At 73.8% G+C, this 230,686-nt stretch carries 162 protein-coding genes, 1 tRNA gene, 24 pseudogenes and 1 riboswitch (1 of these 188 running past the window's edge); of the genes and pseudogenes, 58 read left to right on the forward strand and 129 right to left on the reverse strand.

Annotation, left to right across the window (positions count from 1 at the left end):
• Nucleotides 1–596, forward strand: partial view of a trypsin-like serine peptidase gene (locus tag LUW75_RS03575; protein WP_250334330.1) — the 3' portion only. The gene continues 472 nt to the left of window position 1, outside the view; the window shows 596 of its 1,068 coding nt (coding positions 473–1,068); its start codon lies off the left edge, out of view; it ends in the stop codon at nt 594–596.
• 191 nt (nt 597–787) lie between these two features.
• Here LUW75_RS03575 and LUW75_RS03580 read toward each other — a convergent pair whose 3' ends face one another.
• Both LUW75_RS03580 and LUW75_RS03585 read right to left on the reverse strand, forming a co-directional pair.
• Nucleotides 788–1,540: an amidohydrolase family protein gene (locus LUW75_RS03580; RefSeq protein ID WP_250334331.1), complete on the reverse strand. Its 753-nt coding sequence runs from the start codon at nt 1,538–1,540 to the stop codon at nt 788–790.
• The gene (locus LUW75_RS03585; RefSeq protein ID WP_250334332.1) at nt 1,540–2,283 is read right to left on the reverse strand and encodes an amidohydrolase family protein; all 744 of its coding nucleotides are present in this window, start codon (nt 2,281–2,283) and stop codon (nt 1,540–1,542) included. Before LUW75_RS03585 ends, LUW75_RS03580 begins: the two co-directional genes overlap by 1 nt.
• Before the next feature lie 356 nt (nt 2,284–2,639).
• Here LUW75_RS03585 and LUW75_RS03590 point away from each other — a divergent pair, with 356 nt between their 5' ends.
• Together LUW75_RS03590 and LUW75_RS03595 are read left to right on the forward strand one after the other, a co-directional pair.
• Entirely contained in the window at nt 2,640–3,314 is a 675-nt protein-coding gene (locus tag LUW75_RS03590; RefSeq protein ID WP_250334333.1) for a dienelactone hydrolase family protein, read from the forward strand.
• Nucleotides 3,315–3,361: 47 nt separating this feature from the next.
• On the forward strand, nt 3,362–4,039 hold the full coding sequence (locus LUW75_RS03595; RefSeq protein ID WP_250337530.1) for a phosphoribosyltransferase: 678 nt from the start codon (nt 3,362–3,364) through the stop codon (nt 4,037–4,039).
• An 816-nt stretch (nt 4,040–4,855) separates the two neighbouring features.
• Here LUW75_RS03595 and LUW75_RS03600 read toward each other — a convergent pair.
• Nucleotides 4,856–5,503 carry a 4'-phosphopantetheinyl transferase family protein gene (locus LUW75_RS03600; RefSeq protein WP_250334334.1) on the reverse strand — a complete coding sequence of 216 codons (648 nt, stop codon included), beginning with the start codon at nt 5,501–5,503 and terminating at the stop codon, nt 4,856–4,858.
• Nucleotides 5,504–5,919: 416 nt separating this feature from the next.
• On the reverse strand, nt 5,920–6,108 hold the full coding sequence (locus tag LUW75_RS03605) for a hypothetical protein (RefSeq protein WP_250337790.1): 189 nt from the start codon (nt 6,106–6,108) through the stop codon (nt 5,920–5,922).
• Nucleotides 6,109–6,703: 595 nt separating this feature from the next.
• On the opposite strand from LUW75_RS03605, the gene LUW75_RS03610 reads away from it, so the two are divergent.
• The 3 genes from LUW75_RS03610 (at nt 6,704) to LUW75_RS03620 (ending at nt 11,438) form a co-directional block, all read left to right on the forward strand.
• Entirely contained in the window at nt 6,704–8,497 is a 1,794-nt protein-coding gene (locus LUW75_RS03610) for a S8 family peptidase (RefSeq protein ID WP_250334335.1), read from the forward strand.
• 458 nt (nt 8,498–8,955) lie between these two features.
• Nucleotides 8,956–10,185 (forward strand): glycosyltransferase 87 family protein, encoded by a 1,230-nt coding sequence (locus LUW75_RS03615; RefSeq protein WP_250334336.1) that lies wholly within the window; start codon nt 8,956–8,958, stop codon nt 10,183–10,185.
• An 83-nt stretch (nt 10,186–10,268) separates the two neighbouring features.
• Entirely contained in the window at nt 10,269–11,438 is a 1,170-nt protein-coding gene (locus LUW75_RS03620) for a glycosyltransferase family 4 protein (protein WP_250334337.1), read from the forward strand.
• 43 nt (nt 11,439–11,481) lie between these two features.
• Here the strand turns inward: LUW75_RS03620 and LUW75_RS03625 are convergent, their stop codons facing one another.
• Nucleotides 11,482–12,147, reverse strand: coding sequence for a response regulator (locus LUW75_RS03625; protein ID WP_250334338.1), 666 nt, complete (start codon nt 12,145–12,147; stop codon nt 11,482–11,484).
• Nucleotides 12,135–13,412 (reverse strand): sensor histidine kinase, encoded by a 1,278-nt coding sequence (locus LUW75_RS03630; RefSeq protein WP_250334339.1) that lies wholly within the window; start codon nt 13,410–13,412, stop codon nt 12,135–12,137. Before LUW75_RS03630 ends, LUW75_RS03625 begins: the two co-directional genes overlap by 13 nt.
• A 582-nt stretch (nt 13,413–13,994) precedes the next feature.
• Here LUW75_RS03630 and rpmF point away from each other — a divergent pair.
• Together rpmF and LUW75_RS03640 are read left to right on the forward strand one after the other, a co-directional pair.
• Complete coding sequence (gene rpmF / locus LUW75_RS03635) at nt 13,995–14,165, forward strand: 50S ribosomal protein L32 (protein ID WP_250334340.1); 171 nt, start codon at nt 13,995–13,997, stop codon at nt 14,163–14,165.
• Nucleotides 14,166–14,170: 5 nt separating this feature from the next.
• Nucleotides 14,171–15,340: a GTP-binding protein gene (locus LUW75_RS03640; protein ID WP_250334341.1), complete on the forward strand. Its 1,170-nt coding sequence runs from the start codon at nt 14,171–14,173 to the stop codon at nt 15,338–15,340.
• A 918-nt stretch (nt 15,341–16,258) separates the two neighbouring features.
• Here LUW75_RS03640 and LUW75_RS03645 read toward each other — a convergent pair.
• From LUW75_RS03645 to LUW75_RS03670, 6 genes and pseudogenes are all read right to left on the reverse strand, one after another.
• Nucleotides 16,259–17,271: pseudogene (locus LUW75_RS03645) on the reverse strand (ABC transporter substrate-binding protein).
• A 16-nt stretch (nt 17,272–17,287) separates the two neighbouring features.
• Nucleotides 17,288–18,061: an ABC transporter ATP-binding protein gene (locus LUW75_RS03650; RefSeq protein ID WP_250334342.1), complete on the reverse strand. Its 774-nt coding sequence runs from the start codon at nt 18,059–18,061 to the stop codon at nt 17,288–17,290.
• A gap of 1 nt (nt 18,062) precedes the next feature.
• The gene (locus LUW75_RS03655) at nt 18,063–19,208 is read right to left on the reverse strand and encodes a FecCD family ABC transporter permease (protein ID WP_250334343.1); all 1,146 of its coding nucleotides are present in this window, start codon (nt 19,206–19,208) and stop codon (nt 18,063–18,065) included.
• Nucleotides 19,209–19,313: 105 nt separating this feature from the next.
• The gene (locus LUW75_RS03660) at nt 19,314–20,585 is read right to left on the reverse strand and encodes an MFS transporter (RefSeq protein WP_250334344.1); all 1,272 of its coding nucleotides are present in this window, start codon (nt 20,583–20,585) and stop codon (nt 19,314–19,316) included.
• On the reverse strand, nt 20,582–21,427 hold the full coding sequence (locus tag LUW75_RS03665) for a Rossmann-like domain-containing protein (RefSeq protein ID WP_250334345.1): 846 nt from the start codon (nt 21,425–21,427) through the stop codon (nt 20,582–20,584). The genes LUW75_RS03660 and LUW75_RS03665 overlap by 4 nt, the downstream gene beginning before the upstream one ends.
• A gap of 84 nt (nt 21,428–21,511) precedes the next feature.
• Nucleotides 21,512–22,516, reverse strand: a complete 1,005-nt coding sequence (locus LUW75_RS03670) for a pyridoxal-phosphate dependent enzyme (RefSeq protein ID WP_250334346.1) — start codon at nt 22,514–22,516, stop codon at nt 21,512–21,514.
• A 547-nt stretch (nt 22,517–23,063) separates the two neighbouring features.
• Here LUW75_RS03670 and LUW75_RS03675 point away from each other — a divergent pair.
• A complete protein-coding gene (locus tag LUW75_RS03675; protein WP_250337531.1) occupies nt 23,064–24,020 on the forward strand; it encodes a GHMP family kinase ATP-binding protein in 957 nt (318 codons plus the stop codon).
• Between the two features lie 148 nt (nt 24,021–24,168).
• On the opposite strand, the gene LUW75_RS03680 is transcribed toward LUW75_RS03675, so the two are convergent.
• Nucleotides 24,169–24,978: an SGNH/GDSL hydrolase family protein gene (locus LUW75_RS03680; RefSeq protein ID WP_250334347.1), complete on the reverse strand. Its 810-nt coding sequence runs from the start codon at nt 24,976–24,978 to the stop codon at nt 24,169–24,171.
• A 337-nt stretch (nt 24,979–25,315) separates the two neighbouring features.
• Here LUW75_RS03680 and LUW75_RS03685 point away from each other — a divergent pair, with 337 nt between their 5' ends.
• Nucleotides 25,316–26,437 carry a PucR family transcriptional regulator gene (locus LUW75_RS03685; RefSeq protein WP_250334348.1) on the forward strand — a complete coding sequence of 374 codons (1,122 nt, stop codon included), beginning with the start codon at nt 25,316–25,318 and terminating at the stop codon, nt 26,435–26,437.
• A gap of 189 nt (nt 26,438–26,626) precedes the next feature.
• On the opposite strand, the gene LUW75_RS03690 is transcribed toward LUW75_RS03685, so the two are convergent.
• The 3 genes and pseudogenes from LUW75_RS03690 to LUW75_RS24535 form a co-directional block, all read right to left on the reverse strand.
• Nucleotides 26,627–26,908, reverse strand: coding sequence for an Lrp/AsnC family transcriptional regulator (locus tag LUW75_RS03690; RefSeq protein WP_250334349.1), 282 nt, complete (start codon nt 26,906–26,908; stop codon nt 26,627–26,629).
• Nucleotides 26,909–26,986: 78 nt separating this feature from the next.
• A pseudogene (locus LUW75_RS24530) lies at nt 26,987–27,178 on the reverse strand (hypothetical protein); the annotation flags it as partial.
• A 341-nt stretch (nt 27,179–27,519) separates the two neighbouring features.
• A pseudogene (locus tag LUW75_RS24535) lies at nt 27,520–27,753 on the reverse strand (AsnC family protein); the annotation flags it as partial.
• Here LUW75_RS24535 and LUW75_RS03700 point away from each other — a divergent pair.
• Nucleotides 27,752–28,573: an inositol monophosphatase family protein gene (locus tag LUW75_RS03700; protein WP_250334351.1), complete on the forward strand. Its 822-nt coding sequence runs from the start codon at nt 27,752–27,754 to the stop codon at nt 28,571–28,573. The pseudogene LUW75_RS24535 and the gene LUW75_RS03700 sit on opposite strands and share 2 nt — an antisense overlap.
• A gap of 251 nt (nt 28,574–28,824) precedes the next feature.
• Here LUW75_RS03700 and LUW75_RS03705 read toward each other — a convergent pair whose 3' ends face one another.
• Nucleotides 28,825–30,165: an MFS transporter gene (locus LUW75_RS03705; protein ID WP_250334352.1), complete on the reverse strand. Its 1,341-nt coding sequence runs from the start codon at nt 30,163–30,165 to the stop codon at nt 28,825–28,827.
• Between the two features lie 1,132 nt (nt 30,166–31,297).
• On the opposite strand from LUW75_RS03705, the gene LUW75_RS03710 reads away from it, so the two are divergent.
• The 5 genes from LUW75_RS03710 (at nt 31,298) to LUW75_RS03730 (ending at nt 38,440) form a co-directional block, all read left to right on the forward strand.
• A complete protein-coding gene (locus tag LUW75_RS03710; protein WP_250334353.1) occupies nt 31,298–31,747 on the forward strand; it encodes an ATP-binding protein in 450 nt (149 codons plus the stop codon).
• A 516-nt stretch (nt 31,748–32,263) separates the two neighbouring features.
• Nucleotides 32,264–33,250 (forward strand): ATP-binding cassette domain-containing protein, encoded by a 987-nt coding sequence (locus tag LUW75_RS03715; RefSeq protein ID WP_250334354.1) that lies wholly within the window; start codon nt 32,264–32,266, stop codon nt 33,248–33,250.
• The gene (locus LUW75_RS03720) at nt 33,247–34,050 is read left to right on the forward strand and encodes an ABC transporter permease (protein WP_250334355.1); all 804 of its coding nucleotides are present in this window, start codon (nt 33,247–33,249) and stop codon (nt 34,048–34,050) included. The genes LUW75_RS03715 and LUW75_RS03720 overlap by 4 nt, the downstream gene beginning before the upstream one ends.
• A gap of 52 nt (nt 34,051–34,102) precedes the next feature.
• Entirely contained in the window at nt 34,103–35,101 is a 999-nt protein-coding gene (locus LUW75_RS03725) for an ArsR/SmtB family transcription factor (RefSeq protein ID WP_250334356.1), read from the forward strand.
• Between the two features lie 48 nt (nt 35,102–35,149).
• A complete protein-coding gene (locus LUW75_RS03730; RefSeq protein WP_250334357.1) occupies nt 35,150–38,440 on the forward strand; it encodes an AfsR/SARP family transcriptional regulator in 3,291 nt (1,096 codons plus the stop codon).
• Between the two features lie 26 nt (nt 38,441–38,466).
• Here the strand turns inward: LUW75_RS03730 and LUW75_RS03735 are convergent, their stop codons facing one another.
• Both LUW75_RS03735 and LUW75_RS03740 read right to left on the reverse strand, forming a co-directional pair.
• Nucleotides 38,467–39,111, reverse strand: a complete 645-nt coding sequence (locus tag LUW75_RS03735) for a response regulator (protein WP_250337532.1) — start codon at nt 39,109–39,111, stop codon at nt 38,467–38,469.
• A 423-nt stretch (nt 39,112–39,534) separates the two neighbouring features.
• Nucleotides 39,535–40,050: pseudogene (locus LUW75_RS03740) on the reverse strand (histidine kinase); the annotation flags it as partial.
• Between the two features lie 405 nt (nt 40,051–40,455).
• Here LUW75_RS03740 and LUW75_RS03745 point away from each other — a divergent pair.
• Both LUW75_RS03745 and LUW75_RS03750 read left to right on the forward strand, forming a co-directional pair.
• Complete coding sequence (locus tag LUW75_RS03745) at nt 40,456–41,202, forward strand: ABC transporter ATP-binding protein (protein WP_250334358.1); 747 nt, start codon at nt 40,456–40,458, stop codon at nt 41,200–41,202.
• On the forward strand, nt 41,199–43,745 hold the full coding sequence (locus tag LUW75_RS03750; RefSeq protein WP_250334359.1) for an ABC transporter permease: 2,547 nt from the start codon (nt 41,199–41,201) through the stop codon (nt 43,743–43,745). Before LUW75_RS03745 ends, LUW75_RS03750 begins: the two co-directional genes overlap by 4 nt.
• A 79-nt stretch (nt 43,746–43,824) precedes the next feature.
• Here LUW75_RS03750 and LUW75_RS03755 read toward each other — a convergent pair whose 3' ends face one another.
• The 8 genes and pseudogenes from LUW75_RS03755 to LUW75_RS03785 all read right to left on the reverse strand — a co-directional run bounded on the left by LUW75_RS03755 (nt 43,825) and on the right by LUW75_RS03785 (nt 67,396).
• Entirely contained in the window at nt 43,825–44,034 is a 210-nt protein-coding gene (locus tag LUW75_RS03755; protein ID WP_250334360.1) for an MbtH family protein, read from the reverse strand.
• A 107-nt stretch (nt 44,035–44,141) separates the two neighbouring features.
• Nucleotides 44,142–51,479: a non-ribosomal peptide synthetase gene (locus tag LUW75_RS24250; RefSeq protein WP_284453799.1), complete on the reverse strand. Its 7,338-nt coding sequence runs from the start codon at nt 51,477–51,479 to the stop codon at nt 44,142–44,144.
• A 124-nt stretch (nt 51,480–51,603) separates the two neighbouring features.
• A pseudogene (locus LUW75_RS24255) lies at nt 51,604–51,939 on the reverse strand (condensation domain-containing protein); the annotation flags it as partial.
• A gap of 52 nt (nt 51,940–51,991) precedes the next feature.
• Nucleotides 51,992–53,857: a non-ribosomal peptide synthetase gene (locus LUW75_RS03770; RefSeq protein WP_349816459.1), complete on the reverse strand. Its 1,866-nt coding sequence runs from the start codon at nt 53,855–53,857 to the stop codon at nt 51,992–51,994.
• Between the two features lie 24 nt (nt 53,858–53,881).
• Nucleotides 53,882–60,053: pseudogene (locus LUW75_RS03775) on the reverse strand (amino acid adenylation domain-containing protein); the annotation flags it as partial.
• A 59-nt stretch (nt 60,054–60,112) separates the two neighbouring features.
• A pseudogene (locus LUW75_RS24260) lies at nt 60,113–61,285 on the reverse strand (condensation domain-containing protein); the annotation flags it as partial.
• Nucleotides 61,267–65,847 carry a non-ribosomal peptide synthetase gene (locus LUW75_RS03780; RefSeq protein WP_250334362.1) on the reverse strand — a complete coding sequence of 1,527 codons (4,581 nt, stop codon included), beginning with the start codon at nt 65,845–65,847 and terminating at the stop codon, nt 61,267–61,269. The pseudogene LUW75_RS24260 and the gene LUW75_RS03780, both read right to left, overlap by 19 nt.
• Nucleotides 65,848–66,022: 175 nt before the next feature.
• On the reverse strand, nt 66,023–67,396 hold the full coding sequence (locus tag LUW75_RS03785) for a serine hydrolase domain-containing protein (protein WP_250334363.1): 1,374 nt from the start codon (nt 67,394–67,396) through the stop codon (nt 66,023–66,025).
• A gap of 989 nt (nt 67,397–68,385) precedes the next feature.
• On the opposite strand from LUW75_RS03785, the gene LUW75_RS03790 reads away from it, so the two are divergent.
• Complete coding sequence (locus tag LUW75_RS03790) at nt 68,386–68,547, forward strand: LPXTG cell wall anchor domain-containing protein (RefSeq protein ID WP_250334364.1); 162 nt, start codon at nt 68,386–68,388, stop codon at nt 68,545–68,547.
• A 596-nt stretch (nt 68,548–69,143) separates the two neighbouring features.
• Here LUW75_RS03790 and LUW75_RS03795 read toward each other — a convergent pair.
• On the reverse strand, nt 69,144–69,347 hold the full coding sequence (locus tag LUW75_RS03795; RefSeq protein ID WP_349816393.1) for a DUF397 domain-containing protein: 204 nt from the start codon (nt 69,345–69,347) through the stop codon (nt 69,144–69,146).
• Nucleotides 69,344–70,222, reverse strand: coding sequence for a helix-turn-helix domain-containing protein (locus LUW75_RS03800; protein WP_250334366.1), 879 nt, complete (start codon nt 70,220–70,222; stop codon nt 69,344–69,346). The genes LUW75_RS03795 and LUW75_RS03800 overlap by 4 nt, the downstream gene beginning before the upstream one ends.
• Nucleotides 70,223–70,369: 147 nt before the next feature.
• On the opposite strand from LUW75_RS03800, the gene LUW75_RS03805 reads away from it, so the two are divergent.
• Nucleotides 70,370–70,840: an ATP-binding protein gene (locus tag LUW75_RS03805; RefSeq protein WP_250334367.1), complete on the forward strand. Its 471-nt coding sequence runs from the start codon at nt 70,370–70,372 to the stop codon at nt 70,838–70,840.
• Between the two features lie 260 nt (nt 70,841–71,100).
• Here the strand turns inward: LUW75_RS03805 and LUW75_RS03810 are convergent, their stop codons facing one another.
• Genes LUW75_RS03810 through LUW75_RS03865 form a run of 13 tightly spaced genes read right to left on the reverse strand, consistent with a single transcriptional unit; the run spans nt 71,101 to nt 81,449 of the window.
• Entirely contained in the window at nt 71,101–71,964 is an 864-nt protein-coding gene (locus LUW75_RS03810; RefSeq protein ID WP_250334368.1) for a class I SAM-dependent methyltransferase, read from the reverse strand.
• Nucleotides 71,961–72,731, reverse strand: a complete 771-nt coding sequence (locus LUW75_RS03815; protein WP_250334369.1) for an alpha/beta fold hydrolase — start codon at nt 72,729–72,731, stop codon at nt 71,961–71,963. Before LUW75_RS03815 ends, LUW75_RS03810 begins: the two co-directional genes overlap by 4 nt.
• Complete coding sequence (locus LUW75_RS03820; RefSeq protein WP_250334370.1) at nt 72,728–73,366, reverse strand: substrate-binding domain-containing protein; 639 nt, start codon at nt 73,364–73,366, stop codon at nt 72,728–72,730. Before LUW75_RS03820 ends, LUW75_RS03815 begins: the two co-directional genes overlap by 4 nt.
• Nucleotides 73,367–73,376: 10 nt before the next feature.
• Entirely contained in the window at nt 73,377–74,099 is a 723-nt protein-coding gene (locus tag LUW75_RS03825; protein WP_250334371.1) for a DUF6182 family protein, read from the reverse strand.
• Nucleotides 74,096–75,262: a hypothetical protein gene (locus tag LUW75_RS03830; RefSeq protein ID WP_250334372.1), complete on the reverse strand. Its 1,167-nt coding sequence runs from the start codon at nt 75,260–75,262 to the stop codon at nt 74,096–74,098. The genes LUW75_RS03825 and LUW75_RS03830 overlap by 4 nt, the downstream gene beginning before the upstream one ends.
• Nucleotides 75,259–76,707: an FAD-dependent oxidoreductase gene (locus LUW75_RS03835; protein ID WP_250334373.1), complete on the reverse strand. Its 1,449-nt coding sequence runs from the start codon at nt 76,705–76,707 to the stop codon at nt 75,259–75,261. The genes LUW75_RS03830 and LUW75_RS03835 overlap by 4 nt, the downstream gene beginning before the upstream one ends.
• Nucleotides 76,707–77,564 carry a class I SAM-dependent methyltransferase gene (locus LUW75_RS03840; RefSeq protein WP_250334374.1) on the reverse strand — a complete coding sequence of 286 codons (858 nt, stop codon included), beginning with the start codon at nt 77,562–77,564 and terminating at the stop codon, nt 76,707–76,709. The genes LUW75_RS03835 and LUW75_RS03840 overlap by 1 nt, the downstream gene beginning before the upstream one ends.
• Nucleotides 77,554–79,293 (reverse strand): GH3 family acyl-acid amido synthetase, encoded by a 1,740-nt coding sequence (locus LUW75_RS03845; protein ID WP_250334375.1) that lies wholly within the window; start codon nt 79,291–79,293, stop codon nt 77,554–77,556. Before LUW75_RS03845 ends, LUW75_RS03840 begins: the two co-directional genes overlap by 11 nt.
• Nucleotides 79,280–79,945 (reverse strand): hypothetical protein, encoded by a 666-nt coding sequence (locus LUW75_RS03850; protein WP_250334376.1) that lies wholly within the window; start codon nt 79,943–79,945, stop codon nt 79,280–79,282. The genes LUW75_RS03845 and LUW75_RS03850 overlap by 14 nt, the downstream gene beginning before the upstream one ends.
• Nucleotides 79,942–80,388 (reverse strand): shikimate kinase, encoded by a 447-nt coding sequence (locus LUW75_RS03855; RefSeq protein ID WP_250334377.1) that lies wholly within the window; start codon nt 80,386–80,388, stop codon nt 79,942–79,944. The genes LUW75_RS03850 and LUW75_RS03855 overlap by 4 nt, the downstream gene beginning before the upstream one ends.
• Nucleotides 80,389–80,399: 11 nt before the next feature.
• Nucleotides 80,400–80,699, reverse strand: coding sequence for a hypothetical protein (locus LUW75_RS03860; RefSeq protein ID WP_250334378.1), 300 nt, complete (start codon nt 80,697–80,699; stop codon nt 80,400–80,402).
• Nucleotides 80,587–81,357, reverse strand: coding sequence for a prephenate dehydrogenase/arogenate dehydrogenase family protein (locus LUW75_RS24545; RefSeq protein ID WP_349816394.1), 771 nt, complete (start codon nt 81,355–81,357; stop codon nt 80,587–80,589). Before LUW75_RS24545 ends, LUW75_RS03860 begins: the two co-directional genes overlap by 113 nt.
• Nucleotides 81,354–81,449: a flavin reductase family protein gene (locus LUW75_RS03865; protein ID WP_250334379.1), complete on the reverse strand. Its 96-nt coding sequence runs from the start codon at nt 81,447–81,449 to the stop codon at nt 81,354–81,356. The genes LUW75_RS24545 and LUW75_RS03865 overlap by 4 nt, the downstream gene beginning before the upstream one ends.
• A 1,515-nt stretch (nt 81,450–82,964) precedes the next feature.
• Between LUW75_RS03865 and LUW75_RS03870 the strand changes: the two are divergent.
• A pseudogene (locus LUW75_RS03870) lies at nt 82,965–83,240 on the forward strand (MFS transporter); the annotation flags it as partial.
• Nucleotides 83,241–83,382: 142 nt separating this feature from the next.
• Here the strand turns inward: LUW75_RS03870 and LUW75_RS03875 are convergent.
• On the reverse strand, nt 83,383–83,580 hold the full coding sequence (locus LUW75_RS03875; RefSeq protein WP_250334380.1) for a DUF6243 family protein: 198 nt from the start codon (nt 83,578–83,580) through the stop codon (nt 83,383–83,385).
• A gap of 307 nt (nt 83,581–83,887) precedes the next feature.
• Here LUW75_RS03875 and LUW75_RS03880 point away from each other — a divergent pair, with 307 nt between their 5' ends.
• Both LUW75_RS03880 and LUW75_RS03885 read left to right on the forward strand, forming a co-directional pair.
• Nucleotides 83,888–84,328 carry a nuclear transport factor 2 family protein gene (locus LUW75_RS03880; RefSeq protein ID WP_250334381.1) on the forward strand — a complete coding sequence of 147 codons (441 nt, stop codon included), beginning with the start codon at nt 83,888–83,890 and terminating at the stop codon, nt 84,326–84,328.
• 191 nt (nt 84,329–84,519) lie between these two features.
• Nucleotides 84,520–85,587 carry an LLM class flavin-dependent oxidoreductase gene (locus LUW75_RS03885; protein ID WP_250334382.1) on the forward strand — a complete coding sequence of 356 codons (1,068 nt, stop codon included), beginning with the start codon at nt 84,520–84,522 and terminating at the stop codon, nt 85,585–85,587.
• 48 nt (nt 85,588–85,635) lie between these two features.
• Here LUW75_RS03885 and LUW75_RS03890 read toward each other — a convergent pair.
• Both LUW75_RS03890 and LUW75_RS03895 read right to left on the reverse strand, forming a co-directional pair.
• Nucleotides 85,636–86,007: pseudogene (locus LUW75_RS03890) on the reverse strand (CoA transferase); the annotation flags it as partial.
• 55 nt (nt 86,008–86,062) lie between these two features.
• Nucleotides 86,063–86,332: a hypothetical protein gene (locus LUW75_RS03895; protein ID WP_250334383.1), complete on the reverse strand. Its 270-nt coding sequence runs from the start codon at nt 86,330–86,332 to the stop codon at nt 86,063–86,065.
• Nucleotides 86,333–87,092: 760 nt separating this feature from the next.
• Between LUW75_RS03895 and LUW75_RS03900 the strand changes: the two genes are divergently transcribed.
• The gene (locus LUW75_RS03900; protein WP_250334384.1) at nt 87,093–87,353 is read left to right on the forward strand and encodes a hypothetical protein; all 261 of its coding nucleotides are present in this window, start codon (nt 87,093–87,095) and stop codon (nt 87,351–87,353) included.
• A gap of 732 nt (nt 87,354–88,085) precedes the next feature.
• On the opposite strand, the gene LUW75_RS03905 is transcribed toward LUW75_RS03900, so the two are convergent.
• Entirely contained in the window at nt 88,086–88,379 is a 294-nt protein-coding gene (locus LUW75_RS03905; RefSeq protein ID WP_250334385.1) for a DUF1330 domain-containing protein, read from the reverse strand.
• A gap of 462 nt (nt 88,380–88,841) precedes the next feature.
• Between LUW75_RS03905 and LUW75_RS03910 the strand changes: the two genes are divergently transcribed.
• A complete protein-coding gene (locus LUW75_RS03910; RefSeq protein ID WP_250334386.1) occupies nt 88,842–89,219 on the forward strand; it encodes a winged helix-turn-helix transcriptional regulator in 378 nt (125 codons plus the stop codon).
• Between the two features lie 421 nt (nt 89,220–89,640).
• Here the strand turns inward: LUW75_RS03910 and LUW75_RS03915 are convergent, their stop codons facing one another.
• Both LUW75_RS03915 and asnB read right to left on the reverse strand, forming a co-directional pair.
• Nucleotides 89,641–90,762, reverse strand: coding sequence for an alkene reductase (locus LUW75_RS03915; protein ID WP_250334387.1), 1,122 nt, complete (start codon nt 90,760–90,762; stop codon nt 89,641–89,643).
• 183 nt (nt 90,763–90,945) lie between these two features.
• A complete protein-coding gene (gene asnB / locus LUW75_RS03920; RefSeq protein WP_250334388.1) occupies nt 90,946–92,808 on the reverse strand; it encodes an asparagine synthase (glutamine-hydrolyzing) in 1,863 nt (620 codons plus the stop codon).
• A 697-nt stretch (nt 92,809–93,505) separates the two neighbouring features.
• Here asnB and LUW75_RS03925 point away from each other — a divergent pair.
• Nucleotides 93,506–93,895 (forward strand): hypothetical protein, encoded by a 390-nt coding sequence (locus LUW75_RS03925; protein ID WP_250334389.1) that lies wholly within the window; start codon nt 93,506–93,508, stop codon nt 93,893–93,895.
• A gap of 54 nt (nt 93,896–93,949) precedes the next feature.
• Here LUW75_RS03925 and LUW75_RS03930 read toward each other — a convergent pair whose 3' ends face one another.
• The 10 genes and pseudogenes from LUW75_RS03930 to LUW75_RS03975 form a co-directional block, all read right to left on the reverse strand.
• Nucleotides 93,950–95,182 (reverse strand): 3-deoxy-7-phosphoheptulonate synthase, encoded by a 1,233-nt coding sequence (locus LUW75_RS03930; RefSeq protein WP_250334390.1) that lies wholly within the window; start codon nt 95,180–95,182, stop codon nt 93,950–93,952.
• A gap of 204 nt (nt 95,183–95,386) precedes the next feature.
• Nucleotides 95,387–95,788, reverse strand: coding sequence for a VOC family protein (locus LUW75_RS03935; RefSeq protein WP_250334391.1), 402 nt, complete (start codon nt 95,786–95,788; stop codon nt 95,387–95,389).
• Nucleotides 95,789–96,152: 364 nt separating this feature from the next.
• The gene (locus LUW75_RS03940) at nt 96,153–97,199 is read right to left on the reverse strand and encodes a hypothetical protein (RefSeq protein WP_250334392.1); all 1,047 of its coding nucleotides are present in this window, start codon (nt 97,197–97,199) and stop codon (nt 96,153–96,155) included.
• Between the two features lie 158 nt (nt 97,200–97,357).
• Nucleotides 97,358–97,894 carry a hypothetical protein gene (locus LUW75_RS03945; protein ID WP_250334393.1) on the reverse strand — a complete coding sequence of 179 codons (537 nt, stop codon included), beginning with the start codon at nt 97,892–97,894 and terminating at the stop codon, nt 97,358–97,360.
• Nucleotides 97,884–98,276 (reverse strand): carboxymuconolactone decarboxylase family protein, encoded by a 393-nt coding sequence (locus LUW75_RS03950; protein ID WP_250334394.1) that lies wholly within the window; start codon nt 98,274–98,276, stop codon nt 97,884–97,886. The genes LUW75_RS03945 and LUW75_RS03950 overlap by 11 nt, the downstream gene beginning before the upstream one ends.
• Nucleotides 98,277–98,447: 171 nt before the next feature.
• The gene (locus tag LUW75_RS03955) at nt 98,448–98,960 is read right to left on the reverse strand and encodes an aromatic-ring-hydroxylating dioxygenase subunit beta (protein WP_250334395.1); all 513 of its coding nucleotides are present in this window, start codon (nt 98,958–98,960) and stop codon (nt 98,448–98,450) included.
• Nucleotides 98,957–100,276, reverse strand: a complete 1,320-nt coding sequence (locus LUW75_RS03960) for an aromatic ring-hydroxylating oxygenase subunit alpha (RefSeq protein WP_250334396.1) — start codon at nt 100,274–100,276, stop codon at nt 98,957–98,959. The genes LUW75_RS03955 and LUW75_RS03960 overlap by 4 nt, the downstream gene beginning before the upstream one ends.
• A 324-nt stretch (nt 100,277–100,600) precedes the next feature.
• Nucleotides 100,601–100,832: pseudogene (locus tag LUW75_RS03965) on the reverse strand (transposase); the annotation flags it as partial.
• Nucleotides 100,833–101,894: 1,062 nt separating this feature from the next.
• Nucleotides 101,895–102,137, reverse strand: a complete 243-nt coding sequence (locus tag LUW75_RS03970) for a response regulator transcription factor (RefSeq protein ID WP_250334397.1) — start codon at nt 102,135–102,137, stop codon at nt 101,895–101,897.
• Between the two features lie 304 nt (nt 102,138–102,441).
• Nucleotides 102,442–103,032 (reverse strand): integrase core domain-containing protein, encoded by a 591-nt coding sequence (locus LUW75_RS03975; protein WP_250334398.1) that lies wholly within the window; start codon nt 103,030–103,032, stop codon nt 102,442–102,444.
• A gap of 1,139 nt (nt 103,033–104,171) precedes the next feature.
• Here LUW75_RS03975 and LUW75_RS03980 point away from each other — a divergent pair.
• From LUW75_RS03980 to LUW75_RS04005, 6 genes and pseudogenes are all read left to right on the forward strand, one after another.
• The gene (locus tag LUW75_RS03980) at nt 104,172–105,470 is read left to right on the forward strand and encodes a lysine N(6)-hydroxylase/L-ornithine N(5)-oxygenase family protein (protein ID WP_250334399.1); all 1,299 of its coding nucleotides are present in this window, start codon (nt 104,172–104,174) and stop codon (nt 105,468–105,470) included.
• 60 nt (nt 105,471–105,530) lie between these two features.
• A complete protein-coding gene (locus LUW75_RS03985) occupies nt 105,531–106,187 on the forward strand; it encodes an FMN-binding negative transcriptional regulator (protein WP_250334400.1) in 657 nt (218 codons plus the stop codon).
• An 8-nt stretch (nt 106,188–106,195) separates the two neighbouring features.
• A complete protein-coding gene (gene solA / locus LUW75_RS03990; RefSeq protein WP_250334401.1) occupies nt 106,196–107,347 on the forward strand; it encodes an N-methyl-L-tryptophan oxidase in 1,152 nt (383 codons plus the stop codon).
• Nucleotides 107,344–107,847 (forward strand): hypothetical protein, encoded by a 504-nt coding sequence (locus LUW75_RS03995; protein ID WP_250334402.1) that lies wholly within the window; start codon nt 107,344–107,346, stop codon nt 107,845–107,847. Before solA ends, LUW75_RS03995 begins: the two co-directional genes overlap by 4 nt.
• 34 nt (nt 107,848–107,881) lie before the next feature.
• A complete protein-coding gene (locus tag LUW75_RS04000; protein ID WP_073923219.1) occupies nt 107,882–108,067 on the forward strand; it encodes a 2-hydroxymuconate tautomerase in 186 nt (61 codons plus the stop codon).
• A 222-nt stretch (nt 108,068–108,289) separates the two neighbouring features.
• Nucleotides 108,290–108,502 (forward strand): annotated as a pseudogene (locus LUW75_RS04005) (transposase); the annotation flags it as partial.
• A gap of 59 nt (nt 108,503–108,561) precedes the next feature.
• Here the strand turns inward: LUW75_RS04005 and LUW75_RS04010 are convergent.
• From LUW75_RS04010 to LUW75_RS04030, 5 genes and pseudogenes are all read right to left on the reverse strand, one after another.
• Nucleotides 108,562–108,834: pseudogene (locus LUW75_RS04010) on the reverse strand (transposase); the annotation flags it as partial.
• 199 nt (nt 108,835–109,033) lie between these two features.
• Nucleotides 109,034–109,426, reverse strand: a complete 393-nt coding sequence (locus LUW75_RS04015) for a type II toxin-antitoxin system death-on-curing family toxin (protein WP_250334403.1) — start codon at nt 109,424–109,426, stop codon at nt 109,034–109,036.
• The gene (locus LUW75_RS04020; RefSeq protein ID WP_250334404.1) at nt 109,423–109,617 is read right to left on the reverse strand and encodes a ribbon-helix-helix protein, CopG family; all 195 of its coding nucleotides are present in this window, start codon (nt 109,615–109,617) and stop codon (nt 109,423–109,425) included. Before LUW75_RS04020 ends, LUW75_RS04015 begins: the two co-directional genes overlap by 4 nt.
• 298 nt (nt 109,618–109,915) lie before the next feature.
• The gene (locus LUW75_RS04025; RefSeq protein ID WP_250334405.1) at nt 109,916–111,247 is read right to left on the reverse strand and encodes a class I SAM-dependent RNA methyltransferase; all 1,332 of its coding nucleotides are present in this window, start codon (nt 111,245–111,247) and stop codon (nt 109,916–109,918) included.
• Between the two features lie 96 nt (nt 111,248–111,343).
• Nucleotides 111,344–113,401 (reverse strand): APC family permease, encoded by a 2,058-nt coding sequence (locus LUW75_RS04030; RefSeq protein WP_250334406.1) that lies wholly within the window; start codon nt 113,399–113,401, stop codon nt 111,344–111,346.
• Between the two features lie 209 nt (nt 113,402–113,610).
• Between LUW75_RS04030 and LUW75_RS04035 the strand changes: the two genes are divergently transcribed.
• Together LUW75_RS04035 and LUW75_RS04040 are read left to right on the forward strand one after the other, a co-directional pair.
• Nucleotides 113,611–114,279, forward strand: a complete 669-nt coding sequence (locus LUW75_RS04035; protein WP_250334407.1) for a potassium channel family protein — start codon at nt 113,611–113,613, stop codon at nt 114,277–114,279.
• Nucleotides 114,279–114,956, forward strand: coding sequence for a potassium channel family protein (locus LUW75_RS04040; RefSeq protein ID WP_250334408.1), 678 nt, complete (start codon nt 114,279–114,281; stop codon nt 114,954–114,956). The genes LUW75_RS04035 and LUW75_RS04040 overlap by 1 nt, the downstream gene beginning before the upstream one ends.
• 77 nt (nt 114,957–115,033) lie before the next feature.
• Here LUW75_RS04040 and LUW75_RS04045 read toward each other — a convergent pair whose 3' ends face one another.
• The 7 genes and pseudogenes from LUW75_RS04045 to LUW75_RS04075 all read right to left on the reverse strand — a co-directional run bounded on the left by LUW75_RS04045 (nt 115,034) and on the right by LUW75_RS04075 (nt 120,695).
• On the reverse strand, nt 115,034–115,789 hold the full coding sequence (locus LUW75_RS04045; RefSeq protein ID WP_250334409.1) for a DUF3159 domain-containing protein: 756 nt from the start codon (nt 115,787–115,789) through the stop codon (nt 115,034–115,036).
• Between the two features lie 3 nt (nt 115,790–115,792).
• Entirely contained in the window at nt 115,793–116,191 is a 399-nt protein-coding gene (locus LUW75_RS04050) for an OB-fold nucleic acid binding domain-containing protein (protein WP_250334410.1), read from the reverse strand.
• A gap of 62 nt (nt 116,192–116,253) precedes the next feature.
• Nucleotides 116,254–116,943 (reverse strand): response regulator, encoded by a 690-nt coding sequence (locus LUW75_RS04055; RefSeq protein ID WP_250334411.1) that lies wholly within the window; start codon nt 116,941–116,943, stop codon nt 116,254–116,256.
• Nucleotides 116,940–118,412 (reverse strand): annotated as a pseudogene (locus tag LUW75_RS04060) (ATP-binding protein); the annotation flags it as partial. The gene LUW75_RS04055 and the pseudogene LUW75_RS04060, both read right to left, overlap by 4 nt.
• A gap of 366 nt (nt 118,413–118,778) precedes the next feature.
• Nucleotides 118,779–119,546 (reverse strand): DUF3710 domain-containing protein, encoded by a 768-nt coding sequence (locus LUW75_RS04065; protein WP_250334412.1) that lies wholly within the window; start codon nt 119,544–119,546, stop codon nt 118,779–118,781.
• A gap of 1 nt (nt 119,547) precedes the next feature.
• Nucleotides 119,548–120,060, reverse strand: a complete 513-nt coding sequence (gene dut, locus LUW75_RS04070; RefSeq protein WP_250334413.1) for a dUTP diphosphatase — start codon at nt 120,058–120,060, stop codon at nt 119,548–119,550.
• Nucleotides 120,060–120,695, reverse strand: coding sequence for a PaaI family thioesterase (locus tag LUW75_RS04075; RefSeq protein ID WP_462933690.1), 636 nt, complete (start codon nt 120,693–120,695; stop codon nt 120,060–120,062). Before LUW75_RS04075 ends, dut begins: the two co-directional genes overlap by 1 nt.
• Between LUW75_RS04075 and LUW75_RS04080 the strand changes: the two genes are divergently transcribed.
• Nucleotides 120,694–121,176: a DUF3093 domain-containing protein gene (locus LUW75_RS04080; protein ID WP_250334415.1), complete on the forward strand. Its 483-nt coding sequence runs from the start codon at nt 120,694–120,696 to the stop codon at nt 121,174–121,176. The genes LUW75_RS04075 and LUW75_RS04080 overlap by 2 nt on opposite strands.
• Here LUW75_RS04080 and LUW75_RS04085 read toward each other — a convergent pair.
• The 4 genes from LUW75_RS04085 to LUW75_RS04100 all read right to left on the reverse strand — a co-directional run bounded on the left by LUW75_RS04085 (nt 121,173) and on the right by LUW75_RS04100 (nt 124,684).
• Nucleotides 121,173–122,084 carry a hypothetical protein gene (locus LUW75_RS04085; protein ID WP_250334416.1) on the reverse strand — a complete coding sequence of 304 codons (912 nt, stop codon included), beginning with the start codon at nt 122,082–122,084 and terminating at the stop codon, nt 121,173–121,175. The two genes, LUW75_RS04080 and LUW75_RS04085, sit on opposite strands and share 4 nt — an antisense overlap.
• Before the next feature lie 13 nt (nt 122,085–122,097).
• Nucleotides 122,098–122,394: a DUF4193 domain-containing protein gene (locus tag LUW75_RS04090; protein ID WP_010471668.1), complete on the reverse strand. Its 297-nt coding sequence runs from the start codon at nt 122,392–122,394 to the stop codon at nt 122,098–122,100.
• 394 nt (nt 122,395–122,788) lie between these two features.
• Nucleotides 122,789–124,027, reverse strand: coding sequence for a sensor histidine kinase (locus LUW75_RS04095; protein ID WP_250334417.1), 1,239 nt, complete (start codon nt 124,025–124,027; stop codon nt 122,789–122,791).
• A gap of 3 nt (nt 124,028–124,030) precedes the next feature.
• Nucleotides 124,031–124,684 carry a response regulator transcription factor gene (locus tag LUW75_RS04100; protein WP_250334418.1) on the reverse strand — a complete coding sequence of 218 codons (654 nt, stop codon included), beginning with the start codon at nt 124,682–124,684 and terminating at the stop codon, nt 124,031–124,033.
• A 334-nt stretch (nt 124,685–125,018) separates the two neighbouring features.
• Here LUW75_RS04100 and LUW75_RS04105 point away from each other — a divergent pair, with 334 nt between their 5' ends.
• Complete coding sequence (locus tag LUW75_RS04105) at nt 125,019–125,192, forward strand: hypothetical protein (protein WP_168438248.1); 174 nt, start codon at nt 125,019–125,021, stop codon at nt 125,190–125,192.
• A 112-nt stretch (nt 125,193–125,304) separates the two neighbouring features.
• Here the strand turns inward: LUW75_RS04105 and LUW75_RS04110 are convergent, their stop codons facing one another.
• The gene (locus tag LUW75_RS04110; RefSeq protein ID WP_250334419.1) at nt 125,305–126,132 is read right to left on the reverse strand and encodes an inositol monophosphatase family protein; all 828 of its coding nucleotides are present in this window, start codon (nt 126,130–126,132) and stop codon (nt 125,305–125,307) included.
• Nucleotides 126,133–126,141: 9 nt separating this feature from the next.
• Nucleotides 126,142–127,251, reverse strand: a complete 1,110-nt coding sequence (locus LUW75_RS04115; RefSeq protein WP_250337534.1) for a ferrochelatase — start codon at nt 127,249–127,251, stop codon at nt 126,142–126,144.
• A gap of 155 nt (nt 127,252–127,406) precedes the next feature.
• On the opposite strand from LUW75_RS04115, the gene LUW75_RS04120 reads away from it, so the two are divergent.
• The 3 genes from LUW75_RS04120 to sepH all read left to right on the forward strand — a co-directional run bounded on the left by LUW75_RS04120 (nt 127,407) and on the right by sepH (nt 131,444).
• Entirely contained in the window at nt 127,407–128,693 is a 1,287-nt protein-coding gene (locus LUW75_RS04120) for an MFS transporter (protein ID WP_250334420.1), read from the forward strand.
• Complete coding sequence (locus tag LUW75_RS04125) at nt 128,614–129,972, forward strand: D-arabinono-1,4-lactone oxidase (protein WP_250334421.1); 1,359 nt, start codon at nt 128,614–128,616, stop codon at nt 129,970–129,972. Before LUW75_RS04120 ends, LUW75_RS04125 begins: the two co-directional genes overlap by 80 nt.
• A 425-nt stretch (nt 129,973–130,397) precedes the next feature.
• Nucleotides 130,398–131,444 carry a septation protein SepH gene (sepH, locus tag LUW75_RS04130; protein WP_250334422.1) on the forward strand — a complete coding sequence of 349 codons (1,047 nt, stop codon included), beginning with the start codon at nt 130,398–130,400 and terminating at the stop codon, nt 131,442–131,444.
• A 293-nt stretch (nt 131,445–131,737) separates the two neighbouring features.
• Here sepH and LUW75_RS04135 read toward each other — a convergent pair.
• A pseudogene (locus tag LUW75_RS04135) lies at nt 131,738–132,600 on the reverse strand (sulfurtransferase).
• Nucleotides 132,601–132,834: 234 nt separating this feature from the next.
• Between LUW75_RS04135 and LUW75_RS04140 the strand changes: the two are divergent.
• Entirely contained in the window at nt 132,835–133,608 is a 774-nt protein-coding gene (locus LUW75_RS04140; protein ID WP_250334423.1) for a VOC family protein, read from the forward strand.
• 40 nt (nt 133,609–133,648) lie between these two features.
• Here the strand turns inward: LUW75_RS04140 and LUW75_RS04145 are convergent, their stop codons facing one another.
• The 4 genes and pseudogenes from LUW75_RS04145 to LUW75_RS04160 form a co-directional block, all read right to left on the reverse strand.
• Nucleotides 133,649–134,299, reverse strand: a complete 651-nt coding sequence (locus tag LUW75_RS04145; protein ID WP_250334424.1) for a thymidine kinase — start codon at nt 134,297–134,299, stop codon at nt 133,649–133,651.
• 60 nt (nt 134,300–134,359) lie between these two features.
• On the reverse strand, nt 134,360–135,565 hold the full coding sequence (locus LUW75_RS04150) for an alkaline phosphatase family protein (RefSeq protein ID WP_250334425.1): 1,206 nt from the start codon (nt 135,563–135,565) through the stop codon (nt 134,360–134,362).
• A pseudogene (locus tag LUW75_RS04155) lies at nt 135,565–136,150 on the reverse strand (DUF5998 family protein). The gene LUW75_RS04150 and the pseudogene LUW75_RS04155 overlap by 1 nt, the downstream one beginning before the upstream one ends.
• A 57-nt stretch (nt 136,151–136,207) precedes the next feature.
• Nucleotides 136,208–139,160 (reverse strand): annotated as a pseudogene (locus tag LUW75_RS04160) (bifunctional acetate--CoA ligase family protein/GNAT family N-acetyltransferase).
• Between the two features lie 85 nt (nt 139,161–139,245).
• On the opposite strand from LUW75_RS04160, the gene LUW75_RS04165 reads away from it, so the two are divergent.
• Complete coding sequence (locus tag LUW75_RS04165; RefSeq protein WP_250334426.1) at nt 139,246–139,527, forward strand: HPr family phosphocarrier protein; 282 nt, start codon at nt 139,246–139,248, stop codon at nt 139,525–139,527.
• 207 nt (nt 139,528–139,734) lie between these two features.
• On the opposite strand, the gene LUW75_RS04170 is transcribed toward LUW75_RS04165, so the two are convergent.
• From LUW75_RS04170 to LUW75_RS04180, 3 genes are all read right to left on the reverse strand, one after another.
• The gene (locus LUW75_RS04170) at nt 139,735–140,505 is read right to left on the reverse strand and encodes a M23 family metallopeptidase (RefSeq protein ID WP_250334427.1); all 771 of its coding nucleotides are present in this window, start codon (nt 140,503–140,505) and stop codon (nt 139,735–139,737) included.
• 13 nt (nt 140,506–140,518) lie between these two features.
• A riboswitch (cyclic di-AMP (ydaO/yuaA leader) is annotated at nt 140,519–140,681 on the reverse strand.
• 194 nt (nt 140,682–140,875) lie between these two features.
• A complete protein-coding gene (locus LUW75_RS04175) occupies nt 140,876–142,243 on the reverse strand; it encodes a M16 family metallopeptidase (protein WP_250337535.1) in 1,368 nt (455 codons plus the stop codon).
• A 26-nt stretch (nt 142,244–142,269) separates the two neighbouring features.
• Complete coding sequence (locus tag LUW75_RS04180; RefSeq protein ID WP_250337536.1) at nt 142,270–143,619, reverse strand: M16 family metallopeptidase; 1,350 nt, start codon at nt 143,617–143,619, stop codon at nt 142,270–142,272.
• A 186-nt stretch (nt 143,620–143,805) separates the two neighbouring features.
• On the opposite strand from LUW75_RS04180, the gene LUW75_RS04185 reads away from it, so the two are divergent.
• Entirely contained in the window at nt 143,806–146,259 is a 2,454-nt protein-coding gene (locus LUW75_RS04185; RefSeq protein WP_250334428.1) for a DNA gyrase/topoisomerase IV subunit A, read from the forward strand.
• Nucleotides 146,260–146,307: 48 nt separating this feature from the next.
• Here the strand turns inward: LUW75_RS04185 and LUW75_RS04190 are convergent, their stop codons facing one another.
• Together LUW75_RS04190 and LUW75_RS04195 are read right to left on the reverse strand one after the other, a co-directional pair.
• A complete protein-coding gene (locus tag LUW75_RS04190) occupies nt 146,308–147,459 on the reverse strand; it encodes a CobW family GTP-binding protein (RefSeq protein ID WP_250334429.1) in 1,152 nt (383 codons plus the stop codon).
• A gap of 630 nt (nt 147,460–148,089) precedes the next feature.
• The gene (locus LUW75_RS04195; RefSeq protein ID WP_250334430.1) at nt 148,090–150,207 is read right to left on the reverse strand and encodes a DNA gyrase/topoisomerase IV subunit B; all 2,118 of its coding nucleotides are present in this window, start codon (nt 150,205–150,207) and stop codon (nt 148,090–148,092) included.
• 437 nt (nt 150,208–150,644) lie between these two features.
• On the opposite strand from LUW75_RS04195, the gene LUW75_RS04200 reads away from it, so the two are divergent.
• Nucleotides 150,645–150,875 carry a DUF7455 domain-containing protein gene (locus LUW75_RS04200; RefSeq protein WP_168438665.1) on the forward strand — a complete coding sequence of 77 codons (231 nt, stop codon included), beginning with the start codon at nt 150,645–150,647 and terminating at the stop codon, nt 150,873–150,875.
• A gap of 195 nt (nt 150,876–151,070) precedes the next feature.
• Here LUW75_RS04200 and LUW75_RS24870 read toward each other — a convergent pair.
• The 8 genes and pseudogenes from LUW75_RS24870 to LUW75_RS04240 all read right to left on the reverse strand — a co-directional run bounded on the left by LUW75_RS24870 (nt 151,071) and on the right by LUW75_RS04240 (nt 164,401).
• Nucleotides 151,071–151,901 (reverse strand): annotated as a pseudogene (locus LUW75_RS24870) (S1 family serine peptidase).
• A gap of 143 nt (nt 151,902–152,044) precedes the next feature.
• Nucleotides 152,045–153,619 (reverse strand): RNA polymerase sigma factor, encoded by a 1,575-nt coding sequence (locus tag LUW75_RS04210; protein WP_250334431.1) that lies wholly within the window; start codon nt 153,617–153,619, stop codon nt 152,045–152,047.
• A 457-nt stretch (nt 153,620–154,076) separates the two neighbouring features.
• Nucleotides 154,077–154,943, reverse strand: coding sequence for a FadR/GntR family transcriptional regulator (locus LUW75_RS04215; protein ID WP_284453869.1), 867 nt, complete (start codon nt 154,941–154,943; stop codon nt 154,077–154,079).
• Between the two features lie 194 nt (nt 154,944–155,137).
• Nucleotides 155,138–156,949 (reverse strand): ABC transporter ATP-binding protein, encoded by a 1,812-nt coding sequence (locus LUW75_RS04220; RefSeq protein WP_250334433.1) that lies wholly within the window; start codon nt 156,947–156,949, stop codon nt 155,138–155,140.
• A gap of 131 nt (nt 156,950–157,080) precedes the next feature.
• Nucleotides 157,081–157,844: pseudogene (locus LUW75_RS04225) on the reverse strand (NUDIX hydrolase).
• 157 nt (nt 157,845–158,001) lie between these two features.
• Complete coding sequence (locus tag LUW75_RS04230) at nt 158,002–160,068, reverse strand: glycogen debranching N-terminal domain-containing protein (RefSeq protein WP_250334434.1); 2,067 nt, start codon at nt 160,066–160,068, stop codon at nt 158,002–158,004.
• A gap of 115 nt (nt 160,069–160,183) precedes the next feature.
• Entirely contained in the window at nt 160,184–161,659 is a 1,476-nt protein-coding gene (locus tag LUW75_RS04235) for a DUF4192 domain-containing protein (RefSeq protein WP_250334435.1), read from the reverse strand.
• Between the two features lie 582 nt (nt 161,660–162,241).
• Complete coding sequence (locus tag LUW75_RS04240) at nt 162,242–164,401, reverse strand: RecQ family ATP-dependent DNA helicase (protein ID WP_250334436.1); 2,160 nt, start codon at nt 164,399–164,401, stop codon at nt 162,242–162,244.
• Between the two features lie 579 nt (nt 164,402–164,980).
• On the opposite strand from LUW75_RS04240, the gene LUW75_RS04245 reads away from it, so the two are divergent.
• Entirely contained in the window at nt 164,981–165,610 is a 630-nt protein-coding gene (locus LUW75_RS04245; protein WP_250334437.1) for a hypothetical protein, read from the forward strand.
• A gap of 75 nt (nt 165,611–165,685) precedes the next feature.
• Here the strand turns inward: LUW75_RS04245 and LUW75_RS04250 are convergent.
• The 4 genes and pseudogenes from LUW75_RS04250 to LUW75_RS04265 all read right to left on the reverse strand — a co-directional run bounded on the left by LUW75_RS04250 (nt 165,686) and on the right by LUW75_RS04265 (nt 169,439).
• Nucleotides 165,686–166,317 (reverse strand): annotated as a pseudogene (locus tag LUW75_RS04250) (hypothetical protein).
• Nucleotides 166,318–166,406: 89 nt separating this feature from the next.
• The gene (locus LUW75_RS04255; protein WP_250334438.1) at nt 166,407–167,117 is read right to left on the reverse strand and encodes a ribonuclease HII; all 711 of its coding nucleotides are present in this window, start codon (nt 167,115–167,117) and stop codon (nt 166,407–166,409) included.
• A gap of 228 nt (nt 167,118–167,345) precedes the next feature.
• A complete protein-coding gene (locus tag LUW75_RS04260; RefSeq protein ID WP_284453870.1) occupies nt 167,346–168,272 on the reverse strand; it encodes an ADP-ribosylglycohydrolase family protein in 927 nt (308 codons plus the stop codon).
• 561 nt (nt 168,273–168,833) lie between these two features.
• Entirely contained in the window at nt 168,834–169,439 is a 606-nt protein-coding gene (locus tag LUW75_RS04265; RefSeq protein ID WP_250334440.1) for a YdbC family protein, read from the reverse strand.
• A 132-nt stretch (nt 169,440–169,571) separates the two neighbouring features.
• Here LUW75_RS04265 and LUW75_RS04270 point away from each other — a divergent pair, with 132 nt between their 5' ends.
• The gene (locus LUW75_RS04270) at nt 169,572–170,099 is read left to right on the forward strand and encodes a TerD family protein (RefSeq protein WP_250334441.1); all 528 of its coding nucleotides are present in this window, start codon (nt 169,572–169,574) and stop codon (nt 170,097–170,099) included.
• A gap of 340 nt (nt 170,100–170,439) precedes the next feature.
• On the opposite strand, the pseudogene LUW75_RS04275 reads toward LUW75_RS04270, so the two are convergent.
• Nucleotides 170,440–173,309, reverse strand: a pseudogene (locus LUW75_RS04275) (vitamin B12-dependent ribonucleotide reductase).
• A gap of 158 nt (nt 173,310–173,467) precedes the next feature.
• The gene (nrdR, locus tag LUW75_RS04280) at nt 173,468–173,980 is read right to left on the reverse strand and encodes a transcriptional regulator NrdR (protein ID WP_250334442.1); all 513 of its coding nucleotides are present in this window, start codon (nt 173,978–173,980) and stop codon (nt 173,468–173,470) included.
• 494 nt (nt 173,981–174,474) lie between these two features.
• Between nrdR and lexA the strand changes: the two genes are divergently transcribed.
• Nucleotides 174,475–175,275, forward strand: coding sequence for a transcriptional repressor LexA (gene lexA, locus LUW75_RS04285; RefSeq protein WP_250334443.1), 801 nt, complete (start codon nt 174,475–174,477; stop codon nt 175,273–175,275).
• A gap of 63 nt (nt 175,276–175,338) precedes the next feature.
• Here the strand turns inward: lexA and LUW75_RS04290 are convergent, their stop codons facing one another.
• Entirely contained in the window at nt 175,339–177,306 is a 1,968-nt protein-coding gene (locus LUW75_RS04290; protein WP_250334444.1) for an ATP-dependent DNA helicase, read from the reverse strand.
• Nucleotides 177,307–177,641: 335 nt separating this feature from the next.
• Here LUW75_RS04290 and LUW75_RS04295 point away from each other — a divergent pair, with 335 nt between their 5' ends.
• Nucleotides 177,642–178,820, forward strand: coding sequence for a trypsin-like serine peptidase (locus LUW75_RS04295; protein WP_250334445.1), 1,179 nt, complete (start codon nt 177,642–177,644; stop codon nt 178,818–178,820).
• Nucleotides 178,821–178,897: 77 nt separating this feature from the next.
• On the opposite strand, the gene hflX is transcribed toward LUW75_RS04295, so the two are convergent.
• The 6 genes from hflX to miaA all read right to left on the reverse strand — a co-directional run bounded on the left by hflX (nt 178,898) and on the right by miaA (nt 186,962).
• On the reverse strand, nt 178,898–180,391 hold the full coding sequence (gene hflX / locus LUW75_RS04300) for a GTPase HflX (RefSeq protein ID WP_250334446.1): 1,494 nt from the start codon (nt 180,389–180,391) through the stop codon (nt 178,898–178,900).
• Between the two features lie 146 nt (nt 180,392–180,537).
• A complete protein-coding gene (locus LUW75_RS04305; RefSeq protein ID WP_250334447.1) occupies nt 180,538–181,998 on the reverse strand; it encodes a M1 family metallopeptidase in 1,461 nt (486 codons plus the stop codon).
• A 273-nt stretch (nt 181,999–182,271) separates the two neighbouring features.
• Nucleotides 182,272–184,356 (reverse strand): RelA/SpoT family protein, encoded by a 2,085-nt coding sequence (locus LUW75_RS04310; protein ID WP_250334448.1) that lies wholly within the window; start codon nt 184,354–184,356, stop codon nt 182,272–182,274.
• Between the two features lie 179 nt (nt 184,357–184,535).
• Nucleotides 184,536–185,408: a diaminopimelate epimerase gene (gene dapF, locus LUW75_RS04315; protein ID WP_250334449.1), complete on the reverse strand. Its 873-nt coding sequence runs from the start codon at nt 185,406–185,408 to the stop codon at nt 184,536–184,538.
• Between the two features lie 38 nt (nt 185,409–185,446).
• Entirely contained in the window at nt 185,447–185,917 is a 471-nt protein-coding gene (locus tag LUW75_RS04320) for a hypothetical protein (protein ID WP_250337537.1), read from the reverse strand.
• A 106-nt stretch (nt 185,918–186,023) separates the two neighbouring features.
• On the reverse strand, nt 186,024–186,962 hold the full coding sequence (gene miaA, locus LUW75_RS04325; protein ID WP_250334450.1) for a tRNA (adenosine(37)-N6)-dimethylallyltransferase MiaA: 939 nt from the start codon (nt 186,960–186,962) through the stop codon (nt 186,024–186,026).
• A gap of 525 nt (nt 186,963–187,487) precedes the next feature.
• On the opposite strand from miaA, the gene LUW75_RS04330 reads away from it, so the two are divergent.
• Nucleotides 187,488–187,733 carry an antitoxin gene (locus tag LUW75_RS04330; protein ID WP_250334451.1) on the forward strand — a complete coding sequence of 82 codons (246 nt, stop codon included), beginning with the start codon at nt 187,488–187,490 and terminating at the stop codon, nt 187,731–187,733.
• Between the two features lie 64 nt (nt 187,734–187,797).
• On the opposite strand, the pseudogene LUW75_RS04335 reads toward LUW75_RS04330, so the two are convergent.
• Nucleotides 187,798–188,531: pseudogene (locus LUW75_RS04335) on the reverse strand (class III extradiol dioxygenase subunit B-like domain-containing protein).
• Nucleotides 188,532–188,611: 80 nt separating this feature from the next.
• A complete protein-coding gene (miaB, locus tag LUW75_RS04340; protein WP_250334452.1) occupies nt 188,612–190,126 on the reverse strand; it encodes a tRNA (N6-isopentenyl adenosine(37)-C2)-methylthiotransferase MiaB in 1,515 nt (504 codons plus the stop codon).
• A 126-nt stretch (nt 190,127–190,252) separates the two neighbouring features.
• Between miaB and LUW75_RS04345 the strand changes: the two genes are divergently transcribed.
• The gene (locus LUW75_RS04345) at nt 190,253–191,278 is read left to right on the forward strand and encodes a TAXI family TRAP transporter solute-binding subunit (RefSeq protein WP_250334453.1); all 1,026 of its coding nucleotides are present in this window, start codon (nt 190,253–190,255) and stop codon (nt 191,276–191,278) included.
• Nucleotides 191,279–191,305: 27 nt separating this feature from the next.
• Here the strand turns inward: LUW75_RS04345 and LUW75_RS04350 are convergent, their stop codons facing one another.
• The gene (locus LUW75_RS04350) at nt 191,306–192,727 is read right to left on the reverse strand and encodes a sensor histidine kinase (protein ID WP_250334454.1); all 1,422 of its coding nucleotides are present in this window, start codon (nt 192,725–192,727) and stop codon (nt 191,306–191,308) included.
• A gap of 31 nt (nt 192,728–192,758) precedes the next feature.
• Nucleotides 192,759–193,499 carry a response regulator transcription factor gene (locus LUW75_RS04355; RefSeq protein ID WP_250337538.1) on the reverse strand — a complete coding sequence of 247 codons (741 nt, stop codon included), beginning with the start codon at nt 193,497–193,499 and terminating at the stop codon, nt 192,759–192,761.
• A gap of 263 nt (nt 193,500–193,762) precedes the next feature.
• Here LUW75_RS04355 and LUW75_RS04360 point away from each other — a divergent pair, with 263 nt between their 5' ends.
• The 5 genes from LUW75_RS04360 (at nt 193,763) to LUW75_RS04380 (ending at nt 199,449) form a co-directional block, all read left to right on the forward strand.
• Complete coding sequence (locus LUW75_RS04360; protein WP_284453801.1) at nt 193,763–194,548, forward strand: amino acid ABC transporter ATP-binding protein; 786 nt, start codon at nt 193,763–193,765, stop codon at nt 194,546–194,548.
• Nucleotides 194,549–194,581: 33 nt separating this feature from the next.
• Complete coding sequence (locus tag LUW75_RS04365) at nt 194,582–195,505, forward strand: glutamate ABC transporter substrate-binding protein (protein ID WP_250334455.1); 924 nt, start codon at nt 194,582–194,584, stop codon at nt 195,503–195,505.
• Between the two features lie 127 nt (nt 195,506–195,632).
• Nucleotides 195,633–196,280: an amino acid ABC transporter permease gene (locus tag LUW75_RS04370; protein ID WP_250334456.1), complete on the forward strand. Its 648-nt coding sequence runs from the start codon at nt 195,633–195,635 to the stop codon at nt 196,278–196,280.
• Nucleotides 196,277–197,212, forward strand: coding sequence for an amino acid ABC transporter permease (locus LUW75_RS04375; protein ID WP_250334457.1), 936 nt, complete (start codon nt 196,277–196,279; stop codon nt 197,210–197,212). The genes LUW75_RS04370 and LUW75_RS04375 overlap by 4 nt, the downstream gene beginning before the upstream one ends.
• Before the next feature lie 569 nt (nt 197,213–197,781).
• Nucleotides 197,782–199,449, forward strand: coding sequence for an FAD-dependent monooxygenase (locus LUW75_RS04380; protein WP_250334458.1), 1,668 nt, complete (start codon nt 197,782–197,784; stop codon nt 199,447–199,449).
• Between the two features lie 108 nt (nt 199,450–199,557).
• On the opposite strand, the gene recX is transcribed toward LUW75_RS04380, so the two are convergent.
• From recX to LUW75_RS04415, 7 genes are all read right to left on the reverse strand, one after another.
• A complete protein-coding gene (gene recX, locus LUW75_RS04385) occupies nt 199,558–200,127 on the reverse strand; it encodes a recombination regulator RecX (protein WP_250334459.1) in 570 nt (189 codons plus the stop codon).
• A 4-nt stretch (nt 200,128–200,131) separates the two neighbouring features.
• Entirely contained in the window at nt 200,132–201,262 is a 1,131-nt protein-coding gene (gene recA / locus LUW75_RS04390; RefSeq protein ID WP_250334460.1) for a recombinase RecA, read from the reverse strand.
• Between the two features lie 519 nt (nt 201,263–201,781).
• Nucleotides 201,782–203,062: an AI-2E family transporter gene (locus LUW75_RS04395; protein ID WP_250334461.1), complete on the reverse strand. Its 1,281-nt coding sequence runs from the start codon at nt 203,060–203,062 to the stop codon at nt 201,782–201,784.
• 79 nt (nt 203,063–203,141) lie between these two features.
• Entirely contained in the window at nt 203,142–203,336 is a 195-nt protein-coding gene (locus LUW75_RS04400; protein ID WP_250334462.1) for a DUF3046 domain-containing protein, read from the reverse strand.
• 524 nt (nt 203,337–203,860) lie between these two features.
• On the reverse strand, nt 203,861–204,178 hold the full coding sequence (locus LUW75_RS04405) for an AzlD domain-containing protein (RefSeq protein ID WP_250334463.1): 318 nt from the start codon (nt 204,176–204,178) through the stop codon (nt 203,861–203,863).
• Nucleotides 204,175–204,939 carry an AzlC family ABC transporter permease gene (locus LUW75_RS04410; protein ID WP_250334464.1) on the reverse strand — a complete coding sequence of 255 codons (765 nt, stop codon included), beginning with the start codon at nt 204,937–204,939 and terminating at the stop codon, nt 204,175–204,177. The genes LUW75_RS04405 and LUW75_RS04410 overlap by 4 nt, the downstream gene beginning before the upstream one ends.
• Before the next feature lie 10 nt (nt 204,940–204,949).
• Nucleotides 204,950–205,822, reverse strand: a complete 873-nt coding sequence (locus LUW75_RS04415) for an AraC family transcriptional regulator (RefSeq protein WP_250334465.1) — start codon at nt 205,820–205,822, stop codon at nt 204,950–204,952.
• 90 nt (nt 205,823–205,912) lie between these two features.
• On the opposite strand from LUW75_RS04415, the gene LUW75_RS04420 reads away from it, so the two are divergent.
• The 3 genes and pseudogenes from LUW75_RS04420 to LUW75_RS04430 all read left to right on the forward strand — a co-directional run bounded on the left by LUW75_RS04420 (nt 205,913) and on the right by LUW75_RS04430 (nt 212,648).
• Complete coding sequence (locus tag LUW75_RS04420; RefSeq protein ID WP_250334466.1) at nt 205,913–210,538, forward strand: ATP-dependent helicase; 4,626 nt, start codon at nt 205,913–205,915, stop codon at nt 210,536–210,538.
• 205 nt (nt 210,539–210,743) lie between these two features.
• Entirely contained in the window at nt 210,744–211,799 is a 1,056-nt protein-coding gene (locus LUW75_RS04425; protein ID WP_250334467.1) for a Gfo/Idh/MocA family protein, read from the forward strand.
• Between the two features lie 43 nt (nt 211,800–211,842).
• Nucleotides 211,843–212,648: pseudogene (locus tag LUW75_RS04430) on the forward strand (Fpg/Nei family DNA glycosylase).
• Between the two features lie 36 nt (nt 212,649–212,684).
• Here LUW75_RS04430 and LUW75_RS04435 read toward each other — a convergent pair.
• The 10 genes and pseudogenes from LUW75_RS04435 to LUW75_RS04480 form a co-directional block, all read right to left on the reverse strand.
• The gene (locus tag LUW75_RS04435) at nt 212,685–213,020 is read right to left on the reverse strand and encodes a hypothetical protein (protein WP_250334468.1); all 336 of its coding nucleotides are present in this window, start codon (nt 213,018–213,020) and stop codon (nt 212,685–212,687) included.
• 165 nt (nt 213,021–213,185) lie between these two features.
• Entirely contained in the window at nt 213,186–213,656 is a 471-nt protein-coding gene (locus LUW75_RS04440) for a Dps family protein (RefSeq protein WP_250334469.1), read from the reverse strand.
• A gap of 168 nt (nt 213,657–213,824) precedes the next feature.
• On the reverse strand, nt 213,825–214,208 hold the full coding sequence (locus tag LUW75_RS04445) for a helix-turn-helix domain-containing protein (RefSeq protein ID WP_250334470.1): 384 nt from the start codon (nt 214,206–214,208) through the stop codon (nt 213,825–213,827).
• A gap of 94 nt (nt 214,209–214,302) precedes the next feature.
• Nucleotides 214,303–214,821 carry a CinA family protein gene (locus LUW75_RS04450; RefSeq protein WP_250334471.1) on the reverse strand — a complete coding sequence of 173 codons (519 nt, stop codon included), beginning with the start codon at nt 214,819–214,821 and terminating at the stop codon, nt 214,303–214,305.
• Between the two features lie 68 nt (nt 214,822–214,889).
• Entirely contained in the window at nt 214,890–215,564 is a 675-nt protein-coding gene (gene pgsA / locus LUW75_RS04455; RefSeq protein ID WP_250334472.1) for a CDP-diacylglycerol--glycerol-3-phosphate 3-phosphatidyltransferase, read from the reverse strand.
• A pseudogene (rimO, locus tag LUW75_RS04460) lies at nt 215,561–217,055 on the reverse strand (30S ribosomal protein S12 methylthiotransferase RimO). The gene pgsA and the pseudogene rimO overlap by 4 nt, the downstream one beginning before the upstream one ends.
• 143 nt (nt 217,056–217,198) lie before the next feature.
• Nucleotides 217,199–218,038 (reverse strand): helix-turn-helix domain-containing protein, encoded by an 840-nt coding sequence (locus LUW75_RS04465; protein ID WP_250334473.1) that lies wholly within the window; start codon nt 218,036–218,038, stop codon nt 217,199–217,201.
• 214 nt (nt 218,039–218,252) lie between these two features.
• Nucleotides 218,253–221,042, reverse strand: coding sequence for a DNA translocase FtsK (locus LUW75_RS04470; RefSeq protein ID WP_250334474.1), 2,790 nt, complete (start codon nt 221,040–221,042; stop codon nt 218,253–218,255).
• Between the two features lie 111 nt (nt 221,043–221,153).
• The gene (locus tag LUW75_RS04475; RefSeq protein WP_250334475.1) at nt 221,154–221,834 is read right to left on the reverse strand and encodes a response regulator; all 681 of its coding nucleotides are present in this window, start codon (nt 221,832–221,834) and stop codon (nt 221,154–221,156) included.
• Nucleotides 221,835–222,076: 242 nt separating this feature from the next.
• Nucleotides 222,077–227,416 (reverse strand): HAMP domain-containing protein, encoded by a 5,340-nt coding sequence (locus LUW75_RS04480; RefSeq protein WP_250337540.1) that lies wholly within the window; start codon nt 227,414–227,416, stop codon nt 222,077–222,079.
• A gap of 427 nt (nt 227,417–227,843) precedes the next feature.
• Between LUW75_RS04480 and LUW75_RS04485 the strand changes: the two are divergent.
• A pseudogene (locus LUW75_RS04485) lies at nt 227,844–230,496 on the forward strand (SpoIIE family protein phosphatase).
• A 58-nt stretch (nt 230,497–230,554) separates the two neighbouring features.
• Here LUW75_RS04485 and LUW75_RS04490 read toward each other — a convergent pair.
• Nucleotides 230,555–230,627, reverse strand: a tRNA-Thr gene (locus LUW75_RS04490).
• Nucleotides 230,628–230,686 lie beyond the last annotated feature (59 nt).

A 230,686-nucleotide genomic window follows, 5' to 3' on the forward strand; every position in this document is an offset into this window, starting at 1 on the left:
TGATGACCAACCGCCACGTGGCGCTGGAGTTCGCCCGGGACGACGACCCGGTGGAGTGGGCGTTCCGGCCGGGGCTCGGCGCGGCCCTGGACCTGACCCGCGAGTACGGCGCGCTGCCCGGCGCGGGCGGGCCGGCGTACGCGGTGGCGGAGGTGATCGGCATCCACCGGGAGGTGGACATGGCGCTGCTGCGGGTCGCCCCCGTGCCGGGCGGGCAGGCGCTGCCGTCGCCGCTGGCCGTGGCGGCGGACGCCCCCGCCGCGCTGCCGGGCCGGCCGGTGTACGTGGTGGGGCATCCGGCGTGGGACGGGCGGCGCAACGAGCCCGAGGCGATGCGCCGGATCTTCATGGACGTCTACAACGTGAAGCGCCTCCAGCCGGGCGCGGCCGGCCGGTTGCTGCCGGAGCGGAACGTGCTGACGCACGACTGCTCCACGCTGGGCGGCAACAGCGGCTCCCCCGTCCTCGGCCTGGACGACCACCGCGTCCTGGGCCTCCACTTCGGCGGGCGGTACGGCTTCGGCAACTACGCGGTGCCGCTGTGGTCGATGCTGGACGACCCGCTGGTGCGGCGTGCGGGGCTGAACTTCGTCTGAGACGGGGCGCCGGGGGCCGGGCGCCCGCGGGTCGGGGTGGGGACGGCGCGGGGCGGGGTGCGCCCCGGAGCACGGGCGCCGGGACGGGCCGCGGGGATCCGGGTCCCCCGCGGGCGGGCGGCGCCCGCGGGGCGGTGGCACCGGCTCCCCGGGCACACGCCCCCGGCCGGCCCGGAAGCCCCGGGGCCGGTTCAGGGGCGCGGGCCGGTTCGGAGGCTCAGGCCGAAGAGGCGGGCGGCGTTGCGCCACAGCACCTGATCCAGCTCGTCGTCGGTGAAGTGCGCGTCGCGGACGACACCGAGCGAGACGCACGGGTCGACCAGGGTGGCGTCCGTCCCGAACAGGATGCGCTCGACGGGCACTCCGGCCTCGCGGGCGTACGCGACGCGCCCCGCGTCGGTGGCGGTCCGGCAGTGCTCCAGGTAGAGCCGGTCGCAGGAGGCCGCGGCGTGCGCCGCCTCGCGCCAGGCGTCGCCGCCCGCGTGGCCCAGGATGACGCGCAGCCCGGGGCGGGCCTCGACGAGTTCGGGGAGGAGGGCGACCTCGGCGCCCCAGGTGTGCAGCAGGAGCGGTACGCCCGCCTCGGCGACCACGTCGAAGGCGGCGGCCATCTCGGGCGAGCCGGGCAGGCGGCCCGGGTAGGTGGTGTGGATCTTCGCTCCGACGAACCGCCCGGTGTCGAGGCAGCGCCGCAGGTCGGCGGCGCTCTCCTCGATGCGGTTGGGGTTGACGACGGCGTAGCCGAGGAGGCGGGGACGGGTCGCGAGGGCCTTGTGGAGGGCGGCGTTGCCCGCGACCGCGTCGTACACGACGGCCTCGGAGGCGGAGACGAGCTGCAGGTCGATGCCGTACCGGTCCATCTGGCGGAGGTTGGTGTCGGCGTCGCCGGACGTCAGGTGGAACGGCCAGTGGCCCACGTGGGCGTGCACGTCGATGATCGGCATCAGACGAGCAGCTCCTCGACGTTCTTCGTGGCGATCGCGGCGCGGTCGTCGGCGGAGATGTCGGCGTACCGCAGCTTCAGCGTCTGGGGTGAGACGTCCATGAAGGGCGTGCGCGACCCGAAGACGAGGTGGCGGGCGCCCACGGACTCGACGACCCGCTCGATGGAGTCGGGCCCGGAGAGCATCCGGGTGGTGGCCCGGAACCCGGGTTCGTCGCGGGCGAGGAGGAGGAAGTCGGCGAGGACGTACGCGTGGAGGTCGAGGAACACGACGTCGGCGCCCCGGCCGGTGAGCGGCGGGCCGAAGCGGCGCGGGTCGCCGTCGTGGAGGAGGACCATGCCGCGCTCGGCGGCCAGCCGGACGGTCCTGCGGTAGCCGGGGAAGTCGGGTTCGGCGCCCTGGTCGACGGTGAACAGGCGCAGGAACCGGACGCCCGCGGCGGCGAGTTCGTCCAGGCGCGCCTCGGCGGCGAGGGCGTCGCGCAGGTCGACGGTGCCGACGGGACGCAGCTCGGGGCAGCCGGCGAGGTCGCGGAGCGTCTCGGCGTTGCCGCCCGCGTCGTCGAAGAGGGCGCCGCGGGTGGACAGGGCCAGCGCCCCGGCGACGGGCGACCCGGCGAGCCGGGCCCGCACCTCGGCCAGGGTGGTGTCGCGGTGGTGCCGGGGCCAGGGGCCGTACAGCACGTCGACGTCCCATCCGACCTGCTCCTCGGCCGTGGGCCGCAGCCACGCGTACCCGCCCACACCGCCCCCTTCCGTCGACACTTGCGACCAGGCCCGAAACTAGAACGGCGAGCGGGCGGCGTCAACGAGGCGGGGCCACGGCCGGGCCGGGCGCACCCCGGCGGCCCGCGGTCCGCGGGCGGCGGGCGGCGGGCGGCGGGCGGCGAGCGGACCGCGGCAGGCGGCGGACCGCGGTGGACGGCGCGCGGGTGGAGCCCGCCGCCCCGGACCGCCCCGCCCCGGACCGGTGCCGGTGCCGACTGCGGTGCCGTGCGCGCCGTGCCCCGTCGCGTGGCCCGGCCGCGCCCCTCGGGGCGGTCGCGTTTGGCGCGACGGGCGCGGAGCACTCGCCCCGGGGAGGGAGAAGGGAGGCCGTCGTGATCCTGGAGGAGGTCGCCCTGCCCGCGGCGGACGGTTCCGCGCTCCGCGGCGATCTGGCCCTGCCCGCGTCGGTGCCGGTGATGGTGGTGTTCGCGCACGGCAGCGGGAGTTCCCGGCACAGTCCGCGCAACCGGGTCGTGGCCGCGGCGCTGCGGAAGGCGGGCATGGGCACCCTGCTGATGGACCTGCTCACGGAGCGGGAGGAGCGCCACGACCTGCTGACCGCCGAGTACCGGTTCGACATCGACCTGCTGTCGTCGCGGGTCGTGTCCGCGGTCGACTGGCTCGCCGACGTGCCCGCGACGCGGACGCTGGGGGTGGGGCTGTTCGGGGCGAGCACCGGCGCGGCGGCGGCGCTGCGCGCGGCCGCGGAGCGCCCCGCGCGCGTGCGGTCCGTGGTGTCGCGCGGCGGGCGCCCCGACCTGGCCGGGGACGCGCTGGCGCGGGTGGCCGCCCCGGTCCTGCTGATCGTCGGTGAGGAGGACCCGGAGGTGCTGCGCCTGAACCGGGAGGCGGCCGGGCGGCTGGGGGCACCGCACCGGGTGGAGGTCGTGCCCGGCGCCGGCCACCTCTTCGAGGAGCCGGGCGCGCTGGAGCACGTGGTCCGCGCGGCGCGGGAGTGGTTCCGGCGGCCGGGCGGCGCGTCCGACGCTCCCGGCGGACGGACGTGACCGACCGGAGGGCGCCGCGGCGAGGGGGTGAGGAGGCGGTGATGGAGTTGCGGTTCGAGGACCGGCGGGACGCGGGGCGCCTGCTCGGTGAGCGGGTACGGGCGCGGGCGGCCGAGCAGCGGTGGCCCGACCCGGTCGTACTGGCCCTGCCGCGGGGCGGCGTCCCGGTCGGGGCGGAGGTGGCGCGGGCGCTCGACGCGCCGCTGGACGTGCTGGTCGTGCGGAAGATCGGGATGCCCGGTCGGCCGGAGGTCGGCATCGGCGCGATCGCCGGGGAGGCGCCGCCCCTCTTCGACGAGCGGGCGCTGGCGATGCTCGGCATCACCCCGGACGAGTTGGGCGCCGACGTGGCGCGGGAGCGCACCGAGCTGCACCGGCGGGAGGCCCTGTACCGGCGCGGCGGTCCCGGTCCGGACCTGCGGGGCCGGACGGCCCTGCTGGTCGACGACGGCCTGGCGACGGGCGTCACGGCCCGCGCGGCGATCCGGCTGCTGCGGGGCGAGGCGCCCGGGCGGCTGGTGCTGGCGGTCCCCGTGGGCGACCGCCGGGCCGTGGCGGGGCTGCGGCCCGAGGTGGACGACCTGGTCTGCCTCTCCGAGCCCGCGGACTTCCACGCAGTGGGTCTGTGGTACGAGGACTTCGACCAGGTGCCGGACGAGGAGGTGCTCCGGGTGCTGGGCGACCTGTCGGCCCCGGACCGCCTGCGCCCCACCCGGCACCGGTGACCCCCGACCGACCACGCCCCACCCGGCGCCGGCGGCCCCGGAGACCCGACCCCCTCCCGGGTCCTGGCCCCGGCGCCCGGCACCGAGGCCGGGAGGGCGGTCGGCTCCCTCACAGGCATCGGCGACGGCGACGGCAACGGTCCCGCCGCCTCCCGCTCCCTCCGGCCGCCTCGCCACCTGCCCCGGCCCCGCGCCCGCGTCCCGGCGGGAGGGGCCCTCCGCCCGCGGCGGACGCCCCTCCCCCGAGGCGGCGGACGGCTCGGGGGGCCTTCCGCCCCGCCGCGTCCGCCTCGCTCCCCCAGCCCGGGTCGCGCGCCTGCCACGACCGCGGACACCGCGGCGGGAGGCACCGCGCCGTCGCCCCCATCGCGCTCGCTCGACGCCGCCCGCCACGGAGCGGCCGTGCCGGCCGCGGACGGCTGTGACGGACACGTCCGCCCACGGCGCCCGGCCCGTACGGCGGCGGGAAGCGGACGGCCGGTTGCCCGTGGGGACGGGCGTCGCGGACAGCCCGCCGGACGGTACCGGCCCGGCTCCGCGTCACGGATCGACCCGATCCGGCGCTCGCCGCCGTGCTGAACGACGCCCGCCCCGCCCCGGTACGGCCACGCGGCGGGCAGGACCTGCCCGCCGCCGGCCGCCTTCCGGATGCCGGATACCGGAACACCGTGCGCACTCGCCCACCCGTCCCGCACCGGCCGCGTGGAGAGCCCCGGTCACGGCCTCCGCACGACTCCCGGGGACGGACGCCTCGATCTCCAGGCGCGTCGTGTCCGGATCCCGGCGGCCCGTGCGACCAGCGCTTTCGCGGGAGGTCTAGTGCGGCGGCACCGTCACGGCGGTGACCGCCAGGGCCCCGTCCACGGCCCACCGCCCGGTGAAGCCCTCCGCCGGGACGGCCGGGTCGCGCCGGAGGAGTCGCGCCGTGAACGTCCCGTCCGGCGCGAAGGCCAGCTCGGCCTCCTCGTGGCCGAGCCAGCGGCGGGTGAGCGGGAACCACGCCTTGTACACCGACTCCTTCGCGCTGAACAGCAGCCGGTCCCAGTGCACCCCCGGGTGCAGTCGGGCCAGTGCCGCCAGGTGGGCCCGTTCGGCCTCCGAGGCAACCATGTCCAGGACGCCGTCCGGCAGCGGCAGGTGGTCCTCGGCGTCGATCCCGAGGGACCGCAGGTCGGTGTCGCGCGCCACGGCCGCCGCCCGGTACCCCTGGCAGTGGGTCAGGCTGCCGACGATCCGGTCCGGCCACACGGGCGCCCCGCGCTCGCCGCGGGGCACGGGCACGGGCGCGACGCCCAGCCCGGCGAGGGCCCGCCGCGCGCACCACCGGGCGGTGGTGAACTCCCGGCGCCGCTTGTCCACCGCGCGGCTCACCTCCTCGGCCTCCGTGCCGAGCAGCGGCAGGCCGGGCGGGTCGTCGAAGGCCTCGGCGACGGACACCGCGGACGGCAGTATCAGGTCGATCACGGACGTTCGCTCCCCCCTGGCACGGCCGGCACGATCGGCACGGCTGCCGCGACCGGCACGGCGGCACCGCTCCGACGGGGACACCCTCGCACATGGACGCGCGGTCGGATCGCCGTCTGACCGGATGAGGGTGCTGAACGTCCGGCGGCGGCGCCCTACCGGGCCGGAAGGGGCCACGCGGCGGCGGCTCCGTCGCCCCGCCCCGGGGGACCGTGCCGTACGGGCGGGAGGAGCGGGCCGCCGGGGCGTCCCCGCCGGCCATACCCGGGCCATACCCGGGGCGTCCCCGCCGCCCCCGCTGCCGGGGCGGCGGGGACTGTGGCCGGGAGGCGGTCGCGGCTCCCCGACGGCCGCGCGCTCCCGGCCGGGCTGCGCCCCGGTCCGCGACCCCGGGTTCCGCGGGTCCGCCCCGCTCGCTAGGCGCCCTCCCCCGGGGACCCGGCTTCCGGTTCCGTCCCGTCCTCCTCCTCGGCGAACCGCTCCCCCTCCGCCTGGGACGGGGTCGTCCGGGCCACGTCGGGGTGCTCCTGCGCGTCCGGGTCCCGTTCCCCCTCCGCCTGGGACGGGGTGGGGTAGCCCCACGGGTCGCTCATGGGGTCGTTCATGTCACGCCTCCGGTGGATCCGCCGTTCCTGCCGCCCCGGCCCGGGGCGGAGAGGCTACGGGTACCCGGGCCGGCGGCCTCCCCACCCCTCCCCGCCGGGCACCTCCCCGGACGGCTCCCGTCCCGGCGGCGCCGGCCCCGGGAAACCCGCAGTACACATGACGATCGTTTGTTGTATGAGCGGATTTAAATAAGTATCCGTAGCGCTCTCCGCCCGTATGGTCGAGCGCATTGTTTTGGCCATAGCTTTTCTGCCATCCGGTCGACCGGACGCGCTCGACGGCGGCGATCCGTCGAGCGCGTGACGGCCGGCCGGTGCGCTGCGCGATGGAAGGACGTCGCGTGCGGACGCGCCCCGGCCCACAAGGCCGCAGCGACCGCACCGCACATCCCCCGGCGTCCGGCTCACGAGCGCGCCGAGTCCGTCGACGCCTGGAACCGGGACCTCCTCGCCGCCGCACGTCCGGCCGCCACAACCCCCACCCCGTCCTGCCGCGGCCGCAGGAGCCCGGCTTGTCATGCGCGAATCACGCGTGGGCGCATCACGCGTGTGCGGTTCCACGGCGCCGGGTCGAACTTCCAGGAAAGGCGATACCTTGAACGGCTACAGACGCGTTCGCACATCCCTCGTCGCGGCGACGGCCACCGCGCTGATCTGCGTCGGCACGGCCGCCTCCGCCGCCGCGCCCGCCCCGGCCCCGGCCCCCGCCCCGGTGCCGGCCGCCCAGGCCGACCAGGCGCCCGTCGAGCGCCTCATCGTCGGCTACAAGTCGATGAGCGCGGAGGCCAAGTCCGACTCCGCGGCCGGCAAGGACGCCGAGGCCAAGGGCAAGAAGGCGGGCGAGTCCCTCGACTTCGACCGCCGCCTGGGCACCGGCGCCGCCCTGATCAGCCTGGACGGCGCGGCCGACGAGAAGACCGCGGACACCGTCATGGCCGCCTTCCGGGCCGACCCGGACGTCGCCTACGTCGTCCCGGACCGCCGCGTGTACGCCACGGCCGCGACCCCCAACGACACCGAGTACAGCCGCCAGTGGGACCTCTTCGAGGCCACGGCCGGCATGAGGGTCCCCGGCGCCTGGGACAAGGCGACCGGTTCGGGCGTCAACGTCTCCGTGATCGACACCGGCTACGTCGCCCACTCCGACCTCTCCGCCAACATCGTCCCGGGCTACGACTTCATCTCCGACCCGTTCATGGCGAACGACGGCGGCGGCCGCGACGGCAACGCCGCCGACCCGGGCGACTGGATGCTCCAGGGCGAGTGCGGCGACAACTACCCGGAGCGGGACACCTCCAGCTCCTGGCACGGCACCCACGTCGCGGGCACCATCGCCGCCTCGACCCACAACGGCAAGGGCGTCGCCGGCATCGCGTACGACGCGAAGGTCCAGCCGGTCCGCGTGCTCGGCAAGTGCGGCGGCACGACGGCCGACATCATGGACGCCATCACCTGGTCCTCCGGCGGCTCCGTCGCGGGCGCGCCCTCCAACCCGTACCCCGCCGACGTCATCAACATGAGCCTCGGCGGCGGCGGCTCCTGCGACGCGGGCACCCAGAGCGCCATCAACGCCGCCGTCAACCGCGGCTCCACGATCGTCGTCGCGGCCGGCAACAGCAACGTGAACGCCTCCGGCTTCAACCCGGCCAACTGCTCCAACGTCATCACCGTCGCCGCCTCGGACCGCGAGGGCAACCGCGCCTCGTACTCCAACTACGGCACCATCGTCGACATCACCGCCCCCGGCGGCGAGACCGCGGCGAGCTCCGCCAACGGCATCTGGTCCACGCTGAACAGCGGCACCCGCGGCCCGGTCGGCGAGAACTACAAGGCCTACCAGGGCACCAGCATGGCCGCCCCGCACATCGCCGGCCTCGCCGCGCTGATGAAGCAGGCGAACCCGTCGATGACCCCGGCGCAGATCGAGTCCACGATCAAGAGCAAGGCCCGTCCGCTGCCCGGTTACTGCTCCGGCGGCTGCGGCGCGGGCCTGGCCGACGCGGCGGCCACCCTCGGCGCGGGCGGCGGCACCCAGCCGCCGTCGGGCACGGTCTTCACCAACTCGTCCAACGTGAACATCGTGGACAACGCCACCGTCACGTCCTCCATCGCAGTCAGCGGGATCAGCGGCTACGCCTCCTCCACCCTCAAGGTCGACGTCGACATCAAGCACACCTACCGCGGTGACCTGAAGATCGAGCTCGTCGCCCCGAGCGGCGCCGCCGCCCTGCTGAAGGACGTCAGCTCCGGCGACAGCGCCGACAACGTCGTCACCACCTACACCGTGGACGCCTCCAGCGTCCTGGCGAGCGGCACCTGGAAGCTCCGCGTGACCGACGGCTACAGCGGTGACACCGGTTACATCGACTCCTGGAGCCTGACCTTCTGACGGTCCCCGGCTCCGGTCCTCACCAGGGGGCCTGCCGACGCCGCCCCGGCGCCGGCAGGCCCCCCGCCGTCGGTACGGCCGGGCACCGCGCCCCGGCGCCCCGTGCCCGCGAGGTGCCGGCGCTGCGCGCCGACGAGGTGCGCACGGGGTGACGGCGGGACGCCGGCCCACCGGGCACCCCGGCGGGCCGGCCCACCGGGCGCGCCGGACAGCCGACCGGCGGGCGCGGCCGCCGGAGCCGCACCCCGCCCCGCCCGAACCCCCGCACCGCACCGCACCCCGCCCGCCGCCCGACCGGGGCCGTCCCGGGCCGCCGAGGCGCCGGGATCGCCGCCCGCGGGGAACCGGGTCCCGCGGCGCCTCGGCGTGGTCGACCAAACCCCACCCCAAGGTCTCGACCTGGCCGTCATGACGGGCCGGCGGGCGCCCGGTGTGATGGAGGGGTGCCGACTCCCCTGATGCGAACCCCGTGGAAGCGCCGGCTGCCCTGGTGCGGCGGCTGGCTCGCGGCGTCCGTGTGGGCCGGGGTGTTCCCGCTCACCGCGGCCCCCGAGCCGCACCGCGTCTGGGGGGCGTGCGCGTCCGCCGGGTACCTCTGCGCCGCGGTCGCCGCGCTGTGGCGGCGGGGGCGGGGCCCGTCCGTCGCGCTCGCCCTGGCCGGGGCGGTGGCCGTGCCGCTGCTGGTGCTGCTGGTGAGCGGCGGGGCGCAGAGCGAGGTGGACGTCGTCGAACGAGCCGGAGTACTGACGGTGCGTCAGGTCACCCCGTATCTAGCCGACCCCCGCGCGGTGACCGAGGTCACCCCGTACCTGCCGGGCATGGCGGTGTTCGGCCTGCCGCGCGCGGTGCTGGGCGACCCCGGCCCGCTGCCCCGGCTGCTGGGCGACGCCCGGCTCTGGTGCGCGGCGGCGTTCCTCGGCTGCCTGCGGGTGGCGTGGCGCCGGGCCGGGCGGGGTCCGGGCGACCCCGGGACCGCGGGCCGGGACGCCGTCGGCGCGCTCCTCGCCTCGCCGGTCGTGGCGCTGCCGCTGTGCGTCAGCGGGGTGGACCTGCCGCTGACCGGGCTGCTGTTCCTGGCACTGGTGTACGCGGCCCGGCGGCGCCCGGTCGCCGCCGGGCTGGCGCTCGCCGCCGCCTGCTCCCTCAAGTGGACGGCGTGGCCCGCCGTCGCGGTCGCCGCGGCGCTCCTCGCCCACCGGGACGGCATACGGGCGGCCGCGCGCGGCGCGGCGGTGGCGGTCGCGGGAACCGCCCTGCTCGTCCTGCCGAGCGCGCTGCTGTCGCCCCGGGCCCTGGTGGAGCAGGTGTTCGCCTTCCCGACGGGACGCGGTCCGTGGCCGACGCCGGCGGCCAGCCCGCTGCCGGGCCGGCTGCTCGCCGACCTGGGGCCGGCCGGCTGGTGCGCGGCGGTCGCGCTGCTGCTGGCCGGCGGGCTGGCCGTCGCCGTGTCCCTCGTCGTCCGGCCGCCGCGCGACCTGGTGTCCGCCGCCGACCGGCTCGCCGCCGGCCTGTGCACGGCGTTCCTCCTCGCTCCCGCCGGACGGTTCGGGTACCTCGCCCTGCCGGTCCTCCTGGCCGTGGCGGCCCGTCTGCCGCACGGCGTCCGCCGGGCGGGGTCCGCCCGGGGTGCCGCCGTGCGGGCCCCGCGGCCCCGGCGTCCGGTCCCGGCCGCCCGGGGTCCGCGGTGAGCGCCCCGCGGCGCGCGCCGCCGGCGGCCGCCGCGCCCCCGCCCACCGCCCACCGCCCGGCCCTCACGAAGGCAGCGACCCCGATGAGCACCACCCTGATCGTCACCAACGACTTCCCGCCCCGCCAGGGCGGCATCGAGACGTTCGTCCACGCCATGGCGGTGCGCGTCCCCGGCGACGACGTGGTCGTCTACACGTCCGGCGAGCCGGGCGCCGCCGCACACGACGCCGCCCTGCCCTTCCCGGTGGTCAGGGACCCCGCCCGCACGCTGCTGCCCACCCCGCGCGTCACCCGCCGCGCCCTGGCGATCGCCCGGCGGCACGGCTGCGACCGGGTCTGGTTCGGGGCCGCCGCGCCGCTGGCGGCGATGGCGCCCGCGCTGCGGGACGGCGGGATACGGCGCATGGTCGCCACCACGCACGGCCACGAGATCTGGTGGGCCCGCACCCCGGGCGCCCGGCGGGTGCTGCGGCGCATCGGCGACCACGTGGACGCCGTCACGTACCTGGGCGAGTACACCCGGCGCCGCATCGCACCCGCGCTGGGGCCCCGGGCCGAGCTGGTGCGGCTGGTGCCGGGGGTGGACCCGGCGGCGTTCCGGCCCGCGCCCGACCGGGGGCGACGGGTCCGCGAACGGCACGGCCTGGTGGGCCGGAAGGTCGTCCTGTGCGTGTCGCGGCTGGTGGCGCGCAAGGGCCAGGACACGCTGATACGGGCGATGCCGGGCATCCGGCGGGCCGTGCCGGACGCGGTGCTGGTGATCGTGGGCGGCGGCCCGGACGAGGCGCGGCTGCGGTCCCTCGCACACCGGTACGCCCACGGGCACGTGGTGTTCGCCGGCGGCCTGGACCACGCCTCGACGGCCCCCTACTACGCGGCGGCCGACGTGTTCGCCATGCCGTGCCGGACCCGGAGGGCGGGGCTGGAGGCGGAGGGGCTGGGCATCGTCTTCCTGGAGGCCGCCGCCGGCGGGCTGCCCGTGGTCGCCGGCGACTCGGGCGGCGCTCCGGACGCGGTCGTCGACGGGGTGACGGGCACGGTGGTGGACGGCAGGGACGTACGGGCCGTGGCCCGCGCCGTGGCGGGGGTCCTGCGCGACCCCGAGCGGGCCGCGGCGATGGGCGCGGCCGGGCGGGCGTGGGTGGCGGACCGGTGGTCCTGGGACGCGTCGGCGGCGCTGCTGACGCGGCTGCTCACCCCGGGCGCGGGCCGCGGGACCGCCGCGCCGGGGCCGGCCGGCCGGGAGGGCTGAGGGGACGCCGGCCCTCCCGCGGGGAGGCGGCGGCGCGGCCCGGTCAGAGCGGCGGGGCGTCGCGGCGGAGGTGGGCGAGGACGGCCAGGACGCGGCGGTTGCCCTCGACCGGGTCCAGGTCCAGCTTGGTGAAGATGTTGCCGGAGTGCTTGACCACCGACGCCTCGGTGATGGTGAGCCGCTGCGCGATGGCCTGGTTGTTGAACCCCTCCGCCATCAGGGCCAGCACCTCCCGCTCCCGGGGTGTGAGGCGCCGCAGCGGTTCCTCCGCCGTCCGCTGCCGCAGCAGCACCCGGACCGCCTCCGGGTCGATCACGGTCTGCCCGCCGGCGACCCGGTCCAGCGCGTCGAGGAAGTCCGCGACCTCCCCGACCCGGTCCTTCAGCAGGTACCCGAGGCCTCCCGCGGACGGGGAGCCGCCGAGCAGCTGCGTCGCGTACGCCGTGGCGACGTACTGCGACAGCACCAGCACCGGCAGGCCCGGATGCCGGCCGCGCAGTTCCAGTGCCGCCCTCAGGCCCTCGTCGCGCAGGCCCGGCGGCATCCGCACGTCGGTGATGACCACGTCCGGCCGGTCGGCGTCCACGGCGCGGGCCAGTTCCCCGGCGTCCCCGACGGCGGCGGTCACCTCGTGCCCGACGCGGGACAGCAGTTCCACCAGGCCGGCGCGGAGCAGGACCGCGTCCTCGGCGAGCACTACGCGGAGCACGGCACCTCCAACCGCAGTCGCGTGGGCCCGCCGGCGGGGCTGGTCACGACGAGTCTCCCCTTCAGGACGGCCACCCGGTCCGCCAGGCCCCGCAGGCCGGCGCCGGCGGCCGGATCGGCGCCGCCGCGGCCGTCGTCGGTGACGGTCAGGACCAGCCTGCCGCCGCGAAGCCGGCCGACGACGGCGATCTCCCCGGCGCCGCTGTGCTTGGAGGCGTTGGTCAGCGCCTCGGTGACGGTGAAGTACGCCGTCGTCTCGACCGCCGGGGGCAGCCGGTGCGGCAGGTCGATGTCGACGGTCACCGGGATCGGGTTGCGCAGGGCCAGTTCGGCGACGGCGGCGGGCAACCCGTGGTCGGTGAGGACCCGGGGGTGGATGCCGCGCACCAGGGAGCGCAGCTGCTCCAGGGCCCGACGGGCCTCGCCGCGGGCACGGGCGACGAGCGGGGCGGCGGGCGAGTCCCGCTCGCGCAGCTCCAGCTCGGCCAGGCCCAGTGTCATGGCGAGCGCCACCATCTGCTGCTGCGCGCCGTCGTGCAGGTCGCGTTCGATGCGGTGCCGCTCGGCCTCGAAGGCGTCGACGAGCCGGGCGCGGGAGCGGGTCAGCTCGATGACCCGGCGGTCCAGGTCCCCGTCCCTGGCCGACAGCAGTGCCCGGGCGACCCACACCTGGGCGCCCGCCAACAGCCCGCCCGCGTAGGCCGAGACCAGCAGCCCGAGCAACCCCACGGCGCTGCCCCCGAGGGCCTCCAGCGGACCGGAGACCGCCCGGCCGGGCACCAGCATCACCGTGTCGGGGGCGACCGCCCACACGATGACGGGCGCGGCCGTCAGGATCACCGCCAGGCCGAGCAGGGCGGTGAAGCCGATCCCCGCGGCGGTGAAGACCACACCCAGGAGGAGCGTGTACGCCGACTCCCGCCAGGTGGCCCGTTCGCGCAGCCGGGTGCGCAGCCACGGCAGGGCGCCCGTACCCGGCAGGGAGGCGTGCGGGTCGGGGAGGGGCTCCGGTTCGACGAGCCGCAGCCGGCGCCGCTCCAGGGCGGCGACGGGGATGCCGAGGAGGGCGGCCGCCGTCAGGACGAGCAGGCCGACGCCCAGGACGGACAGGACGACGCCGGCGAGGAGGAGGACCGCGAGGAGGAGCAGCGCCGCACAGCCCACGACGGTGCCGCTCAGCAGGAACGCCCAGCACCGCGGCGGCCAGGGGGAGAGTGCGAAGCGCAGGGGACGCCGCCGCATGGCGTCCCAGACGGCGACGGTCATGGTGCTCCTCCCTCCCGGGGCCGTGGCGCGTGCGGGTCCACCGGGTACCTTAACCACCCGTCAGATCCGCCCGGGGCGGGGGGGAGTCGGCCGCCCGCCCCTCCGCGGAACCCCGGCCGCACCCCCGCCGGCGCGGGCGTGCCGGAGGACGGCCGGGTGAAGCGGGCACGGGGAACCGGGCCGTGCCGGGAGCGGCGTGGCTCGCGGCACGGCCCAGCGGTGCGCGGCGAGTCTTCGGATCGGCCGCCGCCAGGCGGCCTGTGCGTCGCACGGCGGGCGGCGCGCTCGCCCGCCGCGCGTGGCGCGTGGCGCGTGGCGCGTGGCGCGTGGCGCGTGGCGCGTGGCGCGTGGCGCGTGGCGCCGACGGCGAGGTGTCCCCCTCCGGAGGGTTCCCGGGACGAGGTGGTCGGCGCTCATCGCGGGTACGGCACCACCGGCCGCCGCAATCGGTCTTCCCGGTGCCGCGGGCGTGTCACCGGAGGACCGGGTCGGTGCCCGTGCGGGAGCGGGAGGGGACCCCAGTTCGGTAATGGGATCCATTTTCATGTAGCGTGGTCCCGTACCCGACCTGGAGAGTTCGTCATGGCCGTCCCCAAGCGCAAGCTGTCCCGCAGCAACACCCGCCACCGCCGCGCCCAGTGGAAGGCGACCGCCCCCCGGCTGGTGCCGGTCACGGTCGGCGGCGTCGTCCACCTGGTGCCGCAGCGCCTGGCCAGGGCGTACGAGCGCGGCCTGCTGCGCCCCGAGGGCTGACCGGCGTGGCCGGGCGACTGCCCGTCACCGTCCTGTCCGGCTTCCTCGGTGCCGGCAAGACCACCCTGCTCAACCACGTGCTGGACAACCGCGAGGGCCTGCGGGTCGCGGTCATCGTCAACGACATGAGCGAGGTCAACATCGACGCCGCGCTCGTGCGCGGCGGCGAGGCCGCCCTCTCGCGGACCGAGGAGCGCCTGGTCGAGATGACCAACGGGTGCATCTGCTGCACCCTGCGCGACGACCTCCTGGAGGAGGTGGCCCGGCTGGCCCGCGAGGGCCGCTTCGACCACCTGCTCATCGAGTCCAGCGGCATCTCCGAACCCATGCCGGTGGCCGCCACCTTCGCCTTCCCCGGCGACGACGGCGCCGCCCTCGGCGACCTCGCCCGGCTGGACACCATGGTCACGGTCGTCGACGCCGCCGGCTTCCTGCCGGAGCTGGAGGGCGGGGACGGACTCGCCGAGCGCGGACTCGACCAGTACGAGGGCGACGAGCGCACCGTCAGCGACCTGCTGATGGACCAGGTCGAGTTCGCCGACGTCATCGTGCTCAACAAACTCGACCTCGTCGACCCGCCGAGCGCCGACCGCCTGCGAGCCGCCCTGGCCCGGCTCAACCCCGCGGCCCGGATCGTGACCGCCGTCCACGGGCGGGTGCACCCCTGCGAGGTGCTCGGCACGGGCCTGTTCGACCTGGAGCGCGCCCAGCAGGCACCGGGCTGGGTCATGGAACTCAACGGCGACCACGTACCGAAGACCGAGGAGTACGGCATCTCCTCGACCGTCTTCCGCTCCGACCGGCCGTTCCACCCGGGCCGGCTGTGGTCGTTCGTCACCGAGGGGCTCGACAGCGGCGCCTTCGGCCGGGTCCTGCGGTCCAAGGGCTTCTTCCTGCTGGCCGGCCGCCCGGACGTCACGGGCCTGTGGTCGCAGGCCGGTTCCGTCGCCCGCTTCGAGCCCTCCGGCGCCCGGGACCCCCACGACGCGCAGGGCCAGGAACTGGTCTTCATCGGCATCGGCCTGCGGGCCCCGGCGCTCCGGGCGGCGCTCGCCGACTGCCTCGCCGTGGAGGGCGAGGCCCTTCCGGCCACCGACCCCTTCCCCGCGTGGGACGTCTTCGGCGCCGACGACGCCTGCGAGCACGAGCACCCCGAGCCCGTGCCGCGGGGATGAGTGCTCCGGGTCGGGCGGTGGTCGCAGCCACGGCACCGTCCGACCCGGTACGTCCGCCCGGTGCCGCCGGGCCGGAACCGGCGCGGCACGTGCCGCCCGCCGCCGGCGCCCACCGGGCCCGGTCGTCCGCCGTCCGCGGCGCCGGACCCGGCGGGCCGTCGCGGCGGCCCGCGGGCTCCGCTCCGCTCCTCCGGCCGCACGGAGGCCGCGGGCCGCCCCGCACCCCTCCGCTCCTCACGCCCCGGCCACCGCGGCCGGGGCGTCCGCGTACGGCCCCGGGCGGACCGCCGCGGCCCGGGGCGCGCTCCCCCGCCGCCGGGTCCGGCACGTACCGGACCGGGGGCCGGGCCTCCGGCCGCGGAGGGTGCGTCCGCGGGGCCGCGCCGTCGCCACCGTCCGGGGTGCCGCCGCCGGGTCGGCGCTCCGTGCCGTGGAGGGGCCGCCGGGGGCTGCCGCCGTCGAGGCGGCGGAGGGGTCGGTGGTCGTCCCAGTGCCCGTCGTGCGCCGCGTGCCGGTGGCCGTCGTGGGCGTGGTCGACGTGGTCCCCGTGGGGAACCGCCACGTGGCCGCAGCCCTCGCCGTGGGCGTGGTCGTGCCCGGGGTGCGGCCGGTGCTCCGCTGCCGTCGTCATGCCGATCATCTCCGCGGGTGCGCGCCGCCGCGCGCCCTGCCGGGCGGGGCGGCCCCGGAATCGCTTCTCCACCCCTTCGAAAGGGCTGTCACAGACGGCGGGCACCGGCGAAGGCCGGAGCCTTCCGCGCGGTGGGGCGGTGGCGGCCCCGCGTCCTCCGCGGGGACGGGTCCCCTTCCGGACCGCCCGCGGCGGTTCCCGGTCCCGGGGAGCGGTGCCCGCGGGAGCGCCGGCCCGACGCCGCGGGGCCGTGTCCGGTCGGACACGGCCCCGCGGCGTCGGTTCGGTCAGCTCTCGAGGGAGCGCAGGTACTTCGCGAACTTCTCCAGACCGTCGATGTTCCGCGGCCCGCTGATGCCTTCGTTGTAGTCGAGGATGAAGAAGTTGTTCTTCTTCACGGCGGGGAGCTCCCTGGTGTGGGGGGACTTCTTCAGGAACTCGATCTTCTTCTCGGCGGGCTGGTCGCCGTAGTCGAGGATCATGACCACCTCGGGTTCGGCCTCGGCGACGGCCTCCCAGTTGACCTGGGTCCACCGCTGGTCGAGGCCGTCGAAGACGTTCCGGCCGCCGGCGGTCTCGATGATGTCGTTCGGCGGCACCTGGTTGCCCGCGGTGAAGGGCTGGTCGGTGCCCGAGTCGTAGAGGAAGACCGGCACCGGGTCGCCGCCCCGGGGCGCCTGGGCCTTGACGGCCTCCACGCGCTTCTTCAGGCCGCCGACGACCTCGGCCGCCTTCTTCTCGACCCTGAAGATCCTGCCGAGCCGGTCGAGGTCGGTGTAGAGGGCCTCGAACGGGGTGACCTTCTCCGGGTACTCCGGGTAGTTGAAGCAGCTCTCCGTGTGCATGAAGCTCTGGATGTCGAGCTTGTCGAGGATCTCGGGGGTGATGCCCCGCTCGTCCTTGAAGCCGGAGTTCCAGCCGGCGACGACGAGGTCGGCCTTGGCCTCCACGACGAGCTCCTTGTTGAGGAGGTCGTCGCTGAGCATCTTCACCTTGGCGTACTCCGACGCCCACGGGGACTCGCTCACCGGCGGGTTCGCGGGCGGCATGACGTACCCGTGCACGTGCTCGGTGAGGCCGAGGCTGAAGAGCTTGTCGGCGCTCCCCCCTCGTACGCCACGACGCGCTTGGGGAGGGTGTACTCGACCGGCTCGCCGCAGCGCTTGACGGTGACCTTGTCGGACGCCTTGGCGTCCGGCTCGACCTCGGCGCCGCAGCCGCCGAGCAGCAGGACGGCCGCGGCCGCGGAACCGGGGGCGGCGCGGCGCCGCGCCGGGCGGGGAAGTCTGGTGGTGCGCATGGGGTGGGGTCGCCTTTCACAGGGAGGGGTTGAGCGAATACAGCAGTTGGGGGGCGCCGGTGAGCGGGTGGGGGACGATGGTGGCCCTGACGCCGAAGACCTCGTCGACCAGTTCGGGGGTGAGGACGTCGGCGGGCGGCCCGGCCGCCACCAGGCGGCCCCCGCGGAGCACGCCGACGCGGTCGCAGGCGGCCGCGGCGAGGTTGAGGTCGTGGAGCACGACCAGGACGGTGAGTCCGGAGCCGCGCAGCAGGGAGAGCAGTTCGATCTGGTGCCGCACGTCGAGGTGGTTCGTCGGCTCGTCCAGCACCAGGATCCTCGGTTCCTGGACGAGTGCCCGCGCCAGGAGGACGCGCTGGCGCTCCCCGCCCGACAGGGTGAGGACGCCGCGCCGGGCGAGGTGGGCGATGTCGAGCCGCTCCATCACCCGTTCGCACAGCTCCCGTTCGCGCCGGCCGAGCGCCTGGTTGCCCCGCAGGTGGGGAGCGCGTCCGAGCGCGACGACCTCCTCGACCGTGAAGTCGAGGTCGACGGCGCCGTCCTGGGTCATGGCGGCGACGGTCTGCGCGCTGCGGCCCATCGTCAGGCGCGAGAGGTCGTCCCCGCCCACCCGGACGGCGCCGGAGCTGGGGCGGAGCGCCCGGTAGACGCAGCGCAGAGCGGTGGACTTCCCGCTTCCGTTGGGGCCGACCAGACCCACGACCCGGCCGCTCCCCACCTCCAGGGACAGGTCCCGCACCAGGCTCCTGCCCTCGGTCACCACCGAGATCCCGTCGAGTTCGAGCTCCATCTCAGCGGCCTCCGAACATGTAGCCCCTGCGGCGCATCAGGACGATGAACACCGGTACTCCGACGAGCGCGGTGATGACGCCCAGCGGCAGTTCGCGCGGGGCCACCAGGGTCCGGGACACCAGGTCGACCCAGACCATGAAGATCGCACCGGCCAGCGGGGCGACCGCGAGCACGCGGGCGTGGACGGCCCCGACGACCATGCGCACCACGTGCGGCATGACCAGTCCGACGAAGGCGATGGCGCCGCTGACGGCGACCATCACGCCCGTCACCAGCGAGACGAGCACGAGGAGGCCCTTGCGGTGCCGGTCGGGGCTGACGCCCAGGCTGGCGGCGGTCTCGTCCCCGAGTGCCAGGACGTCCAGCGCCCGACCGTACCGGTGGAGCACGACCAGCCCGAGCAGGACGACGGCCGACACGACGGGCAGGGCGCCCCAGGTGGCGGCGCCGAAGCTGCCCATCGTCCAGTACAGGACCATGCTGGTCGCCTCGCTGTCGGGCGCGAAGTAGATGATCACGCTCATCACCGCCTGGAACCCCAGCGACATCGCCACCCCCGTCAGGACCAGGCGCAGCGGCGAGAGGGTGCCGCGGCTGGAGGAGGCGGCGTACACCAGCAGCGACGCCACCAGCGCGCCGACGAAGGCGCCGGCCGACACCGCGTAGATGCCCAGTACCGCCAGGCCGCCGGTGACGGTGACGCCGACGGCGCCGACGGACGCCCCCGACGAGACACCGAGGACGAACGGGTCGGCGAGCGCGTTGCGCACCATCGCCTGGATGGCGACGCCGATCGCGCTCAGGCCGGCCCCCACGAGCGCCGCCAGCAGCACCCGCGGCGTGCGGATCTGCCAGATGATCTGGTACGTGGTCACCTCGTCCGCCCCGATGCCCCCGCCGCTGAGGGCCGCCCAGAGGTAGCGGGCGGTCCGGCCGGGTGCGATCACGGCGGATCCCAGCCCGATGGCCGTGACCACGGAGGCGAGGAGGACGACGAAGAGGAGGGCGCAGACCGCGACCAGGCTCTTGCGGGAGGCGAGCCGGTCCCTCACGCCCGCGGCGGGACCGGGGGCCGGGGAGTCGGCCTCCGGGGCGTCGGCCGCGGCGGCGCCGACCGGTGGTGGGGAGATCGCGGGCGGAGGCATGGGCTCGGCCTTTCATTTCCAAAACGACAATCATGTTCGAGGGGCAATCCAACACGCTGCCCCGTGCCGCCCGCCACGGCGGACGGGCGGCACGTGCGCCGTCCGTTACCCGGCGCCCGCCGCCTCCCGCTCCTCCGCGCCCCCTCGGGACACCAGGAGGGCGGCACCGAGCGCCACGACGACGAGGGCGCCGAAGACGGCGGCGATGCCCGGGTAGCCGGCCAGGCCGAGGCCCGCGCCGCCCAGGGCCGCGCCCACGAAGACCCCGAGGCTCTGGCCCGCGGAGTTGAGGCTCAGGGCGGAGCCGCGCAGCGGGCCGCAGCGCCGCACCAGCAGGCTCACGGCGCAGGCGGCCACGAGCGCGTGGCTCGCCGCGTGGAGCGCGGTCAACGCGAGGGCGAGCGGAAGCCAGTGGGTGAAGTAGAAGCCCACGACCGACACCAGGGCCGCGACCAGGCCGAGGACGAGCAGCCGCTCGGTGCTGGTCCGGGTCCCCTCGGAGTTCGCGATCCGCCCGGTCAGGAGGTTGCTCACGAAGAACGACGCGCCGCTCAGCGTCCAGACGAGCGCGAAGAGCCCGGGATCGAGCTGGAACCGTTCGTCGTAGTAGGCCGCCAGATAGGCCAGGTACCCCATGAACACCGCGGTGCGGAGCAGGGAGACCAGCAGCAGCGGCACCGCTCCGCGCACCGCTCCCAGCGCCTTGAACGACGCGACGTAGCTCAGGCGCCGCCCGCTCCCGGCCGCCTCGGGCTCCTTCGGCCCGCTCCGTGCGAGGAAGACCGCGGCGAGGAGGACCGAGACCGCGCCCACGGCGACGAGGTCCCCCTCCCAGCCCCACAGGAGGGCGGGCAGGGCCACGACCGGCGCGGCGAGCATCGCGGTCATCGACTGGGTGGCCGTCACCAGGGTCGCCGCCCGGCCGGCCGCCTTGCCGGCGCCGAAGCGGTCGGCGGCCGCCGCGGTGAGGGCCGGGTTCAGCACGGCCGTGCTCGCGCCGACCAGCAGGCAGAAGACCGCCAGCAGGACGAAGTCCCCGCTCGCGCCCAGCACCGCCGAGGCGCCGAGGGCGGCGAGCCCGCCCGCGGCCGCCCACTCCTTGCGCACCCGGTCGACGAAGGGGGCGAGCGCCGTGCCGACCAGCAGGGCGGCCAGGCCGCCGAGTCCGCGCAGGCCGCCCATGGCGGCGACGCTGCTGCCGGCCTCGTCCGCGATCGGCACGAGGTAGGTGCTGAAGATGGTGAACGGCAGCAGGCCGACCGCCGAGGCGAGGAGGACCGGCCACAGGGCGCGGGCCATCCTCAGGTCGCCCGGCAGCGGTTCCTCCGCCTCCGGGGCCTCCCGGTCCGTCGCGGGGTTCTCGGTGCCGGCGCTCACGAGCCGTCCCCGTTCGCGCGTGCCGGCCTGTCGGCGCGGTAGCGGTACATGGACGTCGGGTCGGCGCTGAACTGCGAGAAGGGGAAGGGCTCGGCGTTCAGGGCGGTGACCCCGCCGCCCAGGAAGGCGCGGGCGACGGCGCTGCCGGTCTGCGCGTAGACGACCAGGGGGACGCCCTGCTCCCGGCAGTGCTCGAGGATCAGGTCGAACGTTCCGTTGCTCAGGGTCATGCCGGTGGCGACGACGGCGTCGGCCTCCCCGAGGACCTCGGTCATGTCGTCGCTGACCTGCTCGCCCCACTGGGTGGTGCGCAGGTTCAGGTCGCAGGGGAGGCAGACGCCTCCCCGGTCGCGTATCGCCGCGACCAGGGGGTTGACCACCCCGATGAGCGCCACCTTCGCACCCGGCTCGATGTCGAGGAGGCCGGCGATGGAGGCGTCGCGGGCCCGGGCGCGGACCTCGGGCGTCCCGATCGGCAGCGCGACCGGCTCGGCCTCGTCCGCCTCCCGGTGCGGCCGCGCCTCGGAGAGGTACGCGTCGAGGGCGGCGACCCGGACCGGGGTGGAGTCGTGGCGCAGCAGCGTGTCCAGGGTGTGGCCGGAGGCGTTCTCGCAGAAGTCGGGGGTCAGTTCGCCGGCTTCGAAGGAGCAGGCGCCGAAGGACCGCCCGACCCGGACGACGAGGTAGTGGTTGTGGTACGTGACCTGGCCCCCGGCCAGCCGGGTGGTGTGGTAGAGCCAGAACGCGCTGGTGACGGAGAGGTCCTTCGGGTCGGGGCCGTGGGCGCCCGACAGCACGGCGTCGGTCAGTTCCGCGACGGTCCGCGGCGTGGGGTGTGGCATCTCGGTTCCTTCGTCGGGGTGGTGGGCGGTGCCCTGGGGTTCGGGCCGGCCGGTCCCGGTGGTGGCCGGGCCGGCCGGGGGCGCTCAGCGCCCGGGCGCGGTGCGCAGGTCGGACCAGGACGCGGTCGACCAGGGGTGCCTGAGCTCTTCGAGGGAGGTGACCTCGTGCGGCTTCAGGGTGTCGATGTCCCGGGCCTCCGCGTGCCTGGCGTAGGCGCCGTCGACGTAGCGGTGGCCGGTGTCGGCGGCGATGAACACGTAGGTGCGGGAGGTGTCCCTCCGGCGCTCCCAGTGGGCGGTGAGGTAGGCGGCGCCGGCCGACAGGCCGGCGAAGACGCCGCTGCTGCGGAGGAGTTCGACGGCGCCGGAGAGCGCGTGGTCGAAGTTGACCCAGTGGATCCTGTCGTAGAGCTCGTGCCGGACGTTGCGGAACTCGATGGCGCTGCCGATCCCGGCGATGATCATGTCCGGGTCCGACACGTGCTCGGCGCCGAAGGTGACGCTGCCGAAGGGCTGCACGCCGACGAGCGAGACGTCCCTGCCGGTCTCCCTCAGGTAGGTGGTGAGGGCGCCGGTGGAGGCGCCCGTGCCCACGCCGCCCACCAGGGTCAGGGGCCCCTCGGGGACCTCCCGGTCGATCGTCGCGGCCACGTCGCGGTAGCCGTGGTAATGGATGCTGTCGTGGTACTGCCGCATCCAGTGGTAGGAGGGGTTCTCCTCCAGGATCTCGGCGATGCGCCGCACCCGGAGTTCCTGGTCGAGGCGGAGGTCCTTCGAGGGCCTGACCTGCTCCAGCGTGACGCCGAGGATCTCCAGCTGCGCCCGCAGGGTCCGGTCCACGGTCGTGGACCCCACGATGTGGCACTTCATCCCGTAGCGGTGGCAGGCGAGCGCCAGGGCGTGCGCGTAGATCCCGCTGGAGCTGTCGACGAGCGTGTCGCCGGGTTCGACGGCGCCGGTCTCCAGGAGGTGGCGCACCGCTCCCAGGGCCGAGTAGACCTTCATCGTCTCGAACCGCACGCAGACCAGGTCCGGCTGCAGGGATATGAGGTCCGGTTCCTTGATCGCTTCTGCTGCGTGTGCGTACATACCCGTCTTCCCGTCAGGCGGCCGTGCCGCGAAGCTTTTCGATCCGGCCGGTCCGGACGCCGCCCGCGGTTCCGCGGGGTCCGCCGGCCGCCGGGGCGGCGCCGCCGGGCGGCCGGCCGCGGACCGTCCGGTCCGCCCCCGGTGCGGGCGTCCGGTGCGCGCGGCGGGCCCGCCGCGGGGCCGGCTCCGGCGGCGACCCGCGCTCCGGGGACGGGGGCGGAGGACGCCGGCGGGGCGGTCGCGCCCCCGCGCCGGCGGGGGCGCCGGGAAGGGCCGTCGTACGGGCCCGGTTCCGCTCGCCCATGCTTCCTCCTCGTGCCGGGTGCCGATGGGATCGAGCCGCGAGCATCACAGTAGATGAAAATGATTGTCAAATCCGGCCATGGCCCCCACGGGGGGCGCCGCGACGCCCGGAGCCCCCGCCCGGCGGGGGACGCGCGGAGGGCAAGCCGGCGCGACCGCCCCCGACTTGCCCGTTCCCGCGGGACCCATATAAAAACGATTATCGGATTCACTGCACACTCTGACAAGAAGGGGTTCCGTGGAGCTGCCGCAGAAGGCCGGATCACGACCCTGCCCGCCGCCGCGCGGGCCGGGGGCGGCCGGAGTGGGGACCGCCTTCGGCACCTTCGGCGAGCTGCTCCAGGGCGCGCTGCCGGAGAAGGACGGGGACTTCCTCGTCACGCTGCCCGTCGCCCGGTGGACCAGGGCGGCCTTCCGGCCCGATCCGGACGCGGACGGCCTGGTGGTCCGGCCGGCCTGGAAGCGGAAGGCCCTGCGCCTGGCCCGCATGATCGTCGAGGAGGAGGCGCCGCGCCCGGTCGGCGGGGAGCTGACCGTCCACAGCCTCATCCCGGAGGGCAAGGGGCTGGCCAGCTCCTCGGCCGACCTGGTCGCGACCGCGCGGGCGGTGGGGCGGGCCCTGGGCCTGGCGATGCCGGCCGCCCGGATCGAACGGTTCCTGGCCCGCATCGAGCCCACCGACGGCGTGCTCTACCCGGGCATCGTCGCCTTCCACCACCGCAGCGTGCGGTTGCGCGCGGTCCTCGGGTCCCTGCCGGCCATGGCCGTGGTGGGCATCGACGAGGGCGGTGCGGTCGACACGGTGGACTTCAACCGCGCCCCCAAGCCGTTCACGGCGGCCGACCGGCACGAGTACGCGCGCCTGCTGGACCGGCTCGCCGGTGCCGTGCGCTCCCGCGACCTGGCGGAGGTGGGCAGGGTCGCGACCCGGAGCGCGCTGATGAACCAGTCCCTCCGGCACAAGTGGTCCCTGGAGCACATGTGCGGGATCTGCCGCGAGGTCGGCGGACTGGGCGTCGCCGTCGGCCACAGCGGCACGACGCTCGGCGTGCTGCTGGACACCGCCGACCCCGCGTACCCGCATCGCGCCACCGCGGCGGCGCAGGCGTGCACGGGGCTCGCGGGGGGTGTGGCGGTCTACCGGACCCTCAGCTTCCCGGGCGTCCTCGGCCCGGCAGCGGACCTGCCCGTACCCGCGTGACCCCGCCTCCCCCGCGCCCCGCCCCCGTGGCCGGCCGGGCGGACGGCTCCGCGCCGCCGGGTCCGCCGGCGGCGCGCGGAGGCCCGGGCCGGGCACCGGGACGGCCCCGCACCTCCCGGTGCGGGGCCGTCCGTGCCGTCCGGGGCGGTCAGCCGATGACCGAGCGGACGGCCGGGGCGAAGCCGTTCGCGTAACCGCTGCGGGTGGGGTGGTAGGAGTCGCCGACGCTCCAGGTCGCGCCGTTGACCCACGGGTCGGCGGCGCAGATGTCGTGGCCGGTGAAGGAGCGGATGGAGCTCTTGTAGACGAACCCGGCCGCCTCGGCCCGGCTCTTGGTGACCGCGTCCAGGTTGTCGGCGACGGCGTTCAGCTTGACGGCCTTGTCCGGGGAGGCGCCCGCGGCCGCCGGGCAGCCGAGGTCCTGGCCGAAGACGCGGCCGTAGCCGAGGACGACGACGGTGGCGTTCGGGGCGCCCGCGCGGATGGCGGCGTAGGCCTTGTCGAGCTTGGCGGGCAGTTCGTTCCTGATCCGGTTGTTGGTGTTGTCGATCGCGCTGTCGCAGGTGGGGCTCCAGCTGCCGGCGCAGTTGACGATCAGGTTGGCGAAGCCGACGTCGTTGCCGCCGATGGTGATCGACACGTAGTCGGTGTCCGCGCTGAGCGCCCTCGCCTGTCCGGGTACGTCCCCGGTCGTGGCGCCCTGACAGGCGACGAAGTCCAGCGAGGTGTTCGGCCGGCTCCGCGCGACCAGGTGGGGGTAGGCGTAGGTGTTGCGGCCGCAGGCGGAGTCCAGGTTGGTGCTGAAGGCGCCGTTCCCGGAGGAGTAGGAGTCGCCCATGCCGACGTAGCGGTCGAGTTCGGCCGCCGAGGCGGGAGCGGCGGGCGCCAGCAGGGCGGCGCAGGCAGCGGTGACGGCGAGGGTCGTGCGGCGCGGTCGGCCGGTCGGGGGCGTCGGCATGCGAGGGTCCTTCCTCGGACGGAAGCGGAACCGGATGGCTTACCCGGAGGTAACCTGCACGGTAGGGGCACCGCCCTGGTGGTGAAAGGCCGCTGGCATGGCATCGTGCCTGAAATTCCGGCCGCTGCCTTGTGAAGTGGAACAGCCCGTGCCACGGGGACGAGAGGGAGAACATGCCTGTTCCTCCACCGGCGGACGACACCGTCCGCCCGCCGCTCACCATAGGCGGCGACGCGCTCGCCGAGCGGCTGCTGCGGGAGCGCACGGCACTCGTCGAGGAGGTCAAGGCGCACCTGCTCGCCGAGGTGCCCTACTACCGGATGCTCCCCGGGAGCAGTTGGCCGGGGACATCACCGAGGTGGTCCGGCGGAACCTGGCGCTGTTCGCGGACGTCCTGCGCCGGCGCCGCCCCCTGGACGGCGGCAGGCTGCGCGAGCTGGCGGCGTCCGCGGTGCAGCGGGCCGAGGAGGGCGTCCCCGTCCAGCACGTCTTCTCCGCCTACCACGTGGGGATGCGGGTGGTGTGGAAGCGGATGGCGGCCGGGGTCGCGCCGGAGGACCTTCCCGACCTCGTCGAGACGACCGTACTGCTCCTGGACCACCTGCGCGTCCTCACCGAGACGGTCGTCGGCGCGTACGTGCACGAGCGGTTGCAGGTGTCCGGCCGGGAGCAGGCGGGGCGGCGCTCCCTCCTGGCGGCCCTGCTGGAGGGCCGGGCGCCGGGCGCGGACGCCGAGACCGACGGGCCGCGCCCGGCCGAGGCGTACGTCCTGCTGGCCCTGGCGGTCTCCGCGCACCCCGACGAGCGGGGCGAGGACGCCGGCGCGAGGATCGCCGCCCGCCGCAAGCTGCGGCGGCTGACCGGCACGCTGCAGGAGTGGGTGCCGGAGCACGCCCTCGTCGCGCTGGACACCGGCGGCGGCACGGTGCTCCTGCCCCTCGACTGCTCGGAGGCCGCCGACGCCGGGAGCACCGCACGACGCGTCGACGCCCTGGTGGCCCGGGCCTCCCGGCGTGCCGGCGCCGACGTGCGGGCCGCCGCCGTCGGCTGCCGGCGCGCCGACGTCCCGCACGCCCGCACCGAGGCGGCGGAGGTGCTGCGCGTCGTGCTCGCGCAGGGCCGCCCACCGGGGGTGTACCGGCTGGACGACGTGCTTCTCGAGGTGCAGCTGAGCCGTCCCGGACCGGCCCTCGACAGACTGGTACGGCTCCTCGACCCCCTGGAGACGGCGCCGGAACTGCTGGCGACGCTGACGGAGTACCTGGCGCACGGTCAGAGCCGCAAGCGCGCCGCGGCGGCGCTGCACGTCCACCCGAACACGGTGGACTACCGGCTGCGGCGCGTCGCGGAGCTGACCGAGCTGGACCTGCACAGCGCCGCGGACGTCGTCCGGCTCACCGCGGCCCTCATAGGACGCAGCACGCGGCCCGGCCACCGCACGGGGGCGCGCGCCCCCTGACCCTCCCCCGGGTGGCGAACCGGCAGCGAGGGGACGGGCCCCGGGCGGAACGGCCCCCGGACGGAGCAGGATCCGGGGTGGCGGCCCGTTGAGCGCGCGGCCCGGCGGGACGCCGCGGAGGCGGCCCGTTGAGCGCGCAGCCCGGCGGAGGCGGAGGCGGCCCGTGCCCCGCGGTCCGCGGTCCGCGGGTCAACCCCGCCCGGCGCCCACCGGTTTGACGGCGCGGGCGATCACCGTGGTCTCCACGCCGCTGACGCCCAGCGGGCCGAGGACGTCCGTGGTGAAGTCGTACAGGGCCCGGAGGTCACGGCAGTACACGGCGGCGATGAGGTTGCACTCGCCGGTGGTCGCGGCCACCGCGTGGGTGAGGGGGTGGGCGGCCAGGGTCTCGCCCGCCTCGCGCAGCCGCGCGGGCGGCACCCGCATCCACAGGTCGGCGTCGACCGTCAGGCCGAGCAGCTCGGGCCGCACCCGGACCAGGGTGCGCAGTCGCCCCGCGGCCTCCAGCCCGCGCAGCCGGCGCCGGACCGTCGTCTCCGGGACCCGCGCCAGGCGCCCCAGCTCCGCGAAGCCGAGCCGGGCGTCCCGGTCCAGGACGGCGAGCAGCCTGCGGTCCACGGCGTCGGGCACGGCCCCCGCGGAGCCCGCGGCCGCCACGGGCCCGGGGGTTCCGCGGACTCGGCGGGCTCCGGCGCGAGCAGCCCGGCCGTCTCCTCGGGGGTGAGGACGTCGGCACGCCACTGCCGCGCGTCGGCGAACACGCGCAGGACGCTGTGGACCGACAGGGACGTGATCGCCGCGGTGGCCGGAACCTGGCGGTACAGCAGGCGGTCGCGCTCGGCGCCGTCGCCGAGGAGCAGCACGCTGATCTCCTCGCCGCCGGCCATGAGGTCCACGGAGAGGACGTCCGGCCGCGCGGCGAACGCCTCGGCGACCGTGTCCCCCCTGCCCCGCGCGACCCGCACCCGCAGCACCGTGGCCCCCACGACCTCGTCGGGGGGCGCCAGACGTACGACGGAGACGGCCCCCGCGTCCCGCATCCGCGCCAGGCGGCGGGAGACCGTCCGCGCCGAGACCCCGAGCACACCGGCGATGCGGGCCGCCTCCGCCCGGCCGTCGACCTGGAGGGCGCCGACGATGCGCCGGTCCAGCCGGTCGAACGTGATGACGCTGTCCGCCACTGCCGCGCGCTCCCTGACCCGTACCCGCCGTTTCCCCCCGCCGCCGGGAGGTCCCGGACACCGGCCACGGTACCTCTGTGTCGGCGACCGCGCCGCAGGCGGTCGGCCGTGGACGACGGAAGGGAACGGGAACATGGCGACGGAGGACCACGCGGAGCTGCTGCCGCGGCTCGTCGAGGCGGTGCGGGAGGTCGGCGCGCTCGCCGGTTCGGCGCACCGCGGGTGGCCGGGCGACGGCGCGACCGTCGAGGAGATGATGACCGCGTTCGCGGCCGTGGACGGGCCCGCGGGCAGCCTGCTGCGCGAGCGCACGCGCGCGCTGCGCCCGGGCGCCCGCTGGGCGGCGGACGAGGTCGGCACCCGGGTGGCCGACACGGGCGAGGAGTGGGTGTGCGACGCGATCGACGGCGCGGTGCACTACCTGCAGGGGCTTCCGTACTGGAGCGTGACGTCGACGCTCGTCAGCGGCGGCAGGCCGGTGCTGGCGGTGATCTGGGCCCCGCAGCTCGGCCTGCTCTACACCGCGGTGCGGGGCGGGGGCGCCCGGCTCAACGGCCGGCCCGTGGCCCCCTCCCGCAAGGTCCTCGCGGCCGCGCTGGCGACGACGAGCCAGCCGCCGTGGAACACCGAGCCCGAACGGGCCGGTTCCTCGCTGACGGCGATGCTGCGCCGCACCCTCGCGGTCCGGAACCTCGGCCCGACCTCGCTGCAGATCGCCCAGGTCGGCTCGGGACACGTGGACGTGTTCTGGGAGTTCGGCCGGGACGCCTCGAACCTGCTCCCCGGCTCCCTCGTCGCCGCCGAGGCGGGGGCCCGGGTCACCGACGCGGCGGGGCGCGCGTGGACCCCGGCGGCGACGAGCTTCGTGGCCGCCGCCCCCAGCCTGCACGGGGAGGTCGTCGACGTGCTCTCCGACACGGTCGCCGCGCACCGGCGGCAGGGCGCCGCCTCCTGACGGCGGGTCACCGGCCGTCAGGGCGCCGTCCGCCGCCGGCGGGCCACCGGCACCGGCCGTCGGGGCGCCACCCGCCGGCGCCGGAGCACCGCCCCTGACGGCGGGTCACCGGGCCCCGGCCACCGGGGCGCGCCCGCTGGGGCGGGGCCGGCGCCCGCCGGTGGCCGGGGCCGGCACCCGCCCGGTGTCCCGCGGCGCCCGCGCCCCGGCCGCGGGTGCCGCGCCGGTGCGGCGGACGGGGGTCCCGCCGGTCACACCCGCCGCGCGGCGATGGCCGCCGCTCCGAGCGCGCAGGCGATCGCGGCCGCGAGGTAGGCGAGGTGGTAGCCGGTGAGCCGGTCCCCGGAGGCCGTCGCGACCAGGACCATGACCGCCACCCCGACGCTGGCGCCGATCTGCTGCGCCACGACGTTCAGCGCCCCGGCGACCGCGTGCCGCTCGGGCTCGACGCCCGTGAGGGCCGCGGACGTCATCGAGGGGAAGTTCAGTCCTTGGCCGATGCCGCTGATGACCAGTCCGGGCAGCAGGTGCAGCAGGTAACTGCCGTCCTGCGGCGTGGTCATCCACAGCGCCGTTCCCATGCCGATCAGGGTGAGTCCGACGGCCATCAACGTGCCCGAGGCGTACTTGGCGAGCAGGCGTCCGGTGACGAAGCTGGCGGTGAGCGTCACGGCCATCGACATCGGCACCATCGCGATGCCGGACTCGAACGGCGAGTAGCCCAGCACCCCCTGCATGTACAGCGGCGCGAAGAACATGAGCCCGACCGAGCCCATGTACTGGAGGAACGCCGCCAGGCTCGCGGCCCGCACCGACGCGACCCGGAAGAGGCCGAGGGGCAGCGCCGGGTCGGCACTGCGGTGTTCGCACACGACGAAGAGCACCAGGGAGACCACCGCGGCGCAGAGCGCGCCCCAGGCCGCCGCCCCGTCGGTGCTCACGCCGACGATCAGCAGGGTGAGGCCGAGCGTGCCCGATATCGCGCCGGGCAGGTCCAGTCGGCCGCCGCGCGCGACACCGCGGGACAGCCCGGCGCGCGTCATGGCCAGCACGGCCAGTCCCAGCGCCGTCGAGAGGCCCAGCACCGACCGCCAGCCGAGGAACTCGGTCAGCGTGCCGCCCAGCAGCACTCCGACGCTGAAGCTGGAGGCGCCGACCGCCGTGTACACGCCGAGCGCCCGGTTGCGCATCGGGCCGGCCGGGAACACCTCGGTCAGCAGGGCCAGTGCGGCCGGACCCGACAGGGCCGCGCCGATGCCCTGGACCGCCCGCGCGCCGAGCAGCACCGCGGTGTCCGGCGCCAGGGCCCCGGCCAGGGCCGCCGCCGTGAACAGGCCGACCCCCAGCTCGAACACCGTCCGCCGGCCGAACACGTCGGCCAGGCGACCGCCCACCAGCAGGAAGCCGGCGAACGTGACGGCGTAGGCGGTCATGACCCACTGGAGCGTGGCGTCGTCCAGGTCGAAGTGCGCTCCGACGGAGGGCAGGGCGGCGTTGAGCACCCCGAGGCCGCTCACGTCCAGTGCGAGCGCGCCGGTCAGCACCGCGAGTGCCAGACCAGGCCGCCGCGGCACGGTCTCGGTACTGGTCATCCGCGCCGCCCGGGCGACTCGGCGCCGACCGCGTCCGTCACGCGATCCGGCGGCCCTCCCGCACCGACGAGCCGGACCGCGCTCCCGGAGCGTTCCGGTCCAGCGGCCCCGGCCCGTACCGCGGCGGCCGCCGCAGGACGACTCGGGAGACGTCCGTATAACGTCGCTCCGACACGGGCCGAAAGCGTCTGCCGTGCTGTGGCGGTCCCCGTATGTCGAGTGCCTCTCATCATGACGCGGGTGCCGGTCGGCACCGGTTCACGATTCATGGATTTCATGTCGAGCAGCTTGCAAGGACCGCCCGCCCGCTGTCCACCCCTATCCGACCCGATCGCCGCCGAAATAGGCCCTTCTCACTGGACCTTCACCGAACTCCGTATCGTACGGGCGTTACCGGTCCCCATTGTCTCGGAATTGGTCCACATTGAACGAGCATGCCCGACTGTTGCCCGTGATGCCCGAATCACCGCACCGGCACCGGACGAGGGGCCGAGCCGGACCCCCTGGGGTCGGAATCCTGCCACACCTCTTCCCACCTGCGGAATCGCACATCGCTCGCCACCTCCTCGGCGGCGGCCCGGCACCGGCCGGCCGGCTCCCGCGCCGGAGTCCCGGTCCACGCCGGTCCGCATGATTCCCGATCCGGGGTGCCGAAAATCCCGCCGCCGACGGGTGTGCGACCGAAAATCCCAGCACGCACGTTTTCGAGGGAAATACGGCCGGAGGACCGACCCATCCAGAATACGGAGCGTGCGCGCCGGCAGGCGGACAGTCACCCCGGGCCGAATTAGATTCCCATTCAACCAGATGGCTCGGCCGTCATTTCTTATGGTGCTGTCCGCCGCCGAACCGCGCATGACGGATGTGGGGCCGCCACCCGAAGTGCGTCCGCCGCCCCCTCCCCGGGCGCCCCGCCTTCCGGGCCGCCCGGCGGCGCCCGGACTCGGGAGGGGGCCCCGAAGCCGCCTCACCGCCGCCTCCGGGCGCGTACGCGCCGTGCCGCATCCCCGGGCCGGCGGCCCCAGCGCGGCGGTGGATCGTGCGCACCGCCCACCGGACGCACCCGTACGCTGACGCACCGTACGGACGGTACGTCTGGATCACGCCCCCGCGCGCCCCCCACGGTGGGCCCATGCACAGCACCACCCCTCACGCCCCCGCCGCGTCCCGGGCCTTCGCCCGGTCGCTGCCCTCCACCCGCCGCGGCGCCCGCCTGGCCCGGCTGCTCGCCGCGGAGCGGCTCCGGTCCTGGGAGGTGTCACCCGCCGCCGCCGAGCGAGCCGAGCGGATCACCGCCGAACTCGCCTCCAACGCGGTCCTGCACGGCCGGGTGCGGGGCCGCGGCTTCCGGCTCGTCCTCCTCCTCGACGGGACGGCCGGGAGACTCCGCGTCGCGGTCACCGATGCTCGCGGCGACCGGGTTCCGGTGCCCTCGGTGGCGCCCCTCCGGGAGGAGTCCGAGTCGGGCCGCGGCCTCCTCCTCGTCGAGTTGCTCGCCGACCGCTGGGGCACGGAGCCGTACCCGCCCGGCGGCAAGACCGTCTGGGCGGAACTCGACGGGCACCCCGCGGGCCCGCCGTGACCGGCCGGATCCCGGCCGCCCACCGGGGTCCGGCGCCGGAGGGGGGCGCCCGGCCGGCGGCGGTGCGCTCGCCGGAGCCCGGACATGCCGCGGCGGCGCGGCGGGCGTGCGAGCGCCGGAGTGAAGTGCTTTTTCGGACATTCTCTTCGGTGGGACGAACTTCACTTGTGGGGCGCACCTCCCTTTGGGCACGCCCCTCCCTTTCGCACGCCCACCCGCCCTTCGGGGACGGGCCCGCCCTTCGGTGACGGAGCCTCCCCTCGGGGACGGGCCTGCCTGTTGCGCGGCGGAGTGGGAGGCGGACGCCGGTCCCCGGCCGGTGCGGCCCTTCCCGCGGGGGCGGGGTCCGGACGCGGCCGCGGAAGCGTGCGCCGGGTGGCCGCCGGGGCCCGGGGACGGCGGGCCGGCGGCGCCGGGAGAGGCCGCCTCCCCGGGCGCGTTCGCGTCCTGTCAGTGGGTTGTGGGCTCGTTGTCAGAGCCCTCCCGGAGGATCCTGCCCGGACCCAAGGAGACCCCATGACACTCGCGATCCAGGCAGAGGGCCTGGTGAAACGGTACGGCTCGCACACGGCGCTCGCAGGCGTCGACCTGTCCGTACCCGCCGGAACGATCCTCGGCGTGCTCGGCCCCAACGGCGCCGGCAAGACCACGACCGTGCGCATCCTCTCCACCCTGCTGCGCCCCGACGAGGGCCGGGCCGTCGTCGCCGGGTACGACGTGCTGCGCCAGCCGGTCGCGGTGCGCCGCCGGATCGGCCTGACCGGGCAGTACGCCTCCGTCGACGAGGAGCTCACCGGCTTCGAGAACCTCGTTCTCGTCGGCCGGCTGCTCGAGATGCCGAAGGCCGAGGCGCGGGCGCGCGCGGCCGAGCTGCTGGAGCGGTTCTCCCTCACCGACGCCGGCGGGCGCCCGGTCAAGACGTACTCGGGCGGTATGCGCCGCCGGGTCGACCTGGCCACCAGCCTGGTGGGCCGGCCGGAGGTGCTGTACCTCGACGAGCCGACCACCGGCCTGGACCCGCGCAGCCGCAACGAGGTGTGGGACGTCGTGCAGGGGCTGGCCAACGACGGCGTGTCCGTGCTGCTGACGACCCAGTACCTGGAGGAGGCGGACCGCCTCGCCGACCGGATCACGGTCATCGACCAGGGCCGGGTGGTCGCCGAGGGGCGGGCCGACGAGCTGAAGAAGCGCACCGGCGGCCAGACCCTCCAGGTGCGGCCCTCCGACCCGCGGGACGTGCCGGAGGTGGTGCGCATCCTCGGCATGCTCACCGAGGCCGCGCCGACCGCCGACGCGGACACCGGCCTGATCACCACGCTGGCCGACGACACCGTGCTGCTGTCCGCGCTGGTGCGGCGGCTGGACGAGGCGGGCATCGCGGTGGACGAGCTCGCGCTGCGGCTGCCCAGTCTGGACGACGTCTTCCTGTCCCTCACCGGCAAGTCCGCCGCCGGAAACACCGACGGCGCCCCCGAACCGATCACCGAGCGGAGTGCGGTATGAGTGCCGTCGTCGAGTCGACCGCCGTCGAGCGCGTGGGGCTGGTGCGCGGCCTCGGGCACGGCCTCACCCTGGCGGCCCGGAACATCCGCTACATCCTGCGCTCCCCGGCCACCCTGGTGGACACGATCATCCAGCCGGTGCTCTTCCTCGTGGTGTTCGCGCTGCTGTTCGGCGGCGAGATCGCGGGCGACTGGCAGGCGTACCTCCAGCCGCTGGTGCCCGGGCTGATGGTGCAGATCATCCTGTACGCCAGCGCCGGCACCGGGCTCGCCCTGAACACCGACGTCGTCAAGGGGGTGTTCGACCGCTTCCGCAGCCTGCCCATCGCACGCTCCGCGCCGCTGGTCGGCGCCGTCCTCGGTGACGTGGTGCGCTACGCCCTGGCGCTGGTCGTCCTGCTCGGCCTGGCCTTCGCGATGGGCTTCCGGGTGGAGACCGGCCCGGTCGAGGTGCTGCTCGCGATGCTGCTGGCGATCGGCGTCGGCCTCACCATGTGCTGGCTCTCGGTGCTGATCGGCATGGCCGCGCAGAGTCCGCAGGCGGTTCCGGGCATCACCATGGCCCTGGTGCTCCCGCTGACGTTCGGCAGCAACATCTTCGCCTCGCCCGAGACCATGCCGGGCTGGCTGCAGTGGTGGGTGGGGGTCAATCCGGTCAGCCACTTCGTGGACGCCACCCGGGCCCTGATGCTCGGCGGGGACGTTTCGGGGCCGCTCGTGGCCAGTTTGATCTGGATGGCCGTCCTGTTCGCCGTACTGTTCCCGTTGGCCGTACGCACGTACGCCCGCCGGACGAGGTGAGTTCACGTCGGGTTGGCATATTGGTCATTGGACTCAGAGCAGGAGGACATGCGTGCTGACCGTGCACTTCACTCACGAGGACATCGCCAAGGCCTATATGTCGCCCACGGCCCGTCCTGAGGCGGAGGCGTTGTACGCCCTCGGCCACCTGGAGCGCTCCGCGCGCCAGAGCAGGGGCGTGGGGAGGTGGGTGTCGCACGCACGCGCCTGGGTGGCGGCGCGGCCGTCGCGCCACCCGGCCCTGCAGCACGCGCTGCGACTCAGCGACGACCTGATGCCGTTACTGCTGTCGCGCCGCGCCCCGGACCGGGGCGCGGCGGTGCCGGAGGGGACCCGGCGGGCGCTGGCCGCGCTGGCCGAGTTCCGCAGGGCCTGCGTCACCCCGTACGAGACGAGCATCCGGGAGATACTCGACGAGACCCGCCACCGCTACTCGAACATGGTCGCCCGGCTGGGGCTCGCGGAGACGCTCGAACGGCTGCAGTGCAAGGCCAAGTGGGAGGCCGGCAGGCTGACGGTCGACTACGGCCCGGACCGCGAGGTCTTCCTCGACGGCCAGGGGCTGGAGCTGGTGCCGTCGGTCTTCCTCAGCGGTCCCCCGCAGCTGCACACCCGGCAGGACCGGGCGGCGGAGCGCACCGGGGCGGAGCGCTCCGCCGCCCGGCCGGTGAACGTCATGGTATTCCCGGTCTGCTCGCACGGCCTGGCCACCACCGCGCTGGTGAAGGACGCCCAGCGGCCCACCAGGCCGCTGCCGCAGCTGCTCGGGCGGACCCGGGCGGCGGTGCTGGAGCGCCTCACCCGGCCGCAGTCGACCAGTGAGCTCAGCGCCGCGCTGCGCATCTCGGTGACCACGGCCAGCGAGCACGCCTCGGTGCTGCGCAGCTCGGGGCTGGTCTCCACGACCAGGAACGGCAGCAGCGTGCTCCACGAGGTGACCCCGCTGGGGGCCCTGATGCTGAACTCCCCGCCGGAGCCCACGCGCACGTGGTGCCGCGAGTGCGACGAGCGGTGTGCCGTGGGAGGCGAGGCCAGGGAGCTGGTCGCATGACATGATGATCCGCGGATGAGCGAGAGGTGTGCCGGGAGAGTGGCGAACGTGCGTTTACTGCTTCTGGGCCCACTCGAACTGCGCGACCGCGACGGTCGGCCGGTGCCGCCGGGCGGTCGCCGCGTCGGCCTGCTCCTCGCCCGGCTCGCGCTCACCCCCGCCGAACTCGTCCCCACCGGCACCCTCGTCGCCGACCTGTGGGAGGACGAGCCGCCGGCCGCCGGCGGGATCAACGCACTGCACCGGCTGGTCTCCCGGGCCCGCCGCACGCTTCACCGGGCCGGCCACGACGACGTGGGCGTGGTCTCGGGACCCGGTGGCTACACCCTGGCCGTCGACCCGTCGGACGTGGACGCGCACCGGTTCGAACGGCTCGCGGCGGAAGGCCGCCGGCTGCTGCGCGCGGGCACCCCCGAGCAGGCCGCGTCGGTGCTCCGGGAGGCCCTGTCGCTCTGGCGCGGTCCGGTCCTGCCCGAGTTCGCCGACGTCGGGTTCGCCGGGCGCGCCGCCACCCGGCTGGAGGAGCTGCGGCTCGCCGCCGTCGAGGACCACGTCGAGGTCCGGCTGGAGCCGGGCCGCGCGCCGGAGCTCCTGTCCGAGCTGTACGACCTGACCACCGCGCACCCCCTGCGGGAGCGCGCCACCGGTCTCCTCATGCGCGCCCTCCAGCTCTCGGGCAGCCCGGCGGAGGCGCTCGCCGCGTACGAGCGGCTGCGTGCCGCGCTCGCCGACGAGCTCGGTGCCGTGCCGTCGGCCGAGTTGCGGCGCCTCCACGCCGAGGCGCTGACCGACGGCGCCCGGCGGGGCGCGGCCGGCGCTCCCGACGGGCCCGCCGGCGTGCGGCCCCGGAGCGCCGGACCCGGAGCGGCGGCCACGGCGTCCGCGCCGCCGTCCGGCGCGCCCGCGCCGACCGGGAAGCGGGGCCTGCCCAGTCCCATCACCCGCTTCGTCGGCCGCTCCGGCGAGCTGCAGCGGGTGGCGGCCTCCCTGCGCGGTTCCCGGCTGGTCACGCTGTACGGGCCGGGCGGGGTGGGCAAGACCCGGCTCGCCGCCGAGTTCGCCTCCCGCGCCGACTCGGGCACCGCCGACCTGGTGCGCCTGGTCGAACTCGCCGGGCTCCGCGCCGGCGACGACCTGCCCGACACGGTCGCGCGGGCGCTCGGGCTGCCCGGCGCCCCCCTGCTGGAGCAGCCCCAGTCCGGGCGCAGCCGGTTCGACCAGCTCACCGCCTTCCTGTCGGCCCGGCGCGTCCTGCTGGTCCTCGACAACTGCGAGCACCTCATCACGGAGGTCTCCCGGTTCGCCTCCGAGCTGCTGGCCGCCTGCCCGCGGCTGCTGCTCCTCGCCACCAGCCGCGAACCGCTGATGATCACCGGTGAGGCGATGTGCCGGGTCGACCCGCTGCACCTTCCGTCGTCCGAAGCCGAGGCCGAGCACTCCACCGCCGTGCAGCTCTTCTGCGACCGGGCCGCGCTGGTGCGCCCCGGCTTCGCCCTCACCCCGGCCAACGCGGCCCAGGTGGTGGAGGTCTGCCGCAAGCTCGACGGGCTGCCGCTGGCGATCGAACTCGCCGCCGCCCGGCTGCGGTCGATGTCCCTCCAGCAGATCACCGAACGCCTCGACGACCGCTTCCGGCTCCTGGCGGCCGGCAACCGCACCACCGCCGCCCGGCACCGCACCCTGCGCGCCACCATGGACTGGAGCTGGGCGCTGCTGACCGAACCCGAGCGCGCCCTGGCCCGGCGGCTCTCCGCGGCCGGGAACGGCGTGACCCAGGACGCGGCCGCCGCCGTCGGCGCGGGTCCGGGCCTGGCGGAGGAGGACGTGCCGTACGTCCTGTCCTCGCTGGTCGACAGGTCCCTGCTGCACCTGTGGGAGACCGAGGACGGCGAGATGCGCTACCGCATGCACGAGACCACCAGGGCGTACTGCGCGGAGCGCCTCGCCGAGGCCGGTGAGCGCGAGTCGGCGGAGGCCGCCTGCACCCGGCACTTCCTCGAACTCGCGGAGCGCGCCGCCGGGCACCTGCGCGGTACGGGCCAGGCGCGCTGGATCACCCGGCTCGACGCCGACCACGGCAACGTGCTGCTGGCCCTGCGCCGGGCCGTGGACGGCGGGGACGTCGACACCGCGGTCCGGCTGGGGCTGGCCCTGAGCTGGTACTGGGTCATGCGCGGCCGGTACACCGAGGCCAACAGCCGGTGCGCCGAGCTGATGCGGTTCGGTGCGCGCGTGCCGGAGAGGGCCGCGGCCCTGTTCACCACGTTGCGGCTGCTGCTGCCCGCGCCCCCCGGCCGCGACCCGGACGGCGGGGACCGCGACCAGGGCGTCGCCGAGGCGGCCCGGCGGGCCCGCGACTGCGACGCCATGGGCGAGCACCCCCTGCTGGCCCTGTTGGAACCCAAGTGCTGGCAGCTCGCGGGCGAACACGAGGAGATGGAGCGCAGCGCCCGGCGGGCCTGCGCCCACCCGGACGCCTGGGCACGGGCCTCCGGCCGTGCCGCCCTCGGCTTCGCGGCGGAGACCGCGGGCGACGTCGGCGCGGGCGAACGGCACCTGCGGGCCGCGTTGGAGTCGTTCCGCGAGCTGGGCGACCAGTGGTCCACGGGCCAGCTCACCTCCATGCTGTCCCGGTTCACCTCGCTGCGCGGGGACACCGAAGGGACGCTGGCGCTGCTGCACGAGGCGCACGACGCGATCGAGGCGGTCGGCTCGGCCGACGACATCGCGCAGATCCGGGTGCGGCTCGGCTTCGAGCAGCTCCGCTCCGGGGAGTACAACGCCGCGGAGGTGAGCTTCCGCCGCGTACTGCACGGCCCGCGGCGCACCATGCCCGAGCACGAGGTGCTCGTGGCCGCGGGCATGGCGGAGCTGGCCATCCGCCGCGGGCAGCCGCCCATCGCCTCCATGCGGCTCGAACGGGCGCTGCGGCTGCTCGACGACACCCTCATCGACAAGGAGTACCTGCGCATCGAGGTGCTGCGGCGCACCGCCGCGCTGGAGTTGTCGCAGGAGACGGGGGACGTCGCCGCGGCCCGGTCGGCGGCGGCCGAGGCGCTGCGGCTGGCGCTGCCGCTCAACGACATGTGGGTGCTCGCCACGGTCGCCGAGCTGCTGGCGACGGTCGCCCTGCACGAGGGCGGGCCGGAGCGGGCGGCGCGGCTGCTCGGCACGGCGACGGCGCTGCGGGGCCTGGCGGACCTGGGGAGTCCCGAGGTGCGGGCCCTGGGCGAGGAGCTGACCGCGCGGCTGGGCGCGGCGGAGTTCCGCCGGGTGCGCGCGGAGGGCGAACACCTCTCCCGGGAGGCGGCGGTGCGCGCGCTGGTGGCCGCGGTCTGAGGGGTCCGGCCGCGGCCCGGCCGCGTCTACCGGTTGAGGAAGGCCAGGACCGCCAGGACGCGGCGGTGTCCGGTCCCCGACGCGGGCAGGCCCAGCTTGGTGAAGATGTTCTTGATGTGCTTGCTCACCGCCGGTGCCGACAGGCCCAGCAGTTCGCAGATCCGCCCGTTGTCGTGGCCCTCCGCCATCAGGCCGAGCACCTCGCGCTCGCGCGGGGTGAGCTGGTCGAGCGGGTCGTGGGTGCGGCGCCGGCCGAGGAGCTGGGATATCACCTCGGGGTCCATGACCGTGCCGCCCGAGTGGACGCGGTGCAGCGCCGCCATGAACTCGGCGACGTGGCCCACCCGGTCCTTCAGCAGGTAGCCGATCCCGCTCGCGTCGTCGCCGAGGAGTTCCGTCGCGTAGTTGTCCTCCACGTGCGCGGAGAGCACGAGCACCGGGAACCCGGGGCGCCCGCGGCGGAGTTCGGCGGCGGCCCGCAGGCCCTCGTCGCGATAGGTCGGGGGGAGCCGCACGTCGAGCACCACCACGTCGGGCGTCAGGGTCTCCACCAGCTCGGGCAGTTCGTCGGCCCGGTCCACGGCGCCGACGACCGTCATCCCCTCCGTCGCCAGCAGCAGTTCGAGCCCCGCCCTCAGCAGGGCGTCGTCCTCAACGATCAGCACGCGCATGGAAGTTCCACCCGGATGGTCGTGGGCCCGCCCGGCGGGCTGGACACCTCGGTCGTTCCGTCGAAGGCCGCGACCCGGCCCCTGATGCCGGCGAGCCCGCTGCCGCGGGTCTCGTCGGCGCCACCGCAGCCGTCGTCGGTCACGGTGACGTACAGGATCTGCCCCTCGGTTCCCACGGTCACACGGATCCGGGAGGCTCCGCTGTACTTGACGGCGTTGGTGAGGGTCTCGGCGACGACATGGTACGCGGCCACCTCCACCGCCGCGGGGGGCGCGGGTCAGTTCGCCGATCTCGAGGTCGCACGGCAGCGGGCAGCGCAGGGTGAGGGCCGAGACCGCGCCGGCCAGGCCGCGGTCGGCGAGCACCGGCGGGTAGATGCTGCGCACGACGTTCCTCAGTTCGGAGAGGGCCTCCTCGGCCGCCGACTGGGTCACCCCGATCAGCTCGCGGGCCTTGGCGGGGTCGCCGTCCATGAGGCGTTCGATGATGCCCAGGTGCAGCCGCACGGCGACCAGCCGGTTCTGGGTGGAGTCGTGCAGCGCGCGTTCGATGCGGCGCAGTTCCGCGGCGTGCGCCTCCAGGGCCTCCGCCCGGGAGGTGGTGACCTCGGCGAGCCGGTGGGCGAGCCGCGCCCGGCCGGGGGCGGTCAGCTGGCGGACCCTGAGCCGGGCGTGCAGCAGGGCCACCGGCGGGGCCAGGTACACCAGGAGGGCCAGGTGCGGGACCGTCGCCACGGGGGTGAGGAGCGCGGTGGGCCAGTCGCGGACCTCGAAGAGGGCGGGGCTGAGCACGACGTGCGGCGGGAGCAGCCACCACCACAGCGGGAGAGTGAGGGCGACGGCGGCGGTGAGCGCCGGCACGAGGACGAAGACGCCCGCCATCAGTCCGGCCAGCGCGTTGACCACGGACCGGCCGAGTTCGCGCCGCAGCCGGGCCATTTCCTCCCGCGGCCCGGGCGCCGGCGCCCGGGGGCCGGTATCTCCCTCCTCATGAAAACGGAGAGGCTGGCGTCCAGATCTCTGGCCCGTTTTCTGCTGGCCCGCTCCAGCACGGTGGGCACAAAATCGGTGCGCACCCCCGTAGCGGAGAACACACAGGCGAAAACGAGGAGGGGAAGCGCGAACCAGGAGCCCGCGGCCGAGCGTGCGGCGGCGACCAGATAGCGCACCTCGGGCCGCGCCTCGTGAACCTTTTTCCTCAGGGCCGAACCGATACTCCGCTTCCCGGGCATATCTGGGTGCACCTTCCCGGGTGTACCCAACTCTCCGTTGTCCGGCTTCGCGGCGGCGTGATAACTTCCCGGCGTCATTCTGAGCGGGGGTTTCCTCTTGTCCGGCGTTTCCATGAATTACAGCGCACCCGACGCGCCTGCACTGGCCTTGCGCGACGTAACGAAAAACTATGGCTCCAAAGAGAATTCCGTGCAAGCCCTTCGGGGTATTTCCGTAGAACTTGCACGGGGCACCTTCACTGCGGTAATGGGACCGTCCGGTTCCGGAAAGAGCACATTCCTGCACTGCGCCGCCGGGCTGGACCGCCCCAGCGGGGGCGAGGTCCGGCTCGGCGGCGTCTCCCTGTCCGGCATGGGCGAGGCCGAGCTGACCGGCCTGCGACGGGACCGGATCGGGTTCGTGTTCCAGGCGTACAACCTGCTGCCCTCGCTGAGCGTGCGGGACAACATCACCATGCCGCTGCGGCTCAGCGGTGCCTCCCCGGACCGCGCCTGGCTGGAGGAGATCACCGAGCGCGTCGGGCTGACCGGCCGCCTGCGCCGCCGCCCGTCCGAGCTCTCCGGCGGCCAGCAGCAGCGGGTGGCGATCGCCCGGGCGCTGATCAGCCGGCCCGACGTCATCATGGCCGACGAGCCGACCGGCGCCCTCGACTCCCACACCGGCAAGGAAGTGCTGCGGCTCTTCCAGGAGCTGGTCCACGACCTCGGGCAGACCGTGCTGATGGTCACCCACGACCCCGTCGCCGCGTCGTACGCGCACAGCGTGCTCTTCCTCGCCGACGGCAGGCTCGTCGAGCGGCTCGACTCCCCGACGGCCGAGACCGTCGCCGAACGCATGGCGCGGCTCGGAGGCCGGTGACCGTGCTCGAGATCGCGTGGAAGACCCTGCGCGCCCGCAAGGCGGCGTTCCTCGGCGCCTTCGTGGCGCTGTTCTGCGGTACGGCGGTGATCGCCGCGTCCGGCATCCTCGTCGAGTCGGGGCTGCGGACGTCGGTGCGGCCCGAACGCTACGCCGGTGCCGCGGTGATGGTCGGCGGCAACCAGACCCTGCGGATCCCCGGCGGCGACTTCACCGTCCAGGAGACGCTGCCCGAGCGGGCCCGGCTGAAGGCGGGCACCGTCCGCGCGGTGGCCGGCGTCCCGGGGGTGGAGCGCGCCGTCGGCGACTACGACTTCGCCGTCGCCCTGGCCGGCGCGGACACCGGGCCGGTGTCCGGGCACGGCTGGGACAGCGCGGTCCTCGGCCCGTTCCGGCTGACCGAGGGCCGGGCACCCGCGTCCGCCGCCGACGTGGTGCTGGACGCCTCCACCGCCCGGGCCGCCGGTGTGCGCGCCGGGGACCGGGTCCGCGTCGTCGTGGAGTCCGTGCCCGCCGAGTACCGGGTCGCCGGCATCGCCGCGCCGGCCGGCGGCGCCGCGCTCGAGCGCCGGGGCGCGGTGTTCTTCACCACCGCCACCGCCGCCCGGTTGTCCGGCCACCCCGGCGCCTTCGACGCCGTCGGCGTGCTCGCCGAGGGCGGCGCCGACGCCGACGACCTGGCCGACCGCATCCAGGACGGCGTCCCCGGCACCGTCACCTACACCGGCAACGACCGGAGCAGGCTGGAGTTCCCCGACGTCGGTTCCTCCAGCGGGCTGCTCATGCTGGTCGCCACCTCCTTCGGGGGCATGGCGGCCTTCGTCGCCATGTTCGTGGTCGCGGGCACCCTCGGGCTCTCCGTCAACCAGCGGCGCCGGGAGTTCGCGGTGCTGCGCGCCATCGGCTCCACCCCGCGGCAGGTCTACAAGCTGGTCCTCAGCGAGGCGCTGCTGGTCGCGGTCGTCGCCGGCGTCCTGGGCTGCGTCCCCGGCGTGGCCGTGGCGGAGCTGCTGCGCGGCCTGTTCGCCGGGTTCGGCGCGATCCCCCACGACCTCCCCCTGGTCGTCGGTCCCGTGCCGATGGTGGTGGCGCTGGTCCTGGGCGTCGGCACCGCTCTGGTGGCGGGGCTGATCGCCGCGTACCGCCCCGCGCGCATCAACCCCGTCGACGCGCTCGGCGAGGCCGCCGTGGAGCGCCGCGGACTGCCCGTGTGGCGCGTGCTGCTCGGCCTCTTCCTCTTCGGCATCGGCACCCTCGCGGCCCTGATGCCCCTGGTGGTGCGCAGCGAGTTCGGTGCCGCCGGGGCCGGCGGGGCGGCGCTGCTCGGCCTGGTCGGGCTCGCCCTGCTGGGGCCGCTGGTGGTCCGCGCCGTGGTCGCCGTGATCGGCCTGCCGCTGCGGGCGAGCCGGGTCAGCGGCTTCCTCGCCGCCTCCAACAGCCTCACGTCGGCGCGGCGGCTGAGCTCCGCGGTCATGCCGCTGGTGCTCGCCATCGGCTTCAGCGTGACCCTCGTCTACACCCAGACCACCCTGTCCGCGGTCTCCGGCAGGCAGGTCGAGGAGGGCCTGGGCGCCGACTACGTGGTGGGCGACGGCGGTTCGGGCGGTCTGGCGCCGCAGGTCGTCGACCGGGTCCGCGGGGTGAAGGACGTGGAGGTGGCGACCGCCGTGTCCACGTCCAAGGGCTTCATGTCCGTCACCGTCTTCGAGGACAAGGAGATCGCCGGCTTCTCGCTGCGCGGCGTCACCCCCGAGAAGCTCTCCCGGACCATCGACCTCGGGGTCGTCGACGGCGACGTCGGGGACCTGCGCGGCCGGACCCTGGCCATGGAGGACTCCCAGGCCGCCCTGCTGGGCGTCGCGGTCGGCGAGCGGGTCCCGCTGTACCTCGGCGACGGCACCCTCACCGAGCTGAAGCTGGTCGCCACGTACGAACGCGGCATCGGCTTCGGCGAGATGACCGTCCCCCAGGAGGTCCTGGCCGGGCACACCACGGCCCGCTCCCCCGGGCAGCTGCTGGTACGGGTCCGGGACGGCGGCGACCGCGCGGCGGTCGGCGCCGCGCTGCGGAAGCTGGCCGAGGCGCACCCCTCGCTGTCCGTGCAGGACCGGAGCGGCTTCTCCGCCGGGGTGCGGGAGGAGGCGACCACGGCCGCCTGGGTGAACCTCACGGGCCTGGCGCTGATCCTGGCCTACATCGCCATCTCCGTCGTCAACACCCTGGTCGTGGCGACCGCGGCCCGCTCCCGCGAGTTCGCCCTGATGCGGCTGATCGGCATGACCCGCCGCCAGGTGCTCCGCACCCTGCGCTGGGAGTCGCTGCTGATGTGCGCCATCGCGGTGCTGCTGGGCACCGCGATGACCCTGCTGCCGCTCGGGGCGCTGAGCCTCGCGTTCCTGGGTCGTCCGCTGCCCGCCGGGTCCCCGCTGATCTACGTGTCGGTGACCGGCGCCACGGTGGTGCTCGGCGTCGTGGCGACGATGCTCCCGGTGCGGCTGGCCCTGCGGGCCAAGCCGGTCGAGGCCATCGGCGTACGCGAGTAGCGGTACCGCGGGTGGGAGAAGGGGGCGGGGCCCCGGCCGGTCGTCCGGCCGGGGCCCCGCCCCCTCGCGTGCGTCCCGCTCAGGCGCCCATGGCCTCGACGAGGCTCTTGGGCCGCATGTCGGTCCAGTGGGTGTTGATGTACTCGACGGCCTCGGCGCGGGAGGTCTCGGCCAGGACGGTCTCCCAGCCGGCCGGCACCTCGGCGAAGGACGGCCACAGGGAGTGCTGGCCCTCGGCGTTGACCAGGACCAGGTAGGTGGCGTTCTCGTCCTCGAAGGGGTTGCTCATGGGATGTTTCCTCTCGTGTGTCCCGTCCGCTGTCCGCGGGGTGTGCCTGCCGTGGGTGGTCTGTCTGCCGCGGGCCCGGTCGCCGCGGGGTCTGCTCGCCGGACGGTCTACCTGCCCGGTGCCGCGGCCTCCGCGATCTCGCGCAGGCCGTCGCCGAAGTCCTGGGCGAGCCGTTCGACCGTCTCACGCCGGTGCAGCGCCGCCGAGTACGTCCAGGAGAACTCCAGGCGGTCCCCGGACACACTGCCGGTGACGTCCAGGACGTTCGTACGCAGCTCGGCGGGCGCGTGGTCGCCGCCGGGGCCGGGCAGGAACCGGCGGTAGAAGCCGTCCCCGCCGTCCTGACCGCCGAACTGCCCCAGGTAGTTGAAGGAGACCGGCACCATCGGCAGGTTCCTCAACCCGGCCCGCTGCTCCTCGGTGCCCAGGTGGGCGAGGGCGCCGAAGCCGATGCCGTTGCGGGGCACCCGGCGCAGCTGGCGCTTCACGGCCGAGACCGTCCGGCGCCAGTCCGCGTCGCCGGGCAGGTCCAGGGCGACCGGGTAGACGGTGGTGAACCAGCCGGCCGTGCGGGAGAGGTCGACGTCGTCGAAGAGCTCCTCGCGGCCGTGGCCCTCCAGCTCCACCAGCACCCGGGAGGAGCCGGTCCACCGCTGGAGGGTGCGCCCCAGCGCGGCCAGCAGCACGTCGTTGATGCGGCTGCGGAAGACGCCGGGCACCCGCTGCAGCAGCAGGCGGGTCTGCTCCTCGGTGAGTGCCGACACCACCGTCCCCTGCGAGGCCACGGTGTTGTCCCCGCCGGGGTGGTCCAGCGGCACCTCGACCGGCGCGCCGTCGAGGACGCCGGCCCAGTGGGCGGCCTCGTCGTCGAAGCCGCCCTCGCGGGTGAACTCCGCGAGGCGGTTCGCCCACTGCGGGAAGGAGGTGGACTTGGCCCCCAGGTCGGGCTGCTTCCCGGCGGCGAGCTGCTGGTAGGCGGTCGCCAGGTCCTCCAGGAGCACCCGCCAGGTCACCCCGTCGACCACCAGGTGGTGGGCGCACAGCAGCATCCGGACGGGGCGGGCGGCGCCGCTGTCGAAGGCGACGGCCTCGAACAGCGGACCGGTCTCCAGCCGCCCGGCGGGCCGGGCGCGGTGCGCCCGTTCGCGGATCGCCGCGTCGAGGGCGTCGTCGTCCAGCCCCGAGGTGTCGACGGTCTGCCAGGCGCCCGGCGCGTCGTCGCGCGGCGCGATCCGCTGCCTCCACTCGCCGTCCTCGCGCGTGACGCGCAGCCTGAGCATGTCGTGCTGCTCCAGGACGGCCTCGACGGCCCGGGGCACCAGGGCGAGGTCGACGGCCTCGTCGAGTTCGACGAGCAGCGTCATGTCGAAGTGCTCGGGCGCCTCGGGGTGGCTGCCGAGGAACCAGCTCTGCACGGGGGTGAGCGGGACCTCCCCCGTCACCGCGCCCTGCTCGGCCCCCGCCCCGCGGGCGGCGGCCGGCGACTGCCCGCCCGCGTCGAGCCCGACGGCGAGTCCGGCCACGGTCTGGCGTACGAACACGTCCTTCGAGGTCAGCTCGAGGCCGGCCTTGCGGGCCCGGGACACCAGCTGGATGCTGAGGATGGAGTCGCCGCCGAGCTCGAAGAAGTTGTCCTCGGCGCCGACGCGCTCCACGCCGAGCAGCTCGGCCCAGATGCCGGCGAGGAGGCGCTCCGTCGCGGTGCGCGGCTCCACGTAGGCGGCGCCGGCGAGGGCGTCGTGGGACGGCTGCGGCAGGGCCGCGCGGTCCAGCTTGCCGTTGGCGTTGAGCGGGAGCTCGTCGAGGAGCACGACGGCGGCGGGGACCATGTACTCGGGCAGCGCGGCGGAGGCCGCCGCCCTGACCTCGCGGGCGGTGACGCCCTCGGCCACCACGTAGGCGACCAGGCGCCGGGCCCCGGGCGAGTCCTCGCGTACGACGGCGACGGCGTGCCGGACCCCGGGCGCCGCGGCCAGGACGGCCTCGACCTCGCCGAGCTCGATGCGGAAGCCGCGGATCTTCACCTGGTTGTCGGCGCGGCCGATGAACTCCAGCTCGTGGTCCGCCGTCCAGCGCACCACGTCGCCGGTGCGGTAGAGCCGGCTGCCGGCCGGGCCGAAGGGGTCGGCGACGAACCGTTCCGCCGTCAGGTCGGGCCGTCCGGCGTACCCCTGGGCCACGCACGCGCCGCCCAGGTACAGCTCGCCGTGCACCCCGACGGGCACCGGCCGCAGCGCGGCGTCCAGCACGTGTGCGCGCACCCCCGGCATGGGGCGGCCGATCAGCGGCTTCTCGCCGTCCCGGATCGGCCAGTACACGCTGTTCACGGTGTTCTCGGTGGGGCCGTAGAAGTTGTACCCGGCGCTCACCCCGGCCGCGCGCAGCCGGGCGAGCAGGGCCTCGTCGAGCGCCTCGGCGCCGACGGTGACCACCTGCGGGCGGTGGCGGCCCTCGTCGAGCAGTCCGGCCGCGACGAGCTGGGTGAGGTACGACGGGGTCGCGTCGAAGTAGTCGATGCGCCACTCGTGCAGGGCGCGGCACAGCTCCTCCGCGTCCAGCCGGGTCCGCTCGTCCACCACGTGCAGGTGGTGGCCGTCGAGCAGCCACACCAGGGGGTCCCAGGACGCGTCGAAGGAGAACGCGGCGATGTGCGCGGCGCGCCGGGGCGCGCCGGGGTCCGGCAGCGCGTCGAGCACGACCGCGCGGTAGCCCTCGATCATGGCCCGCAGGTTGCCGTGGGCGATCACGACGCCCTTGGGGGTGCCGGTGGAGCCGGAGGTGTACATCACGTACGCCGGGTGGGCGTCGGTGAGCGGCCGGACCCGCTCGGCGTCGGTGAGCGGCGAGCCGTCCTCCCCGGCCAGGGCGGCGGCGAGGTCCCCGTCCAGGGACACCACGTCCGTCTCGGGGCCGAGCAGCTCGCGCAGCGCGGCCGCGCTCGGCTCGACGGTGAGCACGCTGTGCGGGCGGGCCTGGCCGACGATCGAGCGGATCCGCTCGTCGGGGTAGGCCGGGTCGACGGGCACGTAGGCGGCGCCGGCCCGCAGTACCGCGAACACGGCGGTCACCACGTCCGCGGTGCGCGGCAGGACCAGGGCGATCCGGTCGCCGGGCCCGGCGCCGGCGGCGATGAGCCGGCGGGCCAGCCGGTTGACGCGGGCGTCGAGTTCCCCGAAGGACAGCGTGGTGTCCCCCGCGGTCAGCGCGGGCCGCTCCGGGTGCGCGGCGGCGGCCTCGGCCAGGCCGTGCAGGACGTGGCCGTCCCCCGCGTCGAGGGCGGGCCCGGACGCGGCGGCCAGCAGCTCGCCGCGGGTGGCGTCGGACAGCGGGACGAGGTCGCGCAGGACGCGGCCGTCGTCCTCGGCCATCAGGCGCAGCAGCAGCGTGAGCTGGTCGGCGAAGCGGGCGACGGTCTCGGGGTCGAACAGGTCGGTGTTGTACTCCAGCGCGCCCAGCAGCCGGCCGTCCACCTCCCCGAAGTCCAGGCTGAGGTCGAACAGGGAGTGCTCGCGGACCAGCGGGTACTCGGTGAGGTCCAGGCCGTCGAGGTGCGGGGTCTGGCCCGGCGCGTTCTGCAGCGCCACGACCGCCTGGACCAGCGTGGGCCGCGACGGGTCGCGCTCGGGCGCCACCGCCTCCACCACCCGGTCGAAGGGCACGTCGGCGTGTTCGAACGCCTCCAGGACGGTCTCGCGGACGTCGGCGAGCAGCCCGGCGACGGTCGCCGACTCGTCGACGCGGCCGCGCAGCGCCAGGGTGTTGACGAAGAACCCGACGATGTTCTCCAGCTCGGCGCGTTCCCGGCCGGAGGTGACCGTGCCGACGGTGATGTCGTCCTGGCCGGTCCACCGGGACAGCAGGAGGCGGACCGCGGCGGTGAGCGTCATGAACAGCGTGGTGCCGTTCGCCCGGCCGAGCCGGTGCAGCCCGTCCAGGACGTCGGCGGGGACGGCGAAGTCGTGCACCGCGCCGGCGGTGCCGCGCACGGTGGGGCGCGGGCGGTCGGTGGGCAGCTCCAGCGGCTGGGCGCCGGCGAGCCGCCGCGTCCAGTGCTCCAGGGACTCGCGGAAGGCCTCCGAGGACTCCCTGCGGGTCTGCCACACGGCGAAGTCGGCGTACTGCAACGGCAGTTCGGGCAGTCCGGCGCGTGCGGGCAGCTCGGCGGCGGGCGTGCCGGGGTGGGACAGCGCCGCCGCGTACAGGGAGCCGAGCTCCCGGGTGATCACCGACATCGACCAGGCGTCGGTGACGATGTGGTGGATGCTCATGAGGAGCACGTGCTCCTCGGGGCCGAGCCCGACGAGCAGCAGCCGCAGCAGCGGGCCCTCGTCCAGCGCGAAGGGCCGCTGGACCTCCGCGGCGAGCCGCGCGTCGAGTTCCTGTCCGGACCGGCCGGTCAGGTCCTCGAAGGGCAGCGGTACGGGCGCGGGCGGGCGGACGACCTGCACCGGGCTGCCGTCCCGCGGGACGAAGACGGTGCGCAGCGACTCGTGCCGGTGCACCAGGGCGTCCAGGGCCGTTCGCAGCGCCGCCCGGTCCAGCGGGCCGGTGAGCCTGAGCGCGCCGCCCGAGTTGTACTCGGAGCCGCCCGGCTCGAAGTCGTCCAGGAACCACAGGCGGCGCTGGGTGAACGACAGCGGCAGCGGCTCGTCGCGCGGCACGGGCGTGATCCGGTCGGCGTCCGGGTCCTCCGCGGCCGCGGTGGCGTCGATCAGCGCGGCGAGCCCGGCGATCGTCGGGCGGTCGAAGACGCTGCGCGGCGGCAGCCGCACCCCGAGCACGTCGGCGGCCCGGGACAGCATCCGGACGCTGCCGACGGAGTCCCCGCCGACCCGGAAGAAGTTGTCGTGGACGCCCGGGTCCTCCAGGCCGAGCAGCTCGGACCAGATCCCGGCGAGCGCGGTCTCGGTGGGGGTGGAGGGGGGCACGTGGCCCGCGCCCGACTGGCTCGCCCAGTCGACGGCGGGCAGCGCCTTGCGGTCCACCTTGCCGTTGCTGGTCAGCGGGACCGCGTCGAGGAGGCAGAAGGCGGCCGGCACCAGGTACTCCGGCAGGACCGCGGCCAGCTCCTCGCGCAGGCCGTCCACGGTCGCCGCGCCGGGCTCGGCCGGCACCACGTACGCGACGAGCCTGCGGTCGGTGCCGCGGCCCTGCACGTCGACGACGGCCTGCGCCACCCCGGGCAGCCGCAGCAGGGTGCCCTCGATCTCGCCGGGCTCGACGCGGTGGCCGCGGATCTTCACCTGGCCGTCGGAGCGGCCCAGGAACTCCAGCTCGCCGTCGGCGCGCCGGCGCACCACGTCGCCGCTGCGGTACATGCGGGCGCCCGCCGGGCCGAAGGGGTCGGCGACGAACCGCTCCGCGGTCAGGGCGGCCCGCCGCCAGTAGCCGTGCGCCAGGCCGTCGCCCGCGATGTACAGCTCGCCGGGCACACCGGGCCCGACCGGCCGCAGCCAGCGGTCCAGCACGTACACCCGGGTGCCCTCGATCGCGGTGCCGATCGGCGGGGTGCCCGCGCCGGACAGCGGGGCGCTCATGGTGGCGCACACGGTGGACTCGGTGGGCCCGTAGGCGTTGAACATCCGGCGCCCCGCGGAGAACTGCGCGACCAGCTCGCCGGAGGTCGCCTCGCCGGCGACCAGCAGCGCCTTCAGCGGGCGCAGGTCCTCCGGGTCGAGGCCGGGCAGCAGGGCGGGCGGCAGCGTCACGTGGGTGACGCCGTACGCCTCGAGCGCCCGGACGAGCCCCTCGCCGTGCAGCTGCTCCCTGGGCAGCACCACGGAGGCGGCGCCGTTGAGCAGCGCCACGGTCAGCTCGGCGATCGCCGCGTCGAAGGCCGGCGAGGCGAACTGCAGCATCCGCGCCCCCGGGCCCACGTCCATGCGGGAGCCCTGCGCCGCGGCCAGCGCCGCGATGCCGCGGTGGCCCACCAGCACGCCCTTGGGGCGGCCGGTGGAACCGGAGGTGTAGATCATGTACGCGGCGTCCTCGACCGTGGCGGGGTGCGGCGCGGGCTCGCAGGCCAGGACCTCGTCGCGCACCCGGTCGAGCAGGATCGGTTCGACCGTGCCGGGGAGCACCCCGGCGACGGAGGTGTCGGTGACGACCGTGCGCACCCCCGAGTCCTCCAGGACGTAGGAGAGGCGCTCGGCGGGATAGCCGGGGTCCAGCGGCAGGTAGACGCCGCCCGCCTGCACGACGCCGAGCAGCGCGGCCACCTGGTCGGCGCCCCGCTCCAGGCACACGCCCACGAAGTCGCCGCGGCGCAGGCCGCGGCGCAGCAGGTACGCGGCGAAGCGGGCGGCCCGGTCGGCCAGTTCGGCGAAGGTCAGCTGCTCGCGGTCGGAGACGACGGCGACCTCGTCGGGGTGGTGCGCGGCCCGCTCGGCGAGGAGTTCGCCGAGGGTGCGCGGGGTCGGGCCGGCCGCGCCCCGGCCGGCGTCGAGCGCCCGCGCGCGGCCGTCGGCGCCGAGCGGTTCGGTGTCCCGCAGCGGCCGGGGGTCGGCCGCCGCGGCCAGCGCCGCACACAGGTCGCGGGCGAGCAACTCGATCGTGCCCGCGTCGAACAGCTCGGTGGCGTACTCGATCTGCGCGTCCAGGCCGTCGGCGGTCTCCTGGAACTCGAAGGTCAGGTCGAAGACGGCGTGCTCGCGCCGCAGCGGGTAGGGCTCGACCTCCAGCCCGCCGAGGCCGGTCCGCTGCCCGTTGCCGAGGTTCTGCAGGACCACCGTGGCCTGCACCAGCGGCGGCGTGGAGGGGTCCCGCTCGTCCAGTACGGCGTCCACGACGGCGTCGAAGGGCACCTCGGCGTGGTCCAGGTCGGCGAGCACGCCGTCCTTGACCCCGGCGAGGAACTGCCCGAAGGACTGCCGCTCGTCCACCCGCCCGCGCAACGCGACGGTGTTGACGAAGAAGCCGACCGTGTCGCGCAGCTGCGGGTCGTCCCGGCCGGCCACGACCGTGCCGAGGACCACGTCGTCCGAACGGGTCCAGCGGGACAGCACCAGCCGCACCCCCGCGACCAGCACCGTGAAGAGGTTGGCGTCCTGCTCGGCGGCGGCCTGCCGCATCGCGTCGGCGGTGGCCTTCGGGACGCGGAAGAAGTGGGAGCCGCCGCCGGTGCCGCGCACCGGCGGCCGCGGGCGGTCGGTGGGCAGGGCCAGCGGTTCGGCCCCGGCCAGCTTGGTCCGCCAGTGCTCCAGGGAGCGCTCGTGGCGCTCGCCGCTCAGCCGTTCGCGCTGCCACACCGCGTAGTCCGCGTACTGCACGGCCGGCTCGGCCAGGCCGGCGGCGCCGGGCAGCTCGGCGGCGGGCGCGGCGGGCCGCTCCAGCGCGGCCCGGTACAGCACGTCGAGTTCGGAGCGCAGCACGCCCATCGACCAGCCGTCGGTGACGATGTGGTGCATCGTCACCAGCAGCACGTGCCGGCGCTCGCCGGCCCGCACCACGTGGACGCGCAGCAGCGGCCCGGTGGCCAGGTCGAAGGGGGAGGGCGTGGCGCTCGGCCAGCGCCTCGTCCAGGGCCTGCTCGCCGTGCGCCTCGGCGAGCTCGAAGAGCAGCGCGTCCTCGGCGTCCTGCGGCGGCCGCACGCGCTGCACGCCCCTGCCGTCCTCCTCGTGGAAGGTGGTGCGCAGCGACTCGTGCCGCACGACGAGCGCGGTGCAGGCGCGGCGCAGCGCCTCGGGATCCAGGTCGCCGCGCAGCTCCAGGCAGAAACCGGAGTTGTAGTCGGCCCGCCCCGGTTCCAGCCGGTCGAGGAACCACAGGCGCTGCTGGGCGTACGACAGGGGCAGCTCGCCGTCCCGGGGGGCGCGGGTGATCCTGTTGCGGTCCTTGCGGGCCTGCTGCGTCGCCAGCCGGCGCAGCATCTCCTGCTTCAGCCGTTCCTTGCGGTCGAGGGTCATCGTGCTGTCCTCCGGCGCTGGTGCGAGTGGTGGGTCGGCAGGGGGGCCATGGTCAGTCCCCGTCCTCGAGTTCGGCGAGGACGGCTTCCTCGACGGCCTCCGCGAAGGCCCGCAGTGTCTGGTGCGTGAACAGGGCCCGGGTCGGCATCCGCACCCCGAGGGCGGTCTCCACGGCGCCGACGACCTGGATGCTGCGGACCGAGTCGCCGCCGATGTCGAAGAAGTTGTCGTGGACGCCGACCCGTTCCAGGCCGAGGATTCCGGCCCAGATCTCGGCGAGCGCCTCCTCGGTGACGGTCTCCGGGGCCTCGTAGCTCTCCTCGGAGAGCCGTGACCAGTCGGGTGCGGGCAGCGCCCGGCGGTCCACCTTGCCGTTCGGCGTCAGTGGCAGCGTGTCGATGGGCAGCAGCAGCGTCGGCACCATGTACGCGGGGAGCATCCCGGCGAGTTTGGCCCGTACGGCCTCCGCGTCGGGCACCGTTCCCGGCTCCTCCGGGAGGAGGTGGCCGACCAGCTGCTTGGCCCCGGACGGCGAGTCCGCGACGGCCACTGCGGCGCGGGCGACGCCCGGGCAGTCGGCGAGCGCGTTCTCGATCTCGCCGAGCTCGATGCGGAAGCCGCGGATCTTGACCTGTCCGTCGGCGCGGCCGATGAACTCGATCCGCCCGTCGGTGTTCCAGCGCACCACGTCGCCGGTGCGGTAGAGGCGCCCGCCGGTGGAGAACGGGTCGGCGACGAACCGCTCGGCGGTCAGCGCGGGCCGGTTCTCGTAGCCGCGGGCCAGTCCGTCGCCCGCGAGGTACAGCTCGCCCGCCGCCCCGGCCGGCACCGGCCGCAGCAGCGCGTCCAGGACGTAGGCCCGGGTGTTGTCCATCGGCCGCCCGATGGGCGTCGCGGCCGCGCGGGCCTCGTCGGCGGTGATCGGGGTGCAGGTGGCGAAGGTGGTCGTCTCGGTGGGGCCGTAGACGTGCACGACGGCGGTGTCGGGGCACGCCTCGGTGACCCGGGCGAAGGCCGCGGGCTGGGCCGCCTCGCCGCCCGTCCACACCTCGCGCAGTCCGCCGAAGCACCCCGGGTCCTGCTGGGCGAACAGGTTGAACAGCGCGGTCGTCAGGAACATCGCGGTGACGCCGTGCTCGGCCGCCTGGGCGCGGATGGTCTCGGCCGTCAGGTCCCCTGCCGGGGCGACGGAGACGGCGCCGCCCGCGAGCAGCGGGGTCCACACCTCGTAGGTGGCGGCGTCGAAGGCGTGCGGCGAGTGGAAGAGCACCCGCTCGTGCCCGTCCCGCCAGCGCCGGTCCAGGGCCAGCGCCACGATGCTGCGGTGGCTGACGGTGACGCCCTTGGGGGTGCCGGTGGACCCGGAGGTGAACATCACGTACGCGGCGGAGTCGGCCGGCACCGGCGGCAGCGCGGTGCCCTCGTCCTCCGGGACGGCGTCACCCGTCGCGTCGTAGGTGACCACCGGTACGCGGGGGTCGGCGAGCCGGTCGAGCATCGAGGTGTCGGCGACGACCGCCGCGGCGGCGGTGTCCTCCAGCAGCCAGGCCACCCGGTCCGCGGGGAAGGCCGCGTGCACGGGGACGTACGCCCCGCCCGCCTTCAGCACCGCCAGCATCGCCACGACCACCCGCGGGGAGCGCGGCATCAGCAGCAGCACCCGGGACTCCGGGCCGACGCCCCGCTCGCGCAGCACGCGGGCCAGGCGGTCCGCCTCGGCGTCGAGCTCGGCGTAGGTGAGCGACTCCCCGTCGCCGATGACGGCGACCGCCTCGGGCCGCCGCGCGGCCTGCGCGGCGAAGAGCTCCGGGACCGTGCCGTCGGGCACCTCGGCGGTGCCGCCGTCCTGGAAGGCGTCCAGGGCGGGGTCGCGCCGGACCGGCATCCGGCCGAGGGGGCTGTCGGCCCCGTCGACCATCGCCCGGAGGATGTCGCCGAGGTGGTCCAGCAGGCCGCGGACGGTCGGCTCGTCGAAGTGCTTCGGCTCGTAGCCGAGGACCACCCGGACCCGGTCGCCGGAGTAGGCGCTGAGCGTGAGCGGGTAGTTGGTGGCCTCGTTGGCGGTCACGGGCTCCACGGTCAGGCCGTGGGCGCGGGCGCTGTCCTCGTCGACGGGGTAGTTCTCGAAGACCACCAGGCTGTCGAAGAGGGTGGTGTCCGCGGGGGAGGCCGGCCTCCGCCTGGATCCGGGCCAGGGAGAGGTAGTCGTGGCGCCGGGACTCGGTCTGCCGGAGCTGGATGTCCCGGAGCCAGTCGGCGACGTTCCGCCCCGGGTCGACGTGGACGCGCACCGGCAGGGTGTTGATGAAGATGCCGACGGCCGACTCGATGTCCGGCAGGTCGGCGGGGCGGCCGGAGGTGGTCGCGCCGAAGACCAGGTCGGTGCGGCCGGAGTACGCCGACAGCAGCAGCGCCCAGGCGCCCTGGACGACCGTGTTGACGGTGAGCCGGTGGCGCTTGGCGAAGTCGAGCACCGCGTCCGACAGCCCGTCCGGGAGGTCGAGTTCCCGGCGCTCGGTGGAGCGTGCGGCGCGGACGTCGTCGGGGGTGCGGTCGTAGGGCAGGGGTACGGGGGTGTCGTAGCCGGCCAGGACCTCCCGCCAGTAGGCGTGGGCGGCCTGGGCGTCCTGCTCGGCCAGCCAGGCGTGGTACTCCCGGAACGCCGGGCGGGCCGGCAGCTCCCCACCGCGGTAGGCGGTGAACAGGTCGGCCATCACCAGCGGCAGGCTCCAGCCGTCCAGCAGGATGTGGTGGAAGGTCCACACCACCTGCACTCGCGTCTCCGACAACCGGAACAGCGCCACCCGCGACAGCGGCGCCGCCGTCAGGTCGACGCCCCGCCGCTCGTCCTCCGCGGTGAACTCCTCCAGCGCCGCGCGCCGCCCCTCCTCCGACAGGTCCCGCCAGTCCCCGACGGTCACGGGCAGGACGGCTTCGCGCCGGACGATCTGCACCGGTTCGGCGATGCCCTGCCAAGCCAGCGTCGTACGGAGCACGGGGGTGGCGTCCACGACCTGCTGCCAGGCGCGGGCGAGGGCCTCGACGTCGGTGACGCCGTCGAGGACGAGGAGGGTCTGCTCGAAGTAGGAGGAGGAGTCGGGTTCCAGCAGGCTGTGGAAGAGCATGCCCTGCTGCATCGGGGTGAGCGGATAGATGTCCTCCACCCCGCGCCCGTCCCCGGCCAGCAGGTCCACCTCGGCCTGCGTGAGCGTCGCCAGCGGGAAGTCCGACGGGGTGACCCCGCCGGTGCCCTCCGCCACGCAGTGCCCGATCAGCTCCGTCAGCTCGGTCAGGAACCGCTCCGCCAGACCCGCGACCGTCGACCCCTCGTGCACGCCCTCGGCGTACGCCCAGTCGAACACCAGCCGCCCGTCGACCACCCGGCCCACCACGTCCAACAGGTGCGCCCGCTCCTCCCCCGGCGCGTACTCGCCGCCGGGTTCGAGGGACGAGGTGCCGAAGAGGCCGCCTTCGCCGGCCGAGGTGTCGAACTGGCCGAGGTAGTTGAAGCTGACCTTCGGCTCGGGCACGGAGCCCAGCTCACCGCGCAGATGACGCAGCGCGCCGTAGCCCAGGCCCCGGTTGGGGATCGCCCGCAGCAGCTCCTTGGTGTGCTTGATCTGCGCGTCCCAGCCCTCCCGGGCCTCAAGCGCGACCGGGAACATCGTGGTGAACCAACCCACCGTACGCGACAGGTCCACCCCCCCGAACAACTCCTCACGGCCATGGCCCTCAAGATCCACCAGCAGCCGCGACTCACCCGTCCAACCGCACAGCACCCGCGCCAACGCCGCCAACAGCACATCGTTGACCTGCGTCCGGTACGCCCCCGGCACGTCCAGCAACAACCGACGCGTCAACTCCGCCGACAACTCCGAACGCACCGTCCGCTGGGCACCCATCAGGTTCCCGCCCCCACCGTCCACCGGGACGTCGGAGGGGACGCCTTCGGTCAGGGCGGTCCAGTAGGGCAGTTCGGCGTCGAAGCCGCCCTGTTCGGTGTGCTCGGCGAGTCGTGCCGCCCACTGCTGGAAGGAGGTGGTCTTCGGTCCCAGCGGCTCACGGCGGCACGCCGCGTCCAGGTCCTCCAGCAGCACCCGCCACGACACACCGTCCACCACCAGATGATGCGCCGCCAGCAACAACCGCGACCCACCGTCCGCACCGGCGTCGAAGAACACCACCCGCACCAACGGACCCGCCACCAGATCCAGCGACGACTGCACCCGCACCGAGTGCTCCCGCACCACCGCATCCAGCGCAGCACCGGACAGACCCCGCACGTCGACCGTCTCCAGCACCCGGCCCGCATCCTCGAAACCGGCCACCGACAACCGCCCGTCCACCACCCGCAGACGCAACATGTCGTGCTGCCCCAGCAACACCCCCACCGCATCCGCCAGCACACCCGCGTCGAACCCGGCCCCCACCTCCAACAGCACCGCCATGTTGAAGTGATGCGGCGCCACCGGATGCGAACCGAAGAACCACTCCACGATCGGCGTCACCACCACCTCACCCGTCACCACACCCTGCTCGGCGGCCGGTACCGCGCCCTCTCCGGGGGCGGCGGCCGCGGCGAGGCCCGCGACGGTCTGGTGGGCGAAGACGTCCTTCGAGGTGAGGTGGACGCCCTCGCGGCGGGCGCGGGAGACGAGCTGGATGCTCAGGATCGAGTCGCCGCCCAGGTCGAAGAAGTTGTCGTGCACACCGACCCGCTCGACACCCAGCACCGACGCGAACACCCCCGCCAGCGTCCGCTCCACCTCGTCGCGCGGCGCGACGTACGCGGCGTCCTCCGTGGTCCACACGGGGTCCGGCAGCGCCTTGGTGTCGATCTTGCCGTTGGCGGTGAGCGGGAGTGCGTCCAGTGTGACGACGGCCGCCGGAACCATGTGGGCGGGCAGGGCCTCGCCGACGCCGGCGCGCAGTTCGGCGGCGTCCGGGGCGGCGCCGTCCTCGGGGACGACGTAGCCGACGAGCCGCTTGGACCCGGGCCGGTCCTCGCGGACCGCGACCACGGCCTGCCGGACGTCCGGCCGGGCGAGCAGCGCGGCCTCGATCTCGCCGAGCTCGACGCGGAAACCGCGGATCTTCACCTGGTTGTCGGCGCGGCCGACGAACTCCAGCTCGCCGTCGGTGCGCCGGCGGACCAGGTCGCCGCTGCGGTACATGCGGTCGCCGGGTGCGCCGTACGGGTCGGCGACGAACCGCTCCGCGGTCAGGCCGGGGCGTCCCCAGTAGCCGCGGGCCAGTCCCTCGCCGGCGATGTACAGCTCGCCGGTGACCCCGGCCGGCACCGGCCGCAGGAAGGCGTCCAGGACGTACACCCGGGTGCCCTCGATCGCGGTGCCGATCGGCGGGGTGCCCGCGCCGGACAGCGGGGCGCTCATGGTGGCGCACACCGTGGTCTCGGTCGGCCCGTAGGCGTTGACCAGGCGGCGGCCCTGCGACCACCGGTCGGCGAGTTCGCCGGGCAGCGCCTCGCCGCCCGTCGCCAGGACGGCCAGGCCGGGCACCTCCCGCGGGTTCATGGTGGGCAGGACGGCGGGCGGCAGGAGGGCGTGGGTGACCCCGAAGTCCCGGATGACCTCGACGAGTTCCTCACCGGCGAGCTTGTCGCGGGAAGGGGTGACGAGGGTGGCACCGTTGAGCAGGGAGGCGGTGATCTCGAAGACCGCGGCGTCGAAGCTCGGCGAGGCGAACTGGAGGGTGCGCGAGTCCGGGGCGACCCGCATCCGGTGGAGCTGGGTGCGGGCGAAGTCGGCCACGCCCCGGTGGCCGACCACGACGCCCTTGGGGCGGCCGGTGGAGCCCGAGGTGTAGATCATGTACGCGGCGTCGTCGGGACCGGGCTCGGGCAGCGCGGCGCCGTCCGCCGCGGTGTGGCCGGTCAGCTCGTCCAGGAGGAGCTGCCGCTCGGTGCCGGGGACGGTCCCGGTGAGGGAGCGCTGGGTGACGACGGTGCGGACGCCGGAGTCGTCGACCATGTACTGGAGGCGGTCGAGCGGGTACGTCGGGTCCATCGGCAGGTAGGCCGCGCCGGCCTTCATCACGCCCAGGTAGGACACGACCTGCGACGGGCCGCGTTCCAGGCAGACGCCGACGAACTCGCCGCGCCGCACGCCCTGTGCGCGCAGCGCGCGGGCGACCCGGTCGGAGCGGGCGTCGAGCTCGGCGAAGGTCAACTGCTCGTGCTCCCCGAGGAGCGCGACGCGCTCCGGGTGCCGTGCGGCCTGCTCGGCGAAGAGCGAGACCATGGTGCCACCGGCTTCGGTCCGCCGCGCGGGGCCGCCCAGGGCGGCCCGCTCCTCGGCCGGGGTGAGCAGCGGTACGGCGGCGACCCGACGGCCGGGCTCGGCGACGAGCGCGGTCAGCAGGTGGACCAGCCGGTCCAGGAGGCTCCGGGCGGTGTCCGCGTCGAAGTGGTTCGGGTCGTAGCGCAGGTGGAGGCCGATCCTGGCGCCGTCGTAGGCGACCAGCGTGAGCGGGTAGTTGGTGGCCTCGTTGGCGGTCACGGGCTCCACGGTCAGGCCGTGGGCGCGGGCGCTGTCCTCGTCGACGGGGTAGTTCTCGAAGACCACCAGGCTGTCGAAGAGGGTGGTGTCCGCGGGGAGGCCGGCCTCCGCCTGGATCCGGGCCAGCGGCAGGTAGTCGTGGCCGTGCGCTTCGGTCTGCCGGAGCTGGATGCCCTGGAGCCAGTCGGCGACCCGCTGGTCCGGGTCGATGCGGACGCGCACCGGCAGGGTGTTGATGAAGATGCCGACGGCCGACTCGGCGTCCGGCAGGTCGGCGGGGCGGCCGGAGGTGGTCGCGCCGAAGACCAGGTCCGTCTGGCCCGAGTGGGCCGACAGCAGCAGCGCCCAGGCCGCCTGTACCACGGCGTTGACGGTGAGCCGGTGGCGCTTGGCGAAGTCGTGGACCGCGTCGGACGGTCCGGTGCCGAGGTCGTCGACGAGCCGGGCGGTGGAGCGTGCGGCGCGGACGTCGTCGGGGGTGCGGTCGTAGGGCAGGGGTACGGGGGTGTCGTAGCCGGCCAGGACCTCCCGCCAGTAGGCGTGGGCGGCCTGGGCGTCCTGCTCGGCCAGCCAGGCGTGGTACTCCCGGAACGCCGGGCGGGCCGGCAGCTCCCCACCGCGGTAGGCGGTGAACAGGTCGGCCATCACCAGCGGCAGGCTCCAGCCGTCCAGCAGGATGTGGTGGAAGGTCCACACCACCTGCACCCGCGTCTCCGACAACCGGAACAGCGCCACCCGCGACAGCGGCGCCGCCGTCAGGTCGACGCCCCGCCGCTCGTCCTCCGCGGTGAACTCCTCCAGCGCCGCGCGCCGCCCCTCCTCCGACAGGTCCCGCCAGTCCCCGACGGTCACGGGGAAGGCGACCGAGCGGTGCACCCGCTGGACGGGCTCGTCCAGGTCCTCCCAGGCCAGGGAGGTGCGCAGGACGGGGGTGGCGTCCGCGACCCGCTGCCAGGCGCGGGCGAGCCCCTGGACGTCGGTGACGCCGTCGAGCACGAACACGAGCTGTTCGAAGTAGGAGGAGGAGTCGGGTTCCAGCAGGCTGTGGAAGAGCATGCCCTGCTGCATCGGGGTGAGCGGATAGATGTCCTCCACCCCGCGCCCGTCCCCGGCCAGCAGGTCCACCTCGGCCTGCGTGAGCGTCGCCAGCGGGAAGTCCGACGGGGTGACCCCGCCGGTGCCCTCCGCCACGCAGTGCCCGATCAGCTCCGTCAGCTCGGTCAGGAACCGCTCCGCCAGACCCGCGACCGTCGACCCCTCGTGCACGCCCTCGGCGTACGCCCAGTCGAACACCAGCCGCCCGTCGACCACCCGGCCCACCACGTCCAACAGGTGCGCCCGCTCCTCCCCCGGCGCGTACTCGCCGCCGGGGTTCAGCTCGATCGACTCGTACAGGCCGCCTTCGCCGGCCGAGGTGTCGAACTGGCCGAGGTAGTTGAAGCTGACCTTCGGCTCGGGCACGGAGCCCAGCTCACCGCGCAGATGACGCAGCGCGCCGTAGCCCAGGCCCCGGTTGGGGATCGCCCGCAGCAGCTCCTTGGTGTGCTTGATCTGCGCGTCCCAGCCCTCCCGGGCCTCAAGCGCGACCGGGAACATCGTGGTGAACCAACCCACCGTACGCGACAGGTCCACCCCCCGAACAACTCCTCACGGCCATGGCCCTCAAGATCCACCAGCAGCCGCGACTCACCCGTCCAACCGCACAGCACCCGCGCCAACGCCGCCAACAGCACATCGTTGACCTGCGTCCGGTACGCCCCCGGCACGTCCAGCAACAACCGACGCGTCAACTCCGCCGACAACTCCGAACGCACCGTCCGCTGGGCACCCATCAGGTTCCCGCCCCCACCGTCCACCGGGATCTCCGCCCCGGCTCCCGTGGTGGCCTCGGTCCAGTACGACGTCTCCGCGTCGAAGCGGCCTTCGGCGGCGGCGGTCGTCAGCAGGTGCGCCCACTGCTGGAAGGAGGTGGTCTTCGGCCCCAGCGGCTCACGGCGGCACGCCGCGTCCAGGTCCTCCAGCAGCACCCGCCACGACACACCGTCCACCACCAGATGATGCGCCGCCAGCAACAACCGCGACCCACCGTCCGCACCGGCGTCGAAGAACACCACCCGCACCAACGGACCCGCCACCAGATCCAGCGACGACTGCACCCGCACCGAGTGCTCCCGCACCACCACATCCAGCGCAGCACCGGACAGACCCCGCACGTCGACCGTCTCCAGCACCCGGCCCGCATCCTCGAAACCGGCCACCGACAACCGCCCGTCCACCACCCGCAGACGCAACATGTCGTGCTGCCCCAGCAACACCCCCACCGCATCCGCCAGCACACCCGCGTCGAACCCGGCCCCCACCTCCAACAACACCGCCATGTTGAAGTGATGCGGCGCCACCGGATGCGAACCGAAGAACCACTCCACGATCGGCGTCACCACCACCTCACCCGTCACCACACCCTGCTCGGCGAGGGTCCGCCCGGCGCCGGTGGGGACGGCCACGGTCGCCAGGCCGGCGACGGTCTGCCGGACGAAGACGTCCTTGGAGGTGAGTTCCAGTCCCTCCTTGCGGGCGCGGGAGACGAGCTGGATGCTCAGGATCGAGTCGCCGCCCAGGTCGAAGAAGTTGTCGTGCACACCGACCCGCTCGACACCCAGCACCGACGCGAACACCCCCGCCAGCGTCCGCTCCACCTCGTCGCGCGGCGCGACGTACGCGGTGCCGGCCGTCAGCTCCGGGGCGGGGGCGGGCAGGGCGCGCCGGTCGACCTTGCCGTTGCTGTTCAGCGGCATGGCGTCGAGCGGGATCAGGACCGCCGGGACCATGTACTCGGGGAGCCGCTCGCCCAGCCGGGCCCGGCAGCCGTCGAGGTCCAGGGGGTCTCCAGACCCCGCTCCGCCACCACGTAGGCGACGATCCGCTTGCCGCCGGCCTCGGTGCCGTGCACGACGACCGTCGCCTCGCCGATCTCCGGGAGCCGCAGCAGCGCGGCCTCGATCTCGCCGAGCTCGATGCGGAAGCCGCGGATCTTCACCTGGGCGTCGACGCGGCCCAGGTACTCCAGTTCGCCGGCGGGCGTCCAGCGCACCAGGTCGCCGGTGCGGTAGAGGCGCTCCCCGGGCGCGGTCGGGTGGGCGACGAACCGCTCCGCGGTCAGGTCGGGGCGTCCCCAGTAGCCGCGGGCCAGTCCGGCGCCGCCGACGTACAGCTCGCCGGTGACCCCGGCCGGCACCGGCCGCAGGAACCCGTCGAGGACCAGCAGCCGGGTGTCGTCGAGGGCGGTGCCGATGGGCAGCGTCTTCGCCTCGCGCTCGCTCGGCGCGTAGGCGTGGACGGTGGCGAAGGTGGTGGTCTCGGTGGGTCCGTAGCCGTTGCAGATCACCAAGTCCGGGCAGGCGTCGGCGACCCGGCGGACGGCCTGCACGTTCGCGGCCTCGCCGCCGGTGATCACCGCGCGCATCCCGGAGAAGCACTCCGGCATCTGGTTGGCGTAGAGGTTGAACAGCGAGGTGGTGACGAACGTGGACTGCACGCCCCGGGCGTCGACCAGCGCGCCGAACGCCTCCGCGTCGAGGTGCTCCGGCGGGGCGACGACCACGCTGCCGCCGTTCAGCAGCGGCACCCAGATCTCGAAGGTCGCCGCGTCGAAGGCGTGCGAGGAGTGGAACAGCGTCCGCTCGTGGCGGCCGTCGCGCCAGCGGCTGTCGAGGGCGAGCCGGGTGATGTCGTCGTGGGTGACGCCGACGCCCTTCGGGGTGCCGGTGGACCCCGACGTGAACATGAGGTAGGCGAGCTGGTCGGGGTGGTGCGTGGCGGGTCCGTCGAGCGGTTCGCCCGGGCCCTCGGAGGTCGGCCTGCCGCCCTCGTCGAGGACGATCAGGGGCAGCCCGGTGTCCTGCGGGACGCGGTCCTTCGACGCCTCGTCGGTGATCACGCAGACCGCTCCGGCCTGCTCGATCAGCGCCCGGACCCGGTCCACGGGGTGGCCGGAGTGCGCCGGCGCGTAGGCGCCGCCCGCGCGCAGCACGGCGAGCATGGAGACCACGACCTGCACGCCGCGTTCGAGGACGAGTACGACCGGCGCCTCGGCCCGCACTCCCGCGGCGCGCAGGCGGCGGGCCAGGGCGTCGGTGCGGGAGTCGAGCTCGGCGTAGGTGAGCTGCTCGGCGGTGCCGACGAGGGCGGTCGCGTCGGGCGTCCTCGCGGCGATCTCGGCGAACCGCTCGGGAACGCCCGGCACCGTGCCCCGCGGGGCGTCGCCGGACCACTGCGCGAGCCGGTCCCGCTCGTCGGGCGACAGCAGGTCGAGGGCGGCCAGGGGCAGCCGCGGCTGCGCGGTGGCGGCGGCGACGAGGCGGCGCAGCCGCTCGCCGAGGCGCCGGGCCGACGCCTCTTCGAACAGCTCGGTGTTGTACTCCAGGGCGACCCGCAGCGCGCCGTCGCGCTCCTCGTACTCCACGACCAGGTCGAACAGCGAGCGGGTGCGCGGGAGCAGCACCTCGGAAACGTCGAGGCCGGGCAGCTCGACCCGCTGGGGAAGGGTGTTCTGGAGCACCATCATGGCCTGGAACAGCGGGGTGCGGCCGGGGTCGCGCTCGGTGACCAGCTCCTCGACCAGCCGGTCGAAGGGGAGTTCGTGGTCGAAGGCGTCCCGCACGGTGGTGCGCACGTCGTCGAGGAAGGACGCCACGGTGTCCGTGGTGCGCGGCCGGGAGCGGATGACGACGGGGTTGACGAAGAAGCCGACCAGGTCGTCGGTCTGCTGGTGCTCCCGGCCCGCCGAGGCGACGCCCAGGGCCACGTCGCGGGTGCCGGACGCGGTCGCCAGCAGCAGCTGGGTCATCGCGGTGAGCGTCATGAAGAGGGTCGCGCCCCGGCCGCGGCCCAGCTCCTTCAGCGCCTCGGTCTCGGCGGCGGTCAGCTCGAAGCGGTGCACCGCTCCCCTGGTGGTGCGGACCTCGGGGCGCGGCCGGTCGGTGGGCAGCGCGAGCGGCTGCACCTCGTCCAGCTGCCGCTCCCAGTAGGCGAAGCGGTCCGCGACGGCGGCGCGGTCCCAGCCGTTCTGCTCCCAGGCGGCGAAGTCGGCGTACTGCACGGAGAGTTCGGCCGGCGGGGCCGCCTGCGGGTCGATCGCGGCCCGGTAGAGCGCCGCGAGGTCCCGGGTCAGCACGTCCAGCGACCAGCCGTCGCTGACGATGTGGTGGGTGCTCAGGACCAGGACGTGGTCGTCGTCGGCGAACCGCACCAGCACCGTCCGCAGCAGCGGGCCGGCCGTGAGGTCGAACGGCTTCTCCACCTCGGCGAGCAGCAGCGCGGACAGCGCCTCCTCGCGGTCGGCGCCGGACAGGGCCGACAGGTCCTCCTCGTCGAGGGCGAGCGGGGCGTCGCCGGGGGCGTGCACCCGCTGGACCGGGTGGCCGTCCTCCTCGTGGAAGGTGGTCCGCAGGGACTCGTGCCGGGCGACCAGCCCGCGCAGGGCGGTGCGCAGCGCCGGCACGTCGAGGGCGCCGCTCAGCCGGTAGGCGCTGCCGGTGTAGTACTCGGTGGAGCCGCCCTCGTAGCGGTCGAGGAACCACAGGCGGCGCTGGGCGGAGGAGAGCGGCAGCGGGCGGTCGCGGTCGGCGCGCGGTATGCCGTCGTCGGTGGAGGCGGCGGTCAGCCCCTCGGCGGCGAGTTCGGCGACGGTGGGGTGGGCGAACAGGGCGCGCCGCGCGGCCTTGACCCCCAGCCGCGCCTCGGTGCGCGACAGGGCGTGGACGGCGCGGATGGAGTCGCCGCCGAGGTCGAAGAAGTCGTCGTGGACGCCGACCCGGGGCACGCCGAGGACCTCGGCGAACACCTCGGCGACGGCCTCCTCGGTGGCGTCGCGGGGGGCGACGTACTCCCCGACCAGTTGGCCGGGGGACGGTTCGGGCAGCGCGGCGCGGTCGATCTTGCCGTTGACGGTGAGCGGCAGCGCGTCCAGCGTGACGACGGCCGACGGCACCATGTACTCGGGCAGCTCGCGCCTCAGGGCGGCGCGGACCGCGGAGGGCGTGGGCGCGTCGGCCGCGTCGTCCGGGACGGCGTACGCCACCAGGCGGCGGTCGCCCGGGCGGTCCTCCCGGACCAGGGCGACGGCGTGGGCGACGCCGGGCAGCCGCATGGCGGCGGCCTCGATCTCGCCGAGCTCGATGCGGAAGCCGCGCAGCTTGACCTGGTCGTCGACCCGGCCGGCGAACTCCAGCCCGCCGTCGTCGGTGCGCCGCACCAGGTCGCCGGTGCGGTACATGCGGGTGCCGGGCGCGCCGTACGGGTCGGCGACGAAGCGTTCCGCCGTCAGGTCGGGGCGGCCCCGGTAGCCCCGGGCCAGTCCCTCGCCGGCGATGTACAGCTCACCGGTGGCGCCCGCCGGGACGGGCTGCAGGCGCCCGTCCAGGACGTACACCTCGGTGCCCTCGACCGGGGTGCCGAGCGGCGGGGTGCCGCCGCCGCTCATCGGGGCGCTCATGGTGGCGCAGACGGTGGCCTCGGTCGGCCCGTAGCCGTTGTACATGCGGCGGCCGCGCGACCACAGGTCGACCAGTTCGCCGGGGCACGCCTCGCCGGCCACCATCAGGGCGGCGAGGCCCGGCAGGTCCTCGGGGTCCATGGTGGGCAGCACGGCGGGGGGCAGTGTCGCGTGGGTGACCCCGAAGTCCCTCAGGACCCGGGTCAGCTCGGCGCCGGCCAGCCCGCCGCGGTCGGGTACGACGAGGGCGGCGCCGTTCAGCAGCGACTTGGTGACCTCGAAGACGGCCGCGTCGAAGCTGGGCGAGGCGAACTGGAGCACCCGCGAGTCGGGCGTGACCTCCATCCGCTCCCGCTGGGTGCGGGCCAGGTCGGCGATGCCGCGGTGGGTGACGACGACGCCCTTGGGGCGGCCGGTAGAGCCCGAGGTGTAGATCATGTACGCGGCGTCGTCGGGGCCCGGCTCCACGGCGGGCGCGCCGGCCGGCACCGCGTCGTCCAGGTCCGCCAGGAGCAGCCGCCGCGGCCCGTCCGGCACCCGCCCGGCCACGGACGGCTGGGTGATCACCAGGCCGATCCCGGAGTCGTCGGTCATGTAGCGCAGCCGCTCCGCCGGGTAGGCCGGGTCCAGCGGCACGTACACGCCGCCCGCCCGCATGACGGCGAGCATCGACACCACCAGCGCGGTGCCGCGCTCCAGGCACACGCCGACCGGCGTTCCGCGCCGCACCCCCCGGTCGTGCAGCACGGCGGCCGCCCTGGCCACGCGCGCGTCCAGCTCGGCGTAGCTCATGGATCCGGATTCGGCCGCCAGCGCGGTCGCGTCGGGTCGTCGGGCCACCTGTGCACCGAACAGCGCCGGGAGCGTCCGGCTCTCCGCGTGCTGGGCAGAAACCACGGTTGCTACTCCTTCGAGAGCCGCACGCGCCGCGGCATCGGTCCGGCGCGAGCCGTGGAACCGCACACCGGCGCGGCTCCACGTGAGGGAAGGACAGGGCCGTGCCGCCGGCCCGGCCGGCGGCACGAGGGAGAACGGGGGGTGGGGGGAAGGAGGAGAGGGCGGTGGCCGGGGATCAGGCGGCCTGGCAGATTTCGCCCGCCCGGCGCAGGGTCCGGCCGTTGTACTGCATGAGGTCGGCCGGGCGGCCCTTCCGGGACCTGAGGAAGCGGCCGCTGAACAGCACGTCGCCCTGGTCCGCGGCCCGCACGCTGAAGATGAGGTCGGAGCCGACGGTGAGCGTCCCGGAGACGCCGTTGTCCGCGTCCAGGCGCAGCTTGCCGCCGTTCCCCTCGGGGAACACGCGGATGGCGAGCTCGCCGTTGACGAACTCACCGGCGAGCGCGGCGGCCTCGTCGCACGGACGGCCCGCGGGAGCGGGCTGCTCGTAGTGGCCGACACGCAGGCCGAAGGTGCGGTCCAGCTCGCCGACGAGGTCGAACCAGGCGGCCAGGCCGGTGGTGGAGTTGGTGGTGAAGGCGAGGGCGGTGCCGCTGGCCTGGTCGACGCGGACGTTGCAGGAGCCGCCGTCGAGGGTGCCGTCGTGGCCGAGCCACAGGCTCTCCCCGGCGGGGTAGAGGCCCCAGCCGGCGCCCCATCCCGCGGCCAGGCCGAACGGCTCGGCGGCCGGCACGGCGTGGCCCATCACCGCCAGCACGTCGGGGTCGGCGATGTCGGCGTCCAGGGCCCCGTGGCCCTCGCCGAGGAACGCCCGGCCGAAGCGCACCAGGTCGGTGGCGCTGCCCGCGAGGCCCCCGGCCGCGGCCAGCGTCGACTCGCAGTAGAAGTCCACGGGCTCGGTGCGGCCGGTCCGCGCGTTCACGGCGTGGCCGCTCACGGCGGCGCCCGGTCCGCGGCCCGGGCGCGGGTCCTCGATGAACGCGAGGTCCAGCCCGGTCGGGTGTGCCAGGTACGACTCCAGCGAGTCCCACCAGCTCTGCCCGGTGAGCACCTCGATGACGTACGCGGCCACGGCGTAGCCGGTGTTCGAGTAGGAGAAGGCGGTGCCGGGCACGCCGAAGTGCCCCTCGCGTACGACGGACTCGAAATAGCGGCGCAGGGACGGGGAGCGCAGCGGGGTTCCCTCGTAGTCGGACACGAGCCCGGCGGTGTGGCTCAGCAGCTGGCGGAGCGTCACCTCGTGCATCGGGTGGTCCGCGGGCACCGCCGTGTGCCCCGCGATGTCCGCGAGGACCTCCATGACGGGAGTGTCGAGTTCCACCTCGCCCTCTTCGACCAGCTGCATGACGAGCGCGGCCGTGAAGACCTTGCTCACCGAGCCGTAGGCGAAGCGGGACTTCACGGACACCGGCACGTCGGAGCCGATCCGCTCGACGCCGGTGCACACCTCCCACAGCGTGCCGCCGCTGTACAGGGACAGCTGGGCTCCGGGTATCCGGTGGTCGCGAACCAGTTCGTTCACCATGCCGGAGAGGACGCCGACATCCATGCTCTCGTACCCCCGTTCGAGAGTGCCGTGCGGCTTGGTCAGCCGCTCGACCGCCTAGGGATAGCTGGCTCTACCTCTTTCGTAGGGCCAGCCTGACTTTCGGTCACAGACTCATCGATACCGTCGGCAATCTCAAGGACTCCCAGCTCAAACCGAAAGCCGCAGGTCAGAGCCGCACTACACGCGCAGAAACGACCATGCTCGATCCTCTGGGAAGGCATGGGAAGCGGCAGGCGGAAGACCCCGCTCCACCTGGTCGAACACCACCGCACACCCCGCACCGCATGCCACCGGAACGGGTGAAGGCCTCCCCGCGCCGGGGAAGGCGCAGTTCACGAGCGCCCGGCGCGTCGGACGCGCCTCACGGCCCGGAAGCCGGGCGAACACCCGGGACCGGGCCGGTCCCCGGGACCCGCACCGTCGCGGCCCCCGGCCGAAAACCTCGGCGGAGGCTACGGAAAAGCGCCACCGCACCGGGAGGCGCCCGCAGCCCGGGGGCGTCGGCGGTGAAACCGCGCCGCGGAGGGGCCGTCCTCCCCCGCACCGGGGGAGGACGGCCCTCCTCGCACCGGAGGGGTGGTCTTCCTCACAGACGGGCCGCGGCCGGAACGCCGGACCGGTCTCCGCGCCCCGCACGGGGTTCCGCACTCCGCCGGGCGCCGGCCGGGTACGCGGGTACCCCCACCGCTCCCGGACATGCCGGCGCACCCCGCCCGAACCCGACCGCCCGCGGCGCGCCCCCCCCGTCCGCGACACCCGCGACGCCCCCCGGTCGCGGAGACCGGCCGTGCGGTCGCCTTCTTCCCCGGTTCTTCGCGCGGGTGGGCCCGGCCACCGGCGCCGGGGCGGGCGGCGTAAGCGGTGTCAGGGGGTGGTGTAGCGTACTGCACCACAACCCCGTTACGGCGCCGCCTCGTTCGATGCTGCGAGCCCGGGCACCGTACTGCCCACGAGGGCACCGGCCCCTTCGCCCGACGAAAGAAACGGTCATGAAGATCCTCCTCTGGATCCTGCTCGCGGCGGCTCTCGCCGCCAACGCCTACTCCACCTTCGCCTTCCAGGGCGGCAAGCAGACTGCCGTCAGCGCCATCAGCGGTACGGTCGCCCTGGCCTCGGCGGTCACCCTCTTCCTGACCCGCAAGAAGCGCTGAGCGAACCGGGCCTGACGCCGGGACGGCCCGGCCGCCCGCGCCGTCCCCCGGTTCTCCACCGCGCACCGGCCCGACCCGGCCCCGGCTCCGGTGCGCTTCTCGCGGCCCTGCGGACGGGACCGCCGGCTCCACGGCCCGGCGCGGCTGCCGTCTCCCGTCGAACGGACCCCCCCGGGGGGCGGGGGGCCGGCGCGTTCACCGGTGAGCCCGCCGCGGGGCATCCCCGCAGGCGGGCCGGAGCCCCCCGAGAACCCGAAGGCACCGGCGTCGTCCGTCCGCGTCGAAGCCCGCGCGGACGGCTCCCGTCCGGGCCCCTGTGCTCCTCGCCGGGCGTGCGGGAGCTTCGTCCCGGGTTCCGCCCCTGGACCGCCGGTTCCGTCGTCCTGCCCGGCCGGACCTCCACCGCCCTGTCCACGTGCTCGCCCCCGTGCACCCGCCCCGCCGACGCGGTACCCGCGGGCGGGCTGCGGCCTGCTGCGGAGATCGCCGTCGGGTACGGGCTCCGGCCGTCCCCTACGAGGTGAGGCCCCGAGTCGGCCGACCAAGTCGGACACGGCTCTGCCCCCGGTGCAGAACCGGGGGCAGAACTCCACCGCCTACCGGACGGCGGAGCCGACGAACGCCGCCCAGGCGGGAGCACCCACCGAAAGGGCAGGCCGGCTCGTGTCCTTGGAGTCACGGATGTGGACAGTCTGGACGCAATCGGCTACTTCGATGCATTCTCCTCCAGCACCACCGCTGTAACTACTCTTGCGCCAGAGCAGGTCGCCCACCGCACTTGGGGTCTCGTTCACCTTCACACCTCTCCAAGCAGCTTCTCAACGAAGGCCAGCGACTCGCGCGGAGTGAGAGCCTGCGCACGGATGATGCCGTAGCGCGACGCGATTCCCTGGACCTCCCGCCGGTCGCTGACCATTGTGCTGCGTCCCTGAGCTTCCAGGTAAGCCACTTGATCGCCCCCGACGCGATTCAGCAAGGTGAAAGGACCGTCCACCCCGGCGTTGTCCTCCCGGTCGAGCGGCATGATCTGAATCTCGACGTTACGGAAGGCACCGACGAGTAACATCTGCTCCAACTGACCGCGCATGACCGACCGGCCGCCCAGTGGTCGGCGCACGACCGCCTCGTCGATGACGAAGCTCAGCAAAGGCGCAGGTCTGCGCTCGAAGACATGCTGGCGTGCGAGACGGGCCGCAACTCGTTGCTCCAGCGTCTCCTCGTCCAGCGGTGGACGCCACATGCCGAAGACCGCCCGCATGTACTCCTCGGTCTGGAGCAGTCCGGGCACCGCCTGGGTGGCGTACACCCACACCTCCACCGCCTCCCCCTCCAACCGGGCCGCGTCGCGGAAGAACGCCGGGTACTGGGCGCGCGCCACCTCCTCCTTCATCTCCTGGAGGACGCCGCCCGCGTCCAGCACCTCGTCCGCCCGGTCGATGAACCTCGGCGGCGGCACCCGGCGCCCCTGCTCGTACGCGGCGATGGTCGAGACCGAGTAGCCCGTCATGGAGCCGAACTCGGGCCGCTCCAGGCCCGCCCGCAGCCGGAACCGCTTCAACTGGCGCCCGAAGACCCGCAGGACGCCGGAGTTCGCGTCCGGTTCCGGCGGCCGTTCCCCACCACCGTCGTCGCCGCGGTCCGGTGCCTCGTCCATCGATCCCGTCGGTTCGCTCATCGTCGTACCCCCTCCCCCGGCCAACGCGCCTCCGCGCCGATCGTCACGCTCCGCCCCGCCGACACCCGCGCACACGCCTCCTACAGCGATCTCCCGTGTGCGCGGCGTGCCTGGCCGCGCCGGGGCCGCACCGGCAGCGTGGACCACATGAACAGCCGAATCCCCACCCGTCAGGTGCCCGCTCCCGGCGCCGGGGCGGACGCCGTCCGCCCGCTCCGCGAGTTCGCGATGGCCTTCACCTCCTCCCCGCGCGGCGCGCGCCTCGCCCGCAGGCTGGTCTCCCACCGGCTCGACACCTGGGGGCACCCGTACGGCGGCCGGGCCAACGACGCCCTCACCCTGATCACCGCCGAACTCACCGCCAACGCCGTGCGCCACGGGCACGTCCCTGGACGGGACTTCCACGTCCGGCTCGCCCACGGCACCGACGCCCTGCGCATCGAGGTCAGCGACACCCGGACCGAACGCGTCCCCGTGCCCTGCGACCGGGAGCCGCCCGGTGACGCGGAGTCCGGCCGGGGGCTGCTGGTCGTCGCCGAGCTGGCGACCCGCTGGGCGGTCGCCCCGCGCGAGGGCGCCCCCGGCAAGACGGTCTGGGCGGAACTGGCCCTGGCATGAGGCGCGCGGCCCCGGCCGCCGTCGGGCGGCGTCCGCACCGGCACCCGACGCGGCGGGCCGCCCGGCGGTGCCCGCCGCGTCGGGTGCCGGGAGCCGTGCCGTCGGGTACGGCGCCTCGGCCGGTGGGGATCTCGCCGTGGTGGGGAGACGTGGCCTCGGCCCTGGCCGGGACCTCGTCGGAGCCGGGGGCCGGGCCGGGGACGGTGGGGTGGCGGGGCTCGCCGGGTGCGGCGCGGGCGACAACCGGAGCGCGCGTGGAATCAGCCTCCCGGGGGCCGGGTGCCGGCGACCGTGCCGATGGACAGGACGTTGCCCTCCCGGACGTAGGCGTCGGGGTGATCGAGCGGATGGTCCACGGCGTCGACGTCCCGGAACGCGTGCCACTGCGGGCTCATCCCCAACCGGGCCGCCTGCTCGGCGAGTCGTGCGCAAGCCGGTTTGTAGAAGTCCAGCTCCGCCGCGGTGAGGGGCGCGTGGTGCTCGATGAGCGTCGTCCGCTGGGTCACGTCGACGAGGCCCGCGCCCTTGAGCCAGAGATGCAGCTCCTGCGTGCGCAGCAGCTGGTGCGCGTAGCCGGGCCCCGCCCCCGCCGCGCGGAAGAAGTCGGCGAAGAGGTAGGGGTCGGCCGGACGGGCGGTGATCAGGTGGGCGTCGAGGTCCTTGACGGCGACCGTGCCGCCGGGCCGGACGACGCGGACCAACTCGGCGAGGGCCTGGCTCAGTTCCTGGTCGCCGAGGTACTGGACCGTGTTGGAGCACCAGGCGGCGTCGAAGTGGTCGTCCGGGTAGGGGAGGCGGAGCAGGTTCTCCCGCTCCACCCTCACCGGGCACGGGAGGTCCCAGTCCCGTGCCCGGGTAGCGGCCAGGGTCGCGTTCTCCTCGGCCAGGTCGACGGCGGTGATCCGCCCGTCCGGTCCCACGAGCGCCGCCAGGTGGGGGAGGAAGTCGCCGGGTCCGCAGCCTGCGTCCAGCACGTGCTGGCCGGGCCGTATCCCCGCTCCGCGCAGTTGGTCGAGGTAGGGCTCCTCGCAGGCTCTGAAGTGGGCGTCGACGATGGTGTGGTGGGTGAACCCGAGGCCGGTCGAGGCGGCGTAGCCCCAGTCCTCCCCGTGACGGGCCGTCATGCGGCGGGTCCCGTCCGGCCCAGGACGCGGCGTACGGCCGCGGTGACCTTGCGGGGCGCTTCGAGTGGCGGCAGGTGCCCGGCGTGTCCGACGACCATCAGTTCGCCGCCCGGTACGGCGTCGGCCGTCTCGCGGGACTCCGCCGGCGAGATCAGCTCGTCCTCGCCGCCGGCCACCACGACGGTGGGGACGGCGGCCTGGCGCAGGACGGGCCTGGAGTCGGGGCGGTCGGCGATGGCCCGTTGGGCCCAGGCCAGCGCTCTCGGAGAGGCGGCCCGGGCGTCGGCGAGTACGCGGGCGGCCAGATCAGGGTGTTTCCGGCGGGTGGTCCTGCCGAGCAGTTGTCCGGCGGCGCCTTCGACGACGAGGTCCCGGGTCTCGGCGTTCTGCACGAGGTGGGCGAACTTCCTGCGTTGCGCCCGGGTATCCGGGGTGTCCGCGCTCGCCCGAGCGGAGATCAGGGCGAGACCGGCCACGCGGTCGGGGTGCCTGCGCAGCACGGCCATGGCGACGTACGCCCCCATGGACACCCCGGCGAGAACCGCGCGACCGAAACCGCGCTCGTCCAGAGCCCGGTTCACGTCGTCGGCGACGACGTCGAGCGACGGTGGAACGTCGCCCAGGGGCGCCGCACCGAAGCCCCGCTGGTCGAGGGCGAGGGCCGGATGGCCCCGTTCGCGGAAGTAGCGGCAGTGGGCCTGCCACATGCCGGAGTGGAGCGCGAGCGCGTGCAGGAACACCACCGGGGTTCCGGCCGTCCCGGTCACCGGGACGCGCCTTCCTCGGCCGCCGCGATGAACTCCCGCACCGCATCCGGTAGTTCGCTGCCACGCGCCCAGGCCAGCAGGACCGGCGCGGGCGGCAGGTCGTGGATGGGTACGACCTTGATGCCGGGCGGCGCGACGTCGGCGAGCGTGGTGAGCGAGATGTGCACGGCGCGTCCTTCCCCGACCAAGCGCATCATGTGGGGGACGTCGGTCGCGTGGTGCACCCGCCTGAGGGGCCGGCCGGTGGGTGTGTGGCGGGGGACGACCTCGTCCCACACGTACCCGGGGAACCGGCCGGGGCTGTCGAACGCCTCGTAGTCGGCCAGTTCCTCGATGGACACGTCGTCGCGCCGGGCCAGCGGGTGGGCCTCGCCGACCACCACGGCGCGCTCCTCGTACAAGAGGACGCGGCTGGCGACGAGGTCGGGTTCCCGCAGCCCGAACTTGGCGACCATCACGTCCAGTCCGCCCGATTTCACCTCCTTGAAGGGGTCGTTGATGTCGTACTGGCCCAGTCGTACGGCGTCCGGGTGCCAGGCGGCGAGGCGGACGATGCGGGAGACGGTCCTCGGTGATCCGTGGTAGCCGAGTCGTACGGTCCCCGTGCGAACCGGGCTCAGCGCGGTGCTGGACAAGCGGTGCTCCTTACGAGAGGGCGGCGGCGGCACGCAGCCGGCCTTGGCGAGGGTGGTCGGGTACCGCGCGCACGGCCGTCGGCAGGGCCGGCAAGCCGCCGATGCGGGGCATCAGGCGCAGCGTCACGTGGTCGCCGCCGGTCAGGAGGCCGTCCATGACCGCTTCGGCGAGCAGGTGGTTGAGATGGACCAGGACGTCGGGAACGGTGTGGTCGGCGATGGCCAGGTAGAGGTCTCGGTGTCGTTGCGGGCCGCTGTCCCCGTTGCCCGGTCCGGGCACGCGCACGGTGACGTCGGGCTGGTGGCGGAGGGAAGCGGGGGCGTGCAGCGTCTTGAGGAGCCGTCGGAGCGTGGCCGTCTCCCCGGCGGGGCCGGGGGCGGTCCAGGCAGCGGACAGGTCGCCGCTGACGTGCCGGAAGGGGAACCGGTCGCGCAGCCGGGCCGGGTGCCCGGCGAGGAACACGGTCCGGGTGAACGACCTCCGCCATGCCGCCGCCTGCTCCGGGCTGAGACTCAGCGCGAACGCGCAGGTGTCGCGTATCCAGTCGGGGAGGTGCAGCCGGTGCAGGACGACGGCGACCAGCGTGTCGTCCGAGGTGTCGGCCACGGCCTCCTCCTGGGCCGCCAACAGGTTTTCGACGGTGGTCAGTTCGTGGCGTGCGGCGAGGTCGGGCCTGGCCGCACGGATGCGGGCGGCGGTCCGGGCGCGCAACGTCTGTTGCGTGATGGTCACGAGAACACCTCGGCGAGCCGGGGGGACAACGGCGTACGCCTCCGCCTGCCGAGCAGGCTCGACGTCAGCCGGTAGGGGTCGACGTAGACGTGGTCCCTGCGGTGGGGGGCCAGCCGCTCCACGAGGGCTTCCTCCGCGCCGGGTCCGGCTTCGGCTTCGGCTTCGGCCAACAGCCGTTCGGCCCTGCGCAGGCACTGGGCGAGCAGGTCGGGGCGGAACGACTGCTGCCGCCCCGGGCCGAGCACGGCGATGAAGTAGAGGCGCATGCCGAGCCGAATCGCCGCCCTGCCGTGCTCCTTCCCGGCCGCTGCCAGCAGGGCGCCGGCGTGGCAGTCCTCCCAGCCTCCGTGACGGGCGGAGCGGATCCTGCCGTCGATCGGTGTCCGGCCGAGGGGGACACGTCGCGGCACCGGACCGAGAGCCCGGACGACGTGGGCGAGTTGCTGGTAGTCGGCGTCGAGTTCGGTGTCGTAGAGCAGGACGACTTCGTCGAAGTCGGGGGCGAGGCCGATGAGTTCGCGCAGTGCGCAGGCCAGGTAGTTGGGGCGGCCGTCCGCGGTGATCAGCTGCCGCAGGGGCATGCCGTGGTGGGTGGGGTCGAGGTAGACGGGGCCACCGAGATCGCGCAGGTCCAGGCAGAGCCCCAGGGCGGTGAGACGGCGGATCATCTGCTCGGTGTCCAGGGCGGGCGGCTGGTGGGCGAGGAGCCCCGGGTCGTGCAGGCCCAGCGCGGCGTAGTGGGCGGTCCAGTGGGCCAGGACGCGCCTGCCCGCGGGGTGGACCCAACCGCTCTCGGCCGCCTGGGCGTACGGGCGCAGCGCCTCGGCCGGCCGGTGGTGGCCGGCGGACCTGAAGGCGACGTAGAAGTGGCCGATCTCCTCCTCGGTGAGGCCGTCGTAGTCGACGTCGCCGTGGACGCGGTCGAGGAACTCCCAGAACCCCAGGGTTTGTTCGGTCTGGTGAAAGGCCGTCGGGCTGTAGCGGTAGGTGACGTCGGCCAGTTCCCTCGTGGCGCGGAACATCACGTCCGTCCACAGGAGCCCTTTGAGGTGGCTCGGGGTCAGGGGCTTGGACGGTGTGATCGTGATCGGGGCCAGGAGGACCCGCGGACGACGTGCGGTGCCCGCCGCCGTCCGCCGGGCGGAGTCCGGGGCGATGGTCACGGGAGAGCTCCTTCCGCTGCCGCGACGAGGCGGACCAGTGCCTCGCGGTCGGGCGGGAGGCGTTCCGGGACGCCCTCGGGGCGCGCGGCCCGCACCCGCCTCAGGAGTTCCTCGTCGCGCAGCGCTTCCGCGGGCGTGGTCAGTGACATGAGCACCCTGGTGAGGCCGCGCCAGACGACACCGTCCGCCCGTGCCGCGGCCGCCAGGTCCCGGAGTGCCGGCGGACCGGAGGGGGAGGGGGTGTGGCCGGGTGGCGGAAGGACGTCGACGGCCGCTCGCCACCGGGCGATGCGCGCCTGGTCGGACGCCGCCGAGTGCTCGTACCAGGGCAGCAGCAGATCCTCGGTCATACGGGCGACGGCCCGGCGCTGGTCCGTGTCGACGCCGGGCCGGTCGGCGAGCAGTTCGGCCACCCGGAACGCGTGCTCCAGGGCCAGGGACATGCCACGGCCGAACAGTGGATTGGTGACGCAGGCCGCGTCCCCGACGGGGAACAGGCCCGCCACGGGGTGCTGCAGGGTGGTGGCGCCGCCCCGCAGGGTGTTGGGCGGGCTGGTGATGACGTGCACCGGGGAGATCGGCGTGCTGACCCCGTCCTCCAGCCACGGCTCCAGGCCGGGCGTGGCCCGGGCGGCGGCCGTGAATCCGGCCTCGGTGCGCAGCCCGGCCAGGGCCCTGTCGCCGGGCAGCGTGCCCAGAGCGATGGCGAAGGTGCCGTCGTCACCGGGGTGCAGCACTCCGGCGTAGTGGTTCCAGACGTCCCCGGTGGCGTGGCCGCGGTTGAGCGGTCCCGGCAGGCCCGGGGCGTCGAGCCGGTAGAAGCGGCTGTATCCGCTGAGCCCCGCGGGACTGGTGCGGTCCTCGGCGACGGGGACGCCGGCGTCACCGAGCCAGCGGCGGGACGCGGCGCGGCGTCCGGTGGCGTCGACGAGGACGTCGGCCGGGATGCGTTCACCACGGTGGGTGAGCACCGAGCGGACGCGTCGGCGGGACCGGTCGAGCTCCATGCCGCTGACCACCGTGCCGTGCCGGAAGGAGACGCCCGGGCGTGCGCCCGCGGCCTCGTGGAGCAGGTGTTCCAGGGTGGTGCGACGGCAGCCGAGCGCGACGAGGTCCTCGTCACCGGCCCTGCGGTCGCGGTCGGTGGCGTGTGCGGGGATGGCGTGGGTGAGGTCGAGCAGCGGTGCCCCCGCGGCTTCGGCCTGGGCGAGGACGTCGGGTGCCCAGGTGCGCAGGGCGCGTACGCCGAGTGAGGTGAGCGTGTGCGACTGGAGGCTCTGCGGCACGGTGGGGCGGTCGCGCCAGGCGTGCGCCACCTCGGCGAGAGGGCGTCGCGGCGGCGGCGCCGCGCGTTCGAGGACCAGCACCCTGTAGCCGATGGAGGACAGGGCGATGGCGGAGGCGAGACCGGAGACGCTGCCTCCGGCGACGACGGCTGTGGGCATCAGTGTCGCCGGCCGCTCACGAAGAAGACGCGGCGTACGTCCCGCTCGGAGCGGGGCGGAACCGGGTCGGGCCAGCGGCCGAAGTCGGCGCCCGCCTCCCCCGGCTGCAGGGCCCGCACGCTGAAGCCGTGCTGGTCGAAGAGTTCCTCGGGCTCGTCCGTGCCGAACAGCCAGGGGCAGTTCCATCCGGCGAACACGTCGAGCAGTCCGCGCATGTGGGGCAGGGTGAGTGCGGCGCTGTTGACGATGTCGGCCGCGATGCGGCTGCCGGGCGTCGAGATCCGGGCGACGCGGTCCAGGATGCGATGTGCGTCCGGCTCCGGAATGTAGTAAAGGATGCCTTCGAGCAGCCAGGTCGACGGCAGGCCGGGGTCGTAGCCCGAGGCCCGCAGGTCGCTCTCCCAGTCGGGTGCCGTGAGGTCCACTGCGACCGTGCGGTGGTCGACCCGGGGTTCGACGCCGTCGAGCCGCTCGCGTTTGTGGGCGAGCACCGCGGGCCGGTCGACCTCGAACCAGCGTACGTGCCGGGGCCAGCTCATGCGGTAGGCACGGGAGTCCATGCCGGCCGGGGCGAGCACGATCTGGGTCATGTCCTGGTCCCGGGCCGCCTCCTGAAGGAAGTCGTCGAAGAAACGGGTGCGTATCGCGTTGTAGTCGGGCGTGCTGGGGAGCGTGCGTTCCCGCCCGGGCGGGAACGTGACGGCGCGGATCTCCGCGAGGAGTTCCGGCCCCGTCCGTCCGGACAGCAGCTCCGCGTACGGGTCCTCGTAGAGGCGGTCGCTCCTGCGGGTCTCGGCGGCCCGCAGCGCCGCGGTGAGCAGCGCGGTGCGTTCCACGGCGTCCAGATCAGTGGCCACGGGATCCTTCTTCCTGTCCGTGCTGAGCGTTCTGCGGGAGGGGGTCCTGCGAGGCGGGCCCGTCAGTGAGCCGGTTCCACTGGGTGGCGTCCTGGCGGAAGAGCCGGTCCTTGACCTGGGTCGGCCGCACACCGGACGCCACGGTGTCCTGCCAGTCGCGCACGAACGCGTCCGGAGCGACCAGCCGGACTGTCGGCCCCGTGAGGCGCCCCTGGCCGCGGACCCGGTCGTAGTGGTGCGACGCGCGGCGCAGCGCTGCGTCGAGATGTCCGGCGAAGCGGGTCGTCTCCTCCTCGTTCCAGGGGGTACGCGGCGCGACGGCGAACACGTAGCCGACGGCGCCCGCTGCCGACGGGGCGACGCGGCAGGCGACGTTGCGCAGTTCGAGACCGCCCGCGCGCAGTGCCTCGTGCAGGGCCTGGACGACGTGCGCGTCACGCAGCCGTTCCCCGGCGTGGTCGGAGCGTGTCGCACGGCCGGCGTATTCGAGGCGCGGTACACCGTCGACGACGTCCACCGTCCGGACCACGTCGCCGACGGCGTAGCGGTAGAGCCCGCCGACGTGGCTGAAGACCGCGTGGTAGTCCCGGCCCGGTTCGAGTTCGTGCGGCCGGAGGGTCTGCGTGTCCGGTGCCATGTCCTCGTCGGCCGCCACGAACTCGTGGACGGCGGCGGTGACGACCAGGCTTCCCGCGGTGCCGTGCCGGTCCAAGGCCACACCGACCGGGCCTTCGGAGGCCGCGACCGGGGCGGGCAGCACCGTCACACCGGCACCGAACTCCTCGCGCAGCCGGGGCAGGTACAGCGAGGCAAGCCCCGTGGTCCAGCAGAACAGGGCCCTCATGTGCGGCCAGACGTGCGCGGGGCGCACCACCCCGACGCGGTCGGCGAGCCGCTCCAGTTCCCGGGCTCGCTCGGGGTCGGGCGCACCGTGGGGGTGTCCGCCGAGGGTTCCCTCGCGAACCTCCTTGACGATGCGCGGCCACCAGAGGTTCAGCTGGTGGGGCAGCGCGGCCACCATCGCGGGGTTGATGCCGATGACGCACCGGACGTCGCTCAGCACGGCGAGGCGCAACCGCAGGTACATCTTCTCCAGGTGCGCGTCCGCCGCCACGGGGACCGGCAGCGTCGCCCAGGGCGCCGCGGTGCCTGGTTCCGCGGAGAGCGGTTCGCCGAACTTCCGGCCGAAGTCGACCTGGCTGGCCCCGACGTGCGGGCGGCCGGACGTCGTCGTGGGCGGGGCGGCGAGCGGGTCGTGCTTGAGGTTGAGCACGGCGTCCGGCCTGGTCAGCACGTCTGGGAAGTGCTCGATGAGGGGTGCCCACGCCGCGTAGTAGAAAGGGAAGAAGGTGGTGCGCATGAAGCGCGGCGTGACGGGGATCTTCTTGTGGGCGCCGGTGGTGCCGCTGCTGGTGAAGAAGACCGTGGGCTGGTCGGCGGTGAGGACGTTGGTCTCACCGGCCGCGGAGCGCTCGATCCAGGGTGCGAGGTCGGCGTAGGTCTGCAGCGGTACGGCGTTCCGGTAGTCGTCCAGGGTGCGGAGGCTGCCGAATCGGTGCTTCACCCCGTACTCCGTGCCCGCGTTGAACTCCAACAGGTCCTTCAGGACCGCCTGTTGGCAAGCCGTCGCCTCGGAGAGCGCCGCTCGCAGGCGCGCGCGTTCGGCGAAGACCCTGGTGCGGTACCGCTTCACGTGGTCGGGATCTGTCCAGGCCTCAGCCCAGTTCATGCTCAAGCACCTCTCGTATCTCCCCCACCACGCGGGTGAGGCAGTTCTCTGCTTCGATCACGGTCACCGGCAGGTCCTGGATCTCGTCCGCCATGACCTTGGCCAGGTCGGTCTGATAGCGCTTGAACCCTTCCCAGGTGGGGTGTTCGCCGTAGTACTCCAGGGGGTTGAGGGCGGCGCCCCGTCGAGCCCGCTCCCAGGCGGCCTCCGGTGAGACGTCGAGGTAGATCACTCGGCGCGGGCGGGGCAGGGCGCGCCACCATGTCGGCAGGGGCTCCTCGGGTGCCCCCGAGAGCAGGCACTTGGCCAGGTACTTGTAGTAGTAGGAGTCCACGACGGCCGGTGCACCGGACGCGTCCCGTGCGAGCCGATCGTGGAGGTGGACGATCGCCGTGTGGAGCATGGCCGTCAGGAACTGCGGCGACCAGGCGCTCTCGTGCCGCGCCACGTCCGTGACGACGTCGCGGCGCAGCCGCCGCAGGAGCGTGTGCTCGGGCGCGAGGAACCCATCGTCGTCGGAGATCAGCCGCCATGCCGGTGCGAGCCCCCGCAGCCGGGTCATGACCGACGACTTGCCCGCGTGGTCGGGACCCAGCAGCACGCAGAAGGGGGCGAGGCCGTCCCTCGGGGGAACGGCGGCCTGTTCGGTCATTCTCGCTTCAGCTCCATTGTCTCGGTGATGAGTTGGACCATCTCGCTTGGAGCAAGGCCGCGGGTGGCCACCACCGCACGGGCGACCTCGGCGTACAGACGGCGACGCGCCGGCGCCGGGTCCCGCCACTGCTTGCCCGGGGCACCCGTGAGCAGGGGGCGGCCGTCCGGCGACGCAAGCCGTCGGACGGCCGTGTCGGCGCTCGTGGACGGATGGACGACGGGATGCCGCACGAGGGCGGCGCGTATGGTGGTGTCGAGCGCGGCCCCGCCGCCGAGCGCCAGGGCTCCCTCGTTCCCGGCCAGCGCCTGCGCCCTGCGCCCCGGCTCCCGGAAACACGGCTCGCCTTCGCGCCTGATGCCGTCGGCCACGGTGCGCCCCCGGGCCGCGGCGGTGTCCCGGTCGGTGTCCCGGTAGGCACGGCCGAGCCGCTCGGCGCGCATGCTTCCCACCGTCAACTCGCCGACGCCCACATCGCAACCGGTGCGGGACCGTGCGACTCCCCCGCCGTCAGCCAGCGCAACCTGCCCCTGCTCAACGGTCCTCCTCGTGATCGAGCACCCATTGCCGGTTCGCCCCGCCACTGCTCGTCCAGCCCGCTGTCGGTGTCCCGGCCCGCGCGGGTCAGATGCCTGCGGACCTCACGTTCGGCCGCAGTGGGCACGGCGACCGACACGGCGAGGGTGTCGCCGCCCACCGCTTGGACGCCGACGTCGTCCGAAGCGACGTCGAGGTCGCCGAGGATCACCGGCATCCGCGCCGGATCTCCTCGTCTCCCCGACCTCGACCGTGACCCGCGCCCGTCCGGCCGACGGAACGTCCTCCCGCGGGCGAACGCCCCCCAAGCCGGCCACTCCGCTGCTCGACGACTCCGAGACGACGGCGTCATGGCTCGCTTCGGCCGGTGCCGGACCGGAGTCCAGACCCTCCAGGGCGGCCACGAGTGCCGTCAGGCCGTCCCTGGTGCCGGCGAGGACCCCCGCGACGGGACCTGCACGGGAACGCAGGGTGTCGGTCCACAGCCGAGGGTCGCCCGCCGCGATCCGCGTCGTATCACGAAGGCCCCGGCCGGCGAGGTGCACGGTGTCGGCAGGGCCGTTGTTCAGGCGCGCCGCCATCAGGCCGGCCATGACATGTGGAGCACGCGATGTCAGCGCGACCGGTTGGTCGTGGGCCTTGTTCGACATCAGCACCGGTGCCGCTCCGCACATGGCGGTCGGCTCCCGTGCCCGGTCGAGCGCCTCCCGCGACGCATCCGGCACCGGCGTCAGCACCCGGCTGCGGTTGGCGGACAGGTCCGCGCGGGCCGCGAGCGGGCCGGACCCCTCCCGGCCCGCGAGCGGATGCCCGCCGCTGTGGGTGTCGGCGGACGGGGCCTGCCGCAGGGCCCGCGCCACAGGGCCCGCGTTCACGCGGCATGAGCCCGGGAGCTGCGCGGCAGGCCGACGAGGACGCGGGGTGGTGCGGGTGACACCGGCATGACCGCGTTGATGGTGGTGGTCACGGCTTCTTCGCCGCGCCGGGAGCTCGTAAGGGCCGCTCCCGTGGGGAGGGGCCGCACGGCTTCCCGCAGTTCGTCGTGTACGGCAGAACGTGGTGGTGCGGGTAATTCGGGCAGTGACGTGTCATTCGTCGACTGCATAGCGATCCCCCCGACGTGTCTCGTCCGTTCCGCAGGCGAACACTTTCCTGTGGGCGCCGCTCCAAACACAAACGTTGGTTCGACCCTAACAGTGGGTGTCGAGCGAGGCCCACCAAGTGTGACCCGGGTCACTTTAGGGCTCAATCAATCACGCCGCGCCGGGTCGAGGTGGGTGCGGGTCGACGGCAACGACAGCTCCCACCAGGAACAATACGCACGATTTAGATGGTCTTGACCACCCGCGATCTCGCCCACACACCGCCCGGAACACATTGCCCACCCCTGAACGGAACTCAGTCGTACCGAGGAGACGTTCACCGCCGAAGCGGGCGTCTCGACGGACAGTTCAAGATCACTCCATGACATCGGCAAGAGTTCGCCGGTTTTTACTCCCGGCCGTCGAGGGTGGTCTGGACCAGACCGCCGAATGGGCCGTCAGCACCGATGGACCACCCCATTGCGAATCGGGCGAAAAATCACCGTTGACGCTCCTGGTGAGAATGACTCAAATCCATCCGGCCAGCCGGTTCAACGCGTTGCGGCATGACGCACGGGGGGTCGCGGTGCAGCTCGTATCCGGGATGCTCGGGGCGATCCGACGGCTGCCCGCGTCACGGCCCGCAGCCCCGATCCGCGGGCGCCGGCGCCCGCGCCCTCCCCGTGCGGCTCGTACCGCCGCCTTCAGCTGAGTCCGGATCTCGTGGCGGCACCCGCACGTGTTCGTCGTCCCTCGCCGGGCCTCCCGCCCCGCGTCCGACGCCAGAAGGAGCGGCATGCGGTTCACGCGAGCCGGCCGGGCCGGGTAGCCCGGAAAACAGCGGCGGCGCCCGAGAGGCGCGGCTCCCGGACGCCGACCGCCGAATGGAACTCCTGCCCGTGCGAGGGCCGGAGACTCACCCGCCCTCACCGCACCGGGCCAATTCCCGAACACGCCCCGAAGCGGCTTCCACTCCGGAGGAGAGTGTTGCGTGCGCGCCGCCCTGCGCGAAAAACCGGTCCGTCCGTCCGTCCGGCCGGCGCGGCAGGCCGCCCCTCCGTCCGTTGCCCGTGACCGCATACCGGTATACCGGTCGGGCGGGGTTCGCTCCGGCACCGCGTCGGAGGTGGGACCCGACGGCACGCATCCGCACGATCAAGCCCGGGCGTTCGAGTCGGAGGACCTGGCCTCGGTCAGCCTCACCGCCGAGCGGCCCCCTGCGGGCTCCTGCCCCGGGCCGACGACTCCGGCCGACACCGCGACCGCCCCGCCGTCATCGCCGGACGGCCGTGGGCCCCGCGGCCCGAGCACACCGCCACCCACGTCGCCCGCGACCCGGGCGAGCTGGCCTCGGCCGGGCCGGAGTGCCGCTGCACCGGATGCGACGGGCGGACCCGGCCCCCGGGGTCGCGCTCGCCGGACTCGGCACGTCACTGCAACAGCCGGTGCTCTTCCGCGTCGCGCTCTCGGACGTGCCCGCGCACCGGGCCGGTGTGGGCAGCGGCGTCATGGTCACCACCCTGTAGTCGGCCGCGGCGCTCGGGGTGGCGACGCTCGGCTCGCTCTTCCCCGCGCTGCTGCCCGGCTCGGGCATGCGGGGCGCCCCGCTGATCACGCTGCCCGTCCGGCTGGGCACGATCGCGCTGACGGCGCTGCTGAGCCTGCGACTGCCGCGAAAGGCGGTCCAAGGGCGACGGGCCCGCGGACGGGCGGACAGGGCGAAGGCCCGGAACTCCTCGGGGAGTTGCGGGCCTTCGCCTCTCGCGCCTCGTCTTCCGCCAGGACGCCGTGTCCCGCCCTGTGACGCCTTGCCCTGCTCTACGACGCCTTGTCTTCCTCGTCGGCCTGCTGCTTGCCGAGCGCGCGCTCGCGCATCTTGGCCGCCAGCTCCTGCTTGCGGTCGTCGGCCGCCTTACGGTCTGCCGTGCGTGCGGCGCCGGGGCCCAGCTGGTCGGCGCGGGACGCCTTCTTGCGCTGCCCGCCCACGCCGAGGAGGTTGTTGCGGCTCTTGGTCATGGCTCGGACGATACAGCGCCCTTCGGCGTGCGGCCGCTCCTTTTCCGCTCATTCCGGAAGCCGGCCGCTCCGAGGTCGAAGGGATTGGCCGACTCGCCGCCGCCCGGCTCCCCTTGGAGCAACGCCGCCAGCACCACGTGCCGTGGCGCCATCGGCCGCCCTGCTCCACTGGTCCACCGTTGCGGAACCCTGTGCTCCTCTGTTGCCGGACTCCGCGGTGATGATACGCATGATCAGGAGTAGTCGTATTCATGGGTAGTACGCGTCCGCCGTGAAGTGGTACGCGTCCGTACGTGGAGGATGAACCGTGACCGCCAAGACCACCGCCGAGCGTTTCCGAGCCGCCATCGAACAGGGCGAACTCTCGGCCCTGGACGACCTGTTCACCGACGACACCCGCCTCTACAGCCTCGCGGTGCTCAAGCCCATCGAGGACAAGCAGATGATCCTCGGCCTCTTCGACGTCCTGCTGCGCGTCTTCGAGGACTTCCGTTACGTCGCCCAGTACACCGGTGTCGCTGAGACGAGCGCCGATGGCACCGAGGCCCCCTCGGAGGTGCTGGTCTTCCGCGGCACCGTGGGTGGCGAGGAGATCCACGGGATCGATCAGCTGCACTTCGCGGACGACGGCCGGATCAAGGAGTTCTCCGTCTTCGTCCGGCCGCTGTCCGCCGCGCAGGCGCTGAGCAAGGCGGTGCTCGCCGGGCTGGCGGAGGCGGGGCTCGTGCCGGCGCCGGCCGCCCAGTAGCGCGGGATCGGCCGCAGGCCGGTGCGGCGCCGGGCCCGCCAACGACCGGCCGGGCCGGCGTACGAGGCCCGGTCCCGCACCGGTCACCGCGGCACCCTCTCCAGCTCCCACCCCACGCGCGGATTCACATCTGCCCGGTTGTCCGGTACGACGACCGACATCGACGATGGTGCTGACCGAAAGGACGACCGATGCCCACCAAAGAGTTATGGATCCTGGGTTCTCCCCACCCGACGCAGAGCGCCGGGGTCGCTGAACGAGCTGAGGCGGAGGGGTTCGACGGCATCGTCTTTCCCGACAGTCAGGGCATTGGCGGCGATCCCTATGTGGCCATGGCCGTCGCCGCTCACGTCACCGATCGCATCCGGCTCGGCACCGGCGTCACCAACCCCTATACCCGCCACCCCGCCGTGGCCGCGGGTGCCATCGCCAGCATCCAGGCCGAATCGGGCGGCCGGGCCGTGCTCGGCATCGGCCGAGGTAACTCGGCTCTCGCGTTCCTCGGACTTGCCCCCGTACCCCTCGGTATGTTCGAGCGCTACCTGGCCCGGGTTCAGGGTTACCTGCGCGGGGATGGTGTCGAGATGGACCGCCCGGCAGAAGGCATGCGCTCGTCGGAATCACTGGGCCTGGGTACGGCGCCGCCGACGAGCCGGCTGCAGTGGCTGCCCCGCCCCGAGCCCAAGGTGCCTGTCGACGTCGCCGCCACCGGCCCCAAGGTGATCGGCCTGGCGGCTCGCCTCGGCGACCGGATCACCTTCACCGTCGGCGCCGAGGAAGAACGCATCCGGTGGGCCGTAGACACGGCGCGTGCCGCTCGCCGCCAAGCCGGCCTCGACCCTGATGAGGTGTCCCTTGGGTGCTTCGTGAACATCGTCGCTCACCCCGACATCCACACCGCCCGCGATCTAGTGTCGGGCTTCATCACTGTCATGTCCCGCTACGCCGTGCTGCACGGAGAGACTACCGGGCCGCTCTCCGACGACAACAAAAAGGTCCTCTACGACATTCGCGGCTCTTATGACATGACCAAACACACCCAAGCGGGCACCGCCCAGGCGTCGGTGCTCACCAACGACTTCATCGACAGTTACGCCGTGGTCGGCCCACCGAAGGACTGCGTGGCCCGGCTGGAGGCGCTCTTCGCCTGCGGCCTCGACCGCATCATCCTCATCCACGGTTCACCTGGAGCCGACGAGGCGGAAATGGCCAAGGCCCGCCGTTACCTGGTGGAGGAGGTCGTCCCGGCGCTCCGCTGAGACGGCGCCGAGTCAAAGCGCAAGGCAGGTGCAGTCGGAACTATCACGCTACCCGATAACACCGTTTACCCGCAGCTCCTCAATGCGATTCCCATGCGGACCCAGCTTCCTCAGCACCTCATCGCTGTGCTGCCTGGGCCTTGGTGTGGGCTCTGGGACCCCTGCCGGTGTGCGGTCGAAACGGGGAGCGGGGGAAGGCCGAACGACCCCGCCGACTGAGCAAAAGCTGCCTCGGACCTTGTTGTGGGGATGGTCTGGGGCCTCGCCCATGGACAACACTGGGGCGAAGCAGGTGTCCGTCTCCTCGGGGAGGGCGCACCGATCGTCCCTGGTCCGCTGCCGGAAGACTGCCGCCAGTTCTTCTGTGGTCTCCGGCCACCGGGGCCACCGGTCGTGATCGCGCTGCGCCGGGCTGGAAAATCGCTGAAGATGTTGTGGCGGGCCTTGTCGGAGGTGGGCCGGGTGGCCCCGTCGGTCAGGTAGGGGCCGGGTTGATCACCCGAGTGCCGTCGCGGTGGTCGAGTCCGAGGTCGGTCAGTCGGCGGAGGTTGAGGGCGGCGGCCCGCTGGTGGAGCCGGCGATCGGTGCGGATCACTCCCCGAGAGGGCGCCCTTCGGTGGCCGTGCGCGACGAGCCAGGCGATCACGCGTTCCACCGGAGGGCGCCAGCGGCGGTGGGGCGGCCTGCCGGGCGGTGTCGGCGGCGGCTTGGCGGCGAGCGGCGGCCAGCGGGGCGTGGCGGGCATGGACGTTCAGGGTGCGTCCGGTGGGTGGGGCGGTGCGCTCGGCGCGCAGCGGGCAGGCCGCGCACATGCTCTCGAACCGAGCGATGCAGCTGCTGTCGGCGCGGCGGGCGCCGAGTCGGACGGTGTGCCCGGCCGGACGGGTGGCGGTGCCCGCCGTGCCGTCGATGGTGAATCCGCTGGGGACGGCGGTCCGCGGCGATCGGCGACGGTGTCCTGGAGCGGCGTGCAGGCCAGCACGATCGACTCGAGGGCGGTGGTCCAGCCGTCCCAGCGCGCGGCCTCGGCGGTCGCTGGGGCGGTCACGTCGAAGGTGTCGGACCGGAGCCGGGGAACACCCCCGACCCGGCGCGCGCCCGGTGCCCCTCGCCGACGACATCCTGGTCCTCCCATGCCTCCCCGGGCACGTTTTCCGCCCGTTCAGCTCGTGGACCGGGTCCTCGAGCGTGACCGGCGCCCCGAAGCCCGTCTCCGCCTTCGACCGCTGCCACCGATCCACGGTCGGCACGGCGGCGGTCGCGGTCTGCGTCGTCCGGTGCCGCGCCATGCCGTCGAAGCCGAACAGGGCGTCGACGCGCGGGTCCGTCCAGCCGACGGAGTCGCGGAGCGCGGCGGACTCGGCGGTGAACCGGCGGCGCGCGGGGTGGCCGTCGCGGCGCCGGTCGGTCAGCCTGCCGACGTCCTGACCCCTGGGGAAGCCGGTGCCGTACAGCCAGTGCGGGGAGTCCCGGCTCTCGAACCCGGCGTCCTCCACGGCCATGCGGTGGTAGGTGCGGGTCGCGCCGAACGCGGCCGGGTGCCCGCCCGGCTCGGGGGCGCGCAGGCACTCCGCCGGCTCCCCGCCGCGCTCGCCGCGGCCGGTCAGGGCACCGTCACGGCGGCCATGGCACCGCTGGCCAAGATGTTCGCCGACGCCGGCGGTACGGCCCAGCCGAGCCGTGAGCAGGCTCGCCGCCGGGTCGGCGACTTCGAGATCGTCGAGTACGTCCCGCGCGGTCAGCCCGGAGGCGTATCCGGCACGTAGGGCCGCCACTTCGACGACTGCCTCCCGCGCGCTCCCCTCACCGATCAGCACCGCAACAAGATCGCACACCAGGCCGCGCTCATCGAGTCCGCACTCGGGAGCGACCCGGCGGACGTTCCGAGCACGGCCCCCCGCGCGCCACCGGCCGCCGCATCCTGCTGATCGCGTCCGGAGGCGCCTCCGGCCTGCGCCAAGTCGGCCCGGCTCTCCTCCCCCGGCCGGCCGCCCGTCCCTCACCGATGTCGACCGCAACGCCCTCCGGTACGCCCTCGCACACCTGCCGCCCGCGACCCGCGCCCGGGCCGCCGCGGCCCCCCGGCAACGTCCTGCGCACCGCCGCCCATCCGGCCGCCGACCACGGCCCCTTCGATCCAGTCCCGGCCGGAGGCCTCTTCGGCTACCCCGGAGTACGCCTCACCGGGCCCTGACCCCCACCACCCTGTCCCGCCTGTGCCGCCCCGGAGACGCGTTCCGCTTCTCCGACATCGCGACCCCCCGACCCGTACGCCGTCCCGATGACCCGCATCGGCCGCTGGAACCTCGGGGAACGCCCCCCCGCCGACATCGAGGTCGACGTCCGGGCCGCCGCGCCGCCGGGAAGGAACCGTCGCCGGACCGGGCCTCACCGCCGATGCCGCCGGCCTGACGCTTTTCGCGACGGCGCGGCGCGCTGACGAGTCAGGGTGATCCCCGCCTCCGGCGCCGTGTTCCTCCCCGACGCGGCGCCGGCCGTCAGTCGAGGCCTTCGATGATGCGGAAGTCGCGCTCGACGCCGTCGGCAAGTACGGCCAGCGCCTCCTGGTAGGCCTCACTCTCGCGGGCGGCGACCGCCTGTTCGAAGCTGTCGAACTCGATCAGGACGGTGCGCTCGGCGATTCCGCCGTCGTGTGCGACGACCCGGCTGCCGAGGGAGAGCGTCCGCCCGCCCGCGGCCTCGATGGCTGGACCGGTCAGCTTGTCGTAGGCAGCCACCTTCTCGGGGTCTGCGATGGTGCGGTAGACGCTGACCCAGTAGCCCTTGGCCACGGTGCCTCCTGTGTTCGAAACTGGTGATCGGGAACGTGCTCGGATCCACGGTCGGCGCGCTGTGGCGAGCCGGCGGAGACGGCGTCGAAGTCGGACGGCTTCGATCAACCGGTCGGGGCTGCGATCGGACCGGTCTCGGGTGAGCGCCGGCGGGCGAGGACGAGCCGGAGCCGGTCGAGTCGATGGCTGTCGCCGGAAGGACGGTGGCCGGGACTCGAATGAACGCGCATGTACCGGTCCTGCCGGCCGGTCCCGCCTCCGCCGACCCTGGCTTTCAGGAACGCCTGTCACCCAGGTCGTCGGAGCAGGTGCCACGACAGCTTCTCCGTTTCGGTTTCCGAAGCGGTCGACGATGCTAGCGTGTCGGAATTCGAAGCGTCAACACTGGAGGGCGGACATCCCGGCATGCCAACACCCAGACCGGGCCATCCTGTTCGCGGCTCGACCACCGGCCTCCCGCTGATGGCCGCACTCGATCTGTTCGGGCGGCGGTGGAGTCTGCGCGTCCTGTGGGAGCTCCGCGCGGGTCCGCTCGGATTCCGCCCCTTGCAGAAGCGGTGCGACGACATGTCCTCCAGCGTGATGCGGCAGCGTCTGACCGAACTGCTGGACGCCCAGGTGATTCACCAGCTACCGGACAGCCGCTACGAGCTCACCCCGCTGGGGCAGGAGGCGCGCCGCGCCCTGGACCCCCTCGCCCGCTGGGCGGAACGCTGGGCGGCCGCCATCGGCCCGCACGGGGCGGGCCACACCGACGACCGGTCCGCCGGCCGCGTCCCGCGTCCGGACGACGTGGGCGACGTGGGCGGCGGGGCAGGGGCTGCCAGGCGATGTCCTTGACGGAACGGGGCAGGTCGCGGCAGGTGAGTGGATCAGGCAGGTCGCGTCGTCGGAGCACAGGGCCCCACCCGTCCGACGCTCCACGCCTCGGGTGTGCCCGCGCCGGTCCTCGTCGTCGTCCTCGACCACGTCCGGGCCGCGGAAGGGGCGCAGGTACCGGCCGGCGGGCTGCGGTACGGACGGGTACGACCGGTGAGCCGGTCCTGGGAGGCGTGGTCGCCACGTGAGGCGCGTCCTGTTCCACCTTCGGGGCTTTGGCAGCGGCGGGCCCGGTGGTGACGGTGTTCCGGAGCCATGGGTGACAACGGGCTGAGACCGCCGGAGCCACGGCCCGGCCGTTCAAGTGGACCAGGACCGCCGGCCAGGTCGTCGACCGCGTCTGCCGGTACTGCACACGAATCCCCGGACCGGCTCACCAGCCTCAGGCCGTCCGGAGGAAGGGGTAGTCGGTGTAGCCCTCGGCACCCTGGGTGTAGAACAGTTCCGGCCGCAGCTCGTTCTCGGGATGTCCGCCCTGCCAGCGCTCGACCAGGTCGGGGTTGGCTATCAGGGCCCGGCCCACGACCACGGCGTCGGCGTGGTCGGCCTCGATCCGCCGCATCGCCTCCTCACGGGTGGTCTGCCGGAGGAAGCCGCTGTTGACGATCAGCTTGCCGTCGAAGCGCCGTCGCAGCTCCTGCACCAGCTCGCCGCCCGGCTCTCCGTGTATGACGGACAGGTAGGCCAGGCCCAGCGGGCGCAGCCGGTCCATCAGTGTGCCGTAGGTGGCCAGGACGTCGTCCCGGTCGGTCTCGAAGACGTCGTGGCGGACGATCTCGGAGGACATCTCCGGCGAGATCCGCAGCCCGACCCGCTCGGCGCCCACGGCCTCGGCGACCGCCGTGACCACCTCGACGACGAAGCGGACCCTGTTCTCGGGGGAGCCGCCGTACTCATCGGTGCGCTGGTTGGCCCCCGGGTAGAGGAACTGGTGCAGCAGGTAGCCGTTGGCACCGTGGAGTTCCACGCCGTCCGCTCCCGCCTCGACGGCCCGGCGGGCCGCTGCGACGAAGCCCTCCAGGACCTCCCGGATCTCGGCGGTGGTCATCGCTTCCGGCACGGCGAAGGGCTGCTCGCCCTTCGCCGTGAACGTCTTGGCGTCGATGGCGATCGCGCTGGGGGCGAGGATGCGGCGGCCGCCGTTGATGTCGGGGTGTGTGGCGCGGCCGGCGTGCTGGATCTGCATAACGATGCGGCCGCCCTCGGCGTGCACCGCCTCGAACACCTTCCGCCAGCCGGCCGCCTGCTCGTCGGTGGCGATGCCCGGCCCACCGACCCATCCCTGCGACGCGTGGTCGGGGAAGGTGCCCTCGGTGATGATCATTCCGACGCTCGCCCGCTGCCGGTAGTACTCGACCATCAGGTCTCCGGGGATGCCGGAGGAACCGGCCCGCACCCGGGTCAGCGGTGCCATGACGATGCGGTTGGCGAGCGCCATCTTCCCGAGGGAGACCGGGGAGAAGAGCGACGGAGCAAGCGAGAGTTCCGAGGTGCCGACAGACATGGGTCTCCTTTCACAATCCGGTAGATAACGGGATCAGGTTTCATCGACGTCGATCACCTCAGCCGACCGCGGCTGCTCCCCGAAACGACCAACGAACACCTCCCCCTCAGACCGGCATGGTCAAACGCGTCGGCGGGACAGACCTCGTACGCCAGAGGGTCGGGTGTGCGTGCACGGTCGGGTTCAGAGGCTGATCGCGGGTGCGGTCCTCCGCAGCCACAGGTCGAGCGAAAGGACGAGCTCGATGGCCGAACGTCCGGTGTTCGCGTGCTCGCCCTCGGGCGGGGAGACGGCGCGGCGGACGGCGTCCCGGTCGAGGAGCTGATGCACCGGGGCCGTGGAGTCGGCGACGACGTCCGCAAGGGACCGGCGGAGTTCCGACATGTAGGCGGGGCTCTGCGTGACGGCGTAACTGGCCTTCTTACGCTGGATGATGGCGTCGGGCACCAAGTCCCGCGCGGCCATGCGAAGCAGGCTCTTCTCGCGCCCGTCGAAGGTCTTCATCGACCAGGGGATGTTGAACGCGTACTGCACGAGCCGGTGGTCGCAGAACGGCACGCGCACTTCGAGGCCGACGGCCATGCTCATCCTGTCCTTCCGGTCGAGCATCTCCGGAAGCCAGCGGGTGACGTGCATATGGCCGATCTCCCGCATCCTGCGTTCCAGGCGGCTTTCGCCCGGCAGCCTGGGCACCGCGGCCAGCGCTTCTTGGTAGGCGTTCTTGGCGTGCGTTTCCATGTCGAGGTCGGCCCGCAGCTCCGGCGAGAGCAGGGTGAGGCGACTGGTGGCCGGATCCGCGAGGCTGAAGGTTTCGAGGCCCGCCCACGGGAACTGCGCGGCGTTCACGGCCTCGGGCCGGTGGAACCACGGGTAACCGCCGAAGAACTCGTCGGCGCCCTCGCCGGAGAGGGCGACGGTCGACTTGCCCCGGATGGCCCGGAACAGCAGGTACAGGGAGGTGTCGAGATCGCCCCAGCCGGTCGGGACGTCGCGGGCGGCCGCGACGGCCTCACGGATGTGCGGGTCCATCAACTCGGCGTCGTTCAGGACGAGTTCCGCGTGATCCGCCCCGACCTGGGCGGCGAGCAGCCGGGCGTACGGAGGGTCGGGCTCTCCGCGCAGTTCCGAGGCCTCGAACTCCGCCTCGCTTTCGAAGTCCACGGCGAAGGACGGGATACGGGCGCCCTGCGCCTGCATCGCGCGGGCCGCGATGGCCGTGATGAGACTGGAGTCCAGGCCGCCGGAGAGCAGGACGCACTGCGGTACGTCGGCGACGAGCTGCCTGCGGGTGGCGTCCTCCAGGAGGCCGCGGACCGTTGCGGCCGTGGCCTCCAGGCTGTCGGTGTGTTCCTCCGCGGTGAGCGACCAGTACCGGTGGACCCGGCTCCCGGTGTCACGAACGCGTACGATCGTGCCCGGTTCGACCTCGCGCAGATGTGCGTAAGGGGTCCTTCCCGGGGTCCTGGTCAGCGAGAAGATCTCGCGCAGGCCGTCGATGTCGACGTCGCGACGGACGTCGGGGTGCGCGAGGACGGCTTTGGGCTCGGAGCCGAACAGCGCGCCCGCCGGAGTCGGTTGCCAGTAGAGGGGCTTGATGCCGAGCCGGTCGCGCACCAGCAGCAGTTCTTCCTCCCTCCCGTCCCACAGGGCGAAGGCGAACATGCCGTTGAGACGTTCGACGAACGCGTCGCCCCACTGCAGATACGCGCACAGGACGACTTCGGTGTCGCTCCTCGTCTCGAAACGATGCCCCTGCTGCGTGAGCTCGGTGCGCAGTTCCTGGAAGTTGTAGATCTCACCGCTGTACGAGAGCGCGACCGTGGCCGCGGCGCCGTGGCCGGCGACGTCGCGCCGCATGGGCTGACGGCCCCCGGGCAGGTCGATGATCGACAGGCGCCGGTGCCCCAGGAGGACGTGCCGGTCCTGCCAGATGCCACCGGCGTCCGGCCCCCGGCAACTCATCGTCTCGGTCATCGCGGCCACGGCCTCCCGGTCCGCCGCACCGAGGTCCCGGTCGAATCGAACTAATCCGGCGACACCACACATGACTTGTCCTTCCGTAGGGCGAGTACTGAATTCTGAAGAGAATGTGGCCTGCACCGGCAGCCGGTCAATCCTGGTCAGCGGCCGGCACGGGAGACGGTTTTAGACCCGGCCGCCCGGGCCCACCGCGACCTCGACGCGGTGGCGCGTGTCTTCCCGCCGGACCGCCTGGAGCAGGACTTCGCGCAGTGCCTCCGGCTGTTCCCGGAGGCTGTATCCGGCCCGGGCCAGGGCCCCCGCTCGGGCACCGCGCGGTGGGCGCGGCGCCGGTCCCGGTATGCCTTGTCCCGGCACAGCCGCGGCCGCGGGCAGTACCGTCGTCTCGCGGAGCCTTCGCCGAGCGGCTCGCCGCACCACCGGCAGCAGCGCGGCTCTGCGGTGCCGTCGTCCGTGAGCGGACCGTACGGCCGGTGGCGGGCGACGGCCAGGGCCCCGTCGACGGCAGGAGGCGCACACCGCGCGGGACAGCGGCTCCCGGTCGCCGGGGAGGGCGGCGTGCAGGGCCGCCGCGATCTGCCGGGCCGCGTTCCCCGCCTGCGGTGTCGTACAGCACGGTGGTGGGGAGGACCCGGGGTCCGTGACTCTTCGGTGGGCATTGATCGTCCCTTCGGTCAACGCCATCGTTGATGTCGATCGTCATGTCGAACAACCGGGCAGATGCGAATCCGCGCGTGAGCTCGGAGCTGAACGGGGTGCCGCGGTGACCGGCCTGGGACCGGGCGGACCGAAAGGGTTGCGCGAGCCGGAGCCGATCCGGTCGCCGGACGCCTCTCACCAGCAGCTGCGGGCAGCGATCGTGCTGATCCGGGACCGCCTGTCACGGCGCAGGACTCCCGCGATCCGCTCGACGATCGCCGCCCGCCGCCGGCTGCGGGTCTACCGGCCACCCGCCTGCGCGCCCGGGCTCGACCCGGCCGAGAAGGTCCGGTCGACGAGGAAGGGCGACCTGGTCGACCTCGCCGCCCACACCGCCGACGAACCCGCCGCCGCGGTGGGGAACCCCCTCACGCACATGCGGTACCGCACCCTTCTGGTCGACGGCTACCCCACCGGAACAGGTCTCCCTCCACCGTTACCGAACAGACCTTGATCGCACAAGGTGTCCGGCGGCCGGTCGTCGTTCTGTGGACGGTGGTCGTGTCGCTCAGCGACGCCAGACCGACACGACTGCCACGGCCTGGTCGATGTTGAGGCGCGGGTCGCAGAGGGTGGTGTAGCCCAGTGGGTCGAGGAGGTCATCGAGACACGACTCGTCCGCCACACATTCACCGACGTCCTCCGGCGTGGCTTCCAGGTGCAGCCCCCCTGCGACCACGTGCTCTGCGGCGGCCGCCTCTTGGAAGAGCTCCACTTCGCGCTTGACGCTGGTCAGCAGGCGGGTCTTGCGGCCCAGGGGGCCGCGCTGGGTGTTGCCGTGCATCGGGTCGCACAGCCAGATGACCGGATGCCCCGCGTCGCGGACAGCGGCCATCAACGGCGGCAGCCACTCCGCGACCCGACCCACGCCCATCCGGGAGATGAGCGTCAGTCGGCCGGGCGTGCGATCCGGGTCCAGGACCGAACAGAGCTGAGTCAGCTCGGCCGGTGTCATCGTCGGACCGACCTTGCAGGCCACCGGGTTCTGGACCCGGGCCAGCATCTGCACGTGCGCACCGTCCAGCTGGCGGGTGCGGTCCCCGATCCACGGCCAGTGCGTCGAGGACAGCAGCAGGCCCCGCTCGCCACGGCGCAGCAGCGGCAGCTCGTAGTCCAGCACGAGGGCCTCGTGACTCGTCCACACGGGTGCCACGGTCGGCAGACCCCAGGCACCGCCGAGTCGGCGCAGGAACTCCGTCCCGGCGCGAGCGGCCCGGTAGCCGGTGAGCAGACGCGCCGGATCCGGCTGGCGCAGCTGCGGATCGGGCTGCGGGTCGTTGACCAGGTGGCCGCGGAACGCCGGGAGTTCGAGCTCTCCGTGCCGCTCCAGGTCGGCGGAACGGGGCTTGGCGAACTGACCCGCGATCCGACCCACCCGCACCACGGACAGGCCGGTTCGGGCTTGCATCGCCCCGGCCAGCGAGTCGAGCATGCCGGCCTTGCGGCTGAGCACCTCGGGAACGCAATCCGCGGGGTCCTCGGCGCAGTCGCCCGCCTGCAGGATCTGTAGCCCGCCGGCCGCGACCTCGGCGAGGAGCAGCCGCAGATGGCGCACCTCGTCCCAGGTCACCAGGCCGGGCAGGTCGCTGAGTTCGCTGCTGAGCCGTTCGGCCAGAGGGTGGTCCTTCCACCGCGGTTGCTGCCGGGCCGGCAGAGTGCGAAGCCATTGGCCCTCGCGCTCCGGATCCGCAGTGAGGTCGGTTTCAGCTAACGGTGTGAGAGTGAGAGGCGGCGTGGTCACGAGTTTGATCCCCCGAATTGGAAGCTCGTCGCTCCGAAGTTGCGGACATTCCGTCGACGGCCAACCGGCACCTAGCCTGTTCCGGAAGGCGGAGGCGGACAACTGCTCAGGTGAGCAGGAGGTCGCGCACTAGATTGACTGGAACGGTCGTACCGCGCGCTGATCACCCGCTTCGAGGAGATCAGCGTGATCGATCCAGCATTTTCAATCGTAGGCGTTCCCAGCCATCTTGCGCTTGAATTCATCGCTGTGCTGGACGTACTCGGCGATCGTTCCGTCCGGACTCATGGCGCGCAAGTTGCGCCCCGAAGGAACCACCTTGATATCGTCGATGATCTTGACTCCGGTCTGGACGAAGTACGCGCGCACGGCGTCCAGGTCGTCCACCAAACAGGTCAGCTTGGTAGCCTCGAACTGCTCAGTGTCGGCCTTGTCCCCCGCGAGCAGGAGAACATTTCCGATCCCTACGATATCAAGCCTAAACGTCTCGTAATAAAATTCGTGGTGCGGACGGTCCACTCCTTGGAGTGTCATGTAGAACTTTTTACACGCCTCGAGTTCCGTCTTCCGAAGGTATATCCGGTAAAAAGATTTGACGATCTTCACGACTGCTCCCGACTCAAGCCGTTGCTGGGTGGAACTGGACCGGACGTCACGGTGTCGTGCGAACAAGGCGGGCGACGGATGCCCCTGGCCCGCGAAATCCGCTCACGCCCAGGAAACGACGTGACCCGGTCACCGGAGCGCGGACGGGGCGGTGACCGGACCAGCGGCGGTGCCGCGAGGTCGCGGGCCGGCGACCGGCTGCCGTCGAGGGTCATGCCGAGTCGCCGGCCCACGGCCACACTGAGGCCGAGGGCCGCGGTGCGGGCCGGGTCCCCGTGCACGGGGCGTCCCCGCCCCGAGCAACGCGCCTGTCAGCGACGGGAGACGCCCCACGCGCAGGACAACGTAGCGATCTCCGTCTTCCCTACCGTCGCTCCGTCAGGAAATGGAACCCCTTGCCGTTGATGGTAATGGTCATGTGCATTCCCGATCCTTCCGTGGCCGCTCCCTGCGAGACGAGGTAGGGCATGTGCCACTGGTACTGCACGAGGGTTCCCTTGGCCGGAAGGAAGTCCGACCCATCGTGCCGCGAGACGTCGCCGTAGTTGTTGACGCCGAACCGACGGGGGTGCGTGCCTATCCACGGAAACACAGCCGCGCCGGCCTGTGCGAAATCCTCCGGCGTCTCCAACTGCGCGACGGCCTTCTCCGCTTCGAGCGCCAGCTCCTTGTAGTAATCGCGAATCTGACTACCACTGCTCCGATTGACCACCTCGCGCGGAACGATCAGGAACACGAGGTGGTTTCCGAAGGGAAGGCTTGCGGCGTACGAGGCGTTCTTCATCACGAGAAGGTTCTCGCTGGACCTCTTGTGGAACTCCGCCTTGACCATGTCGAGAAATGAACCGATCTTCCCGGCCGGCTCGACGGTCTCTCGAACCGTCCAGGGCATGAGGCGCACCGTTTCGTTCTCATCGACGGACGGCTTCCTCTCGGGGAGGTACTGGTCCAGGTCAGAGGTCTGCAGTTGAAGCTCCGCTATCACCTTCGCAATGCGGAACCGGTCTTCGCCCGCCTTCATGGTGCTCATCAACGCCTGGTGGAAGCGGAAGCACCTGTAGCCGTCCTGTATCGACATGGGGAAGGCTGTGAAGATCCCCTGGATGTTGGGGTTCGACTTGTACGTGACGGACATCAGCAGGAAGCCGTCGTAGTAGTTGGGGTATTCGTCGAGCACGATCCCCTGGAAGGAATCGATCGGGAATTCTTCCGGGCTTTCGAACTCCCGCTCGATCAAGTGGCACTTCGAAAAGAGCGGATTCTCGTCGAAGAAGTGACCGACTGCGTCCCGAAAATCGTCGAGCGAAAAAGGCCGCTCAACGCTGTACGTCGAAAGCGCCGGGTAGAACTGCGCCACGTTGAGGGGGCGCGGAAAAGCCATCAGGTTCAGGCGGATTATTTTGTCAACCATCGACAAAGGCATGCCTAATCACTCCGATAGACGCGTGCGAGAAGTGCGGAAAGACGTTTCGGTCGGGGTCAGGCAAAGTCGCGACAACGTGTCCGAGTTGATGGCATCGCCAAACGCCCTTCTAGGCCGACGGGGCGGGAACCCGTACTGCCGTCGGTTCAATCAGCGGCTGGTCCGCGGTGCGGCGCCCCGGCCGCGTCCTCCCCCGAAGCCTGAGCGGGTTCCGCGCGCCAGGTGCACCCGTCGCCCGCCTGTTCGCACGACACCGTGACGTCTGGTTCCACGTAGCGGGCGGCGATGGTGGTGTGGAGTTTCTGGCAGTACCCGCACGGTGACTTGAACGTCAGGACGACGCCGGCGCGGGCAGCCTTTTTGCGGTACCGGAGGATCCCGCAGTCGGCGTTGCGCAGAACGGTGCCCGAGGGCTGGGACTCAGTGGACACTGCCGAGTCGTACAGCAAGAGCTGACGTTGCAGCCGGGTCATGAAGTGATCGGTGGCCGACACCCCGTCGGGCCGTTGTGCCCGCAGCAGGTCCGCGGTGATGCGGGAGTTCGCCTCGATCCATCCGGCCAGGCCTTCTTCGCCGTGCTCTCCCAGGACGAACTCCTCCGCGGCCGCCTGGGCCTCGAAGTACCGCTGGCGCCACAGGTCGACCTTCTCCGCCGGGTCGAGAGAGGGCGTTTCACCGGTCATGGTCCGCCTCCTCCTCGGTGGCGGCGTCCAACTCGGCGAAGACCTCCTGGGCCACGCGCAGCCCGTTGTTGGCGACCGGCCAGCCGCCGTAGTAGGCGAGCTGAATGATGACTTCGATGATCTTCTCTCGCGACATCCCGAGGTTCAGGGAGGCACCGATGTGGCCCCGCAGCTCCCAATCGGTCCGCGCCAGCGCGACCGCGGTCAGTGCGACCAGTTCGCGCTCCTCGAGGCTCAGGTGCGGCCGGGCCCAAATCTCACCGAACAAGTGGTCGGTGGTGATCTGCAGCCACTCCGGGTGATTTCCCGGGCGCGGTTCGCGGCCGAAGACCTCCTTGAAAATGGCTTCACCCCGCTCGCGCCGGGTAGACGGTTGATTCATCGACAAACTCCTATGCAAGGGCGGATGGTTGTAACGCCACGACGTCACGAAGACGAGGACCAGCCCGGGCCCCAGCCGCCGACGACGCTGAGGACGTGGGCCTCGCGGGGGAGGCCCGGCTCGGCTGCGGCGGCGGCTGGCGAGCCGGGGCTGGCCGCTGTCATCGGCCCGTTACAGGACGATGCTGATCTTGCCGTGCTCGACCAGCGTCTCGTGGTCGAGCACCACGACCCGTCGCCGGATCCGGAACGACTCGCCCTCGGGGACGAGTTCGAACCGGTATTTCCCGACGTAGGCGTCGGAGCGCCCGTGCCCGAAGCGGTATGCGACGACATTCGCCGCCACCTCGAGATAACCGCCCTGGTCAGCCACGATTTCCACGTTGCTGATCATGCGATTCGTTCGCGACCGCGGGTCCTCGCACCACACCTCGCCATTGAGGAGCTGCTCGATCCGCTGGCGAAGCCGGGCGGCGTTGTCGTCGATGAGCTTGAGCGCGCCGGTCGACTCGTCGCGGACGTCGGTAGCCGGCACCACGTAACGGATGTCGTCGGTCAGCATCTCGTCGTACCACTCGGCCAGGCGCCACTCGTCGAGCAGCCGAGCCTCACGGAACAGGAACTGGCTGACCCGGTGCCACAGCCTCACCTGGGCTGCCTCGTCGACTATCACTTCGCTGGTCATCGCTTCTCCGCCCCCTGCAACTCGACCTGCTGAGCGACCTCGAAGTGACCGTCGTCGCCGTGCATCAGCCGGTCCCACTGCCGCCAGAACTCGCGGGCGGGAAGCTCGTCGGTCGTCTCGGGGGTCTCCTTGTCCATACCGCGCGACAGATCCGAGTAGCGCACCGTGCGGTTGAGGTAACCCCGCTGGCACGACTCGACGATCTCGATGTCGTCGGGAGTGGCGAAGCCGGCGGGACCGAGGAACGTCAGGTAGTGGCTCTTGCGGAGTTCCCGGATCTCCGGATCTTCGTCCTTGGGGGCCAGCGCAACCGAGGTGATGGACATCCGGTTGGCGCCGATCGGTTCGATCTTGCGAATCGTGATCGCGATCGCGTCGATGACCATCAAGTTGGGGAAGATCAGCAACGCGCGATTGGTGCCGGTGATCCGTTCGGCGCGTTCGGCGCCGAACCGGTCGACGAAGCGTGCGGCGGTCGCCTCGATCCGCGGCCGGACCTCGTCACCGAACATCGGCGTCCAGTGGGCGAGCGGGCGGGCTGCGGCCGGCGGCAGTTCGTTGGCTCCATGACCCAGACCGAGGGCGCGGCCGAAGCCACCTCGTCGTCGTGGAGGCACCGACCCGAGCGACTGCATGTAGCTGACGTAGCGCTTGTGCAGTGCTCGGAAGTGGTAGATGTCGACGCTGTTCTCCATCATGAGCTTCCAGTTGGCCTGAGCCCCGTGGAGTTGCGCGCCTTGGATCACCTCCATTCCGACCTCGGACTGGTCGTCGATCAGATCGAGGTACTCCGTGGCTCCCGCCAGGTATTCGGGCAGGGTGCGCGGCTGCTCCGGATCGAAGGTGACGAAGACGAAACCGCGGTAACTGTCGCTACGGTGCTGCGCCAGTCCGAAGTCCGCCTTCCGAAAGCCCGGCCCGTACCCGTCCGGAAGCGGAACCCCGACCAGTTCGCCCCGGTTGGAGAACGTCCAGTCGTGATAAGGGCACCGGAACGACTTGGCCTGCCCGGCCGGCTGCGAGCAGATCAGGGCCCCGCGGTGAGTGCAGCTGTTGGCAAACACCCGGATCACCCCGTCGGACCCGTGCGCCATGACCACCGGGCGCCCGCCGACGTCGCGTGACACGTAGGAGCCCGGCTCGGGCACCTCCGATTCGTGCCCGACGTACAACCAGCAGCGATCGAAGATCCTGGCCATCTCCTGCGCGGCCAGGTCGTCGTCGGTGTAGGCGCGGCGATCCACCCGGAACGAGAGGCGCTCTAAATCATCGACGACGATCGGGTCGTCCACCGGCGGCTGCAGTTCGATCGTCACTGCTCCCTCTTTCGCTCTAGTTTCTGGACGGTGCTGACGACCACCTCGGTCGTGCGTGCGGCGGCATCGCCGCATTCCGGCTGCGCGGCGCGCACCCGGCCCCCGACGTGTGTCTGACCAAATGCACCAGTGCAGGGAGGTAAAACCCAACCACCGGGGGCCGTTCGAGACTCCGCAGCCCTCCTGGGTGGTGGATTGCAACCACGGGCAGGCTGTCAGATCGCCAAGTCGGCCGTACATAGGTCTTAAGACCCATCGTCGGCTGTCGCTGTGCTTCGACGCCGGGTCCGTCAAACGAGCAGCGCAACCGGGATGATCGGGTTGCCGACGGGCCGCTGGGAGCCGGTCGTCGAAGGGCGATGTCGAAGGCGTTCAGCGCGGCCTTCCAGCGCGTGGTCCAGCGGGCTTGGCCCCGGCCGGTGGGATCGAGCGACGTGATCGCCGGTTGGACGCGCTTCAGGGCGGCCTGCTCGTTCGGGAAGTGCCCGCGGGCCTCGACCGCCCGCCGGATCCGCGCGTTCACCGACTCGATCGCGTTCGCGGCGCAGCACGACTTCGGGAGGCGCCTCGCCTGGGCCGTGGTCGGTGTTCACGAGAACGGGAGGCACCTCATGGACCCTCCCGCCGGCCGGGTGGAGGCGGGCGTCGGCTGGGCCGCGTCCGGACGTCAGCGTGCCCCGTAGGGTCGCCCGATGTTCGATCGCGTGGAGACCAAGGTGTCGCCGCAGGTGCCCCGGTTCCCTGCCCAGGCGCGGTTCCGGGTCGATGGCGAGGACTTGGCCGAGGAGGTGATCGGCGGGTCCGGGCCGTGCGCGGGCCGTGGGCCGTACGCGTCTGATGCGCTGCCGGCCGGCCGCCCGAGCCCTCTCCGCGCGACCGGCGAGGCACGCCGCCCGGAGCTGGGGAAACCGGACCGCACCGGTGACTGCTGCGGCTTCCCGACCGCGGTCGTGCAGCGATCCGGCGGGACCGTGCAGTGGTCGGACGGGGAGGTTCCGTCGGAGTCTCCGCCCGCGCCCACCCCCCGCCGGAGTTCCCCTTCGACGCGAGTCGGTACGGCGCCGAAGCAGACCGCGCTGAGGCGGGTGGCGGGCGCACCTGTGGCCCAGCACGCCGCGGACCCTGAACGGCTGGGGCTCTCACCGGCCCGTCCGTGGTCAGCGGGGGAACGCTCAGGCCCCGGCGCTGTCGAAACCCGTGAACATTCCGACCGGGCTGTGACCGCTGACCGTCTCCCGAAGCAACGTGGAAATACTGCCCGTTCTCGTGAACAGAGCCGAAGGTCGCGGCGGTGAGTGTCGACAGCGCCGGTTTCCCCGGCCTGGACCACCGGCGGGAGGTGGAGGAGTTACAGGACCGGACGGGAGTTCCGGTGCTCGGCCCGTGCCGGAAAGGCGCGGGCCGGCCGGTGGAGATCCTGCGTGGACACCGACGCGAAAGCGCTCAGAGGCTGGTGTGAGGACGTGTGCCGGTCGTTCGTCCGGTGAGAACGACCGCATGGCGTCTCGGACGGCGGGGAGCGGGTCGGCCGTCCGAGCCCCTGGCGGCCACCGGCGACGCCGGGAACGATCGATGGCGCCAACTGCTGCCCGGCGCGGTGAGGGCCGGGCAGCAGCCGTCATGCCGCTCGATCGTGCCGAACCGCGTAGATCGCGGCCTGGGTCCGATCGGACACGTTGAGCCGGGCGAAGATCGCTTGCATGTGGTTCTTGACGGTCTTCTCCGTGATACCGAGTGCCCGAGCTATGTGGCGGTTGGTCATGCCGTCGGTCAGTAAGGCGAGAACCTCGAGCTGGCGCGGTGTCAGGGCGCTGGAGGGAGACTTCTCGCCGGCCGGTTCACCACCGCGATCGGTCGTCACCCTTCCCTGAGGAGCGCGGGTGGTCCGAGCCTCTGCTCGTCGCGGACACGGACGCGTCGCCGTCGAGTCCTGAGCGACGGGGATATCTGTCTGCTGGTCGGTCAGAGGATGTGTGCGATTGCTATTTCGCGCAGCCATCCGTGTCTCCTTGCCCCGTGGTCGAATGGACAGTCCCGCGCCCGGTCGGCTCCGATAGGAGGCCTCGGGCCCGGTAGTAACCACGCCGACTGTATCGAAGATCGAACTCGGGAGAGAACGGTAGCTGTCAAGATTTTGCGGGCGGGTTGGTCCGAGAATCTTTGAGTCAGTGTTCTTGCTGGTCGCGGCTGGGTGGGGTGATCCGGGCGACGGTGGGCGGGGCGGCGGGTTCGGGGCGGTCTCGGTAGGCGGCGGCCAGGACCTCGGGACGGACGGCGTCGACGGCGTCGGTGTGTCCGTGGTGGACGTCGTGGGGAGTGTGCCGGGTGGTCCCGGAGTGCCGGTGTGCGGTGTTGTACCAGGTGAAGAAGGTGCGACAGAAGGCGCGGACCCGTTCGCCGGTGTCGAAGCGGTCCGGGAAGTCGGGCCGGTACTTCAGCGCCTTGAAATGCGCTTCGCTGTACGGGTCGTCGTTCGGGGTCCGCGGTCGTGAGTGGCTTTTCGTGACGCCGAGGTCGGCGAGCGGAAACGCCACCGGTTTGGAGGCCGTCGAGGTTCCGTTGTCGGCGTGGAGGGTCAACGTGTTGCGGTCGATGTGCTGCTCGGTGATCGCGCCGGCGAGGAATTTCTCGACCGGCACGCTGCCCTCGCGGTCGGCCGGGAACCAACCGACGACGTAGCGCGGGTAAATGTCGGTGATCACGTAGAGGCGGAAGTACGACCACTTCGCCGGCCCGGCCGGCTCGGTATGCCCCACGACCGGACCCGGTTCGCGCCGATGGCGACCGGTTCCGGTTTGACCCGGGGCGGGGGTGGCCTGCCGGCGCCGCGCGGCCGGCCCCTCCGCCTTCGACCGCACCCCCTCGACCTTTGCCGGAACGTCCTCCAGGCCGAGCGCCGCCGCGAGCTGCCGACGGTCCGTCGCCTCCCCGCGGCCGGACAGGGCGCCCACAAGCCGCTGGTGGTCCGGCGCCGACACCGCCGGGGCGAGCGTCGTGCCGCTGCGGCACCGTCGAACCGGGCAACGCCGCGGTGATCCGCCCCGACCCCTTACCGGCCACCACGACCGGCGGCCCTTCCTCGCCTCCGCCGGGAGGGGCCGGGACCTCGGCCACCGTCTCACGGGCGATCCCGAACCACTCCCACCCGGCCCCGCCCTCCGACCGCTCGGACCGAAGGGCCTCCACCCGCTGCCGAGCGGTGCGTTCACGCTCCTCCAACAGTCCCGTCGTCGACGGCGTCCGAATCGGTGGGAGACCTCGAAGACGGACACGCCGTACGGACCGGCGTACGCCTTCCCCACCCGGGCGCTGCCGGCGAAGGCGATGCCGGAGTGCTTCCAGTCGATCCGAGCGTGCCGCAGTCGCGACGGATTCGGTCGTGTCTGGCGGATGGTCGTGACGTTCACGCGGAGCGGGTGTGGCGGTGATTCGTGGACGCATCCGCGGGTGGAAACGGGTGGGCGGTCGGCGGGGACGAGCGGTGGCCCGTTCCGGTTCCGGGGGCGGGAATTCGGCGGGTGCGCGGGTCGGAATACCGGGCAGGGGGGACGGTCTCGAGTGGGGCGGGGGTCGGGGTGGGTCTACTGGCCTGGCTGTTCCGGGGGCGGAGAAGGAGCGTATGTGCCATGCCGCCGCATTAGCCCCCCGGGCGTACATGACGGTTCGTCGGTCTTTTTCACGGACAAGCGATCTGAAGGGTGACAAAGCCACTCAGGGCCGGGTTCGAACCGGCCAAAGCGGATCGCGATCGGGCCATCGCCGACAGCGCTGCTTGTTTGAGCGGGGGGCCCGACCAAGGATGAATCCGGTCCCGCCCCGGCTGCACCACGGTCCACGGGGTCATCGCACACGCCGGGACGCAACCCGTTCTCCACTTCGTCAGAGGAGCCCCACCATGCCGGAAGCGGTGCTCGACCTGGTCGGCGTCGGATTCGGACCATCGAACCTGGCTATCGCGCTCGCGCTGGACGAAGCGGGCGCGACGGCCGGGTGCGACGCGTTGTTCCTGGAACGGCAGCCGGCCTTCGGCTGGCACACCGGAATGCTGCTGGACGAGGCGACGATGCAGGTCTCGTTCCTCAAGGACCTGGTCACCATGCGGAATCCGGCCAGCCCGCACAGCTACCTGTGCTACCTGCGGGACCGGGGCCGGCTCGCCGCGTTCATCAACCAGAAGTCGCTGTTCCCGCTGCGCACCGAGTTCCACGACTACCTCGCGTGGTGCGCCGAGCGGGTCGGGCACCTGGTGCGCTACGGCGCGCAGGTGGTGGACATCCGTCCGGTGTCCGGCCCGGACGGGACCGTCGACCTGCTCGACGTCGTGGTGCACCGCGACGGGGCCGAGGAGGTGCACCGCACCCGGAACATGGTGATCGCCGCCGGTCTGCAGCCCTGGCTGCCGGACGGCATCGAGCGGTCGGACCGGGTCTGGCACACCTCGGAACTGCTGCACCGGCTGCCCGGGTTCGAGTCCGTCGCGCCGCGCAGCCTCACCGTCGTCGGTGCCGGGCAGAGCGCCGCCGAGGCGGTGGCGCACCTGCACGGGAGGTTCCCGGAGGCCGAGGTGCGGGCCGTGTTCGGGCGCTACGGGTACAGCCCGGCGGACGACTCCCCGTTCGCGAACCAGATCTTCGACCCCGACGCCGTCGACGAGTACTACGTGGCGCCCGAGCACGTCCGCCGCCGGCTGGTCGACTACCACCGCAACACCAACTACGCGGTCGTGGACCTCGAACTGATCCAGGACCTGTACGCGCGGTCCTACCGGGAGCAGGTGCGGGGCGTCCAGCCGCGGCTGATCATGATGAACGTCAGCCGGCTCGCCTCGCTGTCGCAGGAGGCCGACGCGGTACGGCTGGTCGTGGAGCACCTGCCCACTGGGAAGCTGACCGAGTTCGAGACGGACGCGGTCGTGTTCGGCACCGGGTACCGCCCGGCCGATCCGCTCGCCCTGCTCGGCTCGCTGGCCGACCAGCTCAAGCTGGACGACCAGTCCCGCCCGCGCCTCGACCGCGACTACCGGCTCGTCACCACCGACCGGATCCGCGCCGGGATCTACCTGCAGGGCCCGACGGAGCACACCCACGGCCTGGCCTCGACGCTGCTCTCGGTCACCGCGGTGCGCGCCGGCGAGATCCTCGCGGCCGTGACGGCCGCGGCTCCCGCCCAGGTCCTCACCGCGTCCGCCCGATGACCGGGATCCCGGAGGCTTCCGGGGGTCGGGCGGGCGCCCAGGAGAAAGGAGACGCACGAGATGTACGTTCCGGAGATCTACCAGTCCCCCGACACCGAAGCCGTCCGGCTGATCCGCGAGTACCCGCTGGCCCTGCTGCTGACCAACGGACCCGCGGCGCCGTTCGCCACGCACCTGCCCGTGATCTTCTCGCCGACCGTCGAGCCCGAGGGGATCGAGTCGCTGAGCGGCGTCACGCTCTACGGCCACCTCAACCGGGCCAACCCGCACTGGGAGACGCTGTACGAGGGGCAGCACGCGACCCTGGTCTTCCAGGGCGCGAACGCCTACGTCTCCGCCGCCGTCTACGAGCGGACCCCGGCCGCCCCCACCTGGAACTTCGCCACCACCCACGTCCAGGGCCGCCTCCACCCGATGCCCGCCCGGGAGGACGCGCTCGACGTGGTGCGCTGGACGGTGGCGGCCTTCGAGGCCGAGCACGGCCTCGGCTGGGACCCGGGCCCGTCGCTCGACTACTTCGACAAGATCGTCGACGGTGTCGGCGCCTTCCGCTTCACCGTCGAATCGGTCGACACGATGCTCAAGCTCAGTCAGGAACAGGCCGACCGGACCAGGGACAAGGTGGTCGCGCACTTCGCCGCCAGCCCGGTCGGGCTGCGCCGGGAGGTCAGCCACCTGATGAGGACCGCCGCCCCGACCGCCACCACCGGAGAGTGAGGGAGAACATGACCGAAACCGCTGATGTCCTCGTAGTCGGCCTGGGCGGGCTCGGCAGCGCCGCGGCCTACCATCTGGCCGCGCGCGGCAGCCGGGTGATCGGCATCGACCGGTTCGGGCCCGCGCACGCGCGTGGCGCGAGCCACGGCGAGAGCCGCGGGGTCTGGAAGGCGTACTTCATGGGCGCCGGGTACGTCCCGCTGCTCGACCGCGCCTACGACCTCTGGGACGAGCTGGGCGAGATCCGCGGCGAGACGCTGTTCCACCGCACCGGCGGGATCTGCGTCGGCCCGGCCGGCGGCGCGCTCGTGCCCGCCGCGCTCGCCTCGGCCCGGGAGGCGGGCCTGGAGTTCGAGTACCTGGAGAGCGACGAGATCCGCTCGCGCTTCCCGGAGTTCAACCCCGGGCCGGGCGACGTCGCCGTGTGGGACCCGTCCTCGGGTTACGTACGTCCCGAGCAGGTCGTCACCGCGCACCTCGACCTCGCCCGCAAGCACGGCGCCGACCTGCGGTTCGACGAGAAGGTGCTGGACTTCTCGGACACCGGCAGCGGCGTGCGGGTGCGCACGGAGACCGGCGTGTACGAGGCCGACCGCCTGGTGGTCGCGGCCGGCGCCTGGGCCCCGCAGCTGCTCCCCGAGCTCCGGCCGCACATCAAGGTCCTGCGGAAGGTGATGCTCTGGTTCGACCCGATCTCGCGGGCCGAGGACTTCTACACCGGCCGTCAGCCGTACTGGATCTGGGAGGGCGAGAACGGCACGGTCGGCTACGGCCACCCGGCCGTCGACGGCCCCTCCGGCGGCGTCAAGGCCGGCATCCACAGCGGCGGCGAGCCCGCGGACCCGGACTCCCTCGACCGCCACGTCGGCACGCAGGACGTCGAGGCCGTGCGGGAGTTCCTGGCCAAGCGGATCCCGGCGCTGCCCGGCCGCTACCTGCGCAGCCGCGTCTGCATGTACGACAACTCGCCCGACCTGGGCTTCGTCATCGGCCCGTCGGCCCGGAGCGACCGGATCACCGTCGCCGCCGGCACCTCGGGCCACGCCTTCAAGTTCGCCCCCGCGCTCGGCGAGGTGATCGCGCAGCTGGCCACCGAGGGCGCCAGCACCCACGACGTCTCGCTGTTCGACCCGCGCCGCCTGAACGACGCGAACGCGTGACCGGCGCGGGCCGCACCGTGCACCGGGGCCTGACCATCGCCATCACCGGCACGCGTCAGGTCGAGTCGCGACGAGCCGTCCTGGCAGAGCTGTTCGAGCGCGTGCTCGCGCCGTTCGCCGACGGACCGGCCGCGGACCGCGGCTGGCTGCTCGGCGGCGCCGCGGGCGTCGACACCTCGGCCCTGCGCTTCCTGGCCGGCCGCGACGCCGGCCGGCTGGTCGTGGCCGTCCCCGTGCGGTGCGCCGACCAGCCGGCGGACGCGCGGGAGGCGATCGAGCAGGCGCACGCCGCGGGCCGCGTCGAACGGATCGTCGAACTCGACCACCCCGAGGGCATCGGCCCGGCCGCGTTCACCACGCGCAACCGCTGGCTCGTCGACCACAGCGACCTCGTCATCGGTTTCCCGCTGACCGGCACCGATGACGGGTCGGGCACCTGGGAGACGCTCGCGTACGCGGCCGAACTCGGCAGGCCCTACCTCGTCGCTCCGCTCAGCTGACCCACCGGTCCCCAACCCCCTTGAGGAGAATCACATGCCCATGATCCGCGTGCAGATGTTCCCCGGTCGCACCTCCGACCAGAAGGAAGCCCTCGTCAAGGAGGTGACCGAGGCGATCGTGCGCACCTGCGACGCCAAGCAGGAGGACGTCTGGGTGATCATCGACGAGGTCGACCGCGAGCACTGGGCGCTCGGCGGGACCATGTACTCCCGCCGCTAGTACTCCGGCCCGGCTTCGCGGTCTTGCGGCCGCCCGGCTGGGAACGGACACGGCCACCGCGTGATCGTCAAGGGTTGTGCGGACTCATGACGATCGTGCGGTGGCCGCAGGCCACAGCGTGGACCCTGCCCGCTGGCGGGTGATGTTCGAGCAGTGCACCTTCCCCTTGGCCGCGGACCCCTGGAGACGGGGAGCTTGAGGTTCCAGAGGGAGGAGCACCGGGTGGGAAGCGCGTACACGAAGCGGTACACCGAGGAGTTCGAGTGGAACGCGATCGCGCTCGTCGACTCCTCGGGCAAGGCGGTCACGGCCGTCGCCCGGGAACTCGGCATCAGCTCCGAGTCCCTGCGCGGCCGGTACCGCAAGGCCGAGGTCGACCGGGGCGAGGGACAGCCCGGTGAGCTGACCGGCGCCGAGCGCGAGGAGCTCAGGCGGCTGCGGCGGGAGGACCGTGAACAGCGGCAGACGATCGAGATCCTGAAAGAAGCGACGGCGGAGGCTGCCTTGAGGATCTCACTCGCCCGGCGCAGCTCGGCCCGCAGCCGCTTGATCTCCGCGGCCTCCTCCGAAGTCACCCCGGGACGCTGGCCGACGTCGACCTCGGCCTTGCGGACCCATGTCCGTACCGTCTCAGCGGAACCGATGCCCAGCTTCGCAGCGACCGCCTTCATCGCGGCCCACTCAGTTGGGTGATTGGAGCCGACCTCCGCGACCATGCGCACCGCACGCCCACGAAGCTCAGCAGGATAAGGGGGCGGACGGGCCATGACTCGATCCTCTCAGGGAATCGAGCCTCCATCAGACCCGGAGCGCTTCACCATTTCCGCGCCGAGCGGACTCGCTGCTACGTCTCGCGACGGCAAACGCGTCAACCCGCTGAATGAACTGATCCAAGGAAAGCGGAATGTGTGGAGCCAGTACCGTTTTCCAGACCTCTTTTCGTCCCGCACCACACGATGCCGAACGTCAGGAAATGGGGAACCAGATCGAGAGGCGCTTGGCAATGGCCGGTACATCGGTGTTGTCCTGCGCGACATCCTCGACGAACGGGCCGGCAACGGGGACGGGCGGCGGGACAGTACTGGCGCCGACGCCGTTGAAGCGCAGGAAGACACGCATGGCGAGCCAGGCGGTGCGCTTGTTGCCGTCGATCAGCGCGTGATTGCGGGCGACGGAGTGCAGCAGTGCCGCAGCCTTCTCGTGCAGCGTGGGATACAACTCAGCCCCGAACACGTTCGTCCGGGGACGCTCGATCGCCGACACCAGAAGGCCCAGGTCACGCACACTGTGGTCGGTCCCGTTGACCGCGCGGGCGATGGCCAGGATCTCGTCGATCTGGACGTAGCGGACGCCGGTCACTTCAAGTAGTCCAGGATCTCTGCATCGCTGTCCATGAGCTCGGCCAAGAGGTCATCGACCTTCAGCTCGGCCCGGTTCTGAGCGTCACGGATGGCCTCAATGGCAAGTTCCTGCTTGCTGCGGCCCTCCCGGCGAGCCCGCTCGGTGAGCTTCGCGTCAAGGTCGTCGGGGAGTCGGAGAGTCATCGCCATGCAGAGATGATACCTGACCGGTATCAAAGTGGTGCGGTCGGGCCGCGTTCTCGGCCTCCAAGGAAAGTGGGGGTCGGAATGGTCACTCGCATCGCCTGCGGCGGCGCAGCAGAGATTTCCGCTTCGAGCGTCATCCGAGCGTCACGAATCTCCGGACGACCCTCTGAAGGCGTCGCCGATGCAGGCACCTCGCTCACGAATCCGCAGGTCAGCGAGGTACAAGAGTGATCCGTCCGCTCGAACCCGCTGCACGGAGGAAAACAGGTCGAGCAACCCACCACAGCAAAAAAACCGCAGGTCAGGCACCCCTGCCCGCGGGCTCAAGCACCGCCACGCACTCCACGTGATGCGTCATCGGGAACAGGTCGAACGCCCGCAGCGTGCGGGGCCTGTAGCCGGCCTCGCGGAAGTACGCCAGGTCGCGGGCGAGGGCGGCCGGGTCGCAGGCGACGTAGGCGATGCGGCGGGCGCCCAGGGCGGCGAGATGGCGGACGACCTGCTTGCCGGCGCCCGCGCGGGGCGGGTCCAGGACGACGAGGTCGACCTCCGTGATGCCCGTGCGCGGCAGGACCTGGTCCACCTTGCCCTGCTCGATGCGGACCCGGTCGAAGCCCTGCAGGTTGTGGCGGGCGTCCTCCACCGCGCGCTTGCCCGACTCGATGCCGAGGACGGCGCCCTTGTCGCCGACGCGGTCCGCGAGGGCGCCCGCGAAGAGGCCGGCGCCGCAGTACAGGTCGAGGGCCGTGTCGCCCTTGCGGGGCAGGAGGCCCTGCATGACGGCGCGGACCAGGGTGTCGGCGGCCTTCGGGTGGACCTGCCAGAAGCCGCCGTTGCCGACGCGGTACGTGCGGTCGTCGGCGCGTTCGCGGACGAAGGGCCGGCCGTGGACGCGGTGGACGCCGCCGTCCTTCTCCTCCACGCGCAGCACCGACACCGGCTTGTCGAGTTCGACGAGCGGCAGGCGGGCACCGGGGCGCGGGGTGAGGACGACCTGGCGGTCCTGCGAACCGGTCGCGGCGATCGCCTCGACGGAGGCCATGCCGGGCCACCGGCGCTTCTCGACGCCCAGCTCGCTCACGCCCTCGGCGGCGATCAGGCAGTGGTCGATCGGCTCGACCTCGTGGGAGCGGTGGCGGCGCAGGCCCGCCCGGCCGGAGGCGTCGACGGCGTACTGGACGCGCGTGCGCCACCGCGGGACCTCGCCGGCCGGCAGCTTGTCGCCCTCGGCCGGGACGACCGTGCCGTCCCAGCCGGCCTCCTCGGGTGTGAGGCCCGCGAGGCGGCGCAGTTGCTCCGCGACGACCTCGCCCTTGAGGCGGCGCTGGGCGCCCGGCTTGGCGTGCTGCCAGTCGCAGCCGCCGCAGCGGCCGGGCCGGGCGTACGGGCAGGGTGCCTCGATGCGGTCCTTGGACGCGTCGAGGACGGTGACGGCGTCGGCCCGCAGGAAGCGGGAGGTCTCGTCGCCCTCGGTCACGCGGGCGACGACCCGCTCGCCCGGCAGCGCGTGCCGGACGAACAGGACGCGGCCCTCCCCGGTGCGGGCGATGCAGTGGCCGCCATGTGCGACGGGGCCGACCTCGACCTCGTACTCCTCGCCGACCAGCGAGGACTCGGGCGCGTTCTTCGGCATGGCGGGGTGACTCCAGGGAGGGAAGGGGGAGGTTCGCCGCGGTCGGGTGACCGGGCCGGTCGGGCGACCAGCCCACCAGTCTACGTCCCCGCGCCGTCACCCCTCGCCGTTCGGCCGGCCGGGGCGCCCGGTGCCCGTCTCGACCAGACCGCGGCGCACCGAGCCGGGCGCGTTCCACTCCTGGTTCTTCTTCGCCCGCTGTCTGGCCGCCTCCGAGGAGAGCAGCTGGTACGGGACGGAGGTGACCATCACGCCGGGTGTGAACAGCAGGCGGCCCTTGAGGCGCAGGGCGCTCTGGTTGTGCAGGAGGTGCTCGTACCAGTGGCCGACGACGTACTCGGGGATGATCACGCTGACGACGTCGCGGGGGCTCTCGCGGCGCAGGCCCTTGACGTACTCGACGACGGGCCGGGTGATCTCCCGGTACGGGGAGTCGAGGATCTTCAGCGGGACGTCGATGCCCCGGCGCTCCCACTCCCTGGTGAGGGCCTTGGTCTCGGCCGGGTCGACGTTGATGCTCAGCGCCTCCAGCTTGTCGGAGCGCATCAGCTTGGCGTAGGCGACGGCGCGGAGCGTCGGGCGGTGGATCTTGGAGACGAGGACGATGGAGTGGACGCGGGCCGGGCGGACGCTGTCCTCGCTGGGGTCCTCGGGGGCGGCGAGTTCCTCGGCGACCCGGTCGTAGTGCTTGCGGATCGCGGTCATCGTCACGTAGAAGATCGCCATGCCGAGCAGCGCCACCCAGGCACCGTGGGTGAACTTGGTGACGAGGACGACGATCAGGACGAGCCCGGTGAAGAACGCGCCGAAGGCGTTGATGGCGCGGGAGCGGATCATGCGGCGGCGCGCGGCCGGATCGGCCTCGGCGCGCAGCAGGCGGTTCCAGTGGCGGACCATGCCGGTCTGGCTGAGCGTGAAGGAGACGAAGACGCCGACGATGTAGAGCTGGATGAGCCGGGTGACCTCGGCGTCGTAGAGGTGGACGAGCACCGCGGCGGCGGCGGCGAGCAGCACGATGCCGTTGGAGAAGGCGAGCCGGTCGCCGCGGGTGTGGAGCTGCCGGGGCAGGTAGCGGTCCTGGGCGAGGATCGAGCCGAGGAGCGGGAAGCCGTTGTACGCGGTGTTCGCGGCGAGGAACAGCACCAGCGCGGTGGCGGCGGCCAGGAGGACGAACGGGATGCTGCCGTCGCCGAAGACGGCGGCGGAGACCTGGGAGATCACCGGTTCCTGGGTGTACTCGGGACCGACCGGGGTGCCGTCGCGCAGCAGTTCGCGGGCGGGGTCCTCGGCCATCTTGACGTCGGTGGCGAGGGCGAGGCCGATGATGCCGCAGAACATGGTGACGGCGAGGCCGCCCATGAGCGCGAGGGTGGCGGCGGCGTTGCGGCTCTTGGGCTTGCGGAAGGCGGGGACGCCGTTGCTGATCGCCTCGACGCCGGTGAGCGCGGCGCAGCCGGACGAGAAGGCGCGCAGCAGCAGGAAGAACAGGGCGAACCCGGCGAGGCCCTGGTGCTCGGCCCGGATCTCCAGGTCGGCGGTGGGCGCCTCCATCGTGTCGCCGAGGACCAGGCCGCGGAAGGCGCCCCAGACGACGAGGGCGAAGACGCCGGTGACGAAGACGTACGTCGGGATGGCGAAGAGGCGGCCTGACTCCTTGACCCCGCGCAGGTTCATCAGGGTGAGGAGCACGATGATCGCGACGGCGGAGGCCGTCTTGTGCTCCACGACGAACGGGATCGCGGAGCCGAGGTTCTCGACGCCGGAGGAGATGGACACGGCGACGGTGAGCACGTAGTCGACGAGGAGGGCGCTGGCGACGCCGAGCCCGGCGCGCGGGCCGAGGTTGGTCTGGGCGACCTCGTAGTCGCCGCCGCCGCTGGGGTAGGCGTGGACGTTCTGCCGGTAGGAGGCGACGACCGTGAACATGAGGACCACGACGGCGGCCGTGATCCAGGGGCTGAAGGCGTACGCCGAGGCGCCCGCGACGGACAGGACCAGCAGGACCTCGCCCGGCGCGTACGCCACCGAGGAGAGCGGATCGGAGGCAAAGACGGGGAGCGCGATGCGCTTGGGCAGGAGCGTCTCCCCCAACCTGTCGCTGCGCAGGGCCCGGCCGATCAGGATCCGTTTGGGCACGTCGGTCAGTTTGGACACGCAGAGGATCGTAAGCGTTCGAAATCCGCGGCGCCCACCCGCGGGGGGCGTGTCCGACGTGCCGCCGACTCCCCCGCTCGGATGAGGGCAACCGCCCGGCCGGGGCATAAGCTCGTCCCGGTGCGGCACCGCACGCAGGCTGAGAGAGAAGAGTGAGCAGGGTGTTTTCGCAGGTCGTCAGGGTGAGCAGGAGTGCGGGGTAGACGGACGTGCATATCGTGATCATGGGCTGCGGCCGTGTCGGCGCCGAACTGGCGCAGACCCTGGAGCGGCAGGGCCACACGGTCGCCGTCGTCGACCAGGACCCCACGGCTTTCCGGCGCCTCGGCTCCGGCTTCGGTGGCCGGCGCGTCACCGGCGTCGGCTTCGACCAGGACACCCTGCGCGAGGCGGGCATCGAGGAGGCCGGGGCGTTCGCCGCGGTCAGCAGCGGTGACAACTCCAACATCATCGCGGCGCGGGTGGCGCGCGAGATGTTCGGCGTCGAGCACGTGGCCGCCCGGATCTACGACCCCCGGCGCGCCGAGGTGTACCAGCGGCTCGGCATCCCCACGGTCGCCACGGTGCGGTGGACCGCCGACCAGATGCTGCGGCGGCTGCTGCCGTCCGGCGCCTCGGAGCTGTGGCGGGACCCGAGCGGCGGGGTGCAGCTCGCGGAGGTGTACATCTCACCGGCGTGGATCGGCCACAAGGTGCACACGATCCAGGAGGAGACGGGGGTGCGCGTGGCGTTCCTGACCCGGCTCGGCGAGGCGGTCCTGCCGACGTCGCAGACGGTGCTGCAGGACGGAGACCTGGTGCACGTGATGATGCGGACGGACGAGGTCGGGCAGGTCGAGGCGGCCTTCGCCCACGGCCCCGAGGGGAGCGGTCACTGATGCGGGTCGCCATCGCCGGCGCGGGTGCGGTGGGCCGTTCCATCGCGGGCGAGCTGCTGGAGAACGGGCACGAGGTGCTGCTCATCGACAAGGCGCCGACCGCCATCTCGGTGGAGCGGGTGCCGCTGGCGGAGTGGCTGCTGGCCGACGCCTGCGAGATCACGTCCCTGGACGAGGCGGCGCTGCAGCGGTGTCACGTCGTGATCGCGGCGACCGGTGACGACAAGGTGAACCTCGTCGTGTCGCTGCTCGCGAAGACCGAGTACGGGGTCCCCCGGGTCGTCGCGCGGGTCAACAACCCGAAGAACGAGTGGCTGTTCACCGAGGCGTGGGGCGTGGACGTCGCCGTGTCGACGCCGCGTCTGATGTCGGCGCTGGTGGAGGAGGCGGTGAGCGTCGGCGACCTGGTCCGGCTGCTGCGCTTCAGCCACGGCGACGCCAACCTGGTCGAGCTGACCCTGCCCCCGGAGTCGGGCATCGCCGGTACCCGCGTCGGGGACGTGGCGTGGCCGCAGGACACGTCGCTGGTCACCATCATCCGCGGTTCGCGGGTCCTCACCCCGGGTGCGGAGGAGACGCTGGAGGCCGGTGACGAGCTGCTGTTCGTGGCCGCGCAGGCGCGCGAGGAGCAGTTGGAGGACCTGCTGTCGGTCCGCCGGGGGGACGTCCCGGACTGACGCGGGCCGGCGGCGCGGGGTGCGCGGGGGCCGGGGACCGCGATCGGTCCCCGGCCCCGGCCGTGCGCGCCCGGGTGTCAGGCGCCGGCTTCGCGCTCCTTCTCGGCGCGCTCGGCCTCCTCCATCTCCGCGAAGACGTCGATCGGCGGCGGCGCCTTCGCGAGGAACACCCACGTCAGGTAGACGGCGAGCAGGAACGGCGGGATCTTCAGCGCGACGAGGACCCAGCCGAGGCTGGTCGTGTCGGCCCACCAGTACAGGGGGAAGAGGATCGCGCACTTGCCCAGCAGGATGGCGCCCCAGGCGTAGCTGGCCTTGGCGTAAGCCCTCTTGCGGTCGGGGTTGCGGGTGCGCCAGGAGAGGTTCTCCTTGAAGACCGGGCCGAGGATCAGCCCGATCAGCGGGACGCCCGCCAGCGTCGTGACGATGTACGCGAGGCCGAGGCCCAGCGTGTACAGCATGCCCGGCAGGTAGAAGTCCTTGGCGTCGCGGGTCATCATCGCGAAGGCGACGCCGAAGGCGACGCCGAAGACGCCGCTGAAGGCGTGCTTGACGGTGTCGCGGCGGACCAGCCGGACGGCGACGAGCAGCAGGGACACGGCGAGCGCCGCGAGGGCCGAGGTGTTCAGGTCCTTGTTGACGGTGAAGATCGTGACGAAGAGGAGGCCGGGCAGGACGGTCTCCACCATGCCGCGGACCCCGCCGAACGCGTCGAACAGCGCGGCCTCGGTCACGGCCTTGGCGTCCCGCGTGCCGGGGCCGTCCGGGACGGCGGCGCGGGACGGCCCCGGGGGGCCGCTTCCTTCGGCGGTCGGCTTGTCGAGTGACGTCACCGGCTACTCCTGTCCGAGCGGTCGGAGCTCGTATTTCGGGTTGAAGAGGACCCTGCGGCCCTGACTCATGGAGATCCGGCCCGAGGCTATGAGCCTGCGTCCCGGTTCGATACCCACGATGGACCGCCGTCCCAGCCACACCACGTCCAGCGGGGCCGTGCCGTCGAAGAGCTCGGCCTCCAGGGCCGGTACGCCGGCCCGCGGACGCAGGGTGACCGTCCGCAAGGTACCAGCCACCTTCACGATCTGGCGGTCCCCGCAGTCCGAGATGCGGGTGCAGCCCGCCGCCTCGGCGTCCTCCTGGAGCTCCTCGGACTCCAGCTCCCCCTGCGAACTGGACAGGCGGTCCAGCATGCGCCGGAAGCGGCCGCCGGACTTCCCCGTACGCGGTGCAGCACTCATACGGAAAAGCCTACGGGACGCCCCGTCGGGGCCCGCCGCCCGGCCGCGCGGTGCGCCGCCGGTCAGCGCTGGAACCGGTACCCCATCCCGGGCTCGGTGACGAAGTGCCTCGGGTGCGACGGGTCGGCCTCCAGCTTGCGCCGCAGCTGCGCCATGTAGACCCGCAGGTAGTTCGTCTCGGTGCCGTACGAGGGGCCCCAGACCTCCTGGAGGAGCTCCTTCCGGCCGACGAGCCGGCCGGCGTTGCGGACCAGGACCTCCAGCAGGTGCCACTCGGTCGGGGTGAGCCGGACGTCCCTGCCGTCCCGGTTGACCCGCTTCGCCGCGAGGTCGACGGTGAAGGCCTCGGTCTCCACGACGCCCGCGGCCCCGTCGCCGCCGGCCGGTTCGGCGCGGCGCACGGCGGCCCGCAGCCGGGCCAGCAGCTCGTCCATGCCGAACGGCTTGGTGACGTAGTCGTCGGCGCCCGCGTCGAGGGCCCCCACCTTCTCGTCGGAGCTGTGGCGGGCGGAGAGCACCAGGATCGGGACGCGGGTACGGCCGCGCAGCTCCCTGATGACGTCGACGCCGTCCACGTCGGGCAGCCCGAGGTCGAGGACGACCACGTCGGGCCGGCGGCGGGCGGCGAGGGCGAGGGCGAGGGCGGTCGCCCCGTCGGGGGCGGAGTCGACCTCGTACCCCCGTGCCTTCAGGCTGATCACGAGGGCGCGTACGATCTGCGGCTCGTCGTCGACCACGAGCACCCGTGTCATGGGGGACCTGCTTTCCGTGGGGGGCGGGATCCGGCGGGACCGGGGTCCGCCTCCGCGGCGCGGGCCTGCGCGGAGCGGAGGGCGAGGACCATGGTGAGCCCTCCGCCGGGGGTGTCCTCGGCGGTCAGGGTGCCGTGCATGGCCTCGGCGAAGCCGCGGGCGACGGCGAGGCCGAGGCCCACGCCGGTACCGCGCGGGCTGTCGCCGTGCCGCTGGAAGGGGGCGAAGACCCGTTCCTTCGCCTCGTCGGGGACGCCGGGCCCGCGGTCGGTGACGCGCAGTTCGACGCGGTCGCCGCGGGCGCGGGCGGAGACGAGGACGCGGCTGCCGGCGGGAGTGTACTTCACGGCGTTCTCGACGAGGTTGGCGACGGCCCGTTCGAGCAGTCCGCGGTCGACGGTCACCATGGGCAGCGACTCGGGGACGTCGAGTTCGACGCTGCCCTCGGGGACGCCGCCGAGCGCCATGGGGACGACCTCGTCGAGGTCGGTGACGCGCAGCAGCGGGGTGACGGTGCCGGTCCGGAGGCGGGACATGTCGAGGAGGTTGCCGATGAGGTGGTCGAGGCGGTCGGCGCCCTCCTCGATGCCTTCGAGCAGGCCGGCGCGGTCCTCGTCGGACCACTCGACGTCGTCGGAGCGGAGGGAGGAGACGGCGGCCTTGATCGCGGCGAGGGGGGTGCGCAGGTCGTGCGAGACGGCGGCCAGCAGCGCCGTGCGGATCTTGTCGCCCTCCGCGAGGCGGCGGGCCTCCTCGGCCTGGCCGACGAGCCGCTGCCGGTCGAGGAAGACGGCGGCCTGCGCGGCGAAGGCGCCGAGCACGCGGCGGTCCTCGGCGGGCGGGATGCGGCCGGTCAGGGCGAGCGCGAGGCGGTCGCCGACGGGCATGTCGACGTCGGCGTCCTCGGGCCGGGCGGGCGGCCGGCCCGGCCCGGTGTGGGCGGCGCAGGTCCACGGGGCGCGGTCGTCGGGCCGCTCCAGGAGCGCCGCGGACTCCACGGCGAAGGTCTCGCGGACGCCTCGCAGGAGCCCGTCGAGGGTGGTGTCGCCGCGCAGGACGCTCCCGGCGAGGAAGGAGAGGGTCTCCGACTCGGCGCGCAGCCGTTCCGCCTGGTGGGTGCGGCGGGCGGCCAGGTCCACGACGGAGGCGACGGACGCGGCGACCGCGAAGAACACGGCGATGGCCACCGCGTTCCCCGGGTCGGCGACGGTCCAGGTGCGGGTGGGCGGGGTGAAGCACCAGACGAGGAGGAGGGAGCCCGCGGTCGCGGAGGCGAGGGCGGGGAGCAGGCCGCCGAGGAGGGCCGCCGCGACGGTGAGCGTCAGGAACAGCGGCACGCTGTTGGCGAGGCCGGGGCCGACGCCGAGGCCGGCGCCCACGTCGAGGCCGGAGGCCACCCAGGCGAGGAGGCACGGGCCGAGGACGCCGACGCCCCAGCCCCAGGCGAGGCGGACGCGGCCGAGGCGGACCCGGCTCCCGGCGGTGCGGCTGGGGGCCTGCCCCCGGCCGACCGGCGGGGCTCCGGCGGCCGGCGGGGAGGAGTGCTCGGCGAGGGGCCGGGAGGGGGTACGGGCGGGGGCGGCGGCGCGGTCGGCGCCGCGTCCGGGGCGGCTGCCCCCGGGCGGCGTCGCCCGCGCCGGGTGCGTCCCGCCGGCGTCCGGTGCCGCACCGGGGCGCCGCCGTGGCCTGCCGCGTCCCATCGCCTCGTCCTCTTCCGGGCGCCGCGCGCTCGCGCGGCGCCGACCTCACGACCGGTGGCGGGGCGCGGCCGGACGGGGCGGCGGCCCCGGCGTCCCGGCACCCCGCACCCGGCGGCCCGCCCCCTCACGGCGCGGTCAGCGGATCTCGGTGATCTCCGGACCGCGCTGGAGCTGCCCCATGTCGCCGGAGAAGCGGGACCCGGCGGACTGGTCCTCTGCCTGGACGCCCTCGGGGACCATCTGCGCGTCGTCCGGCAGCTTCAGGACGATCGGGTCGCGCGGGGCCATCGGGCCCTCGCCGCGGACGACGACCGTGTCCCGGAAGATCTGCTCCAGCAGCCCGGCGGCCTCCGGCTGGACGGCGCCCTGCCCGGAGATGACGCCGCGCAGGAACCAGCGGGGGCCGTCGACGCCGACGAACCGCACCAGCTGGACGCCGCCGGTGCCGTCCGGCAGCTGCACCGGGACCTGGGCGCGCAGCTCCCAGCCGAGCGGGCCCTCGACCTCGTCGATGACACCGCCCTGCTGGGTGATGCCGGAGGCGATCTCCTCGCGGACCTCGCCCCAGATGCCCTCCTTCTTGGGGGCCGCGAACGCCTGCAGCTGGATCGCGCTGTCCCGCAGGACGACCGTCGCCGCGACGATCGCGTCACCCGCGACCTCGACCCGCAGCTCCATGCCCTCGACACCGGGGACGAAGAGGCCGCCCAGGTCGACGCGTCCCTCCTCGGGCCTGGAGACCTCGGAGACGTCCCACGGGCCGTCCGGCCGGGGCGCCGGCGGGAGGTTCACCCGGCGGGGGGCCTCCTCCTCGGCCTCGTCGGTGTCGACCTCGTCGACGACCTGCTCGGCCTCGCTCGCCGCGTTCTCGGCGGCACTGACCTTCTTGCGACGTCCGAACACGTCACTGTCCTTCCCGGTCGGTTACGACCGCTGCGTATGGATTCCCACCCGTCCAGCCGTCCACGGCGGCGTGCCCGCCCGTGGACCCGAAGCCCCCCTCGCCCCGCGCCGAACCGGGAAGCTCCGCCACCTCGTGGAAGCGGACCTTCTCGACCTGCTGAACGACCAACTGGGCGATCCGGTCGAACCGTTCGAACCGGACGCTCTCGCGCGGATCCAGGTTGACCACGATCACCTTGATCTCTCCACGGTACCCGGCGTCGACGGTCCCCGGGGCGTTCACCATCCCGACGCCCAGCCGGGCGGCCAGGCCGGAGCGCGGGTGGACGAAGGCGGCGTACCCGTCGGGGAGCGCGATCGACACCCCGGTGGGGAGGACCGCGCGTTCGCCGGGGGCGAGCTCGGCGGCCTCGGTGGTGACGAGGTCGGCGCCGGCGTCGCCGGGGTGCCCGTACGACGGGAGGGGCACCTCGGGGTCCAGGCGGCGGATCAGCACGTCGACGGGGCTGCGCATCAGGGGTTCACCTCGAAGGCGCGGGCGCGCCGGATGTGGTCGGGGTCGGCCATGGCAGCCCGGATCTCCTCCGGGCGGCCGTTGTCGACGAAGTGGTCGACCTTCACCTCGACGAAGAGGGCCTCGGCCCGGACGGCGACGGGCCCCTCGGGGCCGCCGATCCGGCCGGCGGCCGCGGAGTAGATCTTCCGGCCGTGGACCGCGGTCACCTCGGCCTCCAGGTGCAGGACGGCGCCGACGGGCACGGGGAGGAGGAAGTCCGTCTCCAGCCGGCCGGTCACGGCGGTCACCCGCAGCAGCCAGCCCAGGGATCCGAGCGTCTCGTCGAGCGCGGTGGCGAGGACGCCGCCGTGGGCGAGGCCGGGGGCGCCCTGGTGGTCGGGGGTGACGGTGAACACGGCGGTGACGGACACGCCCTCGCCGGCCCTGGCCTCCAGGTGCAGCCCGTGGGGCTGGCCGCCGCCGCAGCCGAAGCAGTGCGCGTAGTGGGATCCGAGGGGCTCGCCCGGGGCGGGCGCGTCGGGGTGCCGTACCGGCGGCCGGGCTCCGGCGGGGGGCGTCAGTGCAGTGCTCACAGCCGCAGACCTTACCCGCGCGGCCGGGCGGCGGGCGCACCGTGCCAAGCTTGGACGCATGCAGCCCTCCGACCGCCCCTCGGCCCCGCAGTACGACGAACGGCTCACCGTCCCCGGCCCGTGGTGGCTGATCGCCGCCCTGCTGGGGCTCTCCGGGGGCCTGGTGGCCGCGCCGCTGGGCGCGGTGGCGATGCTCGGCGGGGTCATCGCCGCGGGCGCGCTCGCGGCCGTCGGCGTCAGCTCGTACGGCTCGGCGCGCGTGCGCGTGGTGGCCGGTTCGCTGGTCGCGGGGGAGGCGCGGATCCCGGTGGCGGCACTGGGCGAACCGGAGGTCCTGGACGCCGAGGAGGCCCGGGCCTGGCGCACGTACAAGGCGGATCCGCGGGCGTTCATGGTGCTGCGGGGCTACGTCCCGCGCGCGGTGCGGGTGGAGGTGACCGACCCGGCCGACCCCACGCCGTACGTGTACCTGTCGACCCGGGACCCCGAGGGGCTGGCGGCGGCGATCCGGCGGGCGCGGGAGGCGGCGGCCGGCCGTTAGCGGCCGGGCTTCCCCGGACCCTCCGGCTGCTCCAGCGGGGGCAGTTCGGGGAGCGCTCCCCACGGGACCTGGCGGGTGCGCAGGTCGGCGCGGACCTTCTCGGCGAGGTTCTTCGTGTCGCGGCGGTTCATCACGGCGCCGACGGCGGCGCCGACCATGAAGGGCAGCAGGTTCGGCAGGTTCCGCACGGTGCGCTTCATGATCCGCTGGCGCAGCTCGCGCTTCACCCGGCCGCCCAGTGCCGCGTTCAGGGTGGTGGGCCTGGTGATGTCGACGCCGCGCTCCTCCGTCCAGGCCGTCAGGTAGGCCGTGGAGCGCTCCCTGAGGTTGCCGGGCGGCCGCTGGCCGTAGACCTCGTGGAGCTCGGCGATGAGCTTCAGCTCGACGGCGGCGACGCCGGTGATCTCGGCGGCCAGTTCCGCGGGCATCGCCGGGGGCACCGGCAGCATCGCGGCGGCGCCGACCCCGGCGCCGACCGTGGCCGAGGCCGTCGCGGCGCCCGCGACCAGCTTGTCGGCGAGCTGCTCGGGGCCGAGCCCCGGGAACTGCCTGCGGAGGGTGGCCAGGTCCCGTACGGGAACGCGCGGGGCGTTCTCGATGATCCGGTCGGCCAGGTACGCCAGGCCGGCACGGGCGCCCGTGCCGCCGCGGCGCACTCCGCGCCGGACGAGGTCCACGCCGCGCGAGCCGGCCTTGGTCGGGAGCCGGCGGGGCTCCGTGTCGCCGTCCGCGGGTCCGAGCGAGGCCGAGGGACCCCGCCCGTCCTCACGCGCGTCGGGGGAGGGCAGGTGAGCGGAGGGTTCGGCCGGCGCCCGGCGGGCGTCGTCCGCCGGTCCCGGGCCGCCCTCGGGGGCCTCCGGCTTCCCGGGGAAGCGGAGCTTCTTCCTGAACGGGTTTTCGCCTGCCACGGCCGACCGGTCCTCAGTCGCAGTCTCGGCAGATCGGCTGGCCGTTCTTCTCCCGGGCCAGCTGGCTGCGGTGGTGCACGAGGAAGCAGCTCATGCACGTGAACTCGTCCGCCTGCTTCGGCAGGACGCGGACGGCCAGCTCCTCGTTGGAGAGGTCGGCACCCGGCAGCTCCAGACCCTCGGCGGCCTCGAACTCGTCGACGTCGACCGCGGAGGTCGACTTGTCGTTCCGCCGGGCCTTCAGCTCTTCGAGACTGTCCTGGTCGACGTCGTCATCGGTCTTGCGTGGGGTGTCGTAGTCCGTAGCCATGTCACTCTCCCCCTCTGGGTGTTTGCGGTGTCTCCAGCGCACGTAACGCGTGAGAGGCCGGACTTGTGCCCGACCTGAGGCGGAGATTTTGCCTCACATCAAGGTCTGTTACTCAATCGACACCCAACCGGACCCCTCGTGAGCGGTCGGGTTTGGGTGGCGAACGGGACCGTACACGGTCGGGGTCGCACGCCTCGCGGGCACCACCCCGCGTACTTCCCGTGACTTCGACCTGGGAAAACCTGAACTTTTCCGGATTTTCCCGGGCCAAATCCCATCACATGGGGTGAGCGACCGCAGGGGGGCGCCTGTGATCGATCACACAGCGCACCGGGGCGGCGCGCCTCGGGCAATTCCGCGTACAGCGAACACGGGGAGTGCGCCGAGCGGTGGGTCAGCGCGGCAGGGTGACCCGCATGACGAGTCCGCCGCCCTGCGCGGGGACGGCCGTGATCCTTCCGCCGTGGGCGCGCGCCACCGACCGGACGATCGACAGGCCGAGCCCGACGCCCCGGTCGCTGCCGGTCCGCTCCTCCCGCAGCCGCCGGAAGGGCTCGAAGAGGTTGTCGATCTCGTACGCCGGGACCACCGGCCCGGTGTTCGAGACCACCAGCACCGCCTGGCCGCCCTCGACGGCCGTCGAGACCTCCACCCAGCCGTCCTCGGGGACGTTGTAGCGGACGGCGTTCTGGACGAGGTTCAGGGCGATGCGCTCCAGGAGCACGCCGTTGCCCTGGACGACGGCCGGGGCGCGCTCGCCGCGGATCTCCACGCCCTTCGCCTCGGCCTCCCCGCGCACCTGGTCGATGGCGCGGGACGCCACCTCGGCGATGTCGACGGGCCTGCGCTCCACGATCTGGTTCTCGCTGCGGGCCAGCAGCAGCAGTCCCTCCACGAGCTGCTCGCTGCGCTCGTTGGTGGCCAGCAGCGCCTTGCCGAGCTCCCGCATCTCCACGGGGGCGCCGGGGTCGGAGAGGTGGACCTCCAGGAGGGTGCGGTTGATCGCCAGCGGGGTGCGCAGCTCGTGGGAGGCGTTGGCGACGAAGCGCTGCTGGGCGGTGAAGGCCCGTTCCAGCCGGCCCAGCATCTCGTCGAAGGTGTCCGCCAGCTCCTTCAGCTCGTCGTCCGGTCCGGCCAGCTTGATGCGGCGGCTCAGGTCCGATCCGGCCACCTGGCGGGCGGTGCGGGTGATCCGGCCCAGCGGGGACAGCACCCGGCCCGCCATGGCGTAGCCGAAGGCGAACGCGATCACGCTGAGCCCCAGCAGGGCGAAGAGCGAGCGCCGCAGCAGGTCGTCCAGGGCGAGGTCGCGCTGGTGCTGCAGGCAGGCGGCCATGGCGTCGTTGAACTGGTCGGGCGTCACTCCCTCCGCGGGCAGCCGGCACCAGTCGAAGTTCGGCTCCACCTCGCCCTTCAGCAGCCTGAAGGGCAGGTCGTCGGTGCTGATGTAGAGGGCCTGCCGGGTGAGCAGGTAGATGATCGACAGCAGCAGGACCCCGGCGATCAGGAACATGCCGCCGTAGAGCAGGGTGAGCCGTATCCGGATCGTCGGCCGCAGCAGGGGGCGGGCCGGGATCCGGGGGTCCCAGGTCGGTTTGGGGGGCGCCGCGTACGGCGCGGGTGCGTCCGCCACGGCTCAGATCCGGTAGCCGGAGCCGGGCACGGTGATGATGACCGGCGGCTCGCCGAGCTTGCGGCGGAGGGTCATGACCGTGACGCGGACGACGTTGGTGAAGGGGTCGGTGTTCTCGTCCCACGCCTTCTCCAGGAGCTGCTCGGCGGAGACGACGGCGCCCTCGCTGCGCATCAGCACCTCCAGCACGGCGAACTCCTTCGGGGCGAGCTGGACCTGCCGGCCGTCGCGGGACACCTCCCGGCGGTTGGGGTCGAGCCTGATCCCGGCCCGCTCCAGGACGGGCGGCAGCGGTACGGTCGTCCGCCGTCCCAGCGCGCGGACGCGGGCGGTCAGCTCGCTGAACGCGAACGGCTTGGGCAGGTAGTCGTCGGCCCCCAGCTCCAGCCCCTCGACGCGGTCGCTGACGTCACCGGAGGCGGTGAGCATCAGCACCCGGGTCGGCACGCCCAGCTCGACGATCCTGCGGCAGACGTCGTCCCCGTGGACGAGGGGCAGGTCCCGGTCGAGGACGACGACGTCGTAGTCGTTGACGTCGACGCGCTCCAGGGCGGCGGCCCCGTCGTACACGACGTCCACGGCCATGGCCTCCCGGCGCAGTCCGGTGGCCACCGCATCGGCGAGCAGCTGCTCGTCCTCGACGACGAGTACGCGCACGGCGCTGTTCCTTCCTCCGAGCCCGGATCCGGGCGGATCCCGGACACCGGCGGGAGTGCCGGTGCCCCGGCCATCCTGCCCCTTACACCCGTAAACCGGCTGTAAGGCGGCCGGTGCCCGGAGCCGCGGGACGGCCGGTGCCGGACGGGTTCGGGGCACCGCCCGGTCCCGGAGGTTTCCGCGGCGCCGCCCCTGGGGAGGACGACTGCACACCCGGGGTCACGCTCCGTGGGTGTCATGCCGTGGGCCGTTCCGTCCCCAGAGGCGCCGTGCGTGGCCCGAATCCACCCCCGGCACACCCCCGTGCCGCCGACCCACGACGAGGGGGCGCACCATGGACGCTTTCACCGCGGGACTGCTGCAGCGCATAAGGACGGCGGAGACCGGCCTGACACGGGCCCGGGAGAGCGGAGACGACTTCCTGGCCGACGTCGAGCAGGCGGAGCTGGAGGACCTCCGCCGCCTGGCGGCGGAACACGGCGTGGAGGTCTCCGCCGTCTCCGCCTGACGACCCGACCGCGGGGCCCCGGGAGGCTTCCCGGGGCCCCGCGCGTGCGCGGCCGGGTGCGGCGGACTGGAGCGGGCGCCCGGGCGGGCGCCGGACACTCCGCGGTCCCCGGTCAGTCGTGCCAGGCGCCGAAGTCCTCCAGGAGGGCCTGCAGCGGCTCGAAGACGCCCGGTACGGCCGCCACCGTGAGGTCGTCGGTCGCGGGCCCGCCGGGGCGGCCGCCGGTCAGGGCGCCCGCCTCGCGGGCGACGAGCACCCCCGCCGCCCGGTCCCAGGGGCGCAGCCCCCGCTCGTAGTAGCCGTCCAGCCGGCCGGCGGCCACGTCGGCCAGGTCGACGGCGGCCGAGCCGCTCCGGCGGATGTCCCGCACCAGGGGCAGCAGCCGGCGGGCCACCTCCGCCTGGTGGGCGCGGACCGTCGTGACGTAGTTGAACCCGGTCGACACGAGGGCCTGGTCCAGCGGCGGGGCCGGGCGGCAGCCCAGCCGCCGCTCCCCCAGGCGGGCGCCCCCGCCCCGCACGGCCCGGAACGTCTCCCCGCGCATGGGGATCTCCACGACGCCGACGAGCGCCTCGCCGTCCCGCTCGGCGGCGACGGACACCGCCCACGTCGGCAGGCCGTACAGGTAGTTCACCGTGCCGTCCAGTGGGTCGACGACCCAGCGGATGCCGCTGGTGCCCTCCGCGGCGCCGCCCTCCTCGCCGAGCAGGCCGTCGTGCGGGCGGTGCTCCGCCAGGTGCTCGGCGATCAGCTTCTCGGCGGCGAGGTCCATCTCGGTGACCACGTCGATGGGGCTGGACTTGGTCGCGGCGACGCCCAGGTCGGCCGGACGGCCGTCGCGCAGCAGGGCGCCCGCGCGGCGCGCGGCTTCCAGGGCGACGGACAGGAGCTCGTCCAGCAGCGGGCCGTCGGCCGGCTCGGGGGGCAGCGGATCGGTCACGGGGCCTCCTCAGGCGTAGGGGCTGTCGGCGCCGGCCGCGGCGGGCCGCCGCGTGCGGGCGGGGCAGCAGCCGACGGGGCACAGGTCGTGCGAGGGCCCCAGCTCGCCGAGGGCGCAGCGCTCGACGGCGGCCCGCTCCAGGAGCAGGTCCCGGACGGCGGCGGCGAAGCGCGGGTCGGCGCCCACGGTGGCCGAGCGGCGCACCGGCAGGCCCAGCTCGGCGGCTTTCGCGGTGGCCTCGGTGTCCAGGTCGTACAGGACCTCCATGTGGTCCGAGACGAAGCCGATGGGCACCATGACGACGGCCGGGACGCCCGCCCCGTGCAGCTCCTCCAGGTGGTCGCAGACGTCCGGCTCCAGCCACGGGACGTGCGGGGCGCCGCTGCGGGACTGGTACACGAGCCGCCAGGGGTGGTCGACGCCGGTGCGCTCCCGGACGGCGGCGGCGACGAGGCGGGCCGCGTCGAGGTGCTGCCTGACGTAGGCGCCGCCGTCGCCGTGGCCCTCGGCCGGGCCGGAGGCGTCGGCTGCGGAGGTGGGGATCGAGTGCGTGGTGAAGGCGAGGTGGGCGCCGGGGCGGACCGCCTCGTCCAGCTCGGCGAGCGAGCGCAGGACCCCCTCGGCCACGGGTTCGACGAAGCCGGGGTGGTTGAAGTAGTGCCGCAGCTTGTCGACCCTCGGCAGGGGCAGGCCCTCGGCCTCCAGCGCGGCGAGGGCGTCGGCGAGGTTCTCGCGGTACTGGCGGCAGCCGGAGTACGAGGCGTAGGCGCTGGTGGCGAGGACGGCGACGCGGCGCCGCCCGTCGCGGACCATCCGGCGGAGCGTGTCGGCCAGGTACGGCGTCCAGTTGCGGTTGCCCCAGTAGACCGGCAGGTCGAGGCCGGCGGCCGAGAAGTCCGCGCGGAGCGCGGCGAGCAGTTCCCGGCACTGGTCGTTGATGGGGCTGACGCCGCCGAACAGGAAGTAGTGCTGCCCGACCTCCTCGAGGCGCTCCCTGGGGATGCCCCGGCCCCGCGTCACGTTCTCCAGGAACGGGACCACGTCCTCGGGCCCCTCCGGGCCGCCGAAGGAGAGCAGCAGCAGGGCGTCGTACGGAGCCGGGTCACACTGGTCGGACACACGCTGATCGGGCATGGCCCCGATCCTGCCACCCGCCGCCGGCGGCGGGGAAACCGCGGTGCGCGCTCCCCCGTCCGGCCGTAACCTGTCAAGACCGTCCACACGCCTTACCCCGTCGGCCGTCCCCGCCGGCCGTCCCCGCCCCGGAGTGCTCCTTGCCCAGTCCCTATCGCGCGATCTTCGCCGCCCCCGGTGCCCTGGGGTTCTCCGCCGCCGGTCTCGTCGGCCGGATGCCCCTGGCCATGACGGGCGTGGGCGTCCTGACGATGGTCACGGAGCTGTCGGGCCGGTACGGGCTCGCGGGCCTGCTGACCGGCACGCTGGCGCTGTCCGCCGCGGTGCTGGGCCCCCAGGTGTCCCGGCTGGTCGACCGGTACGGGCAGCGTCGCGTGCTGCGGCCGGCGACGCTGGTGTCCGTGACGGCCGTCGGCGCGCTGGTGCTCTGCGCGCGGTGGGGGCTGCCGGACTGGACGCTGTTCCTGTGCACGCTGGCCGCGGGCTGCGTGCCGAGCGTCGGCGCGATGACCCGTGCGCGGTGGGCGGAGATCTACCGGGGCAGGCCCCGGGAGCTGCACACGGCGTACTCGCTGGAGTCCATCGTCGACGAGCTGTGCTTCATCCTGGGCCCGCCCCTGTCGATCGGCCTGTCGACGCTCTGGTTCCCGGCGGCGGGTCTGCTGCTGTCCGCGGTGTTCCTGCTGGTGGGCGTGGAGTGGCTGACCGCGCAGCGGGCCACGGAGCCGGTGCCCCACCCGCCGGAGAAGCACGGAGGGGCGCGTACGAGCGCGCTGCGCTCCCCCGGCCTGCGGGTCCTGGTGGTGGCGTTCGTCGCGACGGGGGCGATCTTCGGCGCGGTCGACGTGGTGACCGTGGCGTTCGCCGAGGAGCAGGGCCACAAGACGGCGTCGAGCCTGGTGCTCGCGGTGTACGCGGGCGGTTCGTGCCTGGCGGGCGCCGTGTTCGGGGCGCTGCGGCCGAAGGGCCCGCCCGCCCGCCGCTGGGTGGTGGGCGTGCTCGCGATGGCCGTGAGCACGATCCCCCTCCAGCTGGCCGGGAGCCTCCCGGCGCTGGCCGCCGCCCTCTTCGTCGCGGGCCTCGCCATCGCGCCCACCATGGTGACCACCATGGCCCTGGTGGAGGCGCACGTACCGCGCGGCCAGCTCACCGAGGGCATGACCTGGACGGGGACCGGGCTCGCGGTGGGCGTGGCGCTGGGCACGTCGATCTCGGGCGGGGTGGTCGCCGCGCACGGGGCGGACGCGGGATACCTGGTACCGGGGGTGGCGGGGGTGCTGGCGGCCGTGGTGGCATTCCTGGGACACCACCGGCTGAGCCGGCCGGTCCCGACGCGGGAGGGACAGCGTGCGCAACAGGAATCGGAGCGGTTCGAGCGGTCTCGGCAGGAGGAGCGACCGGAGCGGGACGACCGGCACCTGGCGTAACTGGGCGGGGAACGTCTCCGTCCGGCCCGCGCGGGAGGCGCGCCCGGCGTCCGTGGGGGAGCTGGCGGACGCGGTGAGGACCGCCGCCGCCGACGGCCTGCGGGTCAAGACGGTGGGGACGGGCCACTCGTTCACGTCGATAGCCGCGACGGACGGACTGCTGATCCGCCCCGACCTGCTCACCGGGATCCGGCGGATCGACCGGGCCGCGATGACCGTGACCGTGGAGTCGGGCACGCCGCTGAAGCACCTGAACGCGGCGCTGGCCCGGGCGGGCCTGTCGCTCGCCAACATGGGCGACGTCACCGAGCAGACGGCCGCGGGCGCGATCAGCACCGGGACGCACGGGACGGGCCGGGAGTCGGCCTCGATCGCCGCGCAGGTCCGGGAACTGGAGCTGGTGACGGCGGACGGCCGGGTGACGACCTGCTCCGGTCGGGAGGACCCGGAGGTCTTCGCGGCCGCCCGGGTCGGACTGGGCGCGCTGGGCGTCGTCTCGGCGGTCACCTTCGCGGTGGAGCCTCTGTTCCTGCTCACCGCGCGCGAGGAGCCGATGGGCTTCGACCGCGTGACGGCCGAGTTCGAGCAGCTGCACGCGGAGAACGAGCACTTCGAGTTCTACTGGTTCCCCCACACGGGCAACTGCACCACCAAGCGGAACAACCGCAGTCAGGGCCCCGCCGCCCCGCTGGGCCCGGTGAGCGGCTGGTTCGAGGACGAATTCCTGTCCAACGGCGTGTTCCGGGTGGCCGGTTCGTTCGGGCGGGCCCTGCCCGCGGCCGTCCCCGCGATCGCTCGGATCTCCAGCCGGGCGCTGTCGGCGCGGACGTACACGGACGTCCCGTACAAGGTCTTCACCAGCCCGCGCCGGGTGCGCTTCATGGAGATGGAGTACGCCGTCCCGCGGGAGGCGGCGGTGGCCGCCCTGCGCGAGCTGAAGGCGACGGTGGACCGCTCGCCGCTGCGGGTGGGCTTCCCGGTGGAGGTGCGTACGGCGCCGGCCGACGACATCACGCTGTCGACGGCGTCGGGCCGGGACACGGCGTACATCGCGGTCCACATGTACCGGGGGACCCCCTATCGGGCGTACTTCACGGCGGCGGAGCGGATCATGACGGCGCACGGGGGCCGGCCCCACTGGGGAAAGGTGCACACGCGCGACGCGGCGTACCTGGCCGGGACGTACCCCCGGTTCGGGGAGTTCACGGCGCTGCGCGACCGGCTGGATCCCGACCGTCTCTTCGGCAACCCCTACCTGCGGCGGGTGCTCGGCGACTGACGCCCCGTACGACGCCGTCCCCGGGGCCCGAGACCGGCCCCCTTCCGGGCCGGCTCCCCTCCCGGTACGCTCCGGAACCGGTCGTGACGGGGCGTCGGCCACCGGGCACCGCGAGAACTTCGACGGCGTGCCGCTCCACCGACATGGCCCGAATGGAGTACTGTGGCGAGCCCTGGGCACCGGTCCCTTACGGCTGCCCGGGATCAACGGGAGGGGCCGAAAATGGCACTCGATCCGGCGGCGCCGCCATACCGCACGGGGGCTCGCGACGGAGTGTGACAGACCAGTCACGCCGAGTCGTGGAATGCGTTACCGTGCCATGACGGCGTCACAGGGCCCAGGCCCGACACGCCGGTCAACTCGGCAAGGTTGTGGCAGGCTGCACCCGGGCAGGCCACACTCGACTAGCGGAAGCAGCGACGCACGTGACGTCGGCAGGCACCACCCGGGAGGTCCCCATGCCCGAACTGCGTGTCGTGGCCGTCTCCAACGACGGCACACGACTGGTGCTGAAGGCTGCGGACAACACGGAGTACACGCTTCCGATCGACGAGCGGCTGCGCGCCGCCGTCCGCAACGACCGGCCCCGCCTCGGCCAGATCGAGATCGAGGTGGAGAGCCACCTGCGGCCCCGGGACATCCAGGCGCGGATACGGGCCGGTGCCTCCGCCGAGGAGGTCGCGCAGCTCGCGGGCATCTCCGTCGAGCGGGTCCGCCGCTTCGAGGGCCCCGTCCTCGCGGAGCGCGCCTTCATGGCGGAGCGGGCCCGGAAGACCCCCGTCCGCCGCCCCGGTGAGACCGCCGGTCCGCAGCTCGGCGAGGCGGTGCAGGAGCGCCTGCTGCTGCGCGGCGCCGAGAAGGACACCGCGGCGTGGGACTCCTGGCGCCGCGACGACGGCACGTGGGAGGTGCTGCTCGTCTACCGGGTCGCCGGCGAGGTGCACACGGCGAGCTGGACGTACGACCCGCCGCGGCGGCTCGTCCAGGCGGTGGACGCGGAGGCCCGCGCGCTGATCGGCGAGACCGACGACTCCCTGGCCGTCGCGGAGCCCAGCTTCCCGTTCGTCCCGCGCATCGCGCGGCTGCCGCGCGAGCGGCCCGCGCCGCCCGCGCCGAGCGCCGAGACCGCGGAGGAGTCCGAGCGGGACTCCCTGACCAGTCTCCTGGAGGCGGTGCCCAACTTCCGCGGGGACATGGTCGTGCCCGACCGGCCGACCGGGACGGAAGGAACGGCGGCCGAGCCCGAGGACGAGCCGGACGTGGAGGAGCCGCCGGCCCCCGCCGCGTCGGCCGGCGCCGGCTCGGCGTACGCGGACGTCCTGATGCCCCGCTCGGTGAGCGGCCACCGTGACCGTCTGATCGGCACGACGGACCGTCAGGCGGAGGCCGACGGCGTCCGCCCGGGCCGCCGGGCGGCGGTTCCGAGCTGGGACGAGATCGTCTTCGGGACGCGCCGCAAGAAGCAGGAGTAGCGGGACCCGCGCCGCCCGGGGTCCGCCGGGCCGCACGCCCCGGGGGTCGGCCGCCGCCGGGCGCGGTCGTACGCCCTCAGCCGGGGCGCGCCAGGTACGGCCCGGGCGGGGGCGTGCCGGGGGCGGGCGCCCCGGGGCCACCGTCGCCGTCGCCGGGGTCACCCACGGCGGCGACAGGGGCGTCGCCCTGCTCCGGCGCCCGGGCTTCGCACCGGTGGCCCGGTTCGAGGAGTGCACCCGCTTCCGCCTCCGCCCCGGCCGGTGGTCCGCGGCGGAGGTCGCGCGGCTCCGGGTCAGCCCCGGTCCGGGCCCGTGGCCACCGGACGGGACGGGTCCCGGGTCCACTCCGACCAGGAGCCGACGTACAGCGCCGCCCGGACGCCCGCCGCCTCCAGGGCCAGGACCTCGTGGGCCGCCGAGACGCCGGAGCCGCAGTAGACCCCCACCTCGGAGGCGTCCAGCGCGCCCAGTGCCCCGAACCGCGCCGCCAGCGCCTCCGGCGGCAGGAAGCGGCCGTCCCCGGCGACGTTCTCCGTGGTCGGGGCCGACACGGCGCCCGGGATGTGCCCGGCGACCGGGTCGATCGGCTCCACCTCGCCCCGGTACCGCTCCCCCGCCCGCGCGTCCAACAGCAGCCCGGTGCGGGCCAGCGCCGCGGCCCCCTCCGCGTCCAGCAGCGGCATCCCGCCCGGCACGGGGACGAAGTCGCCCGGCACGGGCGCCGGCACCGTCGTCGACAGCCCGCCCCGCCACGCGGGGAGCCCGCCGTCCAGGACCCGCACGTCGGTGTGGCCCGCCCAGCGCAGCAGCCACCAGGCCCGCGCCGCCGCCCAGCCGGAGCCGCCGTCGTACACGACCACCCGCGACCCGGAGGACACCCCGGCCGCGCGCATCGCCGCGCCGAACACGTCGAGGTCCGGCAGCGGGTGGCGGCCCCCTCCCCGGGCGCGCCGGCCAGCTCGGCGTCGAGGTCCACGTACACGGCGCCGGGGATGTGCCCCGCCTCGTACACGGGGCGCCCGGGCGGGCCGCCCAGCTCGTAGCGGACGTCCAGCAGGACGAGGCCGGGTCCGCCGGGTGCCGGGGACGCCGTCTCGGCCGCGAGGTCCGCGGCGGAGACCAGAGGGTGCGAGTCGGTGCTCGTATCGCGCTTCATACCCGCCATCCTCGCGTAGGAACGGCCCCTGCCGGGAGGAGTCACGGCGGAAAGCACGGATGGGAGTCGGATTTTCGGGCATCCTCCTGCCGGATCGCGCCAAACCACGGCGCGGCCGGGGCGCACCGCCCGGTTCGCGGTGCCAGCATCTGACGAGGCGTGAAGCCGCTGCGCCGACGCACTCCGTGCCCGGACCCCGCACGGCCACGACGATGGTCCGAGGAGAGTGTGACGATGACCGAGGCGACTCGGCGCGAGCCGGGTACCCCCTGCTGGGTGAGCTTGATGGTGCGGGGCCTTGACGCGACGGAGGAGTTCTACGGAGAGCTGTTCGGGTGGGAGTTCCGGCCCGGCCCGCCGGAGCTCGGCCCGTACGTGCGGGCCCTGCTCGACGGGCGGGAGGTGGCGGGGATCGGCCGGCTGCCCGTCGACCGCGGCCTGCCGGGCGCCTGGACGGCGTACCTGGCCTCCGACGACGCCGACCGCACCGCCGAGTCGGTCCGCTGCAGCGGCGGGACGGTGGCCGTGGGACCGCTGGACGCCGGTGACGCCGGGCGGCTCGCGATCTGCTCCGACCCGTGCGGTGCGGTCTTCGGGGTGTGGCAGGCGGCCGCGTTCCCCGGCACCTCGGTGCCGGGCGTACCCGGTGCACCGGTGTGGAACGAACTGCTGACGTACGAGTCCGAGCAGGTCGTGAAGTTCTACCGGACGGTCTTCGGCTACGGGACCGGCCCGTCGGCCTCCGCCGGCCAGGACCGCGCGGTCCTCCTCGTGGAGGGGCGGCCCGCGGTGTCGGTGCGGGGGGTGGGCGCCGCCCTGCCGCGCAGTCGGGGCGCGCACTGGACGACCTGGTTCGAGGTGACCGATCCGGACGCGTCCGCGCGGCGGGTCGAGGAGCTCGGCGGGCGGACGCTGCGCCCGCCGCAGGACGGGCCGGAGGGGCGGAGGGCGGTGGTGGCGGATCCGGAGGGCGCCGTCTTCACGGTCGTGCGGTCGACCGGGCGCTGACGGGCGGCGGCGCGGGACGGGCTGCGGCAGGACCCGGCGGTCAGGCCGAGGTGACCGGCAGGACGTCGGGGGACAGCACGCCCGCCCGGGCCGAGGCGGCGGTCGTCCGGCGGAGGTGGTGGCGACGGCACAGGACCTCGTAACCGACCTCCCCGGCCGGGTGGCCGACGTCGCCGACGACCACCTGGGCGCCCTCGACCACCATCTCCCCGCCCACCGTGCGGGCGTTGTGCGTCGCCCGGGCGCCGCACCAGCACAGGGCCTCCACCTGGAGGGTCTCGATCCGGTCGGCCAGTTCGATCAGCCGCTGCGAACCGGGGAAGAGCCTGGTGCGGAAGTCGGTGGTGATGCCGAAGGCGAAGACGTCGATCCCCAGGTCGTCCACGACGCGCGCCAGCTGGTCGATCTGGTCCGGTGCGAGGAACTGCGCCTCGTCGACGATCACGTAGTCGGCCTTGCCGCCCGCGGACAGCCGGTCGACCAGGAACCCGTACACGTCCATATCCCCGGTGACCTCCACCGCCTCCCTGACCAGGCCGAGCCGCGAGGACAGCCTGCCCTGCCCGGCCCGGTCGTCCCGCGTGAAGACGACGCCCTGGAGCCCCCGGGCCGAGCGGTTGTGCTCGATCTGGAGCGCCAGGGTGCTCTTTCCGCAGTCCATGGTCCCGGAGAAGAACACGAGTTCGGACATGGGGAAGTGACGACCTTTCGGGCCTGCGGTACGGGGGCGGGGCGCGACGCGGGCGACGCGCTACGTGCGGATCTCCAGCAGCGGGACGAGCTGTTCGGCCGCGGTCATCGAGCCGTGCATCCCCGCCATCGCCGACTCGTGCGGCTCGGCGAGGGACGCCGTCAGCGCCACGTCGTCGTGCGCGGCGGCGACCACGTCGCCGATCCGGCCGTGGACCCGCTCCTCGACGCGCGGCCCGAACCAGCCCGCCTCGACGGCCTCCTCGCGCCCCGCGACCCAGAAGCGGTCGCCCAGCACCTCGCGCCAGCAGGCCAGTACGTCGTTCTCGGCGCCCGGCACCGCGTACACGTGGCGGGCGCGGCCCTCGCCGCCCAACAGGGCGACGCCGGCGCGCAGCTCCCAGTCCTCGTCGAAGTCGATGCGGGACTCCTCGTCGAACGGGATGTCCACCATGCCGTGGTCCGCCGTGACGTACAGCGCGGAGCGCGCCGGGAGCTGCTCGGCGAGGCGCTGGACGAGCCGGTCGGCGTGGACCAGCTGATCGCGCCAGGCGTCGGAGTCCACCCCGAAGCGGTGGCCCGCGCCGTCGACCTCGCTGTAGTACGTGTAGACGAGCGCGCGGTCGGCACCGGCCAGCTGACGGGCGGTGAAGTCCATCCGGTCCTCGCCGGAGAGCCGCCCGTGGAACGTGCCGCCGCTGAGCGCGACCTTCGTGAGCGGGGTGTCCTCGAACGCCGGGGACGACACCTGGGCCGTGTGCACGCCCGCCGCGTCGGCCAGCCGGAAGACCGTCGGGTACGGCTGCCAGACGTGCGGTGGGGTCCAGGGGCGCCAGCGCAGCTGGTTCATCAGCTCGCCCGTGTCCGGGTCGCGCACCGTGTACCCGGTGAGCCCGTGGGCGCCGGGCGGCAGGCCCGTGCCGACCGAGGCGAGGGAGGTCGCGGTCGTGGCGGGGAAGCCGGCCGTGAGGGGGCGGCCCGTGCCGCCCCGCGAGGAGCCGAGGAGGGAGGTGAGGAACGGGGCCTCCGCCGGATGCGCCCTCACCTGCTCCCAGCCGAGCCCGTCGATCAGGAAGACGCAGACCCGGTCGGCCGGCGCGAGCTCGGCGATGCGGGGTTCGAAGTCCGGTACGCCCAGCCCCGCCGCCAGCGTCGGCAGCAGGTCGGCGAGGGAGCCGGAGCCGTACGCCGGTACGGGTGCGGTGTCGAGGGACAGCGGCACCGGCTCGTCGGGCCAGGCGGAGGCGGTGGTCGTCGGCTGGGCCATCAGAGCGTGGCCACGGTGGCTTCGGAGAGGGCCTGGGCGAAGTGGAGGGCCTGGCGGACCGTCTCCGGTCCGTCGCCGGCCTCGCTGACGCGCAGGCTCAGGTCGTCCGCGGTGGAGTTGCCCGTGTAGCCGTGGTCGGCGTCGCAGTTCGGGTCGCCGCAGGCGGCGGGCTCCAGGTCGATCCGGGAGACGGCGCCCCAGCCGACCGTGAGGACGATCTCGCGGGGGGAGCGTGCCGGGCCGGTACGACTCCGGGTTCGCGACGACGCGGCTGACGACGACCGACGAGATCCGGCCGAGCTTCACGGACTCGGTGGACGTGGTCGCGTACGGCGTCGGGGAGGTCGTGTCGGCGCTCTGCTCGTCGGTGTGGCTGACGATGAAGCGCGTCGCCGTGAGCACGAGGACCGTGACGTGGCGCCGGACCTCGTTGGCGTCGAAGGTGGTCTCCTGGTGGACGAGGTACGACGCGATCGGCTCCCCGCCGACGGCGGCCTCCACCGCCTCGGCCACGAGGGCCGGGTAGTAGCCGCTGCGCTCGATCGCCGCGCGCAGCTCCTGGGTCGTCGTACCGGTCTTCGCCATGGACTCCATCCTACGGTGCCCCCGGGGCGCCGATGACGGCTGTGGAGGGCGCCCCGCTCAGTAGCCGGGCAGGCGGCGGGGGCCGAGGTCGGTGCGGGCGGGAGGCGGGGCCAGCCGCACGGACGCGCCCAGGACGGTGAGGCCCCGGGGGGCGACGACGACCGGTTCCAGCGTGACGGAGACGACCTCCGGATGGTCGTCGACCAGGCGCGACACGCGTAGCAGCAGCTCCTCCAGGGCGGCCGTGTCGACGGGCGCGGAGCCCCGCCAGCCGAACAGCAGCGGGGCGCTGCGGAGGGAGCGGATCTGCCCGGCGACGTCGCGGTCGGTGGCCGGGACGAGGCGGTGCGCCGTGTCGCCGAGCAGCTCGGACGGGGCTCCGGCGAGGCCGAAGGAGAGGACGGCGCCGACCGCCGGGTCGATCGCGGCGCGGACGACGGTGTCGACGCCGCGCGGCGCCATGGTCTGGACGACCGGCCCGAGTTCGGCCGGCCCGCCGAGCGCCTCGGCCAGCTCGGCGTAGGCGGTGCGCAGCTGCTCCTCGGTGGCCAGGTCGAGCCGTACGGCGCCGAGGTCGGGACGGTGGCGCAGGTGGGGCGCGGTGGTCTTGAGGGCGACCGGGTAGCCGAGGCGGGCGGCGGCGCGCACGGCGGTGTCGGGATCGGGCGCGGGCAGGGTGGGCCGTACGGGGACGCCGTAGCGGGCGAGCAGGTCGCGGGCGGCGTCCGGGGCGAGGGCGACGGCGTGCTCCCGCGTGCCGTCCGGGGCGGGGGTGGGGGCGTGCTCCCGCGCGCCGTCCGCGTCGAGGAGCCGCCGGATGAGGGCGGCGGCCCCGCTCTCGTCGATGTCCTCGTACTCGGGCACCCGGCCCGGGTCGGCGGCCTCGCGGCGCCACTCGGCGTACCTGACGGCCTCGGCCAGCGCCCGCACGGCCCGCTCGGCGGCGGGGTAGGCGGGGATGCTCCCGCCGGCGGCGCCGGGGGGACCGTCGGCGGACGCCTCGGGGACCGGGCCAGCCCCCCGGCGGCGGAGCGGGCGGCGCACCGGACGGCGGGGCGGCGGCCGCGGCCCGCCCGCACGGCGGCCGGTCCGCCGTGCCCGGCGCCCGCGCGGTGCCGGCGGGACCGGCCGGGGGCTCCGGGGCGGGGGCCGTGCCGGTCGCGGCCGCCAGGGCGCCCAGCTCGACGTGGACGACCACGACCGGCTTCGCCGGGGCGCAGGCGCCGGCCGTGCGCAGGGCGTCCGCCAGCGCCTCGCCCTCACCGGCCGGTTCCACCGTCCCCTGCGGGCCGACCCACGGGATCGCGGTGACGACCACCGCGTCGCACGCGTCGTCGCGCAGGGCTCCGGCGAGCGCGGCCCGGAAGTCGTCGGGCGTGGCGGCGGTCGTCAGGTCGCGGGGCGGCAGCGGCCGCAGGCCCTCGGTGAGGCAGGCGTCGTACGCGAGGAGGCCCAGCGACTCGGAGTTGCCGAGGATCGCGACGCGCGGCCCGCGGGGCAGGGGCTGCCCGGCGAGCAGCAGGCCCGCGTCGACGAGCTCGGTGACCGTGTCGACGCGGATGACCCCGGCCTGGCGGAGCAGCGCGGACACCGTCGTGTGCGGGATGCGGGTGGTGGGCACCGCGTGGCCGGGGGGCGCGCTGCCGCTGTGCCGGGCGCCCTTGACGACGACGACCGGTTTGACGGCGGCGGTGCGGCGGGCGAGCCGGGTGAACTTGCGGGGGTTGCCGATCGACTCCAGGTAGAGCAGGGCCACGTCGGTGCCGGGGTCCTCGTACCAGTACTGGAGGATGTCGTTGCCGGAGACGTCGGCCCGGTTGCCGGCCGAGACGAAGGACGACACGCCGGCGCCGCGCCGGTGGAGTCCGGACAGGAGGGCGATGCCGATCGCGCCCGACTGGGTGAACAGCCCGATGCGCCCGGCGGTGGGCAGCCGCGGGGCGGGAGAGGCGTTGAGCCGTACGCCGTCCGCGGTGTTGATCACGCCGAAGGCGCCGGGGCCGATGACGCGCATCCCGTGGGAACGGGCCTGCCGCACCAGTTCCCGCTGGCGCTCCCGGCCGGCTGGGCCGCTCTCGGCGTAGCCTGCGGACAGGACGACGAGCCCGCGCACACCGTGCTCGCCGCAGTCCGCGACGGCTTCCGGGACGCGCTCGGCGGGCACGGCGACGACGGCCAGGTCGACGGGCTCGCCGATCTCGCCGACGGAGCGGTACGCGGGGACGCCGTCCAAGGCGGTCCGCCCCTCGGGCAGGGCGTGGTTCACGGCGTACGCGCGGCCCGTGAACCCGGCGTCGACGAGACCGCGCAGGACGGTGCGGCCGACGCCGCCGGGGGCGCGGCCCGCGCCGACGACGGCGACGGAGCCGGGGGTGAGGAGCCGCTGCACGGACCGGGCCTCGGCGCGCTGCTCGCGGGCGCGCTGGACGGCGAGGGATCGGTCGGTGGGCTCCAGGTCGAGGTGGAGGCGGACGGCACCGTCCCCGAAGCTGCGCCTCTGGGTGTACCCGGCGTCCGTGAAGACCTTGATCATCCTGGTGTTGGCGGGCAGCACCTCCGCGGCGAACCGCCGGATGCCGCGCTCGCGGGCGACGGCGGCGATGTGCTCCAGCAGGACGGAGGCGACGCCGCGGCCCTGGTGGGCGTCCTGGACGAGGAAGGCCACCTCGGCCTCGTCGGCGGGGGCGCCGGCGGGGCGGCCCGCGGCGTCGATCCGGTCGTAGCGGACGGTCGCGATGAACTCACCGCCGACCGTCGCGGCCAGACCCACCCGGTCCACGTGGTCGTGGTGGGTGAAATGGTGCACGTCCCTGGCGGAGAGCCGAGGATAAGGTGCGAAGAACCGGTAGTACTTCGACTCGTCTGAGACCTGCCCGTAAAAGCTGACCAGGCGCTCGGCGTCGTCCGCGGTGATCGGCCTGATCCGCGCGGTGCCGCCGTCGCGCAGCACCACGTCGGCCTCCCAGTGGTCGGGGTACGGGTGCGCCGACTGGTCGGACGGGTTCGGCATGGGCCCAGGGTACGGCGCCGTCCCGGTACTCCGCCGGGCGTGAGAGTCTGGTCTAGACAACTACTAGCACGTGAAGGGCAACACCATGGCTGAGCGCCGCGTCAACGTCGGTTGGGCCGAGGGTCTGCACGCCCGCCCCGCCTCCATCTTCGTCCGCGCCGCCACGGCCTCCGGCGTCCCCGTGACGATCGCCAGGGCCGGCGGCGCCCCGGTCAACGCCGCGTCGGTGCTCGCCGTGCTCGGCCTGGGCGCGCGGGGCGGCGAGGAGATCGTCCTCGCCTCCGAGGCCGAGGACGCGGACGCGGTGCTGGACCGCCTGGCGAAGCTGGTCGCCGAGGGTCTCGAGGAGCTCCCCGAGACCGTCTGACCGCGGCTCCGCTCCCCCGGCCCGGCGGAGCGGCGCCTCGCGGATCGGGGGCGCCGCTCCGCCGCGCCCGCGCGAGGCACCGCTCCCGGGGCGCCCCGGGGTTCCGGGGCCGGCGGGCGGCGGGCGGCGCGGGAGGCTCCGGCCCGGTGGCGCGGGAGGCCCCGCTCCGGCGGCCGGCCGGGCGGGGCCTCGGTGGAGCGGTGCGGGTCAGACGCTGACGCCGCGCGCCCGGAGGTAGGAGACCGGGTCGATGTCGGAGCCGTACTCGCTGGAAGTGCGGGCCTCGAAGTGCAGGTGGGGGCCCGTGGAGTTGCCGGTCGAGCCGGAGACGCCGATCTGCTGGCCCGGCATGACCGTCTGGCCGACGGAGACACCGACCGAGGCGAGGTGGGCGTACTGCGTGTAGGTGCCGTCCTGCATGCGGATCACCACGTTGTTGCCGTAGGCGCCGCCCCAGCCGGCCTCGACGACCGTGCCCAGGCCCACGGAGACGACGGTGGAGCCGTACGGGGCGTGGAAGTCGACGCCCGAGTGGCTGCCGGAGGACCACAGCGAGCCGCCCACCCGGTAGGCGGTGGAGACGTACGAGCCGGCCACCGGGAGCTGGAAGGAGTCGAGGCGCTTACGCTCGGCCTCGCGGTCGGCGCGCTCCTGGGCATCGCGGGCGGCCCGGAAGCGGACCTCGGCCTGGCGCTCGGCGGCCGCCTCGGCCTCCGCCTGGCGCTCGGCCGCCTCGGCGGCCAGCTCCTGCGCGGCGGCCTGGTCCTCGACCTCGTCGGCCAGCTCGTAACCGGTGATGGCCTGGTTGAGGCCGGTGTCCTCCAGGGAGGCGTGCTCCGCGTCGGCGGCGAACGCCGGGGAGGCCAGGGTGCCGATGACGCCGGAGGTGGCGAGGGCGGCGGCGCCCGCGGCCTGGGCACTCCTGCGGCTCATGCGGCTCGGGGCACGGTGCTTCCCGGTGGAACGGGTGAACGCCATGGAGTGGACGTGTCCTTTCCTTCCCTCTCGCCTACCGGGTTAGCTGACGGGTTCGGAGCAGGAAGGTCTCCTACGGACCCCTCCGCACGGTGGCGAAGGCGCCCGATTCACCCCAGGGGACGTGGGTCCCCGGCTCCCCGGGCTCGCGCCTGACGGGGATTCGGCGATCGCTGCCCGGTGCCGCGGGTGCGGCGGGTACACGGGCGGACAGCGGCTAAGACGCTAAGCGGCTGATCTTTCGATCACCAAACGAATGCGGCTTTTTGTAGCGCACGCCACAGAGCAGAAACCCAGCCTCTCCAATAAAACGGGCATAACCGCGCGAGAGCGGAACCCCGGCCTCCGAGAGGCCGGGGTTCCGCTCCGTCAGTCAGCCGGCGACCACGGTCACTTCGCCGACGCCCAGCGCCTCCACCGGCGCCTTGATCCGGGCCGCGTCCCCCACGAGGACGGTGACCAGGCGGTCCGGCGGGAAGGCGTTGACGACGGCCGCCGTCGCCTCCACCGTGCCCGTGGAGTCCAGGCGCCGGTACAGCCGTGCCTGGAAGTCGTCCGGCAGGTGCTGCTCGACCTGCTCGGCGAGGGTGTCGGCGACGGACGCCGCGGTCTCGTACCTGAGCGGGGCCACGCCGACCAGGTTGTGCACGGCGGCGTCGCGTTCGGCGTCGGTGAGCCCTTCCGCCGCGAGGGTGCGCAGCACCTTCCACAGGTCGTCCAGCGCGGGACCGGTGTTGGGCGTGTCGACGGAGCCGCTGATGGCGAGCATCGCCGCGCCCGTGCCGTCGGGCAGGGACCGCAGGACCTGCCCGAAGGCCCGCACGCCGTACGTGTAGCCCTTCTCCTCGCGCAGGACGCGGTCGAGACGGGAGGTGAGCGTGCCGCCCAGGCAGTACGTGCCGACGACCTGCGCGGGCCACACGCTGTCGTGCCGGTCGGGCCCGACGCGGCCGATGAGCAGCTGCGTCTGCACGGCGCCCGGCCGGTCCACGATGACGACGCGTCCGGTGTCGTCGGCCGTGACGGGGGACGCGGCGCGCGGGCGGGGCGCGTCGCCGGTCCACTCGCCGAGCGTGTCGCGGAGGAGCGCGTCGAGGTCGACGCCGGTCAGGTCGCCGACCACGACCGCGGTGGCCGACGCGGGACGGACGTGGGCCTCGTAGAAGGCCCGTACGGCCGCGGCGTCGATCCGGGCGACGGTCTCCTCCGTGCCCTGACGGGGCCGGGACACGCGCGAGGAGGCCGGGAACAGCTCGGCGGAGAGCTGCTTGGCCGCGCGGCGGCCCGGGTTGGCCGTCTCGTGCGGGATCTCGTCGAGCCGGTTGCGGACGAGGCGGCCGACCTCGTCGTCGGAGAAGGCCGGTGCCCGCAGCGCGTCGGAGAGCAGGCCGAGGGCCTTGTGCAGCCGGGACGCGGGCACTTCCAGGGAGACCCGCACGGCGGGGTGGTCCGCGTGCGCGTTCAGGGTGGCGCCGCACCGCTCCAGCTCGGCGGCGAACTCCTCGGCGGTGTGCTTGTCGGTGCCCTCGGACAGGGCGCGCGCCATGATGGTGGCGACGCCGTCGAGGCCCTCGGGCTCGGCCTCCAGCGGGGCTTCGAGGACGATCTCGACGGCGACGACCCGCTGACCGGGACGGTGGCAGCGCAGCACCGTGAGGCCGTTGCCGAGCCGGCCGCGCTCGGGTGCCGGGAAGGCCCACACGCGCGGCGTGCCCGGCTCCGGCCGCGGGTGGAACTCCATGGTGGTCAGAGACACGGCAGCGTCGCTCACTGGTCCGCCCCCTCTTCCTCGTCGCTGTCGGTCCGGTCGCCGTCGTCGGCCTTGGTGGGTTCGTAGACGAGGACGGCGCGGTTGTCCGGGCGCAGCCGCCGGGCGGCGACCTCGCGCACCTCGTCGGCGGTGACGTCCAGGATCCGCTGGACGGCGGTGAGGGCGAGCTGCGGGTCGCCGAAGAGGACGGCGAAGCGGCACAGCTCGTCGGCGCGGCCCGCGACCGTGCCCAGCCGGTCCAGCCACTCGCGCTCCAGCTGGGCCTGGGCGCGCTCCATCTCCTCGGCGGTGGGGCCCTCGGCGGCGAACCGGGCCAGCTCCTCGTCGACGGCGGCCTCGATGTCGGGCACCTCCACGCCGGCGGAGGCCTTCACGTCCAGCCAGGCCAGCGAGGGCGCCCCGGCCAGCCGCAGCAGCCCGAGGCTGGCGGCGACGGCGGTGCGGTCGCGCCGGACCAGGCGGTTGTGCAGCCGGGACGACTCGCCGCCGCCGAGGACGGTCAGGGCGACGTCGGCGGCGTCGCACGCGCGCGTGCCGTCGGACGGGAGGCGGTAGGCGGCCATCAGCGCGCGGGCCGGGACGTCCTCCTCGACGACCTCGCGGAGCTGCTCGCCGATGACGTCCGGGAGCGTCCCGTCCCGCGGCGCGGGCTTGCCGTCGTGGGGCGGGATGGAGCCGAAGTACTTCTCGACCCAGGCGAGCGTCTGCTCGGGGTCGATGTCGCCGACGACGGACAGGACGGCGTTGTTCGGGGCGTAGTACGTGCGGAAGAAGTCCCGGGCGTCCTCCAGCGTGGCCGCGTCCAGGTCCGCCATGGAGCCGATCGGCGTGTGGTGGTAGGGGTGCCCGTCCGGGAAGGCGAGGGCGGTCAGCCTCTCGAACGCCGTGCCGTACGGCATGTTGTCGTAGCGCTGGCGGCGCTCGTTCTTGACGACGTCCCGCTGGTTCTCCATCGACTCGTCGTCGAGGGCGGTGAGCAGGGACCCCATGCGGTCGGCCTCCAGCCAGAGGGCGAGCTCCAGCTGGTGGGCGGGCATGGTCTCGAAGTAGTTGGTGCGCTCGAAGCTCGTGGTGCCGTTGAGGGAGCCGCCGGCGCCCTGCACCAGCTCGAAGTGGCCGTTCCCCTCGACCTGCGCGGAGCCCTGGAACATCAGGTGCTCGAAGAGGTGGGCGAGGCCGGTTCGGCCCTTGACCTCGTGGCGGGAGCCGACGTCGTACCAGAGGCACACCGCGGCGACCGGGGCCAGGTGGTCCTCCGAGAGCACCACGCGCAGGCCGTTGGCCAGCCGGTGCTCGGTCGCTGTCAGGCCGCCGGAGCCGGCCTCGGCCGTGGCCGTGTGACCCATGGGCATGTACGTCCCTTCGATCGCTTCGTGAAAACTGTTGCCACTGTATGCAAGCGCACCGGCGCCCTGCGAAGTTCCCGACAACCTGCGGCGTCCCTCTTCCGGGTCGCGGTCGGTCCTGTCAGTGGGACGGTCCACAATGGTCGGCGTCAGATCAACCCTGTTGGTGAAGGAGCCGCAGCAGCGATGGCCCGCCGCAGCACTAAGACCGCGCCGCCCGACGACTTCGAGGAGCGGATCCTCGACATCGACGTCGTCGACGAGATGCAGGGCTCCTTCCTCGAGTACGCGTACTCGGTGATCTACTCCCGCGCCCTGCCCGACGCGCGGGACGGCCTGAAACCGGTGCACCGCCGGATCGTCTACCAGATGAACGAGATGGGCCTGCGCCCCGAGCGCGGGTTCGTCAAGTGCGCCCGCGTCGTCGGCGAGGTGATGGGCAAGCTCCACCCGCACGGCGACGCCTCGATCTACGACGCGCTGGTGCGCATGGCGCAGCCCTTCTCGATGCGCCTTCCGCTGGTCGACGGCCACGGCAACTTCGGCTCGCTCGGCAACGACGACCCGCCGGCCGCCATGCGGTACACGGAGTGCCGGATGGCCGACGCGACGTCCCTGATGACGGAGTCGATCGACGAGGACACCGTCGACTTCGTGCCCAACTACGACGGGCAGGAGCGCGAGCCCGCCGCCCTCCCCGCCGCCTTCCCGAACCTGCTGGTGAACGGCGCCTCGGGCATCGCGGTCGGCATGGCCACCAACATGCCCCCGCACAACCTGGGCGAGGTGATCGCGGCCGCCCGGCACCTGATCAGGCACCCGGGCGCCGACCTCGAGACGCTCATGCGGTTCGTCCCCGGGCCGGACCTGCCGACCGGCGGCAGGATCGTCGGACTGTCCGGGATCAGGGACGCCTACGAGTCCGGCCGCGGCACGTTCAAAATCCGTGCGACGGCGACGGTGGAGAACGTGACGGCGCGCCGCAAGGGCCTGGTCGTCACGGAGCTGCCGTTCGCGGTCGGGCCCGAGAAGGTCATCGCCAAGATCAAGGACCTGGTCGGCGCGAAGAAGCTCCAGGGCATCGCGGACGTCAAGGACCTCACGGACCGGGAGCACGGGCTGCGCCTGGTCATCGAGGTCAAGAACGGCTTCGTGCCCGAGGCGGTGCTGGAGCAGCTGTACAGGCTGACGCCGATGGAGGAGTCCTTCGGCATCAACAACGTGGCGCTGGTCGACGGCCAGCCGGTCACGCTGGGCCTGAAGGAGCTGCTGGAGGTCTACCTCGACCACCGCTTCGAGGTGGTCCGGCGGCGCAGCGAGTTCCGGCGCGGCAGGAAGCGGGATCGGCTGCACCTGGTGGAGGGCCTGCTGGTGGCCCTCGTCGACATCGACGAGGTGATCCGGCTGATCCGGTCGAGTGAGAACTCCGCGCAGGCCAGGGAGCGGCTGATCGAGCGGTTCTCGCTGAGCGACGTCCAGACCCAGTACATCCTGGACACCCCGCTGCGGCGGCTCACCAAGTTCGACCGGCTGGAGCTGGAGGGCGAGCGGGACCGCCTCAGCAGCGAGATCGAGGCGCTGACGAGGATCCTGGACTCCGACGCCGAGCTGCGCCGCCTCGTGTCGTCCGAGCTGGCCGCGGTGGCGAAGAAGTTCGGCACCGAGCGGCGCACGGTGCTGCTGGAGTCGGCCGGTTCCGCGGCCGCCGCGGTGCCGCTGGAGGTCGCCGACGACCCGTGCCGGGTGCTGCTGTCCTCGACGGGGCTGCTGGCCCGTACGGCGGGCGGCGAGCCGCTGCCGGAGAGCGGCGGCAAGCGCGTCAAACACGACGTGATCGTGTCGGCGGTGGCGGCGACCCAGCGCGGCACGGTCGGCGCGGTCACGTCCGCGGGGCGGCTGCTGCGCGTCCCGGTGATCGACCTGCCGCAGCTGCCGGACACGGCGTCGGCGCCGAACCTCTCGGGCGGGGCGCCCCTGTCGGAGTTCCTGACGCTGGAGAAGGACGAGAGGGTCGTCTGCCTGACGACGCTCGACGAGTCGTCGCCGGGTCTCGCGCTGGGCACGCTGCAGGGCGTGGTGAAGCGGGTGGTGCCCGACTACCCGGCCAACAAGGACGAGCTGGAGGTGATCACGCTGAAGGAGGGCGACCGGATCGTCGGCGCGGCGGAGCTGCGGACGGGCGAGGAGGACCTGGTCTTCATCACGTCCGACGCCCAGCTGCTGCGTTATCCGGCCTCCCAGGTGCGGCCGCAGGGCCGCCCGGCGGGCGGTGTGGCGGGCGTCAAGCTGGCGGCGGGCGCCGAGGTGGTCTCGTTCACCGCCGTCGATCCGGCGTCCGACGCGGTCGTGTTCACGGTCGCGGGCGCCACGGGCCAGCTGGACGCCTCGGTCGGTACGTCGGCGAAGCTGACGCCCTTCGACCAGTACCCCCGCAAGGGCCGGGCCACGGGAGGGGTGCGCTGCCACCGGTTCCTGAAGGGCGAGGACGTGCTGGTGCTGGCCTGGGCGGGCGGCGCGCCGGCCGTGGCGGCCCAGAGGAACGGCATGCCGGTCGAGCTGCCGGACCCGGACCCGCGCCGGGACGGGTCGGGAACGCCGCTGGTCAAGCCGGTGGCGGCGCTGGCGGGCCCGCCCGCGTGACCGCCGGGGCGTGACGGGCGGGCGCGCCGGTGGGCGTGCCGCCGCGCGTCAGGCGCGGTCGGCCGCTCCACCGTACGCGCCGGTGCCGTACGGGTCGCTGCCGTACGCCGCCGTTCCGTGGCCGGGGGCCGGTTCGGCCTCCGGCGGTTCGGCCTCCGCCCGGGGCTCGGGGACGTACCGCAGGACGCCCCACAGGGCGTGGGCCTCCGGAGCGTCGTGCGGACCCGTCACCCGGCATCCGTCCAGCGCCCGGCGCAGGGCCCCGCCGTCCGTGCCCGAGCCGATGAGGACGAGCCGGGTGAGCCGCTCCTCACCGGGCGGCCAGGGCTCCGGGTAGAAGCGCAGGAACCGGCCGACGGCGTGCACGGAGTACCGGTTGCCCGGGTCCGCGTCGCCGAAGTCGACGAACCCCTTGATCCGGTACAGCCCTTCGGGCCGCGAGTCGAGGAAGTCCATGAGGCGGCGCGGGTGGAGGGGCTCCCCGGTGGTGAACGACACGGTCTCGTAGGCGGCGTGCGGGTGGTCGCGGTGGTCGCGCTCGTACGCGTCGGCGTACAGGTCCTCGAAGGACAGCTGCCGGGATCCGGCCGGATCGCCGGTGCGGGCGGCGCGGTCGAACAGCAGCTCCGGGTCGACGCGCCCGTACGCCGCCGTGACCACCGCGGCGCGGCCCGCGAGATCCGCGACGGCGCCCCGTACGCGCCGCAGCTCGTCCTCCGGGACGCGGTCGGCCTTGTTGACGACGACGAGGTCGGCGATGCCGAGGTGCCGGTCCGTCTCGGGGTGGCGGGCGCGCGTCGCGTCGAACTCGGCGGCGTCGACGACCTCGACGAGACCGCCGTACACGACCCGCTCGCTGTCGCTGGCGAGGATCATCCGCACCAGCTCCTGCGGTTCCGCCAGGCCGCTGGCCTCGATGACGATGACGTCGAGCCGGGCCGAGGGGCGGGTGAGGACCTCCAGGTACGTGTCGAGTTCGCTCGCGTCGACGGCGCAGCACAGGCAGCCGTTGCCGAGGGACACCGTCGAACCGACCTGGCCGGCGACGGTCATGGCGTCGATCTCGATGGACCCGAAGTCGTTGACCAGCACGCCGACGCGGGTACCGCGGGCGGTGCGCAGGAGGTGGTTGAGCAGGGTGGTCTTGCCGGAACCGAGGAATCCCGCGAGGACGACGACGGGAATCTGCTGCGCGCTCAAGAGGCACCTTTCTCACCGGGCGGCCGAAGATCGGGACCCCTCAGGATAGGCGGGGGCGCACGCCGCTTCCGGCCACGAGGCCGGTCCCCGCCGCTTCCGTCCCCGGCGGCCCGCGCCTCCGTCGCCACGGCGGCCGCTCCCGCTCTCGCTCTCGCTCTCGCGACGGCGGCCTTCCCGTACGGCCTGCGCTCCCGCCTTCGGCGGCCACGGTCGCGCCCTCGGCGGTGCCGCCTCCCCGGACGGTCCGCGCTTCCGCTCCCGGCCCCCGGCGGCCCGCGCTTGCGCCCTCGGCGGTCGCGGTCGCGCCCGGGTCGGCCGGGACCGGTGCCCCCGCGGCCTCCGCCGCTCCCGTCCGGCGGTCCAGCCGGACCGCCGGACGGGCACAGGCGCCGGACCGGGCGGGGGCGGTCGGGAAGCGGGTGGGCGCTCGCGGCGGTCCCGCCCTGCCGAGTGCCGGGGCGAGCCCCGGTGACGGGTTCCGTGCGGCCGGGGCTGACGGTACGGACGGGGCGCAAGGCGCCCGGGCCCCCGGGAGCCCGTCCGACGGGACGGCCGGAAAGCCGAGGACCCGCCGTCCGGGGGGTCCTCCGGCCAGCGGGTCCGAACGGGCGGCCCCTCACGGGGCGCGCTTCAGGCGTCGATGCGCGAGCGGTCCAGCGTCGCGGCCGAACTGGTGATGAACTCCTTGCGGGGCGCCACGTCGTTGCCCATCAGCAGGTCGAACACCTGCTCCGCCGCGTCCAGGTCGCCGATGTTGATCCGGCGCAGCGTGCGGTGGCGCGGGTCCATGGTGGTCTCCGCCAGCTGGTCGGCGTCCATCTCGCCGAGGCCCTTGTAGCGCTGGACGGAGTCCTTGTAGCGGATTCCCTTGCGCTGGAACTCCAGCAGGGTCTGCCGCAGTTCGCTGTCCGAGTACGTGTACACGTACTTGTCCTGGCCGCGCTTGGGCTGGACGAGCTCGATGCGGTGCAGCGGCGGCACCGCGGCGAAGACGCGGCCGGCCTCCACCATGGGGCGCATGTACCGCTGGAACAGGGTGAGCAGCAGGCAGCGGATGTGCGCGCCGTCCACATCGGCGTCGACGAGGAGGACGATCTTGCCGTACCGGGCGGCGTCGAGGTCGAAGGTCCGGCCGGACCCGGCTCCTATGACCTGGATGATCGCACCGCACTCGGCGTTCTTCAGCATGTCCGACACGGACGACTTCTGAACGTTGAGGATCTTGCCCCGGATCGGCAGGAGCGCCTGGAACTCGCTGTTCCGGGCGAGCTTCGCCGTGCCGAGCGCGGAGTCGCCCTCGACGATGAACAACTCGCTGCGCTCGACGTCGTCGCTGCGGCAGTCGGCGAGCTTGGCCGGCAGGGACGAGGTCTCCAGGGCCGTCTTGCGGCGCTGGGCCTCCTTGTGCTGCCGGGCCGCGATGCGCGTGCGGGCGGCGGCGACGGTCTTCTCCAGCACGGCGCGGGCCTGGGCCTTGGCGTCGCGCCTGGTGGAGGTCAGGAACGCCTTCAGCTCCTTGGCCACGACGTTGGCGACGATCCGGTTCGCGGCGGACGTGCCGAGGACCTCCTTGGTCTGGCCCTCGAACTGCGGCTCGGCCAGCCGGACGGTCACGACGGCGGTCAGGCCCTCCAGGGCGTCGTCCTTGACGATGTCGTCCTCGGCCACGCGCAGGAGCTTGGCGGCGCGCAGGACCTCGTTGACGGTCTTGGTGACGGCCCGCTCGAAGCCGGTGACGTGCGTGCCGCCCTTGGGCGTGGCGATGATGTTGACGAACGACCTGACCGTCGTGTCGTACCCCGTGCCCCAGCGCAGCGCCACGTCGACGCCGAGTTCGCGGGTGACCTCGGTGGGCGTCATGTGGCCGCGTTCGTCGAGGACCGGGACGGTCTCCTTGAACGTGCCCTGGCCGGTGAGGCGGAGCACGTCGCAGATCGGCTTGTCCGGGGCGAGGAACTCGCAGAACTCGCTGATGCCGCCGTCGAAGCGGAAGATCTCCTGGCTCTTGCCCACGCCTTCGAGGTCGCGGTCGTCGCGGACGACGATGGTCAGGCCGGGGACGAGGAAGGCGGTCTGGCGGGCGCGCTGGTGCAGCGTCTCCAGGGAGAGCTTGGCGTCCTTGAGGAAGATCTGCCGGTCCGCCCAGTACCGCACCCGCGTGCCCGTGCGGGTCTTCGGCACGCGCTTGGCCCTGCGGAGGCCGCTGGCCGGGTCGAAGGGGGCGTCGGGCCCGGGTCCGGCGAAGGATCCGGGGACGCCGCGGCGGAAGCTGATCGCGTGGGTGGCTCCGCCGCGGTCCACCTCCACGTCGAGGCGGGCCGACAGCGCGTTCACCACCGAGGCGCCCACGCCGTGGAGACCGCCGGAGGCGGCGTACGAGCCGCCGCCGAACTTGCCGCCGGCGTGGAGCTTGGTCATGACGACCTCGACGCCCGACAGGCCCGTCTTGGGCTCGACGTCGACGGGGATGCCGCGGCCGTTGTCCCGGACCTCCACGGAACCGTCCTGGTGGAGGACGACCTCGATGTGGTCGCAGTAGCCGCCGAGGGCCTCGTCGACGGAGTTGTCGATGATCTCCCAGATGCAGTGCATCAGACCGCGGCTGTCGGTGGACCCGATGTACATGCCGGGGCGCTTGCGGACCGCTTCGAGCCCTTCGAGTACGAGCAGGTGCCGCGCGGTGTAGTTGGAACCGTCACGGTCTGCGGTCAGCAGCGCACTGGACGGAACGGACGTCTCGGCGGTCACGCGGTTCGCTCCTCGCTGAATTTGGGATCTTGCCCACAGGGGTAAGGGGGCGGCGTCTGTGCCGGTCCGAGCGTACAGAGCCCTGGTAGAGCGGTTGTAACGCCACCCTCGTGAAGAGTCATGCTAGTCCACATTCGCATACGCGTTCGATCACTCGGGCGAGTGACATGGACATCGCGTTCCCTTCCAGGCATGAACCATTTAGGCTCCGGGCACGTCCTCATGCACAACCGGCAACCCGGCCGGGAGGACACACCACACAAGCAACGCGAAACCCGTAACGCACAGCGACACGGCAATACGGCCCATTCGCCGCCAACCGGCAGCAGACAGCCAGCTGGAAAAAGTTTCGAGGAAAAGCCGCGAGCGGGAACGTTTTCCGCCTGGTTGGATGTTGACCCTGGTACGACAGCTCGTCGAGCTAGAGAAGAGGCGACGTGACTACTGTTCTGACCCCCGCGAGCCCGCTGACGGCCGCCGACCGCTGCGATCGCTGCGGCGCCCAGGCATATCTGCGCGTCGTGCTGACCAGCGGTGGCGAACTGCTCTTCTGCGCCCACCACGGCCGCAAGTTCGAGCCGGAACTGAAGAAGATCGCCGCGGACATACAGGATGAGACGGACCGGCTCACCACGGTGCCGGCCGGAGCGACCGACGAGGACCGCTGACACGCGCATCCACGACGAGCGAGATCGGTCCAGGACCGGACACCGGGCGGCCGCCCCCGTCACACGGGGGCGGCCGCCCGGTGCTTCCCGCACCGGTACGGCGGGAACGGCGCCCCGTGCGACGGCCGGGTGCCGCCCCGCCGTACCTCCGGCCCTGCCGGACGGGCCCCGGCCGCCCGGCGCGCGGCGCGGCGGTCATGACCGGGACAGGACCGCCGAGACCCTGGTGTAGACGCCGGGGCTCCCGGCCAGCCCGCAGCCGCCGCCCCAGGACACCAGGCCGATGAGCTTCCCACGCGCGACCAACGGACCGCCGCTGTCGCCCTGGCAGGCGTCCCGCCCTCCCTCCCTCGTACCGGCGCACAGCATCGTGGCGGGGAGGTACCGCGCCTCGCCCCGCCCCGCCGGGTAGGCGCGCGCGCAGTCCTCGTCGGGCAGGACGGACACGTCGGCGGCGCGCAGCGTGTGCGCGTAGGTCCCCGTGCCCGTCGTGTCCCCCCCACCCGTACACGGTCGCGCTCGTACCCGGTGCGTACGCGGGGTCGCCGGCGGGCGCCACCGGGATCGCGTGACCGCGCGGCAGCGGCCGGGCCAGCGTCAACACGGCGGCGTCGCCGGTGTTGGAGCCGGCGTCGTAGGCGGGATTGATCCACATGCTCTCGACGGCCACCTCGTGCCCGCCGCTCCCCCGAGGTCGCTGCGGCCGACGACGACCTTGAGGTCCCGCAGCTGCTCGGGCCGCACCCCCAGCACATCCTCCCTCAGGCAGTGCGCGGCGGTCGCCACCTTCGTCGGGGCGATGACGACGCCCCCGCAGAACTGGCCCGACCGCATACCCCCGAACCGGTCACGGCTGGAGAGCGCCACGACCCACGGGGTGTCGGACGCGTTCACCGTACGGCCGCCCACAACCCCGCTGTCGGCCGCCGCCGGCGCGGGAGCGACCAGCGGCGCGACGGCCGCCACGGCGGCCAGCACCCCCAGGACCGCCCGCTTCCTGCTGCTGGGATGACGCGTGCCGCGCATTCGGCCTCCTGACTCAGAGATGCACCTTGCTCACTCAGCGTCGTCCAGACGGGGAGTCGGCGCACCCCGCAACGCCGGAGGGCCCGGCTCCTTCTGCGGAACCGGGCCCTCCGAGGGCACCGTGCGGGGCGTACGGGCGCCGATCAGTCGAGGTAGTCTCGCAGGACCTGCGAACGCGAGGGGTGGCGCAGCTTCGACATGGTCTTGGACTCGATCTGGCGGATCCGCTCACGGGTCACGCCGTAGACCTTGCCGATCTCGTCGAGCGTCTTCGGCTGGCCGTCGGTGAGGCCGAAGCGCATGGAGACGACGCCCGCCTCGCGCTCGGAGAGCGTGTCGAGCACGGAGTGCAGCTGCTCCTGGAGGAGGGTGAAGCTCACCGCGTCGGCCGGCACGACCGCCTCGGAGTCCTCGATCAGGTCACCGAACTCGCTGTCACCGTCCTCGCCGAGCGGGGTGTGGAGCGAGATCGGCTCGCGGCCGTACTTCTGGACCTCGATGACCTTCTCGGGGGTCATGTCGAGTTCCTTGGCGAGCTCCTCCGGGGTGGGCTCGCGGCCCAGGTCCTGGAGCATCTGGCGCTGGACGCGCGCCAGCTTGTTGATGACCTCGACCATGTGCACCGGGATGCGGATGGTGCGGGCCTGATCGGCCATGGCGCGGGTGATCGCCTGGCGGATCCACCACGTGGCGTACGTGGAGAACTTGTAGCCCTTGGTGTAGTCGAACTTCTCGACGGCGCGGATCAGACCGAGGTTGCCCTCCTGGATCAGGTCCAGGAACAGCATGCCGCGGCCGGTGTAGCGCTTGGCCAGGGAGACCACGAGACGGAGGTTGGCCTCCAGCAGGTGGTTCTTGGCACGGCGGCCGTCCTCGGCGATGATCTCCAGCTCGCGCTTGAGCTTGGGGGCCAGCTTGTCGGCGTTCGCCAGCTTGTCCTCGGCGAACAGGCCCGCTTCGATCCGCTTGGCGAGCTCGACCTCCTGCTCCGCGTTGAGCAGGGGGACCTTGCCGATCTGCTTCAGGTAGTCCTTGACCGGGTCGGCGGTGGCTCCGGCGACGGCGACCTGCTGGGCCGGCGCGTCGTCCTCGTCCTCGTCGGACAGGACGAAGCCCTTGGCCTCGCCCTCGGGCTCCTCCTCCTCGCCCTTGACGACCGCGACGTCGTCGAGCAGCTCCTCGCCCTCGACGACCTCGTCGGAGTCCTTCTTGGCCGTGGTCTTCTTGGCCGTGGTCTTCTTCGCGGCGGTCTTCTTCACCGCGGTCGCCTTCTTCGCCGCGGTCGCCTTCTTCGCCGCGGTCGTCTTCTTCGCGGCCGTCTTCTTCGCGGGGGTACCGGCCTCGTCGGCCGGTGTGTCGTCGCTCTGGGCCGCCGGGGCCGCCGGGGAGGACGCGGTCGCCTTCGCCGCGGTCGTCCTGGCGGTGACGGTCCTGGTGGCGGTGCGCTTGGCCGGACTCTTCGCTGCGACGCTCTTGCGGGCGCGCTTCGGCGACTCCGCTGCACTGACCATCAGCGTCACACCCTCTTCCTCGAGGATCTGATTGAGGCTGCGCAGAACATTCTTCCACTGGGTTGGCGGGATCTGGTCAGCCTCGAAGGCCCGACGCACGTCATCGCCCGCGATCTGCCCATCAGCCTTTCCCCGCTCGATGAGCGCCATCACAGACTCGGACTCGGCGATCTCCGGCGGGAGCGTACGGGATGTGCTGGCCGACACGAACAACCTCTCGGAACGATGGAAACGGCTTCCGGCCCCGCCCGTGATCGGACCGGAGCCGACGACCGTCGGCGGGGAATGAGCCGACGACGCGGGCTGAACCTCGAAGGTGCACAGCGCCGTGGACGGCGGCTGCGTTCCCTCGTCGGCTGTCACCTCTTAGGTCATCGCCGTGCTTCGAGGAGTGTTACGCCCAATCCACGTGGCCCGGGTCACATCGTGAAATCGGAGGAGCGGGGACGAAAGGGACGGCCCTTCCGCGCCCGCGGCTCGGTGGCGACGGCGGCCGCGCCGCCCCGGCCGTGCCGCCGGGCCCTGGGACCGGGTCCGGGCCGGGTACCCCGGTGGGACCCGGCGACACGCGTGCGCGCGGGGTTCCGCGTCCGGCGCCTCCGCCTTCGTACGGCGCCGGGCGTCGCGGGCCGCCGCGTGTGCGGCCTTCGGTCACGGTCCGCGGTCAGTGCTCGCGCGGAGCGGGGACCACCCGTTCCACGTCGGGATGGATGGTGAGGAGCTGCCTCATGGCGGCCTCGGCGGCGGGTCCGTCACCGGCGGCGAGGGCCTCGACGATGTGCGCGTGGTGGGCCAGGCAGGACTCGCCGGGACGGTCGCAGCTGATCGTCGGGGAACCGGAGACCTGGAGCGCGGCGAAGACGATGCCGGAGAGGTGCTCCAGCATGCGGTTGCCGGCGAGCTGGATGAGGAGGGAGTGGAACTCGGCGTCGGCACGGGAGAACGTCAGCGCGTCACCCTGGGCCAGGGCGTGCCCCATGAACTCGACCATGTCGACGAGGCGCTGCTGGACGTCCTCGCGCCCGTGGCCGGCGGCGAGACGGGCGGCGAGGGGCTCGATGGTCCAGCGGAGCTCGGCGAGCTCGCGGCGCTGGTCGTCGCGCTGCGGGCCGAAGGCGCGCCACTCGATGATGTCGGGGTCCAGGAGGTTCCAGTCGCTGACCGGACGGACCCGGGTCCCGACGTTGGGGCGCGCGCTGACCAGGCCCTTGGCCTCCAGGACGCGGAGGGACTCGCGCACGACGGTGCGGGAGACCTCGAAGCGCTGGCCGATCTCCTCGGGGACGAGCGGGCGGTCGGCGCCGAGGTCGCCGGAGACGATCATCTGACCGAGCTGCTGGACGAGTTGGCCGTGGAGCCCGCGGCCGCGGTTGCTCGCCGACCGGCGGCCCATCCGGCCCAACTCCGTTTCTCCGGCGTCCCAGACGGGGGCGCCGGCGCGGTCGGCCGCGGGCGCCTCCCCGTAGGGATAGCGGTCGGGACCGCCCGGTGCGGGGAGGCCGGCCTCTGCGGAGCGGGCGGCGGTCATCATGGTGTGCGCAAGGGTACTCACGCATCCTTTGTCGGCGCCGCTCCCGAACCTCTTGAGGTCTTTGGTGAAAAGCACACGAAAGGGTGATCGGCGCTCACGCCGCAATTGACGTCTTAGCGTAAGGAAGCGGGCAAATTCCAAGGCCCCGTGACTGATTGGCGGGCAACGATCACTTCCCGGCCGGCAGTCGGTCATCAACGGGCTGTGCTCCGGGGCCCCGTGAACAGGAACGCGCAGAGGAGCACGATCAGGGACAGGGCCAACGTCACACCGACGGGCTGGGCCACCACCCGCCGGGCGCCGTCGAGCCAGTGGTCCGCCTCATGGGGCCAGTGGAACCAGGTCAGTTCGCGCAGGCGGGCGGAGAGTCCGGCGACGGTGCGGACGGCCGGGCCGAAAAGGACGTCCTCGACGACCGGCGCGATGACCACGGGTACGGCGAGGACCGCGGCGATCCCCGCGGCGACGACCCGGAACACCGCGGTCGCCAGCAGTCCGATCCAACCGCACCCGACGACGAGGGCGGCCCAACCGGCGCAGAGTGTCCGCCAGTCGCCCGGCACGGGGATGGACGGGCCACCGTAGACGAGTCGCAGCGCCTCCAGGTCCACGACCGCGACGACGACGGCGAGCAGCAGCGAGGCGACGGCCGTGACGGTGAGCTTGGCCAGTAGCAGGCCGCAGCGACGGGAGACCGCACCCAGGACGACGGGGAGCGTGGGATAGCGGTACTCGTCTCCGAAGGAGAGGGCGCCCAGGACTCCGGCGCCGAGCGCGGCGGGCGGCAGCGGCAGCAGCTCCGGCCAGGCGGCGACGGCGAGAGGCGACGGCGTGGCGGCGAGGCGCCCCAGCAGGACCGCGAGTACGGCGGAGACGGCGACGGCACCGCCCAGCACGAGCACCGTCGAGGGCACCCCCGTGAGGCGCCGCACCTCGTAGCGGAAGGGCCGCAGCGGCGCCCGGCGCCTCCACCCGCCGCGCCGACGGGCCGCACGGTGGGCGGGGCGGCCCGGGGCGGAGTGCTCCGGGGCGGGGCGATCCGGGGTGGGGCGATCCGGGATGGCGGGGGTCCGGGGGCCGGTGCCGACCGGTGGGGGCCCGGCGGGCCGGGACGCGGGGGCGGGCACCGGCTCGGGGGCGGGACCGGTCTCCTCGGCGAGGCGGTGGAGGGGGATGCCGTGGCGGAAGGCGGTCTCGCCGACCTCGGCGCAGTCGCTGCCGTACACGTACAGCCGGTTGCCCCGCTCGGTGACGGCCTCGACCGAGCGGCGGGCGGCGCGGGCCTCGCGGGTGAGTTGAGCGGCGAGGCGGGCGGCGTGCGGGGTGCGGACGGCGACGCGGGGGCGGAGCCGCGTACGGGCGAAGGAGGCGGCGTCCTGGTCGGCGACGAGGCGCCCGGCCCGGATCGCCACGACGTGGTCCGCGGCGCGGGCGGCTTCCCTGGGATCGACGGTGGTGTACAGGACGGTGCCGCCCCGGGCGGCGTGGGCACGCAGCACTCCGTGCAGCCAGGCCGCCTCGCGGGGAGGGAGACCGGCGGCGGGCTCGTCCAGAACCAGCGCGTGCGGATCGCCCAACAGCGCCGCGGCGATGCCGAGTCGACGGTCCATGCCACGGGAGAGGGTGCCGAGCCGCTCGTCGGCGAGTTCTTCGAGGCCCGTGGCGTCGATCAGGTCGTCGGCGCGGGCAGCGGGTACCCCCGCGACGGCGCAGACCATCCTGAGCTGGCCGCGAACGGTGCGCGCGGGGTGGCCGGGCACATCGCCGAGGAGCGTCCCGACCTCTCGCAGCGGGTGGGCGGCGCGGTGGAGTGGCCGGCCCCGGAAGTAGGTGACGCCCCGGCCCCGTTCGAGGCCGAGCATCAGCCGCAGGGCGGTGGTCTTGCCCGCCCCGGCGGGGCCCAGGAGAGCGGTGACCTGTCCGGCCACCGCCTCGAAGGTGAGGTCTTCCACGGCGGGCGGGCGGTTCCGGCGCGGCGTGCTGGTGAGTCCGATTGCCTGGAGCATGGCTTCTCCCGCGGTAGGTCGGACCGCTCGGCGGCAGGGCGGGTACCGCAGCACGATAACCTGGCATTTCGGACTTTCCCCGCATAATCGAAGCTGTGGGGTGCCGGACTCCCGGCACGGCCCCGGCTTCCTCAGACTTCGGGGCGCAGCATCGGCGGGTTGAGCAGAGTGGCGCCACCCGCGCGGAACAACTGCGCCGGGCGGCCGCCCTGACGGGTGGTGGTGCCGCCCGCGGGCACCAGGAAACCCGGCGTCCCGGTCACCTTGCGGTGGAAGTTGCGCGGGTCGAGCGCCACGCCCCACACCGCCTCGTACACCCGCCGCAACTCCCCGACCGTGAACGCGGGCGGACAGAAGGCCGTGGCCAGCGAGGAATACTCGATCTTGGAGCGGGCGCGCTCGACGCCGTCCGCGAGGATCCGCGCGTGGTCGAAGGCGAGTGGCTCGGGCGGCCCGTCCTCGAAGCCCGCCCCGGGACTGAGTAGTTCCCCGACGGGCGCCCAGCGGACGCTGTTGGCGTCGCCGCCCGGCCTGGGCGCGGGCAGGTCGGGGGCGAGGGCCAGGTGCGCGACGCTGACGACCCGCATGCGGGGGTCGCGTTCCGGATCGCCGTAGGTGGCGAGCTGCTCCAGGTGTGCCCCGGCGCCGGGCGCGGGCGCCGGATCGCCCGGGTCGTGCACGCACAGCCCGGTCTCCTCGGCCAGTTCCCGCGCCGCGGCGGCGCCGAGGTCCTCGTCGGCCCGTACGAAGCCCCCGGAAGGGCCCAGCGGCCCTGGAACGGCGGTTCTCCCCGCCGGACGACCAGTGCGCACAGGGCGTGGCGGCGCACGGTGAGGACGACCAGGTCGACGGTTACGGCGAAGGGCGGGTAGGCCGAGGGGTCGTAGGGGGGCATGCCGCGATCATAGTCGTCTGCCTGACGATAAACACGTTCGTCGCGATCCCCGGCCATGGTGTCCGGCGTGCCCCCGTCCCACCGTTCGCCCGGCCGTTCGCCCGGCCGTTCGCCCGCTCGTACCCGCGTGCACGCCTCGGCAGCGGTCCGCACACGGTCACACCCCCAACTGGAGTCCGTCGGCGGCCTCCTCGACTATGCCGAGGCCCGACCTGCTCACGCGTGCCGCGAACGGCCGCCCCGCGACGCTGAGCCCGGAGAGCCGGACGGCTCCCAGGGGGACCCGGCGCATCGGGTGCAGCGCGACCGTACCGGCCGGGGCGTCGGGGCGGACACCCACGAGAGCGGTGAGGATGTGGACGGCGGCGGCCGCGGCCACGGCGGCGGGGCGGCACGCCGAGGGGTGCGGTACCGGGACGCCCCGCTCGGCGCGCTGCTCCCCGGCGTACATCTCGGGCAACCGGTACGCGAAGGACTCCGCGGCGTCCAGCAGACCGCGCAGCAGCCCGAAGGCCTCCTTCTCGTGCCCGGCGGCGGCGAGCCCCGACACGGCGACGGCCGTCTCGTGGACGCGGACCGCTCCGGCGCGGTGGCCGAACGGGTTGTACCCGGGCTCGCTGGCGCCGAGGCTGCGCAGCCCCCAGCCGGTGTCCAGCGCCGGGCCGCCGAGCAGCCTGGCCACCTGTGCGGCCCGCACCTCGTCGAGCAGTCCGCCGGCATGACGTCCGGCTCCGAGCAGGCCGGTGTCGAGAAGGTGCGCCATCGCACCGCCCAGGTACGGCACGGGTCGGCCGTCCGCGGTGAGGGCGGCCGCGGGCCGGCCGCCCGCGCGGTCGTCCAGCCAGAAGTCCTGCCGGAACCGGCGGCGCATGGCCCGTGCCCGCGTACGCCACTCCTCGGCGCCGGGCCGGCCGCAGACCTCCAGCAGTTCGGCACCGAGCAAGGCGGCCCGGTGGCCGTGGGCCTGCGTCTCGGCGCGCCGGACGGGGCCTGCGGGACCGGGTTCGGCCACCAGCCCGTCGCCGTCCGAGGCGGTGCGCAGCCAGTCCAGGCACCGCTCGGCGGCGGGCAGCAGGGCCGCGAGGTCCTGCTCGGGGAGCCCCCAGAGGCGGGCCTCGGCGAGTACGACCGGGAAGGCGAGGGTCGCCTCCACCCCGGTGCAGGCGGGCGGGAGGTGGGGGCCCGCGTCCCGGAGCGGCCCGGGAACGCGTCCGGCCGGCCCGGACCCCGCGTCCAGCGAGCGGGCGACGCAGCGCAGGGTGCCGGCGGCGAGCCGGGTCCCCAGGGGAAGGAGCATCCGGGCGGCCCAGAGTGCCTCGGCCGGTGCGGGCGCCGTCCGCCAGGGCACGCCCGCCGCCAGGTGGAGGTCGGAGGGGTGCGCGGGGTCCCGGACGAGCAGGCCGCGCAGGTCCTCCAGGGCCGTCTCGAGGAGCTTCCCGGCCCTCGGGTCGTCGGTCTCGGCCCCGGCGTCCGGGATGTGCCGACCACCGGTCCGGCCGGCCGGCCTGAGGGGGCGCCCCGCGTGGACGGACAGCGCGATGGTGCGGGCGGCACCGGGGGCGACGTCGAGTTCCCAGCGCAGGAGCCCGGCCGACGCGAGGGCGTCCTGGGGAGGGGGGTCGGCCGCGACGACGGCCCGGGCGCCGTCGGGCGCCGTCCAGCGGAGCCCCGACCCGTGGACGGTGGCCGGCAGCTCGGGTCCGGGCCGGCCGGAGGCGACGGCGCCGAGCGCGGCGAGGTCCGTGCCGAGGGCCAGTTCGACGGGGAGGCGGAGCGGGCGGGCCGTCGCGTTGCGCAGGGTGATCCGCTCGGAGCCGTCGGCGTCCCGCGAGCGCTCGATGGTGACGCCCGGGTCGGGACCGGGATCGGAAGGGGTGCGGACGACGGCGACGAACCGGGCGCGGCCGGCCGAGGCGGACCCGCCGTGGACCGTGAGCGGGTCCTGGCCGAAGACCCGCAGCCGGCAGCGGGAGAGCAGGCGGCGCCCGGAGTGGTAGACGCCTTCCAGGCCCTGCCCGGTGAGCTGGCCGTGCCCGGCCGAGACCGCCAGCCCGGGAAGGGCGACGCAGACGAGGGCGTGGTGCACGGGCGGTGGTTCGCCGTGGCGTCCGCCGGGCGGTGGACCGTGGCCGGTGGTGGAGGGGTGCCGGCCCTGTGCCCGGGAGCCCCGGGCGGGCGCGGACGCGGTCTGGTGGGAGGTCGGGAGGGGGACGGTGAGGTCCATGGGTCGTCTGCTGAGCCTTCTATGCGCTCCGGACAGCCGCTTGAGGTACGGCGGCACGGGTCGGGCGACTCCGCCACCCACGTGAACGGCCGTACCGGGGCGAGGGTCACGGCCGTCATCGGGCGCTCCCCCGGTCGCTCCCGTCCGCTTCCCCGGCACCGGACGGGCCGTCGCCGGGTCCGCCGTCGCGCGTGCCGCACGGTTCCCGCGGGGCGGTGCGCCGGTCCGCACCCGCTCCGGGGCCGGTACCGTCGGCGGGGCGTGCGGAGCCGGGCCCCGTGGACGGGGCACCCTGAGCGGTTCCCCTGGGACGGCCCACCCTGGCGCGCAGCCGGCGCCGTACTCCGCGCGCTCCGGCTCCCCGTCCGGCCGTCCGGGTGCGGAACGCACGGCGCGTCTCGGTCTCCGCACGGGCCCCGCGCTCGCCGCGCAGGCACTCGCGGAGCGTCTCCGGGTCCAGCTGTTCGTTGCACGCCTGGTGCAGCAGCCGGGCGAAGACGTACTCGGGGTCGGCTTCGAGTGCCAGCCCCAGGGCGACCCGGGCGCCGGGCTCGTCGGCGGTCGACCAGGCGACCCATCCGGCGAGAGTGAGGGGCGCGGCGGCGTGCTCGCCGTAGACGCCGACGCAGCGGCGGGCCAGAGCGCGCCAGAGGCGGAGCGCGTGGTCCGCCTCCGGACCCTCCATCCACTCGGCGGCGCGGTCCCGGGTGCGGCGGTCCTGCAGTCCGACGATCAGTTCGGCGGCCTCCTCGTGTGTGATCAGTGCGTCGTCCCGCGTGTCGGAGGCGCGCTCGTCGGCGAGGGACGGGTGCTCGGCGAGCCGGTCGACGATCCGTCGGGCCAGGCGGATCGTGTCGTCCCGTACGTCCTTGCACGTCTTGGTGTCGAGGATCCGGTGGACGAGCGCGGCGCTGGCGGTGTCCAGGGCCCGCTCCTGCTCGGCCACGGCGGCGCGCGCGGTGCGGGGCCTGAGCCGGGCCTCCATATCGCGCAGCGAGCCCCGGACGTGGATGCCGGCGTAGGCGGCTGCCGCCGCCATGACCGACGTGCCGGGCGGGGTGAGCGCGGTGCCGTCGGGTGGGCAGCAGTCGCTGTCGGGGCAGCAGTACGACCAGAACCTGCCGTCGGACAGGCACAGCGCCTCGTACACGGGCACGTCGAGGGCCCCGCAGGCCGTGCGCAGCTTCTGGGCGAAGGGCCGCAGCCGCTCCATCACCTTCCTGCCGCTCTCCCCCTCGACGGGATCCTGGCACAGGAAGACGACGATGCCGTCCGGCCGCGAGCCGCGGCGTTCGGCCCCCTCCACCAGGCATTCGGCGAGCTGCTCGGCGACGGGCGCCCATTCGTCGGGTGAGCGCGGAATACCCAGCCTGAGCCGCCCGCCGAAGCGGCCGCGCTTACCGTGCAGGGCGAGGAGGACCACGGAGTCGGTGGGATGGAAGCCGAGTGTGTAGGGAAGCGCGTCGGCCAGTTCGGCGGGGCCGCGCAGGGTGATCCGGGGCTCGTCGGTGAAGCCGGCGGTGCTGACGGGCAGCGCGCCGCCGGCCGGGGACGCCCCGTGGGGGCCGGTGTGGTCGTGGTGTGCGTTCATGGCTAGACGGTCCCGTCCGTCCCGCCGTTCCGTCGACCCCTGTGGATAACCGTTGTCCACAGCTTCGGCGCTCCGTTCGCCGGTTGTCCGTGCCGTGCTGTTCCATCTGGGCCGTGGAACACACACACGGTCCGGCCCCGGCCGCCGCCGCGAGCACCGTGCCGACCCGCCGAGAACGGGGAAGGCCGGACGGGACGGCGCAGGCCCTCCGCTTCGTCGCCCCCGCCGCCGCTTCCGGCGTGGTCGCCCTCCGTTCGACCCCCGTTCCCCGATGGGGCGCGGCAGGGCCGCGTACGGCCCGGTCCGGCCGGATCCGGTGCCGGCCCGCCGCCGTCGTGGCCGCGCGGCGTCCCGGCCGCGGTCCGCCGGGGCGCGCCCGCGGGACGGCGGGTGATGGCGGTCCTGCGCGCCGACCGCACGTGGGGCGGGGCACACCCGCGGCGCCGCTCCGTGGGGCGGCCCGCCCCCGGGAGGGAGCCGGCGGACACGGCCGCCCGAACGGCGAGGTCCCGCCCGGCCGCGGGAATGCGACCGGCACGGCGGGCGCGCGCCGCGCGACCGGGCCCGGCGGAGCCGCGGGACTCAGCCGGCTGCGGCGAGTACCAGGGGGAGAACGCGGGTGGCACCCGCCCGGCGGAGCAGGCGGGCGGTGACCGCGAGCGTCCAGCCGGAGTCGGTGTAGTCGTCGACGAGCAGGACGGGGCCCGAGGCATCCGCCAGGGAGACCGCCAGGTCCTCGGGGACGGTGAAGGCGTCCGAGAGCGCCCTGAGGCGTTGCGCGGAGTTGCTGCGGCGGGCCGCGTGCGCGCCGTCCGGTCGGGTGTACGCCAGGCCGCCCAGTTGGGGAAGGCGGCCGACGGCCGCGATCCCCCGTGCCAGGGAGCCGACCAGGTGCGGGCGGGTCAGGGACGGTACGGCGACGACGCCCACCGGCCGGGCGGAGGCGTCCGGGACGTTCGGCGCCCAGCCGCCCGGGGACCGCGCCCAGTCGGCGAGGACGGCCACCGCGGCCTTCAGGACGTCGTCGGGGACCGGGCCGTCGGGCGCGTCCCCGGCCAGCAGCGGACGCAGCCGGTTGCCCCAGCCGATGTCCGAGAGCCGCCCCAGGGCGCGCCCGGTGGAGCACTGCTCACCGGCGGGGATGCGGCCCTTGAGGTCGACGCCCAGCGCGGGCATCCCCGTCGGCCACATCCGGCGCGGCTCGACCTCCACGCCCGGACGGTCCAGTTCCTTCGCCGCCCCCGCCAGCGCCTCGGCCGAGACGGACGAGCCGATCCAGGCGCCGGCGCAGTTGTCGCACCGGCCGCACGGCACGGCCCCCTCGTCGTCCAGCTGCCGGCGCAGGAACTCCATCCGGCACCGGGAGGTGCTCACGTAGTCGCGCATGGCCTGCTGCTCGGCCGCCCGCTGCCGGGCGACCCGCGCGTACCGTTCGGAGTCGTAGGACCACGGCCGGCCCGTGGAGGTCCAGCCGCCCTTGACCCGCCTGACCGCCCCGTCCACGTCGAGGACCTTGAGCATCGTCTCCAGGCGGGTGCGCCGGAGGTCCACCGCCGCCTCCAGGGCCGGTACGGACAGCGGCCGCCCCGCGGCGGCGAGGGCCGCGAGGGTCTGCCGGACCTGCGCCTCGGGCGGGAAGGCGGTGTCGGCGAAGTAGCGCCAGATCGCCTCGTCCTCCTTGCCCGGCAGCATCAGCACCTCCGCGTGCTCCACCCCGCGGCCGGCGCGGCCCACCTGCTGGTAGTAGGCGATCGGCGAGGACGGCGAGCCGAGGTGGACCACGAAGCCCAGGTCGGGCTTGTCGAAGCCCATGCCGAGCGCGGAGGTCGCCACGAGCGCCTTGACCCGGTTCTGCTGGAGGTCCGCCTCGGCCTGCAACCGGTCGGCGTTCTCCGTGCGCCCCGTGTAGGGGGCCACCTCGAAGCCGCGCTGCCGCAGGAAGGCGGTGGCCTCCTCGGCCGCCGCCACGGTGAGCGTGTAGACGATCCCGGAACCCGGCAGTTCGTCCAGGTGCTCGGCGAGCCAGGCCAGCCGGTGCGCCGCGTCCGGCAGCCGGACCACGCCGAGCCGCAGGCTCTCCCGTTCCAGCGAACCGCGCAGCACCAGGGCCTCGCTCCCGCCGGTGCCCAGTTGCTCGGCCACGTCCGCCGTCACCCGCGCGTTGGCGGTCGCGGTGGTGGCCAGTACCGGCACGCCGGGCGCGAGGTCGCCGAGCATGGCCCGCAGCCGGCGGTAGTCGGGGCGGAAGTCGTGGCCCCAGTCGGAGATGCAGTGCGCCTCGTCGACCACCAGCAGGCCGGTCGTGGCTGCGAGCCCGGGCAGGACCTGCTCGCGGAAGTCCACGGAGTTGAGGCGCTCCGGGCTCACCAGGAGGACGTCGGTCCCGCCGCGCTCGACCTCCTCGTAGACGGTGTCCCACTCCTCCGGGTTGGCCGAGTTGATGGTGCGCGCCCGGATACCGGCCCGCTCCGCCGCCTCGACCTGGTTGCGCATGAGCGCCAGCAGCGGGGAGACGATCACCGTGGGACCCGCTCCGCGCCGCCGCAGCAGCGCCGTGGCGACGAAGTACACCGCCGACTTGCCCCAGCCGGTGCGCTGCACCACCAGCGCGCGCCGGCGCTCCTCCACCAGGGCCGACACCGCCTGCCACTGGTCCTCCCGCAGCCGCGCGGCCCCTTGCGGGGCACCGACGAGCTCGGCGAGTACGGCATCGGCTTCGGCGCGGAGCTCCGGGTCGTCCATGTCCCCATGCAACCCGATTCCGGGGGCCGCCGGCCAGTTCACCGAGTGTGACCGCGAGCGTGCGGCCGGGGCCGCCGGCGCCGGCCGAGCCTCCTCCGGGGGACGCGGGGCGCGGACCGGCGGGATCGCGGGGCCCTCGTCCGGCACGCCCGCGGCGACCGGGCCGGCGGGGGCGGCCCGGCGGCGACCCGGAGCGGCCGGGCCGCCCGGACCTCCGCGACCGGGTGCCGCCCGCGCCGGTGCCGCCCCCGCGCCGCGGGCCACCGGCTCCGGCGGTGCGTGCCGGCCTGCCGCGGGTACGGCCGATCCAGGGGGTCCGGACGGCGGGAGCGCTTCCGCCGGCCCGTCCGGTCGCGGACCGCCCCGGAGCGAAGAAGGGGTCACGCAGCCGGGAATCGGTGGTCATACCATCCCATTTCCGTCAGGTGCCGCAATTGCTCGTTGCCGCCTGCCCGTGCGGCCAGCGAGAATCGGATTCCGTCCCCACACGGCCCGTTCGCGGTCCGGGAGGGCCGTGTCGCGGCGGACCCTCATTCGACCCCCTGCCCGCTCTGTGGGCGCGTATGCGAAGGGAGGACCGTGACCTTCGGATTCGCTCCGTCCGCAGCCCGTTCGCTGACCTCGCCCGCCGGTTCCGCCAGCCGTCTCACCCGGGTGCTCGAACCCGCCGAGTGGGCGTCGGCCGGGATCCCCCTGCCGCGCAGTCCCCGCGGTCTCGTCACGGGGTTGCACGCCCGTCACCGGCCGAGGCCCGGCACCGCCGTGGCCGCCGTCCTCGACCACGAGGAACGGCTGGTCGCCAGTGCCTCGTTCACGCCGCGGCCGGTACCGGCGGACGGATGGGACCTCCGCAACGCGCTCCTCACGCACCTACGCCGGGTGATTCCGCACGACCTGCGGCGCCGCGCTCCGGCGCGCACCGCCGTCCTGCTCTACTGCCGCGAGGGCGACGCCCGCTGGACGGAGGAGGACGGGGCGTGGATGTGGGGCCTGCGGGACGCCTGCACGCTCCACGGCCTCCGTTGCGGCGCGTACATCACCCTGACCGGCGACGGCTGGCAGGTGCTGGGTGGGGGCCGCGGTGGCCGGAGCCCGCACGCGGCGTCGCCGCCGGCCGACCTGTCGGACGCCGACGCGGACGAGGCGCCGTCCACGGTGCGCAGGGCGAGCGGGGCCGCCGACGCCCTGCGCCGGACGGCGGCGCGCTGACCGCGTGCACCGTGGACGGCGGAGGCCCTCCGGGCCGGACGGCGCGGTGCCGTCCGGCCGCGGGGTGGGTCACCGTCAGAGGGCCGTGCCGAGGGCGGCGTTGATCTGCTTCCGGTCCCCGCAGACGATGAGCAGCGCACCGGCGCGGCTCATCGCGGCGGGCAGTGCCCGGGCGGTGGCGGCGTCGTCGCCGCCGTTGACCGCGACGATGACCACGGGCCGGGTCGAAGCGCGGCCGACGGCGGAGGCGTCGGCGAAGAACACGTCGTCGCGGGCGTCGTGCTGGGCCCAGTAGGAGGCCTCGCCGAACGACAGCTCGTGCGCCGCCCACGGGTGCCGCTCCCCGGTGGTGAGCACCAGGATGTCGCCGGGGGCGCGGCCGCTCTCCAGCAGGAGGTCGACCGCCTCCTCGGCGGCGTCGAGGACGCCGTCCAACGGGGCCGGGATCAGCTGGACCTGCGGTGTGTTGCGGGGTTCCTCGGATCGGCTCCCCGGGCACGGGGACGGCCGCCCGCCTGCGGTGTGCGGGCGCGGCACCGGCGGCGCGGGCCGGGCCGGGCCGGGACCCGGGCTGCCGGGACGGGGCGAGGCCGCGGTACGCGGACCGGGTACGGGTCGGGGGTCGGCGCGGGGCGGCCTGCGGCCGGCGCGGGGCGGGGACCCTGGGCACTCTCGTGAATCTGAGGCTCCTCGGGGGTGAGAGGCATGGTCGGATGTCTATCAAACGCCGGTGCGGCCGGCATCGGCGGGTGGCTGGTCCGCGGCCCCTCGGCGGGGCCGCGTTCCCGGTGACCGGTCAGAAGTCGAAGCCGAGTTGGCCCCCGCTTTCCGGTCCGGCCGCCCCTGCGGGGACACGGGCCCTGCGCAGGTGCCGCCAGCGGGGCAGCGCGTCCAAGTAGGACCAGGTCATGCGGTGCTGCGGGGTGGGGCCCAGCTCGGCGAGCGCGGCCTTGTGCACCGGCGACGGGTAGCCCGCGTTGGCCGCGAAACCGAACGGCGCGTACGCGGCGTCCCGCACCTCCAGTTCGGCCATCATCGCGTCCCGCCGCACCTTGGCGATCACCGATGCCGCCGCCACGGCGACGCAGGACCGGTCGCCCTTGATCACCGTACGGACCCGCCAGGGGGCTTTGAGGTAGTCGTGCTTGCCGTCGAGGATGACCGCGTCGGGGCGCGCCGGAAGCGCCTCCAGCGCGCGTACGGCGGCCAGTCGCAGCGCCGCCGTCATCCCGAGCCGGTCGATCTCCTCGGCGGAGGCGCTTCCCAGGGCGTGGGCCGTGGCCCACTGTTCGAGCTCCGCGGCCAGAGGGGCCCGGCGCTTGGGGGCGATGAGCTTGGAGTCGGTGAGTCCGGCGGGGGGACGGCGCAGTCCGGTGACGGCGGCGCACACCGTGACGGGTCCTGCCCACGCCCCGCGTCCGACTTCGTCGACTCCGGCGATGACCTTGGCGCCGGTTGTCGCCCGGATCGAGCGCTCGACGGTGTGTGTGGGTGGTTCGTACGGCATGGCGCCTGACAGAGTACGCCGCCCGCGCCCTTCCGCGACAACCGGATTGGCGTCCGGCGCCCCGTCCTTCCGGCCGCGGCCCGGCGGACCGCGGTGCCCGGGGCCGCGGCGACGGCGGGGCGGGGGTGCGGAGCCGCGTTCGCGGCACCGCCGCGGACACGTCGGGGAAATCAGCGAACACCCGTCTGACCTGGACCGGGGCGGGCTCGGTGGGCGCCTGACGGTACGTCAGGGCCGGGAGCCGGCCGGCATCCAGCCGGGGAGGTCCTCGGTGCGGGCGAGCCAGTCGGCGGGCGGCGCACCGGCCGATGTGGCGGCCACCACACCGCCGACGATGGCACACGTCGTGTCGACGTCGCCGCCGGCCCGCGCGGTCTCCCAGAAGGCCCGTTCGTAGTCGCCGAGGGAGCGGGCGGCGGCCCACAGGGCGAAGGGCACCGTGTCGTGCGCGCTGGTGCGCCGGCCGCAGCCGAGGACGGCGGCGACCGCCTGCACGTCGTCGTGACCGAGCAGGTCGCGGGCGCGCCGCAGCCCGGCGCCGACGGCGCCGTGCGGCACCAGGGCGACGACGGCGTCGAGGAGGTCTGCGGCGCGGGGCGGTCCCTGCGGCGCGGCGGCGAGTGCGGCGGCGGCCGCGACCGCCACGCAGCCCGCCACCGCCTCCTGGTGCCGGTGGGTGGTGTGGGAGGAGGCCTCCGCCTGGCGGGCGGCCTCCTCGGGGTCGCCGGCGTACCAGGCGCCGAGGGGGGCGATCCGCATGGCCGCGCCGTTGCCCCAGGAGCCCTGGCCCTGGAAGAGGCCGGCGGCGAGTTCGCGCCAGTCACCGCCTTCCCGGACGAGCCGGAGCATGCGGTTGACGGCGGGGCCGTAGCCGCGGTCGAAGTCGTGGTGCACGGCGAAGGAGCGGGCGAGCGCGTCCTGGTCGACGCGGCCGTGGGAGACGAGGACGGCCAGGACCGAACAGGCCATCTCGGTGTCGTCGGTCCACTGCCACGGGGCGGGCGGCAGCTCGCGCCGGTCCAACAGGGGGTGGTGGGCGGGGACGAAGAACTGGGAGCCCAGAGCGTCCCCCACGGCCAGCCCGCGGAGACTGGCGAGAGCGCGTTCGAAGCGCCGGTCTGGAGAGGGGGGCGGCGGCCATCGTCCCCACCCTATCCGCCCCTGTCCGCGGTGTCTTCCCGGACCGGGCTCGGGGCGGGGCTCCCGGCCTCCGGGCGCCGGACGCGACCGGTGGACCGGCGCCGGAGGAGCCGGTCGTGGGAGGAGCCGGTCGTGGGAGGAGCCGGTCGTGCGTGGGAGGAGCCGGTCGTGGGAGGAGCCGGTCGTGGGAGACGACGAGGGCCCCGGTCCGGCGGTCGAGGGCCTCCTCCGGCCCGAGTGCGAGGCGGTCGGCCGGTTCGTCGAGAAGCAGGGGGTCGGCGGGGCGGGCGAGGGCGGCTCGGCGGCGCTGCGCGGTGGAGAGGGCCGCCGGTTCGCCCCGGACCGTGCCGGCGGGGGCCGGCGGGGGCCGGCGGTACGGACGCGGGCGCGGCCGTACGAGCCGTGTCGGCACCGCTGTTCGTCGCGCGCGAGCCGGTCGACGCGGCGCCGGCCGACCAGACGGCCACGGTGGCGGTGATGCGGGCGGGTGCCTTCGGCACGCGTTCCGGCACCGGCGCGGCGGCGGACACGTCCGGCTCCACCGCCGGCCGCCGGCGCCGCGCCGACCGCTCGGCCTCAGACCGTCCAGGCCGCCTCCAGGTCCACGACGTCCCCGGTGAGGGCGGCCACGTCGGCCGCCAACCGGGCGCGCAGGGCGAGCCGTTCCACCCGCTCGGCCCGGTACTTTCCGTGCTCGGCCGCCGACCGCCACATCGACAGGACCAGGAACTCGTCGCCCGGGGCCGCTGCGAACAGGCCGCGCAGCATGCCGGGCGACCCGGCCATCGCCGGGTTCCACACCTTCTCCTGCATCAGGGCGTAGTGCTCGGCCCGGCCCTCGTGGACACGGCTGTGGGCGACCCGTACGACGTCGGCGTCGGCGAAGCGCGGCTCGAATCCGGTCTTCACGTCGAAACGGTGGTCGAACAGCTTGACCTGCGCGTCCTTGAAGGTGCCGGACTGCGTGGCGGCCAGCCTGGCGTGCGACCGCGCCATGAAGGAGTCGTAGAAGGGGCGGCTCTCCCAGAAGGAGAAGACATGGACCACGCCGGGGCGCAGCCGGCTCCATCCGCCGCCCTGCCCCCGGAAGCCGGGCTCCCCCAGCAGCCCCGCCCATTTCCGCTGCCCCCGCTCGAACCCCCGACGGTCCACCACGGTGCAGCGAATCCACTTGACCAGCACCGCGCCATCGTACGGCGCGCGGAACCCGCCGAACCGGCGTTCACCGCTGACGCTCCGTGACACCATGGACGACGCATCCGGTGTGGAGGGGAGTCGGCCCCTCCGCGCACGGTGCCCGGAGAGGGGGAAGGTGTGAGCAGCCTCAACAAGGGCGTCGAGAAGGTCGAGGTGGCCCTCAAGTGGGACCCGAACACCGGTGGCGGCCCGGTCCACGACCTCGACGTCATCGCCGCCGTCTACGGTGCCGGGGACCCGGCCGGCGAGCCGGCGTACCTGGTCCACTTCGAGAGCCGCTCGCCGGACGGCACCATCACGCTGAGCAGGGACAGCCGCACGGGGCAGGGCCTGGGCATCGACGAGTCGATGCTGCTCGAGCTCACCCGGCTCGCCCCCGTCTACACGCGCGTGGTGGTGGGCGTCGCCATCCAGCAGGGCGGCGGCCGGGTCGTCTTCGGCGACGTGGCGAGCACCCGGGTGATCGTCAAGGAAGGCTACGACGAGTTGTTCCTCGACGACTTCACCGCCGTGCGGGGCTCCACCGCGGCGACCGTCGTGGAGTTCACCCGCGAGGCCCCGGACACCTGGGTGCACAGGCCCGTGGTCCGCGGCTTCGACTGCGACCCGGACTCCTTCACCCGTCTGATGGGCACCTGCGGGTAGGGGCCGGGAGGCCGCTCCGGCCGGGCGCCGTCCCTCCGCCCGGTGCCGGGCGGGCGCAGGGGCGGTGCCGGGCGGGGCGCGTGCCCGGGGCGGGCCCCGCGGCCGCTCCGGCCGGGTGCCGGTTCCCCGGCCTCCCTTCGGGCCGCCCCGCTCGCCGCCGGGAGCCGCGGAAGGCCGGCTCCCGGCCGTGCGCGGGGAGCACGTCACGGCGGTGCGCCGGGGCCCGCGGCCGCTCCGGCCGCGGACACGACGGAGGGGGCCGACCCGGGGCCGGTCCCCTCCGTGAGCCGCGCGTCAACCGGCCGTGCCGGGACCGCGCACGGCGCGTTCGCGCTCCGCGTCAGCTGCAGCCGCTGGTGGAGCCGCAGCCCTCACAGATGTAGCAGGAGCCGGCGCGCTGCATCTTCGTACCGCAGGAGAAGCACAGCGGGGCGTCGGCGTGGATGCCGAGCTGCATCTCGACGAGCTCGGCGGACGTGTGCGCCTGCTTCGGCGCGGGGGCCGGGACCTCCGCCCGGGCGGGGGCGACGGCCTTCGGGGGCTCCTGCCGGCGCGGGGCGGACTGGGCCAGGCCCTCCACGTCGACCTCGTCGTCGGCCGGCTCGTACGAACCGGTCTCCAGGTGGCGCTGGCGCTCCTCGGCGGAGTGGATGCCGAGCGCCGAACGGGTCTCGAACGGCAGGAAGTCCAGCGCGAGGCGGCGGAAGATGTAGTCGACGATCGACTGGGCCATCCGCACGTCCGGGTCGTCCGTCATGCCGGCCGGTTCGAAGCGCATGTTGGTGAATTTCGAGACGTACGTCTCCAGCGGCACGCCGTACTGCAGGCCGACCGAGACGGCGATGGAGAAGGCGTCCATCATGCCCGCGAGGGTCGACCCCTGCTTGGACATCTTCAGGAAGACCTCGCCGAGACCGTCGTCCGGGTAGGAGTTGGCGGTCATGTAGCCCTCGGCCCCGCCGACCGTGAAGGAGGTGGTGAGCCCCGGGCGGCCCTTCGGGAGGCGCTTGCGGACCGGACGGTACTCGACGACCTTCTCGACCTTCGCCGGCTCGGCCGCGGCCTTCGCCTCCTCCTTCTTCTTGGCGGAGAGCGGCTGGCCGACCTTGCAGTTGTCGCGGTAGATCGCGAGCGCCTTGACGCCCATCCGCCACGCCTCGAAGTAGATCTCCTCGACCTCCTCGACGGTCGCCGTCTCCGGCATGTTGACCGTCTTGGAGAGCGCGCCGGAGATCCACGGCTGGATCGCGGCCATCATGCGGACATGGCCCATCGGGGAGATGGCGCGCTCGCCCATGGCGCAGTCGAACACCTCGTAGTGCTCCCGCTTGAGGCCCGGGGCGTCGATCACGTTGCCGTGCTCGGCGATGTGGGCGACGATCGCCTCGATCTGCTCCTCCTGGTAGCCCAGGCGGCGCAGGGCCTGCGGGACCGTGCCGTTGACGATCTGCATCGAGCCGCCGCCGACCAGCTTCTTGAACTTGACCAGGGCGAGGTCGGGCTCCAGGCCGGTGGTGTCGCAGGACATCGCGAGGCCGATGGTGCCGGTCGGGGCGATGACGGAGGCCTGGGCGTTGCGGAAGCCGTTCTTCTCGCCGAGGCGGAGCACGTCCTGCCAGGCCTCCGTGGCGGCGGCCCAGATCGGCGTGTCCAGGTCGTCCGTGCGGACGGCCCCGGTGTTGGCGTCGGCGTGCTGCCGCATGACGCGCTGGTGCGCCTCGGCGTTGCGGGCGTAGCCGTCGTACGGGCCGACGACCGCGGCCAGCTCGGCGGAGCGCCGGTACGAGGTGCCGGTCATCAGCGAGGTGATCGCGCCGGCCAGGGCGCGGCCGCCGTCGGAGTCGTACGCGTGGCCGGTCGCCATGAGCAGGGCGCCGAGGTTGGCGTAGCCGATGCCGAGCTGGCGGAAGGCCCGGGTGTTCTCGCCGATCTTCTCGGTCGGGAAGTCGGCGAAGCAGATGGAGATGTCCATCGCGGTGATGACCAGCTCGACGACCTTGGCGAAGCGCTCGATGTCGAAGGACTGGTGGCCCTTGCCGTCGTCCTTCAGGAACTTCATCAGGTTCAGCGAGGCGAGGTTGCAGGACGTGTTGTCCAGATGCATGTACTCGCTGCACGGGTTCGAGCCGTTGATGCGGCCGGACTCGGGGCAGGTGTGCCAGCGGTTGATCGTGTCGTCGTACTGGATGCCCGGGTCGGCGCAGGCCCAGGCGGCCTCGGCCATCTTGCGGAACAGCGCGCGGGCGTCGACCTCCTCGATGACCTCGCCGGTCATCCGGGCGCGCAGCCCGAACCTGCCGCCGGACTCCACGGCCTTCATGAACTCGTCGTTCACGCGGACCGAGTTGTTGGCGTTCTGGTACTGGACGGAGGTGATGTCGTCGCCGCCCAGGTCCATGTCGAAGCCCGCGTCGCGCAGGGCGCGGATCTTCTCCTCCTCCTTGACCTTGGTCTCGATGAAGTCCTCGATGTCGGGGTGGTCCACGTCCAGGATGACCATCTTGGCCGCGCGGCGCGTGGCACCGCCGGACTTGATCGTCCCCGCCGAGGCGTCGGCGCCGCGCATGAAGGAGACCGGGCCGGAGGCGTTGCCCCCGGAGGAGAGGAGCTCCTTGGAGGAGCGGATGCGGGAGAGGTTCAGGCCGGCGCCGGAGCCGCCCTTGAAGATCATGCCCTCTTCCTTGTACCAGTCGAGGATCGACTCCATGGAGTCGTCGACGGACAGGATGAAGCAGGCGGAGACCTGCTGGGGCTGCGGCGTGCCCACGTTGAACCACACCGGCGAGTTGAAGCTGAAGATCTGGTGCATCAGGGCGTAGGCGAGCTCGTGCTCGAAGATCTCCGCGTCGGCGGGTGACGAGAAGTAGCCGTGGTCCTCGCCGGCCCTGCGGTAGGTCTTCACGATGCGGTCGATGAGCTGCTTCAGGCTCGTCTCGCGCTGGGGGTGCCGACGGCGCCCCGGAAGTACTTGCTGGTGACGATGTTGACCGCGTTCACCGACCAGAAGTCGGGGAACTCGACGCCACGCTGCTCGAAGTTGACCGAGCCGTCGCGCCAGTTGGTCATGACGACGTCTCGGCGCTCCCAGGCGACCTCGTCGTACGGGTGCACGCCGGGGGTCGTGTGGATGCGCTCGATGCGCAGTCCCTTGCTGGTCTTGGATCCCTTGGCGCGGGAGCCTCGTGCCGGACCGCTCGTCGTCTCTGTCATGCCGCCTCCCATATATGGGCAAAAACGCCCTTATGTGCCCAAAACTTCCCAGGGCACGGTCTCTGTGCTGTCGCCATGGACGTCACTCGCGGCGTCCATGACAGGTTCCATCGGCCGTCCCGGCCGCCGGTGACCGGACCACGGGCCCGGCCCGCCGCTCAGTCGGCGGCTGTCGCGGGCACCGGGACCCCGGGGGTCGCACCGGTGCCGCGCTCCCCCGCGGAAGGCCGCCGCTCGCGCAGTTCCGCGATGGCGGTCTCGAAGTCCTCCAGCGTGTCGAACGCGCGGTACACGGACGCGAAGCGCAGGTACGCGACGAGGTCGAGCTCCTGCAGCGGACCGAGTATGGCGAGGCCGACGTCGTGGGTGGTGAGCTCCGCGCTGCCGGTCGCCCGGACAGCCTCCTCGACCCGTTGCCCCAGCTGGGCGAGGGCGTCCTCGGTGACGGGCCGCCCCTGGCAGGCCTTGCGCACGCCGTTGATGACCTTGGTCCTGCTGAAGGGCTCGGTCACCCCGCTCCGCTTCACGACCATGAGGGAGCAGGTCTCCACCGTGGTGAAGCGGCGGGAGCAGTCGGGGCACTGGCGACGGCGCCGGATGGACGTCCCGTCGTCGGTGGTGCGACTGTCGACGACACGGCTGTCGGGGTGCCTGCAGAAGGGGCAGTGCACGGTCCGAACCCTCCTTCACGGCACGACGGAACAGCCCCGAAAGGCCCTCCCGGGGCCCCTCGAAGCAGCCCCCAGCATAGGGGATGCCCACGGCCCCGCCGGACGATGACCACAACTTCTGGGCTGCTGTCACCATGCAACCACTACATGTAGGGACCGGCCCTCATTCACGGGGGCGCGTGTCGCGCGGCGCCCCGGCCACCGGGCCGGCGACGAGCCTACGGCACGGCCCGCCCCCGGAGGCTCCGGGACGCGGGGATCCGCGGTTCCCGGCGGGTCGTGCGCCGCGCCGCCCCGCGGGGACGGGGGCGCCGGAGCGGCGCCGGGGGTACCGTGAGGGCCCGGACCGCCTCTGCGGCGGGGGGCGCACATACACCCAGGCACACGCACACGTAAGCCACTCCGCGTTTTTTCACTCGAACGTGTGTTTGGCGCAACCTTTCGAAAGCAACTACCGTTGTGCCAGCCAGGGAGACCATTCGAGAGGGGCCGACGTGACCACCACCGCAGACAGCGCCGCCATCACCGCCCAGGACCGCTCCCAGGGCCGATTCGAACCGATGCACGCCATGACCGTGAAGAACCCGGACGAAGCGGGCACGGCTTCCGAGCCCGCCAAGCCCGCGCGCTCCCTCCCCGGCCGGCCCCCCGGCATCCGGGCCGACAGCTCCGGCCTCACGGACCGGCAGCGAAGGGTCATCGAGGTCATCCGCGACTCCGTGCAGCGGCGCGGGTATCCGCCGTCGATGCGGGAGATCGGCCAAGCGGTCGGCCTCTCCAGCACGTCGTCGGTGGCGCACCAACTCATGGCCCTGGAGCGCAAGGGGTTCCTCCGGCGGGACCCGCACCGGCCGCGCGCGTACGAGGTGCGGGGCTCCGACCAGCCGAGCACGCAGCCCGCGGACACCACCGGGAAGCCCGCCGCGTCGTACGTCCCGCTCGTCGGCCGGATCGCCGCCGGCGGGCCGATCCTCGCCGAGGAGTCGGTCGAGGACGTCTTCCCCCTCCCCCGGCAGCTGGTGGGCGACGGTGAGCTGTTCGTCCTGAAGGTCGTGGGGGACTCCATGATCGAGGCCGCGATCTGCGACGGCGACTGGGTCACGGTCCGCCGCCAGCCGGTCGCGGAGAACGGCGACATCGTGGCCGCCATGCTGGACGGCGAGGCTACGGTCAAGCGCTTCAAGCGGGAGGACGGCCACGTCTGGCTGCTACCGCACAATGCCGCCTACCAGCCCATCCCCGGCGACGAGGCCACCATCCTCGGCAAGGTGGTGGCGGTCCTGCGACGGGTCTGACCTCCGCCGCCCCGACCGGGCCCCGGGACCTCTGCACCGGTCCCGGGGCCCTGCCGTGTCCGGTCAGACCGCGGCCTTCGCCGCCTGGTCGATGGCCGCGAGGGAACGGCGGACCTGGTTGCGGTCCGTCGTGTACCAGAAGTCCGGCATCGAGGCGCGCAGGAAGCTCCCGTACCGGGCGTTCGCCAGGCGCGGGTCCAGGACGGCCACCACACCGCGGTCGCCCGTCGCCCTCACCAGGCGGCCCGCGCCCTGTGCCATGAGCAGTGCCGCGTGGGTTGCGGCGACGGCCATGAAGCCGTTGCCCCCCGCCTCCTCCACCGCCTTCTGGCGCGCACTCATCAGCGGGTCGTCCGGACGCGGGAAGGGGATGCGGTCCATGACCACGAGCTGGCAGCTGGGTCCCGGCACGTCGACGCCCTGCCACAGGGAGAGCGTCCCGAACAGGCAGGTCTCCGCGTCCCGGGCGAACGCCTTGATCAGCTCGCCCAGCGTGTCCTCGCCCTGCAGCAGCACGGGCTTGTCCGATCGTCCCCGCAGCTCCTCGGCGGCGGCCTGCGCGGCCCGCATGGAGGAGAACAAGCCCAGGGTCCGGCCCCCGGCCGCCTCGATCAGCTCCGCCAGCTCGTCCACCATGTCCGTCCGGCCGCCCTCCCGCCCCGGCGTCGCGAGGTGGCGGGCCACGTAGAGGATGCCCTGCTTCGGGTAGTCGAACGGCGACCCGACGTCGATGCCCCTCCACACCGGGAGATCCTCGCCTTCGACTCCCTCGGCGGCGAGTCCCAGCGACGCCCCCACCCCGTTGAAATCCCCGCCCAGCTTCAGCGTGGCGGAGGTCAGGACGACCGACCGGTCCGCGAACAGCTTGTCGCGCAGCAGCCCCGACACGGACAGCGGCGCCACCCGCAGGGACGCGCCGAAGCGGTCGTGCCGCTCGTACCAGACCACGTCGTACTCGGAGCCGTTGGCGATGCGCTCCGCCACCGCGTGGACGCTCTCCACGGAGGCCACGGCCTGCTTGCGGACGGCGTCCTCGTCCTGGCCGGACCGGTCCCGTGTGCCGCCCAGTGCCGTGATCACCGCGCGTGCCGCGTCCCGCAGGGCCATCAGTGCGTACGCGAGGTCCTCGGGGATCTCCTGGAGGCGGCCGGGCAGGGCCAGCTCCATCAGCCTCTCGAACCCCTCCGCCGCGGTCTGCATCTGGTCGGCGGCCTTCTCGTCGACGAACTTGGCAGCCCGCCGCACCGCGCGGTTGACCTGGCCGGGAGTGAGCTCGCCGGTGGCGACACCGGTCACGCGGGACACCAGCTCGTGCGCCTCGTCGACGATCAGCACCTCGTGCTGCGGCAGGACCGGGGCGCCCTCGATCGCGTCGATGGCGAGGAGCGCGTGGTTGGTCACCACGACGTCGGCGAGCTTGGCGCGTTCGCGCGCGGCCTCCGCGAAGCACTCGGCTCCGTACGCGCACCTGCTCGCCCCCAGGCACTCGCGCGACGTGACGGACACCTGCCCCCACGCCCGGTCGGAGACGCCCGGCGTCAGGTCGTCCCGGTCGCCCGTCTCGGTCTCGTCCGACCAGTCCCGCAGCCTCAGCAGGTCCCGTCCGAGCTTGCTGGTCGGGGCGGCCGCCTCGAACGGGTCGAACAACCCGTCCTCCTCCTCCTGCGGCACGCCCTCGTGGAGCCGGTGCAGGCACAGGTAGTTGGAGCGGCCCTTGAGCATCGCGAAGTCCGGGCGGCGGCGCAGCAGCGGGTGCAGCGCCTCGACCGTCCGGGGCAGGTCCCGCTCGACGAGCTGCCGCTGCAGGGCCAGCGTGGCCGTCGCCACGACGACGCGGTCCCCGTGGGCCAGTACGGGCACCAGGTAGCCGAGGGATTTGCCGGTGCCGGTGCCGGCCTGGACCAGCAGGTGCGTGCCGTCGTCGATGGCCTGGGCGACGGCCTCGGCCATGGCGACCTGGCCTGGCCTTTCCACACCGCCGACGGCGGCGACGGCGGCGTGGAGGAGCTCGGGGAGGGATGGCTTCGTCATAGCCCGACCACCCTACGGCGCCGCGCCGACAGCCGGGCCGTCCTCGGGATCTTTCCCGTACGGTTCCGGTCGCTCCCCGGCGCGGCCGTCGCGGGCGGAGGCCGCGCACCGCCCGCACCGGCGGAGCCTCCGCGGGACCGCGGGCGCCGCGGGGGTCGTCCGGCCGGGGAACCGCCGCCCTGCCGCACACCGTCCCCAGGGGCACCGGCATAGTGGGGGCCGCGCCCCGGCGCCCGGCGCCGTCGGCGCACGGGGTCGCGCAGTACGAAGTTCCGCGTTCGAAGGGCGCTTCCGCGGAGGCGCCCGGTTCACGAAGTCCCAGGGGGATCACTCATATGCGAACGATTCGTCCGCTGCTCGCGTCGGTCGCCGTCGCGGCGGCGCTGGCACTGACCGCCACGGGCTGCGGCCCCGAGGAGGACCCTGCCGCCGCTCCCGGCGCGTCCACGGCCCCGGCGCCCGGCGGGGACGGGAAGATCACCATCCCGGACGACCTGAAGAACCGGCTCAAGGAGCACGGGATCGACCTGGACAAGTGGCGGGGCGGCGAATGGAGGAACTGGGACAGGGACAAGTGGCTGCGCGAGGCGCAGGACTTCGTCAACCCGATCATCGAGGGCCTCTGGGACCCCGACCGCATGCGGGAGGCGGAGGAGCCGGACCGGCCCGTCGAGGACGGGGACATCTCCGGTGACGAGGGCGTGACGGATCCGACGCCCCGGCGGGTCGAGGCCAAGGCGGTGGAGCCGGAGTACCACGCCAGCGCGCCGGAGGCCGGCAAGCTCCTCTTCGACGGCCCCAAGGGCTCGATGGTGTGCTCGGCGACGGTCGTGAAGGACCCCGCGAACCCCGGCAAGTCGAACCTCGTGTGGACGGCCGGGCACTGCGTCCACGCCGGCAAGAACGGCGGCTGGTACCGGAACATCGCGTTCGTCCCGTCGTACAACGACAAGGGCCTGTCGACCGCGGAGCTGGAGAAGGCGTCCCGCGAGGACGTCGCCCCATACGGCGTGTGGTGGGGCGACTGGGCCCAGACCTCCGAGCAGTGGATCGACCAGGGCGCGCCGGTGGGCGGCCAGGGCGCGCCGTACGACTTCGCGGTCGTCCACGTGACGCCGGAGAAGGGGAGCGGCGGCAAGTCGCTCGAGGAGACGGTCGGTTCGGCGCTGCCGGTCGACTTCGAGGCGCCGGCCGTGCCGAGGATCGCGGGCATGGAGGCGACCGGCTACCCGGCGGCGCCGCCGTACGACGGCCAGAGGATGTTCCGGTGCGCCGACAAGCCGGGCCGGCTGTCGGTGAAGGCCGGCCAGCCGACGATGTACCGCATCGGGTGCAGCATGACCGGCGGTTCCTCGGGCGGCGGCTGGGTCGCCGCGGGTGCGGACGGCAAGCCGGCGCTGGTGTCGAACACCTCGATCGGGCCGGTGCAGGCGGGCTGGCTCGCCGGCCCGCGGCTGGGCGCGGAGGCGAAGGGCGTGTTCACGGCGGTCAGCGAGAAGTTCGCGGGCCGGTAGGCGCGGAACCGCCGCAGCAACGGGGAGGCGGGGGCCCCGGCCGATGGGGCCGGGAACCCCCGCTTCGTCGTGCGCGGTCAGGCCGTGACGGCGCCGAACGGGGCGAGCAGCGCGGCGAGCTCGCCGTGCACCCGCGCCTTGAGCAGCGTGCCCTCCGGGGTGTGCTCCTCGGAGACCACCTCGCCCTCGGCATGCACCCGCGAGACCAGTCCGCCCTGGGTGTACGGGACGAGTGCCTCGACCTCGACCTCGGGGCGGGGCAGCTCGGCGTCGATCATCGCGAGCAGTTCCGCGATGCCCTGACCGGTCCGCGCCGAGACGGCGATCGAGTGCTTCTCGACGCGCAGCAGCCGCTGGAGGACGAGCGGATCGGCCGCGTCCGCCTTGTTGACCACGACGATCTCGGGCACACCGGTCGCGCCCACGTCGCGGATCACCTCGCGCACGGCGGCCAGCTGCTCCTCCGGTGCCGGGTGCGCACCGTCCACCACGTGGAGGATCAGGTCGGAGTCGCCGACCTCCTCCATGGTGGAGCGGAACGCCTCGACCAGGTGGTGCGGCAGGTGCCGGACGAAGCCGACCGTGTCGGCCAGCGTGTACAGGCGGCCGCTGGGCGTCTCGGCCCGGCGGACCGTCGGGTCGAGGGTGGCGAACAGGGCGTTCTCGACCAGGACGCCGGCGCCGGTCAGCCGGTTGAGCAGGGACGACTTGCCGGCGTTGGTGTAACCGGCGATGGCGACCGACGGCACCTTGTTGCGCCGCCGCTCCTGGCGCTTGATGTCGCGGCCGGTCTTCATCTCCGCGATCTCCCGGCGCATCTTCGCCATCTTCTCGCGGATCCGGCGCCGGTCCGTTTCGATCTTGGTCTCACCGGGGCCTCGGGTGGCCATGCCGCCACCGCCGCCGCCGCCCATCTGCCGGGACAGCGACTGGCCCCAGCCGCGCAGCCGCGGCAGCATGTACTGCATCTGGGCGAGCGCGACCTGCGCCTTGCCCTCGCGCGACTTGGCGTGCTGGGCGAAGATGTCGAGGATCAGGGCGGTCCGGTCGACCACCTTGACCTTGACGACGTCCTCCAGGTGGATCAGCTGGCCGGGGCTCAGCTCACCGTCGCAGACGACGGTGTCGGCACCGGTCTCCAGCACGATGTCCCGCAGCTCGTCCGCCTTGCCCGAGCCGATGTAGGTGGCCGGGTCGGGCTTGTCGCGGCGCTGGATGACGCCGTCCAGGACGAGCGCGCCCGCCGTCTCGGCGAGGGCGGCCAGCTCGGCCAGGGAGTTCTCGGCGTCCTGCACGGTCCCCGAGGTCCAGACGCCGACCAGCACGACGCGCTCCAGGCGCAGCTGGCGGTACTCGACCTCGGTGACGTCCTCGAGCTCGGTGGAGAGGCCCGCCACACGGCGGAGCGCGGCGCGCTCCTGGCGGTCGAACTGGTCGCCGTCCCGCTCCCCGTCGATCTCGTGGCTCCAGGCGACGTCCTCTTCCATCAGGGCATCGGCCCGAAGGCTCTCGGCGCGGTTCGGCTCCGCGGAGCTCAGCTTGTCCTGGGAAGGGGATGAAGAGGAGGTCATTGGATCCTTACGTCGGTGGAAAGGTGGGTTCGTCAGGCTCAACGCCTGCTCTCCCCGGATGATTCCCGGGCGGGGCCGGGCTCCCGACGGGGCCGGGCTCCCGGCGGCGCCGGCGTGACGATGGTCGCACGGTGCCGCCGGGGCCGTCACGCGGGTTTCGCGCTCCGCGGGGCCTCGCTGCGCCAGTCGGGGTGGCCGGGCATGGGCGGGGTCTTCCGGTCGTGGAGCCACCCGTGCAGGAAGCCGGTGAGGTCGCGGCCCCCGACGTCGGAGGCGAGCCGGACGAAGTCGGCGGTGCCGGCGGTGGCGTGCGCGTGGTCGGTCACCCAGCGCCGCTGGAGCTCGCCGAAGGCGGCGGCGCCGATCTCCTGGCGCAGTGCGTACAGGACGAGGGCGCTGCCGTCGTAGACGACCGGCCGGAAGAGGCTGGTCTTGTCGTCCGGCGCGGGCGGGCGGGGCGCCGCCGGGGGGCCTCCCTCGGCGCGCCACCGGTCGGACGCGGTGTACGCGTCGCGCATGCGGCGCTCCAGGGAGGCGTGGCCGGTCTCCTCGGCGTACAGCGCCTCGTACCAGGTGGCGTGCCCCTCGTTGATCCACAGGTCGGACCAGGCGCGGGGGGTGACGCTGTTGCCGAACCAGTGGTGGGCCAGCTCGTGGACCATGATCGACTCGACGTACCGCCCGGGCAGGTCGGAGCGGGTGAACAGCTCGCGCTCGAAGAGGGAGAGGGTCTGGGTCTCCAGCTCGAAGCCGGTGGTGGCGTCGGCGATCAGCAGGCCGTACGTCTCGAAGGGGTAGCGGCCGACCTTGCCCTCCATCCATCGCAGGTGACCGGGGGTCTTCGCCAGCCAGGGCTCCATCAGCCCGCGGTCGGCGGCCGGGACGACGTCGCGCAGCGGCAGGCCGTGCGGGCCGGTGCGGCGGACGACGGCGGAGCGGCCGACGGAGACCTGGGCCAGCTCGGTCGCCATGGGGTGGGCTCCGCGGTACGTCCAGGTCGCGGTGGGGCCGTCGAGGGTGCGGGCGACGGCCCGGCCGTTGGCGACGGCGACGAGGTCCTTGGGCGCGGTGACGCGGAAGGTGAAGTGCGCCTTGTCGGCGGGGTGGTCGTTGCAGGGGAAGACGCGGTGGGCGGCGTCGGCCTGGTTGGCCATGGCGAGGCCGTCGGAGGTGCGGACCCAGCCGCCCTTCGCGCCGGCGGCGGTCGGGTCGCTGGTGTGGGTGACGGCGATGCCGAGTCGCGCACCGGCCTCGACGGGCCGGCCCGGTTCGACGACCAGGTCCTCCCCGGTGCCGGCGAAGTCGGCGGGGCGGCCGTCGACGGTCACGGACCTGACGGTGCCGTGGGCGAAGTCGAGGTTGACGCGCTCGAGCCGGTCGGTGGCCCGGGCGTCGATCTTCGTCACGGCCTCCAGGGGCTTGCGGTTGTCGCCGGTGTAGGTGAAGGCGATGTCGTACGCGAGGACGTCGTAGCCGGGGTTGCCGAGGTGCGGGAAGAGCGGGTCGCCGATCCCGAGCGGCTCGGGTGCGGGCACGGCCGCCGCGACGAGCCCCGCGGACGCCGCGGCGAGGAGGACGGCGCGCAGGCGCGGAGAGGTGGAGAACATGGGGTCACCGCTATCAGCACCCCCGGGGTGCTTCGGGGCGACGCGCCTCCGGCACACCCGAACGAGCGGCGCGCAGGCGTACCGGAGGCCCGTCGGGCGGTCCGCGCGCCCGCGGTCCGGCGCCGTCGTACGGCTGCCCGCGCGCGGAGCGGTCGGCGCGCCCGGGCGGGCACCGTCGCCCTCGCGCCCGGAGCAGAGAACCCCCTCCGGGGGAGCCGCTGGCATGGGCCACGCCTTCCGCGCCCGGGCCGCGGGGTGCGTGCCCGCGGGTCGCTACCGTGCGGAGGCGGGGGACTGCGCGCGGCTCACGTCGTACACGCCGGGTACGTCCCGCATGGCGCGCATCAGGGCGGGCAGGCCGGACGCGTCGGCGAGCCCCAGCGTGTACGTGTGGCGGACACGCTGCTCGCTGGGGGGCTCGACGGTGGCGGAGGCGATCGCGGCTCCCGCCGTGGCGATCGCCTCGGTGAGGTCGGCGAGCAGCCGGGGCCGGTCGAACGACTCGGCGACGAGCGTGACCCGGCAGGGCGCGGCACCGCTCCAGCGCACGGTCACGGGCTGCCGGCCGAGGCTCTCCATCCGGGGGACGGCGGGGCACTCGGCGCGGTGGACGGTGACGATACCGCCGCGTACGGCGAATCCGATGACGGTGTCGGGCGGCACGGGTGTGCAGCAGCCCGCCAGGCGCACGCCGGTGTGCGGTGCGTCGACGACCGCGTTGGCCGTGGGTCGGCGGCCGGTGACGACCGAGGCGGGCGGGCGCGGGTCCGCGGCGGGCGCGCCGGTGTCATGGGGGTGGGTGCTGAGCCAGTGGTCGATGGCGATGCGCGCGGCGGGGGTGCGGGCGTGTTCCAACCAGTCGGGGGACGGGCCGGAACCGGTGTCCTCGGCGAGCAGCGGCTGGACGGTGTCGCCGTCGCGGAGGACGGTGCCGAGGGTGGCGAGCCGGCCGTTGACGCGCGCTCCGACGCAGGCGTGGGCGGCCGTGCCGTACTGCTCGTACGCGGCGTCCACGCAGGTGGCACCGGCGGGCAGGGCGAGCGTTCCCCCGTCCGGGAGGAAGACCGTGATCTCGCCGTCCTGGGCGAGGTCGGCGCGCAGCGAGGTCCAGAACGTGTCGGGGTCGGACGCGGACCGCTGCCAGTCGAGGAGGCGGGAGAGCCAGCCGGGGCGGGTGGGGTCGGCGCGTTCCTCGTCGTCGGCCGTGTCGGGGCCGTCGGCGGGAGCGGCGTAGGGGTTGCCGAGGGCGACGACGCCGGCCTCCGCGACCCGGTGCATCCGGTGGGTGCGGATGAGGACTTCCGCGACGGCGCCGTCGGGGAAGGCGACGGCCGTGTGCAGCGACTGGTAGAGGTTGAACTTGGGGGCGGCGATGAAGTCCTTGAACTCGGAGACGACCGGGGTGAAGCAGGTGTGCAGCTCGCCCAGCGCGGCGTAGCAGTCGGCGTCCTCCCCGACGAGGACGAGCAGCCGCCCGAAGTCGGTGCCGCGCAGTTCGCCGCGCTTGAGGCTGATCCGGTGCACGGAGACGAAGTGGCGTGGGCGTACGAGGACTTCGGCCGGGATCCCGGCCTCCCGCAGGACGGCGTGCACGTCGCCGGCGACGGTCGCGAGGGCGTCGCCGGCGGTGGCGTTCCCGGCGATGAGGGCGCGGGTCCGCTCGTACTCGGCGGGGTGGAGGATGGCGAAGACCAGGTCCTCCAGCTCGGTCTTGAGCGCCTGGACGCCGAGCCGCTCCGCGAGGGGGATGAGGACGTCGCGGGTGACCCTCGCGATGCGCGCCTGCTTCTCGGGGCGCATGACGCCGAGGGTGCGCATGTTGTGCAGCCGGTCCGCGAGTTTGATGGACATGACGCGGACGTCGTCACCGGTGGCGACGAGCATCTTGCGGAACGTCTCGGGCTCGGCGGCGGCGCCGTAGTCGACCTTCTCCAGCTTGGTGACGCCGTCGACGAGGTAGGCGACCTCCTCGCCGAACTGCTCGCGGACCTCCTCGAGGGTCACCTCGGTGTCCTCGACCGTGTCGTGGAGGAGGGAGGCGGTCAGGGTCGTGGTCTCCGCGCCGAGTTCGGCGAGGATGAGGGTGACGGCGAGCGGGTGGGTGATGTACGGCTCGCCGCTCTTGCGGAACTGGCCCCGGTGGGACGACTCCGCCAGTTCGTACGCCCGGCGCAGGACGGCCAGGTCGGCCTCGGGGTGGTGCGCGCGGTGGGCGTCCGCGACGTGGCCGATGGCGTCGGGCAGCCGGTCGCGGCCGGTGGGGCCGAGCAGTGCGGCGCGGCCGAGTCTGCGCAGGTCGATTCTGGGGCGGCCGCGCCTGCGGCCGGTGGCACTGGGGTTGGTGGCCTCTGCGCTCATGGGGCACCTCCGGCGGCGTCGACCGGCGGTGGACGAATGCGGCGCGGCCGCCCTGCCGGTGCTTGATGCTACCGAGCCCACCACGCGGCACGGTCCCGCTCTCGCCCAGCGTGAACGGGATCACCCATTCGAGCGAGGTTCGGGCGCCCGCGGTTTCGCTCCGTGACCGCTCGGGCGGTTCAGGCGGACGTCCCGGAGAGCCAGGCGGGGTCGATCCGGCCCTCGGCGACGATCACCGCGGGGCCGGTCATCTCGATCCGCCCGTCGGGCAACTCGGTGATCAGCAACGTGCCGCCGGGGACGTCGACGGTGTAGGTGACCGGCGTGCCCGTGGCAGCCGGGTCGAGCCCGTCGCGCCGGGCCGCGGCGACGGCGGCGGCGCACGCGCCCGTACCGCACGAGCGGGTCTCCGCGGCGCCGCGTTCGTGGACGCGCATGGCGACGTGCCGGGGGCCGCGGTCCACGACGAACTCGATGTTGACGCCGTCCGGGTAGACGGCTGCCGGGGCGTACCGGGGCTCGCTGTACAGGTCGCCCGCGTGGGCGAGGTCGTCGACGAAGGCGACCGCGTGGGGGTTGCCCATGTCGACGTTGCGCGCGGGCCAGCTGCGCTCCCCCACGGTGACCGTGACCCCGGCCTCCGGGAGGGCTGCGCGGCCCATGACGACCGTGACGTCGCCGTTCTTCGCCAGATGGACCCGCTTGACGCCGTCGCGGGTGGCGACGGCGAGGTCGCCGGCCGCGGCGTGGCCGGCGTGCTGCAGGTAGCGGGCGAAGACGCGGACGCCGTTGCCGCACATCTCGGCGACCGAGCCGTCGGCGTTGCGGTAGTCCATGAACCATTCGGCCTCGCCGGCCATGTGGCGGGCCTCGGGATGGGCGGCGCTGCGGACGACGTGCAGCACCCCGTCGCCGCCGATCCCGGCGCGCCGGTCGCACACCCTGGCCACCAGGGCGGGGGGCAGGTCGACGGTGTTGTCCGGGTCGGGCACGATCACGAAGTCGTTCTCGGTGCCGTGTCCCTTGAGGAAGGCCAGGGGTGCGGTGCTCACGCGATCAATGGTACGGGGCCGGCACGGGGCGGGCCGCCTCAGCGGAGGCGGGCGACGCGCCAGACCGCGAGGGCGACCATGAGGGTGACGCCCGCGGCGTACAGGGCGGCCACGCGCCAGTCGGCGCGCTCGCCGGAGCCGCGCGGGGGCAGGCCGGGCCAGGTGTAGCCGACGCGGCGGGCGGCCATCATGCCCCAGCCGGCCGCGCAGCCGCAGAGCAGCAGCCCGAGCATCGCGAGGACGGCGCCGCCGTCGCCCGAGCCGAAGGCCAGGGGGAAGGCGAACATCAGGGAGCCGAGCGCGCCGAGGCCGACGATCGGGGCGAGCTGCCAGATGCGCAGGCGCCGCTGCGGGCGCAGTTCGACCTCGACCTCGTCGGAGCCGACGTCCTGCGCCCCGTCCTCGGTCAACTCGGGGCCGTCCGGGCTGAGCCGCGGCGCGTCCTGCGCCCGCGGGTCCGCGCCGTCCGGCGTCTCCGGCCGTTCTCTGTCGCGAGGGCCGGCCTCCATCGCCACGCGCCCTCCCCACTCGGATCCACTGGTCGATCGATGCTCGATGATGGCACGGCCACGGCCCTCGGGATGACGGGCGGGGCCTCCCGATGCCATCACGTGATCAGGCTGTAACCGCTCGTTCGACGAACGTCAGCGCCCGGAGCGGGAGTTCCCCGCGGTCGGCGGCCGCTCCGCTGAGCCAGTGGACCCTCGGGTCGCGGCGGAACCAGGAGTCCTGGCGACGCGCGAAGCGCTTGGTCGCGCGCACGGTCTCGTCGCGCGCCTCCCGTTCGGTGCACTCCCCGGCGAGCGCGGCGAGGACCTGCTGGTAGCCGAGGGCGCGGGAGGCGGTGCGGCCCTCGCGCAGGCCCCGCTCCTCCAGCGCGCGCACCTCGTCGACCAGGCCGGCCTCCCACATCCGGTCCACGCGCGCGGCGATGCGCGCGTCCAGTTCGGGGCGCTCGACGTCGACGCCGATCTGGATCGTGTCGTAGACCGAGTCGGGGCCCGGGAGGTTGGCGGTGAAGGGCCTGCCGGTGATCTCGATGACCTCCAGGGCCCGTACGACGCGGCGCCCGTTGCCGGGGAGGATGGCGCGGGCGGCGGCGGGGTCGGCGGCGGCGAGCCGGGCGTGCAGGGCGCCGGGGCCGTACTCCTCCAGCTCCGCCTCGAGGCGGGCGCGGACGGCGGGGTCGGTGCCGGGGAACTCCAGGGCGTCGATGGCGCCGCGCACGTACAGCCCGGAGCCTCCGACGAGCACGGGCGTGCGGCCCAGGGCGAGCAACCGGTCGATCTCCGCACGGGCCAGGCGCTGGTACTCGGCGACGCTGGCGGTCTCGGTGACCTCCCAGACGTCGAGGAGGCGGTGGGGGATCCCGCCGCGCTCCTCGTGGGTCAACTTGGCGGTGCCGATGTCCATCCCCCGGTACAGCTGCATGGAATCGGCGTTGACGACCTCGCCGCCGAGCTCCCGCGCCAGATGAACGCCCAGATCGGACTTTCCGGCTGCGGTGGGGCCGACGACGGCGATGACGCGGGGGGCGGGGACTGTGCTGCTCACCGCCCCAGTCTCGCAAACGCCGAGGGGTGGCCCCGAACGAGTTACGTGACGGGGTGCGGTCGGCGTCGTTGCCAGTTGCGAGGTCTCCGTACGCCGATTCGCGGTCCGGCTCCGCCGGTCGACGCGATGGAGCGCTCCGGACAGCGCGGGATTCCGCCCGCACGAGTACGCTATGGAGTTGATATGGGCGTTTTTGCATGGTTTCGCCGGAAGGGTGAGAAAGGCGAGCAGACCGCCGAAGCCTCCACCGGGGCGGCGGGCACCACGCTGGCGGCCGACCCGGAGGAGCCGGCGGAGGAGGGCGTCGCGGCGGCCGGCGGGGCGGAGACCCGGGAGCGCCCCAGGGGGGGCGGCCGCGGAGGAGGCGTCCGGCGAGGCGGCCGACGGCGTGGAGATCCCGAGGCAGCAGTCGGCCGAGGAGGCCGCGGACAACGGGGCGGGCGAGGGCGCCCGCAAGTAGGCGCGGGCGGCGGAGACGTCCCGTCGGCCCGGTGCGGACCGGACCGGTTCGGAGGAGGGTGTGCCATGGGCTTTCTGGACGCGTTGAAGACCGGGCTCGCCCCGGTCAGGGGGAGGGTCTCGGACCTCGCGCGGCGGCACGGCGGCAGGATCGACCACGGCATCGAGAAGGCCGCGCGGATGGTCGACCGGAGGACCGGGGGCAGGTACGCCGACAGGATCGAGTCCGGCACGGTCAGGGCCAGGCGGGCCGTGGACCGGCTCGCCCACCGGGACGACGACGGCGCCCCGCCGGCATCGCCGCGGGCCTGACCGGGGCGCACGGGGCGGCGGGCGGCCGCGGGGCGCGGGGCCCCGCGGCCGCCCGTCGCCGCGTTCAGGACCAGGCGGCGACCAGGTAGCCGACGCCGTACGGGGCACCCTCGTGGAGCAGCCGGCCCTCCGGGGACGCGGTGTGCGCGGCTCCCGCGAGGACCTGCCACGGCGCACGGCCGGCCGCCTTCAACTCGTACGCGAGGTCGGCGTCCAGCGCCGCCAGGGCGGTCGTGTCGGCGGCGCCGAGGGCGCGGGCGGCGCGCTCGTCGAAACCGGTGGCGCGCTCGTCGAGGTAGCCGGGCGCCTTGACGGTGCGGCGGGCGCTGCCGTCGCCCATCACCAGCAGGGCGACGCGCGGGGCCCGCGCGGCGAGCTCCCGCCCGACCGCCGAGCAGTGCTCGGGCGCCAGCCGCTCGGCGACGCCGACGCCCTCCACGGGCGCGGCCCCCAGCGGGCGCACCGAAGGAGCCAGGCGGCCACGGTCAGCGACGGCGGCAGCGGACGGGCCGCGGCGCCCTCCCGGACCCCACCGCGCCCGAGCCGTACCTCGAGGTCCACGCCGAACCCGCGGAAACCGCCCGCGGCGCCCTCCGGGTACGACGTGGTGCCGTCCGCGCCGGGGCCGGCCCCCGCGTCGGGACCGACGACCACGAGCCGGTCGGGGCGCGCGGCGGCCAGCACGCCGATCGCGTCGAGGCAGGCCGCGCGCGCGTCGTCCAGCTCGGGCGCGGCACCGGAGGCGACGGCGGGGACGAGGAGCGGCGGGCAGGGGCAGACGGCTGCGGCGACAAGCATGATCCGCAGCGTAACGCGGAAGCCGCCGCCCGGGCCGGGACGGGGCCTCCCCCGTCCGGGTCCGGGCCGGCCCCGCGGGCTCAGCGGACCGCGCAGCCGTCCGCGGCCGGGGGCAGCGGGGCGGGGGCGCCGACCCGGGGCAGGCCGAGCATGACGCCCGCGGGCCCGGACGCCCGGGTGTCGTTGCGCTTCTCCCAGGCGTCGCCGGCGCGCGTGCGGCGGACGGCGGCGACGGGCCCCTCCGCGAGGAGGTGGTGCGGGGCCGCGTACGTGATCCCGACGGTCACCACGTCGCCCGGGCGCACCTCCTCGTCCGGCCTGGTGAAGTGGACCAGGCGGTTGTCGGGGGCGCGGCCGGAGAGGCGGCGGGTGGCGTCGTCCTTGCGGCCCTCGCCCTCCGCGACCATGACCTCCAGCGTGCGGCCGACCTGCTTCTTGTTCTCCTCCCAGGAGATCTCCTCCTGGAGGGCGACCAGCCGCTCGTAGCGGGCCTGCACGACCTCCTTGGGGATCTGGCCCTCCATCTCGGCGGCGGGCGTGCCGGGGCGCTTGGAGTACTGGAAGGTGAACGCCTGTGCGAAGCGGGCCTCGCGCACGACGTGCAGGGTCTGCTCGAAGTCCTCCTCGGTCTCGCCGGGGAAGCCCACGATGATGTCGGTGGAGATCGCGGCGTGCGGGATGGCGGCGCGGACCTTCTCGATGATGCCGAGGAAGCGCTCCTGGCGGTACGAGCGGCGCATCGCCCTCAGGACGGCGTCGGAGCCGGACTGCAGCGGCATGTGGAGCTGCGGCATGACGTTGGGGGTCTCGGCCATCGCCGCGATGACGTCGTCGGTGAAGTCGCGCGGGTGCGGCGAGGTGAAGCGGACGCGCTCCAGGCCCTCGATCCTCCCGCAGGCGCGCAGGAGCTTGCCGAACGCCTCGCGGTCGCCGATGTCGGAGCCGTAGGCGTTGACGTTCTGGCCGAGGAGGGTGATCTCCGAGACGCCCTCGGCGACGAGCGCCTCGACCTCGGCGAGGATGTCGCCGGGGCGGCGGTCCTTCTCCCTGCCGCGCAGTGCGGGGACGATGCAGAAGGTGCAGGTGTTGTTGCAGCCGACGGAGATCGACACCCAGGCGGCGTACGCGGACTCGCGGCGGGTCGGCAGCGTGGAGGGGAACGCCTCCAGGGATTCGGCGATCTCGACCTGCGCCTCCTCCCGGACGCGGGCGCGCTCCAGCAGCACGGGCAACTTGCCGATGTTGTGCGTGCCGAAGACGACGTCGACCCACGGCGCCTTCCGGACGATCGTGTCGCGGTCCTTCTGGGCGAGGCAGCCGCCGACGGCGATCTGCATGCCGGGCCTGCGGGCCTTCACCGGGGCGAGGCGGCCGAGGTTGCCGTACAGCTTGTTGTCGGCGTTCTCACGGACCGCGCAGGTGTTGAAGACCACGACGTCGGCCTCGTCGGCGCCCTCGGGGGCGCGTGCGTACCCGGCGTCCTCCAGCAGGCCGGAGAGACGCTCGGAGTCGTGGACGTTCATCTGGCACCCGTAGGTGCGGACTGCATAGGTACGCGTGACGTCCACTGTCTGGCTCCGGTCGCTGCTGGTCATGGGACAAGGGTAGGCGGTGCCGGAGGCGCTCCGGCCCGGGGCCGGGGCCGCCGTCGCCCGCCGGTCGTGCGGGGCGGGCCGGTGAAACGGTTCCCCTCGGCGGGGGCGGGCTGGCAGGATCGCGCCATGTCCTGCGCCCCGTCTCCGCCGTCCCGCCCTCCGCTCCGCCGGGCGGTGCGGACCGGCGCCGTGCTGCTGGTGGTGACGGCCGTACTGGCCTGGTGGCTCTGGCCGTCCGGGGGGACCGGACCGCAGGGGAGGGTCACCTTCAGCACGGGGGTGCCGAGCGGCGTCTACCAACGCTACGGCGAACTGCTGCGGGAGGCGCTGCGGCGGGACCTGCCCGGGGTGAGGGCGGAGCTGCGCGACAGCGAGGGCTCCCAGCAGAACCTCGCCCGCCTGGCGTCCGGCGAGGCCGACTTCACCATCGCCACGGCGGACGTCGCCGCGACGTACGTCCGGGAGAAGCGGCCCGGCTGGAAGCGCCTGCGCGGCTGCATCCGGCTGTACGACGACTACGTCCAGCTGGTGGTCCCCCGGAGGTCGCCGGTCGCGTCGGTGCGCGACCTGGACGGCCTGAGGGTGGGGGTCGGGCAGAGCGGGTCGGGGGTACGGCTGCTCGCGGACCGGCTGCTGACCGCGGCGGGGCTGGATCCGGCCGCGGACGTGCGCGCGGTGCCGGCCGGCATCGACACCATGCCGGGGCTGATGGAGAGGGGGGATCTCGATGCGTTCTTCTGGTCCGGGGGCCTGCCGACCAACGCCATCCTCCGGCTCTCGGAGCGCTTCGCGATCCGGCTGGTCCCCCTGGACGCGGACCTGCTCGGCGCGGTGCACGGGGTCGACACCGTGCACGGCGGGGGCGAGCCGGACGGCTACTACCGCTCCGCCGTGATCCCCGCGGACGCGTACGCGAAGGTCCCCGGCCGTGCGCCGGTGCGGACCCTGGCCGTGGCGAACCTGCTCGTGACCACGGACCGGACGGACGCCGCGCTCACCGAGGCCATCACCCGGACCGTGATCGGGAGCCGGGACCGCATCGGCCGGGTGGTCCACTCCGCGCAGCTGGTGGATCTGCGCACGGCGATCTACACCGACCCGCTGCCCCTCCACGAGGGGGCCCGCCGCTACTACCGCTCGGTCAAGCCGTAGCCCGGCCCACCCGCGTCCCGCCTCCCCTCACGGGGCGGTGCCGGCCGCCCCCGCCCCCTCGGGCGCCGTACGCGGCACGGTGAGGGTCACGCACAGGCCGCACGGATCGTTGTGGGCGAAGGCGATCGAGCCCCCGCCGGCGGCGAGCAGGGACCGGCAGACGGACAGGCCCAGACCGGAGCCCTTGACGTTCTGGTGGCGGCCGCTGCGCCAGAAGCGGTCGCCGACCCGGTCGAGCTCCTCGTCCGTGAGCCCCGGCCCGCGGTCGGCCACGACGATCCTCGACGCGTCGCCGCTGGCCGCCGCCCCGACGGTCACCGTCTCGCCCGCCGGGGTGAACTTGAGGGCGTTGTCGATCACGGCGTCCAGGGCGCTGGAGAGCGCCACCGGGTCCGCCCAGGCGGTGACGGCCGCGGGCCCGCGGCCGGTCAGGCGCACGCCCCGCTCCTCGGCGAGTGGGCGCCAGGCCGCGACGCGCTCGGCCGCCAGCCGCCCGATGTCCGTCAGCCGCAGGTCCGCGGAGGCGTGCTCGGCCAGGGCCAGGTCCAGCAGGCCGTCGAGGACCCGGGCCAGGCGCTTGCCCTCCGTGCGGACGGAGGCGATCTCCTCGTTCCCCTCGGGGAGTTCCAGCGCGAGGAGGTCGATGCGCAGCAGCAGCGCGGCGAGCGGGTTGCGGAGCTGGTGCGAGGCGTCGGCGACGAACGCGCGCTGCTGCTCCAGCACCTCCTCGACATGGTCCGCCATCTCGTTGAACGACCGGGCCAGGCGCCTCAGCTCCGGCGGGCCGCCCGATGCGGCGACCCGCGAGGTGAGCCGTCCCGTCGCGATGTCGTGGGCGGCGGCGTCCAGGACGCGGACCGGCTTCAGCACCCAGCCGGTGAGCCGGAACGCGGCGCCGACGGCCAGGAGCATCGCCGCGCACTCCCCCACCGCGATCAGGAGCCAGCCGTACAGGATGCCGGAGCACAGCTGCCCGGTCGGCGAGTCGGTGACCACCACGGCGACCACGTCCCCGTCCCGCACCACGGGCGAGGCGACGGCCAGCCGCGGGTCGTCCTGCCAGGGCCAGACCTGGGGCGGGTCGTGCGACCGGCGGCCGAGCAGGGCCTCGCGGAACGCCCGGCGCAGCTCCCCCTCCTCGGGCACGGCCCACCCGCGGGGCGCGGCGGCCATGGCCGTGCCGTCGCGGTGGTACACGCCGGCCCTGATCCCGTACACGTCGTGGTACCGGGTGAGCTCGCCCTGGAGGGTCGCTCGCCGCTCGTCGCTGCCGGGGCCGGACTCGGTGACGTACTGGGCGATGGCCGCGAAGCGCGCCGTGTCGTCGATCCGGTCGACGACCACCGTCTGCTGGCGGGCGGCGGCGAGGCTCCCCGCGAGGGGGAAGCCGAGCGCGAGGAGCACACCCGCCATGAGGACGATGAGCAGGGGGAGAAGACGCGTACGCACGGGTCGCCGGCCGTTTCGTCGGTCGTCGGCCCTACCGGGCCACCGTCGGGGCTGCGGGTGCGACCATGCGGTACCCCACGCCCCGCACGGTCTCGATCAGGGAGGGCATCCGCAGCTTGGCGCGCACCGACGCGACGTGGACCTCGAGCGTGCGGCCCGTCCCCTCCCAGCTCGTCCGCCACACCTCGCTGATGATCTGCTCGCGGCGGAAGACCACCCCGGGCCGCTGGGCGAGCAGCGCGAGCAGGTCGAACTCCTTGCGGGTGAGCTGCACGGCCGCACCGTCCACGCTGACCCGGCGGGTGGGCAGCTCGATGACGACGGAGCCCAGCCGCAGGGGTTCGGCGGACGGACCGTGTACCGGGAGGGGACCGGTGTCCTCCGCGTCGCCGCCGGCGGCGCGCCGGCTGACGGCGTGGATGCGGGCGAGCAGTTCGCCCGTGTCGTACGGCTTGACGACGTAGTCGTCGGCGCCGAGGTTCAGGCCGTGTATGCGCGAGCGGACGTCCGACCTCGCCGTCACCATGATCACGGGGGTGCTGGTGAGCTTGCGGAGCCTTCCGCAGACCTGGTAGCCGTCCTGGTCGGGGAGGCCGAGGTCGAGCAGGATCACGCCGAAGGGCGCCCTCCCGGCGTCCCCGGAGGGCAGGACCACCGCCCTGAGGGCCTCTTCGCCGCTCCTGGCGTGCGTGACGGCGAAGCCGTGCTTCCTGAGCACCGCGGCGAGGGCCGCGGCGACGTGGTCGTCGTCCTCGACGAGGAGCAGTCTCATGGCCTCCCCCGGTGGTGGGTCGCTCACCTCGGCGACATCCTGACGTCATGTACCACGGCATCCACGCCGATCGGGGGGCGTCAGTCAAGGGGGCGGGGGCCGGCACCGCGGTTCCGTTACCCACCCGTACCCGGGCCGGCGGCCCCGTTCACGCAGCGTACCGGCCCGCGGCCGTATCGTTATGCTCAATTTCCGCTCAGATGTGATGACGCTGCTCTCAGGCCGTGATTAAGGTCCTCCCCAACCGACGAGGACGGAGCATGATGAGCGGAGTGTCAGTGACCAAGGGCAGTGACGGCGCCGTGGCGGCGGCAGACGGCCTGGTGGTGCTGAGCAACGTCAACAAGCACTTCGGCGCGTTGCACGTGCTCCAGGACATCGACCTGACCATCGGACGGGGCGAGGTCGTGGTCGTCATCGGTCCGTCCGGATCCGGCAAGTCCACGCTGTGCCGCACGATCAACCGCCTGGAGACCATCGACTCGGGCACGATCGCGATCGACGGGAAGCCGCTTCCGGCGGAGGGACGCGAACTCGCCCGGCTGCGCGCCGACGTCGGCATGGTCTTCCAGTCCTTCAACCTGTTCGCGCACAAGACCGTCCTGGAGAACGTCGTGCTCGGCCAGGTGAAGGTCCGCGGGACGGACAGGAGGACGGCGGTGGAGAAGGCCAGGCAGCTGCTCGACCGGGTGGGTGTGGCCACCCAGGCCGACAAGTACCCGGCCCAGCTCTCCGGCGGGCAGCAGCAGCGCGTGGCGATCGCCCGCGCCCTGGCGATGGACCCCAAGGTGATCCTCTTCGACGAGCCGACCTCGGCTCTCGACCCGGAGATGATCAACGAGGTGCTGGAGGTCATGCAGCAGCTCGCCCGCGAGGGGATGACCATGGTCGTCGTCACCCACGAGATGGGCTTCGCCCGGTCGGCGGCCAACCGGGTGGTCTTCATGGCGGACGGCAGGATCGTCGAGGAGGCCACGCCCGACCAGTTCTTCAGCAACCCCCGCAGCGACCGTGCGAAGGACTTCCTCTCGAAGATCCTCCACCACTGACGAGCACCCACCCACGACCTGAGGGATGTCCACATGAAGCTCCGCAAGGCCTCCTCCGCCGCCGCCGCGGCCATCGTCCTCGCGCTGACCGTCACGGCGTGCGGTGGCAAGGAGGGCTCCGCCGGCGACCCGCAGTCCGTCAAGCCGGGGCAGTCCGGTGCGCCGGAACTGCCGAAGTACACCGTCGCCCAGAACGTCACCCTGGACTCGCCGACGCTCCAGAAGGCCAAGAAGCGCGGCAAGCTGATCATCGGGTCGAAGGCGGACCAGCCGTACCTCGGCTTCGAGGACCAGGCCACCAAGAAGCGCTCCGGCTTCGACGTCGAGATCGCCAAGCTGATCGCCGCGGACCTGGGCTTCGGCGAGGACCAGATCGAGTGGAAGACCGTCGACTCGGGCGTCCGCGAGACGGCGATCTCCAAGGGGCAGGTCGACTACTACGTCGGCACCTACACGATCAACGACAAGCGCAAGCAGCTCGTCGGTTTCGCCGGCCCCTACTACAAGGCCGGCGCGGACCTGCTCGTCCGCAAGGACGAGAAGGCCATCACGGGCCCGAAGACCCTGAAGGGCAAGAAGGTCTGCTCCATCGTGGGCTCCACGCCGCTGCAGGAGATCAAGAAGCCCGAGTACGGCGCGCAGACCACCGAGCTGGCCAAGTACTCCGACTGCGTGCAGCAGCTGCTGACCGGCCAGGTGGACGCCGTCACGACCGACGACGCGATCCTCAAGGGGTACGCCGCGTCGAACCCGGCCAAGCTGAAGGTCATCGGCGAGCCCTTCACCGAGGAGCCCTACGGCGTCGGCATGGACAAGGGCGACAAGGCCCTGCGGGACTTCGTCAACGACTCGCTGGAGAAGCACGTCAAGGACGGCACGTACAAGAAGATCTACGAGGCCACGCTGGGCCTGTCGGGGTCTCCCTACGTCGAGCCGCCGGCCGTCCAGCGCTACTGATCCCGCCCCCGGCGAGCGCCCCGCACGCGAGACGTGCGGGGCGTGCCGCCCCCTGCCCCGACGTCCTCCGTCCCGACGTCCCCCACCCTGCCGACCCCGCCCCTGCCGCCGCCGACGCGGAGACCTCATGAACGTACTGCTCGACAACTTTTCGAATTTCCGTGCCGGCTTCCTGGGAACGCTGTCGATCACCGCTGTGAGCAGCGTGCTCGCCCTCGTGCTGGGCGTCCTGATCGCCGCGTTCCGCGTCTCGCCGGTCCCGCCCCTGCGGTTCTTCGGCGCAGCCTGGGTGACCCTGCTGCGGAACACACCGCTGACCCTGCTCTTCCTCGTCTCGTTCTTCGTCGTGCCGGAGATCCTCTTCCCCGGCATGAGCACCTTCGTGCTCGGCGCGCTCGCGCTCGGCCTGTACACCTCGGCCTTCGTCGCCGAGGCGGTCAGGTCCGGGGTGAGCACGGTCCCGCTGGGGCAGGCCGAGGCGGCTCGTTCGCTCGGCATGTCCTTCGGGCAGACCCTGCGGCTCGTCGTCCTCCCGCAGGCCACCCGGACGGTCCTCCCGCCGCTCAGCTCCATCTTCATCGCCCTGACGAAGAACTCGGCGATCGCCGGCGCGTTCAGCGTCACGGAGCTGTTCGGCTGGCAGAAGCTGCTGAGCGACCAGGGCTACGACATCGTGTCCCTCTTCTTCTGGGTGGCGCTCGGCTACCTGGTCATCACGTTCACCATCAGCGGCGTCTTCCGGCTGCTGGAGCGACGTCTGGAGGTCGCGCGATGAGCGCCAGTGTCCTGTACGACGCCCCCGGTCCCAGGGCGGTCGCGCGCAACCGCGTCTACGCGGTGGTCGGCACGCTCGCCGTGCTCGGGCTGATCGGCGTCAGCGCCGTCCGCCTCGCGGAGAAGGGGCACTTCGCCCCGGAGATGTGGGACATCTTCAACTACGCGGGCATCCGGCAGAACATCGCCGACGGCGTGGTCTCGACCCTCAAGGCCTTCGGCATCGCCGCCGTGGGCTCCCTGCTCCTGGGCGTGCTCCTGGCGGTGGGGCGGCTGTCCGAGCACCGTCCGGTCCGGTGGCTGGCGACGACCTTCATCGAGGTCTTCCGCTCGATCCCCCTCCTCATCACGATCTACGCGGTGTGGGTCGGCTTCCTCACCGACCACTCGATGTGGGCGCTCGCCCTGGGCCTCTCCCTCTACAACGGGTGCGTGCAGGCCGAGGTGCTGCGCGCCGGCGTCAACTCGGTGCCGCGCGGCCAGCGGGAGGCGGCGTACGCCCTGGGACTGCGCAAGACCCAGGTCATGGCCAGCGTGCTCATGCCGCAGGCGGTCCGGGCGATGATGCCGACGATCATCAGCCAGCTCGTGGTGACGCTCAAGGACACGTCGCTCGGCTTCATCATCCTCTACCCGGAGCTGCTCTACTCGGCCCGGCTCATCGCGAGCAACACCCAGGTCAACGGGCAGTACCCGTACGTCTCGACGATCATCGTGATCGGTGTGATCTACGTCGCGATGTGCCTGGCGCTCTCCGCCCTCGCGAACTGGATCGAGCGGCGCGGCCGCAGGGCGAAGACCGGGATCGGTACGGCCGCCGCCGCCGAACCCGCGGAGGCGCCCGGCGTCCTGGGCGGGACGGGGACACCCGCCGACGAGCTCGGCCCCCGCATCGCCAAGGAACCCCACGTCACCAAGGAGCCCCGCGACTGAGGGGACCGCGGGTGAGCGGATCCTGCGGGTGCCGGGCATCCGCGTGAGCCCGGCGGACGGCTTCCGGCCCGTCCGCCGGGCTTCTTCCGCTGCGTGTCCCCGGCCGCCCGGCGCACGTCCGGCGGTGCGGAACCCGACCCGGGCGAAGACCGCGGCCCGTGCGGAGAGCGAGGCCCGAGCGGAGGTCGGGGCCCGGGCGAAGACCGAGGCCCGGGCGGAGAGCGAGGTCCGGGCGGAGAGCGAGGTCCGTGCGGAGGTCGGGGGCGCCGTGGAGGCCGAACCGGGCGGAGGCCGGGGCCCGTGCGGAGGCCGGTTCCGTACCGTCCCGCGAGGTGCTCCGGCCGGTACGCCGCGCTCGGACGGGGAGTGGCGCGCCCCCGGCACGGCGGCCGTGCGCTCACGGAACGCGCGGCACCCCCGCCCCGCCTGTTCCACCGTCGCTTGACGCAAACACGCGCAGTGGGTTGCATACGTTCTGTGATCGCTCACCGGGTACCAGTCGTACATCCACGCGTTTCCCCTGCTCCTCACAGGTCCCTCCGGATCGAGGAAGTCACAGGAGTCGTGCCGTGGACCCGGTGATCATCGTCGGGGCGGGGCCGGTCGGGCTCGCGCTGGCCCTCGCGCTGGCCGCGCAGGACGTGCCGTCGGTGGTCCTGGACGAGGGGCCCGGCGACGACGGGTACCGGCCCGCCCGGACGGTGGTGCTGCGGGCCGACACCGCGGCGTTCGCGGAGCGGTTGGGCTGCGCCGGGGCGCTGCGGGACGAGGGCGCCCGGTGGACCGGGTGGCGGACGATGCGGCGCGGGCAGCTCACACGGCACCTGTCGTTCGCGGACGTACCGGACCAGGGGCCGGCGGACGAGAGCGGCGAGGAGGAGGCGGACGAGGAGGTCGCGGCACCGTTGCACGTTCCGCAGCACGCTCTGACGGCGGCGCTGCGCGCGGCTCTCGCGTCGCCTCCCGCGGCCGGTCTGGTACGGGTCGTCACCGGCTGCCGCCTGGACGCTCTGGAACAGGACGCGAAGGGGGTCTCGGCGCACACCCGCGGGGTGCGTTCGACCTGGTGGCGGGGAAGCCACCTGGTGGGTTGCGACGGCGCCCGGTCCACGGTGCGCAAGCTGCTGGGCATCCGCTTCCCGGGGCGTACGGCGGTGGAGCGCCACGCCGTCGCGACGCTCCACGCGGAACTGCCGTGGCCCGGGGAGGGCGTACTGCATCGCCGGCCGCCGTGGCGGGGCGGCGGGGACGAGGTGACGGCGCGCCCGCTCCCCGACGGGGGCTGGCGGCTGGACTGGCTGCTGCCGCCGCGCGGGGACGTGGTGACGCCGGAGGCCCTGGTGCGGCGGATTCGGGAGACGCTGTCGGGGTGGTGCCGGGGCACTCCCCCGTACGAGCTGATCGACACCGGTGTGTACACGCTGCACCACCGGCTCGCCCGGCGCTGGCGGGCCGGCCGGGCCTTCCTGGCCGGGGACGCCGCGCACCTGCTGGGCGCACTGGGCACGCAGGGCCTGGACGAGGGGCTCCGCGACGTGGAGAACCTGGCGTGGAAGCTGGCGCGGGCGTGGCACGGCGACGGCACGCCGGAGGTCCTGCTCGACAGCTACCAGGCGGAGCGGCGCACGGCGGTGGCCGCACGGCTGCGGGCGGCGGACCAGTCGCTTCCGGCGCTGCGGGGCGGGGGCGGGCTCCGGACCTACCTGCGGGGCGGCTCACGTGGGTACGACGCGCTGCTGACCGACGGGCACCTGGGGCTCGGACCGCTGGGCGCCCCGCCCGCCTATCCCCATTCCCCGCTCACGCCGACGGACGTGGAGGGCGGGGTGGTGGTCGGCACGGCTCCGGGCGCGCCGGTCGCCGATGTGCCGGTGACCGCGCCCGACGGCACGGCGGGACGGCTCCGGAGCCGTCTGGGGCGGGGAGTGCTGGTGGTGCTCGTCGCCCCGGGGACCGGGGTGTGGGACCGGCGCCACTGGGTCACCGCAGGGGTGATGCCCCAACTGGCCGAGACGGTGCGCGGTCTGTCCGTACGGGGGGAGCTGCTGGTCACGGAGGCGTACCCGGGCGCGGCGGCGCACACGGTGCTGCTGGTGCGCCCTGATGGCCATCTGGCCGCGGCCTTCGCCGGCGTGCACCCGGCGGCCCTCCGCATGGCGGCGGAGGTCCTGATCGGAGCCGCGCCGGAGCAGGCGGCGGCCGGCTCCCCCGCGGAGGAGGCCGCCAGCACCCCCTGATCCAGAGGCCGAGACCGGGGCTCGGGGCTCGGGGCTCGGGGCTCGGGGCTCGGGGGCAGCGAACCTCCGGGACCGGTCGGCTCCGGGGCCGAGCGGACTCCGGATCCGTCAGGGGCTGTCGAGGTCCAGCCCCTCGATCTCCTCGCCCTCTTCCTCCAGCTCCCGACGGACGACGCGGAGGGCGAGGCCCTCGGGGTAACCCTTGCGGGCGAGCATGCCGGCGAGACGGCGGAGGCGGCGATCGCGGTCCAGGCCGCGGGTGGCGCGCAGCTTGCGCCGGACCAGGTCGCGCGCCGTCGCCTCCTCCTGCTCTGCGTCGAGCCGGCCGACCGCCTCGTCGATCAGGGAGGAGTCCACGCCCTTGGTTCGCAGTTCCCGGGCAAGGGCACGGCGGGCCAGGCCGCGGCCGTGGTGCCGGGACTCCACCCACGCCCCGGCGAACGCCGCGTCGTCGATCAGTCCGGCCTCCTCGAAGCGGGAGAGGACCTCGTCGGCGACCTCCTCCGGGACGCCCCGCTTGCTCAGCGCGTCCGCGAGCTGCTTGCGGGTGCGCGGCATCCCGGTGAGCAGGCGCAGGCAGACGGCCCGCGCCCGCTCCGCCGGGTCCTGGGGCGGCGGCTCCTCCTCGGCCCTCGACGAGTCGGCGCCGCCGCCCGGCCATTCGGTGCGCCGGGCCACGGCCCTAGCCCTTGGCCGCTGCGGTCCGGGGCGCCTTGGTGGCCTTCACCACCGGTGCGGGAACCGGCTTCGCGGCCTCGATCACGGCGTCCGCCGCGCCCGGGACGTCCGGGGCCTGCTCCGCCGCCGCGGTGTCGGGCCGGACGCCGACGCCCAGCTTCTCCTTGATCTTCTTCTCGATCTCGTTGGCGAGGTCGGGGTTGTCCTTGAGGAAGTTGCGGGCGTTCTCCTTGCCCTGGCCGAGCTGGTCGCCCTCGTACGTGTACCAGGCGCCGGCCTTGCGGATGAAGCCGTGCTCGACACCCATGTCGATCAGGCCGCCCTCGCGGCTGATGCCCTGGCCGTAGAGGATGTCGAACTCCGCCTGCTTGAACGGCGGGGCGACCTTGTTCTTGACGACCTTGCAGCGCGTGCGGTTGCCGACCGCGTCCGTGCCGTCCTTGAGGGTCTCGATGCGCCGGATGTCGATGCGCACCGACGCGTAGAACTTCAGCGCACGGCCACCGGTGGTGGTCTCGGGCGAGCCGAACATCACGCCGATCTTCTCGCGGAGCTGGTTGATGAAGATCGCCGTGGTCTTGGACTGGTTGAGCGCGCTGGTGATCTTCCGGAGCGCCTGGCTCATCAGGCGCGCTTGCAGACCCACGTGCGAGTCGCCCATCTCGCCCTCGATCTCCGCACGCGGCACGAGCGCGGCGACGGAGTCGATGACGATCAGGTCGAGCGCGCCGGAGCGGACGAGCATGTCCACGATCTCCAGGGCCTGCTCGCCGTTGTCGGGTTGGGACAGGATCAGGTTGTCGATGTCGACGCCGAGCTTCTGCGCGTACTCGGGGTCGAGGGCGTGCTCCGCGTCGACGAAGGCGACCTGGCCGCCGGCCTTCTGCGCGTTGGCCACGGCGTGCAGGGTGAGGGTCGTCTTACCGGAGGACTCCGGGCCGTAGATCTCCACCACGCGGCCGCGCGGCAGGCCACCGACGCCGAGCGCCACGTCGAGCGCGGTGGAACCGGTCGGGATGACCTCGATGGGCTCCCTGGACCGCTCGCCCATCCGCATCACGGCGCCCTTGCCGAATTGCCGTTCAATCTGTGCGAGCGCGGCGTCGAGCGCCTTCTCGCGGTCGGTTCCTGCCATGGGTTCCACCCGGTTTGCTTGAGTCGATCGCTTCACGTAAAAGACGCTAACCCCTGCCACTGACAACGCGCCTCGACGTACCTCGCGGCCTGTGGAAAACCGCCGTTCCGGCACACGGATCCCCTGGCCACACCCCCATAAGAATAGACGTTCGATTTTTGTGTCAAGCGAGCCGCGCCGTCCGGGCCGGGTCGGCCCGGCGCGGCTGCCGGCCTTCCGGGCATCGCCGAGATGAGCCCGGATGGGGCCATGGGACGATCGTGGAGCCCTGAGTGCCCGGTTCGCCTTCGGCGGCGGGCGGCGGAGTCGCGCTCGGCGCCGTGCCGGGCGACCGCGTCGCCACCGGACCGGGCGCACCCTTCCGATGAACGCACAGAGGCGTGGCGGGAGCGGGCGGCAGCATCGGCGTTGAGGTGCCGTCCTCCGCGCCGTGCGTCAGCGCGCCGTGGCGCCCCCGCCGGACGCGCCCCGCCCCACGAGGTCCCGCTCCGGTCCCTCCCGCGACGGCCCCGCCCCCGGTCAGGAGCCGCCCGGGGGCGGCGTCTGGTCGCGCCCGGTGCGCAGCGCCCGCTGGACCCTGGCCAGCACCATCTCGCCGTGCCGGCGGTGGCCGTGCACCCGCGGGTCCTCCGTCACCGCGTAGCGCTTCACGTACGCGCCGAGGAACGCCTGCAGCGTGGCGACCGCGGGGATCGCTATCAGCGCGCCGACCGCGCCGAGGAGCGCGGTGCCCGCGACGACCGAGCCGAAGGCCACCGCCGGGTGGATGTCCACGGTCCGCGCCGTGAGCTTGGGCTGGAGCAGGTAGTTCTCGAACTGCTGGTACACGACGACGAACGCCAGCACCCACAGCGCGTACCAGGGTTCGACGGTGAACGCGATCAGCATCGGCAGCGCGCCCGCCAGGTACGTGCCGATGGTCGGCAGGAACTGCGAGACGAGCCCGACCCACACGGCGAGCGCGGGCGCGTAGGGGACGCGCAGGAACTCCAGCAGGACGAAGTGCGCCGCGCCGGAGGTCAGGGCCATCAGGCCGCGCGAGTAGAGGTAGCCGCCGGTCTTGTCGACCGCGATCTCCCAGGCCCGCAGCACCTCCGCCTGCTTCGCCGGGGGGAGGACGGAGCACAGGGCCCGGCGCAGGCGGGGACCGTCCGCGGCGAAGTAGAACGAGAAGAGGAGGATCGTCAGGAGCTTGAAGAGGCCGCCGAGCACGGTGGCGGAGACGTCGAGCACGCCGCTCGCGCTGTTCTCCACGTAGCTCCGGAGCCACTCGGAGCGCAGCAGGCTGTCCTGGACCGCGACCCGGGAGAGCTCCGTGTCGAACGTGTGGTTGGTCCAGTTGATCAGCGAGTCGAGGTACTTGGGCAGGTCCTCCACCATGTCGACGATCTGGCCGGCGAGCATCGATCCGAGGAGGACGACGAAGCCGACGCTCACGACGACGACCCCCAGGAACACCAGGAAGGTCGCCAGGCCCCGGCGCATCCCCCGGGCCGCCATCCGGCCGACCGCGGGCTCGACGGCGAGCGCGAGGAAGAACGCGATCAGGATGTTGATCAACAATCCGATGAGCTGGTGGAACGCCCAGCTGCCCAGCTGGAAGCAAGCGTAGAGGGCCAGCGCGAGAGCCATCGCCCTGGGCAGCCAGCGCGGCATCCGGGCGGTGCTCGCGAGGGCCGGGGCCGGCTCGGCGGCCGGAGCGGTCGTCGAGCCGGCCGCCGGTCCGGCCGGTGCGTCGGCCGGCTCGGCGGCCGGCTCGGGTCCGGGGGCGGGGTTCTGGGTCTCGTCAGTCGGGGCCACGGGGCAAGTGTCGCGCACACCGGCGACACCGCGCCCGGCCCTGTGGACGGGCCCGGCGCGGCGTGCGGCCGACCGCGGATCAGCGCTTGTCGGCGGGGACGTCGACGGCCGCGCACACGGCGCGCCACACGTCCTTCGCCTCCCATCCGGCGTCGAGCGCCTCGTACACCGTCCGGCCGCCCAGCTCGGACATCACGTGGTCACGGGCGAAGGAATCGGCGTAGGCCGCACCGAAGTGGTCCGCCATGCGCTCCCAGAAAGTCGTCAACCGCATGCGCCCAGTATCGCGCCCCCGGTAACACGGCCCGCCGCGGCCGACGCGCCCGTACGAGGCCGGGGCCGCCGTGGCGTTCCCCGCCGGGGTCCCGTACCGGGCCCCGGCGGGGGCGGCCGCGGACCGGCTGGGCGCGGTGGCCCGGGAGCGGCGACCGGCCGTGCTGGAACCGGACCGGCCCAGGCGCATCCGCTCTCCTCCGGGCGCGCGCCGGGCGAGCACCACCACCCGCACGACTCCGCGCCCGGCCGGACTCGCTCGCCCGGCGGTGGTTCCCCGACCGGGAGGCGGTCCGCTCCCCGGACCACCGGCGACCGGGCAGGCCGGGGACGGCGGCGGGGCGGTCGGCGGCGGTGGGCGCCGGGCACCGCCCCGGAGTCGCGGCCGACCGTCACGATCGAGGCGCTGCGCACGCCGCGGGCCCACGGACGCCCCGTCGGCTGGCCGGCCCCGGTCCCGCGGGTCGGCCGAGGCCGGCCCGCGCGCCTCCCGCACGGCCTGCGGTCCCTCCCGCCCCGTGCGGATCAGCCGCCCAGGGACCGTACCCCGGCCGTGACCGCCACGGCCGCGGCGACGACCACCAGGAACGGTGCGCGGAGCACCAGGGCGAGGGCCGCGGCGGCGAGACCCGCGCCGCGCGCGTCGACCACGAGCACGCCGTCGGCGCCGAACGTCTGCTGCGCGGTGAGCGCGGCGAGCAGCGCGACCGGCAGCAGTGCCGCGAGCCGCCGCACGAGGGGCCGCTCCAGGATTTCCGCCGGCACCAGCAGGCCGCCGAGTTTCAGCAGGTAGCAGCCGGCGGCGGTCAGGCCGATCGCGGTCCAGGCGGCGGTGGCGCTCATCGTCGCGCCTCCCTTCGCCCCCGCAGCCACAGCACGGCGGGGGCGGCCAGCGCCGCGACGAGCACCGGCACGCCGGCGGGCAGCACCGGCAGGGAGCCGAGTCCCAAGGCGACCGCCAGCGCGGCGACGGCCCGCTCGGTCGTGGAGCGCAGCATGGGGGCGAGGAGGGCGAGGAAGACGGCCGGCCCGGCGGCGTCGAGGCCCCAGGCCCCGGTGTCGCCGACGGCCTCCGCGCCCAGAGCACCGGCGAGCGTGGTGAGGTTCCACAGCACGTAGAGGGTGAGACCGGTGGTGGTGAAGCCGATCCTGGCGGCGCGGCGCGTGGACTGCGCGAGGGCCACCGCCGCGGTCTCGTCGATGACCCAGTGGGCCCCGAGCGGGCGCACCGCGCGCGGGAGGGCCAGCAGCCGGGAGAGGCGCAGTCCGTAGAAGGCGTTGCGGGTTCCGAGGAAGAGCGCGCCCGCGGCGGCGGTGAACGGGTTGCCCCCGGCGGCGAGCGCGCCGACGAGCGCGAACTGCGAGGCGCCGGTGAAGACGAGCAGGCTGAGCGCACAGGTCTGGAGCAGGTCCAGCCCGGCGCCGGCCGAGGTGACGCCGAACGCGAAGCCCGAGAGGCCGACGGCGGCGCCGACGCCGAGGGAGTCCCGTACGACGGCCCGGTCGGCTCCGCGGCCCGTCCGCTCCCGCGGCCCGGCGGGCGGGCCCGCGTCCGCGGCGTGCCCGGTCGGGGATGCTGCTGGTGGTATCGACTGTTCTGCCACGTCCGGGACGCTACGGCCGGTCCGGCCGCCCGGTCTTGTACGTTCTTGCGCGCTCCCGCTGGTAGGCCCCGGGCGGGACGCCGACGATCCGGGTGAAGTGGCGGTTGAGGTGCGGCTGGTCGGTGAAGCCGACCGCCACCGCCGCCTCACCGGGGGGCGTCCCGGACTCCAGCAGGCGGCGGGCCGTCCGTACGCGCGCGTCGGTGAGCCAGGTGTGGGGCGGCATCCCGTACGCCGTCTTGAAGGCGCGCAGCAGGGCGAACGGGCCGGTTCCCAGCTCCCGGGCGAGCTGCTCCAGGGACGGTGGCCCGGCCATGCGGTCCAGGAGCACCTCGCGGGCGGCGGCGGCCGTGCGGGCGCCGGCGGGACGCGGGGTGCTCGCGGGGAGGGCCCGGCCGTGGCGGCGCAGCAGCCGGGCGACGGCGATCCGCAGGAAGCTGTCGGCGGCGAGGACGTCGCCCTCCTCGGCGGCGCGGTGCACCGCGCCGATCAGCCGGGCGGTGCTCTCGTCCTCGACGATCGTCTCGCCGAAGGCGGCCGTGCCGCGCAGGGTGGTCTCCTCCTCGGCGATCCGGGCGACCAGCCGCGACGAGGGGTAGAGCGTGGCGTACGACCAGCCCTCGGGCGCCCCGGCGCGCGCGGAATGGGGCACCTCGGGGTTGATCATGACGACGGTGCCGGGACGGGCCCTGACCGTGCCCTGGGGTACGACGACGTCCTCGACGCCCCGGCGGACGGCGCCCAGCACGTAGCCCTCGTGGCTGTGGCGGGAGAAGGAGTGACGGACGTAGCGGGCGCGCAGCAGGTCGAGTCCGGGCACGCCCGGGTGCCGCCAGTGCCGGGCCCACTCGTCGGGCCGCCCGCCGTCCGGGATGGTCGCCATGCCTCCATTCTGTGCCGTCGGTACCCCCGCCGACCTGCGTGTCCACGGTGCGGACACCGGTTGTCGGTGGCGGGGTGCACGATGGGGAGCATGGCCGGAACCGCGCTCGACTCCTTCTCCCCCGCGACCCGCAGGTGGTTCACGGGGGCGTTCAGTGCGCCCACCGCCGCCCAGGAGGGGGCGTGGCGGGCGATCGGCGCCGGCTCGGACGTGCTGGTCGTGGCGCCGACGGGATCCGGCAAGACCCTGGCGGCGTTCCTGGCCGCCCTGGACCGGTTGGCGTCGGCGCCGCCGCCAGCCGACTCGAGGAAGCGCTGCCGGGTGCTGTACGTGTCGCCGCTGAAGGCGCTCGCGGTGGACGTGGAGCGGAACCTGCGCAGCCCGCTGACGGGCATCCGCCAGGAGGCCGCGCGGCTGGGGCTGCCGGAGCCGGAGGTGCGGGTCGGGGTCCGTTCGGGCGACACGCCGGCTGCCGAACGGCGCTCGCTGGCGACGCGCCCGCCGGACATCCTCATCACCACCCCGGAGTCGCTGTTCCTGATGCTGACCTCCGCCGCGCGCGACGCGCTGGCGGGCGTGGAGACGGTGATCCTCGACGAGGTGCACGCCGTGGCGGGCACCAAGCGCGGTGCCCACCTCGCTCTGTCCCTGGAACGGCTCGACGAGCTGCTGCCCCGTCCCGCGCGCAGGATCGGCCTGTCGGCGACGGTGCGGCCGGTGGACGAGGTGGCGCGGTTCCTCTCGCCCCGGCGCAGGGTCGAGGTGGTCCAGCCGCCGTCCGGCAAGGAGTTCGACCTCTCCGTGGTGGTACCCGTCGAGGACCTGGGCGAGCTGGGCGGTGCGCCGGCCGCCGACGCGGGCGCCGGCCCCGGCGAGAAGCCGTCGATCTGGCCGCACGTGGAGGAGCGGATCGCCGACCTGGTGCAGGAGCACCGGTCGACGATCGTGTTCGCCAACTCCCGGCGCCTGGCCGAGCGGCTGTGCAACCGGCTCAACGAGATCGCGTACGAGCGGGCCACGGGCGAGGCGCTGCCCCAGGGCGCGTCCCCGGCCGAGGTGATGGCCCAGTCCGGTGCCGCCGGGGGCGCCCCGCCGCTGCTGGCGCGGGCGCACCACGGTTCGGTGTCCAAGGAGCAGCGGGCGCTGGTCGAGGAGGACCTGAAGGCCGGTCGCCTGCCCGCCGTGGTGGCCACCTCCAGCCTGGAGCTGGGCATCGACATGGGCGCGGTCGACCTGGTCGTCCAGGTCGAGTCGCCGCCGTCCGTGGCGTCCGGGCTCCAGCGCGTGGGCCGCGCCGGGCACCAGGTGGGCGCCGTGTCACGGGGCGTGGTCTTCCCCAAGTACCGCGGCGACCTGGTGCAGGCGGCGGTGGTGACGGAGCGAATGCGGCAGGGCGCCATCGAGTCGCTGCGCGTCCCGGCCAACCCGCTGGACGTGCTGGCCCAGCAGCTCGTCGCCATGGTCGCCCTGGACGCCTGGGCCTACGACGACCTGCTGGCGCTGGTGCGGCGGGCGGCCCCGTTCGCGTCGCTCCCGGAGTCGGCGTTCACGGCCGTGCTGGACATGCTCGCCGGGCGCTACCCGTCGGACGCGTTCGCGGAGCTGCGCCCGCGCGTCGTGTGGGACCGGGTCACCGGGACGGTCACGGGCCGCCCCGGCGCCCAGCGCCTGGCCGTCACCTCGGGCGGCACGATCCCCGACCGGGGCCTGTTCGGCGTCTTCCTGGCGGGCGCCGATCCGAAGCGGGGCGGGGGCCGGGTCGGCGAGCTCGACGAGGAGATGGTCTACGAGTCGCGCGTCGGGGACGTGTTCACGCTCGGCACCTCGTCGTGGCGGATCGAGGACGTCACGCGCGACCGGGTCCTGGTCTCGCCCGCGCCCGGCGTGCCGGGCCGGTTGCCGTTCTGGAAGGGCGACCAGCTGGGCCGCCCGCTCGAACTGGGCCGGGCGGTGGGGGCGTTCCTGCGGGAGGTCGGTTCGCTGCCGCCGGACGCGGCGCGGTCGCGGCTGGTCGCGGCGGGACTGGACGCGTGGGCCGCCGACAACGTCCTGTCCTACCTCGACGAGCAGCGCCGCGCCTGCGGCCACGTGCCGGACGACCGGACGATCCTGGTGGAGCGGTTCCGCGACGAGCTGGGCGACTGGCGCGTGGTGGTCCACTCGCCGTTCGGGGCGCAGGTCCACGCCCCGTGGGCGCTCGCGCTGGGCGCCCGGCTCGCGGAGCGGTACGGCGTGGACGCCCAGGTCATGCACGCCGACGACGGCATCGTGCTGCGCCTGCCGGACGCCGACCTGATGGGCCTCGACCTGCTGGACGGCGAAGCGGCCGCGCCGGGTCCGGGGTACGGCGGCGAGCAGGCCCCGGTCGGCGCCGCCGACGTCGCCTTCGACAGGGACGAGGTCGACCGGATCGTCACCGAGCGGGTCGGCGGTTCGGCGCTGTTCGCGTCCCGCTTCCGGGAGTGCGCCGCCCGCGCGCTGCTGCTGCCCAGGCGCGATCCCGGCAAGCGCACGCCGCTGTGGCAGCAGCGCCGGCGCGCGGCGCAGCTCCTCGAGGTGACGAGCGGGTTCGGTTCGTTCCCGATCGTCCTGGAGGCGGTCCGCGAGTGCCTCCAGGACGTGTTCGACCTGCCGGGGCTCCAGGAGCTGATGGGGGATGTCGAGTCGCGCCGCGTCCGGCTGGTGGAGGTCACCACGCCGGAGCCGTCACCGTTCGCCCGCTCGCTGCTGTTCGGGTACGTCGCCCAGTTCCTCTACGAAGGGGACTCCCCGCTCGCCGAGCGCCGCGCGGCCGCCCTCTCCCTGGACTCGCGGCTGCTGGCCGAGCTGCTGGGCCAGGCGGAGCTGCGCGAGCTCCTCGACCCGGAGGTGCTGGCGGAGCTGGAGCGCGAGCTGCAGTGGCGCACCGACGAGCGGCGGGTGAAGGACCCGGAGGGGGTCGCCGACGCGCTGCGCGTGCTGGGCCCCCTCACCGAGGCCGAGCTGGTCGAGCGGGGCGCCGACCCGGCCTGGCCACGGGAGCTGGCGGCCGCCCGCCGGGCGATCCGGGTCCGCGTCGCGGCCGTCGACCACTGGGCGGCGGTCGAGGACGCGGGGCGCCTGCGCGACGCGTTGGGCACGGCGCTGCCGGTCGGTGTGCCCGAGGCGTTCACGGAGCCGGTGCAGGACCCGCTCGGCGACCTCCTGGCACGGTACGCGCGCACCCGCGGCCCGTTCACGTCCGCGCAGGCCGCCGCCCGCTTCGGCCTCGGAAGGGCCGTCACCGACGGGGCGCTGCACCGCCTCGCCGCGGCCGGCCGCGTCGTCCAGGGGGAGTTCCACCCGTCCGGCGTCGGCCAGGAGTGGTGTGACGCGGCGGTCCTGCGTCGGCTGCGGCGCCGCTCCCTGGCCGCGCTGCGCCAGGAGCTGGAGCCGGTCCCGCCGTCCGCGCTCGCCACGTTCCTGCCGCAATGGCAGCACGTGGGGAGCGGCGGGCTGCGCGGCGTCGACGGCCTGGCCCGCGCGATCGAGCAGTTGCAGGGCGCGCCCGTGCCCGCTTCGGCGCTGGAGAGGCTGGTCCTGCCGTCCCGCGTCCGCGCCTACGACCCCCGGCTCCTCGACGAGCTGACCACCACCGGCGAGGTCGTGTGGGCGGGCGCGGGCGCCCTTCCCGGCAAGGACGGCTGGGTCTCCCTGTACCTCGCCGACGCCGCGCCGCTGCTCCTGCCCCCGCCCCGTCCGCTGGAACCGACGCCCCTCCACGAGTCCGTGCTCGACGCCCTGTCCGGCGGATACGGTCTGTTCTTCCGCCAGATCGCCGACCGGGTCCGGGCGGTCGCCCACCCGGAGGCGACGGACCCCCAGATCGCCGACGCCGTGTGGGACCTCGCCTGGTCCGGCCGCCTCACCAACGACACCCTCGCCCCGCTGCGCGCCGTGCTCGGCTCCGGCCGCACGGCGGGCTCCACGGCGCACCGGGTCAGGCGCTCCGTCCCGCGCGGCCGGTACGGCTCGCCGGCGTCGACCGCCCGCCCCGCCTCCCGCTCCGGTCCGCCCACGGTGGGCGGCCGCTGGTCCCTGCTGCCGTCCGCCGAGCCCGACCCCACTCACCGCGCCCACGCGCTGGCCCGGACGCTGATGGACCGGCACGGCGTGGTCACGCGCGGCGCGGTGGCCGCCGAGGGCGTCGAGGGCGGCTTCTCCGCCGTGTACCGGGTCCTGTCCGCGTTCGAGGACAGTGGCCGGGCCCGACGCGGTTACGTCGTGGAGGGCCTGGGCGCCGCCCAGTTCGCGATGGACGGGGCCGTGGACCGGCTGCGGGCCGCCGTGTCGGCCCGGGAGCGTGCCGAGGGGTCGGCCGCCCCGGAGGCCGTCGTCCTGGCGGCCGCCGACCCGGCCAACGCGTACGGCGCCGCCCTTCCCTGGCCGGAGCCCCCGGCCGGCGCGGGCCACAAGCCCGGCCGGAAGGCGGGCTCGCTGGTGGTCCTGGTCGACGGTGAACTGACGCTGTACGTGGAGCGCGGCGGCAGGACCCTGCTGTCCTGGTCCCTCGACCCGCAGGACCCGCTCCTCCGGGCCGCCGCGGACGCCCTGACGGCAGCCGCGAACGCGGGCGCGCTGGGTACGGTCACGGTCGAGCGCGTCAACGGAGCCGCCGCCCTGACCTCCCCCCTGGCCCAAGCCCTGGAGGCCGCGGGCTTCCACGCCACCCCGAGGGGGCTGCGCCTCCGGGTGTGACGCCCCGCCGCGGCCCCCGGTCCGGACCCCGCCACGCCGGGACCCGGGGCCGGTCCCGGCCGTGCCCCGGGACCGCGTCCCCGGCCCACGCCGCCGGTCCGCTCCCGGTCCCGGACCGCCCCGGGCCGCACCGGCCCCCGGCCCGGCGGGCCGCTGCGGTAAAAGGGGTTGCCGCGGCAGAGGGTGTGCGCGCCAGGATGGCCCCGTGCGCGTGGGAGTGGTGGGTCTGAGGATGGGACTCCACCTGGCGGCGTGGTGCCGCAAGGTGGGGATGGACGTCGTGGCCGCGTGCGACCGCGATCCCGGTCGCCGCGCGGCGGCGCGCGCGGAGTTGCCCGGCGCGGTCCCGGTCGAGGAGTGGCCGGACCTCCTGGAACACCGCCTCGACGCGGTGGTGCTGGCCAACGACTTCGACGAGCACGCGCCGCTCGCCATCGCGTTCCTGGAGCGCGGGGTGCACGTCCTGTCGGAGTCCGCGGCGTGCGCCGACTACGAGGAGGGGTGTGCGCTCGTCGCGGCGGCCGACCGGTCGGAGGCGACGTACTCGTTCGCCGAGAACTACGTGGCCCATCCCCACGTCCGCCTCATCCGCGAGGCGGTCCGCTCCGGCGAGCTGGGCCGGATCGGCCTGGTCGAGGCCGACTACCTGCACGGCATGTCCCCGGAGGACGTCGGGGCGCTGGTCGGCGACCCCGCACACTGGCGCGGGCGGATCGCGCCCACGGCGTACTGCACCCACACCCTCTCCCCCGTGCTGGCGATCACGGACGGCCGGCCGGTGGAGGTGACGGCGTTCGCGGTGGACGAGGCGGATCCGCGCGGCGCGGTCGTCATGGCGACGCGGCTGTCGTCGGGGGCGTTGGCCATCACCCGGCACGGTTTCCTCCAGGGCGAGCCCGACAGCCACTGGAGCTGGGTGTCCGTACGCGGGGCCCGGGGGCTGGCCGAGTCGGTCCGCGCACCCGGCGAACGCGCCTGGGCCGTCCGGTTCAGGACCGAGGGCTGGGCGGCACCGGACGGCCGCACCCGCGACGGGGAACGCCTCCCGCCCCCGCTCCTCCTCGACGGCCGGCCCGTGGAGCGCCGTGCCGAGGGGACGGTGCGGATGCTGCGGGCGTTCCGCGCCACCGTGGAGGACGGCAGGCCGCCCCTGGTGGACGTACGGGCCGCCGTGGCGGCGTCCCTGGTGGGCGTGGCCGGCGCGGAGTCGCTGGCCGACGGCTCCCGCCCGGTCCCGGTGCCGGCGGTCCCGGGAACGTAGCCCGCCGGACCGGCTCCGCCGCCGGGCGGCGCATCATGGAGCCATGCCCGAAGGAGACACGGTCTGGCTGACCGCCCACCACCTGCACGGCGCACTCGCCGGCCGGCTCCTGACCCGGTCGGACCTGCGCGTGCCGAAACTCGCCACCGTCGATCTGACCGGCCGGACCGTCACCGCCGTCGTTCCGCGCGGCAAGCACCTGCTCACGCGGATCGAGGGCGGCCTGACGCTCCACTCACACCTGAGGATGGAGGGCGCCTGGCGCGTGTACGCGGCGGACGAACGCTGGAGCGGCGGGCCGGGGCACCAGATCCGGGCGGTCCTCGGCACCGCCGAGCACACCGCGGTCGGCTACCGCCTGCCCGTTCTGGACCTGCTGCGCACGACTGACGAACCGGCCGTCGTGGGCCACCTGGGGCCGGACCTGCTCGGCCCCGACTGGGACTTCGAGGAAGCCGTGCGCCGCGTCCTGGCCGACCCGGCCCGCCCGCTCGGCGAGGCCCTCCTCGACCAGCGGAACCTGGCCGGCATCGGCAACGTCTACAAGTGCGAGCTGGCGTTCCTCGCCCGCGTCACCCCCTGGCTGCCGGTCGGCGACCTGCCCCCGGCGTGCCGGAGCGGCTGGTCGCGACGGCCCGGCGCCTGCTGGAGGAGAACAAGGGCCGTTCCACCCGCCGCACCGTGCCCGGCGGCCGCGCCGACCGCCGCCTGTACGTGTACGGGCGGCTCCACCGGCCCTGCTACCGCTGCGGGGCCCCGATCCGCCGCCACGGCGCGGACGACGCCGATGAGCGCGTCTCCTACTGGTGTCCCGGCTGCCAGACCGGCCCCGTGCCCGGCGCGCCCTGACGCGCCGGCCCTACCGTTCCGGGGGCCGCGGCGCCCTCAGCCCTCGCGGCCGCCTCCGCCGTCCGGCCGGCGCGGTGCCCCGCGGCCGAGGGCCCGGACCACGTCCCACACGAGGTTCCGCAGCGCCTCCGGTACCGAGTCGCACACCGCGGTACGCCACCGGGAGCACCGCCCGACGGGCCGTCCCGGCCGGGGCGCGGCGGCGACGTGCACCGGAAGCAGGCTGAGCCCCCAGCCGCTCGCCGCCGCGGCCCCCTCGACCAGCCCGGCGCGGTCGGGCACGAGTGCCAGACGCAGCACCGCCCACCACCACAGCCCACCCAGTACGAGCGCCGACGCCAACGCCGGCAGCGGGACTCGTCGCCGCACCATGCCGCCTCCTCCGGTCGACGCCGGACCGGCCGGTCACCGGGCGGCAGGACACGCCGGAGCAGCCGTCGGCGCGTCCTTCCGCCCCCGCCCCACGTCGCTCCCCGGCCCCGGCGGGCCCCCGGGTCCGTCGGGCCCGGGGGGTCGTGGGCGCGGGAAGGGAAGCCGTCAGACGTTCTCCGCCTGGAACATCCACGCGTGCTTCTCGAGATCGGCGGTCAGCCCGATGAGCAGGTCCTGGGTGACCGGGTCCGGCTCGTCGGTCGCCGTGACGCGCTCGCGCATCCGCTGGATGACCGCGACGAGCGCGTCCACCATGATCCCCACCGCGTCCCGGTCCTGGATCCATCCGGTCGGCACCTCGCCGATGGCGCTGCCGGCCGCGACGGTCGCGGCGCGTCCGTCCGGGTTGACGCCGATGGCCGAGGCGCGCTCCGCCACCACGTCGGAGTGGGTCCGGGCGGTGGTCACGACATCGTCGAGCTGCAGGTGTATGGACCGGAAGCGCGGCCCGACCACGTTCCAGTGGACCTGCTTGGCCACCAGCGACAGGTCGATCAGGTCCACGAGGGCACCCTGCAGGGCCTCACCGACCACCTTGAGATCGGCGTCGGACAGCGAGCTCTTGACGACAGCCATGCGAATCCTCCATTCCGTGCGCACGCTTCACCATGGCACACAGCAGGCAAAACAGGCATTCGACCAAAAGCGAAAGCCCCGGTCGGCACCTCGGGTACCCGGCCGGGGCTCAGCCCAAAACGTCGATCCCACCGCTCCGCGCCGGACGGGGCGCGGAACCGGAGAAAATCACGCGGCGACGACGTCCACCGCCTCCGCCGGCGCCTTGATGGTCACCCGCTCCGCCGGCACGCCCGCCACCGACGTCACGGACACGGAATTGAGCATCGGGCGCACTGGCGCGGGCACCGGCTCGCTCGCCGCTGCCGATTCCGCCAGCTCCGCCAGCGACAGCTCGTCGCTCACTTCCCGCATGAGCTCGGACATCCGTACGTCCAGCGCGTCGCAGATCGCGGAGAGCAGCTCGGAGGAAGCCTCCTTCTGCCCCCGCTCCACCTCGGAGAGATAGCCGAGCGATACTCGGGCGGACGAGGAGACTTCGCGCAGAGTACGGCCCTGACGCTGGCGCTGCCGACGCAGCACGTCACCCAGCAGGCGACGGAGCAGAATCATCGGTGGCTCCCTCCTCGGACCGCGTAGCCGCATCCTTCACGCCCCACCGTACCGCCTCGCGCTGCGGCCGTGCGGGGAGCGATGTCGTGTTCACTCAGGGCTGCAAACATCCATCCCCCCCGTTCTGTTCCGTATCCTTTGCCCGCGCATTCCCCGAGAGTTCGTCCGCGAGCAGTTCCAGCACGTTCCGTACGCTCCCCCTACGGATTTCCGCGCGGTCGCCGTTCAACCGCAGCGCGGCCACCGTTCCCTCCTCCGCGGCGCCGCCGGGCGGCCCGCACACCGCCACGTAGACCGTCCCCACCGGCCGGCCGTCCTGCGGGTCGGGGCCCGCGACCCCGGTCGTCGCGACGCCCCACCCGGCGCCCAGCCGGCTCCGCACACCCCGTGCCATCTGCAGTGCGACCTCCGCGTCGACCGCGCCGCGCCGCTCCAGCAGATCGCCGTCGACGCCCAGCAGGTCCCGCTTCAGCGGCGTGGCGTACGCCGTGACGGACCCCCGGAACACCCGGGAGGCACCGGGCACGGACGTCAGCTCGGCGGCGACCAGACCACCCGTGAGCGACTCCGCCACGGCGAGCGTCTGGCCGCGTTCGGCGAGCAGCCGCAGCACGCGCGCCGCCGGTCCCGCACCGGGCCCCTCCCCGGCGGCCGCCGGCTCCCCCTCGCGCGCCGCCCCTCTCACCGGGGCGGCTCCGAGGCGGCCCGGGCGGCCCGTTCGGCGGCGAGTCCCCTGCGGCGCAGGGCGACGGCCTGCCGTACGTAGTCGAGCCCGGTGGCGACCGTCAGGACCACCGCCAGCGCCATCACCCACCACCGCAGCGTGGCCAGCGGGCCGGTCAGCGCCAGCACGTACATGCCCACGGCCGTGCCCTGGGCGAGCGTCTTCATCTTGCCGCCCCGGCTGGCCGGGATCACCCCGTGGCGGATCACCCAGAACCGCAGGAGCGTGATGCCCAGCTCGCGGGAGAGGATCACGCCCGTCACCCACCACGGCAGGTCGCCGAGGGCGGACAGGCAGACCAGACCGGCTGCCATGATGGCCTTGTCGGCGATGGGGTCGGCGATCTTGCCGAAGTCGGTGACGAGGTTGTACGTCCGCGCCAGGTGGCCGTCGAAGATGTCCGTGATCATGGCGACGGCGAACGCCGCCCACGCCCAGGCCCGCCAGGCGGGGTCGTAGCCGCCGTCCTGGAGCAGCAGGACCACGAACGCCGGGACGAGCACCAGGCGCAGCATGGTCAGGATGTTGGCGACGTTCCACAGGCTGGCCTGGCTCACGGCCGCCGCTCCCAGCTTCCCGCCGGGTGCCCTCCTCCCCGTGCCGCCCGAAGCGGGCGCCGGGACTCCGGTCATCTGCCCGCCTCCTCGAGTACCTCGGCCACCAGGTCGACGCCTTCCGTGCCCACGACCTTCGCCCTGACCATACGGCCGACGGCCAGCCCGGCGCCCGTCGTGAACAGCACCTGCCCGTCCGTCTCCGGCGCCTGGTGCGCCGCGCGGCCGGCGGCGGCGTACTCGTCGTCGTCGAGGTCGTCGCCCTCGACCGACTCGACCAGTACCTCCAGGGTCTCCCCCAGGCGCTCCTCCGCGCGCTGGGCGGTGAGCTCCTCGGCGAGCCGGGACAGGTGGGCGAGGCGCTCGTCGACGACCTCCTGGTCCAGCTTGCCCTCGTACGTCGCGGCCTCGGTGCCCTCCTCGTCGGAGTAGCCGAACACTCCGACGGCGTCGAACCGGGCGTGGACCAGGAAGCGCTCCAGCTCGGCGAAGTCCTCCCCGGTCTCGCCGGGGAAGCCGACGATGAAGTTGGACCGCACGCCGGCGTGCGGCGCCTTGCCGCGGATCGTGTCCAGCAGCTCCAGGAACCGGTCCGTGTCGCCGAAGCGGCGCATGGCGCGCAGCACGGTGGGCGCGGAGTGCTGGAAGGACAGGTCGAAGTAGGGCGCGACCTTCTCCGTGGACGTCAGGACGTCGATCAGGCCGGGCCGCATCTCGGCGGGCTGGAGGTAGCTGACCCGGACGCGCTCGACGCCGTCCACGGCGGCCAGCTCGGGCAGCAGCGTCTCCAGCAGGCGGATGTCGCCCAGGTCCTTGCCGTACGAGGTGTTGTTCTCGGAGACCAGCATGATCTCCTTGACGCCCTGCTCGGCCAGCCAGCGCGCCTCGCCCAGCACGTCGCCGGGGCGGCGGGACACGAAGGAGCCGCGGAAGGACGGGATGGCGCAGAACGAGCAGCGCCGGTCGCAGCCGGAGGCCAGCTTCACGGAGGCGACCGGGCTCGTGTCCAGGCGGCGGCGCAGGGGGGGCGCGCGGGCCGGAGGCGGGTGCGACGCCCTCGGGCAGGTCGGCGGGGGCCTCTGCGGGGGCGTGCGCGGCGCCGTGCCCCGGCAGGGCGACGGCCGCGGTGGCGCTCTGGCGCTCGACGGGGCTGAGCGGCAGCAGCCTGCGCCGGTCGCGGGGGGTGTGCGGGGCGTGGACGCCGCCGCCGAGGATGGTCCGCAGGCGGTCGGAGATGTCGGCGTAGTCGTCGAAGCCGAGCACCCCGTCGGCCTCCGGCAGGGCTTCGGCGAGCTCTTTGCCGTAGCGCTCGGCCATGCAGCCGACGGCGACGACGGCCCGGGTGCGGCCGTGGTCCTTCAGGTCGTTCGCTTCGAGGAGGGCGTCGACGGAGTCCTTCTTGGCGGCCTCGACGAAGCCGCAGGTGTTGACGACGGCGACATCGGCGTCGGCGGCCTCCTCGACGAGCTCCCAGCCGTCCGCTGCCAGGCGGCCTGCGAGCTCCTCCGAGTCCACCTCGTTACGGGCGCAGCCAAGAGTGACAAGGGCGACGGTACGGCGTTCGGGCATGGGCTCAAGACTACTTCGTCCCCGGTGCCCCTCCGGCGCGCAGGTCCGCCGCCCCGGCCCCGACCGCCGCAGGCCCCGACCGCACCCCGGGGGAGGGAACGCGGTCGGGGCCTGCGGCGGGTGCGGCGGACGGGGCCGGGCGGTCAGCCGACCTCGGGGTCGCCCCTGGTGTACGTCAGCCGCTCGACCTGGCCGGGGGCGAACTCGTCCTGGACCTTCTTGCCGTTCACGAACAGTTCGATCACCCCGGCGTTGCCGAGGATGAGGTCGAGCCGCTCGTCGTCCTGGAAGGTCTTGGAGTCGCCCTTCTCGAGCAGGCCGTCGAAGAGGAGCTTGCCGTCGCGGGCCTTCGCCGAGATCCAGCTCTTGTCGTCGATCGCGGTGAGCTTCACCGTCACCTTGTCCTGCGGGACGGCCGCGATCGCGCTCTCCGAGGCGATCGGCGCGGGCTTGGACGGCGCCGGCTTGGGCGCCTGGCTCGGGGGACGGGCCGAGGCCTGCCCCGACGCCGCACTCCCGGACCCGGTGCCGGCGCCGTTCTGCCCGAAGAGGGTGAAGCCCGCGAAACCGACCACCACGACGATCGCGGCGACCATGGCGGCGGTCCAGTTGGGCCGGCGCCGCTCCGGGCGGATCCGCTCCGCCTCGAACATGGGCGCGGCGGAGGTGGGGGCGGGACGGCCGCCGTGCTCCGCGTCGTACTGTTCGACCAGGGCCGCCGGATCGAGTCCCACGGCCCGGGCGAGCGTCCGCACGTGCCCGCGGGCGTACACGTCGCCGCCGCACCGCGAGAAGTCGTCCTCCTCGATCGCGTACACGATGGGGACGCGCACACGCGTGGAGTGGCTGACCTCTTCGACGGTGAGGTTCGCGGCGAGGCGTGCGTCGCGGAGCGCACGGCCGATCGAGGGCCGATCGTCCTCGGGGAGCGGGGGCCGGTCGTCTGCGGGGGAGTTGCCGTCGGGGGCGTTGCCGATGGACACGAGGGCGCCTTTCGAGCGTGTAACCACCTGCCGGAGGTTCAGTCTACGGGTGGTGCGAAAGGGTGGGGCAACCGGGCGGACGTGGTTTGTACGCCATCGGAATGGCCGCCGCCCGCGTTGCGGGGACCACCATTGTCCGCTCCTTCCTCCCCTGTGACGTGCAGTCCGGGACAACGGTTGCTCACGGTTGCCTTACGGGTGGGACACGGCCGGGTCAGGAGCCGTCCCCGCCGCGGATGGAGGCGAGCACACCGTCCAGGTCGTCCGGTTTCACCAGGACGTCCCGCGCCTTGGAGCCCTCGCTGGGGCCGACGATGTTCCGCGACTCCATCAGATCCATGAGCCTGCCCGCTTTGGCGAAGCCGACACGCAGCTTCCGCTGGAGCATCGAGGTGGAGCCGAACTGCGTGGAGACGACCAGTTCGGCCGCCTGGCACAGCAGGTCGAGGTCGTCGCCGATCTCCTCGTCGATCTCCTTCTTCTGCTTCGTCCCGGTCGTGACGTCGTCTCGGAAGACGGGCTCCATCTGCTCCTTGCAGTGCCGCACGACGGCCGCGACCTCCTCCTCCGTGACGAAGGCCCCCTGGAGGCGCACCGGTTTGTTCGCGCCCATCGGAAGGAACAGGCCGTCCCCCTTGCCGATGAGCTTCTCGGCCCCCGGCTGGTCGAGGATGACGCGGCTGTCGGCGAGGGAGGAGGTGGCGAAGGCGAGGCGGGAGGGGACGTTGGCCTTGATGAGGCCGGTGACGACGTCCACGGAGGGCCGTTGTGTGGCGAGCACCAGGTGGATGCCGGCGGCACGGGCCAGCTGCGTGATGCGGACGATGGCGTCCTCGACGTCGCGCGGCGCGACCATCATCAGGTCGGCCAGCTCGTCCACGATGACCAGCAGGTACGGGTACGGCTGGAGTTCGCGCTCGCTGCCCGGGGGTGTCTTCAGCTTGCCGCTGCGCACGGCGGTGTTGAAGTCGTCGATGTGCCGGTACCCGAACGCCGCCAGGTCGTCGTAGCGCAGGTCCATCTCCCGCACGACCCACTGGAGCGCCTCGGCGGCCCGCTTGGGGTTGGTGATGATGGGCGTGATCAGGTGCGGGATGCCCTCGTACGCGGTCAGCTCGACCCGCTTGGGGTCGACGAGCACCATCCGGACGTCCTCGGGTGTGGCCCTCGTCATCACCGACGTGATGAGGCAGTTGATGCACGAGGACTTGCCGGACCCGGTGGCGCCGGCGACCAGCACGTGCGGCATCGTCGCCAGGTTGGCCATGACGTAGCCGCCCTCGACGTCCTTGCCCAGCGCGACCAGCATCGGGTGGTCGTCCCCGGCGGCGTCGGCGAGCCGCAGCACGTCGCCGAGCTTGACCATCTCGCGGTCGGTGTTGGGGATCTCGATGCCGACGGCGGACTTGCCGGGGATCGGCGAGATGATCCGCACGTCGGGGCTGGCCACCGCGTACGCGATGTTCTTCGTCAGCGCCGTGACCCGCTCGACCTTCACCGCCGGGCCGAGCTCCACCTCGTACCGGGTGACCGTCGGGCCGCGGGTGAAGCCGGTGACGTCGGCGTCCACCTTGAACTCGGAGAAGACGGTGCGCAGGGCCGCGACGACGGCGTCGTTGGCGGCGCTGCGCGTCTTGCCCGGACCGCCCCGCTCCAGCAGGTCGAGGGAGGGCAGGGCGTACGTCACGTCCCCGGCCAGCCGCAGCTGCTCGGCCCGTGCGGGCATCGGTTCCGCCGCGTCCCGCACGGGCGCGGGCTTGGTCAGGTCCGGTACGGCCCCGCCGTCCGCCCCCTCCCGCGCCGGGGGCACGGCGGCGGGGACCCCGCCCGGCTCGCCCCGGTCCCGGGCGCGCGCCGCGCCGGTGCCGGCCCGGTCGCGGTCCGCGGTGACGTCCCTGGTCAGATCGGCCACCAGGGGCGAGGGCGGCATGCCGTTCAGCACGGCGCCGTCGAGGTCCGCCGCCACGGCCGCGGCGACGTCGACGGGGTCCGGCGTCCGTCCGGACCCGGGCTCGCCGGTGCCCGGCCCTCTGCGGGTACGCGGGCGCCGGCGCGGGGCGGGCGCCTCCTCCCCGGCCGGCTCCGGACCGTACTCCCCGGCCGCGGGGCCGCGGCGGCGGGAGGGCGCGGGCAGGCCCTCACGCCACTGCTCGTCGTACCGCCGGTCGTCGTCGCCCCACTCCTCGTACGACTCGATGACGCCGAGCCGCTCGCCGAGCGCCCGCAACCGCCGCGGGATGGCGTTGACGGGGGTGGCGGTGACGACCAGCAGGCCGAAGACCGTCAGCAGGACGAGCAACGGGACGGCGAGCACCTCGCCCGTCATGAAGATCAGCGGGGTGGAGGCGGCCCAGCCGACGAGACCTCCCGCGTCCTGCATGGCCTGGGCCCCCTCGTCGCGACCCGGTGAGCCGCAGGCGATGTGGACCTGGCCGAGGACACCGGTGACCAGGGCGGACAGACCGATGACGATGCGCCCGTTCGCCTCGGGCTTCTCGGGGTGCAGGATCAACCGGACGGCCATGGTGCCGATGAGGAGCGGTACGAGCAGGTCGAGTCGGCCGAACGCGCCGGTGACGAGCATGTCGACGAGGTCGCCGACCGGTCCGTGGAGGCCGGCCCAGGTGCCGGCCGCGACGACGAGGGCCAGGCCGATCAGCAGCAGGGCCAGGCCGTCCTTGCGGTGGGCGGGGTCCAGCCCCTTCGCGCCGCGTCCCACGCCGCGCAGCACGGCGCCGACGGCGTGGGCGAGGCCGAGCCAGAGTGCGCGGACGACCCGGTAGACACCGGCCGTGGGGGACGGTGCCGCCTTGGGCACCGCTCTGGTGGCCGCCTTCTTCGCCGCGGCCTTCTTGGCGGGGGCGGGTTGCTTGGCGCCGGTCTTCCCGGCGGACGGCTTGCCGGGCACCGCCTTCCGCGCGGCGCCCCTCGTACGGCCCGCGGCGCGCGGCTTCGCGGTGCCCGCCGTGCCGTGGGGACCCTTGCCGGACGTACGTGAGGCCATGGGGGTGAGATTACCGGTGAGGGCGGCGCGGGACACGCGTCCGAGCTCTTCACCCGTTCGTGTCGCTCCCGCGGCGGGCGGGGTGCGCGGCGCCCCGTACGCGGGGACGGGTCAGACCGGAAGGGCGGGGCCGCCGCCCGCGGTACCGGGCTCCAGCGCGTCCAGCGCCCGCCGCAGCCCCGTCAGCTTGCGCTCCAGGTGCGCGGCGGTGGCGACGGCCGCGGCGTCGGCGGACTCGTCGTCGAGCTGCTTCGACAGCGCCTCGGCCTGCTCCTCGACGGCGGCGAGCCGGGCCGACAGCTCGGCGAGCAGACCCGCCGACTCCTTCGCCGCGGCACCGTCCTGGCCGCCGTCGCTCCCCTCGAGCTGGAGCCGGAGCAGGGCGGCCTGTTCGCGCAGTTGACAGTTCTTCATGTACAGGTCGACGAACACGGAGACCTTGGCACGCAGGACCCACGGGTCGAACGGCTTGGAGATGTAGTCGACCGCGCCCGCGGCGTACCCCCTGAACGTGTGGTGGGGGCCGTGGTTGATGGCGGTCAGGAAGATGATCGGGATGTCACGCGTGCGTTCCCGCCGCTTGATGTGGGCGGCGGTCTCGAAACCGTCCATGCCCGGCATCTGGACATCCAGAAGGATGACCGCGAAGTCATCCGTCAGCAGCGCCTTGAGCGCTTCCTCCCCTGACGATGCCCGCACCAGCGTCTGATCGAGCGCGGAGAGGATCGCCTCCAGCGCCAGCAGATTCTCCGGCCGGTCATCGACCAGGAGGATCTTGGCCTTCTGCACCATGGCCCGTCCTCCTCGCCCCGGCGGTTGGCCGGGCGCCGCCCCAGGGGACGACTCCCTTGCGCCGTCCGTCCTTGTGCCGGTCATGGTAGCCGCACCCCGCCCGTCGCCACACCCTGTCACCACGATGTCACTGTGCACGTAACGGAAACGTGGCGAGAGACCAGAAGGTTCCCCGAACAGACCGCCCTCACACGCCTCCGGCAACTGCCGATTGGCTCATTGTCGAAAATCGTCCACCCCCGTCACTTCTCGCGCATCCACTGGTGCATCACCGCGAGCAGGTGGTCCGGGTCCACCGGCTTGGTGACGTAGTCCGACGCTCCGGACTCGATCGCCTTCTCCCGGTCGCCCTTCATCGCCTTCGCGGTCAGCGCGATGATCGGCAACCCCGCGAACTGCGGCATCCGGCGGATCGCCGTCGTCGTGGCGTACCCGTCCATCTCGGGCATCATGATGTCCATCAGGACGACCGTCACGTCGTCGTGCTGCTCCAGGACCTCGATGCCCTCCCGGCCGTTCTCCGCGTACAGCACCGACAGGCCGTGCTGCTCCAGCACGCTGGTGAGCGCGAAGACGTTGCGGATGTCGTCGTCGACGATCAGCACCTTCTCGCCGTCGAACCGGAACGTCCGGCGCTGCCCGTCCGCCTCCCGTCCCGGCCCCGCGGCCCGCCGGCCGTCCCGCTCGGCCCGCATGCGCGCCTCCGCCGCGGCCGCCGCCATGCGGCGGTGCCGGAACAGCGCGCTCGCACCCGCCTGGCGGTCGTCCGCCGGCGGCCCGGCCGGGGCCGCCGCGGGCACGGCGTCCGGTCCGCCGGTCACCGCCTCGTCGGCCGTACGGGCATGCGGGTCCCGCGGCGCGTCCGCCGCGGAGCCGTACCCGTGCGGCGGCAGCTCGTTGACGTGGAGCGGCAGGTACAGCGTGAACGTCGAACCGCGGCCCGGTTCGCTCGCCGCGTGGATCTCGCCGCCCAGCAGCCGGGCGATCTCGCGGCTGATGGACAGCCCCAGCCCCGTGCCGCCGTACTTGCGGCTCGTCGTGCCGTCCGCCTGCTTGAACGCCTCGAAGATGACCCGCATCTTGCTCGCGGCGATCCCGATGCCGGTGTCGGTCACCGAGAACGCGATCAGAGCGGCGTCCGGATCGCGCAGCGAACCCACCTCCAGGAGCTGCTCCCGGATCGACCGCGGCACGTCCGCCCTCGCCGGGCGGATGACCAGCTCGACCGCCCCGGTGTCGGTGAACTTCACCGCGTTGGACAGCAGGTTGCGCAGCACCTGCAGCAGCCGCTGCTCGTCCGTGTGGAGCGTCGCGGGCAGCTCCGGGGAGACCCGTACGGAGAAGTCGAGGCCCTTCTCCGCGGTCAGCGGCCGGAAGGTCGCCTCCACGTAGTCGACCAGCTGCACCAGGGCGATCCGGGTCGGGCTGACGTCCATCTTGCCCGCCTCGACCTTCGACAGGTCCAGGATGTCGTTGATCAGCTGGAGCAGGTCGGACCCCGCGCCGTGGATGGTCTCGGCGAACTCCACCTGCTTCGGCGACAGGTTGCCGTCGGCGTTGTCGGCGAGCAGCTTGGCGAGGATCAGCAGCGAGTTGAGCGGGGTGCGCAGCTCGTGCGACATGTTCGCCAGGAACTCGGACTTGTAGCGCATGGAGACGGCGAGCTGCTCGGCCCGCTCCTCCAGCACCTGCCGCGCCTCCTCGATCTCGGTGTTCTTCACCTCGATGTCGCGGTTCTGCCGTGCCAGCAGCTCGGCCTTCTCCTCCAGTTCGGCGTTGGAGTCCTGCAGGGCCTTCTGCCTGCTCTCCAGCTCGGCCGACCGCTCCCGCAGCTGCTCCGTCAGCTCCTGGGACTGCTTCAGGAGCACCTCCGTCTTGGAGTTGACGCTGATGGTGTTGACGCTGGTCGCGATCATCTCGGCGATCTGGTTGAGGAAGTCCCGCTGGATGTGCGTGAACGGCTGGAACGACGCCAGCTCGATCACTCCGAGGACCTTCCCCTCGAACAGCACCGGGAGCACGATCACGTGCGCCGGCGCGGCCTCCCCGAGTCCCGAGGAGATCTTCAGGTAACCCGGCGGGACGTTCACCTGGATCGTCCGCTTCTCCTCGGCCGCCGTCCCGATCAGCGTCTCGCCCGGCCGGAACGACGTCGGCATCGACCCGGCCGAGTAGCCGTAACTGGCACGCATCCGCAGCTCGTACGCGCCGTCGTCCCCGCCTCCCGGCTCCGCCGACCCGCCGCTGGCCGGAACCGCCAGGAAGAAGGCGCCGTGCTGGGCCGACACGACCGGCGTCAGCTCGCTCATGATGAGCGACGCGACGTCGTCCAGGTCCCGGCGGCCCTGCATCAGGCCGGAGATCCGGGCGAGGTTGCCCTTCAGCCAGTCCTGCTCCTCGTTGGCCAGGGTCGTGTCACGCAGGTTGGCGATCATGGTGTTGATGTTGTCCTGGAGGACCTGGATCTCCCCGGACGCGTCCACGTCGATCTTCAGGTTCAGATCGCCGCGCGTCACCGCCGTGGCGACGGCGGCGATGGCGCGCACCTGCCGCGTGAGGTTCCCGGCCATCTCGTTCACCGACTCGGTGAGGTCCCGCCAGGTGCCGTCGACGTCCCGTACGCGGGCCTGGCCGCCCAGGATGCCCTCGGTGCCAACCTCCCGCGCCACCCGCGTGACCTCCTCCGCGAACGACGAGAGCTGGTCGACCATCGTGTTGATGGTGTTCTTCAGCTCCAGGATCTCGCCGCGCGCGTCGATGTCGATCTTCTTGGTGAGGTCGCCCTTGGCGATGGCGGTCGTGACGGCCGCGATCTGCCGCACCTGACCGGTCAGGTTGGACGCCATCGAGTTCACCGACTCGGTGAGGTCCTTCCACGTACCGGACACCCCCGGCACCCGCGCCTGGCCGCCCAGCTCGCCCTCCGTGCCGACCTCGCGCGCCACCCGCGTGACCTCGTCGGCGAACGACGACAGCGTCGTCACCATCGTGTTGACCGTGTCGGCCAGCTCCGCGACCTCGCCCCGGGCCTCGACCGTCACCTTCTTCGTCAGGTCGCCGTTGGCGACCGCCGACGACACGCGGGCGATGTTGCGCACCTGCGAGGTGAGGTTGTTCGCCATCACGTTGACGTTGTCGCTGAGGTCCTTCCAGATGCCGGTCACCCCGCGCACCCGCGCCTGGCCCCCGAGGATGCCCTCGGTGCCAACCTCCCGCGCCACCCGCGTGACCTCCTCCGCGAAGTTCGACAACTGGTCGACCATCGTGTTGACGGTGGTGACCAGGTCGAGGATCTCGCCCCGCGCGTCGACCGTGATCTTCTTCGACAGGTCGCCCTTGGCGACCGCCGTCGTCACCTGCGCGATCTGCCGCACCTGCGAGGTGAGGTTGCTCGCCATGAAGTTGACCGACTGCGTCAGGTCCTTCCAGGTCCCGGCGACCCCCGGCACCTGCGCCTGACCACCCAGCCGCCCCTCGGTCCCCACCTCCCGGGCCACCCGGGTGACCTGCTCGGCGAAGGCCGAGAGCTGGTCCACCATCGTGTTGATGGTGTTCTTCAACTCCAGGATCTCCCCGCGCGCGTCCACGTCGATCTTCTGCGACAGGTCACCCCGCGCCACCGCCGTGGCCACCTGGGCGATGTTGCGGACCTGGGCGGTGAGGTTCCCCGCCATGCTGTTCACCGAGTCCGTCAGGTCGCGCCACACCCCGGCGACCCCCGGCACCTGCGCCTGACCACCCAGCCGCCCCTCGGTCCCCACCTCCCGGGCCACCCGGGTGACCTGCTCGGCGAAGGCCGAGAGCTGATCCACCATCGTGTTGATGGTGTTCTTCAACTCCAGGATCTCCCCGCGCGCGTCCACGTCGATCTTCTGCGACAGGTCACCCCGCGCCACCGCCGTCGTCACCTGGGCGATCTGCCGCACCTGCGAGGTGAGGTTGCCGGCCATGAAGTTGACGGAGTCGGTGAGTTCCTTCCAGGTACCGGACACCCCCGGCACCCGCGCCTGGCCGCCGAGCCGGCCCTCCGTGCCCACGTCCCGCGCCATGCGCGTCACCTGGTCGGCGAACGAGGAGAGCTGCGCCACCATCGTGTTGACGGTGTTCTTCAGCTCCAGCATCTCGCCGGCCACGTCCACCGTGACCTTCTGCGACAGGTCCCCGTTGGCCACCGCCGTCGTCACCTGCGCGATGTCCCGCACCTGACCGGTCAGGTTCCGGAACGCCGTGTTGACCGAGTCCGTCAGGTCCTTCCACGTGCCCGCCGCACCCGGCACCTGCGCCTGCCCGCCCAGCAGCCCCTCGACCCCGACCTCCCGCGCCACCCGCGTCACCTCGGAGCCGAACGCGGACAGCTGGTCCACCATCGTGTTGACGGTGTTCTTCAGCTCCAGCATCTCGCCGGCCACGTCCACCGTGACCTTCTGCGACAGGTCCCCGTTGGCCACCGCCGTCGTCACCTGCGCGATGTCCCGCACCTGACCGGTCAGGTTCCGGAACGCCGTGTTGACCGAGTCCGTCAGGTCCTTCCACGTGCCCGCCGCACCCGGCACCTGCGCCTGGCCGCCCAGCAGCCCCTCGACCCCGACCTCCCGCGCCACCCGCGTCACCTCGTCGGCGAAGGTGCGCAGCGTCTCCGTCATCTGGTTGATGGTGTCCGCGAGCTGCGCGACCTCGCCGCGCGCGCTGACGGTGACCTTCTGCGACAGGTCGCCGTTGGCCACCGCCGTCGTCACCTCCGCGATGCCGCGCACCTGGGAGGTGAGGTTGCCCGCCATCGTGTTGACGGAGTCGGTGAGGTCCTTCCACACGCCGGCGACGCCGGGGACCTCGGCCTGCCCGCCGAGTTCGCCCTCCGTGCCGACCTCCCGCGCGACCCGGGTCACCTCGGAGGAGAACGACGACAGCTGGTCCACCATCGTGTTGACGGTGTTCTTCAGCTCCAGCATCTCGCCGGCCACGTGCACGGTGACCTTGCGCGACAGGTCGCCCTTGGCCACCGCGGTGGTGACCAGGGCGATGTCCCGGACCTGCGCGGTCAGCCGGTACGCCATCGTGTTGACCGAGTCCGTGAGGTCCTTCCACGAACCGGACACCCCGCGCACCTGCGCCTGGCCGCCGAGCTTGCCCTCCGTACCGACCTCGAGCGCGACCCTCGTCACCTCGTCGGTGAACGACGACAACTGGTCGACGAGGTTGTTGACGGTCCGGGCGACCTTCAGGAACTCGCCCCGCAGCGGCCGCCCCGCACCGCCGGACCTCTCGGACCGCAGCTCCATACGCTGCTCCAGGTCGCCGTCCGCGACCGCGGACAGCACCCGGCCGACCTCGGAGACGGGCCTGGTCAGGTCGTCGACGAGGGCGTTGGCCGCCTCGATCGCGCTGGCCCAGGCGCCTTCGCTGGCACCGACCTCCAGCCGCTCCGACAGCTTGCCCTCGCGGCCGACGACCCTGCGGACCCGCGCCAGCTCGCCGGTGAGGTGCAGCTTGCGGTCGGCGACCTCGTTGAAGACGGCGGCGATCTCCGCCATCGTCCCTTCGCCGGTGACCGTGAGCCGTTTGCGGAAGTTCCCGTCCCGCATCGCGACCAGGGCCCCCAGCAGCCGCTCCAGTGCGGCGGCGTCCACCTCGACGGTTCCGCTGCTCCGGGACCGTCCGCCTTTCGCGCGCGTGCTACCGCCCCGCGTCGCCACGCCAGACTCCACCGTGTCCCTCCCGCAGGGGTTGACCGTATTCCTCGGGCTCGTGCTCCGGGTGCCTCTCCGGCCGCGGCCCTCGCGGCGTCCGCCGCCGGATGCCCTCCCAGTCTTCCACCGGGAGCGGGCCTGGCCATAACAGTTCGGCAGCTTCGCATAACGTCCCCGCCCCCTGGGGACGGAAACAGCCGTGACCACCACCCGCCCGGACTGTGAAGGTAAGTAACCTGGCATGCGGCTGTCCAACCGCCCCGGTCCGCCCGGCGGGGGCGGTGCGGCCGCACGGCCGGGTACCGGGAGGGGTGGGCCGATCATGGCGGAGCCGGGCGCCGAGACGCTTACGAGGAGTTCTGTGATCACCGCGCGGGCGGCTGCCACCTTCGAACCCGTGGGGCGGGCGGTCGCGACCGCCCGGACCTTCGTCCGGGACACCCTGCAAGGGTGGGGGTACTCCGATGTCGTCGACGACGCCGTCGTCCTGACCAGCGAACTCGTCACCAACGCGGTGATCCACGCCGGCACGGCGGCCGACGTCATGTGCCTGCGCACGGAACACGGCGTACGGGTCGAGGTCGCGGACCGCTACCCGGAGCGCGAGGTCCCCCTGCAGGGCACCGCCCGGCCCGCTCCGGCACCGGACCGGGAGAACGGCCGCGGACTGCTCCTGTGCGCCGCCCTGGCCACCCGCTGGGGCGTCGAGTACTCCTCCTCCCGCAAGCACGTCTGGTTCCAGCTCGACCTTCCGGAACGCCCGGTCGGCACCCGCCACGCGGGCCCCGCCCTCCCCGCCGACCTGCTGCCCGTCGCGGACGAGCGCGTCCGGGTCGCGGTCGTCCAGACCGACGGCTCGGGCGCCATCACGGCCTGGAACGACGACGCGGAGCACCTTTTCGGGTACTCCGCGGACCAGGCGGTCGGCAAGCAGCTCGGCGACTTCGCCGCCTGGCCGCACACCCCGGGCACAGGCACGGGCCTGGCGGAGGCACTGCGGCTGTCCCGCTGGGAGGGCAGCTACGGCGTCCGCGGCACCCACGGCCGCGTGATCCCCGTGTACGCCTCCCACCTGCGGGTCCGCGACACGCACGGCGAGCCGTCGACGGTGTGCCTGCTGGTGCGCGACCACGAGCGCGCCGTCCTGCAGACCCCGCCCCGCGCGACGGGCGGCGACTCGGCGGGCGAGGGGCGCACGACGGACCCGTTCGAGGTGTTCATCGGCTCCCCCGCCCCGGACGACCTGGACGGCCTCCTGCAGCGCACGGTGGAGCGGGCCCGCGACATGCTCGACGGGGACGCCGCCTTCCTGCTCCTGGCGACGGACGACGAGACGGAGCTGGAGGTCCGCGCTACGACCGGCCTCCCCTCCGCCCGTCAGCGCTTCGCGCGCGTCCCGGTGGAGGCGGGGACGAGCCGGTACGCCTCGGCCCGCATGCCGACCGTGCACGAGGACCTGCCGGCGGTACCGGGCGCGGTCCCGCTGCTGAACGGCACCGGAATGCGTTCGGTCGTGACGGTCCCCCTCAAGGTGGAGGGCCGTCTGACGGGCTCCCTGGGGGTGGCGGCCGAGTCACCGGGCCGCTACGCCAACGAGGAGGCCCTGCGGCTGCAGTTCGCCGCCGACCGGATCGCCCTCGCCGTCGAGTCGGCCCGCCTGGGCGAGCTGGAGCGGCTGCGCCGCGGTTCCCTGAGCTTCCTGGTGGAGGCTTCGGACCTGTTGGCGGGCACGCTGGACCGGGACCAGACGCTGGCGCTGATGGCCCAGATGACGGTCCCCACGCTGGCGACGTGGTGCGCCGTGTACACGATCGCCGACCAGTCCTCGGACCCGTACCTCTCGTACGTGCTGCATGAGGACGAGGAGCGCATCGACGGGCTGAAGGAACTGCTGTCGGGCATCGCCCCGCCGGACCCGGAGCCGACTCCGGGCGCCCGCCCGTGGAGCGCGCCCGCCCAGGCGGCCCAGCGCGCGGCGTTGGAGGCGTCGCGCCGGCAGCTGGGCGGGGCGTCGCCGCCGCTGTCCTCCGGCATCGGTACGACGCTGGCGACGGCGGCCGCGGTGAGCGGTGAGACGGTGGTGCTGCCCCTGGTGGCCCGCAACCGCGTGATCGGCATGCTGACCCTGGGGAGGCCGTCGGACGACCGCTTCCGCCGGGAGATCCTGGAGCTCGCGGAGGACCTTTCCCGCCGCGCGGCGCTGGCCCTGGACAACGCGCGGCTGTACAGCGAGCGGACGGCGATCAGCCAGTCGCTGCAGCGCAGCCTTCTCCCGCCGGGGCTGCCGCAGGTGCCCGGGGTCGAGGTGGACGTCATCTACCGGGCGGCCGGCGAGGGCAACGAGGTGGGCGGCGACTTCTACGACCTGTTCCCGATCGGGGGGCGGGGCGTACGGCTTCGCGATCGGCGACGTGTGCGGCACAGGGCCGGAGGCGGCGGCGGTGACCGGCCTCGCCCGTCACGCGCTGCGGTTGCTGGCTCGCGAGGGCCTCGGCGGCCCCGCGGTGCTGGAGCGGCTGAACGCGGCGATCCTCGACGAGGGCCCAAGGAGCCGTTTCCTGACGCTGCTGTACGGGGAGCTGCGGCCGCAGAAGGACGGCAGCGCCGTGCTGAAGGTGGTGTGCGCGGGGCATCCGCTGCCGTTGCGGCTGCGCCAGGACGGCACGGTGGAGCCGGCCGCGGAGCCACAGCCGCTGCTGGGTGTGATGGAGGAGCTGGAGCTGTACGAGGAGACGGTGACCTTGGCTCCGGGGGACGTGCTGCTGTGCGTCACGGATGGCGTCACGGAGCGGCGTGAGGGCACCCGGATGCTGGGGGACGACGGCCTGGCGGAAGTGCTGGGGACCTGTACGGGCTTGACGGCCGGCGCGGTCGCGGCACGTGTGCTGCGGGCCGTGGAGCGGTTCGCGGCGGAGCCCGCGTCGGACGACATGGCGATCCTGACGCTGCGGATCCCTGAGCCGCTCAAGCAGTAGAAGCCGGTCCAGAAATGCCGAAGGCCCTCCGTCTGGTGACGGAGGGCCTCTGGTTTTGAGCCCCCAAACGGAATCGAACCGTTGACCTTCTCCTTACCATGGAGACGCTCTGCCGACTGAGCTATAGGGGCCTGCCGCTTTCGAGGTTTCCCTCGTGACGACGTGAGAACTATACCCCGGGGATGACCCG

The organism is Streptomyces sp. MRC013 (assembly GCF_023614235.1).
Lineage (GTDB): Bacteria > Actinomycetota > Actinomycetes > Streptomycetales > Streptomycetaceae > Streptomyces.

Excerpts from the sequence above, each read along its gene's own strand:
- LUW75_RS03580 (WP_250334331.1), bottom strand. The coding sequence starts at position 1,540 with ATGCCGATCATCGACGTGCACGCCCACGTGGGCCACTGGCCGTTCCAC.
- LUW75_RS03605 (WP_250337790.1), bottom strand. The coding sequence starts at position 6,108 with ATGAACGACCCCATGAGCGACCCGTGGGGCTACCCCACCCCGTCCCAG.
- LUW75_RS03615 (WP_250334336.1), top strand. The coding sequence starts at position 8,956 with ATGCGAACCCCGTGGAAGCGCCGGCTGCCCTGGTGCGGCGGCTGGCTC.
- LUW75_RS03620 (WP_250334337.1), top strand. The coding sequence starts at position 10,269 with ATGAGCACCACCCTGATCGTCACCAACGACTTCCCGCCCCGCCAGGGC.
- LUW75_RS03630 (WP_250334339.1), bottom strand. The coding sequence starts at position 13,412 with ATGACCGTCGCCGTCTGGGACGCCATGCGGCGGCGTCCCCTGCGCTTC.
- rpmF (WP_250334340.1), top strand. The coding sequence starts at position 13,995 with ATGGCCGTCCCCAAGCGCAAGCTGTCCCGCAGCAACACCCGCCACCGC.
- LUW75_RS03650 (WP_250334342.1), bottom strand. The coding sequence starts at position 18,061 with ATGGAGCTCGAACTCGACGGGATCTCGGTGGTGACCGAGGGCAGGAGC.
- LUW75_RS03655 (WP_250334343.1), bottom strand. The coding sequence starts at position 19,208 with ATGCCTCCGCCCGCGATCTCCCCACCACCGGTCGGCGCCGCCGCGGCC.
- LUW75_RS03665 (WP_250334345.1), bottom strand. The coding sequence starts at position 21,427 with ATGCCACACCCCACGCCGCGGACCGTCGCGGAACTGACCGACGCCGTG.
- LUW75_RS03670 (WP_250334346.1), bottom strand. The coding sequence starts at position 22,516 with ATGTACGCACACGCAGCAGAAGCGATCAAGGAACCGGACCTCATATCC.
- LUW75_RS03680 (WP_250334347.1), bottom strand. The coding sequence starts at position 24,978 with ATGCCGACGCCCCCGACCGGCCGACCGCGCCGCACGACCCTCGCCGTC.
- LUW75_RS03700 (WP_250334351.1), top strand. The coding sequence starts at position 27,752 with ATGGCGACGGAGGACCACGCGGAGCTGCTGCCGCGGCTCGTCGAGGCG.
- LUW75_RS03705 (WP_250334352.1), bottom strand. The coding sequence starts at position 30,165 with ATGACCAGTACCGAGACCGTGCCGCGGCGGCCTGGTCTGGCACTCGCG.
- LUW75_RS03710 (WP_250334353.1), top strand. The coding sequence starts at position 31,298 with ATGCACAGCACCACCCCTCACGCCCCCGCCGCGTCCCGGGCCTTCGCC.
- LUW75_RS03715 (WP_250334354.1), top strand. The coding sequence starts at position 32,264 with ATGACACTCGCGATCCAGGCAGAGGGCCTGGTGAAACGGTACGGCTCG.
- LUW75_RS03720 (WP_250334355.1), top strand. The coding sequence starts at position 33,247 with ATGAGTGCCGTCGTCGAGTCGACCGCCGTCGAGCGCGTGGGGCTGGTG.
- LUW75_RS03735 (WP_250337532.1), bottom strand. The coding sequence starts at position 39,111 with ATGCGCGTGCTGATCGTTGAGGACGACGCCCTGCTGAGGGCGGGGCTC.
- LUW75_RS03745 (WP_250334358.1), top strand. The coding sequence starts at position 40,456 with ATGAATTACAGCGCACCCGACGCGCCTGCACTGGCCTTGCGCGACGTA.
- LUW75_RS03755 (WP_250334360.1), bottom strand. The coding sequence starts at position 44,034 with ATGAGCAACCCCTTCGAGGACGAGAACGCCACCTACCTGGTCCTGGTC.
- LUW75_RS03770 (WP_349816459.1), bottom strand. The coding sequence starts at position 53,857 with ATGGTCGACGGGGCCGACAGCCCCCTCGGCCGGATGCCGGTCCGGCGC.
- LUW75_RS03785 (WP_250334363.1), bottom strand. The coding sequence starts at position 67,396 with ATGGATGTCGGCGTCCTCTCCGGCATGGTGAACGAACTGGTTCGCGAC.
- LUW75_RS03790 (WP_250334364.1), top strand. The coding sequence starts at position 68,386 with ATGAAGATCCTCCTCTGGATCCTGCTCGCGGCGGCTCTCGCCGCCAAC.
- LUW75_RS03800 (WP_250334366.1), bottom strand. The coding sequence starts at position 70,222 with ATGAGCGAACCGACGGGATCGATGGACGAGGCACCGGACCGCGGCGAC.
- LUW75_RS03805 (WP_250334367.1), top strand. The coding sequence starts at position 70,370 with ATGAACAGCCGAATCCCCACCCGTCAGGTGCCCGCTCCCGGCGCCGGG.
- LUW75_RS03810 (WP_250334368.1), bottom strand. The coding sequence starts at position 71,964 with ATGACGGCCCGTCACGGGGAGGACTGGGGCTACGCCGCCTCGACCGGC.
- LUW75_RS03835 (WP_250334373.1), bottom strand. The coding sequence starts at position 76,707 with ATGCCCACAGCCGTCGTCGCCGGAGGCAGCGTCTCCGGTCTCGCCTCC.
- LUW75_RS03845 (WP_250334375.1), bottom strand. The coding sequence starts at position 79,293 with ATGAACTGGGCTGAGGCCTGGACAGATCCCGACCACGTGAAGCGGTAC.
- LUW75_RS03850 (WP_250334376.1), bottom strand. The coding sequence starts at position 79,945 with ATGACCGAACAGGCCGCCGTTCCCCCGAGGGACGGCCTCGCCCCCTTC.
- LUW75_RS03855 (WP_250334377.1), bottom strand. The coding sequence starts at position 80,388 with ATGCGCGCCGAGCGGCTCGGCCGTGCCTACCGGGACACCGACCGGGAC.
- LUW75_RS03860 (WP_250334378.1), bottom strand. The coding sequence starts at position 80,699 with ATGCCGGTGATCCTCGGCGACCTCGACGTCGCTTCGGACGACGTCGGC.
- LUW75_RS03875 (WP_250334380.1), bottom strand. The coding sequence starts at position 83,580 with ATGACCAAGAGCCGCAACAACCTCCTCGGCGTGGGCGGGCAGCGCAAG.
- LUW75_RS03885 (WP_250334382.1), top strand. The coding sequence starts at position 84,520 with ATGCCCACCAAAGAGTTATGGATCCTGGGTTCTCCCCACCCGACGCAG.
- LUW75_RS03895 (WP_250334383.1), bottom strand. The coding sequence starts at position 86,332 with ATGCCCGCCACGCCCCGCTGGCCGCCGCTCGCCGCCAAGCCGCCGCCG.
- LUW75_RS03910 (WP_250334386.1), top strand. The coding sequence starts at position 88,842 with ATGGCCGCACTCGATCTGTTCGGGCGGCGGTGGAGTCTGCGCGTCCTG.
- LUW75_RS03915 (WP_250334387.1), bottom strand. The coding sequence starts at position 90,762 with ATGTCTGTCGGCACCTCGGAACTCTCGCTTGCTCCGTCGCTCTTCTCC.
- asnB (WP_250334388.1), bottom strand. The coding sequence starts at position 92,808 with ATGTGTGGTGTCGCCGGATTAGTTCGATTCGACCGGGACCTCGGTGCG.
- LUW75_RS03940 (WP_250334392.1), bottom strand. The coding sequence starts at position 97,199 with ATGGTTGACAAAATAATCCGCCTGAACCTGATGGCTTTTCCGCGCCCC.
- LUW75_RS03945 (WP_250334393.1), bottom strand. The coding sequence starts at position 97,894 with ATGACCGGTGAAACGCCCTCTCTCGACCCGGCGGAGAAGGTCGACCTG.
- LUW75_RS03950 (WP_250334394.1), bottom strand. The coding sequence starts at position 98,276 with ATGAATCAACCGTCTACCCGGCGCGAGCGGGGTGAAGCCATTTTCAAG.
- LUW75_RS03955 (WP_250334395.1), bottom strand. The coding sequence starts at position 98,960 with ATGACCAGCGAAGTGATAGTCGACGAGGCAGCCCAGGTGAGGCTGTGG.
- LUW75_RS03980 (WP_250334399.1), top strand. The coding sequence starts at position 104,172 with ATGCCGGAAGCGGTGCTCGACCTGGTCGGCGTCGGATTCGGACCATCG.
- LUW75_RS03985 (WP_250334400.1), top strand. The coding sequence starts at position 105,531 with ATGTACGTTCCGGAGATCTACCAGTCCCCCGACACCGAAGCCGTCCGG.
- solA (WP_250334401.1), top strand. The coding sequence starts at position 106,196 with ATGACCGAAACCGCTGATGTCCTCGTAGTCGGCCTGGGCGGGCTCGGC.
- LUW75_RS04000 (WP_073923219.1), top strand. The coding sequence starts at position 107,882 with ATGCCCATGATCCGCGTGCAGATGTTCCCCGGTCGCACCTCCGACCAG.
- LUW75_RS04020 (WP_250334404.1), bottom strand. The coding sequence starts at position 109,617 with ATGGCGATGACTCTCCGACTCCCCGACGACCTTGACGCGAAGCTCACC.
- LUW75_RS04025 (WP_250334405.1), bottom strand. The coding sequence starts at position 111,247 with ATGCCGAAGAACGCGCCCGAGTCCTCGCTGGTCGGCGAGGAGTACGAG.
- LUW75_RS04040 (WP_250334408.1), top strand. The coding sequence starts at position 114,279 with ATGCGGGTCGCCATCGCCGGCGCGGGTGCGGTGGGCCGTTCCATCGCG.
- LUW75_RS04050 (WP_250334410.1), bottom strand. The coding sequence starts at position 116,191 with ATGAGTGCTGCACCGCGTACGGGGAAGTCCGGCGGCCGCTTCCGGCGC.
- LUW75_RS04055 (WP_250334411.1), bottom strand. The coding sequence starts at position 116,943 with ATGACACGGGTGCTCGTGGTCGACGACGAGCCGCAGATCGTACGCGCC.
- dut (WP_250334413.1), bottom strand. The coding sequence starts at position 120,060 with ATGCGCAGCCCCGTCGACGTGCTGATCCGCCGCCTGGACCCCGAGGTG.
- LUW75_RS04080 (WP_250334415.1), top strand. The coding sequence starts at position 120,694 with ATGCAGCCCTCCGACCGCCCCTCGGCCCCGCAGTACGACGAACGGCTC.
- LUW75_RS04075 (WP_462933690.1), bottom strand. The coding sequence starts at position 120,695 with ATGCGTCCAAGCTTGGCACGGTGCGCCCGCCGCCCGGCCGCGCGGGTA.
- LUW75_RS04090 (WP_010471668.1), bottom strand. The coding sequence starts at position 122,394 with ATGGCTACGGACTACGACACCCCACGCAAGACCGATGACGACGTCGAC.
- LUW75_RS04105 (WP_168438248.1), top strand. The coding sequence starts at position 125,019 with ATGGACGCTTTCACCGCGGGACTGCTGCAGCGCATAAGGACGGCGGAG.
- LUW75_RS04140 (WP_250334423.1), top strand. The coding sequence starts at position 132,835 with ATGACCGAGGCGACTCGGCGCGAGCCGGGTACCCCCTGCTGGGTGAGC.
- LUW75_RS04145 (WP_250334424.1), bottom strand. The coding sequence starts at position 134,299 with ATGTCCGAACTCGTGTTCTTCTCCGGGACCATGGACTGCGGAAAGAGC.
- LUW75_RS04150 (WP_250334425.1), bottom strand. The coding sequence starts at position 135,565 with ATGGCCCAGCCGACGACCACCGCCTCCGCCTGGCCCGACGAGCCGGTG.
- LUW75_RS04165 (WP_250334426.1), top strand. The coding sequence starts at position 139,246 with ATGGCTGAGCGCCGCGTCAACGTCGGTTGGGCCGAGGGTCTGCACGCC.
- LUW75_RS04170 (WP_250334427.1), bottom strand. The coding sequence starts at position 140,505 with ATGGCGTTCACCCGTTCCACCGGGAAGCACCGTGCCCCGAGCCGCATG.
- LUW75_RS04175 (WP_250337535.1), bottom strand. The coding sequence starts at position 142,243 with ATGGAGTTCCACCCGCGGCCGGAGCCGGGCACGCCGCGCGTGTGGGCC.
- LUW75_RS04180 (WP_250337536.1), bottom strand. The coding sequence starts at position 143,619 with ATGGGTCACACGGCCACGGCCGAGGCCGGCTCCGGCGGCCTGACAGCG.
- LUW75_RS04185 (WP_250334428.1), top strand. The coding sequence starts at position 143,806 with ATGGCCCGCCGCAGCACTAAGACCGCGCCGCCCGACGACTTCGAGGAG.
- LUW75_RS04215 (WP_284453869.1), bottom strand. The coding sequence starts at position 154,943 with ATGATGACCGCCGCCCGCTCCGCAGAGGCCGGCCTCCCCGCACCGGGC.
- LUW75_RS04220 (WP_250334433.1), bottom strand. The coding sequence starts at position 156,949 with ATGCTCCAGGCAATCGGACTCACCAGCACGCCGCGCCGGAACCGCCCG.
- LUW75_RS04230 (WP_250334434.1), bottom strand. The coding sequence starts at position 160,068 with ATGGACCTCACCGTCCCCCTCCCGACCTCCCACCAGACCGCGTCCGCG.
- LUW75_RS04235 (WP_250334435.1), bottom strand. The coding sequence starts at position 161,659 with ATGAACGCACACCACGACCACACCGGCCCCCACGGGGCGTCCCCGGCC.
- LUW75_RS04240 (WP_250334436.1), bottom strand. The coding sequence starts at position 164,401 with ATGGACGACCCGGAGCTCCGCGCCGAAGCCGATGCCGTACTCGCCGAG.
- LUW75_RS04255 (WP_250334438.1), bottom strand. The coding sequence starts at position 167,117 with ATGCCGTACGAACCACCCACACACACCGTCGAGCGCTCGATCCGGGCG.
- LUW75_RS04290 (WP_250334444.1), bottom strand. The coding sequence starts at position 177,306 with ATGACGAAGCCATCCCTCCCCGAGCTCCTCCACGCCGCCGTCGCCGCC.
- LUW75_RS04295 (WP_250334445.1), top strand. The coding sequence starts at position 177,642 with ATGCGAACGATTCGTCCGCTGCTCGCGTCGGTCGCCGTCGCGGCGGCG.
- hflX (WP_250334446.1), bottom strand. The coding sequence starts at position 180,391 with ATGACCTCCTCTTCATCCCCTTCCCAGGACAAGCTGAGCTCCGCGGAG.
- LUW75_RS04305 (WP_250334447.1), bottom strand. The coding sequence starts at position 181,998 with ATGTTCTCCACCTCTCCGCGCCTGCGCGCCGTCCTCCTCGCCGCGGCG.
- LUW75_RS04310 (WP_250334448.1), bottom strand. The coding sequence starts at position 184,356 with ATGAGCGCAGAGGCCACCAACCCCAGTGCCACCGGCCGCAGGCGCGGC.
- LUW75_RS04320 (WP_250337537.1), bottom strand. The coding sequence starts at position 185,917 with ATGGAGGCCGGCCCTCGCGACAGAGAACGGCCGGAGACGCCGGACGGC.
- LUW75_RS04330 (WP_250334451.1), top strand. The coding sequence starts at position 187,488 with ATGGGCTTTCTGGACGCGTTGAAGACCGGGCTCGCCCCGGTCAGGGGG.
- miaB (WP_250334452.1), bottom strand. The coding sequence starts at position 190,126 with ATGACCAGCAGCGACCGGAGCCAGACAGTGGACGTCACGCGTACCTAT.
- LUW75_RS04345 (WP_250334453.1), top strand. The coding sequence starts at position 190,253 with ATGTCCTGCGCCCCGTCTCCGCCGTCCCGCCCTCCGCTCCGCCGGGCG.
- LUW75_RS04355 (WP_250337538.1), bottom strand. The coding sequence starts at position 193,499 with ATGAGACTGCTCCTCGTCGAGGACGACGACCACGTCGCCGCGGCCCTC.
- LUW75_RS04360 (WP_284453801.1), top strand. The coding sequence starts at position 193,763 with ATGAGCGGAGTGTCAGTGACCAAGGGCAGTGACGGCGCCGTGGCGGCG.
- LUW75_RS04365 (WP_250334455.1), top strand. The coding sequence starts at position 194,582 with ATGAAGCTCCGCAAGGCCTCCTCCGCCGCCGCCGCGGCCATCGTCCTC.
- LUW75_RS04370 (WP_250334456.1), top strand. The coding sequence starts at position 195,633 with ATGAACGTACTGCTCGACAACTTTTCGAATTTCCGTGCCGGCTTCCTG.
- LUW75_RS04375 (WP_250334457.1), top strand. The coding sequence starts at position 196,277 with ATGAGCGCCAGTGTCCTGTACGACGCCCCCGGTCCCAGGGCGGTCGCG.
- recA (WP_250334460.1), bottom strand. The coding sequence starts at position 201,262 with ATGGCAGGAACCGACCGCGAGAAGGCGCTCGACGCCGCGCTCGCACAG.
- LUW75_RS04400 (WP_250334462.1), bottom strand. The coding sequence starts at position 203,336 with ATGCGGTTGACGACTTTCTGGGAGCGCATGGCGGACCACTTCGGTGCG.
- LUW75_RS04405 (WP_250334463.1), bottom strand. The coding sequence starts at position 204,178 with ATGAGCGCCACCGCCGCCTGGACCGCGATCGGCCTGACCGCCGCCGGC.
- LUW75_RS04415 (WP_250334465.1), bottom strand. The coding sequence starts at position 205,822 with ATGGCGACCATCCCGGACGGCGGGCGGCCCGACGAGTGGGCCCGGCAC.
- LUW75_RS04420 (WP_250334466.1), top strand. The coding sequence starts at position 205,913 with ATGGCCGGAACCGCGCTCGACTCCTTCTCCCCCGCGACCCGCAGGTGG.
- LUW75_RS04435 (WP_250334468.1), bottom strand. The coding sequence starts at position 213,020 with ATGGTGCGGCGACGAGTCCCGCTGCCGGCGTTGGCGTCGGCGCTCGTA.
- LUW75_RS04440 (WP_250334469.1), bottom strand. The coding sequence starts at position 213,656 with ATGGCTGTCGTCAAGAGCTCGCTGTCCGACGCCGATCTCAAGGTGGTC.
- LUW75_RS04445 (WP_250334470.1), bottom strand. The coding sequence starts at position 214,208 with ATGATTCTGCTCCGTCGCCTGCTGGGTGACGTGCTGCGTCGGCAGCGC.
- pgsA (WP_250334472.1), bottom strand. The coding sequence starts at position 215,564 with ATGACCGGAGTCCCGGCGCCCGCTTCGGGCGGCACGGGGAGGAGGGCA.
- LUW75_RS04470 (WP_250334474.1), bottom strand. The coding sequence starts at position 221,042 with ATGGCCTCACGTACGTCCGGCAAGGGTCCCCACGGCACGGCGGGCACC.
- LUW75_RS04475 (WP_250334475.1), bottom strand. The coding sequence starts at position 221,834 with ATGGTGCAGAAGGCCAAGATCCTCCTGGTCGATGACCGGCCGGAGAAT.
- LUW75_RS04480 (WP_250337540.1), bottom strand. The coding sequence starts at position 227,416 with ATGCGGGACGGGAACTTCCGCAAACGGCTCACGGTCACCGGCGAAGGG.